211 protein-coding genes, 1 tRNA gene and 5 pseudogenes (2 of these 217 only partly in view) are annotated in these 225,255 nt (G+C 71.0%); 114 read left to right on the forward strand and 103 right to left on the reverse strand.

Features of this window, described 5'->3' with window-relative positions:
* Positions 1–311 carry the start of a class I SAM-dependent methyltransferase gene (locus OG276_RS21035; protein ID WP_266907725.1) on the reverse strand. 418 nt of this gene lie to the left of the window's left edge, so 311 of the gene's 729 nt are visible here — the first part of the coding sequence; the start codon lies at positions 309–311; its stop codon lies beyond the left edge, outside the window.
* Between the two features lie 145 nt (positions 312–456).
* On the opposite strand from OG276_RS21035, the gene OG276_RS21040 reads away from it, so the two are divergent.
* Positions 457–1,287 (forward strand): IclR family transcriptional regulator, encoded by an 831-nt coding sequence (locus OG276_RS21040; RefSeq protein WP_266907727.1) that lies wholly within the window; start codon positions 457–459, stop codon positions 1,285–1,287.
* A gap of 210 nt (positions 1,288–1,497) precedes the next feature.
* On the opposite strand, the gene OG276_RS21045 is transcribed toward OG276_RS21040, so the two are convergent.
* Positions 1,498–1,695, reverse strand: coding sequence for a hypothetical protein (locus OG276_RS21045; RefSeq protein WP_266907729.1), 198 nt, complete (start codon positions 1,693–1,695; stop codon positions 1,498–1,500).
* Positions 1,696–1,868: 173 nt separating this feature from the next.
* Positions 1,869–5,030, reverse strand: a complete 3,162-nt coding sequence (locus OG276_RS21050) for a BTAD domain-containing putative transcriptional regulator (RefSeq protein WP_266907731.1) — start codon at positions 5,028–5,030, stop codon at positions 1,869–1,871.
* Between the two features lie 175 nt (positions 5,031–5,205).
* Between OG276_RS21050 and OG276_RS21055 the strand changes: the two genes are divergently transcribed.
* Positions 5,206–6,423 (forward strand): amidohydrolase family protein, encoded by a 1,218-nt coding sequence (locus OG276_RS21055; protein WP_266907733.1) that lies wholly within the window; start codon positions 5,206–5,208, stop codon positions 6,421–6,423.
* 101 nt (positions 6,424–6,524) lie between these two features.
* Here OG276_RS21055 and OG276_RS21060 read toward each other — a convergent pair whose 3' ends face one another.
* Together OG276_RS21060 and OG276_RS21065 are read right to left on the reverse strand one after the other, a co-directional pair.
* A complete protein-coding gene (locus tag OG276_RS21060) occupies positions 6,525–7,256 on the reverse strand; it encodes a hypothetical protein (RefSeq protein ID WP_266907735.1) in 732 nt (243 codons plus the stop codon).
* A 230-nt stretch (positions 7,257–7,486) separates the two neighbouring features.
* A pseudogene (locus OG276_RS21065) lies at positions 7,487–7,633 on the reverse strand (IS5/IS1182 family transposase); the annotation flags it as partial.
* Positions 7,634–7,745: 112 nt separating this feature from the next.
* On the opposite strand from OG276_RS21065, the gene OG276_RS21070 reads away from it, so the two are divergent.
* The 3 genes from OG276_RS21070 to OG276_RS21080 all read left to right on the forward strand — a co-directional run bounded on the left by OG276_RS21070 (position 7,746) and on the right by OG276_RS21080 (position 8,964).
* Complete coding sequence (locus OG276_RS21070; RefSeq protein ID WP_266907737.1) at positions 7,746–8,219, forward strand: hypothetical protein; 474 nt, start codon at positions 7,746–7,748, stop codon at positions 8,217–8,219.
* A 92-nt stretch (positions 8,220–8,311) separates the two neighbouring features.
* Positions 8,312–8,551, forward strand: coding sequence for a type II toxin-antitoxin system VapB family antitoxin (locus tag OG276_RS21075; protein ID WP_266907739.1), 240 nt, complete (start codon positions 8,312–8,314; stop codon positions 8,549–8,551).
* Positions 8,548–8,964: a PIN domain nuclease gene (locus OG276_RS21080; RefSeq protein ID WP_266907741.1), complete on the forward strand. Its 417-nt coding sequence runs from the start codon at positions 8,548–8,550 to the stop codon at positions 8,962–8,964. The genes OG276_RS21075 and OG276_RS21080 overlap by 4 nt, the downstream gene beginning before the upstream one ends.
* Positions 8,965–8,994: 30 nt before the next feature.
* Here the strand turns inward: OG276_RS21080 and OG276_RS21085 are convergent, their stop codons facing one another.
* Positions 8,995–10,089, reverse strand: a complete 1,095-nt coding sequence (locus OG276_RS21085) for an alpha/beta fold hydrolase (protein ID WP_266907743.1) — start codon at positions 10,087–10,089, stop codon at positions 8,995–8,997.
* A gap of 416 nt (positions 10,090–10,505) precedes the next feature.
* Here OG276_RS21085 and OG276_RS21090 point away from each other — a divergent pair, with 416 nt between their 5' ends.
* Together OG276_RS21090 and OG276_RS21095 are read left to right on the forward strand one after the other, a co-directional pair.
* Positions 10,506–11,180, forward strand: coding sequence for a serine protease (locus OG276_RS21090; RefSeq protein ID WP_266907745.1), 675 nt, complete (start codon positions 10,506–10,508; stop codon positions 11,178–11,180).
* A complete protein-coding gene (locus OG276_RS21095) occupies positions 11,177–11,599 on the forward strand; it encodes a DUF6086 family protein (RefSeq protein ID WP_266907747.1) in 423 nt (140 codons plus the stop codon). Before OG276_RS21090 ends, OG276_RS21095 begins: the two co-directional genes overlap by 4 nt.
* Before the next feature lie 2 nt (positions 11,600–11,601).
* Here the strand turns inward: OG276_RS21095 and OG276_RS21100 are convergent, their stop codons facing one another.
* The 5 genes from OG276_RS21100 to OG276_RS21120 all read right to left on the reverse strand — a co-directional run bounded on the left by OG276_RS21100 (position 11,602) and on the right by OG276_RS21120 (position 16,581).
* The gene (locus OG276_RS21100) at positions 11,602–12,042 is read right to left on the reverse strand and encodes an NUDIX hydrolase (RefSeq protein WP_266907749.1); all 441 of its coding nucleotides are present in this window, start codon (positions 12,040–12,042) and stop codon (positions 11,602–11,604) included.
* A gap of 173 nt (positions 12,043–12,215) precedes the next feature.
* Entirely contained in the window at positions 12,216–13,049 is an 834-nt protein-coding gene (locus tag OG276_RS21105; RefSeq protein WP_266907751.1) for a crotonase/enoyl-CoA hydratase family protein, read from the reverse strand.
* A 51-nt stretch (positions 13,050–13,100) separates the two neighbouring features.
* Positions 13,101–14,297: a cytochrome P450 gene (locus OG276_RS21110; RefSeq protein WP_266907753.1), complete on the reverse strand. Its 1,197-nt coding sequence runs from the start codon at positions 14,295–14,297 to the stop codon at positions 13,101–13,103.
* Positions 14,298–14,902: 605 nt separating this feature from the next.
* Positions 14,903–15,445, reverse strand: a complete 543-nt coding sequence (locus tag OG276_RS21115) for a GNAT family N-acetyltransferase (RefSeq protein ID WP_266907755.1) — start codon at positions 15,443–15,445, stop codon at positions 14,903–14,905.
* Between the two features lie 161 nt (positions 15,446–15,606).
* Positions 15,607–16,581, reverse strand: a complete 975-nt coding sequence (locus tag OG276_RS21120; RefSeq protein WP_266907757.1) for a LuxR C-terminal-related transcriptional regulator — start codon at positions 16,579–16,581, stop codon at positions 15,607–15,609.
* 251 nt (positions 16,582–16,832) lie between these two features.
* Here OG276_RS21120 and OG276_RS21125 point away from each other — a divergent pair, with 251 nt between their 5' ends.
* From OG276_RS21125 to OG276_RS21145, 5 genes are all read left to right on the forward strand, one after another.
* A complete protein-coding gene (locus tag OG276_RS21125) occupies positions 16,833–17,021 on the forward strand; it encodes a hypothetical protein (protein ID WP_266907759.1) in 189 nt (62 codons plus the stop codon).
* A gap of 5 nt (positions 17,022–17,026) precedes the next feature.
* Entirely contained in the window at positions 17,027–17,296 is a 270-nt protein-coding gene (locus tag OG276_RS21130) for a hypothetical protein (protein WP_266907761.1), read from the forward strand.
* Between the two features lie 86 nt (positions 17,297–17,382).
* Positions 17,383–18,225 (forward strand): hypothetical protein, encoded by an 843-nt coding sequence (locus tag OG276_RS21135; RefSeq protein WP_266907763.1) that lies wholly within the window; start codon positions 17,383–17,385, stop codon positions 18,223–18,225.
* A 69-nt stretch (positions 18,226–18,294) separates the two neighbouring features.
* The gene (locus OG276_RS21140; protein ID WP_266907765.1) at positions 18,295–19,785 is read left to right on the forward strand and encodes a hypothetical protein; all 1,491 of its coding nucleotides are present in this window, start codon (positions 18,295–18,297) and stop codon (positions 19,783–19,785) included.
* A gap of 138 nt (positions 19,786–19,923) precedes the next feature.
* Positions 19,924–21,375 carry a hypothetical protein gene (locus OG276_RS21145; RefSeq protein WP_266907767.1) on the forward strand — a complete coding sequence of 484 codons (1,452 nt, stop codon included), beginning with the start codon at positions 19,924–19,926 and terminating at the stop codon, positions 21,373–21,375.
* 23 nt (positions 21,376–21,398) lie between these two features.
* On the opposite strand, the gene OG276_RS21150 is transcribed toward OG276_RS21145, so the two are convergent.
* The 7 genes from OG276_RS21150 to OG276_RS21180 all read right to left on the reverse strand — a co-directional run bounded on the left by OG276_RS21150 (position 21,399) and on the right by OG276_RS21180 (position 27,489).
* The gene (locus OG276_RS21150; protein ID WP_266907769.1) at positions 21,399–22,592 is read right to left on the reverse strand and encodes an MAB_1171c family putative transporter; all 1,194 of its coding nucleotides are present in this window, start codon (positions 22,590–22,592) and stop codon (positions 21,399–21,401) included.
* Positions 22,592–23,113, reverse strand: a complete 522-nt coding sequence (locus OG276_RS21155) for a hypothetical protein (protein ID WP_266907771.1) — start codon at positions 23,111–23,113, stop codon at positions 22,592–22,594. The genes OG276_RS21150 and OG276_RS21155 overlap by 1 nt, the downstream gene beginning before the upstream one ends.
* 54 nt (positions 23,114–23,167) lie before the next feature.
* The gene (locus tag OG276_RS21160; RefSeq protein WP_266907773.1) at positions 23,168–23,668 is read right to left on the reverse strand and encodes a hypothetical protein; all 501 of its coding nucleotides are present in this window, start codon (positions 23,666–23,668) and stop codon (positions 23,168–23,170) included.
* Positions 23,669–23,835: 167 nt separating this feature from the next.
* Positions 23,836–25,020, reverse strand: a complete 1,185-nt coding sequence (locus OG276_RS21165) for an ABC transporter permease (RefSeq protein WP_266912982.1) — start codon at positions 25,018–25,020, stop codon at positions 23,836–23,838.
* Between the two features lie 68 nt (positions 25,021–25,088).
* Positions 25,089–25,805 carry an ABC transporter ATP-binding protein gene (locus OG276_RS21170; protein WP_266907775.1) on the reverse strand — a complete coding sequence of 239 codons (717 nt, stop codon included), beginning with the start codon at positions 25,803–25,805 and terminating at the stop codon, positions 25,089–25,091.
* Positions 25,802–26,998 (reverse strand): peptidoglycan-binding protein, encoded by a 1,197-nt coding sequence (locus OG276_RS21175; protein ID WP_266907777.1) that lies wholly within the window; start codon positions 26,996–26,998, stop codon positions 25,802–25,804. Before OG276_RS21175 ends, OG276_RS21170 begins: the two co-directional genes overlap by 4 nt.
* Positions 26,995–27,489, reverse strand: coding sequence for a hypothetical protein (locus OG276_RS21180; RefSeq protein WP_266907779.1), 495 nt, complete (start codon positions 27,487–27,489; stop codon positions 26,995–26,997). Before OG276_RS21180 ends, OG276_RS21175 begins: the two co-directional genes overlap by 4 nt.
* A gap of 89 nt (positions 27,490–27,578) precedes the next feature.
* Here OG276_RS21180 and OG276_RS21185 point away from each other — a divergent pair, with 89 nt between their 5' ends.
* The 3 genes from OG276_RS21185 to OG276_RS21195 are packed head-to-tail and all read left to right on the forward strand — an operon-like array spanning position 27,579 to position 30,417.
* Positions 27,579–28,244 (forward strand): response regulator transcription factor, encoded by a 666-nt coding sequence (locus OG276_RS21185; RefSeq protein WP_266907781.1) that lies wholly within the window; start codon positions 27,579–27,581, stop codon positions 28,242–28,244.
* Entirely contained in the window at positions 28,241–29,485 is a 1,245-nt protein-coding gene (locus OG276_RS21190; protein ID WP_266907783.1) for a HAMP domain-containing sensor histidine kinase, read from the forward strand. Before OG276_RS21185 ends, OG276_RS21190 begins: the two co-directional genes overlap by 4 nt.
* A gap of 41 nt (positions 29,486–29,526) precedes the next feature.
* The gene (locus tag OG276_RS21195; RefSeq protein ID WP_266907785.1) at positions 29,527–30,417 is read left to right on the forward strand and encodes a hypothetical protein; all 891 of its coding nucleotides are present in this window, start codon (positions 29,527–29,529) and stop codon (positions 30,415–30,417) included.
* Here OG276_RS21195 and OG276_RS21200 read toward each other — a convergent pair.
* From OG276_RS21200 to OG276_RS21215, 4 genes are all read right to left on the reverse strand, one after another.
* The gene (locus OG276_RS21200) at positions 30,389–31,087 is read right to left on the reverse strand and encodes a hypothetical protein (RefSeq protein ID WP_266907787.1); all 699 of its coding nucleotides are present in this window, start codon (positions 31,085–31,087) and stop codon (positions 30,389–30,391) included. The genes OG276_RS21195 and OG276_RS21200 overlap by 29 nt on opposite strands.
* 71 nt (positions 31,088–31,158) lie before the next feature.
* Positions 31,159–31,410, reverse strand: a complete 252-nt coding sequence (locus OG276_RS21205; RefSeq protein ID WP_266907789.1) for a hypothetical protein — start codon at positions 31,408–31,410, stop codon at positions 31,159–31,161.
* Positions 31,411–31,443: 33 nt separating this feature from the next.
* Positions 31,444–31,836 carry a type II toxin-antitoxin system VapC family toxin gene (locus OG276_RS21210; protein WP_266907791.1) on the reverse strand — a complete coding sequence of 131 codons (393 nt, stop codon included), beginning with the start codon at positions 31,834–31,836 and terminating at the stop codon, positions 31,444–31,446.
* On the reverse strand, positions 31,833–32,105 hold the full coding sequence (locus OG276_RS21215; RefSeq protein WP_266907793.1) for a hypothetical protein: 273 nt from the start codon (positions 32,103–32,105) through the stop codon (positions 31,833–31,835). Before OG276_RS21215 ends, OG276_RS21210 begins: the two co-directional genes overlap by 4 nt.
* Positions 32,106–32,271: 166 nt before the next feature.
* Between OG276_RS21215 and OG276_RS21220 the strand changes: the two genes are divergently transcribed.
* The 6 genes from OG276_RS21220 to OG276_RS21245 all read left to right on the forward strand — a co-directional run bounded on the left by OG276_RS21220 (position 32,272) and on the right by OG276_RS21245 (position 40,649).
* Positions 32,272–33,219 carry an LLM class F420-dependent oxidoreductase gene (locus OG276_RS21220; protein ID WP_266907795.1) on the forward strand — a complete coding sequence of 316 codons (948 nt, stop codon included), beginning with the start codon at positions 32,272–32,274 and terminating at the stop codon, positions 33,217–33,219.
* 17 nt (positions 33,220–33,236) lie between these two features.
* Positions 33,237–34,022, forward strand: a complete 786-nt coding sequence (locus OG276_RS21225; RefSeq protein ID WP_266907797.1) for an SDR family NAD(P)-dependent oxidoreductase — start codon at positions 33,237–33,239, stop codon at positions 34,020–34,022.
* Positions 34,023–34,137: 115 nt separating this feature from the next.
* Positions 34,138–35,259 carry an LLM class flavin-dependent oxidoreductase gene (locus tag OG276_RS21230; RefSeq protein ID WP_266907799.1) on the forward strand — a complete coding sequence of 374 codons (1,122 nt, stop codon included), beginning with the start codon at positions 34,138–34,140 and terminating at the stop codon, positions 35,257–35,259.
* A gap of 363 nt (positions 35,260–35,622) precedes the next feature.
* Positions 35,623–37,362 carry an amidohydrolase family protein gene (locus tag OG276_RS21235; RefSeq protein ID WP_266907801.1) on the forward strand — a complete coding sequence of 580 codons (1,740 nt, stop codon included), beginning with the start codon at positions 35,623–35,625 and terminating at the stop codon, positions 37,360–37,362.
* The gene (locus OG276_RS21240) at positions 37,359–38,837 is read left to right on the forward strand and encodes an aldehyde dehydrogenase family protein (protein WP_266907803.1); all 1,479 of its coding nucleotides are present in this window, start codon (positions 37,359–37,361) and stop codon (positions 38,835–38,837) included. Before OG276_RS21235 ends, OG276_RS21240 begins: the two co-directional genes overlap by 4 nt.
* 231 nt (positions 38,838–39,068) lie before the next feature.
* Positions 39,069–40,649, forward strand: a complete 1,581-nt coding sequence (locus OG276_RS21245; RefSeq protein ID WP_266907805.1) for an APC family permease — start codon at positions 39,069–39,071, stop codon at positions 40,647–40,649.
* 43 nt (positions 40,650–40,692) lie between these two features.
* Here the strand turns inward: OG276_RS21245 and OG276_RS21250 are convergent, their stop codons facing one another.
* Positions 40,693–40,881, reverse strand: a complete 189-nt coding sequence (locus OG276_RS21250) for a hypothetical protein (RefSeq protein ID WP_266907807.1) — start codon at positions 40,879–40,881, stop codon at positions 40,693–40,695.
* On the opposite strand from OG276_RS21250, the gene OG276_RS21255 reads away from it, so the two are divergent.
* Entirely contained in the window at positions 40,880–41,176 is a 297-nt protein-coding gene (locus OG276_RS21255) for a hypothetical protein (RefSeq protein WP_266907809.1), read from the forward strand. The genes OG276_RS21250 and OG276_RS21255 overlap by 2 nt on opposite strands.
* A gap of 27 nt (positions 41,177–41,203) precedes the next feature.
* Here OG276_RS21255 and OG276_RS21260 read toward each other — a convergent pair whose 3' ends face one another.
* A complete protein-coding gene (locus OG276_RS21260) occupies positions 41,204–41,707 on the reverse strand; it encodes a nitroreductase/quinone reductase family protein (protein WP_266907811.1) in 504 nt (167 codons plus the stop codon).
* Positions 41,704–42,330 (reverse strand): NAD(P)-dependent oxidoreductase, encoded by a 627-nt coding sequence (locus OG276_RS21265; RefSeq protein WP_266907813.1) that lies wholly within the window; start codon positions 42,328–42,330, stop codon positions 41,704–41,706. The genes OG276_RS21260 and OG276_RS21265 overlap by 4 nt, the downstream gene beginning before the upstream one ends.
* A gap of 59 nt (positions 42,331–42,389) precedes the next feature.
* On the opposite strand from OG276_RS21265, the gene OG276_RS21270 reads away from it, so the two are divergent.
* Together OG276_RS21270 and OG276_RS21275 are read left to right on the forward strand one after the other, a co-directional pair.
* On the forward strand, positions 42,390–42,836 hold the full coding sequence (locus OG276_RS21270; protein ID WP_266907815.1) for a helix-turn-helix domain-containing protein: 447 nt from the start codon (positions 42,390–42,392) through the stop codon (positions 42,834–42,836).
* Positions 42,837–42,879: 43 nt separating this feature from the next.
* On the forward strand, positions 42,880–43,674 hold the full coding sequence (locus OG276_RS21275; protein ID WP_266907817.1) for a DUF4239 domain-containing protein: 795 nt from the start codon (positions 42,880–42,882) through the stop codon (positions 43,672–43,674).
* On the opposite strand, the gene OG276_RS21280 is transcribed toward OG276_RS21275, so the two are convergent.
* The 4 genes and pseudogenes from OG276_RS21280 to OG276_RS21295 all read right to left on the reverse strand — a co-directional run bounded on the left by OG276_RS21280 (position 43,671) and on the right by OG276_RS21295 (position 46,577).
* Entirely contained in the window at positions 43,671–44,171 is a 501-nt protein-coding gene (locus OG276_RS21280) for a GNAT family N-acetyltransferase (RefSeq protein WP_266907819.1), read from the reverse strand. The two genes, OG276_RS21275 and OG276_RS21280, sit on opposite strands and share 4 nt — an antisense overlap.
* A gap of 212 nt (positions 44,172–44,383) precedes the next feature.
* Complete coding sequence (locus tag OG276_RS21285) at positions 44,384–44,782, reverse strand: VOC family protein (protein WP_266907821.1); 399 nt, start codon at positions 44,780–44,782, stop codon at positions 44,384–44,386.
* Between the two features lie 21 nt (positions 44,783–44,803).
* Positions 44,804–45,775 (reverse strand): annotated as a pseudogene (locus OG276_RS21290) (sigma-70 family RNA polymerase sigma factor); the annotation flags it as partial.
* A gap of 160 nt (positions 45,776–45,935) precedes the next feature.
* The gene (locus OG276_RS21295) at positions 45,936–46,577 is read right to left on the reverse strand and encodes a LysE family translocator (protein ID WP_266907823.1); all 642 of its coding nucleotides are present in this window, start codon (positions 46,575–46,577) and stop codon (positions 45,936–45,938) included.
* Positions 46,578–47,233: 656 nt separating this feature from the next.
* Between OG276_RS21295 and OG276_RS21300 the strand changes: the two genes are divergently transcribed.
* From OG276_RS21300 to OG276_RS21310, 3 genes are all read left to right on the forward strand, one after another.
* Positions 47,234–47,770, forward strand: a complete 537-nt coding sequence (locus OG276_RS21300) for a GNAT family N-acetyltransferase (protein ID WP_266907824.1) — start codon at positions 47,234–47,236, stop codon at positions 47,768–47,770.
* Positions 47,771–47,773: 3 nt separating this feature from the next.
* Entirely contained in the window at positions 47,774–48,205 is a 432-nt protein-coding gene (locus tag OG276_RS21305; RefSeq protein ID WP_266907825.1) for a GNAT family N-acetyltransferase, read from the forward strand.
* 157 nt (positions 48,206–48,362) lie between these two features.
* Positions 48,363–48,968 carry a hypothetical protein gene (locus OG276_RS21310; RefSeq protein ID WP_266907826.1) on the forward strand — a complete coding sequence of 202 codons (606 nt, stop codon included), beginning with the start codon at positions 48,363–48,365 and terminating at the stop codon, positions 48,966–48,968.
* Between the two features lie 9 nt (positions 48,969–48,977).
* Here the strand turns inward: OG276_RS21310 and OG276_RS21315 are convergent, their stop codons facing one another.
* Positions 48,978–49,409 carry a DUF6069 family protein gene (locus tag OG276_RS21315; RefSeq protein WP_266907827.1) on the reverse strand — a complete coding sequence of 144 codons (432 nt, stop codon included), beginning with the start codon at positions 49,407–49,409 and terminating at the stop codon, positions 48,978–48,980.
* Between the two features lie 753 nt (positions 49,410–50,162).
* On the opposite strand from OG276_RS21315, the gene OG276_RS21320 reads away from it, so the two are divergent.
* A complete protein-coding gene (locus OG276_RS21320; protein WP_266907828.1) occupies positions 50,163–51,917 on the forward strand; it encodes a hypothetical protein in 1,755 nt (584 codons plus the stop codon).
* A 48-nt stretch (positions 51,918–51,965) separates the two neighbouring features.
* Here the strand turns inward: OG276_RS21320 and OG276_RS21325 are convergent, their stop codons facing one another.
* From OG276_RS21325 to OG276_RS21335, 3 genes are all read right to left on the reverse strand, one after another.
* Positions 51,966–52,826: a TIGR03619 family F420-dependent LLM class oxidoreductase gene (locus OG276_RS21325; protein ID WP_266907829.1), complete on the reverse strand. Its 861-nt coding sequence runs from the start codon at positions 52,824–52,826 to the stop codon at positions 51,966–51,968.
* A 114-nt stretch (positions 52,827–52,940) separates the two neighbouring features.
* Positions 52,941–54,209: an ADP-ribosylglycohydrolase family protein gene (locus tag OG276_RS21330; RefSeq protein ID WP_266907830.1), complete on the reverse strand. Its 1,269-nt coding sequence runs from the start codon at positions 54,207–54,209 to the stop codon at positions 52,941–52,943.
* 252 nt (positions 54,210–54,461) lie between these two features.
* A complete protein-coding gene (locus OG276_RS21335) occupies positions 54,462–54,839 on the reverse strand; it encodes a peptidase inhibitor family I36 protein (RefSeq protein WP_266907831.1) in 378 nt (125 codons plus the stop codon).
* A 299-nt stretch (positions 54,840–55,138) separates the two neighbouring features.
* Here OG276_RS21335 and OG276_RS21340 point away from each other — a divergent pair, with 299 nt between their 5' ends.
* Positions 55,139–56,221 (forward strand): tyrosine-protein phosphatase, encoded by a 1,083-nt coding sequence (locus OG276_RS21340; protein WP_266907832.1) that lies wholly within the window; start codon positions 55,139–55,141, stop codon positions 56,219–56,221.
* A gap of 76 nt (positions 56,222–56,297) precedes the next feature.
* On the opposite strand, the gene OG276_RS21345 is transcribed toward OG276_RS21340, so the two are convergent.
* The 3 genes from OG276_RS21345 to OG276_RS21355 all read right to left on the reverse strand — a co-directional run bounded on the left by OG276_RS21345 (position 56,298) and on the right by OG276_RS21355 (position 60,591).
* Positions 56,298–58,889 (reverse strand): bifunctional FO biosynthesis protein CofGH, encoded by a 2,592-nt coding sequence (locus tag OG276_RS21345; protein WP_266907833.1) that lies wholly within the window; start codon positions 58,887–58,889, stop codon positions 56,298–56,300.
* A 40-nt stretch (positions 58,890–58,929) separates the two neighbouring features.
* Positions 58,930–59,721, reverse strand: coding sequence for an SDR family oxidoreductase (locus tag OG276_RS21350; RefSeq protein ID WP_266907834.1), 792 nt, complete (start codon positions 59,719–59,721; stop codon positions 58,930–58,932).
* 108 nt (positions 59,722–59,829) lie between these two features.
* The gene (locus OG276_RS21355) at positions 59,830–60,591 is read right to left on the reverse strand and encodes a DeoR/GlpR family DNA-binding transcription regulator (protein ID WP_266907835.1); all 762 of its coding nucleotides are present in this window, start codon (positions 60,589–60,591) and stop codon (positions 59,830–59,832) included.
* An 89-nt stretch (positions 60,592–60,680) separates the two neighbouring features.
* On the opposite strand from OG276_RS21355, the gene OG276_RS21360 reads away from it, so the two are divergent.
* Both OG276_RS21360 and OG276_RS21365 read left to right on the forward strand, forming a co-directional pair.
* A complete protein-coding gene (locus OG276_RS21360; protein WP_266907836.1) occupies positions 60,681–62,012 on the forward strand; it encodes an MFS transporter in 1,332 nt (443 codons plus the stop codon).
* A 32-nt stretch (positions 62,013–62,044) separates the two neighbouring features.
* Positions 62,045–62,662, forward strand: a complete 618-nt coding sequence (locus OG276_RS21365) for an HAD family phosphatase (protein WP_266907837.1) — start codon at positions 62,045–62,047, stop codon at positions 62,660–62,662.
* A 21-nt stretch (positions 62,663–62,683) separates the two neighbouring features.
* Here OG276_RS21365 and OG276_RS21370 read toward each other — a convergent pair whose 3' ends face one another.
* Positions 62,684–63,877: a PLP-dependent aminotransferase family protein gene (locus OG276_RS21370; RefSeq protein ID WP_266907838.1), complete on the reverse strand. Its 1,194-nt coding sequence runs from the start codon at positions 63,875–63,877 to the stop codon at positions 62,684–62,686.
* A gap of 128 nt (positions 63,878–64,005) precedes the next feature.
* Here OG276_RS21370 and OG276_RS21375 point away from each other — a divergent pair, with 128 nt between their 5' ends.
* On the forward strand, positions 64,006–64,851 hold the full coding sequence (locus OG276_RS21375) for a hypothetical protein (protein WP_266907839.1): 846 nt from the start codon (positions 64,006–64,008) through the stop codon (positions 64,849–64,851).
* 191 nt (positions 64,852–65,042) lie between these two features.
* Here the strand turns inward: OG276_RS21375 and OG276_RS21380 are convergent, their stop codons facing one another.
* The 3 genes from OG276_RS21380 to OG276_RS21390 form a co-directional block, all read right to left on the reverse strand.
* A complete protein-coding gene (locus OG276_RS21380; RefSeq protein ID WP_266907840.1) occupies positions 65,043–65,252 on the reverse strand; it encodes a DUF397 domain-containing protein in 210 nt (69 codons plus the stop codon).
* A gap of 184 nt (positions 65,253–65,436) precedes the next feature.
* On the reverse strand, positions 65,437–66,321 hold the full coding sequence (locus OG276_RS21385; protein WP_266907841.1) for a helix-turn-helix transcriptional regulator: 885 nt from the start codon (positions 66,319–66,321) through the stop codon (positions 65,437–65,439).
* A 246-nt stretch (positions 66,322–66,567) separates the two neighbouring features.
* Positions 66,568–67,302, reverse strand: coding sequence for a GPP34 family phosphoprotein (locus OG276_RS21390; RefSeq protein ID WP_266878420.1), 735 nt, complete (start codon positions 67,300–67,302; stop codon positions 66,568–66,570).
* A gap of 163 nt (positions 67,303–67,465) precedes the next feature.
* On the opposite strand from OG276_RS21390, the gene OG276_RS21395 reads away from it, so the two are divergent.
* The 4 genes from OG276_RS21395 (at position 67,466) to OG276_RS21410 (ending at position 74,765) form a co-directional block, all read left to right on the forward strand.
* Positions 67,466–71,461 carry a serine hydrolase gene (locus tag OG276_RS21395; RefSeq protein WP_266907842.1) on the forward strand — a complete coding sequence of 1,332 codons (3,996 nt, stop codon included), beginning with the start codon at positions 67,466–67,468 and terminating at the stop codon, positions 71,459–71,461.
* 180 nt (positions 71,462–71,641) lie between these two features.
* Positions 71,642–73,552 carry an MFS transporter gene (locus OG276_RS21400; RefSeq protein ID WP_266907843.1) on the forward strand — a complete coding sequence of 637 codons (1,911 nt, stop codon included), beginning with the start codon at positions 71,642–71,644 and terminating at the stop codon, positions 73,550–73,552.
* A 105-nt stretch (positions 73,553–73,657) separates the two neighbouring features.
* Positions 73,658–73,867: a hypothetical protein gene (locus OG276_RS21405; protein WP_266907844.1), complete on the forward strand. Its 210-nt coding sequence runs from the start codon at positions 73,658–73,660 to the stop codon at positions 73,865–73,867.
* A gap of 265 nt (positions 73,868–74,132) precedes the next feature.
* On the forward strand, positions 74,133–74,765 hold the full coding sequence (locus OG276_RS21410; RefSeq protein ID WP_266907845.1) for a sortase: 633 nt from the start codon (positions 74,133–74,135) through the stop codon (positions 74,763–74,765).
* A gap of 28 nt (positions 74,766–74,793) precedes the next feature.
* Here the strand turns inward: OG276_RS21410 and OG276_RS21415 are convergent, their stop codons facing one another.
* Positions 74,794–75,744: a helix-turn-helix transcriptional regulator gene (locus tag OG276_RS21415; RefSeq protein WP_266907846.1), complete on the reverse strand. Its 951-nt coding sequence runs from the start codon at positions 75,742–75,744 to the stop codon at positions 74,794–74,796.
* Between the two features lie 360 nt (positions 75,745–76,104).
* On the opposite strand from OG276_RS21415, the gene OG276_RS21420 reads away from it, so the two are divergent.
* Together OG276_RS21420 and OG276_RS21425 are read left to right on the forward strand one after the other, a co-directional pair.
* On the forward strand, positions 76,105–76,674 hold the full coding sequence (locus tag OG276_RS21420) for an adenylyltransferase/cytidyltransferase family protein (RefSeq protein ID WP_266907847.1): 570 nt from the start codon (positions 76,105–76,107) through the stop codon (positions 76,672–76,674).
* A gap of 371 nt (positions 76,675–77,045) precedes the next feature.
* On the forward strand, positions 77,046–77,390 hold the full coding sequence (locus OG276_RS21425) for a hypothetical protein (RefSeq protein WP_266907848.1): 345 nt from the start codon (positions 77,046–77,048) through the stop codon (positions 77,388–77,390).
* Between the two features lie 80 nt (positions 77,391–77,470).
* Here OG276_RS21425 and OG276_RS21430 read toward each other — a convergent pair.
* Positions 77,471–77,665, reverse strand: a pseudogene (locus OG276_RS21430) (transposase); the annotation flags it as partial.
* Positions 77,666–78,231: 566 nt separating this feature from the next.
* Here OG276_RS21430 and OG276_RS21440 point away from each other — a divergent pair.
* Positions 78,232–78,444, forward strand: a pseudogene (locus tag OG276_RS21440) (tyrosine-type recombinase/integrase); the annotation flags it as partial.
* A gap of 293 nt (positions 78,445–78,737) precedes the next feature.
* Here OG276_RS21440 and OG276_RS21445 read toward each other — a convergent pair.
* The 6 genes from OG276_RS21445 to OG276_RS21470 all read right to left on the reverse strand — a co-directional run bounded on the left by OG276_RS21445 (position 78,738) and on the right by OG276_RS21470 (position 82,203).
* Positions 78,738–79,178 (reverse strand): hypothetical protein, encoded by a 441-nt coding sequence (locus OG276_RS21445; RefSeq protein ID WP_266907850.1) that lies wholly within the window; start codon positions 79,176–79,178, stop codon positions 78,738–78,740.
* Entirely contained in the window at positions 79,175–80,119 is a 945-nt protein-coding gene (locus tag OG276_RS21450; protein WP_266907851.1) for a DUF6192 family protein, read from the reverse strand. Before OG276_RS21450 ends, OG276_RS21445 begins: the two co-directional genes overlap by 4 nt.
* Before the next feature lie 443 nt (positions 80,120–80,562).
* Positions 80,563–80,934: a hypothetical protein gene (locus tag OG276_RS21455; protein ID WP_266907852.1), complete on the reverse strand. Its 372-nt coding sequence runs from the start codon at positions 80,932–80,934 to the stop codon at positions 80,563–80,565.
* A 62-nt stretch (positions 80,935–80,996) separates the two neighbouring features.
* Positions 80,997–81,227 (reverse strand): hypothetical protein, encoded by a 231-nt coding sequence (locus OG276_RS21460; RefSeq protein ID WP_266907853.1) that lies wholly within the window; start codon positions 81,225–81,227, stop codon positions 80,997–80,999.
* Positions 81,228–81,673: 446 nt separating this feature from the next.
* Positions 81,674–81,883 (reverse strand): hypothetical protein, encoded by a 210-nt coding sequence (locus tag OG276_RS21465; protein WP_266907854.1) that lies wholly within the window; start codon positions 81,881–81,883, stop codon positions 81,674–81,676.
* 5 nt (positions 81,884–81,888) lie between these two features.
* Positions 81,889–82,203 carry a hypothetical protein gene (locus tag OG276_RS21470; protein WP_266907855.1) on the reverse strand — a complete coding sequence of 105 codons (315 nt, stop codon included), beginning with the start codon at positions 82,201–82,203 and terminating at the stop codon, positions 81,889–81,891.
* Between the two features lie 205 nt (positions 82,204–82,408).
* Between OG276_RS21470 and OG276_RS21475 the strand changes: the two genes are divergently transcribed.
* The 3 genes from OG276_RS21475 to OG276_RS21485 are packed head-to-tail and all read left to right on the forward strand — an operon-like array spanning position 82,409 to position 85,423.
* The gene (locus tag OG276_RS21475) at positions 82,409–83,674 is read left to right on the forward strand and encodes a sodium:proton antiporter (RefSeq protein WP_266907856.1); all 1,266 of its coding nucleotides are present in this window, start codon (positions 82,409–82,411) and stop codon (positions 83,672–83,674) included.
* On the forward strand, positions 83,661–84,128 hold the full coding sequence (locus OG276_RS21480; protein WP_266907857.1) for a CBS domain-containing protein: 468 nt from the start codon (positions 83,661–83,663) through the stop codon (positions 84,126–84,128). The genes OG276_RS21475 and OG276_RS21480 overlap by 14 nt, the downstream gene beginning before the upstream one ends.
* The gene (locus OG276_RS21485) at positions 84,125–85,423 is read left to right on the forward strand and encodes an ArsB/NhaD family transporter (protein WP_266907858.1); all 1,299 of its coding nucleotides are present in this window, start codon (positions 84,125–84,127) and stop codon (positions 85,421–85,423) included. The genes OG276_RS21480 and OG276_RS21485 overlap by 4 nt, the downstream gene beginning before the upstream one ends.
* 1 nt (position 85,424) lies before the next feature.
* Here OG276_RS21485 and OG276_RS21490 read toward each other — a convergent pair whose 3' ends face one another.
* The 7 genes from OG276_RS21490 to OG276_RS21520 form a co-directional block, all read right to left on the reverse strand.
* Complete coding sequence (locus OG276_RS21490) at positions 85,425–86,474, reverse strand: CdaR family transcriptional regulator (RefSeq protein ID WP_266907859.1); 1,050 nt, start codon at positions 86,472–86,474, stop codon at positions 85,425–85,427.
* A 231-nt stretch (positions 86,475–86,705) separates the two neighbouring features.
* On the reverse strand, positions 86,706–87,254 hold the full coding sequence (locus tag OG276_RS21495; RefSeq protein WP_266912984.1) for a DM13 domain-containing protein: 549 nt from the start codon (positions 87,252–87,254) through the stop codon (positions 86,706–86,708).
* Positions 87,255–87,394: 140 nt separating this feature from the next.
* On the reverse strand, positions 87,395–87,571 hold the full coding sequence (locus OG276_RS21500; RefSeq protein ID WP_266907860.1) for a hypothetical protein: 177 nt from the start codon (positions 87,569–87,571) through the stop codon (positions 87,395–87,397).
* Between the two features lie 90 nt (positions 87,572–87,661).
* Complete coding sequence (locus tag OG276_RS21505; protein WP_266907861.1) at positions 87,662–89,122, reverse strand: vanadium-dependent haloperoxidase; 1,461 nt, start codon at positions 89,120–89,122, stop codon at positions 87,662–87,664.
* A gap of 815 nt (positions 89,123–89,937) precedes the next feature.
* Complete coding sequence (locus tag OG276_RS21510) at positions 89,938–90,960, reverse strand: 3-oxoacyl-ACP synthase III family protein (RefSeq protein WP_266907862.1); 1,023 nt, start codon at positions 90,958–90,960, stop codon at positions 89,938–89,940.
* 75 nt (positions 90,961–91,035) lie between these two features.
* Positions 91,036–91,704: an HAD family phosphatase gene (locus tag OG276_RS21515; protein ID WP_266907863.1), complete on the reverse strand. Its 669-nt coding sequence runs from the start codon at positions 91,702–91,704 to the stop codon at positions 91,036–91,038.
* 38 nt (positions 91,705–91,742) lie between these two features.
* Complete coding sequence (locus tag OG276_RS21520; protein ID WP_266907864.1) at positions 91,743–92,831, reverse strand: ScbA/BarX family gamma-butyrolactone biosynthesis protein; 1,089 nt, start codon at positions 92,829–92,831, stop codon at positions 91,743–91,745.
* 274 nt (positions 92,832–93,105) lie between these two features.
* On the opposite strand from OG276_RS21520, the gene OG276_RS21525 reads away from it, so the two are divergent.
* The 6 genes from OG276_RS21525 to OG276_RS21550 all read left to right on the forward strand — a co-directional run bounded on the left by OG276_RS21525 (position 93,106) and on the right by OG276_RS21550 (position 98,141).
* A complete protein-coding gene (locus OG276_RS21525) occupies positions 93,106–93,726 on the forward strand; it encodes a hypothetical protein (RefSeq protein WP_266907865.1) in 621 nt (206 codons plus the stop codon).
* A 64-nt stretch (positions 93,727–93,790) separates the two neighbouring features.
* Entirely contained in the window at positions 93,791–94,996 is a 1,206-nt protein-coding gene (locus tag OG276_RS21530; RefSeq protein WP_266912986.1) for an MFS transporter, read from the forward strand.
* Positions 94,993–95,859, forward strand: coding sequence for a hypothetical protein (locus tag OG276_RS21535; protein WP_266907866.1), 867 nt, complete (start codon positions 94,993–94,995; stop codon positions 95,857–95,859). The genes OG276_RS21530 and OG276_RS21535 overlap by 4 nt, the downstream gene beginning before the upstream one ends.
* A gap of 26 nt (positions 95,860–95,885) precedes the next feature.
* Entirely contained in the window at positions 95,886–96,863 is a 978-nt protein-coding gene (locus tag OG276_RS21540) for a DMT family transporter (protein ID WP_266907867.1), read from the forward strand.
* Positions 96,864–96,875: 12 nt separating this feature from the next.
* Positions 96,876–97,448: a DoxX family membrane protein gene (locus OG276_RS21545; RefSeq protein WP_266907868.1), complete on the forward strand. Its 573-nt coding sequence runs from the start codon at positions 96,876–96,878 to the stop codon at positions 97,446–97,448.
* Between the two features lie 147 nt (positions 97,449–97,595).
* Positions 97,596–98,141: a carboxymuconolactone decarboxylase family protein gene (locus OG276_RS21550; protein WP_266907869.1), complete on the forward strand. Its 546-nt coding sequence runs from the start codon at positions 97,596–97,598 to the stop codon at positions 98,139–98,141.
* Between the two features lie 67 nt (positions 98,142–98,208).
* Here the strand turns inward: OG276_RS21550 and OG276_RS21555 are convergent, their stop codons facing one another.
* The gene (locus OG276_RS21555; protein WP_266907870.1) at positions 98,209–99,111 is read right to left on the reverse strand and encodes an SMP-30/gluconolactonase/LRE family protein; all 903 of its coding nucleotides are present in this window, start codon (positions 99,109–99,111) and stop codon (positions 98,209–98,211) included.
* 238 nt (positions 99,112–99,349) lie between these two features.
* Here OG276_RS21555 and OG276_RS21560 point away from each other — a divergent pair, with 238 nt between their 5' ends.
* Positions 99,350–100,558, forward strand: coding sequence for a transposase (locus OG276_RS21560; protein WP_266907871.1), 1,209 nt, complete (start codon positions 99,350–99,352; stop codon positions 100,556–100,558).
* A gap of 388 nt (positions 100,559–100,946) precedes the next feature.
* Positions 100,947–102,461 (forward strand): vanadium-dependent haloperoxidase, encoded by a 1,515-nt coding sequence (locus tag OG276_RS21565; RefSeq protein WP_266907872.1) that lies wholly within the window; start codon positions 100,947–100,949, stop codon positions 102,459–102,461.
* 218 nt (positions 102,462–102,679) lie between these two features.
* Here OG276_RS21565 and OG276_RS21570 read toward each other — a convergent pair whose 3' ends face one another.
* Entirely contained in the window at positions 102,680–103,144 is a 465-nt protein-coding gene (locus tag OG276_RS21570; protein ID WP_266907873.1) for a MarR family winged helix-turn-helix transcriptional regulator, read from the reverse strand.
* A gap of 453 nt (positions 103,145–103,597) precedes the next feature.
* Positions 103,598–104,581, reverse strand: a complete 984-nt coding sequence (locus OG276_RS21575; protein WP_266907874.1) for an aldo/keto reductase — start codon at positions 104,579–104,581, stop codon at positions 103,598–103,600.
* 394 nt (positions 104,582–104,975) lie between these two features.
* On the opposite strand from OG276_RS21575, the gene OG276_RS21580 reads away from it, so the two are divergent.
* The 4 genes from OG276_RS21580 (at position 104,976) to OG276_RS21595 (ending at position 110,978) form a co-directional block, all read left to right on the forward strand.
* A complete protein-coding gene (locus tag OG276_RS21580; RefSeq protein ID WP_266907875.1) occupies positions 104,976–106,247 on the forward strand; it encodes a hypothetical protein in 1,272 nt (423 codons plus the stop codon).
* 711 nt (positions 106,248–106,958) lie between these two features.
* Complete coding sequence (locus tag OG276_RS21585) at positions 106,959–107,150, forward strand: hypothetical protein (RefSeq protein WP_266907876.1); 192 nt, start codon at positions 106,959–106,961, stop codon at positions 107,148–107,150.
* A 377-nt stretch (positions 107,151–107,527) separates the two neighbouring features.
* Positions 107,528–110,404, forward strand: coding sequence for a DNRLRE domain-containing protein (locus OG276_RS21590; RefSeq protein ID WP_266907877.1), 2,877 nt, complete (start codon positions 107,528–107,530; stop codon positions 110,402–110,404).
* A gap of 34 nt (positions 110,405–110,438) precedes the next feature.
* Complete coding sequence (locus OG276_RS21595; protein ID WP_266907878.1) at positions 110,439–110,978, forward strand: hypothetical protein; 540 nt, start codon at positions 110,439–110,441, stop codon at positions 110,976–110,978.
* Positions 110,979–111,048: 70 nt separating this feature from the next.
* Here the strand turns inward: OG276_RS21595 and OG276_RS21600 are convergent, their stop codons facing one another.
* A complete protein-coding gene (locus OG276_RS21600; protein ID WP_266912988.1) occupies positions 111,049–111,573 on the reverse strand; it encodes a DM13 domain-containing protein in 525 nt (174 codons plus the stop codon).
* A 484-nt stretch (positions 111,574–112,057) separates the two neighbouring features.
* Positions 112,058–113,083 carry a tetratricopeptide repeat protein gene (locus tag OG276_RS21605; RefSeq protein WP_266907879.1) on the reverse strand — a complete coding sequence of 342 codons (1,026 nt, stop codon included), beginning with the start codon at positions 113,081–113,083 and terminating at the stop codon, positions 112,058–112,060.
* A gap of 469 nt (positions 113,084–113,552) precedes the next feature.
* Here OG276_RS21605 and OG276_RS21610 point away from each other — a divergent pair, with 469 nt between their 5' ends.
* The 6 genes from OG276_RS21610 (at position 113,553) to OG276_RS21635 (ending at position 118,342) form a co-directional block, all read left to right on the forward strand.
* On the forward strand, positions 113,553–113,807 hold the full coding sequence (locus OG276_RS21610) for a hypothetical protein (RefSeq protein WP_266907880.1): 255 nt from the start codon (positions 113,553–113,555) through the stop codon (positions 113,805–113,807).
* 44 nt (positions 113,808–113,851) lie between these two features.
* The gene (locus tag OG276_RS21615) at positions 113,852–113,989 is read left to right on the forward strand and encodes a hypothetical protein (protein ID WP_266907881.1); all 138 of its coding nucleotides are present in this window, start codon (positions 113,852–113,854) and stop codon (positions 113,987–113,989) included.
* A 91-nt stretch (positions 113,990–114,080) separates the two neighbouring features.
* Complete coding sequence (locus tag OG276_RS21620) at positions 114,081–115,988, forward strand: nucleotidyltransferase domain-containing protein (RefSeq protein WP_266907882.1); 1,908 nt, start codon at positions 114,081–114,083, stop codon at positions 115,986–115,988.
* Positions 115,985–117,103 carry a hypothetical protein gene (locus OG276_RS21625; protein ID WP_266907883.1) on the forward strand — a complete coding sequence of 373 codons (1,119 nt, stop codon included), beginning with the start codon at positions 115,985–115,987 and terminating at the stop codon, positions 117,101–117,103. Before OG276_RS21620 ends, OG276_RS21625 begins: the two co-directional genes overlap by 4 nt.
* Complete coding sequence (locus tag OG276_RS21630) at positions 117,084–117,875, forward strand: SDR family NAD(P)-dependent oxidoreductase (RefSeq protein ID WP_266907884.1); 792 nt, start codon at positions 117,084–117,086, stop codon at positions 117,873–117,875. The genes OG276_RS21625 and OG276_RS21630 overlap by 20 nt, the downstream gene beginning before the upstream one ends.
* A gap of 29 nt (positions 117,876–117,904) precedes the next feature.
* A complete protein-coding gene (locus tag OG276_RS21635) occupies positions 117,905–118,342 on the forward strand; it encodes an NUDIX domain-containing protein (RefSeq protein WP_266907885.1) in 438 nt (145 codons plus the stop codon).
* A 65-nt stretch (positions 118,343–118,407) separates the two neighbouring features.
* On the opposite strand, the gene OG276_RS21640 is transcribed toward OG276_RS21635, so the two are convergent.
* The 6 genes from OG276_RS21640 to OG276_RS21665 all read right to left on the reverse strand — a co-directional run bounded on the left by OG276_RS21640 (position 118,408) and on the right by OG276_RS21665 (position 124,513).
* Complete coding sequence (locus tag OG276_RS21640) at positions 118,408–119,286, reverse strand: ParB/RepB/Spo0J family partition protein (RefSeq protein ID WP_266907886.1); 879 nt, start codon at positions 119,284–119,286, stop codon at positions 118,408–118,410.
* A 55-nt stretch (positions 119,287–119,341) separates the two neighbouring features.
* Positions 119,342–120,997 carry a relaxase/mobilization nuclease domain-containing protein gene (locus tag OG276_RS21645; RefSeq protein ID WP_266907887.1) on the reverse strand — a complete coding sequence of 552 codons (1,656 nt, stop codon included), beginning with the start codon at positions 120,995–120,997 and terminating at the stop codon, positions 119,342–119,344.
* Positions 120,998–121,384, reverse strand: coding sequence for a plasmid mobilization relaxosome protein MobC (locus tag OG276_RS21650; protein ID WP_266907888.1), 387 nt, complete (start codon positions 121,382–121,384; stop codon positions 120,998–121,000).
* 377 nt (positions 121,385–121,761) lie between these two features.
* Entirely contained in the window at positions 121,762–122,526 is a 765-nt protein-coding gene (locus OG276_RS21655; RefSeq protein WP_266907889.1) for a DUF2637 domain-containing protein, read from the reverse strand.
* A gap of 226 nt (positions 122,527–122,752) precedes the next feature.
* Positions 122,753–124,036: a DUF3631 domain-containing protein gene (locus OG276_RS21660; RefSeq protein ID WP_266907890.1), complete on the reverse strand. Its 1,284-nt coding sequence runs from the start codon at positions 124,034–124,036 to the stop codon at positions 122,753–122,755.
* A 246-nt stretch (positions 124,037–124,282) separates the two neighbouring features.
* Positions 124,283–124,513, reverse strand: a complete 231-nt coding sequence (locus OG276_RS21665; RefSeq protein WP_266907891.1) for a hypothetical protein — start codon at positions 124,511–124,513, stop codon at positions 124,283–124,285.
* A gap of 93 nt (positions 124,514–124,606) precedes the next feature.
* Between OG276_RS21665 and OG276_RS21670 the strand changes: the two genes are divergently transcribed.
* Both OG276_RS21670 and OG276_RS21675 read left to right on the forward strand, forming a co-directional pair.
* Complete coding sequence (locus OG276_RS21670; protein ID WP_266907892.1) at positions 124,607–125,281, forward strand: helix-turn-helix domain-containing protein; 675 nt, start codon at positions 124,607–124,609, stop codon at positions 125,279–125,281.
* Positions 125,278–126,948 carry a tyrosine recombinase XerC gene (locus OG276_RS21675; RefSeq protein WP_266907893.1) on the forward strand — a complete coding sequence of 557 codons (1,671 nt, stop codon included), beginning with the start codon at positions 125,278–125,280 and terminating at the stop codon, positions 126,946–126,948. Before OG276_RS21670 ends, OG276_RS21675 begins: the two co-directional genes overlap by 4 nt.
* Positions 126,949–126,993: 45 nt before the next feature.
* Here the strand turns inward: OG276_RS21675 and OG276_RS21680 are convergent.
* The 3 genes from OG276_RS21680 to OG276_RS21690 form a co-directional block, all read right to left on the reverse strand.
* Positions 126,994–127,066, reverse strand: a tRNA-Arg gene (locus OG276_RS21680).
* Positions 127,067–127,361: 295 nt separating this feature from the next.
* Positions 127,362–128,600 (reverse strand): MFS transporter, encoded by a 1,239-nt coding sequence (locus tag OG276_RS21685; RefSeq protein ID WP_266907894.1) that lies wholly within the window; start codon positions 128,598–128,600, stop codon positions 127,362–127,364.
* 5 nt (positions 128,601–128,605) lie between these two features.
* Positions 128,606–129,961 (reverse strand): FAD-dependent oxidoreductase, encoded by a 1,356-nt coding sequence (locus OG276_RS21690; RefSeq protein ID WP_266907895.1) that lies wholly within the window; start codon positions 129,959–129,961, stop codon positions 128,606–128,608.
* Positions 129,962–130,076: 115 nt separating this feature from the next.
* Between OG276_RS21690 and OG276_RS21695 the strand changes: the two genes are divergently transcribed.
* The 3 genes from OG276_RS21695 to OG276_RS21705 all read left to right on the forward strand — a co-directional run bounded on the left by OG276_RS21695 (position 130,077) and on the right by OG276_RS21705 (position 131,312).
* Positions 130,077–130,436 (forward strand): helix-turn-helix transcriptional regulator, encoded by a 360-nt coding sequence (locus tag OG276_RS21695; protein ID WP_266907896.1) that lies wholly within the window; start codon positions 130,077–130,079, stop codon positions 130,434–130,436.
* Positions 130,437–130,503: 67 nt separating this feature from the next.
* The gene (locus OG276_RS21700; protein WP_266907897.1) at positions 130,504–130,827 is read left to right on the forward strand and encodes a helix-turn-helix transcriptional regulator; all 324 of its coding nucleotides are present in this window, start codon (positions 130,504–130,506) and stop codon (positions 130,825–130,827) included.
* An 11-nt stretch (positions 130,828–130,838) separates the two neighbouring features.
* Positions 130,839–131,312, forward strand: coding sequence for a GNAT family N-acetyltransferase (locus OG276_RS21705; RefSeq protein WP_266907898.1), 474 nt, complete (start codon positions 130,839–130,841; stop codon positions 131,310–131,312).
* A 62-nt stretch (positions 131,313–131,374) separates the two neighbouring features.
* Here the strand turns inward: OG276_RS21705 and OG276_RS21710 are convergent, their stop codons facing one another.
* From OG276_RS21710 to OG276_RS21720, 3 genes are read right to left on the reverse strand one after another with little or no spacing between them, the layout of a single operon-like run.
* The gene (locus OG276_RS21710; protein ID WP_266907899.1) at positions 131,375–132,433 is read right to left on the reverse strand and encodes an ArsO family NAD(P)H-dependent flavin-containing monooxygenase; all 1,059 of its coding nucleotides are present in this window, start codon (positions 132,431–132,433) and stop codon (positions 131,375–131,377) included.
* On the reverse strand, positions 132,430–133,506 hold the full coding sequence (gene arsB / locus OG276_RS21715) for an ACR3 family arsenite efflux transporter (protein WP_266907900.1): 1,077 nt from the start codon (positions 133,504–133,506) through the stop codon (positions 132,430–132,432). Before arsB ends, OG276_RS21710 begins: the two co-directional genes overlap by 4 nt.
* On the reverse strand, positions 133,506–133,817 hold the full coding sequence (locus tag OG276_RS21720; protein WP_266907901.1) for a helix-turn-helix transcriptional regulator: 312 nt from the start codon (positions 133,815–133,817) through the stop codon (positions 133,506–133,508). The genes arsB and OG276_RS21720 overlap by 1 nt, the downstream gene beginning before the upstream one ends.
* 107 nt (positions 133,818–133,924) lie before the next feature.
* Here OG276_RS21720 and OG276_RS21725 point away from each other — a divergent pair, with 107 nt between their 5' ends.
* Both OG276_RS21725 and trxB read left to right on the forward strand, forming a co-directional pair.
* Positions 133,925–134,356 (forward strand): arsenate reductase ArsC, encoded by a 432-nt coding sequence (locus OG276_RS21725; RefSeq protein WP_266907902.1) that lies wholly within the window; start codon positions 133,925–133,927, stop codon positions 134,354–134,356.
* A gap of 7 nt (positions 134,357–134,363) precedes the next feature.
* The gene (trxB, locus tag OG276_RS21730; protein WP_266907903.1) at positions 134,364–135,356 is read left to right on the forward strand and encodes a thioredoxin-disulfide reductase; all 993 of its coding nucleotides are present in this window, start codon (positions 134,364–134,366) and stop codon (positions 135,354–135,356) included.
* A gap of 141 nt (positions 135,357–135,497) precedes the next feature.
* Here trxB and OG276_RS21735 read toward each other — a convergent pair whose 3' ends face one another.
* From OG276_RS21735 to OG276_RS21745, 3 genes are read right to left on the reverse strand one after another with little or no spacing between them, the layout of a single operon-like run.
* Positions 135,498–136,190 (reverse strand): ATP-binding cassette domain-containing protein, encoded by a 693-nt coding sequence (locus OG276_RS21735; RefSeq protein ID WP_266907904.1) that lies wholly within the window; start codon positions 136,188–136,190, stop codon positions 135,498–135,500.
* Complete coding sequence (pstC, locus tag OG276_RS21740; protein ID WP_266907905.1) at positions 136,178–138,028, reverse strand: phosphate ABC transporter permease subunit PstC; 1,851 nt, start codon at positions 138,026–138,028, stop codon at positions 136,178–136,180. Before pstC ends, OG276_RS21735 begins: the two co-directional genes overlap by 13 nt.
* Before the next feature lie 2 nt (positions 138,029–138,030).
* Positions 138,031–138,948 carry a phosphate ABC transporter substrate-binding protein gene (locus tag OG276_RS21745; RefSeq protein ID WP_266907906.1) on the reverse strand — a complete coding sequence of 306 codons (918 nt, stop codon included), beginning with the start codon at positions 138,946–138,948 and terminating at the stop codon, positions 138,031–138,033.
* A gap of 251 nt (positions 138,949–139,199) precedes the next feature.
* Here OG276_RS21745 and OG276_RS21750 point away from each other — a divergent pair, with 251 nt between their 5' ends.
* Entirely contained in the window at positions 139,200–139,589 is a 390-nt protein-coding gene (locus tag OG276_RS21750; RefSeq protein WP_266907907.1) for a metalloregulator ArsR/SmtB family transcription factor, read from the forward strand.
* A 3-nt stretch (positions 139,590–139,592) separates the two neighbouring features.
* Here OG276_RS21750 and OG276_RS21755 read toward each other — a convergent pair whose 3' ends face one another.
* The 5 genes from OG276_RS21755 to OG276_RS21775 are packed head-to-tail and all read right to left on the reverse strand — an operon-like array spanning position 139,593 to position 143,911.
* Positions 139,593–140,300, reverse strand: a complete 708-nt coding sequence (locus OG276_RS21755; RefSeq protein ID WP_266907908.1) for a hypothetical protein — start codon at positions 140,298–140,300, stop codon at positions 139,593–139,595.
* Positions 140,297–140,692, reverse strand: coding sequence for a hypothetical protein (locus OG276_RS21760; protein WP_266907909.1), 396 nt, complete (start codon positions 140,690–140,692; stop codon positions 140,297–140,299). The genes OG276_RS21755 and OG276_RS21760 overlap by 4 nt, the downstream gene beginning before the upstream one ends.
* A complete protein-coding gene (gpmI, locus tag OG276_RS21765; protein WP_266907910.1) occupies positions 140,689–142,251 on the reverse strand; it encodes a 2,3-bisphosphoglycerate-independent phosphoglycerate mutase in 1,563 nt (520 codons plus the stop codon). The genes OG276_RS21760 and gpmI overlap by 4 nt, the downstream gene beginning before the upstream one ends.
* A complete protein-coding gene (gene aroA, locus OG276_RS21770) occupies positions 142,248–143,558 on the reverse strand; it encodes a 3-phosphoshikimate 1-carboxyvinyltransferase (protein WP_266907911.1) in 1,311 nt (436 codons plus the stop codon). The genes gpmI and aroA overlap by 4 nt, the downstream gene beginning before the upstream one ends.
* A gap of 35 nt (positions 143,559–143,593) precedes the next feature.
* Complete coding sequence (locus OG276_RS21775; RefSeq protein ID WP_266907912.1) at positions 143,594–143,911, reverse strand: hypothetical protein; 318 nt, start codon at positions 143,909–143,911, stop codon at positions 143,594–143,596.
* A 544-nt stretch (positions 143,912–144,455) separates the two neighbouring features.
* Between OG276_RS21775 and OG276_RS21780 the strand changes: the two genes are divergently transcribed.
* On the forward strand, positions 144,456–145,427 hold the full coding sequence (locus tag OG276_RS21780) for a helix-turn-helix transcriptional regulator (protein WP_323182354.1): 972 nt from the start codon (positions 144,456–144,458) through the stop codon (positions 145,425–145,427).
* 167 nt (positions 145,428–145,594) lie between these two features.
* Here OG276_RS21780 and OG276_RS21785 read toward each other — a convergent pair whose 3' ends face one another.
* The 3 genes from OG276_RS21785 to OG276_RS21795 form a co-directional block, all read right to left on the reverse strand.
* Complete coding sequence (locus tag OG276_RS21785) at positions 145,595–147,217, reverse strand: GNAT family N-acetyltransferase (protein ID WP_266907914.1); 1,623 nt, start codon at positions 147,215–147,217, stop codon at positions 145,595–145,597.
* A 79-nt stretch (positions 147,218–147,296) separates the two neighbouring features.
* The gene (locus OG276_RS21790; RefSeq protein WP_266907915.1) at positions 147,297–147,527 is read right to left on the reverse strand and encodes a hypothetical protein; all 231 of its coding nucleotides are present in this window, start codon (positions 147,525–147,527) and stop codon (positions 147,297–147,299) included.
* Positions 147,528–147,769: 242 nt separating this feature from the next.
* Complete coding sequence (locus OG276_RS21795; protein WP_266907916.1) at positions 147,770–148,120, reverse strand: helix-turn-helix transcriptional regulator; 351 nt, start codon at positions 148,118–148,120, stop codon at positions 147,770–147,772.
* Positions 148,121–148,236: 116 nt separating this feature from the next.
* On the opposite strand from OG276_RS21795, the gene OG276_RS21800 reads away from it, so the two are divergent.
* Positions 148,237–149,298, forward strand: coding sequence for a permease (locus OG276_RS21800; RefSeq protein ID WP_266907917.1), 1,062 nt, complete (start codon positions 148,237–148,239; stop codon positions 149,296–149,298).
* Between the two features lie 117 nt (positions 149,299–149,415).
* On the opposite strand, the gene OG276_RS21805 is transcribed toward OG276_RS21800, so the two are convergent.
* A complete protein-coding gene (locus OG276_RS21805) occupies positions 149,416–149,736 on the reverse strand; it encodes a helix-turn-helix transcriptional regulator (RefSeq protein ID WP_266907918.1) in 321 nt (106 codons plus the stop codon).
* A gap of 188 nt (positions 149,737–149,924) precedes the next feature.
* Between OG276_RS21805 and OG276_RS21810 the strand changes: the two genes are divergently transcribed.
* From OG276_RS21810 to OG276_RS21840, 7 genes are all read left to right on the forward strand, one after another.
* On the forward strand, positions 149,925–150,098 hold the full coding sequence (locus OG276_RS21810; RefSeq protein ID WP_266907919.1) for a hypothetical protein: 174 nt from the start codon (positions 149,925–149,927) through the stop codon (positions 150,096–150,098).
* A gap of 41 nt (positions 150,099–150,139) precedes the next feature.
* Entirely contained in the window at positions 150,140–151,369 is a 1,230-nt protein-coding gene (locus tag OG276_RS21815) for a pyridoxal phosphate-dependent aminotransferase (protein ID WP_266907920.1), read from the forward strand.
* Positions 151,370–151,534: 165 nt separating this feature from the next.
* On the forward strand, positions 151,535–155,023 hold the full coding sequence (locus OG276_RS21820) for an AAA family ATPase (RefSeq protein WP_266907921.1): 3,489 nt from the start codon (positions 151,535–151,537) through the stop codon (positions 155,021–155,023).
* Positions 155,024–155,032: 9 nt separating this feature from the next.
* Positions 155,033–155,833 (forward strand): hypothetical protein, encoded by an 801-nt coding sequence (locus tag OG276_RS21825; RefSeq protein WP_266907922.1) that lies wholly within the window; start codon positions 155,033–155,035, stop codon positions 155,831–155,833.
* Between the two features lie 281 nt (positions 155,834–156,114).
* Positions 156,115–157,680, forward strand: coding sequence for a hypothetical protein (locus OG276_RS21830; protein WP_266907923.1), 1,566 nt, complete (start codon positions 156,115–156,117; stop codon positions 157,678–157,680).
* Entirely contained in the window at positions 157,677–158,408 is a 732-nt protein-coding gene (locus OG276_RS21835; RefSeq protein ID WP_266907924.1) for an ABC transporter ATP-binding protein, read from the forward strand. The genes OG276_RS21830 and OG276_RS21835 overlap by 4 nt, the downstream gene beginning before the upstream one ends.
* Positions 158,409–158,491: 83 nt before the next feature.
* Positions 158,492–159,679, forward strand: coding sequence for an ABC transporter permease (locus OG276_RS21840; RefSeq protein WP_266912990.1), 1,188 nt, complete (start codon positions 158,492–158,494; stop codon positions 159,677–159,679).
* A gap of 81 nt (positions 159,680–159,760) precedes the next feature.
* Here OG276_RS21840 and OG276_RS21845 read toward each other — a convergent pair whose 3' ends face one another.
* Positions 159,761–160,495, reverse strand: coding sequence for a tyrosine-protein phosphatase (locus OG276_RS21845; RefSeq protein WP_266907925.1), 735 nt, complete (start codon positions 160,493–160,495; stop codon positions 159,761–159,763).
* Positions 160,496–160,560: 65 nt separating this feature from the next.
* Positions 160,561–162,324: a PucR family transcriptional regulator gene (locus OG276_RS21850; protein ID WP_266907926.1), complete on the reverse strand. Its 1,764-nt coding sequence runs from the start codon at positions 162,322–162,324 to the stop codon at positions 160,561–160,563.
* 333 nt (positions 162,325–162,657) lie between these two features.
* Between OG276_RS21850 and OG276_RS21855 the strand changes: the two genes are divergently transcribed.
* On the forward strand, positions 162,658–162,903 hold the full coding sequence (locus OG276_RS21855; RefSeq protein ID WP_266907927.1) for a WhiB family transcriptional regulator: 246 nt from the start codon (positions 162,658–162,660) through the stop codon (positions 162,901–162,903).
* A gap of 78 nt (positions 162,904–162,981) precedes the next feature.
* Here OG276_RS21855 and OG276_RS21860 read toward each other — a convergent pair whose 3' ends face one another.
* The 3 genes and pseudogenes from OG276_RS21860 to OG276_RS21870 form a co-directional block, all read right to left on the reverse strand.
* The gene (locus OG276_RS21860) at positions 162,982–163,461 is read right to left on the reverse strand and encodes a RidA family protein (protein ID WP_266912992.1); all 480 of its coding nucleotides are present in this window, start codon (positions 163,459–163,461) and stop codon (positions 162,982–162,984) included.
* A 303-nt stretch (positions 163,462–163,764) separates the two neighbouring features.
* A pseudogene (locus OG276_RS21865) lies at positions 163,765–164,643 on the reverse strand (zinc-binding dehydrogenase); the annotation flags it as partial.
* A gap of 16 nt (positions 164,644–164,659) precedes the next feature.
* Positions 164,660–165,940, reverse strand: coding sequence for a M6 family metalloprotease domain-containing protein (locus OG276_RS21870; protein WP_266907928.1), 1,281 nt, complete (start codon positions 165,938–165,940; stop codon positions 164,660–164,662).
* Between the two features lie 275 nt (positions 165,941–166,215).
* Between OG276_RS21870 and OG276_RS21875 the strand changes: the two genes are divergently transcribed.
* The 4 genes from OG276_RS21875 to OG276_RS21890 all read left to right on the forward strand — a co-directional run bounded on the left by OG276_RS21875 (position 166,216) and on the right by OG276_RS21890 (position 169,966).
* Positions 166,216–167,031 (forward strand): TetR/AcrR family transcriptional regulator, encoded by an 816-nt coding sequence (locus OG276_RS21875; protein ID WP_266907929.1) that lies wholly within the window; start codon positions 166,216–166,218, stop codon positions 167,029–167,031.
* Positions 167,032–167,115: 84 nt separating this feature from the next.
* A complete protein-coding gene (locus tag OG276_RS21880) occupies positions 167,116–168,651 on the forward strand; it encodes an MFS transporter (protein ID WP_266907930.1) in 1,536 nt (511 codons plus the stop codon).
* 144 nt (positions 168,652–168,795) lie between these two features.
* The gene (locus OG276_RS21885; protein ID WP_266907931.1) at positions 168,796–169,590 is read left to right on the forward strand and encodes a dioxygenase; all 795 of its coding nucleotides are present in this window, start codon (positions 168,796–168,798) and stop codon (positions 169,588–169,590) included.
* A complete protein-coding gene (locus OG276_RS21890; protein ID WP_266907932.1) occupies positions 169,583–169,966 on the forward strand; it encodes a hypothetical protein in 384 nt (127 codons plus the stop codon). Before OG276_RS21885 ends, OG276_RS21890 begins: the two co-directional genes overlap by 8 nt.
* On the opposite strand, the gene OG276_RS21895 is transcribed toward OG276_RS21890, so the two are convergent.
* Positions 169,938–170,585, reverse strand: a complete 648-nt coding sequence (locus OG276_RS21895; protein ID WP_266907933.1) for a Uma2 family endonuclease — start codon at positions 170,583–170,585, stop codon at positions 169,938–169,940. The two genes, OG276_RS21890 and OG276_RS21895, sit on opposite strands and share 29 nt — an antisense overlap.
* 525 nt (positions 170,586–171,110) lie before the next feature.
* Here OG276_RS21895 and OG276_RS21900 point away from each other — a divergent pair.
* A complete protein-coding gene (locus tag OG276_RS21900; protein ID WP_266907934.1) occupies positions 171,111–172,088 on the forward strand; it encodes an RNA polymerase sigma factor RpoD/SigA in 978 nt (325 codons plus the stop codon).
* A gap of 218 nt (positions 172,089–172,306) precedes the next feature.
* On the opposite strand, the gene OG276_RS21905 is transcribed toward OG276_RS21900, so the two are convergent.
* A complete protein-coding gene (locus OG276_RS21905; protein ID WP_266907935.1) occupies positions 172,307–173,281 on the reverse strand; it encodes a YafY family protein in 975 nt (324 codons plus the stop codon).
* 62 nt (positions 173,282–173,343) lie between these two features.
* On the opposite strand from OG276_RS21905, the gene OG276_RS21910 reads away from it, so the two are divergent.
* From OG276_RS21910 to OG276_RS21925, 4 genes are all read left to right on the forward strand, one after another.
* Positions 173,344–174,939, forward strand: coding sequence for an MFS transporter (locus tag OG276_RS21910; protein WP_266907936.1), 1,596 nt, complete (start codon positions 173,344–173,346; stop codon positions 174,937–174,939).
* A gap of 140 nt (positions 174,940–175,079) precedes the next feature.
* Positions 175,080–175,841, forward strand: a complete 762-nt coding sequence (locus tag OG276_RS21915; protein ID WP_266907937.1) for a DeoR/GlpR family DNA-binding transcription regulator — start codon at positions 175,080–175,082, stop codon at positions 175,839–175,841.
* The gene (gene pfkB, locus OG276_RS21920; RefSeq protein WP_266907938.1) at positions 175,838–176,791 is read left to right on the forward strand and encodes a 1-phosphofructokinase; all 954 of its coding nucleotides are present in this window, start codon (positions 175,838–175,840) and stop codon (positions 176,789–176,791) included. The genes OG276_RS21915 and pfkB overlap by 4 nt, the downstream gene beginning before the upstream one ends.
* Complete coding sequence (locus OG276_RS21925; protein ID WP_266907939.1) at positions 176,788–178,857, forward strand: fructose-specific PTS transporter subunit EIIC; 2,070 nt, start codon at positions 176,788–176,790, stop codon at positions 178,855–178,857. The genes pfkB and OG276_RS21925 overlap by 4 nt, the downstream gene beginning before the upstream one ends.
* Before the next feature lie 12 nt (positions 178,858–178,869).
* On the opposite strand, the gene OG276_RS21930 is transcribed toward OG276_RS21925, so the two are convergent.
* On the reverse strand, positions 178,870–179,640 hold the full coding sequence (locus OG276_RS21930) for a DUF6227 family protein (RefSeq protein ID WP_266907940.1): 771 nt from the start codon (positions 179,638–179,640) through the stop codon (positions 178,870–178,872).
* Positions 179,641–179,832: 192 nt separating this feature from the next.
* On the opposite strand from OG276_RS21930, the gene OG276_RS21935 reads away from it, so the two are divergent.
* The gene (locus tag OG276_RS21935; RefSeq protein ID WP_266907941.1) at positions 179,833–180,474 is read left to right on the forward strand and encodes a vitamin K epoxide reductase family protein; all 642 of its coding nucleotides are present in this window, start codon (positions 179,833–179,835) and stop codon (positions 180,472–180,474) included.
* Positions 180,475–180,625: 151 nt separating this feature from the next.
* Here the strand turns inward: OG276_RS21935 and OG276_RS21940 are convergent, their stop codons facing one another.
* On the reverse strand, positions 180,626–181,036 hold the full coding sequence (locus OG276_RS21940) for a rodlin (RefSeq protein ID WP_266907942.1): 411 nt from the start codon (positions 181,034–181,036) through the stop codon (positions 180,626–180,628).
* A gap of 280 nt (positions 181,037–181,316) precedes the next feature.
* Here OG276_RS21940 and OG276_RS21945 point away from each other — a divergent pair, with 280 nt between their 5' ends.
* Both OG276_RS21945 and OG276_RS21950 read left to right on the forward strand, forming a co-directional pair.
* Positions 181,317–181,826: a hypothetical protein gene (locus OG276_RS21945; protein WP_266907943.1), complete on the forward strand. Its 510-nt coding sequence runs from the start codon at positions 181,317–181,319 to the stop codon at positions 181,824–181,826.
* Between the two features lie 156 nt (positions 181,827–181,982).
* Positions 181,983–182,222 (forward strand): chaplin, encoded by a 240-nt coding sequence (locus OG276_RS21950; protein ID WP_266907944.1) that lies wholly within the window; start codon positions 181,983–181,985, stop codon positions 182,220–182,222.
* 85 nt (positions 182,223–182,307) lie between these two features.
* Here OG276_RS21950 and OG276_RS21955 read toward each other — a convergent pair whose 3' ends face one another.
* From OG276_RS21955 to OG276_RS21975, 5 genes are all read right to left on the reverse strand, one after another.
* A complete protein-coding gene (locus OG276_RS21955; protein WP_266907945.1) occupies positions 182,308–182,655 on the reverse strand; it encodes a hypothetical protein in 348 nt (115 codons plus the stop codon).
* Positions 182,656–182,831: 176 nt separating this feature from the next.
* Positions 182,832–184,061: a chaplin gene (locus OG276_RS21960; protein WP_266907946.1), complete on the reverse strand. Its 1,230-nt coding sequence runs from the start codon at positions 184,059–184,061 to the stop codon at positions 182,832–182,834.
* Positions 184,062–184,182: 121 nt separating this feature from the next.
* Positions 184,183–184,416 carry a chaplin gene (locus tag OG276_RS21965; RefSeq protein WP_250737630.1) on the reverse strand — a complete coding sequence of 78 codons (234 nt, stop codon included), beginning with the start codon at positions 184,414–184,416 and terminating at the stop codon, positions 184,183–184,185.
* 250 nt (positions 184,417–184,666) lie between these two features.
* A complete protein-coding gene (locus tag OG276_RS21970; protein WP_266907947.1) occupies positions 184,667–185,077 on the reverse strand; it encodes a rodlin in 411 nt (136 codons plus the stop codon).
* A gap of 117 nt (positions 185,078–185,194) precedes the next feature.
* Positions 185,195–185,449 (reverse strand): chaplin, encoded by a 255-nt coding sequence (locus OG276_RS21975; protein ID WP_266907948.1) that lies wholly within the window; start codon positions 185,447–185,449, stop codon positions 185,195–185,197.
* A 318-nt stretch (positions 185,450–185,767) separates the two neighbouring features.
* Here OG276_RS21975 and OG276_RS21980 point away from each other — a divergent pair, with 318 nt between their 5' ends.
* The 9 genes from OG276_RS21980 (at position 185,768) to OG276_RS22020 (ending at position 197,299) form a co-directional block, all read left to right on the forward strand.
* On the forward strand, positions 185,768–186,754 hold the full coding sequence (locus OG276_RS21980; protein WP_323182355.1) for a DUF3344 domain-containing protein: 987 nt from the start codon (positions 185,768–185,770) through the stop codon (positions 186,752–186,754).
* 19 nt (positions 186,755–186,773) lie between these two features.
* Positions 186,774–187,982 carry a glycosyltransferase gene (locus OG276_RS21985; RefSeq protein ID WP_266907950.1) on the forward strand — a complete coding sequence of 403 codons (1,209 nt, stop codon included), beginning with the start codon at positions 186,774–186,776 and terminating at the stop codon, positions 187,980–187,982.
* Between the two features lie 2 nt (positions 187,983–187,984).
* A complete protein-coding gene (locus OG276_RS21990; protein WP_266912996.1) occupies positions 187,985–189,571 on the forward strand; it encodes an exopolysaccharide biosynthesis polyprenyl glycosylphosphotransferase in 1,587 nt (528 codons plus the stop codon).
* 3 nt (positions 189,572–189,574) lie between these two features.
* Complete coding sequence (locus OG276_RS21995; protein WP_266907951.1) at positions 189,575–191,047, forward strand: O-antigen ligase; 1,473 nt, start codon at positions 189,575–189,577, stop codon at positions 191,045–191,047.
* A complete protein-coding gene (locus OG276_RS22000; protein ID WP_266907952.1) occupies positions 191,044–193,185 on the forward strand; it encodes a murein biosynthesis integral membrane protein MurJ in 2,142 nt (713 codons plus the stop codon). Before OG276_RS21995 ends, OG276_RS22000 begins: the two co-directional genes overlap by 4 nt.
* Complete coding sequence (locus OG276_RS22005; RefSeq protein ID WP_266907953.1) at positions 193,175–193,951, forward strand: polysaccharide deacetylase family protein; 777 nt, start codon at positions 193,175–193,177, stop codon at positions 193,949–193,951. Before OG276_RS22000 ends, OG276_RS22005 begins: the two co-directional genes overlap by 11 nt.
* Positions 193,948–195,378, forward strand: coding sequence for a glycosyltransferase (locus OG276_RS22010; protein ID WP_266907954.1), 1,431 nt, complete (start codon positions 193,948–193,950; stop codon positions 195,376–195,378). The genes OG276_RS22005 and OG276_RS22010 overlap by 4 nt, the downstream gene beginning before the upstream one ends.
* Before the next feature lie 68 nt (positions 195,379–195,446).
* A complete protein-coding gene (locus OG276_RS22015) occupies positions 195,447–196,160 on the forward strand; it encodes a lipopolysaccharide biosynthesis protein (RefSeq protein WP_266907956.1) in 714 nt (237 codons plus the stop codon).
* The gene (locus tag OG276_RS22020) at positions 196,157–197,299 is read left to right on the forward strand and encodes a GNAT family N-acetyltransferase (protein ID WP_266907958.1); all 1,143 of its coding nucleotides are present in this window, start codon (positions 196,157–196,159) and stop codon (positions 197,297–197,299) included. The genes OG276_RS22015 and OG276_RS22020 overlap by 4 nt, the downstream gene beginning before the upstream one ends.
* A 14-nt stretch (positions 197,300–197,313) precedes the next feature.
* Here the strand turns inward: OG276_RS22020 and OG276_RS22025 are convergent, their stop codons facing one another.
* The gene (locus tag OG276_RS22025) at positions 197,314–198,969 is read right to left on the reverse strand and encodes a glycosyl hydrolase (RefSeq protein ID WP_323182356.1); all 1,656 of its coding nucleotides are present in this window, start codon (positions 198,967–198,969) and stop codon (positions 197,314–197,316) included.
* A 150-nt stretch (positions 198,970–199,119) separates the two neighbouring features.
* On the opposite strand from OG276_RS22025, the gene OG276_RS22030 reads away from it, so the two are divergent.
* From OG276_RS22030 to OG276_RS22050, 5 genes are all read left to right on the forward strand, one after another.
* Positions 199,120–200,577 (forward strand): ATP-grasp domain-containing protein, encoded by a 1,458-nt coding sequence (locus OG276_RS22030; RefSeq protein ID WP_266907960.1) that lies wholly within the window; start codon positions 199,120–199,122, stop codon positions 200,575–200,577.
* A 167-nt stretch (positions 200,578–200,744) separates the two neighbouring features.
* Positions 200,745–202,010 (forward strand): NAD(P)-binding domain-containing protein, encoded by a 1,266-nt coding sequence (locus OG276_RS22035; protein ID WP_266907962.1) that lies wholly within the window; start codon positions 200,745–200,747, stop codon positions 202,008–202,010.
* 32 nt (positions 202,011–202,042) lie between these two features.
* On the forward strand, positions 202,043–202,414 hold the full coding sequence (locus OG276_RS22040) for a hypothetical protein (protein ID WP_266907964.1): 372 nt from the start codon (positions 202,043–202,045) through the stop codon (positions 202,412–202,414).
* Between the two features lie 95 nt (positions 202,415–202,509).
* A complete protein-coding gene (locus OG276_RS22045; protein ID WP_266912998.1) occupies positions 202,510–204,549 on the forward strand; it encodes a SpoIIE family protein phosphatase in 2,040 nt (679 codons plus the stop codon).
* 142 nt (positions 204,550–204,691) lie between these two features.
* Positions 204,692–204,871 (forward strand): hypothetical protein, encoded by a 180-nt coding sequence (locus OG276_RS22050; protein WP_266907966.1) that lies wholly within the window; start codon positions 204,692–204,694, stop codon positions 204,869–204,871.
* Positions 204,872–205,035: 164 nt separating this feature from the next.
* On the opposite strand, the gene OG276_RS22055 is transcribed toward OG276_RS22050, so the two are convergent.
* Positions 205,036–205,482 carry a DUF6299 family protein gene (locus OG276_RS22055; RefSeq protein WP_266907968.1) on the reverse strand — a complete coding sequence of 149 codons (447 nt, stop codon included), beginning with the start codon at positions 205,480–205,482 and terminating at the stop codon, positions 205,036–205,038.
* A gap of 175 nt (positions 205,483–205,657) precedes the next feature.
* Here OG276_RS22055 and OG276_RS22060 point away from each other — a divergent pair, with 175 nt between their 5' ends.
* From OG276_RS22060 to OG276_RS22075, 4 genes are all read left to right on the forward strand, one after another.
* Entirely contained in the window at positions 205,658–206,263 is a 606-nt protein-coding gene (locus tag OG276_RS22060; RefSeq protein ID WP_266907970.1) for a DUF4352 domain-containing protein, read from the forward strand.
* Between the two features lie 57 nt (positions 206,264–206,320).
* Positions 206,321–206,815 (forward strand): DUF5949 family protein, encoded by a 495-nt coding sequence (locus tag OG276_RS22065; RefSeq protein ID WP_266907972.1) that lies wholly within the window; start codon positions 206,321–206,323, stop codon positions 206,813–206,815.
* Between the two features lie 338 nt (positions 206,816–207,153).
* Positions 207,154–209,181, forward strand: a complete 2,028-nt coding sequence (locus OG276_RS22070) for a WD40 repeat domain-containing serine/threonine protein kinase (protein WP_266907974.1) — start codon at positions 207,154–207,156, stop codon at positions 209,179–209,181.
* A 94-nt stretch (positions 209,182–209,275) separates the two neighbouring features.
* Complete coding sequence (locus OG276_RS22075; RefSeq protein WP_266907976.1) at positions 209,276–211,300, forward strand: WD40 repeat domain-containing serine/threonine protein kinase; 2,025 nt, start codon at positions 209,276–209,278, stop codon at positions 211,298–211,300.
* Between the two features lie 147 nt (positions 211,301–211,447).
* On the opposite strand, the gene OG276_RS22080 is transcribed toward OG276_RS22075, so the two are convergent.
* From OG276_RS22080 to OG276_RS22090, 3 genes are all read right to left on the reverse strand, one after another.
* The gene (locus tag OG276_RS22080) at positions 211,448–212,707 is read right to left on the reverse strand and encodes a cytochrome P450 (RefSeq protein WP_266907978.1); all 1,260 of its coding nucleotides are present in this window, start codon (positions 212,705–212,707) and stop codon (positions 211,448–211,450) included.
* Positions 212,708–212,795: 88 nt separating this feature from the next.
* On the reverse strand, positions 212,796–213,965 hold the full coding sequence (locus OG276_RS22085; RefSeq protein WP_266907980.1) for a low temperature requirement protein A: 1,170 nt from the start codon (positions 213,963–213,965) through the stop codon (positions 212,796–212,798).
* 28 nt (positions 213,966–213,993) lie between these two features.
* Positions 213,994–214,716, reverse strand: a complete 723-nt coding sequence (locus OG276_RS22090; RefSeq protein ID WP_266907982.1) for a sirohydrochlorin chelatase — start codon at positions 214,714–214,716, stop codon at positions 213,994–213,996.
* Between the two features lie 272 nt (positions 214,717–214,988).
* Between OG276_RS22090 and nirB the strand changes: the two genes are divergently transcribed.
* From nirB to OG276_RS22120, 6 genes are all read left to right on the forward strand, one after another.
* Entirely contained in the window at positions 214,989–217,775 is a 2,787-nt protein-coding gene (gene nirB / locus OG276_RS22095) for a nitrite reductase large subunit NirB (protein WP_266907984.1), read from the forward strand.
* 163 nt (positions 217,776–217,938) lie between these two features.
* Positions 217,939–219,360, forward strand: a complete 1,422-nt coding sequence (locus tag OG276_RS22100) for a NarK family nitrate/nitrite MFS transporter (protein WP_266907986.1) — start codon at positions 217,939–217,941, stop codon at positions 219,358–219,360.
* 403 nt (positions 219,361–219,763) lie between these two features.
* Complete coding sequence (locus tag OG276_RS22105) at positions 219,764–221,068, forward strand: anaerobic C4-dicarboxylate transporter family protein (protein WP_266913000.1); 1,305 nt, start codon at positions 219,764–219,766, stop codon at positions 221,066–221,068.
* 240 nt (positions 221,069–221,308) lie between these two features.
* On the forward strand, positions 221,309–223,579 hold the full coding sequence (pflB, locus tag OG276_RS22110; protein ID WP_266907988.1) for a formate C-acetyltransferase: 2,271 nt from the start codon (positions 221,309–221,311) through the stop codon (positions 223,577–223,579).
* A 110-nt stretch (positions 223,580–223,689) separates the two neighbouring features.
* The gene (gene pflA, locus OG276_RS22115) at positions 223,690–224,517 is read left to right on the forward strand and encodes a pyruvate formate-lyase-activating protein (protein ID WP_266907990.1); all 828 of its coding nucleotides are present in this window, start codon (positions 223,690–223,692) and stop codon (positions 224,515–224,517) included.
* Between the two features lie 105 nt (positions 224,518–224,622).
* On the forward strand, positions 224,623–225,255 hold the 5' portion of the coding sequence (locus tag OG276_RS22120; RefSeq protein WP_266907992.1) for an MFS transporter. Its footprint extends 462 nt past the window's final position; only the first 633 of its 1,095 coding nucleotides appear in the window; the start codon lies at positions 224,623–224,625; its stop codon lies off the right edge, out of view.

A 225,255-nucleotide genomic window follows, 5' to 3' on the forward strand; every position in this document is an offset into this window, starting at 1 on the left:
ACCCGTTCCTCGGGGTGGGCGAGCCCGGCCTCGGCGAGCATGCCCGAGCTCAGGTCCACTCCGGTCACCCGCCCCCGGCACAGCCGGCGCAGCATGCCGAGGCCCGCGCCCGTACCGCAGCACACGTCGAGTCCGGTGTCGAAGGGGCCCTCGTGGCGGGCGAGCGTCTCCTCGACCGCGTCGAGCATGCGGTCGGGGGTGCGGAAGGGGGTCTGGTCGAACTTCGGGGCCAGCAGGTCGTAGCCCCGCTCGATGGAGGACAGGGCCTGTACGGCCAGTTCGCGGAGGGTCGGGCCCTGGGAGGTGAACACACGGACAGCCTAGGGAGCGAGGGCGCCGGCGGACGGCATTTCAGGCCCTTCGGCCCGGGGCAAAACGGGCATCCCATGCCGTAGGGTGAATCGAAACGCTTTGCCAATTCTTGGGGATTCCGTGGTCGATGCCATACGAAATGAGGTGCCGGTTCAGGGCGCGCCACAAGGCGTCGGCCGGAGCTCCACGACAGGCAGCGGCAGCGGCAGCGTCGGCAGCACCAGCGCCGGCAGCACCAGCGCCCTGGAGAAGACCCTGCGGGTCACCGAGGCGCTGACCGCGTTCGGCGGCCCGCACCGGCTCGCGGAGCTGTCGGCCGCCGCCGGGGTGCCCAAGTCCAGTACGTACCGGATCCTGGTCTCCCTCGTCGAGCAGGGCTACGCCGTCACCGACGGCGAGGGCAGCTACGGGCTGGGCCTGCGGCTGCGCACCCTGGCCGCCGAGATCTCCACCGAGCGGCCCGAGGGCATCGGCGCGCTGCTCGAATTCCTCCAGAAGTGCACCGGGCAGTCCGTCCACCTGGCACTGCGCAGCGGCAACGCGCTCACGTACATCCGCACGATCGAGAGCGGCCGGTCCTGCCGGGCCTCCTCGCGCGTCGGCGCGCGCATCCCCCTGCACGCCACCGCGATCGGCAAGGCCGTCCTCGCGCACCTGCCGCCCGAGGAGGCCGAGGACATCCTGCGGGCCACCGGGATGCCCGCCCTGACCCGGCGGACCCTCACCGACCGGGAGGGCCTCGCGGCCGAACTGCGTACGGTCCGGGAGCGCGGCTACGCCGTCGCCGACGAGGAGTACGAGCCCGCGGTCCGCTGCCTGGGAGCGCCGGTCTTCGACCGCGCCGGCGTGCCGGTGGGCGGGGTCGGTCTGACCGCCGCCGCCCTCCTGGGCACGCGGGCGGAGCTGGAGCGGTTCTCGCCGGCGCTGCTCCAGGCCGCGCGGGGCGTGCAGCGGCTGCTGCAGCTCGGGGGCTGAGCACTCCACCCGGCCCCGGGCCCCACCGCACGCGCACGTACGGCGGCCGCGGTGGTCCCCCTCCTGGCCACCGCGGCCGCCGTTCCCCCCGTGCACCCCGCTGGTCCCCCGTGGCCAGCGGCCCCCGTGGTACGTACTGCGGTACGGCCCGGATCCCCCGTTTCCCCCGTGGTTCCGGGCCGTACGTGTCTGTGAGGCCTACGCCCCCACCTACAGGCCGCCACCGGCCGCGTGGTTGTCCATCGTCACGATGTCCTCGCCCGCGGCGTGGTTGTCGAGCGGCTTGAGAGGCTTGATCGGCTCGCCCGCAGCGTGGTTGTCCATCGGTGTGATGTCGACATCCGAAGGCTGGGTGTCGAGCGGTGTGATGTCGCCGTCGGCCGGCAGGACGTTCTCGTTCGTCGTCATCGGATCTCCTGATGGTGGGTAGGACCCGTTCGGCAATTCCCCCGCGGATCGCCGAACGGGTGGTCTTGCAGACGACCCTGGTGCCCCCCGACACGTCGAGTCGATGAACCCCATCCTGGTGGATGGCGATAAACGAACGATGAACGCCTCGTTCAGCGTCCCCGGCCTGCGCCTCAGGCGGCGATCTCCGCCGCCAGCAGCGCCCGCACCTCGGCCAGTTCCGGCGACCCCAGCTGCGTGAACACCACCTCGGCGTCCCGCCAGCACACCCGCGCCCGGTCGCGCTGCCCCAGCTGGCGCAGCGCCCTGCCGAGCACGGTCAGCACCCTGGCGCGATTCCACTCGCCGCCGATCCCCCGCAGGGCGATGGCCTGTTCGGCGTGCGAGGCGGCCAGCGTGGGCCGGCGCGCCGCGAGGTGGACCATGGCGAGCCGGAAGTGCGTCACGCCCTCCCACAAGGGCTGCCGGTTCTCGTGGAACAGGGCGAGCGCGTCGGTGAGCTGGGAGTGCGCCTCCGAGAGCCGCTCGGCCTTCGTGAGGGCGATGCCCAGCGCGTAACGGCCGTTGGCCAGGCGCAGGGTGAGCCCCATCCGGTCGTAGATGGCGATGCCCTGCTCGGCGAGCTCTATGGCGCTGGCGAGCCGGCCCTGCTCCACGTGGATGCGGGAGAGGTTGCACAGGGCGCTGGCCTCGCCGACGTGGTTGGCGTCGGCGCGGAAGTTCGCGATGGCCTCCAGCAGGTACCGCTCGCCGTCGTCGTAGCGGCCCTCGTAGATGGCGATGATGCCCCGGTCGTTGGGCGCCCAGCAGCTGGGCAGCAGATCCCCGGCGGTGCGGGCGAGCACCATGGCGCGGCTGGCCTCGGCATCTGCCTCGGCGAACCGCCCCGCGACCAGGTGGGTGTTGGTGAGCGTGGTGCGGGCGCGCCCCTCGGCGTACGGGTCCTTCGCGGCCTCTGCCGCGTCGCGCAGCGCCGTCGCGGCCGACTCGTACTGCTTGGAGTTGGCACCCGACTCGGCGAGGTCCTTGGCCGCCCACAGCAGGTCCACGGCCCGGCGCAGCAGGTCCTCGCGCCCGGTCGTGCGTACGGAGGCCTGCCGTACGCACGCCAGCAGCGGGTCGGCTTCGGCGTACAGCCAGTCCTGGGCGGAATGCGGCTCGGTGAAGACCAGGCCGGGGTGGCGGGTGGCCGACAGGTGGGCCACGAGCCGGTCGCCGGGCCGCTCCAGGCCGTACACCCCGGCGGCGGTGGCCAGGTAGAAGTCCAGCAGCCGGTCGAGGGCGGCGTCGCGCGCGCTCGGCGGCTGCTCGTCGCGCTCGGCGCAGGCACGCGCGTAGAGGCGTACGAGGTCGTGGAAGCGGTAGCGGCCGGGCGCGGCCGATTCGAGGAGGGAGCAGTCCACTAAGGCTTCGAGCAGGTCCTCGGTGTCGTGCTCCGGCCGGTCGAGTACGGCGGCTGCCGCCGCGAGGGAGATGTCCGGCCCGTCGGGCAGCCCCAGCAGGCGGAACGCGCGCTGCTGCGCGGGCTCCAGCTGCCCGTAGCCCAGCTCGAAGGTGGCCTTGACGGCGAGGTCGCCGGCCTGGAGCTCGTCCAGGCGGCGGCGCTCGTCGGCGAGCTTCGCGGCGAGCACGGACACGGTCCAGGTGCGGCGGGCGGCGAGCCGGGAGGCGGCGATGCGGATGGCCAGCGGCAGGAACCCGCAGGCGCCGACCACGTCGAGGGCGGCCTGGCGCTCGGCGCCGACCCGCTCGGCCCCCACGATCCGGGTGAACAGCTGGAGCGCCTCGTCGGGGCTCATCACGTCGAGGTCGACGAGGTGCGCGCCGGCCAGGCCGGCCATCCGGACCCGGCTGGTGACGAGGGCGGCGCAGCCCGCGGTGCCCGGGAGCAGCGGGCGGACCTGGGCCGCGTCGCGGGCGTTGTCGAGGAGGACCAGGACGCGGCGACCGTCGAGCGTGGAGCGGTAGAGCGCGGCCCGTTCGGCGGGGGAGTCGGGGATGGAGGTGTCGGGGGTGCCCAGCGCGCGCAGGAAGGAACCGAGGACGGCTTCGGGCTCGGCGGGGCGGGCCTCGGTGCCCTGGAGGTCGACGTACAGCTGCCCGTCGGGGAAGTGCGGGCGGGCGGCGTGCGCGACGTGCACGGCGAGGGTGGTCTTGCCGACGCCGCCGATGCCGGCGAGGGCGGACACCGCCATCACCTGGCCCTCGGCGCCCGTGAGGATCTGGCCGAGGTCCCGGACGAAGCTGGTGCGGCCGGTGAAGTCGGAGACGGTGGCGGGCAATTGGGCGGGTCTCACGTGTACGGGCGCTGCGGCCGGTGCCGGGTCTTCGGCGCGGGCCAGCTCGGAGTCGGCCCGCAGGATGCGCCGCTGGAGCTCGGCGAGTTCGGGGCGCGGGTCGACGCCGAGTTCGTCGGCGAGGAGCCGGCGGGTGTCGGCGTACACGGCGAGGGCCTCGGCCTGGCGGCCGCTGCGGTAGAGGGCGAGCATCAGCAGCTCGCGCAGCCGCTCCCGCAGCGGGTGGGCGGCGGTGAGCGCGGTGAGTTCGGAGACGGCCTCGGCGTGGTGGCCGAGCTCCAGGTCCAGGTCGAGGCGGCTCTCCAGCAGCTGGAGGCGCCACTCGGCGAGCCGGGTGCGTTCGGTGTCGGCGTGCGGCCCGGGTACGCCGGCCAGCGGTTCGCCGTCCCATACGTCCAGGGCGCGGGCCAGCAGGGTACGGGCGAGCGCGCGGTCGCCCTTGCCGGCGGGGGTGGCGTCGCTCTTCCCGGCGCTGGTGCCGGTGCCGGTGGTGGCGCTGGTGCCTGCGGCGGTGCTTCCGGCGCGCGCGGCCTCGGCGTCGGCGGCGAGGGCCCGGGCGATGCCGAGGTCCAGGGCCTCGGGGTGGGGCAGGCGGATCGCGTAGCCGCCGGACTCGCTGACGAGGAGCCCCGGTTCGAGGATCTTGCGCAGGCGCGAGGCGTACGTACGGATGGTCGCGAGGGCCTGCTGCGGCGGGTCCTCGCCCCAGATGGCGTCGATGAGCTCGGGCGCGGTCACGGTGCGGCCGTCGCGGAGCAGGAGCACGGCGAGCAGGGCCCGCTGCTGCGGGGTCCCGGAGCTCAGGGCCTCGCCGCCGCGCCAGGCGCGGATGGGTCCGAGCACGGAGAACCGGTTGCCTCCGGCGGCGGAGGCAGCGGCGGCGGAGGGTGTCGGCGGGGTCCCGGTGGCGGTGGTGGCTCGGGTCCCGGGTTCCGCGGCGGGCGCTGCTTCGACTCCGGGTTCCGCGGCTGCGGCAATGGCGGTGTCACCGGACTCGGGGTGGTTCCGCTGGTGCGGGATGGCCGGTGTGCCGTCCATCTGGTCTCCCCCCTGCCTTCCATAGGTGTAAGGGCCAGTCTGCCCTGTGTTGCGCGTACACGTCAGTCCGTAACGGACCCAGTCCTTACGGATCCGGGCCCCGGTCCCCGCGGATCCCGCATCCCGCCACGCCCAACTAGCTGACGGTTCGTCAGATTGACGCTACCGTGAGGGCATGGAGACCTTCCCGAAGATCATCTCGGTGGACGACCACACGGTTGAGCCCCCCAACGTCTGGCGGGACCGGCTCCCGTCCAAGTACCACGACGTCGGCCCCCGCGTCGTCCGCGCCCCCTTGAAGGAAATGACCTTCCTCGGGGGCAAGTTCGCCCCCGTGATGGGGGCCAAGGGCGACGACGGACCGATAGGCGACTGGTGGGTGTACGAGGACCTGCACCGACCCCTCACCCGCCTCGACACGGCCGTCGGCTACAGCCGCGACGAGATCAAGCTCGAAGTCATCACGTACGAGCAGATGCGCCCGGGCTCCTTCTCGGTTCCCGACCGGCTCGCCGACATGGACGTCAACCACGTCCAGTCCGCCCTCTGCTTCCCGACCTTCCCGCGCTTCTGCGGCCAGACCTTCACCGAGGCCAAGGACCGCGAGCTCGGTCTGCTCGGCGTGCGCGCGTACAACGACTGGATGGTGGAGGAGTGGTGCGGCCCCGAGGCGCACGGCCGCCTCATCCCGCTCACCCTCATCCCGCTCTGGGACGCCCGCCTCGCCGCCGCCGAAGTCCGCCGCAACGCGGCCCGCGGGGTCCGCGCGGTCGCCTTCTCCGAGATCCCGCCCCACCTCGGGCTCCCCTCCATCCACACGGACGAGTGGGACCCCTTCCTGGAGGCGTGCAACGAGACCGGCACGGTCATCGCGATGCACATCGGCTCCTCCTCGCGCATGCCCTCCACCTCGGCGGACGCCCCGCCGGCCGTCGGCTCCACCATCACCTTCGCCAACTGCTGCTTCTCGATGGTGGACTGGCTGATGAGCGGCAAGTTCGAGCGCTTCCCGAACCTCAAGATCATGTACGCGGAGGGCCAGATCGGCTGGATCCCGTACATCCTGGAGCGCGCGAACGTGGTCTGGGAGGAGAACCGCGGCTGGGGCGGCGTCGCCGACAAGGTGCTGCGCCCGCCGTCCGAGCTCTTCGCGGAGCACGTCTTCGGCTGCTTCTTCGACGACGCCTTCGGCCTGAAGAACCTCGACTCCATCGGCGTCGCCAACGTCCTCTACGAGACGGACTACCCCCACTCCGACTCCACTTGGCCCAAGTCCCGCGAGGTGGGCGAGGCCCAGATGGGCCACCTGGCCCCGGACGTGGTGGACCGCATCGTGCGCGGCAACGCGATCGACCTGCTGGGGCTGAGCCCGGAGGGTCTCTGGACGGCCTAGGGGGGCGGGTGGCCCCGGGGGATGTCCCTGGGGCCGCGGCTCGTCGGGGTTGCTGCTCTCGGAGGGCGGTTCGTGAGCCTTTGAGTAGCTCGCTTCCGTGGTCAGCCCTGGGCCTGCTGAAGGAGGGTGATCTGCCGTGCGATCACGGCAGGCGGGAAGGCTCGTCCCTCTTGGCCGTCCGACCCCTTCTTGAACGTCGCAACGGCCTTGCCCGTGCGGACCACCGTGTACTGGGTCACGTGCGGGCCCGCCTCCGTCGGGGCGGTGACCTCGAACTGCACGGCTTCGTCTCCGAGGCGCGGGGCGGGAGCGACGGTCACCGTGCCCTTGTAGGGCCCGGCAGGGCCCTCTTGCTCGTAGGACCGGCAGGTGCTCAGGCTGTCGCGTACCTGCGCGAACGCCTCCTGCGCCCCGGAACCCTCGTACGAGGCGAGCACGGAGCCGCTGCCGTAGAAGTCTCCCTGCCAGTTGAACATCTGATCAGCCACCGTCGGGGCGGGGGTCACCGGCTGCCGGGCGTTGGCTGCGTCGAGCAGCCGCCCGCAGGCAGGCTCGGACGGCGGCTTGATCCTCGGGTCGGCCTTCTTGGGGCGTCGCAGGACGGCCGGGTTGCCGTGCGAGTTCGGGACGTCGGCGTCCGGCAGTGTGGCCGCCATCAGTTGCTGGGCCGTCAGCCAAAGGCCCGCCGGGGCCGACGGTGACGCCATCGCCGAGACCGCGGTCGGCGCCGGAGTCCCGGGCTCCGATGTGCAGCCGACGGCGGTCAGTGCGGCGGCGGCCGCCAAGGCCAGGGCCAGGAGCCTGGCGGTCCGTCGCGAGCGGTGCGTGCGCATGAAGCTGTCCCCCGGGTGGTGTGAACGATCAGGAGGAAGCTAGCTGCCGCCGACCCGCCATCACCAGGGGGTTCCACCCGGCGGATGCGCAGACGTCGCGGGCCCGGAGCGGGCTGGTGGTCTCGTTGAACAGGGCGGGGACGCGGGGGTGGTCCGGGTGCTCGGGCGGCGTCTTCCTGGATGCCGAGCGCGACGGGCAGGGGTTGGATGTTCACGCGGTTACCGCCTGCGGCCGGTCCCCGCTCGCGGCCCGGCACCCGTTTCGCGGCGTCCCGGCCGGTCGTGGACGCGGGGACCCCGGCAGCCACACGGACACTCTGTGTGTCGAGCACCACCAGGGTCGGATCCTCTGATCGACGGGCCTTCTCACGGACCTGGCCGTGCTACTCAAGTACTAGATCCCGATCCCACTCCATGGCGTGATGTGCCGGTGAACCTCCCTCGCGAGACTGGAGTCATCACCTGGATCCACGCCAAAGGAGCAGCACCATGTCCGACCAGATCGCGAAGGCCCGCGGCGCCGTCTTCCCGGCGCTCCGGGGGTGGGGCGTGCGGGCCGCCCGCCCGGCCCTGGCGCTTCCCGTAGGGCTCGCCGGCCTCGTTCTGGGCCTGATCGGCCAGGGGCGGCGGGCCGTCCGGCTCCAGGCGTGGACCTCCGGAGTCCCGGGCTGGACGCTCCCGCGCATAGCGGCCCGCGCGCTGCTCGGCCTGCCCCTGGACATAGCCGCCTTCGTCCTGGGCGCCTACTCGGTGTTCAACACCGTCCGCAACCTCGGCTACCCGATCTGGTACGGCACCACCGACTACCACCAGGCCTGGGGCGGCCCGACCCTGACCGGCGTCTGGGCGGTGCACGCCTTCGGATGGCTGGCGTGCCTCTACCTGATCGGCTGGATCCTCCGGGGGATAGGCCGCGGCCAGCAGTCGATCACCCGCAGAGTCGCCGGCGCCTCCGCCGCGTGAATCATGCCTGCGGAAACGATATCTCTTGACGTCGATCTTGATATCGTTTAAGTGGAAAGGGGCCGGGCGGCCCCTCACTGAGGAGGTTCGCGATGGCCAGAACCGTGATCGACGTCGACGACGCCCTGCTGGCGGAGGCCGCGGAGCTCTTCGGTACGAAAACGAAGGTGGCGACGGTGAACGCGGCCCTTCAGGACGTGGTCAACCGGCGCAAGCGGGAAGACTTCCTGAACTGGATCGCCGAGGGCGGACTGCCCGACCTGACCGGCCCGGTCGAGCCGGCCGCGGAGACCTTCGAGGATGCGGAGCACGTTCGGGACAGGGCGGCATGACCGAGCGCTTCCTGATCGACAAGTCTGCGCTGGCGCGCTACCCCAAGCCGGCCGTGCACAAGGTCGTCTTCCCGCTGCACGTCGCCGGAGTCCTTGCCGTGTGCGGGGCCGTGGAGTTGGAGGTGATGTACAGCGCCCGCTCGAAGGCCGATGCGGAGCGGGTCCGCAAGGGCATGGGCGCCTTCGACTGGCTCCCCACTCCCGACGAGACGTGGGACCGGGCCTTGGACGTGCAGAGAAAGCTCATCGAGGGGGGCAACTGGAAGGCGCTCTCGCTCCCGGACCTGATCATCGCCGCGACCGCCGAACGGCACGGAGCCACCGTCCTGCACTATGACGGCGACTACGACATGATCGCCGAGGTCACCGGCCAGCCGATGCGGTGGGTCGTCCCGCGGGGAACGGCCGACTGAGGCAGGTCGACTGAGGCCGGGCCGCCACCCTCATGCGTCCGCGCGGTGCTCGCCCACGACTGCCGGGAGGACGTGGGTCTGGAGGAGTTCCAGGAAGCGGTCGGGGCGGGCGAACGAGGCCCAGTGGCTGCAGTCCTCGATGACGGCGAACCGCTTCATCGGGGCATCGACCTCGTCGAAGAAGGCCTTGGCCGTGGCCGTCGGAGCGAGTACGTCGTGCTCGCCCTGGAAGATGAAGAACGGGATCTCGAAGCGCGTCCCGTCGGCCTGGTCGTCGAGCTTCGCCGTCCCCTCGGTGATCCGCTCCGAGAAGGACTGCCCGCGGAAGAAGTCCCGCAGATCGCGCAGCGAGTGCAGCGGCGACAGCCACATCGAACCCAGAACCACCTTCTTGAGCGTGGCCAGCGTCAGCGGATCGCTCTGTGTGCAGAGCTTGGCGTACGTCGCCTGCTGCTTCGGGGTCCACGCGTGCGGGTCGGCTCCGATCGCCTCGACCTGCGCGAGCTGCTTCGCCTTCCCGGCGGCGCGCAGCCGCTCCCGGAGGCCGTCGTAGGCGGAGGTGTCGCGGCCGCCGGTGTGGATGTTCTGGTCGGTGCCCACGTATGCGGAGTAGAGCTCGGGGTGGTTGCGGGCCAGCCGCAGCCCGAAGACGCTGCCGTAGGAGTTGGCCAGGAGCACCACCCGCTCGGCGCCCAGCAGCTCCCGGGCGTGGTGGGTGACCTCCAGGGCGTCCTCGTAGAGCCGCTCGAAGGTGACCTCACCCTGGCCCTCCGGGCCGCCGTGGCCGAAGGTCTTGCCGGCGCCGCGCATGTCCCAGCGGACGATCGTGAAGTGCCGCTCCCAACTGCGGGTGCGGGACGTGTAGATGGAGTTGCTCGCGCCGGGGCCGCCGTGGATCTCGACGACGACCGGATTGGCCCGGTCCTCACCGCGGACCGAGATCCACTGGTCGATGCCGCCGATGCGGACGAAGCCCTGCTCGTCGATGCCGTGCGGGGATTCGATCCGCAGCTCCTTGGCGGCCTGTGCGCGGCGCAGGGCGCGGTGGGCGAAGAGGGGGAGGAGCGTGGCCGCCGGAGCGGCGAGGGCGGTGGTGGCGGTGACGGCGGCAAGGGTGGCAAGCATTCTGTGTCCTCCGTAAACTGTTTCCTGCGGATACGGAGAAGTGTGCGGGGCGGCGGGGGCGATGTCAATGGGTGGGGGTGGGGATCTCCCTTGCGGGAGTTGCTGCGAGCAAGGCATGCTTCGCCGAAGCAAATTGGGGAGGATCGTCTGTGATGGACAAGCGGGCTGCGGTGACCGCGGTGTTGTGTGCGGTGGCGGCGCTGGGTGCGTCCGCGGCCATGACGAAGGTGGTGCCGGCCGATGACGGCAAGGCCCCCGCGCACGCGAGGGCGACACCTTCGGCGACACCCTCCTCTCTCCGTCCGTCGCCATCGCAATCGCCGGAACAGGCTCGGCCGACTGGTGCACCATCCGGTACGCCGACCGGTACGCCGACCCCCGGGCCGTCGGTGTCACGACCCGCGCCGGGTGGGCCCGTGGCCTTCGCCGGGGCGCTGTTCGAGGGAGATGTGACCGGCGATCACTTCTGTACGGCGACCGTCGTGCACAGCCCCGGGCGGAACTTGATCGTCACCGCCGGCCACTGCCTGCTCGCCGGCCGGATCGGCGACGGCGGAGCCTCCTTCGCACCCGCGTACGCGGACGGGCGGGCCCCGTACGGCACCTGGAAGATCGCGGAGGTCTTCGAGGACCCGCGCTGGGCGAACGGCAAGAACGACGACTACGACCTCGCCTTCGCCCGCCTCGCCCCCGACGCCTCGGGCCGCACCATCGAGGACGTCACCGGCGCCGCCGTCCTGGACACCACGGGACGCACGGACGAGCTGGTCACGGTGACGGGCTACCCGTCGGACCGCAAGGTCGCGCGCAGCTGCCTGTCCCGCGCGGTGCGGCTGAGCGCCACGGAACAGCGCTTCGACTGTGCGGACTTCCCCGGCGGCACGAGCGGCAGCTCGTGGATCGCCGCTGACGGAAAGATCATCGGCGTTCTGACCGGCGGTGACACGGACGACGTCTCTACCAGCACGATCCTGACCGACTACGCGGCGCAGCTGTACGCGCGGGCGACGGGTGGGGGAACGGGTGGGGGGACGGTCGCGGGGACAGGTGCGGGGACGGTTGCGGCGACGGTTTCGGGGACGGGCAGATGAGTCAGTATTACGACCTTGGTGATGAGACTCTTTGGAACCCGTCGAATGGCGCCGCCCGACTCTTCCACCGCCAAGTGGCCCTCTTCGAGGCGGACCTCGGCCTCCCGTCGGGCATCGGTCCGATGGAGAACGACGAGTGTCAGATCGACCCGGCCGCTCTCGGCCTCTTTGCCGGAGCCCTCGTGGCCCGCCACGGACTCACCGGCCATGCCGTGATCCGTGCCCTCTCGGGGGGATTCGTCGCCGCCGTGCTGGTGCTGGCGGAGCGGGCGGGGGCGCAGGTGTACTGGCCGCAGCCTGCCGATTCGCTGGAGGGGGCGCGGGACGTCCAGGTGCCGCTCGCAGCCTCCTACGAGTCCTTGGCGGAGTCCGAGCTGCGCGCGGCCGCACGGGAGTTGTCCGGGAGGATGCCGCGCTGAGATCAGGCGAGTAGCCCCAAGTGCACCGGCTCGGAGGGGGTCTCACTGAGCAGCTCCGCGAGGCGCGGCGGCCACAGCGGTTCGCCGAGGGTGGCGAGGTTCCGCGGGGAGAGCCACCGCCAGTGGGCCCCGGGGTACTCCGGTACCGGATCGCGGTGCGGGCCGGTGGTCACGTAGATGTGCTCGTGCTGGCGTACGGGGGTGCCCGTGTGGGTGAAGTCGTGCTCCCAGGTGCAGAGCAGCCGCTCCGGCTCCAGGTCCGTCCAGCCCGTCTCTTCCCGCAACTCCCGCCGTACGCACTCCTCGGGGGTCTCCCCGGGGTCGATGCCACCGCCGGGCGGCAGCCAGTGGACGCCGACTTCCACGTTGTTCTCGCGGAAGAGGAACACGGATCCGGCGGGGTTGAGGACGACGATTCTTGCGGCCTGCCGTGGAGTTCGCATCAGACCAGCGTACGACGGGGGGTGTTCGGGGCGGGAGGGGTTTGTTGGGGGTTGGGGTTGGTTTGGGGATCAGGGGGAGTTGGGGGAGTTGGGGGAGTTGGCGGAGTTGGCGGAGTTGGTGGGGTTGGTGGAATCCGTGGAGTTCGCGGAGTGGGTGTGGGTGGCCCGGCGGGTCAGAGGGGGCGGGACGCCAGAGGCTCGTTCCAGGCGGGAGAACGTTTCTGGGTGAAGGCTCGGGCCCCCTCCGTGGCGGCGGTGGTGGCGAACACGGGTTCGCTGAGCGGGTCTTGGACGGCGTAGGCGGCGTGGTCGTCCAGGCCTCGGGTGTTCTGGACGATCTGCTTCGTGATGTGGACGGCGTGGGGGGAGTGGGCCTGGATGCGGGCGCTCAGGGCGAGGGCCGCTTCGAGGGCCCGGCCTTCGGGGGTGAGGCGGTTGACCAGCCCGTAGCGGGCCGCGTCGGTGGCGGACAGGGGCGCCGCGGTCAGGAGCATCTCCATGGCCACGTGGTACGGGAGCCGGCCGGGCAGGCGGATCGCCCCGCCTTCGGCGGCGATGAGCCCGCGGGCCACCTCGGGCAGGGCGAAGAACGCGGTGTCGGCCGCAGTGATCAGGTCGCAGGCGAGGGCCAGCTCGAAGCCCCCGGCGACGGCGGCACCCTCGACGGCGGCGATCAGCGGCTTGCGCAGCCGGGCACGGGTCAGCCCGGCCAGCCCCCGTTCGGCGACGACGGGCACGCCTTCGGTGGGGAAGGCCTTGAGGTCCATCCCTGAGCAGAAGTGCCCCTCCGCACCGGTGAGGATGCCGACGGCCAGGGATGGATCGTCCTCCAGCCGGGTGAGGGCCGCGTCGAGGGCCTCGGCGAGTGGCCGGTTTACGGCGTTGCGGACACGGGGTCTGTTGAGGGTGATGAGTAGGACGCCGGGGGCGGGGTGGGTTAGGAGGATGGGGGTGGGGGTGAGGGTGGGGGTGGGTTTGGGCGTGGGGGTGAGGGTTGGGTCGGGCATGGGGTGCTCCGCTGTTCCTGAGTGGGTGCGTGGGCGGGTGGGTGCGTGGGGTCAGGTCCGTACGACGGGCAGCGCGGCCAGGCCGCGCATGACTCGGGCCGGCCGCCAGGGGAGTTCTTCGGCGGGCTTGGCCAACGTGACGCTGCCCAGGCGCTGGAGGAGGAGGGGGAGCGCGACCGCACCTTCGAGGCGGGCCAGCGCGGCACCGATGCAGAAGTGGGGGCCGTAGCCGAAGGCGAGGTGGTCGTTGGGCGTCCGCCCGAGGTCGAGTCGGTCCGGCTCGGGGAAGCGGAGGCCGTCCCGGTTCGCCGAGCCGATCAGGAGGCTGACGATGTCCCCCTCGGCGATCACCTGACCGTGGAGAGCGATCGATTCTGCTGCGCAGCGGAAGGTCGCGTCACGCACCGGGGAGTCGTAGCGCAGGAGCTCCTCGACGGCGGTGGTGACGAGCCCCGGTGAGGTGAGCCGGGCGGCCTCGCGGGGGTTGCGGAGCAGGGCGAGGGTGCCGTTTCCGATGAGGTTCATGGTGGTGTCGTGTCCGACCAGCAGCAGGAGGTACGCGGTGGACCGCAGCTCCTCCTCGCTCATCGCCCCGCTCTCGTCACTGGCCCGTACGAGAGCACCCAGCAGGTCCACTCCGCTCTGCTCGCCCCCTGTGCGTTTCGTGGTGACGAGCCGGTCGAGCAGCGCGTGCAGGGCGTCCTCCACCCGGGCCGGATCCAGCCCCGGAGCAGGCGCGATGGTGGCCATGAGGGTGTCCCGGGTCTCCGCGTTGTCCAGCTCCTCGGGGACACCGAGGATCGCGCAGATCATCCGGAACGTCAGGGGAGCGGCGAAGTCCCCGATCACGTCCACGTGCGCGTGGCTCTCGATCCGGTCCAGCAGCAGGTGCGCGGTGTCCGTGATGAAGGGTTCCAGTTGGGCGATGCGGCGGGGCACGAAGGCGGTGTTCACCAGAGTCCGCAGCCGGGTGTGATCCGGCGGATCGGCGTGGACCAGATGCCGGTTCAGCCCGGCCGGCCCCGCAACATAGCCGGGCACCCGGCCCGGGTCCTTGCTCAGCCGCTCGTCGGTGAGCAGGGCCCGGACGTCCTCGTAGCGGGAGATCTGCCACACGGCGGGCCGTCCGTCGCGACGCTCGACGTGGGCGGGTGCGTGCTCACGCAGCCAGGCGAAGTAGGGGTACGGGTCCCGAACCCGCGCGGCCAGTAGGTCGGGGGGCGGGGTGGGGAGGGAGGGAGTGGGCACAACAACTCCGGAATCGGCAACCAATGTGGACACCGCTTCAACGGACATGGGTGGGGGGAGGTGTGGAACGTACGTGGGTTCGAGGGGAGGTGGGGTGGGGGTGTGGGGTGTGGGGTGTGGTGGGTGGGGGCCTGTGCTGCGGGTTGGGCGGTGGCTGCGTGGGTGCCGGGCGGCGTCCCGGCAGTCGAGCGTCCTTCCGTGGTGGGACGGTCCGTCAAGGGCGCTCCCTGCGGTCGCGTCGCTTCGCGATGGCCTTCGGCCACCCTTGACGGACCGTCCCACCACGGAAAAACACAAGACTTCCGGGATCCCCCCGGGGGATGGCCGGGGGGAGGAGTGGGGAGGAGCAGCCTCGTCTGAGTTCCGCAGCCCCCTCAGGTCGGTGGGCATCCGGATAGGGCTCCGGCAGGACCGTGACCTCGGCCGGTACGGACGCGCGGGGCGGTCAGGGCATCCAGGGCCGGGCGTCTGGACACCCTTTCCGTGACCCTGTCGACCGCCACCCCGAGCGCAAGGACGCTCACGAGCCCCTCAGGGTCGGTGGGCGCGACAGATCGCTACGTGCTCTCGCTCGGCTTGGCGGCTGGCGACCGGCTGTGGCTGGTCTAGAGGGTCGGAAGGGGGTTCGCGGGGAGTTCGAAGACGAGGTCGATGCCGTCGGTCTCGTTTCCTCGTTCGGCGACTTGGGTGAAGCCGAAGCCCGCGATGGTGGCCAGGGAGGCGGTGTTGTCCGATCGGATGGTGGCTCGGACGGTTCTGACATCGGGTTCTTCGGCGGCTCGGGCCAGCAGGGCGGTCAGCAGGGCGCGGGCGTAGCCCTGGCGGCGGTAGGTGGACACGACGCTGTAGCCGATCTCGACCACGCCCGCTTCGTTCGGGGGGCCGTGGAAGCCGGCGTCGCCGATGACTGTGCCGTCCGGCTCCGACACTGCGGCCCGGGTGGTCCAGGGTGCGGCGGACGGGTCCCTGGTGAGCTGGTCGGCTCGGTAGGCGAAGATCCAGCGGGCACGGTCGGATACGAAGTACTCGTCGAGGGCCACCCCGGCCTCGGCGCTGCCGCCTGCTAGGTCACCGTCGGCCAGAGCGCGTAGGGCCTTCGCGTTGAGCTTGACGAAGCGGACGCGCTTGGGGAGAAGTTGATTGGTCATCGTGGAGATGCTTGCTGGGGGCATGAGGGCTGTCCACTGCTTTACCTGCTGGTCACGCGTTCTTCCGGCGCACCAGCTCGGTGATCCAGGTGGGTGCGTACGGAGAGGTGCGGCCGTAGCCGCCGCTCGGCCACGGCCGGTGCCGGCCGTGGCCTGGGTCGTCAGAGCCAGCCGCGTTGGGAGGCTTTGAGGCCGGCCTCGAAGCGGCTGGTGGCTTCCAGGCGTTCCATCAGGGCGGACATCTGGCGGCGTACGGTGCGCAGGGAGACGCCGAGACGTTTGCCGGCGGCCTCGTCGGTCATCCCGGAGGCCAGCAGTTTGAGCAGTTCGCGTTCGTTCTGCGTGATGCCGTCCTGAAGGGGCCGCGCGCGGGTCGCGCCGAGGGGGACGGCCGTGTTCCAGGTCTGTTCGAAGAGGGTGACGATCGAGGCGACGATGCCGGGTGCGGTGGTGCACAGGGCGCCGAGGCGGGAGTTGGCCGGATCGATCGGGACGATGGCGGTCGTGCGGTCGAAGACCAGGAGGCGCGGGGGGAGCAGAGGGCTGGTGCGTACCTCGCCGCCGTTCTCGGTCGTCCATTGCGCGTACGCGAGGGTGGCCAGGTCGTTCCTCGCGCTGTCCTGATAGATGACGCGCATGTCGATGCCCAGGGCCAGGGCCTTCTCGTCCAGGACCCGGGAAGCGTCCAGGCTCGCCTGGGACTGGGCGCCCCCCGGTGCGATGGCGAGGCATTCGCTGGTCATCTCTTCTGTGAGCGTCTCCAGCCGGGACTGGATGGCGTCGAGTCCCACCAGGCGTTCGGTGCCGTCGGTCTCCGTGTTGGGCCGGAGGCCCGCGTACTCGGCCACCGCGCGGGCGGCGGCCGCCTTGCTCAGGTCCAGCGCGTGCCGGCGGCGGATCAGGTCCTCTTCCTGGCGGCGCAGTAATTGCTCCAGGCCGGCCTCCGGGCTGACGGGGCGCAGCCCGCCGGCGGTGTCCCGGGACGGTGTGAGCAGGCCCAGGTCCACGAGTTGATCCAGGCTGTCCCTCACCTGGGCTTCGGAGAGCCCCGTCCGCTGCACGAGTTCGGCCATGCCGCCGGTGGGCTGCATCAGCATCCCCCGGTAGACGGTCTCCAGATGCGCATCAAGTCCCAACGCTTCGAGCACAGCTCAGCCCCCCGGCCGTGTGGCGGTTCATCCCCGTCCGGTCGATCGTAATCGCCAACCTGTCCTCATGGTGCCTGACTGCTTGATGCCATTCGGGATCTCTTCCGGGACGGCGGGCGCATCAGCAGGATGGTGTTCACCGGCCGGGGGATGCGAATCCCACCCAAGGCCAGGGCCCACAAGGCCGGCCGGTGCGGCGCGCTCCCTTCTGTAAGACACCGATGAATCCGGGGGAACTCATGTCTCGCTCCTTGCAGTTGTTCGCCGCCGCCTGTCTCACCGCTCTTCTCTCCACCACCGCCGCGGTCGCCTCCACGTCGGGGCCCACCGTCATCGGCTGGGACTCGGTCCGGGCGGCAGCTGCGGGCCCCCAGGTCATCGGCTGGGATTCCGCTCCGGCGGACATGCAGGTCATCGGCTGGGACTGAACCGGGTGCGGGTGATTCTGGGGCACCTGGCCCGCACGTCGGCCGACCCCGTCCCCGCGACCGTGGTTCCGCTGATCCAGGATCTGCTCTGGGCGCACGCCAGGCCGTCCGACGTCCTTGAGCACGTACGAGTCCGCCCGGCTGCCCACGGGCTGGACGTCTACCTCTTCGTCAGCTCACCGAGCGAGGCATCGGCGATGGCCCGGATGCGTGAGCTGCTCTGCCGCGCGGAGCAGCCGATCGCCCGGCACGGCTTCAGCATCTGTCCGCGCTGATCCGGCGAAGCCTCATCAGGGTTGGCGATTTAACTCGACGCCCTTCCTCGTTCATCCCCCTGTCCTTCACCACACCCGGAGTCGTCATGCCCGCACGCCCGACCCGATCCGCCTTCAGTGCCGTTTCGATGGCCATCGCCGTCTGCGCAGCGGCCATGGCGACCGCCGGCTGCAGCACCGGCTCCGATGCCTCACCGGTCGAGGCGGTCCGCGCAGCACCCCCCGTCTCCCAGACGCCCACCCCCTCGACGAGCGCTGCTCCGCCGGGCCGGGAATCCCCCGCACCGAAGGCGACGAGCGGGCAGTCCCCGGATCCGGCAGCGCCCCAGGCGCCTGCCGGAAAGGCGGAGCAGGGGAAGGGCGATCCGGGCACGGCGCGCACCGTCGCGGTGAAGCCGGAGGGCCTGGAGAAGCTGCCCGTCGAGAAGACCCTCGGCTGGAAGCCGGACGGGCCCCTGAGCAGTCAGGAGCTGCAAGGGCAGAAGATCACGCTGAACGAGTGCGGGACGGTCGAGGGCGCCACGCTCTGGCAGCAGCAGGGATACCTGAGTTCGGCCAGGAACGCCGCCGGCCAGCAGCTGTTCTTCTTCCCCGACGTCGCGTCCGCCAAGGCCGCGTACGACCGGCTCGTAGCCGACATGAACACCTGCCAGAGCACTTCTCGCGGGCTCCAGGCCCGTGAGGGAGTGCCGCAGGACGCCGTCGTGACCGTCACCGCCACCTCCAAGGACGGCACCGCCTGGTCGCGGCACTGGAACGGAGTCGGCGGCATGTCGGCCCGTGACGTACAGACCAACCACCTCTACGCCGTCCACCAGGGCGACCACCTCACGCTCTTCCAGTTCGACGAGCTGGCCGAGCGTCCCGCACCACCGCACGACACCGGCACGGACGCCGCCGTACTCGGCGCGCTCGCCGCCCAGAACTGAGTGCGGCCTCCCTTCGGGAACGGCCCCGCTCGATCCCTTTCCGCTCAACTCTCTTCATCAGGAGTCACGTTGTCCGTCAAGATCTCGACCCTCCGCACCACGAGCGTCATCACCGCCGCCCTCGCGGCCTCGCTCGTCCTGTCCGTCCTTCCCGCCCAGGCCGACAGCCTGCAGGCCACCTACGCTTCCGTCACCTCCACCGGCTCACTGGGCAACAACGCCGCCCCCGGCGGCAAGGTCACTCGCAGCCAGGCCATATCCAGGGCCCAGGTCTGGGTGGACCAGAAGGTTCCCTACAGCACGAACGGCCTCGAAGCCCCGTACAGCTGGTGGGCCGACAGCAAGACCGGAGGCCGCTACCGACAGGACTGCTCCGGCTTCGTCTCGATGGCCTGGCAGCTCAACTCCAGCCGCACCACCCTGTCCCTGCCCGCCGTCTCCGCGCAGATCAACAAGTCGGACCTGAAGCCCGGCGACATCCTCAACAGCAACGATCACGTCGTCCTGTTCGCCGGCTGGCGCGACAAGAGTGCGGGCACCTTCAACTACTACCAGGAGAGCAGCCGTAGCCGGCCGACGAACTACAACACCGACGGCAACGTGTACGGGTCCACCCTGGCGAGCCACCCCATGAGCAGCTACCTGGCACTCCGCTACGACAACATCGCCGAGGACTCCGTGCCGGTGCCGACTCCTGCGTCGAGGGTGCATGTGGAGATCGTGGGTGCGGATGGGGGGATGCACAACACGGATGCGGATTATGCGGCGGGTCAGTGGACTGGGGCGTGGACTGCCATGGGTGGTAGTGCGCTGAAGGGTCTGACGAGTGCGGTGACGGGGAACACGATGCATGTGTTCGCTTTGGGGTCGACGGGTCGTGTGTATACGAAGGATGCGAATTACACGACTGGGCAGTGGAGTTCTGGTTGGCAGGAGGTTCCTGGGGACTTCGAGGGTGCGACGGCGATTTCGGCTTCGGGGGTCGGTAACCAGGTGCATCTTGAGGTGCTTGGTGCGGGTGGTGTGATGCACAACACCGATGCGGATTACGGGACTGGTCAGTGGACCGGTGTGTGGACGGACATGGGTGGTACGGGGCTGAAGGCTCTGACGAGTGCGGTGACGGGCAGCACGATGCACGTCTATGCGGTGGGTGCGGAGGGTCAGGTCTTCACGCGGGACGCGAATTACGCGACTGGTCAGTGGACGGGTTGGCAGTCGGTTCCGGGTGGGTTCCTGGGTGCGACGGCGATCTCGGCTTCGGGGGTCGGCAGCCAGGTGCATCTTGAGGTGCTTGGTGCGGGTGGTGTGATGCACAACACCGATGCGGATTACGGGACTGGTCAGTGGACCGGTGTGTGGACGGACATGGGTGGTACGGGGCTGAAGGCTCTGACGAGTGCGGTGACGGACAAGACGATGCACGTCTATGCGGTGGGCGCTGGTGGTCAGGTCTTCACGCGGGACGCCAATTACGCGACCGGTCAGTGGACGGGTTGGCAGTCCGTTCCCGGTGACGAGTCCGGTGCGACCGCCATCACCGCCTCCACCACCAAGTAACACCCAGGCAGGCCCCGAGGACAGGGGCATGACGTCCGGACGAAATGCCGGGCGGCATGCCCCCTGTCCCCCTCATGGCGCCGAGCCCCCTTGCCGGCACGCCACCACCGTCCTTGCGCCCAGAAAGCCGATTCCCTCATGAAGAACCACGCCCGACGTCTCCTCTCCATAGCCGTGATGACCGGCGCCCTCGCCGCACCGATGCTCGTCGCCGCAGGCCCCGCGCACGCCCTGCTCCCCAACCGGTCCTGCGGAACCATCGCCGGTACCGACAGTGCGACCGCCGCGAACCTCAACAAGGTCCTCACGGGCAAACTGCGCGGCGCGATGAACGCCTACCGTCTCTCCTGTGCGCGGGCCATAGCCGATGCCTCCCGCGACCGCGGTCTGGCGGACCGGGCCGCGGTCATCGCCATCACGACGGCCATCGTCGAGTCCGTGCTGGAGAACAACCCCAACAGGCTGGACCTCGACAGCGTGGGCCTCTTCCAGCAGCGGGACAGCTGGGGGAGCTTCGAGAACCGGCTCAACCCCACCTGGTCCACGAACGCCTTCCTCAACGAGATGGTGCACCTCTATCCGAACAACTCCTGGCAGAGCCAGCCGATTGGTGTCGTGAGCCAGAAGGTCCAGCGTTCGGCGTACCCCGACCGCTATCAGCCCGAGGCCGCCGACGCACAGCGAATACTCAACGCCCTCTCCGCTCCCCCGCCCGCTCCGACTCCTGCGTCGAGGGTGCATGTGGAGATCGTGGGTGCGGATGGGGGGATGCACAACACGGATGCGGATTATGCGGCGGGTCAGTGGACTGGGGCGTGGACTGCCATGGGTGGTAGTGCGCTGAAGGGTCTGACGAGTGCGGTGACGGGGAACACGATGCATGTGTTCGCTTTGGGGTCGACGGGTCGTGTGTATACGAAGGATGCGAATTACACGACTGGGCAGTGGAGTTCTGGTTGGCAGGAGGTTCCTGGGGACTTCGAGGGTGCGACTGCGATTTCGGCTTCGGGGGTCGGTAACCAGGTGCATCTTGAGGTGCTTGGTGCGGGTGGTGTGATGCACAACACCGATGCGGATTACGGGACTGGTCAGTGGACCGGTGTGTGGACGGACATGGGTGGTACGGGGCTGAAGGCTCTGACGAGTGCGGTGACGGGCAGCACGATGCACGTCTATGCGGTGGGTGCGGAGGGTCAGGTCTTCACGCGGGATGCCAATTACGCGACTGGTCAGTGGACGGGTTGGCAGTCGGTTCCGGGTGGGTTCCTGGGTGCGACGGCGATTTCGGCTTCGGGGGTCGGCAGCCAGGTGCATCTTGAGGTGCTTGGTGCGGGTGGTGTGATGCACAACACCGATGCGGATTACGGGACTGGTCAGTGGACCGGTGTGTGGACGGACATGGGTGGTACGGGGCTGAAGGCTCTGACGAGTGCGGTGACGGACAAGACGATGCACGTCTATGCGGTGGGCGCTGGTGGTCAGGTCTTCACGCGGGACGCCAATTACGCGACCGGTCAGTGGACGGGTTGGCAGTCCGTTCCCGGTGACGAGTCCGGTGCGACCGCCATCACCGCCTCCACCACCAAGTAACACCCAGGCAGGCCCGGTCGCCCCTACCGCATCGACGGTCGGGGCGTCCGGGCTGTGCCGGTGTCGCCCGCGGGCTCGTAGGCGGCGGCGACCTTGAGGAGCCAGGCGATCTCCTCGCGCGGTGTGCGGCCTCCGGTGGTGCGGTCGAGGGTGGCAGGGAGTGCGGGGGCCGGCAGGTGCCGGGCCCGCTGTTGTACGGAGAGCCGGAGCCAGCGGGCTTCCGTGGCGGCCCGGTCCGTGTCGCCGGCGGCGTGCGGCACGGCGGCCGGGGGGTCCTCGGCGGGGGTGTCGTCGCGCAGGGCGAGGGCGGCGTCGCGGATGGCGAAGGCGCGGTGGGCCACGTCGAGGGAGCGGTCGCCGAAGGTGAACAGTTCGCGGACGCGGCTGGTGGCGGGCGTGCCCAGGACCACGTGCGGCACCGCCGTCACGAGGTCCGCCCACAGCGGGTGCAGCCGCCACAGTGCGTACTGGTCACGGAAGTAGCGGACCAGGACCCGGGTCGGCGGAATGGATACGCCGAGGAAGAGCAGCACCACGGTGATGGCGGGCAGCAGCTCGCTGATCGAGTCCGTGAGCGGTACGGGATTGCCGTCGGCGTCCAGGATCGTGGAGTCGCCCTGCCTCAGGATGAAGTAGATCCGGTAGAGGGTGTAGAGGAACCCGTTGGCCGTCGCCGCGGCCAGGCAGGTGACCCCGACCCGGAGCAGCCCGGGGGCCACGTTGCGGCGGTTCGACCAGAAGAGGACCGTCGCCTGTACGGAGGACGCCGCGTACACGGAGTAGAAGACGCCCAGGTAGAGCTGCACACCGGGGTGGCCGTAGTGGGCGTCGATGCCGTACGCGCCGGTGTAGTCGTGCGGGAGGGCGAACGCGAAGAGGGCCGTCAGGACGGCCATCGCGGTTCCGGTGAAGATCAGCCTCAGGCGTGCGGCGCGCTCCTGACCGGGCCGCTTGTGGATCGCGTGGACGTAGTCGAGGAGGAAGGAGGCGGCCGCGACTCCGGCGAGGTGCTTGACGAGCAGGGTGACGTCGCCGATCCCGGTCAGCGACTCCAGCAAGCCCGCGATCCGGGGCGGGCGGGTGCTGAGCCCGATCGCGCCCGCGACGAAGGTGGCCCACAACGCGCGGTTCGCCCGGGTGCCGAACGCGGAGGGCGTGCGCCAGATCACCACGCTCCAGGCGAGCAGCGGCATCAGCCATTCGAACAGCGGGCGCATCAGCGCTTCCTCCAGCGGCGGGTGCGGACCGGGTGCAACAGGCTGTCGGCCAGCCGGCCGGAGGCGGGATCGAGCTGGTCCGTGGACCCGCAGCGGTCGGCCAGCAGGAGCGCGATCATTTCCGCCTCCTGTTCCTCGGCGGTGTCGTAGTTCGTACGGTTCCCGCCCATCACCTGGGCGACGGCTTCCGGTGTCAGGTCGGGCATCAGCGCGGCCAGGTGGGACAGTTCCACGACGCCGGAATGGCCGCACAGGACGTGGCCGAGTTCGTGGAGCTTGATGAGGTCCTGGTGCGCGGGGCTGGTGTGCTGCTCGTAGAAGACGACGTCGACGCTCGGCATGGCGATCCACATGCCGCAGGGCGCGTCACGGCCCAGTACGGGCAGGGGCTCCATCACGATGGGCCGGCCGCGTTGGTGTTCCAGGGAGGCGCGGAAGCCTTCGACGGTGAACGGGCTCGGCAGGTCCAGGCCCGCGAGCACGGCCTCACAGCGTTTGCGCAGACCTCGGGGAAGCGGCATGTGTGAAGGAACGTTTCTGTCGAGGTGGAAAGGGAGCGGGCCCGCTGGTCGCACTCACTCGGTGCCGGTCGGCCCGTGCCTCGATTCGCCGCTTCCGGCGTTGTCCTCGAGCTGTTTGAGCTTGTCGGCGAGGGCGACCAGCATGTGGAGACTGCCGTCCGAGAGTCCCGAAGCCCGCTGGACGAGGCTGACCACCTCGGAGTTGCCCAGGGCCTGCCGCAGATCCCCGATCTTTTCCAGCCGCTCCAGCTGTTCGTCCACCACGGCGGCCTTGGCGTCGTCCACGAAGTAGCTCGCACCGGCCCGGATCCCGAAGCCGCGGCCGAGCCAGTCGAGGGTGTCCACGGTGGGGTTGGGGACCTGCCCCTTCTGGGTCACGCCGTGGTGCAGGTTGCGGATGGTGTCCTTGGAGATGACGTCGCGCCCCGCCAGCCGGTTGATGCGCTCGGTCAGTTCGCGGTACGTCGGTGCCCGTCCACCCGCTTTGACCGCCTCACGGCCGATCAGCCGGTCCACCCGCTCGGCGATCTTCCGCGCACGTTCCGCCGAACGCACAGGTCCCTCCGCGTCACCGGCGACGCCGTGCTCCACCGAATTCACCCCGACCCCCGATCAAGACTCCTACCGTACCGTCGGGCCACCGGTCCCGGTACGGCATCGGCCGGCACCGGAGATGCACGGCCGCGGACGGCCGCGCACCTCCGGTCAGCGGTCACCCGTCCCTACGCCGCCTGCAGCGCGAGCGTCGGTGAAAGCCTCGCCGCGCGGACCGCCGGGTAGAGGCCTGCGACCGTGCCGATGGCCAGGGTTGAGGCGAAGCCGCCCGTGACCGCCCAGAGGGGGACCACCCAGGGGAGGTCGCCGGCTCGGGCGTACACCGCCGTGGCCGCGCCGCCCAGCACGATGCCCGCCAGGCCGCCCAGGCCCGACAGGAGCAGGGACTCCGTGACGAACTGGATGCGGATCTGGCCCTTGGTGGCGCCCAGGGAGCGGCGCAGGCCGATCTCGTGCCGGCGTTCCAGTACCGAGATGATCATGGTGTTGGCCACCCCGACCCCGCCCACCAGCAGGGCGATGCCGCCGAGGCCGAGGAGGAGGGTGCTGAAGGCGCCCTCGGTGGCGGCCTTCGCCTGGAGGGCCGCCGACGGGTCGGTGACCGAGACCGTGGTCGGGCTCTGCGGGTTGGCCGTCTTGGCGATGAGGTTCCGGACCTGCTGGACGCGGTCGTCGGCGGAGCGCTCGTAGACCGACGTGGGGTGGCCGTCGAAGCCCAGGAGGCTCTGGGCGGCATCCCAGCCGATGAGCGCCGAGCGTTCGATCTCCGGGGCGAGGGGGATCGGCTCCAGGATGCCGATGACGGTGAAGTACTGCCCGCCGATGAAGACCTGCCCGCCCGGCGCCGTCATGCCCAAGCGCTCGGCGGTGACGTGCCCGAGGACCACGGACGGGTAGCGGCCCGTCGCGTCGTTGAGCCAGCTCCCGCTGTGCATCCGGGCCCGGAGCGTCTTCAGGAGCTCGTCCTTCGCCGCCTTCAGGGCGATGCCGCCCGTCTCCTCCTTCGGGATGTTCTCGCTGCGGCGGACGGACTCCATCACGTCGCCCGTCGTGCCGACCGATTCGACCCCGTCGATCCGGGCGATCATGCCGGGGGCGTCCTTCGGCAGCTTGGTGTCCTGTCCCGAGAACATCGACTGGCCGGGGGTCGCGACCATCATGTTCGTGCCGAGCTTGTCGAGTTCCTGGAGCAGCTTGGCCTGGCTCGACGAGGAGATGCCGACGACCGCGATCATCGTCGCGATGCCGATCGCGATCCCGAGCGCCGACAGGAACACGCGCATCGGCCGCGAGCGCAGCCCCGCCGATCCCACGTGGAACACGTCCCGCGGGCCGAGGCGCGGCGGGGACAGCTTGCGGGCTTTCCTCTCGGCCGCGCGGGCCTTCTTCTCCGCCGCGCGGGACTTCGTACGGGCACCCACTACGCGCCCACCCCCAGCGCGCTCGCGTCCGCGTTCCACACGTCCGCCACGATCTCGCCGTCGCGGATGCGGACCTGCCGGGGCAGGCTCGCCGCGATCTCGTTGTCGTGGGTGATCACGGCGATGGTGGCCCCGTCCTGGTTGAGCTCGTGCAGCAGTTCCATCACCGATTCGCCGGACGCCGTGTCCAGGGCGCCCGTCGGTTCGTCGGCGAGCAGCAGGTCCGGTTCGCCCGCCACCGCGCGGGCGATCGCCACGCGCTGCTTCTGGCCGCCGGACAGTTCGTGCGGCCGGTGGTCCATGCGGTCGCCGAGGCCGACGCGCTCCAGGGCGCGTTCCGCCCGCCGTCCGCGTTCGGCGCGGGACAGGCCGGAGTACAGCAGTCCCTCGGCGACGTTGGCCCGGGCGCTGATGCCCGGTACCAGGTGGAAGGACTGGAACACGAAGCCGACGTGGCGGGAGCGCAGCGCCGACAGGGAGCGGTCGGAGAGGGTCGCGATGTCGTACCCGGCGATGGCGACGCGGCCGGCGGTCGGCCGGTCGAGGGTTCCGACGATGTGCAGGAGCGTGGACTTTCCCGAGCCCGACGGTCCTACGATGGCGAGGAGTTCGCCGTTCAGGACGGTGAGGTCGACTCCGCGCAGGGCCGCGACCCCGCCGGGGTACTCCTTGGTGACTCCGGTCAGTTCGACGACCGCGTGGGCGTGTGTGTTCATGACGCGGGGACTCCGACGAGCATGCCCTCCTTGAGGGCGTCCCCCTTCACCTCCACCCGGCCCTGGCCGAACATGCCGAGCTCGACCTTGACCTCGCGGACCTTGCCGTCCTCGACGACCTGGACTCCGAAGCCGCCCTCGGCGAGGGCGAGGAGCGAGTTGACCGGTACGGAGAGCACCCCCTTGCGGACCTCGCCCGTCAGGCTCACCGAGACCGGGGACTGGTCGGGGCCGGTGGCCTCGGAGGGGTTGTCGAGGGCGATCTCGACGTCGACCTTCGGCTTCTTGTCCCCGCCGCCCCCGCCCCCGCCGCCCGAGGACGGGTCGTCGCCGTTGGCGGTGGCACCGACCGAGCTGATCTTTCCCTTGCCGGTGCCTCCGCCGGGCAGGCTCACGGTCACCGGGTCACCGGTCTTGACCTTGCCCGCCTTGGCCACGTCCAGCTGCAGGCGGACCATCCGCTCGGTGCCGGTCACGGTCATGACGGGCTTGCCGGAGGCGGCCTCGTCGCCGACGGCCATGTCGTTCTTCTGGATCCGCTGGGGTCCGGAGGCGAAGGCGATGTCGCCCTTGCCGACCTCGCCCGTCTCCTTCACCTTGTGGGACTTCTGCCAGCGCTTGACGGCGGTGGCCGTCCCGGCGGTGAAGGTGCCGTCCGTGGTGTCCAGGCCGGTGCCGAACCCGAGGGCCTGGAGGTTCTGCTTGAGCTGTTTGACGTCCTCGCCCTTGTCCCCGGACTTCAGGGGCCGGTACATGGGGGTGGTGCCGTACATCAGGCGCACCGGCTTGCCGTTGACCTCGTAGAGCTTGCCGTCCCGCTCCACGGAGGAGCCGGCGGGTGCCACCCACGTCAGGGTCGCGGAGCCGGAGCCGGAGCCGGACCCCGACCCGGAGCCCGCCCCCGCCCCGCCCGCGCCGGGGGCTCCGCCGACACCGCCCGTCCCGCCGGGCGCGTCCGCACCCACCGCGTTGAGCTTGCGTTCCTTCGCGAAGCCGAGCGTTCCGTCGGCCTTGATCCCGGAGCTGAGGTCGCTGCGCTTGACCGGAGAGGTCGCGCCCGGCAGTCCGTCCGAGCGGTCCTGCTTCGAGTCGCTGGGGCCGGTCCCCGGCTGGGCCACGACCGCGTACCCGCCGCCGGTGACGGCGAGCACGACGACCAGCGAGCCCAGGACCCACTTCGCGCGCTTGCTCACTTGTCCGCGCTGCACTTGTTGAGTTGGTCCATGAACTTGTCCTTGTCGACGCCGTCGGGGACCGAGAAGCCCGTGCGCGCGTTCCCGTTGAACTCCGGGTCCGGCATGTCGAAGCCGTTGTCCCGCATGCACTTGGCCTGGGCGAGGGCCTTGTCCTTCTCGGCCTGCGGTATCTCGCCGCCGGCGCCGGGGCCCGTCATCCCGCACTTCTCCATGGCCTTCTTCATCGCCTCCTGGTCCGCGCCCGCACCCACCGTCATGCCGCGCGGGTCCTCGCCGGGCTTCGGGTCGGGAGCGTCCACGCCGTTGTCGCGCAGGCACTTGCGCATCTTGAGGGCGTTGTCGGCGTCCGTGCCGCCGCTGGATCCGCCGGACTGAGAGGAGCCGTCCTGCTTCTTGTCCGATCCGCCGGTGCCGCCCCCGCACGCGGTGACGAAGAGGGTCAGGCCGGTGAGGAGGGCGGCCGCGGTCATGGTCGTAGATCGCTTCATGGGCCCGAGCGTGCGTGAGGAGGGGGTTTCGCTTCTCTAAACCCCCGCGCTTATGACGAGGAAATGTCCCCCTCCGGTAAAGAGGGAGGATGCGAGTTCTGGTGGTGGAGGACGAGGAGTTCCTGCGGGAGATGATCGCCGAGGGGCTGCGCGGTGACGCGCTGGCCGTCGACGAGGCGAGCGACGGCCTGGAGGCCCTGAACCGCCTGCGCCTGGGCGCGTACGACGTCCTGATCCTCGACCGCGACCTGCCCGGCCTGCACGGGGACGAGGTCTGCCGCCAGGTGGTGCGCGAGCGGCTGCTGACCCGCGTCCTGATGCTGACGGCCTCCGGGACCGTACGCGACCGGGTGGAGGGCCTCGGCCTCGGCGCCGACGACTACCTCACCAAGCCCTTCGCCTACGACGAGCTGCTCGCCCGCGTCCTGGCGCTCGGGCGGCGCGCCCAGCCGGCCCTGCCGCCGGTGCTGGAGCGGGCGGGGGTGGCCGTGGACGTGGCGCGGCGCACCGCCACCCGCGAGGGGCGCAGGCTGGCGCTCTCGCGCAAGGAGTTCGCCGTGCTGGAGTCGCTGCTGCGCGCCGAGGGCGCGGTCCTCAGCAGCGACGACCTGATCGAGCAGGTGTGGGAGGAGGACACCTCGTACAGCACCAACGCGGTACGGGTGACCCTGAGCAAGCTGCGCGCCAAGCTGGGGGAGCCGCCGCTGATCGAGACCGTCCCCGGCGCCGGATACCGGATCGGTGATCCACGATGAGAGCAGTGCTCCACTCCGAGCGCGCCCGTCTCACCACCCTCTACGGCTCCCTGCTGCTCCTCGCGGGCGGCGGCCTCATCGCACTGATCAACATCCTGCTCCGCAACGGTCTCTACAGCCGCATCAGCGGGGCCGTCACCACCACCGTCCCGGCCTTCGAGGGCACCCCGCCGCCCGCTGTCCCGGGCCAGCGCGTGCCGGTCCCCGCCGAGAAGCTCGACCCCGGAGCCACCCCACTCCCCGAGCAGGTCGCCCAGTGGCAGGCCACCAAGAACCTGACCAGCGCCGTCGAGCAGGCCACCCTCCACGAGCTCCTGATCGTCTCCCTCGTCGCCCTCGCCGTCTTCGCCGTCCTGTCCATCTGGCCGGCCTGGTGGATGGCCGGCCGCGTCCTGCGCCCCGTCGGCGTGATCACCGAGACGGCCCGGCGCCTGTCCGCCGCCAACCTCCACGAGCGGATCGGCCTCCAGGCCCCGCCCGGCGAACTCAAACGGCTGGCGGACACCTTTGACGGGATGCTCGACCGGATGGAGGACATGGTCGGGGCGCAGCGCCGGTTCGCCGCGAACGCCGCCCACGAGCTGCGCACCCCGCTCGCCGTCCAGCGGGCGGCCGCCGAGATCGGGCTGGCGGGGGAGCCGTCGCCGCAGAAGGTGGCCCGGATCCGCTCCAAGCTCATCGAGGTCGCGGACTCCAGCCAGCACCTCGTCGAGTCGCTGCTCCTGCTCGCCGTCTCGGAGGAGGGACTGGAGGCGACGGAACCGGTGGACCTGGCGGACCTCGCGGAGGCGGAGCTCGCGGGGATCGAGGGGACGGTCCCTCAGGACATGGCGGTCGTACGGGACCTGGGGCCGCTGACCGTCGCGGGCGACCGGACCCTGCTGGGCCACCTCGTACGGAACCTGCTGGTCAATGCCGTACGTCACAACCGCGCGGGCGGCCGTCTGGAGGTGACGACCTCCCGGGAGGGGGTGCTGACGGTCTCCAACACCGGCCCGGTGATCGAGCCGGGGGACGTGCCGCGGCTGCTGGAGCCCTTCCGGCGGCGGGCGGAACGGCAGCATACGGCGGGCGAGGGCGCCGGGTTGGGGCTCTCGATCGTCGCGTCGATCGCGCGGGCGCACGGTGCGGAACTGACGGCGCGGGCCAATCCGGCGCCGGGCGGTGGGCTGATGGTCCGGGTCTGGTTCCCCGCCGAGCCGCCGGTGGCGCGACCCGCCGAGGAAACGCCGGGAGCTTGACCGGGCAACAAAATGAAGATCGGCTGTGTACGGTCGGGTCAATGAGCAAGCACGCCCGAGCCGGCTCCCGCGCGTCCCGTCCGTCCCGCACCCCCGGGGCGTCCCGCCCGACCCGGCGCATCCGCGCCGGTGGTGCGCGGCGCGCCGGCGGTGCCTCGCGCGGTTCCCGGCGTGCCCGCAGCTCGCGCCCGCTCGCCTTCGCGGCCGCCCTGGGACTGCTCGGCTTCGGCGTGGGCTGGGCGTACCTGGCCCAGGACCCGCCGGCCAACGCGGCGGCCCTGGCAGCCGCCGACGCCCGGCCGCCGGCCGAGAACCGGGCCGCGCGGGCCGCCGAGCGCGACCCCTTCCAGGGCCTGCCCGAGGTCAGCGAGCGGACCCGGGCGAAGATCCCCGCGGACGCCCGCCAGCTCATCCTGGTCACCGGCAAGGCCAGGGGCTCCTCGGAGTCCACCGCGGCCCTGTACACGCGCCCGGCGGCCGGCGCCGACTGGCTGAAGAGCGACAGCTGGCCCGCGCGCAACGGAGCCAAGGGCTGGTCCACGGAGCGTACGTACGGGGACCTGACCTCCCCCGAGGGCGTGTTCGCGCTGACCGACGCGGGCGGTCTGCTGGCGAAGCCGCAGGGCACGAAGTTCCCGTACGACCAGGACGCCTCCTTCGTGGCGACGGGCCGCGGGGTCAACGGCGAGTCGCTGCTCGGCTCCTTCGACTACGTCGTCGCCATCGACTTCAACCGCAAGAAGGGGGTGAGCCCCCTCGACCCGACGAAGCCGGAGGGCGAGGAGAAGGGCGGCAACATCTGGCTCCACGTGGACCACGACGGCCCCTCGCAGGGCTGCGTGGGCATCCCGAAGGCCGCGATGAAGCAGGTCCTGGAGACCCTCGACCCGGCGGCGAAGCCGGTCATCGTGATGGGGCCGAAGGGCTTCTGACGGGCTCGCCCGCAGCAGGCTCCTCGCCCGCAGCAGGCACCGCGCCCGCCGCCGTCTTCCCGCCCGCAGCCGGGTCGCGGGCCAGCAGGGCGATGTAGGCCAGGTCGAACACGGTGCACAGCAGCCCCAGCCCGAGGATGAACGGGGCGTCCTCGATGACTCCGAAGAGGATGGTCGGCGCGAGCGTGCCGAGCCATTTGGCGACGGCCATCACCAGTGACTGCCCGTGCCGGCCGCCGCGGCTCGCGTAGAGGGCGATGAACAGCCCGGACATCAGCAGGTTCTGCAGGAACGCGGAGTAGCGGCTCGCGTCGTGGTGGCCGAAGTGGGCGAGGAAGAGCCACTGCACGGCGAAGGCGCTCGCGAAGAGGAGTGCGGTCCAGACGGCGAACAGCGGCCGGGTGACGAAGCCGGGCAACTCGGCCCGCCCGTAACGCAGATACGTGTACACGATGACGATGTCGGCGAGGGCCCACACCACGTTGACGATGCCCTGCGCCGAGACCCCGACGCTGAACTCCCGTACGGCGTAGGTCGACTCCCATGCGAAGTTCAGCGCGAGCGCCGCGACCGGCATCGCGTACGTCCGGTCGCGCAGCCCCACCCGGATCGCCTCGGCGTACACGAGGGTCCAGGCCAGCCCGCTGATCAGCGTCAGAAGGAGATCCACGCGCGGCACCCTAGCGGGCGGCCGGGAGCCCGGACATCCCCCAGGAGGTCACGGTCCGAGGTCCGCCTTGGTCAACGGTTCCTCGCCTCGGCCAGCCGCCGGTCCAGCTCCTCGTCGAGGTCCCGCTGCTCGGCGGCCGTGGGGCCGTAGCCGTTCCACACCTGCAATGCTGCACGGGGAGCCTGATGGGCAGGATCGGCCGGGGTCGGCAAGCTCTCGGCCAGGCGGGTCAGATAGGCGCGTAGGGACAGTCCCTCGGAAGCTGCTACAGCGGCGAGCCGGTCCTTGGCTTCCTTGGGAATGCGGATGTTCGCGTCGGACATGGTGGCACTCCTCTCCATTCAGTGGTCCCGCCGTCAGATCTTGACGACCCGGATCCGCTTCCCGCACAGCATGGACAGGTCCTCGGGGTCCGAGGTCAGCAAGGTGACGGGTCCGGGTTGGGCGAGGGCGGTCGCCGCCACGATGGCGTCCAGGGCGTACTTGTGCCCGTGCAGCCCGGCGGTGGCGAGCAGCTTGCTCGCGTGCCGCACGATGGCCTCGCCCGGCGGGACGATGTTCACGCGGGAGACCGCGTAGTCGAAGCGGGCCTGGTTCACCCGGGGGTCGCGCGCCTCGACGAGGGTGACCGAGCTGATGACCACCCGGATGTCCTCAGCTTCCGCAGCCGTGAGCCACTCCAGCAGGCCGGGGTCTTGCCGTACGAGTCGGGAGAGGCCTTCGCAGTCCAGGACGAGGGTCCCGCTCATGCGGCGTCCGACGAGGCTGCCGTCTCGCCGCGCAAGATCGCTCGCTTCTCGTCGACCGCCGTGGGATCGGCCGGGCCGTTCACGGATTCGGAGTCCTCGATCAGCTCTCGGAGTCGATCACGCTCCAGCTGTCGCTGAACCAGCGTTTCGATGTACGCGGACATGCCGCGCTTGCCGGTGCGCGCCTTGAGTGCCGCGATCGTCCCCTCGTGAAGCGAGACGGAGACGGGCCGGGTGGGACCTTCGCCGGGTGCGGGCTGGTCAGTCATGAAGCCATCGTAACAAAACTCATGTTATTTGGCGTGGGGTGCCGCGCCGGGGCCTGGTCGCCGCTTCGGGTGGCGTCGACCCCTTGCCTGACGACCCGTCAGCTACGACGATGGCCCCCGCACCGGTATGACGAATCGGCAGTCGAGGACGAGGCGGGTACGGCCCATGGCGCGCGTGTTTCCGGAAGGTCGGCTGGTCTACGGGATGCAGCTCCCGATCCAGTCGCAGAGCACCATCTACGCAGAGCCCTGGGAGGCCACGGCGGACGCGGCCGACCTCGCCGCGGTGGCCAAGGCGGCCGACCGGGCCGGCTTCGGCTACGTCGCCACCTGCGACCACGTGGCCATCCCGCGGCACATGGCCGGCCCCATGAGCACCATCTGGTACGACCCCATCGCCACCCTCTCCTTCCTGGCCGGGATCACCGAGAACGTGCGGCTGCTCAGCCACGTCGCGATCCTCGGCCTGCGCCACCCGCTGCTCAGCGCCAAGCAGTACGCCACCGTCGACCACCTCTCCGGCGGCCGGCTGATCCTCGGTGTCGGCGCGGGGCACGTGAAGGAGGAGTTCGAGGTGCTCGGCGTGGACTTCGCGCGCCGCGGGGCCGTCCTCGACGAGACCCTCGACGCGCTGCGCGCCGCCCTCGGCCCCGAGGAGTACCCGGAGTTCGAGGGCGAGCTGTTCTCCTTCAAGGACCTCGGGCAGCTGCCCCGCCCCGTCCAGTCCCGGATCCCCGTCTGGGTGGGCGGGTCCTCGCCCGCTGCCGTGCGGCGGGCCGCCGTGCGCGGCGACGGCTGGCTCCCGCAGGGCGACCCGCTCGACAAGCTCCCGGCCCAGATCGCCCGGATCAAGGAGCTCCGCGCCGAGGCCGGGATCACGGGACCCGTGGAGTTCGGCGCGATCACCGCGCCGCTGTACGTCGGCGAGCCCGGCTGGGACACCGGCCGGCGGACCCTCACCGGCAAGGCGGAGGCGCTCGCCGAGTCGCTGCGCGCGTACAAGGCGATCGGCATCGACCAGATCCAGGTCCGCTTCCGCAATCGCGACCGGGCCGAACTCATCGACCAGATCACGGCTTTCGGGTCCGAAGTGGGCCCGCTCCTCAACGACTAGCGACTTAGGGGTACGGCATGGGCAAGCTGGACGGACGCGTCGTCATCATCACCGGTGCCGCGCGCGGCCAGGGCGAGCAGGAGGCCCGGCTCTTCGCCTCCGAGGGCGCCAAGGTGCTCCTGGGCGACGTACTGGACGAGCAGGGCGCGGCGGTCGCGAAGGAGATCGGCGAGGACCGGGCCCGGTACGTACGGATGGACGTGAGCCGGGAGGAGGACTGGGCGGCCGCCATCGCGGCGGCGAAGGAGGCCTTCGGTCCGGTGAACGGCCTGGTCAACAACGCGGGCATCCTGCGCTTCAACGAGCTGACCGCGACCCCGCTGGAGGAGTTCCAGCAGGTGGTGCAGGTCAACCAGGTCGGCGCCTTCCTCGGCATCAAGTCGGTGGCCCCGGAGATCGAGGCGGCCGGCGGCGGCACGATCGTCAACACCTCCTCGTACACGGGGCTCACCGGCATGGCGTACGTGGGCACGTACGCGGCGACCAAGGCGGCGATCCTCGGCCTGACCCGGGTGGCGGCGCTGGAGCTGGCCGCGAAGAACATCCGGGTCAACGCGATGTGCCCGGGGGCCGTGGACACCGCGATGGCCACCCCCGGGAACACGAATCCGGCGGACCTGCCCCAGGAGGCCAGGGACGCCATGGCGGAGCTCTACAAGCGCGTCGTGCCGATGGGCCGGGTGGGCCAGCCCGAGGAGATAGCCAAGCTGGCGCTGTTCCTGACCAGCGAGGACTCCTCGTACATCACCGGGCAGCCGTTCGTGATCGACGGCGGCTGGATGGCGGGCGTCAGCATCGGCTGACTCCCTCCGACCACATCTGATGGAGCGTCAGGTATTGACGCTCCCGCCCCCGCGATGGAACAGTCGTGACATCGAATCTGACGCAACGTCAGAAACAGAAGGACGGTGAATCCCCTTGGAATTCGGGCTCTTTGTGCAGGGATACGTGCCTGAGGCACGGTCCAAGGTCGACCCCGAGGCAGAGCACAAGGCGCTGATCGAGGAGACCGAGTACGTCATCCAGGCGGACAAGTCCGGGTTCAAGTACGCCTGGGCCTCCGAGCACCACTTCCTGGAGGAGTACTCGCACCTGTCGGCGAACGAGGTGTTCCTCGGGTACCTCGCTCACGCCACCGAGCGCATCCACCTCGGCTCCGGCATCTTCAACCCGCTCGCCCCGGTCAACCACCCGGTCAAGGTGGCCGAGAAGGTCGCCATGCTCGACCACCTCTCCAAGGGGCGCTTCGAGTTCGGCACCGGCCGCGGCGCCGGCAGCCACGAGATCCTCGGCTTCCTCCCCGGCATCGAGAACATGGACGGGACCAAGGAGATCTGGGAGGAGACCATCGCCGAGTTCCCCAAGATGTTCCTCCAGGAGGAGTACGAGGGGTTCCAGGGCAAGCACTGGTCGCTCCCGCCGCGCAAGATCTTCCCCAAGCCGTACGGCAAGGCCCACCCGGCCATGTGGTACGCCGCCGGCTCCCCGGCCTCGTACGCCATGGCGGCCAAGAAGGGCCTCGGAGTCCTCGGCTTCAGCGTCCAGAAGGTCTCCGACATGGCCTGGGTGCTGGACCAGTACAAGACCGCGATCCAGGAGGCGAAGGCCATCGGCGCCTTCGTCAACGACAACGTCATGGTCACCTCGACCGCGATCTGCGCCGAGACCCACGACAAGGCCGTCGAGATCGCCGTCAACGCCAACATGAACCGCTTCCAGTCGCTGGTCTTCCGCTACCACGACACCTTCCCGCGCCCCGAGATGATCCCCGAGTGGCCCGAGATCCTCCCCGAGTACAACGCGGAGATCATCGAGCTGCTGATCGCCGAGGAGCTGCTCATCTGCGGCGACCCGTCCGAGGTCCGCGCGCAGTGCAAGCGCTGGGAGGAGGCCGGCGCCGACCAGCTCTCCTTCGGTCTGCCGACCGGTGTCTCGCCCGAGGACACGATGACCACCATCAAGCTCATCGGCGAGCACGTCATCCCGCACATCGACACCGACCCGGTGCACCGCACCACGCGCTTCCGCGAGGCCGTCTGACCCGGCGGGGGAACTCGGGGCGGCGTCTTCCCGGACCGCCGCCCCGGAACCGGCCCCGGCCGGAGCCATGCCGAGGCCGCGGCCGGCCCGGCGGGCTCCGGCCGGGGCCCTGGGCTGCGGCCCGGCAAGCGCGGAGCCGCTGCCGGGGACCGGCCCCCGGACCCCCGCTCCTCAAACGCCGGAGGGGCTGGACTCGCCCGCCCCCGGCGGGGCTGGGTTCTGGCTGACCGAGGCCCGCAGGTTGACCGCCGGGGGTTGGGAAAACCAGCCCCTCCGGCGTTTGAGGAGCGGGGTCTGGGGCGGAGCCCCAGGAGCGGCGCCGCCCCCTGATCGCGCACCGCAAGCGAAGGCTGAAGGGACGTCATGCTCGACCACCTGATCAAAGGCGCCACCGTCGTGGACGGGACCGGCGCCCCGGCCCGCGTGGCCGACGTAGGGATACGCGACGGCCGGATCGCCGTCATCGCCGAGCCCGGATCGGTCACGGAACCCGCGGCGAGCAGCGAGGACGCGACCGGCCTCGTCCTCACCCCCGGGTTCATCGATCCCCACACGCACTACGACGCCCAGCTCTTCTGGGACCCGTACGCGACCCCCTCCATGAACCACGGAGTGACCACCGTCGCGGGCGGCAACTGCGGATTCACCCTGGCCCCCCTCAACCCGGCCCGCCCGGAAGACGCCGACTACACCCGCCGCATGATGAGCAAGGTCGAGGGCATGGCGCTCAAGGCCCTCGAAGAGGGCGTCGACTGGACCTGGTCCACCTTCGGCGAGTACCTCGACGCGCTCGACGGCCGCATCGCCGTCAACGCCGGCTTCATGGTCGGCCACTGCGCGCTGCGCCGGCACGTCATGGGCGAGGACGCCGTCGGCGGTCAGCCCACCGAAGAGCAGATGCAGGCGATGCTCGACCTGTTCCACGACGCCATGAACGCCGGCGCCTGGGGCCTGTCGACCACCCAGTCCTCCACCCACTCCGACGGCTCCGGCGCCCCCGTCGCCTCCCGGCACGCCAAGCCCGAGGAGCTCCTCGCCCTGTCCCGCGCGGTCTCCGAGCACGAGGGCACCCAGCTCGAAGCGATCGTCGCGGGCTGCCTCGACCAGTTCGCCGACGAGGAGATCGACCTCTTCGTCGAGATGAGCGCGGCCGCCGGACGGCCCCTGAACTGGAACGTGCTCACCATCGACGCCTCCGTCCCCGAGCGCGTGCCGCGCCAGCTGATCCCCAGCGAGCGCGCCCGCAAGGCCGGCGGCCGCATCGTCGCGCTGACGATGCCGATCCTGACCCCCATGAACATGTCGCTCGGCACCTTCTGCGCCCTCAACCTCATCCCCGGCTGGGGCGAGATCCTGGGCCTGCCCGTCCCCGAGCGCATCGCGAAGCTGCGCGACGCGGACGTGCGCGCCGAGATGCTGGTCCGCGCGGCCAGCAAGGAGGCCGGGGTCTTCCGGCGGCTGGCCAACTTCGGCCGCTACGTCATCGGCGACACCTACAGCGAGGCGAACGAGGGCCTGTCCGGCCGCGTCGTCAACGACATCGCGGCCGAACGCGGCCAGGACGCCTTCCAGTGCCTGGTGGAGATCTGCGCCAACGACGACCTGCGTACGGTGCTCTGGCCCATGCCGACCGACAACGACCCGGCGAGCTGGGCGCTGCGCGCCGAGACCTGGCAGCACGAGGACGTCATGCTCGGCGGCTCCGACGCCGGCGCCCACCTGGACCGCATGTGCGGAGCCCCGTACACGACCCGCTTCCTCGGGGACTGCCTGCGCGGCCGCAAGCTGGTGCCGCTGGAGCAGGCGGTACGGATGCTCACCGACGACCCGGCCCAGCTGTTCGGCCTGCGCGAGCGCGGCCGGATCACCGAGGGCTTCCACGCGGACCTGGTGCTCTTCGACCCGGAGCGGATCGAGGCGGGACCCGCGACGCTCGTGCACGACCTGCCCGGGGACAGCCCGCGGCTGGACGCGCGGGCGATCGGCATGGTGTCCGTACGAGTCAACGGCGTGGAGACCATCCGCGACGACGAGGTGACGGGGGCGATCCCGGGGATCGTGCTCCGTTCGGGCCGGGACACGAGGACGGTGAGCACCAAGTGAGCAGCGCTACGGACGCCCCGCAGAAGCTCTACATCGGCGGCGAGTGGGTAGAGCCGTCCGGCGGGCACTACGCGGTGGTCAACCCGGCCGACGAATCCGTCGTCGGCCTGGCCCCCGAGGCCTCGCGCGGCCAGGTCGAGGACGCGGCGCGCGCCGCGGCCGCGGCCTTCGAGGGCTGGTCGCGGACGAAGCCGGAGGAGCGGGCCGCGATCCTGGACCGGGCCGCGGACATCATCCAGCGCGAGTACGAGCCCTGGGCGGCGCTCGCCCAGGCCGAGACGGGCGCCCCCACCGGGATCGCGCGCGGCATGCAGGTCGGGGTGGGCGTGGCCCGCTTCCGCCGGTACGCGAAGGGCGCGCTGGAACCGGTCGAGCGCGGGCTGCCGCCGCAGGTCACCGAGGCGGGCCCGATGGGTGCGGCGAGCATCATCGGCGCCCTGGAGGTGCGCCAGCCGGTCGGGGTCGTCACCTGCATCACCTCGTACAACAACCCGTGGGCCAATCCGGCGGGCAAGGTGGCCCCGGCGCTGGCCATGGGCAACACGGTCGTGGTCAAGCCGGCCCCGCAGGATCCGCTGTCGGTGTTCCGGATGGCCGAGGCCCTGCACGAGGCCGGGGTCCCGGCGGGCGTGGTGAACGTGGTCTCCGGCACCTCGGTGGAGGTCGGCGAGGCGGCCGTGGACTCCCCGGACGTGGACATGGTGTCCTTCACCGGCTCCACGGGCGTCGGGCAGCGCATCGCCGAGGTCTGCGGCCGCACGATGAAGCGGCAGCTGATGGAGCTGGGCGGCAAGGGGGCGGCGATCGTCCTCGCGGACGCCGACCTGGACGCGGCGGTGATGGGGATCGGCACCACCTTCTCCTTCTACTCCGGGCAGATCTGCACGGCTCCGACCCGGGTGATCGTCCACCGGTCGGTGTACGAGCAGCTGGTGGAGAAGCTGCAGGGCTACCTGGCCTTCATGAAGGTCGGGGATCCGGCGGTGCGCGGCACGGTGGTGGGCCCGGTCATCTCGGCGGCGCACCGGGACCGCGTGGAGTCGTACATCGAGCTGGGCAAGAAGGAGGGTGCCCGGGTCGCCTTCGGCGGCGAGCGCCCGGTGGTGGGTACGGAGGGCAAGGGTTTCTACGTGGCCCCGACGCTGCTCGTCGACTGCACGAACGACATGCGCGTGGTCCGCGAGGAGATCTTCGGGCCGGTCGTGGTGGTGGTCCCCTTCGACGGGGATGAGGACGAGGCGGTGGCGCTGGCCAACGACAGCGACTTCGGCCTGATCAGCTACGTGTGGTCCGCGGACGCGGCGCGCGCGTTCCGGGTGGCGCGGCGGCTGCGGGCGGGCGGGGTCGGTGTGAACACCATCGGGCGGAACATGGAGGCGCCGTTCGGCGGCTTCAAGCGGTCCGGTGTGGGGCGGGACGTGGGCTCGTACGCACTGCACGCCTACAGCGAGATGCAGTCGATCGTCTGGGCTTGACCAAAAGTTGACCTGGAAAGTTTGAAACCGGCCAAAACGGACAGTGCTGCGGTTTCCGCATAGTGAAATTAAAGGTCCAGGCCTGCCGAAACGATGATCGGCGGGCCTGTGAACCTTGTATTACATCCTCGTGAAGACTCCAACTCTCAGGATTCCAAGGACTTTGGACGCGTGTGGATCCGGACTTCAGTCCTCCAGATGTGGAAAACGCAGCGTCTAACGTCCTGACGTATGACACAGCTGGACGTCCGGCCCCAGGCCGGAGACACGGTAGGCGGAGCCACCCCCCAGGGTGGCTCCGATGGTGACGTGCGCGGCAAGGGCCTCGGCAAGGGCTCCGTCGGCCTCGTGGGAAGCGCCGTCATCGGCATCTCCACCGTCGCCCCGGTCTACTGCCTGACCTCGACCCTCGGCTCCACCGCCGGTGAAGTCGGGATGCAGATGCCGGCGATCTTCCTGGCCGGGTTCCTCCCGATGCTGCTGGTCGCCTTCGCGTACCGCGAGCTCAACAAGGCCATGCCGGACTGCGGCACCTCCTTCACCTGGACCGTGAAGGCCTTCGGCCCGCGGATCGGCTGGATGTGCGGCTGGGGCCTGGTGATCGCCACGATCATCGTGCTCTCCAACCTGGCCGGCGTCGCCACCTCCTACTTCTGGCTGCTGGCCGGCGAGGTCACGGGCAACGATGCGATCGCCGCCCTGGACGACAACAAGCTCGTCCACATCGTCACCTGCCTCACCCTCATCGCCGCCGCGACCGCCATCAGCTACCGCGGCATGACGGCCACCAAGGGCGTCCAGTACGCGCTCGTCGGCCTCCAGCTCGCCGTCCTCGCCATCTTCGTGGCGATGGCCTTCCAGAAGGCCTCGGCGGGCACCTTCGACACCGGCCTGGACTTCTCCTGGTCCTGGATGAACCCCTTCGCGGTCGAGTCCATGGCGGCCTTCACCGCCGGACTCTCGCTCTCGATCTTCATGTACTGGGGCTGGGACGCCTGCCTGGCCACCAACGAGGAGACCACCGGCTCCACCAAGACCCCCGGCCGCGCCTCGCTCATCGCGATGGTCGTCCTCGTCGGCTCGTACCTGGCCACCGGCATCGCCGCCCAGATGGCCGTCGGCTCCGGCGGCGAAGGCCTCGGCCTCGCCAACGAGGAGACCTCCGGCAACGTCTTCGCCGCCCTCGCCGGCCCGGTCATGGGCCCGATGCTCGGCGTCCTGCTCTTCATCGCGGTCCTGGCCTCCGCCGCCGCCTCCCTGCAGACCACCTTCATCCCGGTGGCCCGCACGGTCCTGGCCATGTCCACGTACGAGGCGCTGCCGCCCTCCTACGCCAAGGTCCACCCGAAGTTCAAGACCCCCGGCCGCGCCACGATCATGGCGGGCGTCGCCACCGGCGTCTTCTACACGGTGATGACCCTGGTCAGCGAGAACGTCCTGACCGACACGATCTTCGCGCTCGGCCTGATGATCTGCTTCTACTACTCGCTGACGGCCTTCGCCTGCGTCTGGTACTTCCGCGGCGACCTGCGCAAGTCCGCCCGCGACCTGTTCTTCAAGGGCGTCTTCCCGGTCCTGGGCGGCGTGCTGCTGGCCTCGGTCTTCTTCAAGACCCTGTACGACGCGTGGGACCCCTCCTACGGCTCCGGCTCCACGCTCCCCGGCCTCGACGTCGGCAACGTCTTCGTCATCGGCGTCGGCCTGCTGGCCCTCGGCCTGGTCGTCATGTTCATCACCGAACGCCGCAGCCCCGCCTTCTTCCGCGGTGAGGTCCTGACGAAGTCCACCCCGTCCCTGGTGGTCGAGGACTGACCCCAGACCCCGGGGGGCCCGGCGCCCCCACCCTCCCGCTGTGTCATGCACGCCCGCGGCCCCGGATCGATCCTCCGATCCGGGGCCGCGGGCGTTGTCGGCCGAGGGTGTCCTGCTCGTCGCCGAACTCGGCGACGATCTTGAGCTTGCCGCCGAGGGCGCGTACGTAGGCGGCGAGGGCGGGTGGGGTCGGGCGGTAACTCGGGGTCGGGCGAGTCGTTGGGCCGGGCATGAACACCATCAAGCGCAGCCTCGCCGCCCTTGTCCTGTCCGGAGGAGCCGCCCTCGCCCTCTGCCCCGCCGTCGCGCACGCCGCCGACGAGCCCGCCATCCAGGGGCCCCCGATCACCCAGCGCGTCGGCGAGATCGTCGACCACCCCGGTGGCGCCGTCAAGGACGCGAAGACGGCGGTGGAGATCACCGCCTCGGCCGCCGGTTCCGCGTCGAAGGCGACCGACGCCTCCCTCGGCGGAACCGGCACCGCGCTGTCGTCCGGGCTGCCGAAGGCGCCGAAGGTGCGGGCCTGAGGGCTTGGGCGCCTGCGCGTCTGAGGTTCAGGCGGCGGTATGGGTGGCCGTACGGGTGGCCGTACGGGTGACCAGGACCAGCGGGATCTCGCGGCCGGACGTCCGGGCGGCCGCGCCCCGGTAAGCCGCGTACGAAGGCATCGCGGCCACCACCACCGGCCACAGCCGCTCCGCCTCCGCCGGGGTCGCGGGGCGGGCGAGCGCCGGGAAGCTCTCCGTGGCGACCTGGAGCGTGACGGCCGGGTCGGCGCTCAGGTTCAGGTACCAGGCCGGGTGCTGCCCGGCCCCCGCGTTGGATGCCGTGAGGACGTACGAGTCCCCATCGGCCACGTAGGCCAGCGCCGTGCGCCGCAGCACCCCGGAGCGGCGCCCCCGCGTGGTCAGCAGCAGATCGCGGATCCCGGGGCGCGGTACCCCGCCGGTCTCCTCGAAGTGGCGGATGTGGTCCGCCACCCAGGGGTTCGGGCTGTCGGTGGGGGCCGCGGGATGCGGGGTGGCGGCCGGGGTTGTTGGGGCCTGGGTCGCGGTCATGCCCCCGTCACCCCCGCGTGGGTGCGGTGCACGGTCGGGGCCAGGACCTCGTCCAGGACGGCCCGGGCGAAGTCCGCGTGCGGGATGCGGGCCCCGGCGTCGGCGGGAGCGAAGGCGTAGCCGCCACCGGGCCCCGTCCCCGCGGGGGAGAAGTCGCCGGAGGGGCTCAGCACCGCCCAGTCCAGGCCCGCCGGGGCGGCCGCCCGCAGCGCCTCGGTGCCGGCGCCGTGGCCGACGTAGAACTCCCGCCACTCCTGCGGGTAGCCCGGGGTGTCCATCAGCAGCGCCCCGGAGTCGGTGGGCAGCACGGACGCCAGCCCGACGGAGACCAGGCGCCGCACCCCGGCCCCGCCCAGCCCCGCCGCCAGCGCGCGGGCGGCCGCCGGGAAGAACTCGCCCGGGGCGGCCCCCGTGTCGTACACCGCCGCCACCGCCGCGTCGTGCCCGGCGGAGAGCCGCGCCACGTCAGCCGCCGAGGTGACGTCCCCGTCCCCGCGGCCGGCCTCGGTCACCTCGTGGCCCCGGGCCCGGGCCTCGGCTACGACTGCCCGGCCGACGCGGCCACCCGCGCCGAAGACGATGATCTTGCTCTGTCCGATCCCCTGAATCCCCTGGTTCGTCATGCCACGGACCCTAGGGGGAGGGGTGGTTACCGATCGGATACCGGCCTACCGTGTGGATCATGACCGAGAAGCAGCCGCCGTCTCCTGCACCCCTCGACCCCGAGATGTTCGACCCCGTGTGCCCCTCGCCCCTGGTGCCGTTCCGGATCGGTGACAAGTGGGCCACGCTGATCCTGCGCTGCCTCCAGGACGGCCCCCGCCGCTTCTCGGAGCTCAAGGTCCCGTTGCGCGAGATCACCGCCAAGTCCCTCACCCAGTCCCTGCGCGGGCTGGAGCGCGACGGCTTCGTGGCGCGCAGGGAGTACGAGACCCCGGCCCGCCGGGTCGAGTACGCCCTCACCCCGCTCGGCCGGGGACTGCTGGGCCCCTTGGACGCGGCGTGCGAGTGGACGCGGGAGCACTGGGACGAACTGCTCGATGCCCAGGAGGCGGGGGTGGGGGCCGCTCCGAGGGTGGTGGGGCCGGCGGGGCAGGATGGGCCGGCGCGCGGGAGCCGCTCGCGCTGATTTCTGGGCGGTCCCTCCCGACGGGGGCGTCGTTGGGCAGAACATGATCCTCTGGTTGCTCAATCACCTCAGCACGTTCTTCCTCGGCGTCCTCCTCGTCGGCGGCTTCGTCGCCCTCGCCATCGGCGGCAGCCTGGCCGCACGCCGCCGCTTCCCGCACCTCGCGGACGGCGACCACAACGAGATGGTCGGGGTGGCCCTCGGGATGTTCGGCGCGATCTACGGCATCATCCTCGCCTTCGTCGTCGTCACCCTGTGGACGCAACTGGAGAACACCCAGACCATCGTGGCGACCGAGGCCACCGATCTGGCCCTGGTCGTCCGCAGCGCGGAGGCGTTCCCGCCGGCCGAACGCGCCCGCGTGGACCGGGCGGTGGGGGACTACGTCCACGCCGTCGTCGAGATCCAGTGGCCCCTCATGCGCGAGGGCCGGCCCAGCTACGAGGCCACCGCCGACCAGACGCACGCCCTGTACACGGCGCTCCAGGCCTACGAGCCCTCCGGCCCCCGGAGCGAGACCTTCTACGCGGAGGCCGTCGGCCGCCTCAACGACGTGGCCGCACAGCGCCGGGCGCGCGTGACGATGGCCGAGACCTCACTGCCGCCGCTGCTCCAAGTGCTGGTGTACGGAGGCGCGTTCGTGATCCTCCCGCTCACCTTTCTCTTCGGGCTGCGGAGCCTGAAGATGCAGCTGCTGTTCGTCTCGGCGGTGGCGGGACTGATCGGCTTCAGCCTGCTGCTGGTGATGGCCCTCGACCGGCCCTTCGCCGGGGAACTGAGCGTGAGCGCGGCCCCGTTCAGGGAAGCGGCGCTGGCGCAGTTCTGGCCGCAGGGCTAGGGAGCGGGAGGGGTAGGAGGGGTAGGAGGCGCGGGAGGGGCGGAAGGAGCGGAGGCCGGATCGGTCAGTGACTTGAACAGGTGGACGTCCGCATGCCCGCCGGGGACGCCCGGGGTCCGACCGGTCTCGGCGTAGCCGTGGCGCTTGTAGAAGCCGGGAGCCTGAAACGTGAACGTGGAGACGGCGATGCGGTCGCAACCGCGTGTGCGTGCCTCCGTCTCCGCTGCCCGCAGGATCCTGTGGCCCCAGCCGTCCTCGCGGTTGTCGTCGCGCACCCACAGCAGGTCGATGCCGCAGAGACCGCCCCAAGTCCAGGCGGTCAGGCCGCCCACCAGTTCACCTGTTTCATCGGTGACCTTGACCGAGAACGCGCCGCGGTCGGACGCACCTGTGGCGGCCGAGTTGAAGGCGACCAGCTCCTCGGTCAGCCGGTCGTCGAGCCAGGTGTCGCGCCCGCCGGTGGTCAGGGAAGGGCCGGAATCGTGGTCGGTCGTCACGGCCGGGAAAGGGCCGGAATCGTGGTCGGTCGTCACGGCCGGGAAAGGGCCGGAATCGTGGTCGGTCGTCACGGCCGGGAAGGGCCGGAATCGTGGTCGGTCGTCACGGCCGGGAAAGGGCCGGAATCGTGGTCGGTCGTCACGGCCGGGAAAGGGCCGGAATCGTGGTCGGTCGTCACGGCGCGGAGTATGCCGGCCCGCCTGGCAGCCGCTCAGCCCCAGTCGCGGGAGGACAGTACGAGCTGGTAGCCGTCGGGGTCCGTGATGGTGACCCCGTAGGTGTCCCAGTACGGGTTGTGGGCGGGCGTACGGGTCCCGCCGTGCTCGACGAGCCGGGCCACGAGGGCCTCGTCGGGCTCCTTGCCCAGGTAGACGACGAAGAGGTCATCGGCGGTGGGGGAGGGCGCCACCGGGTTCTCGGGGTCATGAGTCAGCTCGAAGTGCCAGCCGCCCCCGAGGGGCCCGACCATCAGCAGGTCGTGCTCCCCGGAGACCCGCTCGGTGGAGCGCCACTGCACGTCGAGCCCCAGCCCTGCCACGTAGAACCGCTCGGCGGCGGCGAGATCGAGGGAGGGCCGGGCGATCCGGATGTGCACGCGTGAGTCGATCATGGGGGAGAGGCTACGGGCCCGTCAGACGAGGGGGTAGAGGTCGATGAGGTCCAGTCGGTCGGGATCGGTGAGCACGTCGATGGCGGCGATCCGGCCTTCGGTGACCGTGAAGGCCATCACCGACATCAGCCGGCCTTCGACCACGCACAGCACGCCGGCGGCCCCGTTGACGAGCACGGGGCGGACGAACGGGGCGAGCGCGCTGTAGAGGGCCGCCTGCGACCCCACGATCCGGGCACCCGTCAGCACCACCGACTGGCCGGCGCGCGCCACACCGCCGTCGGAACGCAGCACCACGTCGGGGTGGAGCAGGGTCAGGAGCGCGTCGAAGTCTCCGTCGCGGGTGGCCGCGAAGAACGCGCTGACGGCCGCGCGCTGCCGGGCCAGGTCCGGATCCGGCGCGGGCGCCTGCCCCTGGACGCGGCGCCGCGCACGGCTGGCCAGCTGCCGGGTGGCCGCCGGTGTCTTGTCGAGCATCAGGGCGATCTCGTCGAAGGGCACGGAGAACATGTCGTGCAGCACGAATGCCAGCCGCTCCGCCGGAGCGAGGGATTCGAGCACCACGAGCAGCGCCAGCCCGACGGAATCGGCCAGCAGTACTGCTTGCTCGGGGTCGACCACCGCGCCATGTCGGGCGAGGACGGGGTCGGGCATCCGGAGCGCGGGACCGTCCCGGTTCAGGCGGGCTGGCTGGGCTGGCTGGGCTGGCTGGTTCAGCCGGTCCAGCCAGCCCCGGTCGTCGAGGGAGTCCTCCCGGCGGGTGGCGCGGGCGCGCAGCCCGTTCAGACATAGTCGCGCGACGACCGTCGTCAGCCAGCCGCCTAGGTTCTCCACGTCGCTGATGTCGCTGATGTCGCTGGCATCGCCACGGCTCATGCGACTCAACCGCAGCCAGGCTTCCTGGACCGCGTCCTCGGCCTCACTGATCGACCCGAGCATCCGGTAGGCGACGGCTCGGAGGTGGGAGCGGTGTGCTTCGAAGCGGAGGGCTAGGTGGTGTTGGGGGTTTGGGTTCTGGGTCGTGTGTTCTGTCGTGTGTTCTGTCGTGCTTTTGGGTGCGGGTGCGGGTGCGGGCTCGGTTGTGTGCTTGCTCGCGTTCGTGTCCAGGTTCACTTCCACGCCCCCGTGTTGAGTCACCGACCGACCGGTCGGATCAGTCCTTGCGCCCGGTCGCGGCGATCGTCACACCCAGGCCGATCATTGCGAGCCCGCCGGCCCCGCCGACGGCGGAGAGCCGCTGCGGCGACCGCGAGAACCAGCTACGAGCGGTCGCGGCGACCATGCCCCAGGCGCAGTCGCAGACCACGGCGATGAGGTTGAACACGAGCCCGAGCAGCAGCATCTGGGCGGTGACGTGCCCCTGATCGCGGTCCACGAACTGCGGCAGGACGGCGGCGAAGAACACGATGGTCTTCGGATTGGCCACCCCGACGGCGAACCCTTCCCACAGGGACCGCCAGTTCCCGTACTCGGCTCCGCCGCCCGCCCCGAACTCCGCACGCAGTGCGTGCCGCTGCCGGAAGGCCTTGACCCCCAGGTAGACGAGGTACGCGGCACCCGCGAGCTTGAGCGCGGTGAAGAGGAGCACGGACCGCTCCACCACGGACCCCACACCGAAGGCCACGGCGACGACGAGCACGTACGCCCCCAGCGTGTTCCCCGCCACCGTGATCAACGCAGCCCGCCACCCCTGGGACAAGGCCCGCCCGATGACGAAGAGCACGCTCGGCCCGGGGATGAGGATCAGCAGCAACGACATGGCGGCGAACGCCAGCAGTCGGTCAGTGGACACCATGCGGTTCATCGTTCCGGAGCGGGGGTGGGAGGGGAAGGGGTTTTCTGGGGGGTGGGGGGCTGTGCTGCGGGTGGGTCCTTGGCTGCGTGGGGTTCGGGGGGCGTCCCGGCAGTCCAGTGTCCTTTCGGTGTGGGCCGGTCCCTCAAGGGCGCTCCCTTTGGTCGCGTCGCTTCGCGATGGCCTTCGGCCACCCTTGACCGACCGACCCACACCGAAACGCCACAAGACTTCCGGGATCCCCCCGGGGAATGGCCGGGGGGAGGAGTGGGGAGGAGCGGCCTCGTCTGAGATTCGCAGCCCCCTTCGGCCGGTGGGCATCTGTGCACGGATCCGGCAGGACCGTGAGCTCAGCCGGTACGGACGCGCGGGGCGATCAGAGCATCCAGGGCCGGGCGTCTGGACACCCTTCCCGTGACCGTCGACCGCCACCCCGAGCGCAAGGTGGACCACGGGCCCCTCAGGGTCGGTGGGCGCGACAGATCGCTACACAGTCCTTCTCGGCTTAGCGGCTGGCGGCCGTCTGTGGCTGATCCAGAGGGGGCGGAAACATAGGCAGTGCCCTGGTGGAGGAGCTGCTCAAGGCGAGCGAGAACGCCGGCGCCTTCCGTTGATCTAATGAGTTGCCGTCCGACAGTGCGGTCGGATAGGAAACCTGCATGCTAAAGGGCAACACGGTTGGGCTCAGGGCCCGGCACGAGGACGACATTCCGATCCTGCACGCAGGCCTCCACGACGACGTGGTCACCGCCTCGCGGTCCACGGGCAGCCCGTGGCGACCGCTCATGGCCGGCTCGAAGGCCCTGTCGTTCATGGTCGACGACAGTGCAGCGGGGCACGTCCCGTTCTCCGTGGTGGATCTGGAGAGCGGCGCGCTGGTCGGTACCGCGACGCTGTGGGGCATCGACAACCACAGCCGGTCCGCGCACGTCGGGCTCGGGCTGCTGCCCGACTCTCGGGGCAAGGGGTACAGCACCGACGTGGTCGCGGTCCTGTGCCACTACGGCTTCGTCGTACGCGGCCTGCACCGGCTGCAGGTCGAGACGCTGGCCGACAACCCTGCGATGCTCCGCGCCGCCGAGCGCAACGGCTTCGTCCGCGAGGGCGTGCTGCGCTCCTCGGCCTGGGTGATGGGCGAGTTCCTGGACGAGGTCCTCCTCGGCCTCCTGGCCCAGGACTGGAACCCGAAGGCGTAGCCAATGGGGGACTGGGAGATGCGGCCGGCTTCGGTGGAGGACGTCGAGGCGGTGGCCGAGTTGAGGGCCGTCGTACTGCGGGCCGATCTGGAGCGGCTCGGACGGTACGACGAGCAGTGGGTGCGGCAGCGGCTGCGGGACGGGTTCGAGCCCGCGCACACCTGGGTGATCGAGGTGGACGGTACGTTCGCCGGCTGCGTGGCGCTGCGCCCGGCCGAGGACGCCCACTGGCTGGAGCACTTCTACCTGGCCCCGCACCTCCAGGGCAGAGGCATCGGTGCCGCCGTACTGCGCGACCTGCTGGAGCAGTGCGACCGCAGGGTCCGGCTGAACGTCCTGCAGGGCAGTCCGGCCCGGGGGTTGTACGAGCGCCACGGATTCAGACTTGAGGCCGAGGATCCAGTGGACGTGTTCATGCTGCGCGAGCCCCACTGAAGAGCTCGTGATCGTAAAGACGAACTGAACTTCCTTGCCGCGCTGTTGGGGTCACCTTGGCGGGCCGAGTATGCGGAATTGGACACGGTTTGCCGTGGGCATGACGGTCGATCTAAAGTCGCGGCCGTTCAAGGTCATTTACGAGAGACACGGTCACATGCGCATCAAGTCCCTGCCGGTACTGGCCACGGCCATCGCCGCCCTCCTCACGCTCACCGCCTGCGGCAGTGACGGGGGCGAGAACCCGGCCTTCGGCGGCATGGGCCAAGCCACCGGAGCCACCTCTTCGAAGGAGAAGGGTTTCAAGGGCCTGCCGAAGGCGGGCAGCATGGCCGCCGCCGCCCGCATCGTCAACATGTACACGGATTGCAGCCAGGTCAGGCCCCTGCTCGACAGTTACGACGGCTCCGACGGGGACCCCAACTCCAAGTACGACGAGTCCTACTCCGTCACGGAGCGCGGCTACTGCGACAGCGAGGGCAGTACCAGCATCGTCATGATCAAGGATGCCAAGGTCTTCCAGACCGCCTACAAGGCCGAGATCGACAAGGAGAACGGAGGCGGAAACGCCGACACCGGACCCGTCGTCGGCCAGGACTTCGCCGCCGGGTCCGATGACGCGGACGTCATGGTCGCCATGGTCGCCCCACACACCGGCCTGATGGTCCTCAACTGCTACCCCAACTTCAATCCGCCGAGCGGCTACCGGAAGGAACCGGCCCTGGTGAAGGGCTGCTTCCTCACCGACTACTTCAAGGACTGAAGGGCGAACTCACCGCCGGTGGAGCTGCACCATGGCGACGACCGCCACGCCGAGGGTGATGTGCATCAGGGACAGGGCCGCGACGGTACCGCCATCGGCGCCGGACGACAGCGGCCCGGCAACCGACAACAGCGCCAGCCCGCCGCCCACGTACTGCGCGATCCGCAGGAAGACCGGCTTCCACAGGGCCAGCAAGAAGGCCACGCCCGTCCCGACGACCAACGGGACGACGGAGGCCCCCATGACTCCCCCGACGGTGATCGGGTGCTCTGTACCGCCATCGACGATGACGAGCGGGGCCCCAGCCAGCTTGGCGACGGCAAGAACGATCAGATTGACCACAACCGCACCACCCACGCCAACGCCAAGCGCCTTCCACCAGCTGAGGCCGGAACGACGGACCGAAGCGGGGACGGAAATCGGAACGGCATTACTGGACATGGGACTTCCTCCAACGCATGAAGTGTCGCGCCGCCTTACGGCCAGCGTCATACGAGAAAGCCTCCAACCTGAACCTCGCTTGAGGTCAACCCCCCTCCCCACGTCCCGACCCCTCTAGATCAGCCACAGCCGGTCGCCAGTCGCTAAGCCGAGCGAGAGTACGTAGCGATCTGTCGCGCCCACCGGCCCTGAGGGGCTTGTGAGCGTCCTTGCGCTCTGGGTGGCGGTCGACGGTCGCGGGAAGGGTGTCCAGACGCCCGGCCCTGGATGCTCTGACCGCCCCGCGCGTCCGTACCGGCTGAGCTCACTGTCCTGCCGGAGCCCTATCCGGATGCCCTTTGGGCGAAGGGGGCTGCGCAACTCAGACGAGGCCGCTCCTCCCAAGGTCCTCCCCCCGGCCATTCCCCGGGGGGATCCCGGAAGTCTTGTGTTTTTCCGTGGTGGGACGGTCCGTCAAGGGTGGCCGAAGGCCATCGCGAAGCGACGCGACCGCAGGGAGCGCCCTTGACGGACCGTCCCACCACGGAAGGACGCTCGACTGCCGGGACGCCGCCCGGCCCCCACGCAGCCACCGCCCAACCCGCAGCACAGGCCCCCACCCCCCACCCCCCACACCCCCCACCCCCCACACCCCCCACCCCCCACACCCCCACCCCGACCCACCTCCCAAACCGCCTCGGGAATCCGTACAACCATCTGCCCCAGTCGGCCGTCAACCCATCCGTAGTCCGATCGGTGTGACGAGGGGTGACCGTGAACAGCAGGCTCAAGAGGGGCATCAAGAGCGGCATGACGGCCGTGGCGACGGCAGTCGTCTTGGCGACCGTGGGGGCGACGGTGGCGCCTACCGCCATGGCGGCGACCGGCACTCCGGGCGGCACCAGCGCACCGGACGCGCCGGCCGAGTTGCTGGCAGAGCTGGCGGAGCGGGCGCAGCCCTCTGCGGGTCCGGCGACGAAGGCCGGCATGGATCCGAACGTCGGCGCGTTCCGGCGCGCCGGGACCAATGAGTTCATCGTCTACTTCGAAGACGACTGGAGCACCAGCGCGGTCCGGGTCGACGTGCGCCGGGTGGGCAGCGATGAGGTCGTCGCCGTCGTGGACACCTTCGACTACTGGGACGGGAGCTCCGGCGAGTCCGGCGTACCCGACGACCCGAGCTATTACGTGGGCAATGACGACCCGCTCGTCCTCGACGCCATGGGGGACTACGAACTGGACGTGGTCACGAAGGACCGCAACGGACAGGAACAGACCAGGCGCAGCGCCGGACGCTTCACCTACGCCCTCGACGCCAAGTTCGAGGTGCAGTCCAGCCAGGAGGAGTTCTCGCTGGACGACCTCGACACCACGGTCACCGGATCCGTCACCGCGGTCGACCCGACCACCGGGGAACGGAAGCCGCTGGCGGGCGCCGCTGTGCGTGCCCAACTCGGCTGGGGCGCGGCCAACGTCATCACCGACGCCCAGGGGAAGTTCACCACCCCGGTCGCCGCACGCGGCACGGAGAAGGACCTGAGCCTCTCCGTCACCCTGCTCAGCGGCAACGAGGTGGCCGGGACGGCCCCCGCCCGGATCCGGGCTCAGAAGGCCGCGCTGACGATGTCCACCACCACCCCCCTCACCGTGCGGTGGGGGACCGCCATCGCCCTGCGCGGCAAGCTGATGCGCCAGGCGGACGACGGCACGATCAAGCCCGCCGCCGGGCGCGGCGTGAAGGCCGTGGGGTCGCCCGCGGGCCACTACGACACGGAAGCCGCCGTGAACGCGGACGGGAGCTACACGCTCTCGCCGCACGTCGTCAGTGCAGGCACCTGGGCCGTGTCCATCAACGACGCCTGGCTGATCGCGGACGGCACCCGTACCGCGACCGTCGCGAAGGTCACCCACACGACCAAGGTCGTGGAGGAGAAGATCGCCGCCACCGACGTCTACGGCAGGATGACGATGACGGGGAAGGTCCTCGTCGACGGTTACACCACCCAGAAGGCGAAGCTTGAGATCGAGTTCCAGAGCGGGAACTACTGGTACGGCCGCCAGAGCCTGGAGGTGCCCTTCAACGAGACGTTCACCGTGACGGTGAACCCGGTGCATAGCCGCAAGATCACCGGCTGGCGGATAAAGAGCTACGGGAGCAGCAACATCGCCCCCAGCACCGGCACCAAGGTGCTCACCCACCCCAGGGTCATCGAGACCCGGACCACCAGCATGAAGTTCGGACCGCGCGGCGTGAAGAAGGGCGAGCAGCTCTACGTCTCCGGAGTCCTCCAGACCGCGAGCGACAAGGGATACGTCCCGTACGCCGGCCAGAAGGTCCGCTACTACTTCCGGCCCGACGGCTCCACCGTCTGGAAGGAAATGGGCACCTCCGTCTCCCTTTCCAACGGAGCCGTGGGCAAGAAGTTCACCGCACAGACCAGCGGCACCTGGCGCATCCGCTTCATCGACCCCGATGCCACCCACCTGGCCAACAACAGCTACGAAGGCCGCATCGAAGTCACCGGCTGAACAAGCCGACAGCCCAGTACCTCTCCCTCTTCACTCTTCCCGTCCCCCTCAGAGGTACTGGGCGAACCCGTCCAGGATCCGCAGGATCTCCTCCTCGCCCTCCGAAGGGAGCTGGAGGACGACCTCCTCGATGCCCAGGTCGGCGTAGTGGGACATCTTGCCGGGGGTGGGCTGGACGGCGTACGGGACCACCTGGAGGGACTTGGGGTCGCGGCCCGCGGCCTCCCAGACCTGGCGCAGCGCCGGGAGGGACTCCGTGAGGCCGCCGCCGCCGATCGGGAGCCAGCCGTCGCTGTGGTCGGCGATGGCTGCGAAGAGCTTCGGGCCGGCCTGGCCGCCGATCAGGGTGCGCGGGCCGTACAGGGGGACGCCCGGGGCGAGTTCGCGCGGGGGCTGGACCGGCTTCGGGTGGGCCGAGCTGGCCTGGACGGAGGAGAACTGGCCCACGTACGCGGTGGGGTGCGGGGACCACAGGTTCCGCATCAGGGCCATGCGGTCGCGGACCAGTTCGCGGCGGGTCCGCCACTCGACTCCGTGGTCGGCGGCCTCCTCGACGTTCCAGCCGTAGCCGATGCCGAGGGTGACGCGGCCGCCGGACAGGTGGTCCAGCGTGGCGACCTGCTTCGCGAGGTCGATGGGGTCGTGCTGGGCGACGAGGGTGATGCCGGTGCCGAGGTGGAGCCGCTCGGTGACGGCGGAGGCCTGGCCGAGGGCGACGAAGGGGTCCAGGGTGCGGCCATACATCTCCGGGAGTTCGCCGCCCATGGGAGCGGGGGTGACGCGGCTGACCGGGATGTGGGTGTGTTCGGGGAGGTAGAGGCCCGAGAAGCCGCGTTCCTCCAGCGCGCGGGCGAGCGGGACGGGAGCGATGGTGCGGTCGGTCAGGAAGACGGTCGTGGCGATCCGCATGTGCGCTGACACCTCCGTGGTCTGGGGAGGGCCAAAGTACGGCTTCGCGCGTGCGGAGGGCAGGGGCGTGCGTCGGCCACGGCCGTGGCGGTGGTCACGGCGGTCCCCCCGGCGTCAGCCCCGCGGATACCGGCTCAGCCAGATGGCGGAGGCCGCCGTCGGCCCGTGGAGGGCGGGGCCCTGGGTCATCTCCAGGGCGAAGTCGTCGGCGAGTTCCAGGACCGTGGCGCGGCCTTCGAGGCCGGCGAGCCAGGCCGCCGGGAGGGCCGTTTCGCCGTGCTGGGCGCCGAGCAGGGAGCCGCACAGGGCGCCGGTGGCCGCGGAGTCGCCCCCGTGGTTGACCGCGAGGCGCAGGCCGTGTGCCACGTTCTCGGCGACGAGGGCGCAGTACACGGCGATGGCGAGGACCTCCTCGGCCTGGCGGCCGTGGCCGGGGGACAGGGCCTCGACCGTCTGCGGCGACGGGACGCCCGTGGTGACGGCGCCGAGCGCGCGCTGCAGGGCGTCCGTGACGGGCTGGTGGCCGGGGCGGACGCCGAGCAGGCCCAGCGCGCGCTGGACGGCCGAGTCGAGGGATTCGCCGCGGGTCAGGCCGTGGACGATGACGGCGTGGGCTCCGGCCGAGAGGTACGCGGTGGGGTGTCCGTGGCTCTGCGCGGCGCATTCGACGGCGAGCTGGAGGACCAGGGCCGGCTCCCAGCCGACCAGCAGCCCGAAGGGGGCGGAACGGGTGGCGGCCGCCGGGTCCAGGGCGGTCGGGTTCTTCGGCTGGGCGAGCGTGCCGAGGACTCCGTCGGCGAAGCCGGTCAGGCAGGAGCGGTCGGGGGAGCGGCGGGCGTAGAGCCACTCCTCCTGTGCGAGCCAGCCGTTGTCCTCGCGGCGCTCGTCGGGGCCCCAGTCGTGCTGGGTGAGGGCCCAGCGCAGGTACGCGCGGTGTACGTCGGTCGGCGGGTGCCAGGCGCCGGTGTCCCGGCGCACGTGGGCCCGTATCAGGCCGTCCACGGTGAACAGGCCGAGCTGGGTGGCGGCGGTCACCGTGGCGCGGGGGGCCGGCTCGGTGAGGCCCGCCGGGCCGTGGGCCGTGAGCAGTTCGGGGAGGGAGAGGGCGACGGCGGGTGCGCCGAGGGCGTCGCCGATGGCCGAGCCGAGGAGGGTTCCTCTGACGCGGCTGCGGAAGTCCTGCTGCTCGGTGCGGCCCCAGAGGCCGGTGGTGACGGCGGCGCGGCCGCCGATGGTGGCTCCGGCGGCGGGGCCCGTGGCGGGGCCGAGGCTGGTTCCGGAGGCTCCCGGGGCTCCGCCGGTGGGCGGGGGCGCTGCCGGGAGGGGCTGGGCCGCCCCGGGCCTGCTCTGATGCTCCCCGGACGTTTCCGTCGCCGTGTCCATGTCGATCCCCCCGGACTGCACGCGCGTGCTCTGGCGGGCACTGTAGTGGACAGCCTCGATCGAGTCCGGAAGTGGTCGGTCACACGGGCGATATGCGATCGCGGAACGGCTGGTTTCCGCCGGTCCTCCGGTCCGGGGCAGGGGGCGGGCGGGGGCTGGGGTGCGCGTGCCCCGCATGCCTCCGCGCGCGGCCGGAAGCCCGCGGGCGCGGTACTTCGGCACCCACGGGCGGGTTCTAGCCGGGCGGGGTGCTCAGCAGACCGTCACCCACAGGGAGCTGATGTTGTCGTTCCGGTTGTACTGGGAGGTGTTGCCCTTCCAGTTGCCCACCGGCCACGTGGAGCCCTGCTTGTTGGTGTCCAGGTACGTACAGACCGTTTTGCCGGTCCTGTTCCATACCGAGGAGACCTTGTCGTTCAGGCGGTAGTCGCCCAGGTTGTTGGTGCCGCTGCGGAAGTACGCCGCTCCGCCGTATCCGTTGTCGTGCTCGTAGACGCAGAACTCGCCGACCTCGCAGTTCCGCCAGGGCGTCTCGGCGGCGGGTGCCGCCGCCGCCGGTGCGGTGAGTGCTGCGGACACGGCCAGGCCCGCCGCAGCGGTGAAGGTGAGGAGGGAGCGTCGCGTTGACATCACAAGATCCGCCTTTGGTCGGGAACATGTGGATTCCTTCCCTCCACTAGAGCAGCTGGAGGCCGGGGGCCGCCCACGAGAACAAGCCGTTCTTACGGCCCATAACGGGGCATCTCCTGCTCAGGCGTGCAGATGTGACGTTTCTTCCCGGATCTCATAGGCGTGAAGTCGGCGGGTACAGGACCTCGTTCCCTCGCCGATCAGGTGGATGGCACGTTTTGACAGTGGACTTACACCCGGTCGATTTCGGCCATGCAGAGTTCACGTTGCGTTATTCGGAGGCCAAGAGTCTCGGGGGCATGAAGAAGGCACTGCTCGCCGCGACCGTCGTCGCCTCCACGTTCACCGTCGCCATCGTCGCGGCCCCCGTCGCCTCCGCCTCCGGATGGGACCTCCCCTGGGGCGGCCGGCACCACGGCAACTCCTCCATTCCCTTCACCGAGGCCACCGTCACCGCCGGTGCCGACGGCGCGTACACGCTGAAGTGGAACGCCAAGGGCACCAAGCGCGTGGAGATCAAGGCGAACGGCAAGGTCGTCGCCAAGGGCGGCGCCCAGGGCGAGGCGGTGGTCAGCGGGCTGCCCGCCGCCGACCGGCAGTGGTTCGACTTCGAGCCCGAGCGCGGCGAGGGCCTGCGCCTGGCCGACCGGCTGATCAAGCTGGACGGCACCACCAACTTCCGTGACGCGGGCGGCTACCGCACCACGAACGGCCAGTGGGTCAAGATGGGCGAGATCTACCGCTCCGACGCCCTCAACAAGCTCACCGACAACGACCTCGCCAAGCTCCAGCGCCTGCGCGTCAAGACGATCTTCGACCTCCGCATGGAGAGCGAGCGCACCAAGGACGTGGACAAGGTCCCGGCCGGCGCGCACCACATCGTCGCCGATGTCTTCGCGGGCTCCGGCTCCTTCGAGACCATGCCCAAGACCCCCGACGAGGCCGTCAAGGCCATGGTCGACGCCGAGAAGGCCATGGTCAGCGGCGAGGGCGGCAAGAAGGCCTACACGCAGGTCTTCGAGGGCATCGAGCGCGACCGCAACCGCTCCGTCCTGTTCCACTGCACCGCGGGCAAGGACCGTACGGGCTGGGCGAACGCCTCCCTGCTGACCGCCCTCGGCGTGCCGAGCGAGACCGTGATGGCCGACTACCTGGCCAGCAACGACTACCGCAAGGCCGCCAACGACGCGATCCTCTCGCACCTGCCGGCCTCGCACGCCGCCGTCTACAAGCCGCTGCTCGACGTCCGCCCGGAGTACCTGAACGCCGGGTACGACGAGGTCACCGCCAAGTACGGCACCTTCGACACCTACCTCAAGACCGGCCTCGGCATCGACGGCCACGAGCTGAAGCAGCTGAAGAAGGACCTCCTGGTCGGCTGAACGCATCCGACCCCGACGTGCGGGCCCTGCCGGGCCGTCCCACCGGCCGGGCCCGCACGGGTGTGTGGGGTCCGCGTCAGTCCAGGACCGGCAGCAGTTCCGGCAGGTGGCCGTCCGAGGCGCGGGCCGCGGCCTGGCGTTCCTCCGGGACCTCGCCGTAGAGGGTCGTACGGGCCTTCGCGGGCCGGCCGGCCGCCTCGGCGACGGCGATCAGGTCCTGCACGGACTTGTACGAGCCGTAACTCGATCCCGCCATGCGGGAGATGGTCTCCTCCATCAGGGTCCCGCCCAGGTCGTTGGCGCCCGAGCGGAGCATCTGCGCCGCGCCCTCCGAGCCCAGCTTCACCCAGCTGGTCTGGATGTTGGTGATGTGGGGGTGGAGCAGGATGCGGGCCATCGCCGTCACCGCGCGGTTGTCGCGCACCGTCGGGCCGGGGCGGGCGATGCCCGCCAGGTAGACGGGGGCGTTGGTGTGGATGAAGGGCAGCGTCACGAACTCCGTGAAGCCCTCCACACCCTTCGCCCGCGCGTCCTGCTGCATGCGGGCCAGCGTGCGGAAGTGGCCCAGCCAGTGCCGGGGCTGGTCCACGTGGCCGTACATCATGGTGGAGGAGGAGCGGATGCCGAGCTCGTGCGCGGTGGAGACCACGTCGATCCAGTCCGCCGTCGGCAGCTTGCCCTTGGTGAGGACCCAGCGGACCTCGTCGTCCAGGATCTCCGCCGCGGTACCGGGGATGGAGTCGAGGCCGGCCTCCTTGGCCGCCGTCAGCCAGTCCCGTACCGACATCCCCGTGCGCGTCGCCCCGTTGACGACCTCCATCGGGGAGAAGGCGTGCACGTGCATGCCCGGCACGCGCTCCTTCACCGCCCGCGCGATGTCGAAGTAGGCCGTCCCCGGCAGGTCCGGGTGGATGCCGCCCTGCATGCACACCTCGACCGCGCCCACGTCCCAGGCCTGGGCGGCCCGGTCGGCGACCTGGTCGAGGGAGAGGGTGTACGCGTCCGCGTCGGTGCGGCGCTGCGCGAAGGCGCAGAACCGGCAGCCGGTGTAACAGACGTTGGTGAAGTTGATGTTGCGGGTCACGATGTACGTGACGTCCTCGCCCACCACCGACTTGCGCAGGTCGTCCGCGATCCGGCACAGCGCGTCCAGCGCCGGGCCGTCCGCGTGGAGCAGGGCGAGCGCCTGCTCGTCGGTGAGCTTCGTCGGATCGTCGGCGGCCTGCGCGAGCGCCCCCCGCACGTCGGTGTCGATGCGCTCGGGGACCATCCCGGGGGCCGCGGCCTCGCGCAGGGCCTCCCAGTCGCCGTAGACCTCGTCGAAGTCGTCGCGGCGGTCGCCGGTACGGCCCTGCGTGTCGATGGTGGTGTGCAGGTCGGTGCGGCCGTAGGCGGTGAAGGCCTCGTCCGGCTCCTGCCACGGCCGGCCCTCGACGGTCGCCGACTCGTCCGCGAGCCCGCTGTCCGCGTCGGCCAGGGCGCGTACGTGGGGCAGCAGGCGGGGGTCCAGCCAGGGCTCGCCGCGCTGGAGGAACTCCGGGTAGATGGTGAGGCGTTCGCGGAGCGCGAAGCCGGCGGCCGCGGTGCGCTCGGCGAGCTCCTCGATGTGCGGCCAGGGGCGCTCGGGGTTCACGTGGTCGGGGGTGAGCGGGGAGACCCCGCCCCAGTCGTCGATGCCGGCGCCGATGAGCAGCGCGTACTCGGAGTCCACCAGGTTCGGCGGGGCCTGGATGCGGGCGCTCGGGCCGAGGATGTGGCGGGCCACGGCGATGGCCGCGGCGAGCTCCTCCAGCTCCGCGTCGGGCATGCCGCGCATGGCCGTGTCGGGCTTGGCCCGGAAGTTCTGGACGATGACTTCCTGGATGCCGTGGTAGCTGCGCTGGATCCGGCGCAGCTCGAAGAAGGCGTCCGCGCGCTCCGCGTAGGACTCGCCGATGCCGATCAGCACCCCGGTGGTGAAGGGGACGTTGGAGCGGCCCGCGTCCTCCAGGACGCGCAGCCGGACGGCCGGGTCCTTGTCGGGGGAGCCGTGGTGGGGGCCGCCGGGCTCGGACCACAGCCGGGTGGCGGTGGTCTCCAGCATCATCCCCATCGACGGGGCCACCGGCTTGAGGCGCTGCAGGTCCGACCAGGACAGCACGCCGGGGTTGAGGTGCGGGAGGAGGCCGGTCTCCTCCAGGACGCGGATGGCCATGGCGCGCACGTAGGCGAGGGTGTCGTCGTAGCCGTGCGCGTCGAGCCACTCGCGGGCCTCGGGCCAGCGGTCCTCGGGCCGGTCGCCGAGCGTGAACAGGGCTTCCTTGCAGCCCATGGCCGCGCCCTTGCGGGCTATGTCGAGGACCTCGTCGGGGGAGAGGTACATGCCGTGGCCCTCGCGGCGGAGCTTGCCGGGGACCGTGACGAAGGTGCAGTAGTGGCACTTGTCGCGGCACAGGCGGGTGAGGGGGATGAAGACCTTGCGCGAGTACGTGATGACGCCGGGCCGGCCGGCGGCTTCGAGTCCGGAGTCCCGCACCCGGGCGGCGGAGGCGGCGAGGTCCTTCAGGGCCTCGCCGCGCGCCTGGAGGAGCACGGCCGCCTCGGTCGCGTCGAGCGCGACGCCGTCGCGGGCGCGGCGGAGCGCGCGGCGCATCGAGTTCTCGGTCGGAGCGTCACTCGGAGTGGTCATGGCCCGAGCATACGATCCGCTCGCGCGCGCACGGAGGGGCTCATCGCATCAGCTCCCCGGCGTTGACCAGCAGGGACTGGCCGGTTATCGCCCGTGCCCGGTCGGAGGCGAGGAATGCGGCGGCGTCGGCGACGTCCCCGTCGGTGGCCAGGTCCGGCAGCGCCATGCGGTCGGTGAGGCGGGAGTGCACCTCCGCCTCCGGCACGCCTTCGGTGTGCGCGGTGAAGGTGACGAAGGCCTGGACCGGGGGTCCCCACATCCAGCCGGGGAGGACGGTGTTCACGCGGATGCGGTGCGGGCCGAGCTCGCGGGCCATGGAGTACATGGCGGAGGTCAGCGCGCCCTTGGAGGCGGCGTAGGCGGCCTGCTGCACCTCGTTGGGGGAGGCGATGGCGGACTGCGTGCCGATGATGACGACGGAGCCGCCGGCGCGCTTCAGCGCGGGCAGGCAGGCGCGGGTCATGCGCAGGGTGCCGAGCAGGTTCACGTCGAGGATCTGCTGCCAGGTGCCGAAGTCGGCGTCCTCCAGGCCTCCGAAGTACGAGTCCCAGGCGGCGACGTGGACGACGGCGTCGATGCCGCCGAAGCGGTCGGTGGCGAGGGCGGCGAGGGCCTCGCACTGGCGCTCGTCGGAGATGTCGGTCGGCAGGTACGCGGTGTGCGTGCCGTCGGGGTCGATCTCGGCGGCGGCCTTGGCGAGGTTGGCCTCGGTCCGCGCCCCGAGCACGGCGTTGCCGCCGTCGCGGACGACGGTGGCGGCGACCTGGTGGCCGAGGCCGGCGCCCACGCCGGAGACGATGACGGTCTTGCCCTGCAGCAGTAGCGGCGACATGGTGCGGCCTCCTGACGACCCGGGGGATCTGACGGGGCGTCAGGGTACGGGGCGGGGCGCGGGGAGGGAAGGGGGCGGGCGGCGCCGTCGCCGTCGCCGAAGGCCCGTTCAGGCGGTTCTGACGACGGTCCCGGCGCTTTCCAGTGCGGCCACCTCGGCGGGGGCTGCGGTGGTGTCGGTGACGAGGGTGTGCAGGAGCGTCGAGGGGCCGACGTGGGCGTAGGCGGTGCGGCCGAGCTTGCCGCCGTCCGCGGCGACGATGGTGCGGCGGGCCACGGCGATGCCCGCCTTCTTCACCGCGGCGTCGTCGAGGTCGTAGGCGGTCAGGCCGTCGGCCGCGCTCAGCCCGCAGCAGCCGATGACGGCGGTGTCGAAGCGCAGGGCCGCCAGTGAGGCGAGGGTGAGGGGGCCGGTGAGGGCCTGCTCCGCGGCGCGGGGCTGTCCGCCGGGCACCACCAGCGTGGCCCGGCCGGGCGTCTCGCTGAGCAGGTGGATGGCCTGCAGGGACAGGGGCATCACGGTGACGGGCCGCTCGCGCAGGAGCCGGGCGACCTCCAGGCAGGTGGTGCCGCTGTCCAGCAGCACGCTCTCGCCGTCGGCGATGAGTGCGCAGACCTCGGCCGCGATCCGGCGCTTGGCCTCGACCGCCTCGTGCGCGCGCAGCGCGAAGGGCGGCTCCTCGCCCCTGAGCATCAGGGTGCGCGCCCCGCCGCGGACGCGTTCGAGGGCGCCCTGGGCGGCCAGGGCATCGAGGTCGCGCCGGATGGTCATCTCGGAGGCCCCGGTCAGCTCCGCGAGCTCCTGGACCGTGGCGCTGCCCGAGTCCCTGACGGCCTTCGCGATCAGCCCGTGCCGGTCTGCGTTGCTCATGTCGCGATTGAACACCATCAAGCTCCGAACATTCAAAATGTTCGATAGTGCTGTTTACGAACATCAATCATGTTCGTTATGGTGGCCGCATGGAACGTTCGCTGCGAACCGCCCGAGTGGCGACCTACGTCTACTTCGTCCTGTGCGGCACCCTGATGGGCGCATGGGTGGTGCACATCCCCGCCATCGAGGAGCGCGTGGGCATCAGCCACGCGGCCCTGGGCGGCCTGCTGGTGCTGCTCGGGCTCGGGGCCTTCCTCGGGATGCGCGTGGCCGGCGGGCTGACCGACCGGCTCGGCGCACGCGTCGTGATCCCCGCCGCCGGCGTACTGTGCGGCGCGACCCTGGTGCTACCCGGTCTCGCCCGCGAGCCGTGGACACTGGCGGGCGCCCTGCTGGTCTTCGGCTTCTGCAACGGCTGTCTGGACGTCGGCATGAACGCCCACGCCGTGCACGTGGAGAAGGCGTACGGCCGGCCCGTCATGTCGGGCTTCCACGCCACCTTCTCGGTCGGCGGCGTCCTGGCCGCGCTCGTCGCGGCGGGCGCCGTGAGCGCCGGCCTGAACCCGGCCGCGGCCCTGGCCGCCACGGGAGCCGTGGGCATCGTGATCGCCCTGGCCGCGGCACGGTCCCTGCTGTCGACCGCTCCTGCCGCCTCCGCTACAGCCCCCGCCGCCTCCGCCCCCGCCGCCTCCGCCCCCGCCGCCTCCGCCGCCGACAGCGGCCCGGCGGAGGGGGCCGGGGCGCCACCGGCCGCAGCGCGCCACAGCGCCGCCGGGCGCATCCGGCTCCTCGCCGTCCTCGCGCTGATGGTCATGCTCTGCGAGGGCGCCGCCAACGACTGGAGCGCCCTGCACCTGAAGGACGTACTCGGCGCTTCCGCCGCCACGGCCGCCTTCGCGTACGGCACCTTCGCGGCGTCCATGACCGCCGGCCGGCTGCTCGCCGACCGCTTCGTCTCCCGGTTCGGCTCCGTGGCGATCCTGCGCCACGGCGCCGCCACGGCCGCCGTCGGCATCACGCTCGTGGCCCTCGGCCCGTGGATGTGGACCGCGTTCACCGGCTGGGCACTGTTCGGTCTGGGCCTGTCGGGCTGTGTCCCACAGCTGTTCAGTGCGGCCGGGCACGCCGACCCGGCCGCCGCCGGCGCCAACGTCTCCCGGGTCGCGGGGCTCGGCTACGTCGGCATGCTCGCCGGCCCCGCCGTCATCGGCTGGCTGTCCCACCTCGTCGCCCTGAACCACGCCTTCGTCCTGCTGACCCTGCTCTGCGGGACCACCGCCGCGGCCGCCGGGGTCCTGCGCACCGGATCCGACCGCAACCGCCCGAGCCCGACCCCCTCCGCGCCGCACACCCCCGCGCCGCACACCCCCTCGGCTCACACCCCCGCCGCTCGCACCGCCCCAGGAGCTCCGGAATGAGCAGCTCACCCCCTGCGGAAGGAACCCCCGCCATGTCCACGGACCGCCCCATCGTGCTGTTCGACCTCTTCGGCGTCATCGCACGCCACCAGCGCCCCGGCGCCATGGACGCGATGGCCGCACTGAGCGGCGCGCCCACGGACGCCTTCGCCGCCGCCTACTGGGACTGCCGCCGGCCCTACGACGCCGGAGAGTTCTCCGCGTCCCGGTACTGGACGGCCGTCCTGCGCCGGCTGGCACGCCCCGACCACCCCGACACCGTCGAGGAGCTGCGGCTCGCCGACATCGACAGCTGGTCGCGCGTCGACGAGCGCATGGTCGCCTACGCGCAGTCCCTGCGGGAGGTCGCCGAGGTCGCCCTGCTGTCCAACATCCCCGCCGATCACGCGGACGCCTTCCTCGCCGCCCAGCCCTGGCTGCACCAGCTCGACCACGTCGCCTTCTCCGGGAAGATCCGCGCGGCCAAACCGGACCCGGCGGCCTTCCGGCACTGCGTCGCCGCCCTGAAGGCCGACCCCGCCGACTTCCTCTTCGTCGACGACCGCGACGAGAACGTACGCGCGGCGCGGGCCCTCGGCATGAGCGGACACGTCTTCACCGGGCACGCCGAGCTGGCAACCGCCCTCGACGCCTGGCTGCCGGCCCGGTGACCACGGCCCGTCCGGCGAGGCTCAGGCTCCCGCCAGCCTGCGCAGGCCCTCCTCGATCTCCTCCGGCGTGTGCGTCGTGAACGACAGGCGCAGGGTTCGGGGGTCCGGGGTCGCGGCGAAGAAAGGGGCTCCGGGGACGAAGGCGACGCCCCGCGAGGTGGCCGCGCGGAGGAGGGGGGTCGCGTCGTGGCCTTCGGGGAGGCGGGCCCAGACGAACATGCCGCCCTCCGGGCGGTTCCACGTGGAGCCCGGGGGCAGGGCGTCGGGCAGGCCCGACAGGAGGGCGTCGCGCCGGATCCGGTACGCGTCGCGGACCCGCGCCACGTGGGCGTCCAGGTCCACCGTCCGCAAGTACTCCGCCGCCGCCAGCTGGTCCACCGTCGAGGTGTGCAGGTCCGCCGCCTGCTTCGCGAGGACCGCCCCGCGCAACAGCGCGGCGGGGGCGCGCAGCCAGCCGAGCCGGAGGCCGGGGGCCATCACCTTCGAGAAGCTGCCGAGGAGCGCGGTGCGGTCCTCGGCCCCCGGGTGCGCGGCGAGCCAGGGCAGTTCGCGGCCCTCGTAGCGGAGGTCTCCGTACGGGTCGTCCTCCAGCAGCCACAGCCCGAGCCGGGCCGCGAGCGCCGCGATCTCCGCGCGGCGGGCGGCGGGGAGGGTGCGGCCGGTCGGGTTCTGGAAGGTGGGGACCGTGTAGAGCAGCTTGGGGCGTTCGCGGGCGATCAGCTCCGCCAGCGCGTCCGGGAGGATGCCCTCGTCGTCGCAGGGCACGGGGATCACCCGGGCGCCGGCGAGCCGGAACCCCTGGAGGGCCGCCAGGTAGGTGGGGTCCTCGACGAGCACCGCGTCGCCCGGCTCGATCAGCGCGGTCGTGATCAGGCCGAGCCCCTGCTGCGATCCGGTGGTGATCAGCAGGTCGTCCGCGGTGGTCGCCGGCCCGCGCCGGTCGATCCGGGCGGCCACCGCCGTGCGCAGTTCGGGGGCGCCCTCGGTGGTCGAGTACTGGAGGGCGCGCCGGGCGGACCGCGCGAAGGCGGAGTCGTACGCGGCCCGCAGGCCCTCGGTGTCGAAGAGTTCGGGCGCGGGCAGGCCGCCGGCGAAGGAGATCATGCCGGGCTGCGCGGTGACGGCGAGGATCTCGCGCACGGCGGAGGGGGCGGTCGTACGGATCCGGGCGGCGAAGGGCGGCGGAGCGGTGGACGCGGGCGCTGAGGCGGGCACGAGGTCTCCTTCGGGAGGCGGGTGCGCGCATCGTAGCGGCGGGAAAGTGTAGATGGCACCTATGTATCGGATGCTGAACTGCGGCCAGGGGCTCCCTATCTGACGTCACATCAGCTAGACCGTGTTCCATGACAGCAGACGAGCGGAACACCCGGGCCGACGACTACGCCGAGCTCGCCTCGGTCGGCCCCTACGGAGTCCACCCCGGCCACGCGCTGATCACCATGGTCGAGCCGCACCCGGGCCACGAGTTCGCGTACAACCGCTGGTACGAGGACGACCACTACTACGCCGGCGCCATGGCCATGCCCTGGATGTACGCCGGCCGCCGCTGGGTGGCCACCCGCGAGCTCCAGGAGCTGCGCTACCCGGAGAAGTCGGCCGTGGCCCAGCCCGTGACCGCCGGGTGCTACATCTCCACGTACTGGGTCACCGCGGGCCGCTACGACGAGCACATGAAGTGGACCGTCGGCATCAACAAGCGCCTCAACCGCGACGGCCGCGTCTACCAGGACCGCACCCACGTCTTCACCGCGTTCCAGGACCACGAGGCCACCGTCTACCGGGACGGCGCCGCCGGCCCCCGCGACTTCCACGCCCTCGACCACCCCTACGGCGGGCTCGTCGTCCAGGTCGTCGACGCGGAGGGCCCGGAGCAGCGGGCCGAGCTGCTGGAGTGGCTGCGCTCGCGCGCCCTGCCGAAGCGGCTGGCCGGTTCCCCGGCCGCGATGGTCACGGTCTTCCGGCCGACCCCGCTGCCCGGGGACCGGATGACGTACGTGAAGCAGGTGGAGGGCGTCGACACCCGGCTGACCCTGCTGTGGTTCCTGGAGGACGACCCGCGCAGCTGCTGGGACCGGTTCCAGGGGCTGGACGCCGAGGTCGCGGAGTCGGGGCTGGGACGGGTGGAGCTGGTGGCGCCCTTCATCCCCACGGTGCCGGGGACGGACCGGTACGTCGATCAGCTGCGGTAGGCCGGGCGTCCGGGCCTCCGGACATGGCCGAGCCCCCTCGGCAGGCGACGGCGGGCCGGTCGAGAGGGCTCCAGTCAGTGGTGCAGGTGGTGCTGGTGGCGCTAATCGTGCGGTGGATCCGGATCTGGATCTGGATCCGGCTCCGGTGCCGCGGATCGTGTGACGGCCGGCGGGGAGGGGCACCTCGACGTTCAGGCGAGGCGCCCCAGGCGGCCCTCGGTCACGTCGGCGACGAACGAGGTCCAGGAGCCGGGCGCGAAGGTGAGGGACGGACCGTCCTGCACCTTCGAGTCGCGGACCGCGATGGACTCCATGACGGGGGACTTGACCTCGACGCAGGCGCCGTTGGCGGAGTACGAGGACTTGGTCCAGTTTTCCGTTGCACCTTGACGAATAGCCATGTTTCTCTCCGGTTCAGCGAGTGGTTCCGGTTTCATGTCGGCCATTGATCCGGCTGACGTGATCGACGCTACCGGCAGCACCCCTGGTGCGAAGGGGGCGTTCACCCGACCGAGTGGCATATTCCATTCAGGCCTTCTGCGGCCGGGGAGTGACGGTGTACCGTACGGGCCCTTTCGCAGGACCTCACTTTTCCTTGCCCGCGAAGTCCTCGATGATCTGCGCGATGAACTGCCTCGTCTGCTCCACATTGTGGGCCTGTGCGCGCAGATGTTCGTACATCACGCTGTATTTCTGGACGTCGTTGGCCTTCTCCAGGTAAAGGTCGCTCGTCACGCCTTCGATGTAGACCACCGTCGAGTCCGAGGCGTCCGGGAATTCCAAAATGGCGTACTGGCCGTTGACGCCCGGGTGGGCTCCCACCGAGAAGGGCATCACCTGGACCGTCACGTGCGGCTTCTCCGACTGCTCTATCAGGAACTCCAGCTGCCTGATCATGAGCTGCGCATCGCCCACGTACCGCCGCAGGGCGGCCTCGTCGATGACCGCCCACAGGCGCAGCGGTCCGATCTCGGGATTGCTGTTCTCGGTCTCGTGCAGCCGCTTCTGGCGGTGCATCCGGACCTGGACGCGCTTCTCCACGTCGACGGGAGCCGTCTCCGGCCATGCGCCGCGGACGAGCGACTGGGCGTACTCCGGGGTCTGGAGCAGGCCCGGGATCACCAGGGGTTCGTAGGTGCGCAGGCTGGCGGCGTCCGTCTCCAGGCCGATGTAGACGCTGTACGGGATGTCGCCGAAGGCGTGCCACCAGCCCTGCTGGCGGGAATCCTTGGCCATCTGCATGAGGGAGTCGACGAGCCGCCTGTCCTCGACCTCGTAGACGTCGCACAGATCGCGGACGTCGCGCTGGCTGATGGAACGGCGGCCGTTCTCCAGCCGGCTGATCTTCGACTGGGAGACGAGCAGGCGTTCCGCGACCTGCTCGGCCGTCATGCCCTTGTCCTCGCGCAGTTTGCGCAACTCCATGCCCAGTCGGCGGCGTCGGACGGTGGGATTGACATTGGACGCCACGTGAACGGCACCTCCGCCTTCTTCTGTTGCTGTCTCTTTGCTGTCTCTCTGCGTGTCTGCTGGTGAGCAGACTGCCACCGAAGCACGTGATCTCGCTGGGGAACGGGCGGGAAAAGCAAACGCGCGGGCCGACGGAGCCGGCGTACCGGCCCCGTCGCCCCGCGCGTCGGCGGTTGCGATTACTGCTGCCCTGCTTGCCCTGCCTGCCTTGCTTGCCTTGCTCGCCCTACGTGTCCTGCCGGTGGATCAGTGCGCGGCCACGCGGGCCATCGCACCGGTCCGGCGCGGCTGCAGCGCAGCGGCTGCGGCCGTTGCCCGGGCGGGCTGGGCCGGTGCCCGGTCGCGGCGCGGCTGTGCGGCCACGCCGTTCTGGACGTCCATGACGGCGTGAGCCACCAGTCCGCCCATCGGGTCGTGCCGGATCAGGTCCCGCAGTCGGGACCTGGACGACCGCCCCTCGTTGCCGGGGTACAGGTGCTTGCCGAGTCCGACCGCGTGGGCCAGTGCGGCAAGCGCCGCGGTCCGCGGGTCCGGCGGCACGCCGGTGCGGATCGCACTGTCCAGCCGGCCACGGATCTCCCGGCTGATCGCTGTGTCGGTCGCTTGGTAGCGAGTCGTCGGCAGCACCCCGCACATCTGGCCCGCGACGGCATGAACCATGCCGCAACGCTCCAGGTGAGCGAGGTAAATCTGACGGAGCCCCAGTCGGGGTCCGCCGATCCAGTGGACCGCCCGAACCGGGCTGCCGCGCCTGCGCAGCAGTTCCAGTGCGGAGTCCAGAGTCGGATCTCCTGTCGGCCGTGGCATCACCACGGCGATACGATCCCCATCAGGGGCTATCCGTCCTGCCAGAGCCAGCTCCACTAGCTGTGCCCCGGCCAGGCCGAGGTCGAGCGACTGCGGCTGCGCCGTGGTACCCGTGGCCGGGTCCAAGGCGAGCAGCAAAAGCTCCTCCGGAATCGTTCTGCGGCTCTTGCCCATCCATGCCTCCCCGCGTGGATGAGTGACAGGGTGACGCCTCTCACATTCATCTGTCGAGAGCGCCTGGCCGCTTTGTGGGGGAACCGTCAGCTATGTCGTTCTCGTCTAGCACGGGGGCGATGCCCCCTAGACGGGACACTGTTAGACATTCGGACAGCCGGACGTGAAGGCGATCGAGGAGGAACTGGTGGCGGGCGAGTCCCCCGACAAGTCGGTTGATGAAGGAACGTCGGGGACGGCGGAGTCGTCCGAGGGGCGTGACCCGAGGGCGTCGCTGCTGCGCCCGAGGGACTCGCAGGACGGGTCCGCGGAGCGCGATCCGCTGCGCGACGCGGTGGCCGCGTGGGTGGCCACGGCGGAGACCTCGCCCTCCGGGGACGAGCCGTCCGACGAGCCGGCCGCGCCGGGCGCGGAGACCGAGGTGTTCAAGGCCCTGCCCGCGGACGCGGCTGCCGCCGAGGCGGGTTCGGCTCCGGATTCCGCTCCGGGTTCCGAGGGCGGCGAGTCCGCTGCCCCCGGCTCGGTCGAGAGCGAGCGCACGGCGGTGTTCCGCACCGTGACGCCCCCGGCCGAAGATTCCGCTTCTGGCCGTGCGGGTGCCTCGGGTGCCTCGGGCGGTCGGGCCGCAGCGGTTTCCGCCGAGAGCGGGAGCGCTGCCGGGTCCCGTGCCGCGACACCCCCGGCAGCCGCCGACCGGCCCGCACCTTCCGGTTCCGCTTCCGACCCTTCTTCCCGTTCCGCTTCCCGTTCTGCTTCCGGGTCCGACTCCTCGGCCGCTCCCGCCGGTTCCGCTTCGGCCGAGCCCAAGGCCGCTGCCGGGCAGGCCGAGAGCGACCGTACGGCCTCGTTCCGTACGGTGACGCCTCCGGCCGGTACGGGCCTGCCCGCGGATTCCGCTTCTGGCGCCGACCGGCCGCGGGGCACCTCGGGCGAGCCCGCGGCGGGCTCCGACTCGCTGGACAGCGAGCGCACCGCGGTGTTCCGCACGGTCACGCCGCCACCGGCCACCACGGGCCGCTCGACGGGTTCCGCTTCTGGCGCCGACCGGCCGCGGGGCACCTCGGGCGAGCCCGCGGCGGGCTCCGACTCGCTGGACAGCGAGCGCACCGCGGTGTTCCGCACGGTCACGCCGCCACCGGCCACCACGGGCCGCCCGACGGGTTCCGCTTCGACCCCGGCCGACAGCGACCGCACGGCCGCGTTCCGCACGACGAACGCCCCGACTCCGGACGCTCCGGCCCCGGGCCAGGCCCCGGCGGCCGATTTCGCGGGCACCCGGGCCCCTTCGGGCACTCCGGCGGCCCCGGGCACTCCGGCGGCGCCGGGTAGCTCGGCCTCTTCGGGTAACCCGGCCTCCTCGGATGCTCCGGCCCCGGGCCAGGCCCCGGCGGCCGATTTCGCGGGCACCCGGGCCTCTTCGGGCGCCCCGGCGGCCCCGGGCACTCCGGCGGCGCCGGGTAACCCGGCCTCTTCGGGCAACCCGACCTCCTCGGATGCTCCGGCGGCTCCGGGCACTCCGACCTCCTCGGGTATCCCGACCTCCTCGGGCGCCTCGGCGGCTCCGGGCACTTCGGCGACCTCGGGCAACCCGGCCTCTTCGGGAACTTCGGCCTCTCCGGGCCTCCGGGGCTCCGCGACCCCGGCCACTTCGGCGGCGCCGGGCAACCAGGTGTCCCCGGACAACCCGGCCTCTACGGGAACTTCGGCCTCTCCGGCGGCCCCGGCCTCTCAGGGCCCCCGGGGCTCCGCGAGCGACCCGGCCTCTCCGGCGGCCTCGGCTGCTCCGGGTGCCGCAGGCACCCCGGTGGCTCCGGCCCCCAGGGCCTCTGAGACCACCCCGGGCAACCAGACGACCTCGGGCAGCCAGGTGCCGCTCGGTACCCCGGCCTCCCCGGGAGCCTCGACCACCCCGGTCGCTCCGGCCCCCAGGGCCTCTGAGAGCGCCCCGGGCGACCAGGCGACCCCCGGTGGCCAGGTGCCCCCGGGCACTCCCGCTGCTCCCGGCGCCCCGGCGGCCCCGGCAAGTCGGGCCTCCTCGGGTACCGCGGGCAACCAGACATCCCCGGGCAGCCAGAGGCCCCCGCGCGCCCCGGGCACCCCGGCCGCTTCGGGCACCCCGGCCGCTTCGGGCACCCCAGCCGCTTCGGGCACCCCGGCGGCCCCGGGCACCCGGGCCCCCTCGGGCACCCCGGGCAACCAGTCGGCCTCGGGCGGCCAGGCCCCCTCGGGGATCCCGGGCAACCAGTCGGCCCCGGGCAACCAGGCGGCCTCGGGCCGCCAGACGTCCCCCGGTAGCCAGACGCCCCCGCGTTCCCCGGCCGGCTCCGGTGACCCGCGTACGCCCGGTGGCTCGCGCCCCGGCGAGCCCGTCGACAGTGAGCGGACCGCTGTGTTCCGGGCGGTCAAGCCCGGCTCCGGCGGCGGGTCCGCTCCGGGCGGGCAGGCGGAGGACAGTGAGCGGACGGCCGTGTTCCGGGCGGTCAAGCCCCCGGCTCCGGCCGCCCCGGTCGACGGTGAGCCCGTCGACAGCGAGCGGACGGCCGTGTTCCGGGCCATCAAGCCCGGCACCGCCGACCCGGGCGCGGCCACCCCCGGCGCGGCCCGGCCGGGCACCGGCGGCGCCCAGCCCGTGCCCCCGCGTGCCGCCGGCGGGGAGCGGGCGAGCACCTTCGTACCGCTGCGGGGCGACGACGTACCCGCGCGGCCCACCCCGGGCGCGCCCCCCGCCCCCGGTGCTCCGAGGGCCGCGGCCGGCCAGGCGCAGGCTCCGGCTCCGGCTCCGGCTCCGGGGCAGGCACCGGGGCGGACCCCGGTACCCGCCGGGGTGCGCACCCCGGTGACGCACGAGTCCGCGGAGCGGACCACGCAGCAGCCGCTGCCGCCCAAGCCGCCGCTCGACATGCTGGCGGACCTCACCAACAACCCGCCCCCGCCGCCGAGCGCGGCCCGCACCGCCGTGCGCCGGTTCAAGATCTACGCGCCGATCCTCGTGCTCCTCGCGGTGATCCTCGCCGTCGTCCAGCTCGTGCGCCCGCTGCCCACGCCGACGCTGAAGGTGACCGCGAAGACCTCGTACAGCTTCGCGGGCGGCGCCCCGAACCTGCCGTGGCCGAAGGAGGGCCAGGCCTACATGGCCGCGGCCGGACTCGGCCCCGTCGGCAGCTTCGGCGAGCAGAAGCCCGTGGCGATCGGCAGTGTCGCCAAGGCCATGACCGCCTACGTCATCCTCAAGGACTTCCCCATGAAGAAGGGGGAGAAGGGCCAGATGATCCCCGTCGACAGGACGGCGGTCGAGGACGGCAAGAAGGAGACCGACGGCGAGTCCACGGTCAACAACCTGAAGGAGGGCGACAAGATCTCCCAGGAGGACGCCCTCAACGCGATCATGATCCCGTCCGCCAACAACGTCGCGCGCCTGCTCGCGCGCTGGGACGGCGGGCAGGAGGCGTTCGTCAAGAAGATGAACGACACCGCCAAGGAACTCGGCATGACCAACACCACGTACACGGACCCCTCGGGTCTGGACGCGACCACGGTCAGCACCGCCGAGGACCAGGTCAAGCTCGGCCTCAAGATCGTCGAGATGCCGGAGCTGATCGCGATCACGATGAAGCCGTACTGGATCGACCCCACGGGCAAGAAGTGGCGGAACTACAACGACCTGGTTCCGTTCAACGGCTCGCTCGGCATCAAGACCGGCTCCACCACGAAGGCCGGCGGCAACCTGCTCTTCGCCGCCCAGAAGCAGGTCGGCAAGACCAACCAGCTGATCGTCGGAGCGGTCCTCGGCCAGCACGGCGTGCCGATCCTCGGCACCGCGATCGGGGCGAGCAAGGACATCATGATCGCCACGCAGAAGATGCTCAAGGCCGCGCCCGTCGTCAAGAAGGGTGAGGTCGTCGGCTACGTGGACGACGGACTCGGCACTCAGGTCCCGGTCGTGGCCACCGCCGACGTGGAAGCGGTCGGCTGGCCGACCCTCACCGTCTCCATCAAGCTGGTGGACGGCGCCGGCAAGCTCCCGCAGACCGCCAAGGCGGGCTCGGAGATCGGGATGCTGACCATCGGCGAGGGCGCCAGCCAGGTGAAGGTGCCGGTGGCGCTGCAGAGCGACCTCACCGCACCCGGCATCGGCAAGAAGCTGACGCGCGTCGGCTGACGCGCGCCGGCGGAGACGCAGGCGGGGATGTCGGCGCAGACGCCCGACGGAGACGCCCGGCGGAGGCGTCGGCCATGAGCGCGGAGCCGGTCCGGCGCCCCGGGGCAACCCGGAGGCGCCGGACCGCGTCTACGAACCGAGGGACGCACCCGAGGTGACCGGAGTGGGGAGTACGTCGGCGTGACCACCGCTGAGCGGCAGGAGCAGGGGCAGGGCGGCCGGGTCCCGGTCCGGGACGGGGCTCCGACCCGAGCCCCCGGAGCCCCCGGAACCCCCGCAGCGCCGAGCCCGCAGGCCGGCCCCGGGCCGGTCCGCCGCGCCCTCGACGGCGCCCGCCGCCACCCCGTGGCCGTGGCCACCGCGCTGGCCGGGCTGCTGCACGTGATCTGGTTCTTCGCCGTCGCCAACAGCGGCGGCGACCTCGCCGCGCAGGACGCCTGGGCCGAGTTCGTGGGCCGCCATCCCGACTCGGCGTACAACCTCGCCTGGTACGGCGGCATGCACCCGGTCTCGTACAGCGTGGTCTCGCCCTATGTGATGCACGTGCTCGGCGTCCGCACCACGATGATGATCGCCGGTACGGTCTCGGCCGGGCTGCTCGCGATGATCCTGACCCGCTGCCGCGGCGCCGTCCGCGAGCCCCTGTGGCCGGCCCTGGCCGGGGTGTACGGGCTGCTGTGCAACGCCGTGTCGGGCCGCGTCACCTTCGGTCTCGGCGCGATGTTCGCCCTCGGGGCCGTCGCCGCCGTCTTCTGCTGGCCCCGCAAATGGGCCGAGCGGCGCTGGGCGAAGGCTGCCGTGGCGGCCCCGCTCGCGGCGATCGCCACCGCCTCCAGCCCGGTCGCCGGACTGTTCCTCGGGGTGATCGCGGCCGCGCTGTTCCTCAACGGCCGGCGCCCGGGCGCGTACGCGCTGGGCCTGGCCCCGGCGGCGGTGGTCGGGCTGTCCTCCTGGCTGTTCCCCTTCTCGGGGACGCAGCCGATGAAGCTGATCTCGGCGGCGCTGCCCTTCGCCTGCGCGCTGGCCGCGCTGTTCCTCGTACCGAAGAGCTGGAAATCGGTCCGGACCGCGTCCGCGATCTACGCCCTCGGGGTGGCGCTGACCTGGGCCATCGACTCCCAGGTCGGCTCGAACGTGACCCGGCTGGCGATGCTGTTCGGCGCGGTGGTGCTGCTCGCGGCCCTCCCGTACGAGGCCCCGCGCACGCGCCGCTGGTACGGGCTGCTGCTCGCGCTGACCGGGGTGACCGCCTGGATCACCGTCAACAGCGTCACCGACATCGTCCGCACCACCCCGCTCGCCTCCTGGAGCCGGGAGCTGGCACCGCTGGTGGACCAGCTCCAGAAGGCGGGCGCCGACCGGGGCCGCGTCGAGGTGGTCCCGGCCAGCAGCCACCGCGAGTCCTCCGCCTTCCCCGCGTACGTGAACCTCGCGCGCGGCTGGAACCGGCAGGCCGACCTGGAGCGCAACCCGGTCTTCTACGACGACACCCTGACGCCCGACAGCTACCGCGAGTGGCTGGAGCGCTGGGCCGTGCACTACGTGGTGCTGCCCGCCGACAAACCCGATGAGGGCGGGCGGGACGAGGCGAAGCTGGTGCGCGAGGGGCTCCCGTACCTCCAGCAGGTGTGGGGCGACGCGAACTGGCAGCTCTTCAAGGTCACGGACCCGACGAACCTGGTCGCCGGCCCCGCGACGGTGCTGCGGGCCAGTGCCGACCAGCTGGTCATCGAGGTGAAGCAGGCCGGCCGGGTGATGGTGCGCATCCCACACTCCCCGTGGCTGGGCCTGGTGGACGGCGCGGGCAAGCCGGTGGAGCCGCCGCAGGAGACGGAGGCCTCGAAGGCCGCCGGGAAGGCCGCGCCGAAGGGTTCGGTCGCCGTGCCCAAGGTCTACGCGAACACGGCGGGGTGCCTGTTCAAGGCGCCCTCGGACGGTACAGGGGACGAATGGACGGAGCTGCTGGCACCGGCGCCGGGGGAGTACCGGATCGCGGCGAAGTACCAGCTCCCGCGGGGCACCCCGTGTCCGGACGAGCTGCTCTACGAGGTGCTGGGGCCACCGGAGCGCCCGGCTCCGCCGCGTCCTTGATCAACCATTCTTTACGTCCGGTCCGGGTGCGTTGAGCCCTTTATATGCATACGATCCCAGTAGTCCGATTGGGTGCCCCGAGTCTTTTTAGGGAGTGACGACGGGATGAGCAAAGAGCAGAAGCAGGACTTCCAGGCGGCTGTCGCGAAGGCCGCGGAAGCGGCCGACCTGCCCCGCACCGTGCAGCACGCGCACGGCTTCTCCGGACCGGTCCGGAGCAAGGTCAAGGGTGGAGCGCACACGAAGGCGGAACTCAAGCGGGCCGGGACCCCGCAGGGCGACCGCATCGGCGAGCGCAGCAGAGGCCTCAGCTGACGGCGGGGCCGAGTCCGAGCCCGAGCCCGTCCCCTGTCGTGTGATGTCTTGATGCGTTGACGTCGTGATGTCGTGATGTCGTGATGCGGCCCTTCCGGCTCCGGCCGGAAGGGCCTTCGTCGTGCCTTAACGGGTTCGCCGGGAGGTGTCCGGCCGGCTGTTACGTCACCGACGGACGACCCGGACATGACCCTCGTAACGTCGTGGTCGTCGCCACCGCGGTGACGATGCCGCCGCCGACCCGAGGGACCCGAGGGAAACACCCATGCGCGCCACCTTCCGTACCGCCGCCGTCGCGGCGCTCACCACCCTCACCGCGTGCGGAGCCCTCACGGCGTGCGGTCCCGGCGGCGGGGCCGGCAGCGCTGCCGTGCTGCCGCCGGACCCCAAGGTGGGCAGTACGGCGGCGCCCGCTCCCTCGGGCGAGGCCGCGCCCGCCCTCCCGGGATCGAAGCCGACCGGGATGAAGATCGACGCGGCGGGCGTGGACGCGAAGAAGATGGTCGGCCTCTCGGTGGACCCGGCCACGGGCGAGCTCGGCGTGCCGGACGCGGACACCGACGCGGACAACCCGGGCTGGTGGACCCAGGGCGTGACCCCGGGCGAGAAGGGGGCGGCCGTCCTCGTCGCGCACTTCGACACGAAGTACGGGCCCGCGGTGATGAAGAACGTCAAGAAGATCAAGCTCGGCGACCTGATCGAGGTGCCGCGCGAGGACGGGAAGACGGCCAGGTTCACGATCCGCGAGATCGAGGACGTCGCCAAGAAGGACTTCCCGACCGACAAGGTCTACGGGGAAACCAACCGCCCCGAGCTGCGCCTGCTGACCTGCGGCGGCGAGATCAAGAACGGCCACCGCACGAACAACGTGATCCTCTACGCCGACCTGGTGGCCTGACCGCCCCGGAGATCCGAGGCCGCTCGTCTCACTGGGAGGCGTGCGACAGGTATCCGTACTGGACCGCGCGCATGCCGGCCTGGAACCGGCTGCGCACGCCCAGGTGGGCGAGCAGCCCGGTGATCACCCGGCCCACGGTGCGCGTGGACACGCCCAGGCTGTGGGCGATGGCTTCGTCCGTCCGCCCCTCGGCCATGAGCCGCAGTACCGCTGCCTGCTGCCGGGTGAGGACCTCCGGCTCGCAGGGCGCCACCGTCGGTCCCAGCGGGGTGGCGGCCTGCCAGATGTGCTCGAACAGCGTGACCAGCAGGGAGATCAGCCCCGGGCTGGTGACCAGCGCCGCCGCGGCCGCGGTGTTCGTCGCGTCGACGGCCACCAGGGCGCTGCGGCGGTCCACGATGGTGAGGCGGTTGGGCAGGACCGGGCTGGTGCGGACGTGGGCTCCGATGCCCTCCAGCCACGTCACGTACTCCCGGGCGTGGTTGTCGTGGCGGACGCTGTCGAGGTAGACGGTCCGCATCACGATGCCCCGCTCCACGTTGCGCAGGTTCAGCGGCCGGGCCGCCTCGATGCTCGCCTGCGACATCTGCGAGTCGGGGGCGAACGACAGCACTTCGGAACGGGTCTGCGCGGACAGCAGCTCGATCTGGTCCCGGATCGCGTCGATGCCCTCCAGGTACCGGATCCCGGACTTGGCGGAATCCTGGGACGAGGAGTCGGCGATCTCGGCCATCAGATCGACGACGGCGGCCCGCGTGGCCTCCATCCGCTGCTGCTGGGCGGCGAGTTCGGCCTGCTGGCGCGCGTGGAGGAGCTGGAGCGCGAGCTGCGGATCGACGGCGCGCCCCTGCCCCGGGTCGCTCCCGCCACCGCGCAGCAGCGCCATGTCACTGAGCCGGGCCAGTGCGCGGCGTACGTCGTCCGGGGCCAGCGCCAGGCGCTCCGCCAGCTCCGGAACACCGTCCCGGGGATTGGCCAATTTGCCTCGGTAGACCGATGCGGTCACGTCATCGAGTTCTAGCCGACCGAACATTGCCGCCCACCCCCTGGAAGACCATGCATTGGCACATCGGCGCAGCTCAAACGCCCTGCGTACGGCGTCAGGCTAGCGTGACCGGCGGCCCGGCCGAAGGGCGGGCGGCACGGAACCCGACGCCGATATCCGGCCGACCCAAACCTGCAGACTCCCCGTATCCGGGAACCCGGGTATCCGGGTATCCGATCTGTCCTGTGTAGGACATGTCGAGTCCAAGACACCCGCAAGCCCTGGTTCCCCCCTCCCGCCTGCGGCAGCCTTGACCACGCCAGCAGGAACCACTGCACCGCTCGGAGGACCCCCGTGTCTCAGATCATCGGTTACGCGTCAGGCGTCTTCGACCTCTTCCACATCGGCCACCTCAACCTCCTGAAGCAGGCCCGCGCCCAGTGCGACCACCTGGTGGTCGGCGTCCTGACCGACGAGGCCGCCCGCCACCAGGGCTTCCCCCCGGCCATCCCCCTCCACGAGCGCATCGAGGTGGTCCGCTCCATGAGCTGCGTGGACGAGGCCGTCGCCGACCACACCCCGGAACACCAGGCGAACCTGGACGCCTGGCAGCAGATCGGCTTCCACCGCCTCTTCAAGGCCGAAGACTGCCGCGACACCCCCCCGAAGCGAGCACTGGAAAAGCGACTTTGCCGCCCTGGGAGTCGAGGTCATCCACCTCCCGAACACCCCGCACGCCCCCAGCACCAACCTCCACCGCCTGATCCAGCAGCTCTGACCCACTGCTGCCAGAAGCAGACACCAAAGGCCCCCAGCCAAGATCGGCTGGGGGCCTCTGCGCTTGTGCCCTCGGCAGGATTCGAACCTGCGACACCCGCTTTAGGAGTTCATCCTTTGCGTCATGGTGCTTGTCTGGGGGCGTGAGGGCTATGCACTTGAAGTGCCCCGGTGGTTGCCGTCGTTCGTCGACGTTGCCGTCAAGTGCTGCCGTCAGGTAGGCGCCACATCCTGCGGGACCCGAGGGCTGAGACACCTCAGCACGCTAACTCGTCAAGCCGCAGCGGCCACCGTCCTCTGACAGGCGTGATCGACAGGCCCTCAGCCCCTGGTTGTTCTGATATTGCCATCGAGCAAGGGCCGGGGGCTGGTCTGCCGCTCGGCGGCCGCGCGTTCCTTGACGATCGTGGGGATGGCGGCCAGGGCCTCAGCCGAGCGGTCATGTTTGCTCCTCATGCCGGCCAGGGCGAAGGAGAGCCGGCCGCGGGTGGGGTCCGCGTGTGCGGGAGGATCGCTTCGTGACCACTCTCATCCCGCCTCCCGGGCCCGACCGACACCGGGCGATCGTCAGCGAGGTGGCCCTCCTGTGGGCCGCGCACCACCCCGGGCCGTTCCCCGACGTGCCGTTTGATCACAGACACGATCTGGCGTACCTGGATCTCAATATGGCCGGCTGCGTCATGACCTACCTCAAGAACGATGGCGTCCCCGGCCCGGGCCACGTCGAGGTTCTCCGGGACTGCCTACCAGAGCTCCGTGCGGCCGTAGCGCTGCTGGCGCGTTCGGCGGAGTACCGCGAGGGACTCAGGGTCTTCAGAGGCTTGCTCGCGATGGCCGAACTGATCCTCACCGACGGGGCATAAGCCGGTCGCCGCCCGGCCCACACGCATCGCAGTTTCCGAGGCACCAGCAGGGACGACCCGGCGCCAGTCAAGATCACCTGTCAGAGGGCAGCCACCTGGACGGGGAACGCGGTTTGCTCGTCGAACGATTTGCCGTGTTGCAGGCAGTGATAGAGCTGGCCGAGTAGGCGGTTGAAGAGGTTCCTCTGGGCGGCGGTGGACTTCTTCCCGGATGCCCTGGTGACTGGCGAGGCACCGGCGTAGGCCTTCAGTCCGCGGGCGTCGGCGAAGCGGGTGCAACGTCATGGGCTCGCTGTGGGGGCACACCCGGAACAGCAGCACCGGGAACGCTCTTAGCAACGGATTAGAGCCGGCTTGCGAGCGCGACAGGAAAGCCCATGGCGGCCCAGAATCACAACAACGGATAGTGGCGGGATGACTCACCGCTCCGCGTACGTGTGCCTCTCCTGCCGGATCTCCCTCAAGCACTCCGAGCAGCGGACGTACCGCTGCCCGAGGTGCCGCCGGGAGATGCTCCTGGCCGGTGACGCCTTCGAGGCTCCGCCACAGCGGGACCGGGACGCCTGGAGGGTGGTCTCCGTCCTCCTGCATGCCGGCCTGGACTTTCGGCAAGCATGCTGCGGCTGCGGACCCGGCTACCGCCCCCGAAATCTGCGTGAGGTGCGAGAGCGGCTCACGTACGCACGACGCACCGGTACTCCTGTTGCGCGCGCGCTTGCCAGCCCCTAGGCGAAAGAGCAGAAGGCAACCGCTGCGTCATCTCCGGCCTTGTACCGGGGCCAGCGCTGCCCGTGGGGGTCGGTCGCTTCGACCTCGCGCACTGTGCGGATCAGTGTGGCCGGGCCTTCGGGTCGTTCGCCTGCACGATGCCCGCCACGGCACCGCGACGCTGCTGACTGCTGCGGGTGTGGCGCCGAGGGTCATCATGGAGATCCTCGGACACAGCCAGATCAGCATCACCATGGACGTGTACACGCACGTTGTGGACGACACGAAGCGGGAAGCGATCAGCCACATGGACCGGATGCTGAGGCGCCAGCGACCGAGTACGTGACCCCGTTGCCGTCAGGCGGTGCAGTCAAACGGCCCGGAGCGTGATCGCTCCGGGCCGTTTTCCCTTGTGCCCTCGGCAGGATTCGAACCTGCGACACCCGCTTTAGGAGTGGGATCGAATCCGTGCCGGGCAGTTCCGGCCCGTGCCGCGTGGTGCTGAACCTCCTGGTCAGCGCAGCGCGGCACGGTGCCCAATCCGGCGTATGACACCTAATGCCGACCCATCCGCTCACGCATCGCTCACGCATGCGGGGGTTCTGACCTGCGCTCTCGCATCCGTCACCCGACGACAGATCAGGGACCGCCCCCGCTTCGCACCACGACAGCAGCCGAGAATCCGGCATGCCGCAGTGGCGCTGCTGCCTCGATCATCCCTGCCAGCGCGGTGTGAGCCACGCGGAGCTGAGGGCTCAATCGGCCCCCCTCCCCGAGGGGGGCTATTGCACTTCGATGCAGGCGGACGGCGCGGCGGTAGAGGAGTTCGATCTCGCGGTTGAGGGCGAGGACGGACATCTGGGGGTCGCGGGAGATGAGGTACTGGCCGAGTACGTAGAGGAAGCACTCATGCTCCTTCTCGCACATGTTGTCCCGGTCCCAGACCTTGGCGACTTCGAACTGGCTGGGGGTCATGTGGTCGAGTGCGGTTTCCCGCGGCATACCGTCCTCGCCGGCATCCTTGACGAGGTCCCACAGTTCGAGGCCGAGGTCGGAAGGCGACCTGCGTCGGGAGTTCACGGCTGTTCCCCTTTCCCGCCGCCGAGGAGTCGGGCGAGTTCGTCATCCATGTCGGTCTGGCCGGTGGTGACGACGTGCTCGCACCAGTCGCAGACCGCGCGAACCTTCTTGATGCTGTCGAGGACGGCTTCCTCTTCCTCGGTCGTCAGCAACTCTTCCTGGGCTAACACGACGGCGTTCTGCATGGACACGCAGAAGCTGGTGCACTGGCCCAGGATCCTGAGGACGGAGGACGCCGTCTCGCGGTAGCTGACCGTCGGACCGGTCTCGCTGAGGGCGGGCTCGGGTTCAGGGCTGGGACGTACCGGCCCTGGTACTCCCCACTGTGCTTCCGCCTCTCGTTCCATCCGACGGGCGCGGTCGCGATGAGCGTCACGTACCGCGCGTCGGAAGGCCGGGTCTTCGACGGCAGCTTTCAGGACCTCCGTGCGATCGGCCAGCTGCGTGACTGCCTCCGCTGCCTCCTTTGTGTCACGTAGGAGGCGCTTGGCTGTGTCGATGCGTTCGGTAGGAGTGGCCGGCACGTGGGGCAGTGAGTGGCGCGCACGCTTGGCGGCGTCGTAGTGCCAGGCGCCGCGATGGTGAGGGTCCAGGTCGTCCGACGGCTCTTCCCTGATCAACTGGAACCGGTTCGACTGCCCGGCGAGAATTTCGTGAACCGTCCACGGCACGTCGTCGCGCCTCGTGTCCGGCGGCCAGGCCCTCGTGACGTAGAGATACTTGGCGAGTGTCGTCTCCTTCACCCGGATCTGTCGGGAGAAGAGGGACCTGATGCGGGTGATCTCGCCGTCGCCACGCGGACGTCCCTCCAGCATCTCGTTCAGGATGTCGCCGATCTCGAAGTTGCTGGCGCTCTTGGACCGCACGGCACGCCGGGCGCGGTGGACATAGGCAGTCCACTGCTCTCGGGCGAAGCCATCAGGGATTTCAAGGGTGGGCATGCTCGGATCCTCTGCTTGAAGCGAAGGCCAGATGTAGGAGCACGCCCCCGAAGCTGTTACGCGCACGAGACCTGACCACCTGGCAAGCAGCGTCCCGCTCTGTCACCCATTCGGGCAGGTACGCACACCGGCGCCTAGTGGCACGGGCAATCGCCACCACGCGCCACGGCGCATCCGTCCAAACCCGCGCACAGCAGCGCGCCTCCCGGGCTGGGAATCCTCAGGAGTCAAGGAGTTCGGGAACGCCCCGGTCAGCGGCTTGCCGTCCACGTGCCGTCGAAGCGCTTAGACGAGATGAGCGCCGAGCCCGAACTTGGCGCGCCCCGTATGCGTGTGACCCCGGGCGGTCGGTGGATGGGGGAGAGCCGGGCCAGGCGCAGACCAAGTCGGTCCCATCGTCGTCGCGCCTGGTTCCGCGCGACGTTCGTCGTGATGGTGTGGTCCTAGCTTCGGACGCGGATGCGGACCAACAGCAGGGTCAGGACTCCTGGTGTCACCGCCAGAGCCGCGTACCCGAAGATCCCACGCGAGAACGCAAGTTGTGCGTACTCAGCAGGAGCGTCAGAGGACGTGACGCTGATCGCCCAGACGGCCAGCGGAATCGCGATTGTCAGAAGCGCGAGCCACGCGCCGCGCCGGGCAAGGAGAGCTTGATCCGGGTGACCGGTCAGCATCCGGACCCCAGCCGAGGCCAACACAAAGCCTGCGGCGCCGAATGCGGCGGCGAAGAGAATTGCTGACGGGTTGTCGTTGAACACGATGACAGCGATGGCCGCGTACCAAAGGCCCGCGACTAGTGACACCAACGCGGACATGCCGCGCCCCTTCCTACGGGTCGGGCCCCGAAGGATCGCTCGCTCGGGGCCCTTCTGACGGGTTAGCCGGCGGGCGGAGCGGAGGGTTTGACCTCGAAGATTTCGTTGACCGCTCCGTTGTCGCCCTTCTCGACTCTCCTGCTGCTACCCGGAGGGTCGCTCTGGTTCTGCTGCCCAGTCGGCTGCCCAGGCGGCCGTACGTCCACGGTGATCTGGCTGCCGCTGGCGTCCTTCGCCGGCTTGCCGTCCGGGCCCATGACGGGCATCCGGTCAGGCAGCTTTGTCGTGTCCACCGTGCCGTCGGCCTTTACCCACGGAGGTCGTGGAGGGGCGGGCGGCCTGTCGGAGGCTGTGGCGGTCATGACGCCTCCGGCGACGAGGATGCCAGCACCTGCCAGCACCGATACGAAACGTGCCCTGTTCAAGCGTGCCTCCTACGGTTCGATGTAGTGGAAGCCCGACCAGATGCCAACATTCCAGCCGTACCAGTCCCCGCCGTACTGGACGGACGTGTAGCCAGTCGTGCCGTAGTAGCCACCCCCGCAAGGCGGGGCGCCGCTGAAGTTCCATGACTGCGTGTACTGGCCCGACGCAGAGGCGCTGTACTGCCATTCCCCGACCAGAGCGCAGACATACCAGTCCGCGCCATCCCACTTGTAGTACTCGTACTTCGTGTATCCCTGCCTGGTAGGCGGACCGCGGGCCGTGTCCGGGACCGTCTCCACGGCTGGCTGTGCGGTCAGCGGTCTTTGACTCCTGAGCCCAGCATGACCATGCCGGTGGTGAGGCAGGAGAGGCCGATGGCAACCGGTGGGAATCCGGCGCCGGGAATGGCATACAGGGCGACCCCCACCAGCGTGGTGAGAGCACCGACTATGGACAGGACGCACGCGATGCGGAACTCGGTGACCTGGTGTCGTACCCAGGTGGTGGCTCTGACTGCGGGCATCGCGCTCAGCCGCCCATGGGCGTCGGGCGCCGGGAGACCCATACGGCCCGCAGGAGGCAGGCAACCGCTGCCGCGCTGAACACCATGCCGGCCGCGGTGCAGGCCATCACGGCCGGGTCGGGTGCGTCCAGGATCCTGGGGATGGCGTTCAAGGGCGCGAGGGCGTAGATGCAGAGCAGGGCCCAGGCGCATGACACGGCAGCGGCCCGCGTCGGCCACTTGGGCGGCGTCCAGCCGGCGAGGATCGCCACGGGGACGGGAAGGGCGAGCAGGGTGGCCGCCGCGAGGGCGATGGCGTGATACGCCGGGTTTCCGTTCACTGGTACCTCTCTGGTGCGAACGCCCACCATAGACGCCGCCCATCTGACGAGTTCATGCCGGAGTCCGGCAAGATTCCGGCTTGTGGGACTGCCGTCAGAGATCCGTCAAAGACGCGTAAGAAATGTATAAAGTAGCCGGTGGTGTGCCGGGAAGCCTGGTCGGCGAACAGGGGATAACTCTCTTCGCGGAACGGGGACTTCTGCCATGGTGCTCGTCGCTGTCTTCGGTGTGGCCTTGCTGGTCGCCGTACTGCTCTCCGGGCTCGCCGCCCGCACCGTCCTTTCCACCTCCCTCCTCTTCCTGCTCGGAGGGGCCCTGGTCAGTGACGGGTTCCTCGGGCTGATCCACATCACGGCCGACAGCGAGATCGTCTCCGTCACCGCCGATCTGGCCCTCTTCGCCGTGCTCTTCACCGACGGCATGCATGTCTCCCTCCCGAAACTGCGGCAGAACTGGAAGAACCCGGCCCGCGCGCTCGGGCTGGGCATGCCCCTCGCGATGGCCGGCATGGCGCTGATCACCCACTACCTCGTCGGCCTGGACTGGACGACCTCCTTCCTGGTCGGCGCGGTCCTCGCGCCCACCGACCCCGTGTTCGCCGCCGCCATCGTGGGACGGCGGGAAGTGCCCGCGAAGCTGCGGCAGCTGCTGAACGTGGAGAGCGGCATCAACGACGGCCTCGCCCTCCCGGTCGTACTGATCCTGATCGCCGCCGCCGGACCCACCTCCGGACACGCGCAGGCTTCCATCGGCTCGATCGCTCTGGAGCTCGGGCTGGGGCTGGTCTTCGGGATCGTGCTGCCTCTGACAGTCGCGGGACTGGTGCGGCTGAGATTGCTGGGCGCGGAGCCGAAGCTCCAGCCGCTGCTGCCGCTGGCGACCGGGATCATCCTGTACGGGCTGTGCCACCTCACCCACGCCAACCCCTACCTCGCCGCGTTCTCCGCAGGCGCCGTCCTCGCCTCCATCTCGCCCGAGGCGAAGACCCACTTCGAACCGCTAGGCGAGATGCTCGCGGAGCTGGCCAAGTTCGCAGCCCTCCTCGTCTTCGGCGCCCTGCTGACCCCGCAGCTGTTCGGGGACCTGTCAGTGGGCGGGTACCTGGCGGTCGTGCTGGCGATCGTGCTGATCCGCCCCGCCTCCCTGTGGGTGTCGCTGCTGGGGGCGCGGATCGAGCGGCGGGAGAAGCTGGTGGCCGCCTGGTTCGGTCCCAAGGGCTTCGCGTCCGTCGTCTACGGGCTGCTCGTGCTCCAGGCCGGGATTCCCCAGGGTGAGGCGGCGTACACGCTGATCGCCGTCTGCATCGCCTTCTCGATCATCGCCCACAGCAGCACCGACGTCCCCATCGCCCGCCTCTTCCGCGTCGACGACCTCGCCGGCATCCCGAGCGAGGAGCCCGCACCGACGCCGTCCACTCTTCCCGCCCCAAGCAGTGCACCCGACCAGGAGAAGCGCCATGCCCGCCCGTGAACTCGCCGAGCCCTACCCGCACGTGACGACCGACGCCCCGGCTGTGGACGCCATCCGTCTGCTGGCCGAACAAAATCTGCCCGCGCTGCTGGTCCTGGACACAGACGGCACTCCGTACGCGGCCGTCCCCGGCTCCCAGCTGGTCCGCCAGCTCGTCCCCGAGTACGTGATGGAGGACCCGCTGCTCGCCGCGGTCATCGACGAGCGGCACGCCGAAGCGATGACCGAGGCCCTCGCGGGCAAGACCGTCGCCCAGTGGCTGCCCGCCCGTACGTTCAAGCCGCCCTACGTCAGTCCGGAGGCAGGGACGATGCAGATCGCGGCCGCCATGGCCCGCACCCACGTCCCGCTGGTCGCGGTCGTCGAACGCGACGGCGACACGGGCAGGTTGCTCGGGGTGGTCTCGGCGGCCGGGCTGATGCGGCACCTTCTCGCAGTGGGCGGTCAGGCGTGAGCGGCTGGCAGAGCTGGGCCGCGATCGCCGTCTTCGCCGGCGTCTACGTCCTGATCATCACCGAGTGGGTCCACCGCGTCGCAGCCGCCCTGGGCGGCGCCGCGCTGATGCTGGCCATCGGAGCCACCGACGACATCGCCGCCTTCCACTCGGACAAGACCGGCATCGACTGGAACGTCATCTTCCTGCTGCTCGGCATGATGATGATCGTCGGCGTCCTGAAGCGGACCGGGCTCTTCGAGTACCTGGCCATCTGGTCCGTGAAGAAGGCCAAGGCCCGCCCATTCCGCGTGATGACCATGTTGGTCGTCATCACCGCGGTGGCCTCGGCGCTCCTGGACAACGTCACCACCGTGCTGCTGGTCGCCCCGGTCACCCTGCTGGTGTGCGACCGGCTGAAGCTGCCAGCGATGCCGTTCCTGCTCGCCGAGGTGTTCGCCTCGAACATCGGCGGCACCGCCACCCTGGTCGGCGACCCGCCCAACATCATCATCGCCAGCCGGGCCGGACTCACCTTCAACGACTTCCTGGTCCACCTGGCCCCGCTGGCCGCGGTCCTGACCGTAGTGCTGGTGCTGCTGTGCCGGGTGATGTTCGCCAAGTACTTCGTCTACGACGAGAAGCGTGCCGCAGAGCTGTTGGAGCTGCGCGAGCGCGAGGCGATCACCGAACCACGACTGCTCGTCCAGGGCTTGGGTGTCCTCGCCCTGGTCGTCGCCGGGTTCGTCCTGCACCCCGTGCTGCACTACGAGCCCAGCGTCGTCGCGCTCCTCGGCGCCGGCCTGCTCGTCGCGGTCTCCAAGGTGGAGACCGGTGAGGTGCTGGGCGAGGTGGAGTGGCCCACGCTTGCCTTCTTCGCGGGTCTGTTCGTCATGGTCGGAGCCCTCATCGAGACCGGCGTGATCGGCGACCTGGCCGGCTCCCTCGCGGACGTCATCGGCGGGAACGAACTCGGTGGCTCCATGCTCCTGCTCGGAGGCTCCGCCGTCCTGTCCGGGATCGTCGACAACATCCCCTACGTCGCCACCATGGCACCCATCACCAGCGAACTCGTCACCAACATGGGCGGCGACCCCGACCACGTCATGTGGTGGGCCCTCGCGCTGGGCGCCGACCTCGGCGGCAACGCCACCGCCATCGGCGCCTCCGCCAACGTCGTCGTCCTCGGCATCGCCGAACGCAACCGGCAACCCATCACCTTCTGGCAGTTCACCAGATACGGCCTTATCGTCACCGCCGTCACGATCGCCGTCTCGGCCCTCTACCTGTGGCTGCGCTACTTCGCCCTGGTGTAGGTCAGGCCTCGCCGTCCGGCCAGCCCAGCAGGCGGGCGCCGATCACGGCGGTCTGGAGCGTGTAGCGGTTCAGTGGGTCGGCCGGATCGGCGCCGGTCCGGGTGTGGATGCGGTCCAGCCGGTATGTCAGCGCCCGCACGCTGAGGGAGAGGCGTCGGGCCGCCTCTGTCGACACACAGCCGCTGTCGAAGTACGCGGTGAGGGTGTCGAGCAGCGGCTGGGCGCCGCCCCGGGCCTTGCGGAGCGGGCCCAGGGTGGTCTCGACCAGGTCGGCCATGGCCTGCCGGTCCCGGGTCAGCACCGGGAAGACGAGCAGGTCGACGGCGTGGAGCACCGGCCCGTCCAGGCCCATCCGGCGGGCGAGGTCGAGCGCGTTGAGGGCTTCCTCGTAGGAGTGGACGACCCCGCCCGCTCCCGGGTGTGGCCGGCCGATCGCGACACGGCCCCCGTCCGTGGCCGCGTAGGCCCGCTTGGCGAAGTAGGACAGGACCTCGGGCTGGTCCCCGGGGGCCACGCAGATCAGCCGGCCGTCCTTGGTGGTCAGCAGGATCTGCCGGCCCGGGAAGCGGGCGAGGACCGCCGACTCGATGCCGCGCGCCACCTGATAGCCGTCGCCGTACGGTTCGGGACCGGTGGCCACCGCGACCGCGTGGGACTGCGACAGGCGCAGCCCGAAGCGCTCGGCCCGCTCGGCCAGCCGGCCCAAGTCGCTGCCACCGTAGAGCAGGTCGTCGATGAACTCTCTGCGGGCCGCCTCCTCCTGCCGGACGGCCTGGTGCTGGGCCCGTTCGTAGCCCCCGACGAAGGCGTCCACGGCCTGCTCGACGGCCGCCAGGAGCGGGCCCGGCTCCGGGAGGGGCCGCACGGCCTGGGCTGCGGCAAGGTGATCGCGTATCAGGGCACGGAGCGGGAGTCCGGCCTCAGCCGCCCGCTCCCCTTCCGCGCGGCGTGACTCCAGCTCGGCGCGGGTCAGCCGGCGGCCCGTGGCGCAGGCATGCAAGAGCGTCTCGGCATACCCCGCGAGATGGTTCTCCGGTGTCTGTGATTCCACCACGGTCTTCCCCCGATCCTGACGCGTCCGTGACGCGCCCTTGACGCGGGGACAAGGGTGACATGTATCCGGACGGCTCCTCGCGACCGGCATCAGGGCGGCGTAAAGATTGCCGGTCACCGGCAATGCGCATCGGCGCACCGCGCGGAGAGAATCAGGGCACGGGGGATGGCCAGCGCGGCCCGGATGCCGAACTGCGGAAGCGGGGGGCGGTATCCGGGCGGCGCTGGGTTACACGGTCGCCAGGGCAGCCGCGCCGAAGGAGACGTCGAAGCGGTCGCACCAGATGGTGACGCTGCCGTAGTCGGCCAGGTTCACGTCGGTGGGGATTTCGTAGTTCTGGTCGCCCTTGTTGCCCTTGAGTTTGCCCAGGCTGACGTACTTGCCGTCGTCGAAGACGGACCAGCCCGCCTCGCCCTCCTTCACCGGGGCGTCGGTGAGCCAGACCCGCAGGTCCGGGCCGTTGCTGGTGTCGAGGTTCTCCAGGCGCAGGGTGCGGGAGCCGTCGGGGAGCCGGATGATCTTCGCGGTGCCGGTGGTGGTGTGCTCGTGGCTGATCAGGGTGCCCTGGGCCAAGGTCTGCGGGCCGGCCGGAGCGCTCGGGGCCGTCGCCGTCGCCGGGGTCGTGGGTGAGCGGGTTGGCCCGGGTGCGGCTGTGGACGGGGAGGCCGCCGGGAGGGACTCGTGAACGGTCGCGTCCTGCCACAGCTTCCACGGCTGGAACCAGTACAGGCCTACGCCCAGCACCAGCGTCGCCGCGACCGTCACCGCGGCCCACAGCCGGCCGCGTCGTTTCGTCTCCGTCACCGCGGATGCCTCTCGTCGTTGGTCCGTCGCCTGAATTCAACGCGACCGGATCGCAGCCTCACCAGCTCCGGCCCGGTGACGAAAGCCTTGCGGCTGGGCCCCGGACCTTGTGGTCATCGCTGCCTGGAGGAGGCCCACACCGCTGCCGCAACCGCCAAGGCGAGCGCCCCGAGGGCCATGGCCATCGGGCCGGGTCCCGGGTGCATGTACAGCAGCCCGCCGGCGGCGGTGAGCACCGTGCCGAAGGCGAAGAGCGGCGAGACGGGCCCGGTCCGGGAACGGCGGGTCATAGGGGTTTCTCCTGGCGGGGAGGGAGGGGCGGTGGCCCCAGGCTCCCATGCGGCGGGGCGGGGGTACAGAGCCCCCGCCCGCCGTTCAGGTCACAGGGTGCGGAGCTTGGTGCTGAAGACCTGGGCGGCGACCTGGTCGCCGAGGATCAGACCGTCGATGGCGTCCCACGGGTAGTGGACGCCGAGCCAGATGCGGCTGTCGGCGTCCTCCTTGGCGGCGGCGCTGAAGCTGGTGAAGTGGCGGGTCTTGACCGGAGCGTTCGGCTCGTCGGTGGTGAGGTCGAAGGCGATGGTGTCGGTGTTGAAGTAGCGCTTCATGATGCCCGCCCAGGCAGCGCCGAAGGAGGCGTGGCCGGAGACGTAGGCAGGGAAGCACGGGTTGACGTTGACCCCGTCCTTGTTCTTCAGGAGGGGCTTCCACTGCGGGTCGAGGCCACCCTCGCGGATCGCGGAGACGGGCCGCCACAGGTCGATCGGGGTGGAGAACTTCGCGTCGCGCACGGCTATGCCCGTGTCGGCGAGGGCGATCGAGACGAGCGCGAAGAGCTTGGCGTTGGCGTACGTGCTCAGGCCCCGGGCCTTGGAGACCTCACGGGTGGCCTGGAGCATGTGGCCCGGCGGCTTGTACGTCCCGTCGTTGTCGTTGGCCCAGAACCAGGCCGCGTTGAACTGGTCCGCGGTCCGGTTGATCACCGGCGTGGCGGCGGTGGGGGCGGCCGCGCCGGCGTTCCGTACGGCTGCGACCTGCGCCTTGTACTCGGGGCTCGCCACGAGGTTCTCGTACGTGCCGTACTGCGCGAGCGTGGTGGGCCGGAACTGCGAGCCCGAGCTCAGGGAGAACGGCTTGACCTGCCCCCAGACCGGGTTGACGGCATTGCCGTCCGAGGCGCACTTGGGGTCCGGCATGTCGGGATAGTTGCCTGTGGGCCGCCAGGCCCCCGACCTCGTGTTCTCGCTGGTGTAGCCCTGCGTGTTCTCCGAGCCGTCGCCTGCGCGGGCGTTCATCATCTGGTTGACCATCCCGCTGACGACGGTGATGTCCAGAAGATCGCCACTGGTCGGGTCGGTCCCGAAGCGCTCCTTGAAGCGCTTGTCGAGGTAGGCCGTGAAGTCGGGGGCGTTCTTGTTGGGCCGGTTCACGCCGTAGAGATTGAGCAGGATGTTGTACGCGGTGCGGCCGATGACGCGTTCCTCCTCGTCCGGCCCCTCGACCCAGCCCGCGTAGGCCGCCGCGTGGATGTAGGCCGCGGAGGTCATCTGGCCCTTCCACTTGGCCTGGTACGAGCTCTCCGCGTCCCAGATCGCGCCGTTCATCATCGCGGCCGCGCGCGCCATCGGGACCGGGCCACCCTCGACCTGCCTGAAGACACCCTGGAGGACGTCGTTCCAGTAGTGGACGGGGTCGGCTATCGACTGGGTCGGCAGCGCCGCCTCGGCGCGCTGGGGGCTCGCGGCGAGGATGGAACCGGTGGCGGCGAGGACGACGCCGGCCGCCAGCGTGCGGCGCCAGATCGTACTGCGGGGTCTGGTGGTGCGGACGTTCTCGGGCATGGCTCGACTCCCCCTGATCACAGGCATCTTGATCTCCACGAGAGGTGGCGGCGTGATCATGCGTCAAGGTGCGCCAGAGTGCTTGTAGAAAACGGCAAGGCTCCGCGGAATGACCGGCCCCGCCCGCGTGGCGGCGCAATCTCGCTCCTGGTCGAATCGTCTATGTCAGCTCTTCGACTGCTTCAGAAGCGGCTACCGGCCGGCCAAAGGCCGGCTGGCTTTGCCAGTGACAGCTGGGTCTGGCGCAGATTGTGGGCAGGGGTCGCGAAGCGTGGTGCACGGCGCCAGTTCTCTGGGGTTTGAACCAGTTGTGATGGTGTGGCTCGCTGGCTCGGGCGTTCCGTTCTCGTGCAGCAGCTCGCCGACACGTACGGTTCGCCGCCTGGCACAGTCGGCGCGGGAACAGCGCGCACCGCGCGACCTGGACGCCATCCGCTGACAGGTGGAGAAGGCCGGCCCCGACAGGTACCTGAGGGACCGGCCAACTCGGCGTCGTGCGGGTGGTGGCACGGGACCTACCGCCGCCACCTGGCTAGCCCGCGGAGTCCGGGGGAGTTCCCACAGGGCTCGTCTCCTGTTGGTCGTTGATCGGGGCTTCGAGGCCCCACCGGGCGTGGTCTCGTAGCAGCGAGGCACGTGCGACGTCCGCGAAGACGCTCTCCCATGCGACCACAGCCCAGGCCGCGGAGGGCTCGCCGGCGAAGTGAAGTCCGTCAAGGGGGGTGTGCCGGGGCCGGGCAGCGGGTTGGTTCCCAGGGGCTTGTCTCTCGTGTTCCACGGGTTCTCCAGAGGGTGTAGGCGAGGTGGGAGCCGGATCAGCCCGTGAGGAGCAGAGGCTCTCGCTGAAGGGCGGCGCGGGAGTGAGCGGTTGGCGCCCAGCGAAGAAGGACTGATCCGACACTCATGCCCCCGCCGAAGCCGGACAGGAGCACCACGTCGCCTTCGCCGATCAGGCCCTGGCGGTGTACCAGGTCGAGGGTGATCGGTACCGATCCGGAGCCGGTGTTTCCGTATCGCTTCAGGGCGAGATGGAGGTCGGCGTTGTTCAGGTCGAGATCGGGCCAGACCTCGGTGAGCATGACGCCATTCGCCTGGTGGGGGATGAAGTGGTCGACTTCGCTCGTGGATATGCCGGCCTTGGCAAGCAGCTGGTGGAGCGCTGTCGGCAGGTTTTCGTGCACGAAGCCGCGTACGCCTCGGCCGTCCATGCGGAAGAAGTGCTGGCCTGCCTCCACCGTTTTGGCGGTGGCGGGTATCCGGCTGCCTCCCGCGGGCACGCTGATCAGCCGGTGCTGGTCTCCCCGGGTGATCAGGCCTGTCTCGAGCACTCCAAGCCCCTTGTCCACAGGGCCGAGGACCACTGCCCCTGCGCCGTCCCCGAAGAGGATGCAGGTCTTGCGGTCGGTGTAGTCGAGGATGCGGGAGTAGATGTCCACGCCGATGACCAGGCCGTATTCGCCTTCCGGCTGTCCGCTGAGCATCCGCTCGGCCACGGTGAGCGCATAGACGAATCCGCTGCACACGGCGTTGACGTCAAACGCGGACGCGTTCGTGGCGCCGATAAGACCTTGGACGATGCTGGCCGTCGCGGGCTGAGGGTGATCGGGCGTCGACGTGGCGAGGACGATGAACGACAGCTGCTCGGGGCGCAGGCCCGCCTGGGCCAACGCGTTGCGCGCGGCGTGGGCCGCGAGGTCGGAAGTCGCCTCGTGGTCGGCGGCTCGTCTGCGCTCGTGGATGCCGGTCTTGCGGACGATCCATTCCGGAGTCACTCCGGCGGTGCCGCCGATCTCCTCGTTGGTCACCACGGTGGTCGGGACGTAGGAGCCGGTGCTCACGATTCCGATGGAACTCACGGTTACTCCTCAATCCGTGACGTGCCCGCCCGTAGGCGGGACGTCACAGCGGGCGGGCTAGCGGACAACGGCAGGGGCGAGTCGGCGCCATCCCGAGCGATCGGCGTGGCCGGCAAGGACTTCGTCGTCGCCGACCACCACTGGATGCCCCACGGCGCGCAGCATCGACAGATCGCTGATGTGGTCGCCGTACGCCGTCGAAGAGGCGAGGTCGATCTCCAGTACCGAGGCGGCGGCCCGTACGACGCGGCCCTTGGTGGCGCCGATCATCGGGGTCAGGACCTCGCCAGTGAACTGTCCGCGGTGGATCAGCGGGCGCGTGCCGTACGCCCGGTCCGCGCCAAGCCAGGTGCTGATGGGGTCCAGGCACGCGAAGAACGACCCGGAGATGAGCAGGACGCGCTCATTCGCTTCCTGGTGTCTGTGTAGTTCGGCGACCGTCTCGGGGAGGAAGAGGCCTTCCTCCAACTCGTGCTCGAACCACAACAGGCCCGCAGTGGTCACCTGGCGCACATTCTCGCCGGCATAGAACTTGTAGTAGGCGCGGTTGATGGACTCGCGGGGGACCCCGAGCTTGGCAGCCGACTGCAGCTCCCCGTTCAGGCGCTGGTACGTGCTGTCCGGCTCGCCCCGCATCCTGAGGTAGAACTCCAGGAACCGGAACATGCTCTTGACCCTGATGAGGGTCTCGTCCACATCGAAAAACGCGGCAGTGCGCAGCGTCATGACGCCCTTGCTCCTGTCAGGTAGGGGGCTGGCGGTGGTCAACGGCCCTGCAGGCGGCCGAGCGAGAGGCTGAACTTGCTGATCGGCTCTCCCCCCTGCAGCGCGGTCAGGTTCACGACGAGCTGTTCCGCGAGATCACGCGAGGCGAGGGCATCGGACTGCAACGGGCCGCCCTGCGTGTAGTAGATCTCGGGCTCGCCGCGCCGGCTCTCGATGAAGGCACTCATCGTGGTCTTCTCGTCGAGCTCGCCGAAGCGGGTGAAGACGACGCTCAGGTCCGTCATGAGCGTCCTTGCGGCGGAGATCCCACACAAGTCCAGAGCAGCGAACAGGGCGAGCTGTCGCGCCGCTTCCGCGAGCACCATGCCCGGGATGTGGTCCTGCGGGTGGTCGAACATGCTCGGGTGCCCGCTGGGGAGGTGCAGCGAGGCCGTCGCGACGTCCCCCGACGTGTCCGCGTCGAGCAGGACGACGTTCTCAGGGGCGGCCCGTCCGACAAGGGAAGGGGCGACGAGGGACCCCGTAATCTGGGACAGGGGGGAGGCCGAGGACGGCAGGGCGCGACCGTTCCGGTTGCTCGTACGGAGTCTGAGGTAGCTCTCGGGGCTCTTGAACCGGAGGCCCACGGAAGCCTGTCCGATCATGACCCCGTCCACGGACAGCCTGATCTCGTAGTCAAGGCCTGTCGCGCGCCCGTCCCGGAGCTTGACGTTCCCGGTCTGTATGTCCATCCGGACGGCGAAGACGGAGTCGCCCACCGTGGTGAGCTCCGGGTGCGCGAGGTGGATCCGCAGGTGCGTGAGGATGAATTTGTGGTCCTGCGGCACCCCGAAGAACTCGTGCGCTCCGGCCAGCGCGGCCTGGCGGGCGGCCTCGAGCAGCAGGATCGGGTCGTACGTGTTCGGGCGCAGCAGGTGGTCGCCGTAGTAGGCGTGCGAACGCGGGAGCTGCGCGGCGGCGATGTAACCCCCGGGTGCGACAGCCGGCTGAAGGTCGGTCACGAAGACCTCGCCGAGAGAGTCGCGGTGTACCAGTCGGCGGTCAACGGTGCGCTCGAAGGACAGCGCACTGTCCGGCTGCGGAGTTGATTTGCCCGTGCGGATCGAATCGATCGAAACAGTCGTCATGGATGGCCACTCCCGGTGAAGTCAGCGCTCGGTGAAGGTTCGACGGCGTCCAAGGCCGGCGGCGTGCTTCATGGAGCAGCGAGGCACGTCAGCCTTGTATAGATCAGATCTCTTATATCTGTCAAAGGTCAGATGGTCCAGGCGGGATGGCTATCCATCGGCAGTCGCACCTCCTGATGAGATCCGCTTGTTCTCAACTCTCGGATGTTGCTATGGTCTCTGCCAGACCTAAGATCTCTTATAGTCTTGAGACATCGAACCGAAGGAGCTGCTCATGCCCGCCAACGCCCTCGTGGTGACCGAGGTCCTCGTCGACGAGTCCGCTGTTGACGCTGCCGTTGAGGTGTGGCGCAAGCACAACGCCGCCCACCCCGTCGAGGGCCGCACCCTCTACCGAGGACTGGAGGACAACTCACTCCTGGAGCTGCTGCCCGTCGCGGGTGTGGACGCCGTCCCAGCCCTCCAGGAGGAGTGGCGGACGCTGTGGACCGAGCTGACGCCGATGCTTGCCACTGATTTCCGCCGCCAGGTGCTCGAGTTCGTGGAAGCACCGAAGTCCACCGATGACCTGCTGCCCGACACGAAGTACCTGCAGATGCGCCATGTCGAGGTGAAGCCCCCGGTGTTCGAGGCCTACCGGGAGTGGCGGGACCAGACGATCTTCGAGGTCGTCCGCGGTGCCGACGAGGTCGAGGTGTTCCTCGCCTACCACTCGGTGCTGAGCACCGAACCCGGGGTCATGTTCGTGTCCGGATTCAACGTCGACCCTGCCCAGTACACGGCCGTGTTCACCGACGAGCGCTACCAGGAGATCGTCCGTCAGGCCGGCGACCGCTACATCACCGGCGGTGAGCGGGGTCTCTACACCAAGATCTACGCCCGCATCGAGGGCTGATCCGCGTCGACGGATCGCCGGAGGAGAGGCAGATATGCCGGCACACAACCGGTCCGAACGCAGAATGCAGTTGAGGGCACCGGCCATTGGAGCCGTGTCCACGTGCCTGGTCGTCGCTACCGTCTACATGACTCAGCCGATCTTCCCGCAGATCGCACAGTCACTCCGCGTGGAGCCGGTGGACGCACGTCTTGCGTTCTTCTTCGTGAGCCTGGCGTATTCACTCTCCTTCTTCGTCTTCGGTCCTCTGTCCGACCGGATCCAGGCGAAGTCCCTGGCGGTGTGGGGAACAGCGGCGCTCGTCGTACTGCTCGTGGGCGCCTCCCAGGCGGGCAGTTTCGCTGTCCTGGTTGCGGCCCTCGCCGCCGCCGGGGTCGCTGCCGCGGCCGTGCCGGCGGCCACGCTCGCCCTGATGCCCCGCATCGCGCCACCAGGGACAGCCGGCACCTACTTCGGGATCGTCATCGCGGCTTCGGTCGCCGGTATCACCGTGGGGCGCTCGGCCACGGGCCTGGTGGCGGGCTGGCTGGGATGGCGCCAAGCCATCCTGCTCCTCGCGCTACTCAACGCCGCGTGCCTCATCGCTCTGGCCTTCCTGCCACGGACGGAATTGCCTCATGCCGGGGGCAGGGCCGTCAGGCAGGCCTACGGGCAGGCGCTGGGGATGTTCGGGCAACCGAAGGTGGCTCGCCTGCTCGGCGTCGGTGCCTTGCTGTTCTTCGGCTACCTTGGCGCGGTCACCTTCCTCACCTTCCGGCTCGCCGCCGAACCGTTCGGCCTCGGCGCTTCGGCCATTGGCCTGGTGAGTGCGATCGGCCTGGCGGCCCTGTTCGGTGCCCCTTTGTCCGGGGCGATGATTCCGCGACTCGGTGCCCGGCGCGTGGTCCTCCTCGGTCTGCCCACAGCACTCGCGGGAATTCTCGTCCTGGCCGTCGCCGGAAGCACGCCCCTCGTTGCTGCCGGTCTGCTTCTGGTCTTCCTCGGCGTCTTCTCCTGCCAACCCGCGGTCCTCGTGCTGCTCGCCGCCGTCGTACCGGAGCGCAACCGCGGAAGTGCCTCCTCCAGCTACATGCTCAGCTGCCTCTGCTCGGGAAGCCTCTCGACGATGGCGATGGGACCGGTGTGGACGGCCTACGGCTGGCCCGGCGTGGTCACGACGGCATGCGTGGCAATCGTCGCCGCGGTGCTTCTCGCGCTGTTGGCCACGCGCCGGGAATCCCCCGCCGCTTCAACTACGCACAACGATTCAGTACAGACAAGCAGTAAGTGAGGGTCACGATGGGCCAGGTCCGCAACTACGAGCTCAGCCTTACCACTCAGGGGCCGACCTACCCGCCCAGCGAGGTGATGGACGGAGACGGCAACTTCATCGTCATCGGCCGCGTGAACCGCACCGGCTCCGATGGGCGGACCCGCTCCGACTGGGGCGCGGCGATCGTGGCCGCGGACAGTCCTGTGCCGCCCTTCGGCGAGAACCACCCGTACACCATCGTCAAGGAACTCCCGCTGAACCCGGACGAGCTGTCGGCTGAGGATCGCGCCCGCGTACTGCACACGCTTCCGCTGCCGCTTCCCTGCGCGAACTACCCCATGGTCTTCGCACCCGAGCAGTGCCCGGACTCGGACCTGGTACGCCGGCCCAGCTACCCCTTCCACGCCGTACCCATTCCCGACCTCCGCCCGGAAGACGGACCGAAGGTGACCACGCCGATCACCCTCGGCCAGTGGGTACGAGCCCGCGGGCAGCTCGAAGTCAGCGTGACCGATGACGAGCGCGCGGCCCAGTTCTTCTTCGAGTTCAGTGACCTCATCCCCAACAGCGTCTACACGATCATGTCGCTGCGTGAGCACGACCTCGACCCGGCCGGACCCACACGGCCCGGGCCTCTGGGAGTGCCGAACGTATTCGTGACGGACGAGGCCGGCAACTCCACCTACAGGGCAGTCATGCCCAACCCGTTCCCGGCCCCTGGCACCCCTGATGCCAACCGCATCATCAACATCGTCGTCCTCTGGATGAGCTACCAGCAGAGCTACGGCGGAGCCATCGGCTGGTTCGGGCTCGGCGGCGACATCCACGCCCAACTGAAGCTGCCGACAGCCAGCTTCCAGGAATTCATCACCGTCCCGTAGTCACGAGTCCCAAGAGAGGAAATGACGTGGCCAGGTCCAAGACAGCTGGAGGCGTCGTTGGCGGCGTCATCAACGCGCTCGCCGGTGGCGGCATGTTCGCGGTGGCCAAATCCGGGTTCGACCACCTGGATCCCTTTCATCTGGTGGCCGCCCGCTTCGCCGTGGCCGCGATCGTCTTCGTGGCGCTGCTGGCCATGAAGGAGGGCATCAGCGCCCTCAGGTTCGACGGGCGGATCCTGAAGATCTGGTGGCTCGGGACGATCGGCTTCGCCGGGTTCAACCTGTTCGTGTACGTCGGACTCCAGACCATCCCGTCGCAGAGTTCCGCGCTCGTGATCGCGACCATGCCGGCCCTCACCGTGCTCGCGATCTGGGCACGGAGCAAGAAGCGCCCGCATGCGGCGACCCTCGGCTTCGTCGCGCTCGCCCTCTTCGGCGTCGCCTTGGTCCTGGGCAACGGAAACCCGCTGAGCGTGGTGACGGGTGGCGTCGGCTTCGGCGGACTGCTCACCCTGGTCGGCGCGGCCGGCTGGGTGATCTACAGCACGGGTGCCGCGGCCAACTTCCCGGATTGGTCCCCGCTGCGCTACACGACCCTGACCTGTCTGCTCGGCACCGTCAGCATCCTGGTGATCACCGCCGTCTCCTCCCTGGCCGGCTGGATACCCAGCGCGGAGTTCGAGGACTACACCGCCTCCTGGTGGCAGATCCTGTACATGGCCATTCCCGCCAGCGTCATCGCGATGCTCGGCTGGTTCACCGCGATCCGCGACCTCGGGCCCGCCAACGGAGCCCTGTTCGTGAATCTGGTCCCCGTGACGGCTTTCGTCGTGCAGGCGTTCCTCGGCCATGTGCCCACCGGCCCCGAGATCGCCGGCATCTGCCTTGTCCTCGGCGCCCTGATTGCATCGAACTTCCACTCCCGGAGCCGCACCGCCAAGGCTGCCGCTGCAGCCGGGCAGCCGCAGCCGATCGACTCCATCCCCGTACCCGCCGGTAAATAGGAGGAGAGACAGATGACACGCACCACTCGACTCCGCGAACGAATACGCCGTACGTCGGAGGCGTTCGCCAGCACCTACCAGCGTCGCAGCCCGGCCGTGCTCAGGATCAGCGTGGGCGTGCTCTTCCTGTGGTTCGGAGTGCTGAAGTTCTCCCCGGCGATGAGCCCGGCCGAGGACATCGCCATCCACGCCATGAGCGTCATGACTTTCGACGCCGTTCCCCCCGAGGTCACCCGGCCGCTGCTCGCGGTGATGGAGGTCGCCATCGGACTGGGACTGGTGACCGGAGTGCTGCTCCGCCTGGCTCTCACGGTGTTCTTCGTCCACATGGCAGGAGTCTTCGCCACCCTGGTGCTGCTGCCGGACGAGGTGTGGTCCACGACGCCCTTCGTCCCCACGATGGACGGTCAGTACATCATCAAGAACATCGTCCTCATCGCTGCCTGCCTCACCGTCGCGACGGCGCATGTGCAGGTTCGCCCCTCCTCGGACGACATTCAGGCCGAACCCCTGGTGATGCCGGCCGAGTCCGTTGAAGGGGCCGCTGCCTCCCAGCCCGTGGCAGCCGGCACGGGCGTCCGATAACGCCCGATCTTCGGCCCGCACCCCTTGGTGCGCCGAACCCATGACCTCCCCTGTCGCCCATGGCGCGGCTTCGTGCTGCCTTCAAACGGTGCAGCAGGGCTGGATTTCACATATCCGCAGATACGAGCACAACGAAAGGTACCCATCATGAGCAGGGTTCAGATGATCCAGCCGGCCGAGGCCCAGGGCGAGTTCAAGGACGCCCTCGACACCGTCCAGAAGGGGATGGGAGTCGTCCCCAACCTGGCCAAGGCGCTGGCGAACTCTCCCGCTGTCCTCAAGGCCTACCTCGCTCTCTCCGGTGCGGTCGGCGCGGGTCTGGCGGCCCCCATCCGCGAGCGCATCGCCCTGGCCACGGCCGAGCACAACGGTTGCGACTACTGCCTGTCGGCGCACAGCTACATCGCGGCCAACGCAGCCAAGCTTCCCGCGGCCGAGATCGAGGCCGCGCGTGAGGCGAAGTCCGAGTCGGCCGAGGCTCAGGCCGTACTGACGTTCACCCAGTCCGTGCTGAAGAACCGTGGTGCGGTGACGGACGGTGAGCTCCAGGCGGTCCGTGACGCGGGGTTCGGTGACAAGGAGATCGTGGACATCGTCTTCTCCATTTCCCTGAACATCCTCACGAACTACTTCAACCACGTCGCGGAGCTGGACATCGACTTCCCCGTCGTCCACGCGCACCCGCACAGCTGACATCCCAGCACTGAGGGCCCGCGCCTCCGGAAGGAGGCGCGGGCCCTCAGTCATGTTCGGCGTCGTCTCACATGCCGCGGACCTCGGCGACCGTGAACGGTGCGTCCGGAACACCTGGGCCGATGGGCCCGCCCTTGTCGAACTGTGACCGCACCACGTACAGCCGTCCGTGCCGGCGGACAAGCGTGGTGGGGATCTGCAGACTGGGGTCGGTGAGCTGCTTCTCCATGGTCGCCGCCATGCCGTCGCCGGCCACCCGCAAGCGGCTGAGTGTGTTGTTCGCGTAGTGCGCGACCCAGAGGGATCCGTCCTCCATGTGCATGCCGTCCCCGTAGCGAAGCGTCGCACCGTGCAGCTCGACCTTGTGAACCGCACCAGTGGCGACGTCGAGGCGGTAGAGATCGCCGGCCGCCGAGTCCACGGTGAGGAGGAAGCGGCCGGAGGGGTCCGCCTCGATTCCGTTGAGGGTGATCGTGCCGGCCGGTTGGGGCGCGACGGTACCGGACAGGTCGTACGCCGGGGCCAGCTGGCCTCCAGCACCGCCTGCCTCAGCGGCCTGCTTCACCTGCGAGGGCGTGACCTTGTAGACCAGCGCTCTGGTGGAGTCGGTCAGGTACCCGGTGCCGTCCGTCGCTATATCCAAGTCGTTGACGAGGGACGTTTCCGGAGTCGGGGATACGAACCGGGCGACGCGCTCGCGGGTACCGGTGTCGTAAAGCGTGACCCCGGCCGGGTCGATGACCCACAGCCGGCCCTGCTGGTCGACCTTGACCCCGATGGCCTTTGCGCGGCCGTCGGCCCCTGCCGGGAGGAACACCTCCGCGATTGCCTGTCCCGGAGCGGAGCGGTACACGGCGCCGGTGCCGAAGGAACCGACGTAGAGGTCCCCATTGCGGGCATCGGCTGCGATCCCCTCGGGGTAGACACGATCGCCGGGAAGAGCGAACGCCGTGACCACCGGCCGTGTCATTGCCTCGGCCGTCTCATAGGCGTCGATCGCGCTGGCAGTGGCCGGTAGCGACAGCAGTCCGGCGAGGGCGAGTCCAGCAGCAGCTAGGGGTCGGAGTGCTTGTGTGAACTGCACGTTTGCCTCGTCTCTCTCAATGGGCATCGCAATACAGATGACTGTAAGAAGTCTTACATAGATCTGACCCTTGATATAGGTTGGCGGCGCACGTACAGCCACTGCGGAGGGGGATGTGAAGGGGATGGACGCGAGACGCCTGCGATCTGCGACCCGGGAGCCGTGGGCGGAGTTCGCCACCGGCTTCTCACGACGGATGCTCGCCTCGCTACCGCGAAGTGATCAGCGCTTGAAGGGTGAGAGGTACATATCGGGACTCTTGTCCGTGCCCGGTCGCAAGACGATGCGATCCATCGCCGCCTGCGGCGGCGGAGGGGCGGCTGAGCAGAGCGTGCACCACTTCATCAGCAAGTCCTCATGGGACTGGCTGCAGGTGCGGCAGACCCTCGGCCGGAATCTCGACCGGGTTGTCCGCCCCCAGGCGTGGGTGGTGCACCCCATGGCCATCCCCAAGTGGGGCCGTCACAGCGTCGGCGTCCAAGAGTCCTACGTGGCACAGCTGGGACGCGTCGTGAACAGCCAGCAGGCGTACGGTCTCTGGCTCGCGAACGAGGATGTGAGCGCTCCGGTCAACTGGCGGCTCGTACTGCCTCCCGGTTGGCTGAGTGACGAACAGCGACGCAGGCGCGCCGAGATACCGGAGGACCTTGCGGTCGCCAGCGCCGACCAGACGATCGTCAATGCCGTGCGCGAGGTTGCCGAGGGGTGGGGTCTGGAGCGGCGGCCGGTGGTGCTTGACGGTCGTCAGGCGACGGACGCATCGGCGATCGCCGATGCGCTGTGTCGTCTAGGCATCCCGTTCGTCATGCGGATCAACGGTTCCACCCCTCTGGTGCCCGGAGACCTGGCCGCTGTGGGGGATCGTGCAGATCGCCACGTCGAGGCGTGGCGCCTCATGCAGCGTGTCCGCAGGGCTGCCCTTCCCGTCCGGTGGCTGGAGTCCGAATCCGCCCAGGCTGCGGACTGCGTCCTGGTGGCCCGGACGGGCGTGGTCCTGCCCTGGTCGACCACGACCGCCGGAACGGGGCCCAGGCGTCGGCCTTTGGCGCTTGTCGGTACCTGGAGGGGGGCAGGCGGGGTTCCCGATGAGCTCTGGCTCTCGAATCTGCTTGCGTCGCGTGCCGGCGACCTGCTGCGCCTGGGGCGGCTCATCGGCCGTGTGGAGGCCGACTCGGGGGCCGTCGCAGAGAGGGTGGGCATCAAGGACTTCGAGGGAAGATGCTTCGGCGGCTGGCACCGTCACCTCACGCTGTGCTCGGTCGCCCACGCCATCGTCACGCTGTCATCCACTTCTGCCGGCACCGCTGTTGACGGGGGATTGCTGAGCGCCTGACGCGACATACCGGTCAGTAGACGAGGGGCGGCACCGGCAGGTGCCGCCCCTCGTTTCATGCGCGCAGACACTCGGCCACGGACACCTGACAAAGAACAAGCAGTTCCCGCAGGGGCCTCAAGCGGGACCATCCTGATTCGGATACCCATCAGAGACCGGATTGTTTGGGTAACTTGTCCTCTTAATACGCGATTTGAGACGAGGAACCGACCGCTCCGGAGAACGTCGCAATCTCAAATCCTGGGATTTGAGGGCCTGTTGGCGACACTCGGTAAGCGGTCGAGTGCCTCCGTCCTTGCCTATGTTGATCTCACCGAACACGACAGCGACCAGTAGCCGGTAGCCAGCGGGGCAGGCCAGTCGTCGCGAATTCCTCCCGGGAGACACCATGAGTCTTGCCATGAAGTCGATCCGCCGCGGACGGCGCGCCGGTATCTCGGCCGCCGTTGCGGCCGCGCTGCTGGGCACGGTCGCCATCACCGGCAGCGGTACCGCCTCCGCGGCGACCTCCGTGGATGCCACCGCGGCCGCCTCGGAGTCCTCCGAGGCCGCGCAGGGCGGGGACAACCTCGTCATCCAGTGGAACAAGATGGCGTACGACGCCTCGGTGAAGACGGCTGCGAAGACCAACGGCCTGAAGCGCCCGCCGCTCGGCAGCCGCGTGTACGCCACCGTCCACTCCTGCATATACGACGCCTGGGCCGCGTACGACTACAAGGCGGTCGGGACTCAGCTGGGCGACGACCTGCGTCAGCCCTTCTACAAGCGGACCCTGGCCAACCGAAAGGCTGCGATCAATTACGCGGCCTACGATGCGCTGAACTACCTCTTCCCCGACTTCAAGGCCGACTTCGACGCCAAGCTGACGGCCCTCGGCTACGACCCGGCCAACACGGTGCGGGACACCAAGACCCCGGCCGGCGTGGCGCACACGGCCTGCGACGCCGTGATCGCGGTCCGGAAGGTGGACGGCTCCAACCAGGACAACAACTACGCCGACACCACCGGGTACACGCCGTTCAATCCGCCGCAGGACCTCGCCGCGTTCGACAAGTCGAAGATCGTGGACCCGAACCGCTGGACCCCGCTCACCAACAACGGTGTCACCCCCACGTTCGCCACCCCGCAGTGGGGCGGCATCACGCCGTTCGCCATCAACAACGCGGCCGACTTCCTGCCGCCCGCGCCGCCGACCTACGGCAGCGCCGCCTCCCAGGCGGACATCAAGAAGCTGATGGACGTCAACGCCAACCTGACGGACCGTGAGAAGGTCATCGCCGAGTACTGGCTGGAGCGCTCGGAGACCCCGACCGGTCACCAGAACCAGTGGGCCCAGTTCATCTCGAACCGTGACGACCACACCCTCAGCGATGACGTGAAGATGTTCTTCACGCTCAACCTGGCGATGGGTGACTCCGGCATCGTCGCCTGGAAGAGCAAGGAGCACTTCGACTACTCGCGGCCGATCACGATGATCCGCTACGACCAGTCGGGCAAGACGGTTCAGGGCTACGGTGGCCCGGGTAAGGGCACCCAGACGATCGACGGCGCTGCCTGGAAGCCGTATGTCACGACCCCCGCCTTCGCCTCGTACGTCTCCGGACACGCGGTATGGGGTGCGGCGGCAGCCGAGTCCCTGAAGCTGTGGACCGGCAGCGACAAGTTCGGCGACTCCTTCACCTTCAAGGCCGGCGCGTCCACCTTCGAGCCCGGCCAGACGCCGGCCGCGGACGTGACGCTGAAGTGGGACACGCTGAGTGAGGCGGCGGCCGAAGACGGCATGTCCCGGATCTACGGCGGCGTGCACTGGACCTTCGACAACCTCGAGGGCCAGAACGTGGGACGGAACGTGGCCAAGGCCACTTACGACAAGGCGATGCAGTACATCAACGGCACTGCCTGATCCGAACGTGAGCCCGCCCCCTTGTGGGGGCGGGCTCGTGCCGTCCGGGCCGGCGCTCAGGCCAACGGGTATCCCCCGTACCTGCGGCCGGGAGCCTGCGGCCCGGATGTGAAAAGAGTGAAGACCTCGCCCTGAAGGGCGAGGTCTTCACTGCGTTGTGAACCATCGACTAGCTGGCGGTCATGTCGGGACGGGCGATGCGGTGCCCTGCCCAACCGTCAACGGGTGGGCGTCTTGCGGGGGCCCTTGCCGCCGGCCTTCGCGAGGGCCGCGGAACATCGCTGGAGGCGGCCGATGAGCTCCTCTGCCTCCTCGGTGCTGAACTCTTCCGTCAGAAGGAGCTCAACCTCGACCACGGACTCATCGGCCTTGGACAGCAGGCTCTGGCCCGTCCGGGTCAGGCGAGCCTCCAGGATGTGGCTGTGCACAGGGTGAGGTTTGCGTTCGACCAGACTTCTGCCTTCCAGGGTCGCCAACACGGACGACATCGTCTGGGGCGTCACCATGCACCGCCGGGCCAGAACGGCGCCGGACAGGCCGGGTTCCTGGGAAAGGGCCAGTAGCACGCTGTATTGAGGGACATTGAGCTTGAACGGCCGCAAGCTTGTGTGCTTGGCGGCGATCAGTTCTTGCTCCACCCGCTTTAGGTGGTGTCCGAGTCGCTGGTCGATGGGGAGCCGCATGGATACACCTTAATGTCAGGTGTCTTATCTGTATACGAGGCCGAGCATTTGTGGCTTGATCGGAATCTCTGATGCCGCATCACTCAGGGTTACCCTCAGTGAGTATGTTGAGACGATCGGTGCGATGCTGGCCAGCCTCTCAATCCCGTACCCGGTGATCGCCCCACCCCCCTTGCAGTGCCTTCCCGGGCGAAGCGCCCTCCAGGCCTGGGCGGGTACGGGCCTACGCGCGCCCGCGTGGCACAGGTAGCCCTGTGGGCCAGGCGTCGGCAGGCCCGAGGCGCCGGTGTCGCATCATCGAGCGAATCATTTCCGCACAGTGACGAGGGCTTTAAAGGATGGGGCCGCAGGCGGCGGAAATTCGCCTTTGACTTTGAGTCCACTTCATCAAGTCTCAAGCGAAAGGCGAGTGCTCTTCGAGCACCCGCCCTTCGTCACGTCATTCGCCAGCGGTTATCCGTTGGACAGCTTGAGTGACGCTTCACCGTACCGAGGCCCAGCGGTCACGCCCAGGGAGAATATGTGCGACAGCTCATTTGTCACATCCTCGGTCAGCTCGATGGCGGCAGAGGCAGAATTCTCCTCCAAGTAGGAGATCCGCTTGGTCCCGGGGATCGGCACCACATCCCGGCCCTGATGCAGCAGCCAGGCCAGCGCGACCTGGACGGGTGAGTGACCGAGGCGCTCGGCGACGGAGTTGAGCCGACGCGCCAGCTCGAGATTCTTCTGGAGGTTCTCTCCCTGGTACCGGGGGTCGTGGTGCCGGTAGTCGTCCGCGGGAAGTTCGTCCAGGGATGTGATCGAGCCCGAGAGGAAGCCCCGGCCGGCGGGGGACCACGGGATCAGGCCGATCCCGAGTTCCCGGGCGGCAGGCAGGACGTCCTCCTCGATCCCGCGCTCCCAGAGGGACCACTCACTCTGCAGCGCCGCCACGGGGTGCACAGCATGGGCGCGGCGAAGAGTCTCCGCGCTGACCTCGGACAGTCCGATGTATCGCACCTTCCCGGCATGGACCAGCTCGGCCATGGCTCCTACGGTTTCCTCGACGGGGACGTTCCGGTCGCGGCGGTGCAGGTAGTACAGATCGATGTAGTCGGTATTCAGGCGCCTGAGTGACGCTTCGCAGGCTTCGGCAACGTACTCGGGCGTGCCGTTCACGCCGCCCGGGATGCCGCTGTCTCGCATCGTGAAGCCGAACTTCGTGGCAAGCACCGCCTCGCCGCGCCGGCCGGCCAGGGCCCGCCCGACGAGCTCTTCGTTGTGGCCTCCGCCGTAGATGTCCGCAGTGTCAAGAAATGTTGTACCGATGTCGAGCGCGCGTCGGATGGTTGCGATGGACGTCTCCTCCCCGGCGCTCCCGTACACATGGGACATCCCCATGCAGCCGAGGCCGACGGCGGACACCTCGAGGTCGCTTCCCAGGGTGCGGGTCTGCATGCATGCCTCCATCATTCGTGATCGTATAGATGTACGATCTCTTATCCTATGCCTTCGGGTGGCGAAGGGGTAGGGTGCCGCGCCGTCAGGCATCTCAGGATTTGAGATAGGGGTGGATTCTTCGCTTTGAATTCACGGTCGGGGCAGGTCGTTCGGAATTAGTCTTTCCGCTTGGTGTGGCCGAAAACCCTATGCTCGCGACGGTCGGCACTGTTCGGGGATGGTCCAGTTTCGCCTGATGGAGCCGAAATCGCCTGTCGGTGGTAAGTCATTGACATGGGCCTGGCTGCGGATTTAAATAGACTCGCGGCCGGGGGGCGGATGGGATGAATCCATCTGGTTTGGAGTGACCTCGGTCACATCCTGCTGGCTATACCCCGAGAGGTCCGCCGATATGACAAAGACCGCGGGGCCAACCCCGTCGATCGGTCGAAGTCCTGCCCCGCGCGAGCTCGAGGACATGCTGCGCACGGCGGCGAACATTTCCTCGCTCCGCGGGAAGTACGCAGACCTTCTCCAAGCCGCCCGCCCGCTGGACCTGTCAGAGGTGCCGGTCCTGACCCAGGCCGAGTACCACGAAACGGTCCGCCTGCTGCTCGAAGACCCGCGACACCGACAGGGTGCCATCCTCTCGGCCGGTGGTGGCACGCTGGCTCACCCCGAGCTCAGCATGCTCCCCGACGACATGTTCGCACCGCAGCTGCTGGAGCAGTGGAGGCCGCTGGACGGCGGGGACGTCGTAGCGAACCTCTTCCCGGCTGGCCGACTGCAGTCGGCCTTCCATTTCTTCAACGTGTACGCGGCTCTCTGCGGTGCTACCACCGTGCCCATCGGCCACCTCAACGACGACGAACTCGGTCAGTGGCTCGACTTCCTCGAGAACCGGGGCGTCACCGCACTCGCGGCGCCGTCGGCCGTCATCGCCCGAGTGGTGCGGATGGCCATGGCTTCGGGGCGCTCACTGCCCTGGCTGCGCAAGCTGCTGCTGAGCAGCGTCGGAGATGTGACCGCTACGGCTGAGCTCGTCGCCCGGCACCTGCCGAACGCCGAGATCTGGGGTCTGTACTGCTCGCCTGCTTCTGGCCCGATCGGCCACAACACGCCCGCGTGCTCGCCGGACACCTTCCACGTCCTGCCGCACCAGTACGTGGAGCTGGACGAGGAGCGGTTCCTCGTCACCAATACTCACCGCGAGTCGACCTTCCCGCTCCTCCGGTTCCAGACGGGTGGGCTGGGCGAGATGGCAGCGTGTGCGTGCGGCATCGCCGAGCCGGCCATCCGGGTGCAGGGCCATTCCGGAGCGAGTTTGACCTTCCGTGGCCGCACCCTCGCCGCCGAGGAACTGGTATCGCTGGCGTGCGCGGAAGAGGAAGTGGCGGAAGCTCAGGCGACCCTGGTCAACCAGGGCACGGCCGACGAGCAGCTCTGCCTGTCCGTGCGGCTGCACCCTGACGTCCCAGCTGACCAGTACACCTGCGGCTGGATCCAGAGTCAGATCCTCGGTAACCACATGACCCTGCGGGGTGCCGTGGACGAGGCGCCGGGGTCCTTCGAGGTCGTCGCGGTGGAGCGCTTGTCCGGCGCCACGATGGTCGGCGGCGCTCCGCTCCTCGTTATTGCCGAGCAGGTTCCCGAGGCCTTGTTCGACTACGAAGAGGCCAGCTGAAAGGCTGTTGAATCCCACGGCTGGCCGGCGTCGGCGGGTCGGGCCGTGAGTTCTGAGGTGGCGGGCCCGGCCGGCTGCGCATGCTCCGGTATACCCGGGGCAGCCAGGTCCGGTTCGCGCTTCCGCCGGACGAGCGCAAAGATCGCCTCGTTCACCGCCATTGGATGAGGCGCCCCGACCTCGCGCACCGCTGCGACCGCCCACCTCATCCAGTCTCCGGCCCGGTACGAGGCGGCGTCCAACCCGAGCAGGGGTCAAGAACAGCCCCTCCTTCCCCGCCGCCCGCCGATGCCCCGTAGACGTCCTGCCTTCGAGCAGGACGTCTCTCCCGGCCACCTTCGTGTCGCACTCGAGGCGTTCCGCGTCCGTGGTGGCCGCACGCCGTGCACATTCGGCTTGGCCCCGCACCCAATCCTCGACCTCAGGCCCGGCCGGGAGATCGGAGGCTGCGAGGGTCCGTGCCAGGTCGGTGACGCTGGGGGTGCCCTCGGCCATTCTGCTGGCAGTGCCGTACAGCCGGCAGGAGACGCTCGGCTCCTCGCCAGCAGTGGCGAACGGATCGACGCCGTCCATAAGGACAGTGGGTGAGCTGGGCCATCCCCGACTCGGCGGCCCGGTTTCGTCGGACACCTCGACGGATCGCCACCACCCTCGACACCCTCACCACCGCCCAGCCTTTATCGAGCCCGCTGTGGCCCCGGCGGCCAGCACATGCAGGTCGCCCTCATCCACGAGCAACTCGCCGTCCTCGCCGGAACCTCCCGGGAGACCTTGCTCCGCCATGCCCGCGGCCGCATCGCCGTCCTCGACGCCGAGCGGCTCAAGGGCGCGGCGGGCTGGCGTGGCTCCCGCGCGCCCGGTGCCCGGCATTATGAGCCCGAGCTGCTCGCCCGTGCGGTGTGATGGCGGCCATCCAGAACGGCGTCATGCCGACCCCGCACCGATCAGGGGTGCTGTCGAGATTGCCATGCGGCACTTTGACGTCGGCTGGACGGTTTACCGATCCCGCTGACCGTCGGCATCGCCGGGGGAGAGCGGTCGCAGTCAGTGCATCCATGGCGCCCGGACTTTCGATGACGGTGTACCGCAAGAGCGCTGTTCGGTACCAACTAGCCACATAAGCATGCCTCTTAGGGCTTCCCGCACACCGCTTCGGAGTTCCCTATTCCACCGTCGCCATGATCACTTCCATGCGGCGAGACCCTGCATGGACACGGTGATCTTCCACTGGAAGCATCCGCACGTCTGTTCCCCACTTCTGATGGCAAGGAGTCGACACCGTGCACAGCTCAACAAGCCGGCCCCAAGGACCAGTACGGGCCACGCGCCGCCAGGGCAGAGGCCTGGCCGTTCCCCTGGCTCTGCTGCTGCTCGCCGAGGGAGCTATCGCGGCGACCATCGCCGCTCCCTCCCTTGCGGCAGCGGATTCCCCTGCCGCAGGGCAACGCGACACCATCGCGCGCAGCGCCCAGGACCGCGAAGAGACAGCCTCCCGCCTCACCGCGCAGGCTCAGGGCCGGCGGATCGAGGTCATTGGGGCACGCACGGAGAGCACCACTCTGTGGGCGAACCCCGACGGCACCATGACCGTGGAGTCGTTCGCGGGGCCGGTGCGCTTCCGTGAGAACGGCCAGTGGGTCCCCGTCGATGTGACGCTCGTGAAGGACGCCGACGGCTCGGTGCGGTCCAAGGCCCACCCCCGCGGCCTCAGGCTCGCCGGCCGTACCGGCGCTGCCGGCGGTGACCTGGTCAGTCTGGGCCGCGGCGAGCAAACCGTGTCCCTGGGCTGGAAGGGCACGCTACCCGAGCCCGTGCTCCAGGGCGCCAAGGCCACGTACGAGAACGTCCTGCCCGCCACCGACCTGGTCGTCGAGGCCACCAGGACCGGTTTCGAGCAGTACCTCGTGGTCAAGGAGCGCTCGGCGGCCGAGCGGGCGGCGTCGTTCACGCTGCCGGTGCGCGCCAAGGGCATCAAGGCCACCCGAGGCAGCGACAACTCCGTCTCCTTCGCCGATGCCAAGACCGGCAAGGCCGTCGGCAAGCTGCCGACCCCCTTCATGTGGGACGCATCGAACGACAAGACCGGCCAGGCCGGCGGTCATCGCGCCCCGGTCGCGCTGGACGTCGTACAGCGCGGTGAGGGGTTCGACCTCAACGTCTCGGCGGACAAGGGCTTCCTGGCTGACGCGGACACCGAGTTCCCGGTCACCATCGACCCGGCCGTGTACTTCGGCACCAACTTCGACACCTTTGTCCGCAACGGCGATACGGCGGACAACTCCGGGAACGTCGGGCTGGAGGTCGGGCGTGCGTGGCAGAAGACCGAGGCGCGTTCGTTCATCAACTTCCCGCGCAACGGGTCCGTCACCGGCCAGGACATCCTCAACGCCGAGCTGAACCTGTACTCGGTGTGGTCGGACTCCTGTGAGGCCCGCTCCTGGGAGATCTGGGACACCGGGACAGCCGACGCCGCCACCCGCTGGAGCACCCAGCCCACCTGGCGCTCGAAGGTGACCACCTCGACCCAGACCTACGGCCACGGTGACTGCGGGCCGCGCTGGCTGTCGGAGGACATCACCCCGCTCGTCAAGCAGTGGTCCCAGAACAGCCGCACGGTGGACACGGTCGGCCTGCGGGCCACCGACGAAGCCGACAACAAGGCGTTCAAGATCTTCGCCTCGGCCGACGCACCCGCCAACGCCCCCTCCATCCTTGTGACGTACGAGGCACCGGCCGACCCGGTCAAGGACCACGTCGTCTACTGGAACGACGTCCTGCAGGCCACGTACAAGGCGGCCGGCGGAGCCCCCGGCCCGCTGGCCCGGGCCGGTGCCATGGTGCACGGTGCGATCTACGACGCGGCCAACTCCGCCCGCTGCGCCGAAGGCGCGACCAAGTGCCTGGGCGCCCCTTATCTCACCACGGCGACGGCGACCAACGGCGCCCTGCCGGACGTGAACAGCGCTATCGATCACGCTGCCTACGAGGTTCTGAAGTCGGTCTATCCGGACCCGAAGTACGGTTTCGACGCCGCGCTGGCGACCGCGCGCTCGACGATCCCGGCGGCCGTCACCTCCGAGCAGCGGGCCGCGGGCACCGAGGTGGGCCAGAAATCCGCCGCCGCGATGATCGCCGCCCGTCAGAACGACGGCTCGGCCCCGATCGCGCCGTACACGGGCAGCACGGTGGCCGGCTACTGGCGTCCGACGGGCACCGGCAACGGCGCCACTCCGCAGTGGGGCACGGTCAAGCCGTTCGGCATGACCTCTGGTTCCCAGTTCCGCCCGGCCGGACCGGCCGGCCATACGGTCATGGGCGCCCTGCTGGGGAGCCAGCCGTACACGGACCAGTTCAACGACGTGAAGAGCCTGGGCCGGGCCGACTCCACCACCCGGACGGCCGACCAGACCCAGGCCGCGCTGTTCTGGGCCAATGACCTCGACGGCACGTACAAGCCGCCGGGCCAGCTGTTCGAGCACACCCAGATCCTCTCCCGTCAGCAGGGTCTGACGGTCGCCGGCAACGCGAAGCTGTTCGCGCTCACTGCCTTCGCGATGGCCGACGCGGCGGTGACGGCCTGGGACGCCAAGTACCAGACCGACATCGACCTGTGGCGCCCCGAGAGCGCGGTGCGTGAGGACGGTGACGGCAACCCGAACACCGTCGGCGACCCGAACTGGCAGCCGCTGTCCCAGGACCGGGACGGCAAGCACTTCAGCCCTCCCTTCCCCGCCTACATCTCCGGTCACGCCACCTTCGCCGGTGCCTGGGCCAAGGTCATGCAGGACTGGTTCGGTACCGACCAGATGACGTGGACCGGGACCACTGAGGACCCCAACGCGCTCGGTGTGACCCGGACGTTCACCACCTTCTCCGCCGCAGCCACCGAGAACGCGGTCGGACGCGTCTGGCTCGGCGTGCACTACCGGTGGGACGGCACCGACGGCGTCAGCGCCGGCGGTAAGGCCGCCGGATACGTCACGGCCAACAAGCTCAAGGCCAACACGGCTGCCGACTGGGTCAAGTACGAGGACCTCAACAACCTCGGCGGCTGCGAGGCCCAGGGCAAGCGCCTGGTCGCCGAGCACCGCTGGACCACGTACAAGTGCACCCAGATCGCCCCGCCCGAGCCCGGCCACACGCTCTACGTCAAGTAGCCGACCCGTGAGGAAGAGAGACACAGTCATGCGTGTGCGAAACAAGACCTTCCGGGCCAAGCCCGGAAGGGTCGCCCTCGCCGTCGTCGCGGCCCTGGCCATTGGCGCGGCGGCCGCACCCCTGTCGTCCGCCCTCTCCGGCTCCGCCGGGGACACCACCGCGGCTGCCGACGGCGGACCGGACGACCTGCTGCTGCGCACCCCCGAGCTGCCGCGGATCTCCGACGGCCCGTACGCCGGATTCCAGATCTGTGGGGGCACGGCGGGCAAGCCGGTGGTGACCAGCGGGTCACCGACGCTCGCCGCGACCCTGGAGTCGATAGCCCCTCCCGGCACCGTGGACAGCGGCCACTCCTCCGGTCCCCGCCGGAAGGTCGCCTTCGAGGTCGACGCCGCGGACGGGAAGCAGGTCGTCCGCAAGCAGCTGACGAGCGACACCAGCCACGACGCCGCCTACCAGCTCCCCGAGGGGAAGCTCACCGACGGCGACTACCGCTGGCGCGTGCGGGTCAAGGACGGCTCCACGGCCTCCGAATGGACCGCCTGGTGCGACTTCACGGTCAAGCGGGCCTGAACACCCCGATAGCGTGCGGCCCGCCGGCAGTATGCTGGCGGGCCGCCGTGGTGCTGTAGCCGGTGCTGGGTCACACCTTCTGGAGGCTCGCAGCGCCGAAGGAGACGTCGAAGCGGTCGCACCAGATGCTGACGCTGCTGTATGCGGCGAGGTTCACGTCGGCCGGGATCTCGTAGTTCTGGTTGCCCTTGTTGCCCTTGAGCTTGCCCAGGCTCACGTACTTGCCGTCGTCGAAGACGGACCAGCCGGCCTTGCCCTCCTTCACCGGGGCATCGGTCAGCCAGACCCGCAGGTCCGGGCCGTTGCTGGTGTCGAGGTTCTCCAGCCGCAACGTGTGCGAACCGTCGGCCAGACGGACGATCTTCACGCTGCCAGTCGTCTTGTGCTCATGGGTGATCAACTCGCCCGCAGCGATCGTCTGTGGCCCGGCGGGGGCCGACGGCGAGGAACCCGCCTCCGGCTTTGTGGACGCCGGCGCCGACGCCGTTGCGATCGGCGCGGTTGAGGGCAGCGCATCTCGCACACTCTCGTCCTGCCACAGCTTCCACGGCTGGAACCAGTACAGGCCCACGGCCACCAAAGCGGTCGCCACCATCAGCGCACCGATCACCAGCGGCCCACGCCGCCTCCCGTCACGTCCCACAACCCCGCCCCTCGCATCCCTGTATCCGGCATGACGCATTCAACGGCACAACGTGACACGACCGCCATGCCAGCCTGATGACGGTTTCCTTACGCTCAGTTCCTACTGTCGACGACGACCTCTTGCATGGTCCGAGCGACGGACGCGGCTATGGAACAGCAGCAGGGTCAGGACCTCTGGAGTCACCACCAAGGTCACGTACCCAAAGACCCCGCGCGAGACGGCAAGTTGTGCAAACGCGGCAGGAGCGTCAGAGGACGTGACGTTGACCGCCCAACACGCCCCCTGCGGGGTTCCACCGCGACGCGCCTGACGGGCTTAACCATCCGCTGGCAACTATTCCGCGAACTATTCGCCGAGGGGATCTGCCTGCTCGTAGGAGGAGGTGAGGCGAGGGGAGAGGCGGCCCCGCAGGACCAGGGCACGCAGGGTGGAGTCAGGCGGCAAGGCGAGCTGCCCGCTCGCGGAGCTCCTGGGCCTCTGGGACTCCGTTGTACCGGCGCAGGCGGACGCGCATGTCCTGGAGGGCGGCCTGGACCTTAACGGAGCGGATGCCGTCGGCACAGTCGAGGAAGTCGCGCCAGGTGGCCATGGCTCCGTCCACGTCGCCTTGGCGTAGGCGCACGCCGCCGAGGTCGGCGAGGACGATGGCGCGGGTGCGGCGGCGGTCGAGGCCGTGGATGTCGAGGGCGAGGTGGAGGTGCTCTTCGGCGGCGTCGAGGTCTCCGAGGCGGGAGAGGATCATGCCGGATTCGTGGGCCCAGCGGCCGGGGGAGTAGTGCGCGGCCCAGGAGTCTCCGCCCGCGGCTGCCGGCTTGCCGATGGCGGTCTCGGACATGGCGAGGTGCTTGGTGGCCATGCGGCGGTCGTCGTCCTGGGCGGCGGCATTGGCGAGGGTGGCTTCGTAGTAGGCGACGGCGCGCGGGTTGTCGAGGTGTCGGCCGTAGTCCACGCAGGCTTCGCCGAGCTGGACGGCCTCGGCCCGGTAGCCGAGGTCGACGCACTGCACGGCGAGGCCGCGGAGGGCCGTGGCGGACAGCTCCGGGTCGCCAGCCTCGGCGGCCAGGCGGAAGGCGTGCGCGTAGTAGCCCTGGGCGAGTCCGCGCAGCTCGGGGGTGTCGCCTTCGTCCTGGGCCATCCAGCCGGCGAGGTGGACGAGCTGGGAGGTCGCGGCGAATAGTTCGCGGCCGGTGGCCTCGGTGAAGCGGCCTTCCAGCCATGGTGCGACGTCCTGTGTCAGGTACCGGACGGCCAGGTGGCGGGCGTGGCCGCCGCCGAGTTCGGAGGCCGAGTCGCCGAGGGCCTTCACCATGTGGCGTACGGCTGCCACCTCGCCCCGGCCCACCCGGACAGCGCCTGGGGGAGCGGTCGTGGTCCGGCGGGTGATGCTGTCCATGTCGGGCAGTCCGAGTGCGGACAGGGCGTATCCGCTGGACGCGAGGATGAAGTTCCGGCGGTCCACGTCGCTCCTTCCCAGGTGTAGGACTGATGCAACGGTATCGGCGTGGAGTGCCACCGGCACGGCCTCTGGAAGGTTGATCGCTTCCGGGTTCAGAGCCAACACCTGGGCGATGTAGGGCCACCAGTGATCCGGTGTCCGCTCACCCTCTATCCAGCGGCGCGCGTGCTGGCGCTGGAGGCGGCGCGGGTTCCCGCTCTCCGCAAGGCCGAGGGCGCGCGCCAACTCGGAGGGCCCCCAGCCCCGTTCCTGACACGCCTGCTTGATCAGATCCGCGACGGCCGGGTTCTTCGGCACCCCGTCACCCTCCCCACCTGGATTACGCGGGATTACGCAGGACTACATCCTGGGCTCTGTCCCCAAGCTGTGGATCGCCGTTGACTGAACATCACCCCCTGGATCTCCGATTGGCTCGAACAGGCCCTGCTCAGGGCCTGTTGGCGCCTGCCCGGACGCGTGAGAGGAACCACCGGTGACGACGACCGAACAGGACCCCCGCACCCGCACGACGACCCCGATCGTCCGGGGCCTCGCCCTTCTGGACAAGGACCCCCGTTACGACCGCCAGACCGGGCACGCATCCCTGCCGGTCGAGGTCTGCTTCCTCGACGGGGCGAAGACCACCGCGACGCTCGACATGGACCCCGGACAGGTCCTGCTGCTGAGTCTCCAGCTGGAGAGGGCCATCGCCCTGCGCGCGGAGGACCCGAAGGCGGCGTCCGCATGAGCCGGCCCGCGTTATCCGACCCGCTCGGAACTGCCCTGGCCTGGGTGTGGGCGCTCGGAACGGCTGCGGGGCTCGCCGTGGTCGGCCTGCTTGCGCAGGGCGAGTACGTGGATGCGCAGGCGGTCGTCGCGCACCCCTCGCTCAGCGTCGGCGACAGCGGTCCGGACGACGCCGCCGGATAGAGCGCTCCGAATCCGAACGCGCAGTTCGCTCTCACGGCGGGGCTGACAGCACCTCGCCGGCACACGTGCTCAGCCACACGAAGGGAAGCCGATGACCAGCCCGCTCACCAGTGATACGCACCCCCTGCCCGTCTCGGTCGCGTTCAGCGGCCCTGACAACACCGGGAAGACCAAGCAGATCGGGATCCTCGCCCGCCGCATGGGTTCTGCCGCCACCTCGGCGGGACCGCTGGACCACTACGACCGGCGCTGGGCGGCCATCAAGGCCGACGGCATGGGCCGCTGGTGGTTCGAGACCGGCCCCGTCCAGGAGGTCGCCGACATCCTCGCCTCCTCCTACCTGGAGCGCTCCCGGCACCCGTTCTCCGCGCCCGTGCGGTTCCTGGACCGGGGCATCCCGATGCTGGAGGCGACCGTCGCCGCCACCGTCGCCGTACGGGAGAACCTGCCCGCACCGCAGGCCGCCGACCGCGCCCGCTCCCTCCTGGCGCCGTACGAGACCGATCTCCGTGCCGCCGAGGACAGCGAGCGTTCCCTCCTGCTCCTGCACTGCGAGGACGTGGAGGAAGGGACACGCCGGAGCCTGTCCCACGAGGCCACCGTCACGGACGTCTACGCGACCTACCAGCGCCACCTCCACGAGCAGATCACCCGGCTCGTCAAGGACGGCCGGTTCGGCGAGACGATCCACATCAGTGACCGGCCGACCGTCACCATCCAGGACGAGGTCCGCCGGCTCCTGTCCCCTCTCCACCCAGCCATTCCCGGCCGGGCGATGGCCGACGTGCATGTGGCCGCGCTCGGCGGGATGTCGGAGAGCGGCAAGAGCACGGCCGGCGAGTACCTGCGTACGCACCACGGGCACGCCCGCCTCAAGATCGGCTACCTGATCGAGAACGCGGCCAGCCGGGCGGGCATCGCCGAACCGTACCGGCTCGGCCCGGTCGTGCAGGCCGAGCTGATCGTGGACGCCCTGGACCGCTACTGCGAGGCCCACCACTTCCTCGACTCCGTCAGCATCGAGTCGCTGCACGACTTCGACTCGACGGCCGAGCTCGCCAGGATGCTTGGCCCGCAACTCACCATCACCTACCTGGACACCTCCCCGGCCGTCCGCGCACAGCGAGGGACGGCAGGAGCCCAGGACGTTCTCGACCGTGACCTCGTCAAGAGCGCTCGGGGCGGCGACAAGATCGCCTCCATCGCGCAGGAGGTCATCGGCAATGACGGGGGCCGCCTGGAGCTGGAGCGGCGGCTGGACCGTATGGCGCTGACCCGTCAGTGGCCCGAACACCAGCCCAGCACGATGCCGGTCAACGCCCTGGGCCTGCCCGTGCACCTGGAGTCCTACCTTTCCGAACTCCTCGACCGCCTGACCGGGCCGCACCCGCTGATCGACCTCCTGGCCGTCACGGGGAGCGGAGCCCGCGGCAAGTACCAGCACGGCTGGAGCGACCTCGACGTGTTCGTCGTAGCCGATGCCGACTCCCTTGAGGGGATGCGGACCGTGCTGGCCGACCTGGGGGATGAACTCGGAGGGGTCAAGCTCGGCCTGACCGTGCTGACCCGCGCGGAGTGCTGGGCCGGCGCTGTCACCTCCCGGCTCCTGCACGTCCTCGCGCTCATCGGCAGCGGCGGCCTCATCCCGCTCTGGTGCGCCCCCGGCCTGGTCCTGCCTGCCCCGGACGCGGCCAGCGACATCGACGCGAGCCTGCGCGACGGTATCCAGGCGGCCATCGAGATCCGCCGCCAGCTCCTGAAGGGGACGCCCGACCTCCGCGACCTCTACAAGGTCACGGCGCTCCTGGCGAAGATCCAGCTCCGGTTCAGCGGGATCGAATGCCCCTCCGACAGCGACGCCCTGTGCCTTCTCGTCGAAGCGGGCCACCAGGACACCAGCGCGGTCGCAGCAGCCCGCACCGAGCGGGCCGCCGCCGAGGAGCTTGCCCTGGCCGTCCTGCGGGGCTGGCTGGCCACCCTGCCGGGGGAGGCAGCGTGAGCGCGGCCAGCCTTCCGAGGAGGGCGGCGGGGCTCGCCTTCCGCAAGGAGGTCGCCACCCGCGAGGCGGCCGAAGCCGAAGCCAGGGGCTGGGCCCAGCTCGTTTCCCGCCTCCAGGTGCCGACCCTGCTCGGCCGTCCGGCACTCCCGGACCGCCATCTGCTCGCGTACGAGGACGTCTTCGCCAGCGGGCGTTGCGAGTTACTGCTCGGCGACGTGATCAGCCTGGCCGACCGGGACCCTTCCGAACTGCCCCGCCTGGGCCGGCTCATGGACGGTGTCTGCCACGACCTGCGGACCGCGGCGGCCGACACCGGGAAGGTGGTCCCGCTCGCCGAGTGCGTGCCCGACCTCTACCTCGACCGGATCCGGCCCGGCGGCCGGCTCGACCTCTGGTACCTGCAACGGGACCTGCCGATCGCCCTCCCCCACACCACCGCGACCCTCACCCTCCAGGAACTGGCCAGCTACACCGTCACTGCCAACGGACGACCGCTGACGCTGGATGTCGCCGCCATCATCGACAGCGCCCGTCAGGCCCTGGCTCCGGACCGGCGATGGCTGGCCGGACTGACCCAGGGCGACCCCACCGAGCCCAACATCGCCGATCCGCTGTGCTGGCTCGACTTCGAATTCGCCGGCCGCAATACCGCCGCCGGCGAGGCAGTCAACCTGCTCTGGTACCTCATGGCCATGGGCGGCTGGCTCGTCCCCCGCTACCAGAGCGACGTCTACGCCCGCACCCTCCGCCTGGCCCTGCCCGCCCAGACCACCCCGAGCATCGACCACCTGGAACTGCACCCCACGACCCGGCACATCGACCTCCGCTACTCCTGGAACACCGGCCCCGGCCGCCACGCAGCCATCACAGGAGCGCTGCACGGGCTCTGCGAGCAGGGCGGGATCGGCATGGCCGACCTCCGCGCCTTCCTCGCCCTGCGGATCCTCGGCGTGATCCCGCCGGCGCGGCTCAGTGGCCACGACCTGCTGCTCGTCCTCATCAAGCTCGCCGAGAGCCAAGACCCGGCCACCGGCCTCGACACCTTCTTCACCACCGCACCAGCCGCTCACTCCGACCTCCGCGAACGGAGCAGCCATGTCCCTGCCCCTGCTTGAGATCCCCCTCCAAGCCCGCCCCCTCCAGGGCCGCAACGCCCTGGTCACCGGTGGAGCTACCGGCATCGGCGCCGAGATCGGACGGGCCCTCGCGGCAGCCGGAGCCACCGTCGCCGTCAACCACCTCGGGCAGGACCCCGACGCCCACGCCCTCCTCGCCGCCTTCGAGCGCGACGGCAGCCCCGGCATCGCGGTGAACGCCGACCTGACCGACCCCACCGCCGTGCAGACCATGGCCGACCTCGTCCGTGCCGAGATCGGCCCCGTCGACATCCTCGTGAACAACGCCGGCTCCTACCCCCGCGTCCCCTGGCAGGACACCGACGAGACAGCCTGGAACTACTCCCTCGACGTGAACCTCACCGCCCACTACCGCACCTGCCATGCCCTGACCCCGGGCATGATCGAACGCCGCTGGGGCCGGATCGTGAACATCGGCAGCGTCAACGCCCGCGCCGGCCGCACCAACCTGGTCGCGTACAGCACGGCGAAGGCGGGCCTCCTGGGCCTGACCCGCTCCCTGGCCCGCGAGCTCGGCCCGTACGGAATCTGCGTGAACACGGTCCTGCCCGGCGCCATCCAGGTCGAAGCGGAGACCGTGATCCCCGCCCAGCACCGGGCCCGCCCGGAAGACCAGATCAACCGCCAGTGCGTCCCGCGACGCGGACGGCCCGAAGACGTCGCGGCCCTGGTCGCGTTCCTCGTGGGCCCGTCCGCGTCGTTCATCACTGGGCAATCCGTCCACGTCGACGGCGGCTGGCTGCTGCACTAAGACGTCAACATGCAAGGAGAGAAAGCCGAATGATCGAACGAGTCCGAGCCGTCCTCGTCACCGCGGACGACACGATGCTGGTCATCCGCCGCACCAAGCCGGACGTCCCCGAGTACTGGGTGCTGCCCGGCGGCGGGGTCGAGGAGAACGACGAGTCCCGGGAGGCCGCCCTCCACCGCGAGATCCACGAAGAGATCGCAGGGAAGGCCGACATCGCCCGCCTCCTCCACACCATGGAATCCGACAAGGAGCGTCAGCTCTTCTACCTCGCCCGCATCGCGACGTGGTCCTTCGAGGACCGCACCGGCCCCGAGTTCAGCGCCGAGGGCCGCGGCGAATACGCACTGGAAGAGATCCCGCTGACAGTGGAGGGGCTCGACAGCATCGCCCTCAAGCCCGAGGAGATCGCCCACGTCCTGCGCGGCGCCATCGTCGCCGGCACCCTCTTGAACACCTCGGCACTCTGACTGTCGTGTGAATGTGCGGATGGGGCCAACGCGGAAGTGCGTTGGCCCCATCCGTGGTTGTGCGATCAGGCTGTGAAGGTCAGACGCGCTGCGACGCCACGTGCTGCTGGGGTGAGACCTGCAAGGACTTCCCGGGCGTAGGGAGTGTCCAGGTGGGTGGCCAGACTTTGGACGGCGGCCCAGTCCGTGGCCAGCTGTTCGAGGACCTGCTGCGCCCGCTGGATCGCGTCCTGGCGCTGGACATGGTGCTGTTCAGCGAGCTGGTGGGCCTCGACCCAGGTGAGTTCTCCCTGCTCGGCGCGCTGGGTGAGGCTGGGCGCGGTGTCGCCGTCGGCCTGCCTGATGTTGTCGATCTCCTCGACGCGTCGGTGGATTCGTTCTTCCTTGAGTCGCCGGTCGAGTGAGGCGATGGCCTCGTCGAGGGTGAGGAGTCCCTCAGATACCTGTTCGGCGAGGTCCGGGGCGTGCTGGCACAGCAGCTCGTGACGGGACTTGTCCACGGCGCGACGCGCCTTGTGCTGGCGGGCGATGTCGTAGGCGGCGTCGAGGCGGATGGAGCCGATGCGGACCTGCTCGGCAAGGTCGGGAGAGTACTGGAGGACCGTGGTGGCGTTGGAGAGCCTGGTCAGGCTGATGGCGTGGAGCTTCGCGTGGGTGCGCAGGGAGTGTTCCGAGAAGGAACGGGCCATCGCGAGGATCATGGACCGCTGGCCCTGGCTGAGGTGCCGGCGTACTGCGTTCGCGCTGAAGATCAGGCGGATGGGGTCGTTGCCGTCGTATGTCGTGAAGTGAGGTTCGACTCCGGCGATCTCACAGGCGGCGAGGCGGTTGCGGCCGTCGAGGAGGACGCCGTCGGGGTCGAGGACGATCGGCTTGAGGAGGCCTTCGTTCTTGATGGACTGGGCGAGGTCGTGCATTTCCTCCTCGTTCAGCATCGGGAACATGGAGGCGACGGGGTGGGTCTTCAGGATGGGCTCCTTGTCGGGTGGGGTGTCGGGCTCAGCGCGTACGGCGCTGCTGGGGCGGTTGGGCTGCGCCAGCCGTGGGTGGCGTGGACGGCGGCCGCCTCGGGGCGGGCTGGAGAGGCAGTTCGGCGAGGTGCCGTAGACGCCACACCAGTACTTCGCTGATGGATGCCGCCGTTGTCAGGTCCCGTTGACCTGCCGCTTCGGTGAGCAAGGCGGCTGGGTCATGACCCGCGGCTTCGGCGTCGGCGAGGATGGTGGCGAGTGCGGGCCAGCCGGGCTCGGCCAGCACTCGCGCGGAGTGTTCCGAGAGTGAACGGTGCAGGGCAGCCGCCTGCCGGTGAAGGACCGGACCCGGGAGGAGACGGCCGCGCTGGGACAGGGCGCGCAGCGGCTCCACGGCTGCAGCCCCGAGGGTGGTACGCAGGTATCCGGCTGCCTGGTCCGCGGCTTCGGCCTGCTGGTCGTGGTGGCGGATGTGGTGCCAGTGCTGGGCTGCGACGACGGCCAGCAGAACGGCGTCGAGGAGGACCGCCAGCAGGGCTCCGTCCTTCGGGGCAGGTTCACGCACGATCGCCTTGATCGCCCGACGTGTGGCCTGGGCCTGCTGGTGGCGCGCGCGGATCCGGGAGCGGCTGGCCCGCTCGAAAGCGCCGGCTGCTTGGGCGAGCTGCGGCTTGTATCCGGCCGGAACGATCAGGACGAGTGCGTCGAGGGTTTCGGCGAGCACGGTGATATGCGCCTGGCCCGTGGCCTCGTCGGCCTGGTCGAGCACCTTGGGGATGCGGCCGGCCGCTTCGGTGACCTGACGCCACGCCGTCTGCCGCTCTGGGCGCAGGCTTACGGGGACGGATTCGGTGGGGCCGAGGCGTTCGGTGATCTTCGGGTAGGAGAGGTCGGAGGCGAGGGTGGAGCCGGAGAACCAGACGGGTTCGTCCTTGGCGTTGGTGTCGTCCGGGAGCGCGACCTTGTAGCCACGGATGTCGCCGGAGGGGAAGTGCTGGACGTCCACCAGTACGCCCGTGCCGCGGAGGATGGTGAAGAACTCCTCGGTGTTGGTGGCAGCGGCCACCGCGGTACGGACGGTGGTGCGCAGGCGTTCGCGCGGGGTGGTGGCGTGTCCGGTGCGGCGGGCCTTCTCCTTCTCGGCGCGGGTCGGGCGTTTGGCAGCGGTGCGGTCGCCGCGCAGGACCTGGCGCAGGCCGTACTCCCTCTCGATCGCGGCGCATTCCTTGTCGGCGTGCAGGTAGTCGTTCCAGTGCCGGGGCTCGCGGAGGTCTCCTCGGACCTTGGTGGCCACGATGTGGATGTGGTCTTCGGCGTGGCGGACGGCGACCCAGCGGCAGGCGTCGGGGTCGCCGGCGGGAGCGATGCCGGTGGCGTTCAGGATCCGGCGGGCGATCGTCGCCCACTGCTCGTCAGTGAGGACCGGGTCCTCGGGTGCGGCTCGCACGGAGCAGTGCCACACGTGCGTCTTCGGGGCCCGGTCGCCGGCCTGCTCTACGCGGAGGTCGAGGGCGGTGGTGAGTTGGGCGAGGGTGGCGTTCGGGTCGCGTCCGGGATCCGGGGCGAAGCCGTCCCAGGAGTCCACGAGGTGGGGGTCGGTGTGCTCGTTGGCGCGGCCGGGTCCGTAGAGGTAGTTCAGGACGCCTCGGGTCCTGCTGCCGGCCTTGCCGATCTTCGCGATCAATCAGGCCGCCCGCTTCGACGTGGCCGCCTGGTGCGAGGCGAGGTCGATCGCCTCGGCTGCGGTACGGGCGAGAGCCAGGACACGTTCGGCCTGGGCCAGGACGGCACTGTCCACAGGATGGGGACGGCCTCCTGCGTTGAGCTTGTAGGCGATCTGGTTGACGTTCTTGCCGATCGGGGCGATCTCCGCGCGCAGGGCGGCGAGCTCGTCGATCAGGTCGTCGAAGGAGGTGCGCTGGCCGGGTATCTCGAAGTCGCCGTGGAGGTAGGTCATGACGATCGCGCCCACGAGGTGAGCGGCGGCGAGGCCGAGGCGGCGGGCTTCGGCGAGGATCGACCGCTTCTCGATGACGCTGTAGCGGACGTCGACGCGATGGGTGCGCTGCACTCCTTCGCGGGCACGGCGGCGGGCGACGCGGTACAGCGCAGCCTCATCAGCGGCACGCGCGACGACGGGAACGTCGACGGGTTCGCTCGCCCCTCCCTGCTCCGGTGCGCCCCCGCGCCGGGGCGCCTCCGCCACCCCCGGGGCGGAGGCTGCGTTGGACCGGCCCTTGGACGGTCCAACGCCATACCTTGCTGCCTGGTCTGGGGCTGTGCTGGTCGGTATCAGCTCTGGTGTTGGGGGCAGTTCGTGCGGGTGATTGCTCATGGGGGACTCCTGAGTCGGTGGGCTCACGGTGGTGGGAAGTACGGATAGGCGGGCCAGGAACCGGTCCGGCCCGCGCCGCTCGGTACGAGGCGGGCGGCGTGGGGCCAGGCCGGTCAGCCAGTGGTGTCGGCAGAATCGGCGTGGAGCACGTCCATCGCACCGACCAGGCGGTCCTTGCCGACGGGGTAGCCCTCCTTCCGGACGGCCGCTTCGAACCTCTTGCGGGGGATCAGCCCGTCGGGTCCCCGCGGAACGGTGCGTCCGATGGAGACGAGCTGCTCGTCGCTGGCAGCAGGACGGCGGCCCCTGCGCTTGGCGAGTGGCTTGGGGACATCCGCCTCGGTGACCGGAGGGCTTTCCGCCGCCCCATCGCTATCGCTCGACGGCACTGGTGGTTGTTCCGCGGCCTGTTCCGTCAGAGGGACGGCAAGCTCGTGCTGGGTCTGGTGATGGCGGGTGACGAAGTAGAAGTGGACGGCGCCGGCGAGGGCGAGGGGCGCGATGGCGGAAAGGGCGCCGACGGTCACGTCGTCCAGATGGAGACCGTCGTGGCGGACCTGCTGGTTGAGGCGGATGGCGTGCAGGGCGTTGGCCCAGATGCTGGTTGCTGTGGCCAGGCCCACCAAGGCCCAGACGTACATGCGGGCCCGCATGGGGGCTGTGCGCAGGAGCAGGAGGGCGCCGATGCCGATGGCGATGAACCCGTCGATCACGAGGGGGAAGGCGTACGTGAGCGGTCCGGGGATGTGGGTGGCGACTGCCATCTGGCGCAGGGCGGCGTACGAGAGGGCGAAGGCGGTGACGCCGAGGAGGGTGATGCCCAGGCGGATCGCGGTGACCCCGAGCGCGGTGGGGGCCGGGATTGTGGGTGCGGACAAGCGGGAGTGCTCCTAGGGGATGGGTGCGGCGGCCTCCGCCGTTTGCGGGCAGGGCAGGGCAGGGCGAGGCCGCCGCCTGGGAAGGGTGGGGACCCGTTGCGACTCGTCGCGTGCCTGGTCAGGGCAGGTACGGGTGGGGCGGTGATGTCGAGTCGACTCGTTGCGGGCCTGCGACTCGTAACCGGTCTGACCTGCGGCGCGACGGGTCGCGACGGGTGGTGCCAGGTCAGGCCCCGGCGGCAGGTTCCGGCTGCGGGGCAGTGCAGTAGCGGGCCCAGGCGTCGGAGAACTGCAGGCGGGTGAAGCCCTTGGCCTGGACGTCGCCATGGAAGCGGCGGTTGGCCGAGCTGATGCCGTAGTCCTTCAGCAGGATCTGCAGGCCGCGCGGGGTGAGGCCGTTGGCGGTGTAGTCAGGCCAGGGCGTCTCGTCGTCCTTGTTCAGGATGTCGATCAGGCGGCTGGTGCGGATCACCGGCGGATTCCCCTCGGCTTCGAAGGCGCGGCGGATGTCGGCCAGCAGGCGGATCCCCAGGCCGCTGTTGTCCTGGTCCTGATCCGCCTCGTGCTTGGTCATCGCCCGGCAGGCGGTGCGGGCGAGGTCGGGCCACGGGCCGCCCGCGAGGTCGGCGACGGCGACCAGCGGCTCCCAGGTATCGGCGGCGCGGTCTTCGACCGGCATGGCGGGTTGCAGCCCCGTCGCCTCGGAATGGAGCGGGGTCAGCCAGGCGGCGAGCCGGTCGCGCACGGCGTTCAGCCCGGGGATGTCGCGCGCGCTGCGGAATGCCGCCACGCTCTCGCCCGGCCTGCGGCGGCGCATCCGGATCACGACTGACCGGTCCATGATCGTGTCGGGCAGGTCGCCGATGCCGGCGAGGGCCGCCATGGCGAAGGTGGGGAACTTCGTCACCTCGTGGTTGGGCCCGGAGACCCGCAGGGTGGGCCGACCGCGCTGGGCACCCGCGTTGAGGAGGCCGCGCATCTCCTCGTTCTTCTCCGCGACCTTCGCGGAGCCGAACAGGGTGTCGGCCTCGTCGACCAGGAGGGTGGGTGGCGTTGCGGTGATCGACCGGAAGATCGCGGCGGCGGAGGCGTTCACCGTGACCAGCGGATCGTGAACGGTCTCGGTGATCACGTCCAGCAGCCGTGACTTGCCGCACCGCTTCGCCGGACCGACCACGGCCAGCCGGGGCGCGTGCTGCCACGCCGTCTGCAGATGCGTCGCCGCCACCCACAGGGCCACGGCTGTCAGCGCCTCGGCGCTCGGAAGGATGACGTACCGCTCGATCTCGGCACGCAGATCACCGAGCACCTGCTCGCCCAGGCTCACGGGGCCGATGAGTCGGGCCCGCGGAGCTGCGAGCGGGGTCGGGGTCTGAGGGATGGAGGGCGCCTCTTCCTCCGCTCCCTGTACGGGATCTTGCAGGTGGGCGCCCGGCTGACCGGGTATCGCCGTCACCGGCCAGGCGGTGGGGGTCGACGCGGCATCGGGGGAGAGTGGGGTCAGGTCCAAGGGGCAGCTCCTTCTTCGGTGGCCAGGGGCATGCAGCAGCGCCCGGGTACCGGGTGGTCCGCGCTTCGCGGCTGGGGGTGTGGGGTGTGTCGGGGCCCGCCGGGCTCGGTGCGCCGGAGGCAATCCGCCGTCGCTCGGAGGTAGTTGCCTGGCTCGGGGGAACACGAACAGTACGTACGACCCCCGCCACAGTCCAGCGATTCCGTGTCAGCTCCGCGCAGAATCCGACGGCGCGGTGCCGCGTCGTCACGCGGCGAGTCCCAGCAGGTTCAACAGGTCGGCGGTCACCACCCGGTAGGCGTTGCCGAACCGCAGGACCTTGCAGGGGTACTGGCCTCGCTTCGCCAGCTCGTATCCCTTGCTCCGCCCGAGCCTCAGGGCCCGGTTACCCGTGTCCAGGTCAACGGCCACCGGAAGGGCAAGCAGCTGCTCCCGGCTCATTCCCTTCGGCTGGCCGGCCATCTCGTCATCGCGCACGCGGCGCTCCCGTCCTCACAGCCCACGGCGAACACGTCCTCGCATTCGGCTCCGGGCCTTGATTACTAACTCTGAAGAAGTGAATGTGTCTCCATGACACAAAATCGTTTCGATGATGGAGATGAGGACGACGTACCCGAATGGGCCGACCGAGTCATGGCCGACGTGGCTCGCGAAGTCCGACGGCGGAGGAAGGAGATGAAGTGGAGCGCCCAGGACCTGGCCGACCGGTGCGAGGCGATCGGCTTCCCGATCCCCCGCAACGTCATCGCCAACATGGAGTCGGGCCGGCGTGCGGTCCTGCCGCTGGTCGAGGTGATGGTTCTGGCGAAGGCGCTGTACACCCACCCGATCCACTTGATCTACCCCGTTGGGTACGTGAACGAGGTGCAGCAGCTCCCGCTCACGCACCTGGTGAAGCCCGCTGAGGCCATGCGCTGGTTCGCCAACCTGGACCACAGCTTCACCGCGGGCGAGCACTACATGCTTCGCGGCCATCTCTCCCATGAGGCTGCGGTGCTCGCCGCCTTGGAAGCGATGCGGGGCGAGAGCCGCCAACGGCAGATCGCTAAGCAGACACCCGACGACGCCGAGCGCGCCCAGGCGCTGCGCGCCCAGGCCGACTTCGCCGAGCGTGCCGCTCAAGCCAAGGCTGCACTTCGCTGGGAACGCCAGGACATCTACGGGCGCGGCGGCACCCTCCCCGACCTGCCGTTCTCAGCCAGCGACATCGACCCACCCGAAGGCTACGAAAGGGACACCGATTGAAGGGCTCCACCCACCGCCGCTGCTACTGCCGCGACCCGAAGACCGGCAAGCCACTGGGTAAGGCGTGCCCCAAGCTCGCCACCCGCAAGCACGGCTCGTACTCCGTCCGCCAGGAGCTCCCGCCCCGCGAGGACGGCACCCGCCGCTCCTTCAGCCGTGCCGGCTACGAGACCCTCAAGGCCGCCCAGGCCGACCTCGACCACATACGCGCCCTCCTGGGCCTGGCCGAGACCGATGACGTCGAAAACCTGGCCCAGCTCGCGGACATGCTGGAGCTGGTCGCCGAGGAGAAGGCTCCGCTCCCCGACATCGAAGCGACCCGGCGGCGCCTGAGCCACGGGCTGGACCTGACCAGTCGGCTGACCGTCGGGGAGTGGCTGGACATGTGGCTCTCCGGCAAGAAGGGGCGGCCGAGCGCCATCAGCCGCGACGAGAGCAACATCCGCGTGCACCTCAAGCCGCGCATCGGGCACCTGCGGCTGGACCGGCTCCGCGTCATCCACCTGACAGAGATGTTCGACGCGATCGCCGAGGCGAATGTCGAGATCGCCGAGGGGAACGCCGCACGCCGGAAGGCGGTCGAAGACCTCGCGCTGATCCCTTGGAAGGGGCGCGACCACCGCACCCGGCGCAAGGCGATGAAGGCTGCCATCGACGAGATGGATCCCTACTGGCGGATCGTGGGACCTTCCACGCGCCAGCGCGTCCGCTCGACGCTGCGGGCCGCGCTGAACGCCGCGATCGCCCAGCAGCTCATCACCTTCAACCCGGCCGCGCACGTCGACCTGGAGGCGGGCAAGCGGCCGAAGGCGCTCGTCTGGACCGGCGAACGCATCCTCCACTGGAAGCGGACCGGCGAGAAGCCTTCGCCGGTGATGGTCTGGACGCCGGAACACACCGGCCTCTTCCTCGACCACATCGCCGAGGACCGCCTGTACGCGCTGTTCCACCTGATCGCCTTCCGCGGGCTGCGGCGCGGTGAGGCGTGCGGCCAGCGATGGACCGACACCCACCTGGACGCCGGGCTTATCACGGTCGCCAAGCAACTCGTCGTCAACGGCTGGGAGGTCTACGAGGACGACCCCAAAACCGACGCCGGCGCCCGCACCATCGCCCTCGACTCCGACACCGTGCACGCCCTGCGGCGCCACCGGGTCCAGCAGGACAAGGACCGGGCCAAGTGGGAAAGCGCCTGGGTGGAGACGGGCCGGGTCTTCACCCGCGAGAATGGGGAGCTCCTCCACCCCGCGAACGTCACACGGCGCTTCATCGAGCTGTACGAGGAGATCGGGCTCCCTCCGGTCCGCCTGCACGACCTGCGCCACGGCGCCGCAACGCTGGCCCATGCGGCGGGGGCCGACCTGAAGGACATCCAGGAGATGCTCGGCCACTCCTCGATCACCATCACGGCGGACACCTACACGAGCCTGCTCCCCGAGGCCGACCTCGCGATCGCCGAGGCCGCAGCCCGGCTCGTACCGCGCGCTCGGGCGGCCGTCCAGGAGGCCCCGGCCAAGGCTCCCGAGGCTGCCGAGCCCGGAGGAGAAGGTGCAGCGCCCGTGCCGGATCGTGCCGATGCATCGGCAGGCATCCCGGAGCCCGCTGGCACGTCCGCTCACGCACCGCTCACGCAAACGGCCCCGGACGCGGAGTCCGGGGCCGAATAGGGCGCCTCCCTGGGGAGAAACCCCAGGTCAGCGGCTTACAGGTTGTGCCCTCGGCAGGATTCGAACCTGCGACACCCGCTTTAGGAGAGCGGTGCTCTATCCCCTGAGCTACGAAGGCGGGCCTTGCGTAGAACGTGGCTGGACACTCTGTGTGAGAATCCGGCTCGCCTCGGCAAGGTCCTGGGCTGCCACAAGGGCAGCCCAGGGACAGGGTAGCGGATGAGAGCGGGGCTCCGCGGCTCAGTTCTTGGGGGATCCGGTGAGGCCTTCTGCAGTCTCTGCGTCCGCGTCGGCGTAGGTGGGGTCTTCCCGGTAGCGGGCCGCGCTGGTGGTGTTCTGAGGGGGCGAGTGGGGCCCACCTCGGGAGCCGGCGGTGTGGGTGCCGGACGGCTGGGTCACGCCGCACACTCGCGTCACGAGCGGTGCGAAGTCTCCTTCTGGGAGCGGCCTTCTCCCGCGGCTCCCAGCGCAAGGCAGGTGGCAACAATCGAGAGTGAGGCCAGGGCCGCGAAGAGGTGGGGATAGCCGCCGAGTGGGCCTGCGAGGGCGGCGCCGGCCCATGGCGCCAATGCTCCCGCGATGTGGGCCGGGGCGCCGAGGAGGCCGGAGAGGCGGCCGTAGTGGGTGGTGCCCCAGCGGTCGGTGACTGCCGTGGCCTGGAGGAGGGTGAGGTTGCCCCGGACGACTCCTGCCAGGACCGCGAGGGCGATCAGCAGGGGTATCGGGCCTGCGGTGAAGGCCAGTGCCGCTGTCGTTGCACCGCCGAGGGCGATGAGGGCGGCGGTGCGCGTGGTGACGGACGTGCGGGTCGAGAGGGCCGAGTAGAGGGTGCGGCCCAGGGTTTGGCCGGCCCCTCCCAGTCCGAGTGCCCAGGCGGCTTGGGTGGGGGTGGCGCCGCGTTCCGTGAGGAGCGGGATCAAGCCCATGACCACCGCGTACATGGCGAAGCCGGAGAGGGTGAAGGCCACGGCCAGCAGGATGAAGGGGCGGCTGCGCGGGATGGGCGTGGTGCCGTCCGTGGCGGGTGGATGCGGTGGGGCGGCCGGCCAGGGGGCGCGTAGGGCCAGGGCGTGAGCCGGGATCGTGACGGTGGCGAGGATCACCGCGAGGACGGCGTACGTGGCGCGCCAGCTCAGGTGCTCCGCGATGGCTGCCGTGAGCGGCGCGAAGACGGTGGAGGCGAGACCGCCGGCGAGGGTGACGATGGTCAGGGCGCGGATGCGGTCCGGGCCCCACCAGCGGGTGAGGGCGGCGAAGGCCGGCGGGTAGAAGGTGGCGGCCATGGTGAGGCCCGCGAGTACCCAACCCAACGTGAAGACAGCCAGGTTGGGGGCGGTCGCGATCACGAGGAGTGCGAGGGTGCCGAGGGCGGAGCCCGCGGTCATCACCGCGCGCGGTCCTCGGCGGTCGAGGATGCGGCCGATGGGGATGCCGGCGACCGCCGAGACGAGGAGCGCGAGGGAGAAGGCGGCTGTCGCGGCGTTGGTGGACCAGCCGGTGTCGGCCGTCAGGCGCGGGAGCAGGACGGGGAAGGCGTAGTAGACGATGCCCCAGCTGGTGATCTGTGTGGCGCACAGGGCGGGCAGCGCGGCGCGCGGCCGCGACCGGACCCCCGTCCCGGTCGCGGCCGCGTCGGCCTGGGTGTCGGCCACCGGGGTCAGCAGCCGCCGGAGGAGGCGGGGGCGCCGATCGTGAGGGTGGCCGGGGCCGCGCAGCAGCCTCCGCCGCTGGTCTCCTCGGCCGCCTGGGGCTGGTCGAAGAGGCCCGCTCCGCCGCAGACTCCGGTCTCGGGGAGGGTGAGTTCGACGCGTTCGGCGGCTTCGTGGTCGCCTGCGAGGTGGGCGGCGATGGAGCGGACCTGCTCGTAGCCGGTCATGGCGAGGAAGGTGGGGGCGCGGCCGTAGGACTTCATGCCGACGAGGTAGACGTCCTTCTCCGGGTGGGAGAGCTCCTTGACGCCGTGGGGGTAGACCGTGCCGCAGGAGTGCTGGTTCGGGTCGATCAGAGGGGCGAGGGCGGTGGGGGCCTGGAGGCGCTCGTCGAGGGAGAGGCGCAGCTCGTTCACGAAGGCGAGGTCGGGGCGCAGGCCGGTGAGGACGATGACCTCGTCGACGGGGTCCAGGCGGCGGCCGTCCTCGGCGACCAGGACCAGCTGATCACCGTGGCGCTCGACGGCGTCGGTACGGAAGCCCGTGACCGCGTCGGCGTGGCCGTTGTCGACGGCGGCCTTGGCGGCGAGGCCGAGGGCGCCGCGCGCGGGCAGCTGGTCGGCGCTGCCGCCGCCGAAGGTGGAGCCGCTGATCCCGCGGCGCAGGATCCACACCGAGTGGGTGCCGGACTCCTCCCCGGAGAGCTCGGCCAGGTAGGCGAGGGCGGTGAAGGCGGAGGCGCCGGAGCCGATGACGGCGGTGCGCTTGCCGGCGTAGCGGGCGCGGACGGCCGGGTCCTTGAGGTCGGGGATCCGGTACGAGATCCGGTCGGCGGCGGCCTTCTCGCCGAGTGCGGGCAGGCCGTCGCCGCCGATGGGGCTGGGGGTGGACCAGGTGCCGGAGGCGTCGATGACGGCGCGGGCGGTGAGGCGCTCCTCGGTGCCGTCGGCGTTCAGGACGCTGACGGTGAAGGGCTGGGCCTCGCGGTCGGCGTCGACGATGCGGTCGCGGCCGAGGCGGGAGACGCCGGTCACCGTGGTGCCGTAGCGGACCGTGTCGCCGAGTACGTCGGCGAGCGGCTGGAGGTACTGCTCCGCCCAGTCCGCGCCGGAGGGGTAGGTCGCACGGTCGGGGGCGGTCCAGCCGGTGGGTGCGAGCAGCTTCTCGGCGGCCGGGTCCACGAGCTCGGACCAGGTGGAGAAGAGGCGTACGTGACCCCATGAGCGGACGGCGGCACCGGCGGCGGGTCCGGCTTCCAGCACCAGGGGCTCGATGCCGCGCTCGACCAGGTGGGAGGCCGCCGCGAGGCCGGCGGGGCCGGCGCCGATCACGATGACGGGCAGGGCTTCGGTGGATGCGCTCACGACGGGCTCCCGGTTTGATTCGATGAACGTCGATGTCCTTCTGGAGTCAGCATCCCACCGCGTATCGACGTACGTCAACATAGACATCTGTCGAATTTGGAGGGAGGATTGCTTCATGCCCTCCACGAAGCTGCTGCCGATGCTCGAAGACGAAGCGGCGGCACCCTGCTGCCCGCCGCTGACCGAGCGCCCGCTGACGGCCGAAGAGGCCGAGCGGACCGCCCTGATGTTCAAGGCCCTCGGTGACCCGGTGCGGCTGCGGCTCTTCTCTGCGATCGCCTCCCACGAGGGCGGCGAGGCGTGCGTCTGCGACATCTCCGACGTCGGTGTCTCCCAGCCGACCGTCTCCCACCACTTGAAGAAGCTGCGCGAGGCGGGCCTGCTGTCCTCGGAGCGCCGCGGGACCTGGGTGTACTACCGGGTGGAGCCTTCCGTCATCGCCGCGATGAGTCAGATGCTGGGCCGCCCCGCCTGACCTGCCCGCCTGGTACGCGAGGGCGAGCCTTCCGGGTGCCGCTTTAATCGACTATCGTCGATGATCGATGAATGAGACGACGAAACCCGGTCAAGGGCTGAGCCCCGAGGACGCGCAGACGTACTCAGGGTGGTTCAGGGCCCTCGCGGACCCCATGCGCGTACGACTGCTGAACCTGCTGGCGGAGGAGCGGCGCCCCCTGACGGTCGGGGAGATCACCGAGCGACTGCCCATCGGCCAGTCGACCGTGTCCCACCACCTCAAACTGCTGGCCGAGGTCCGCTTCGTGCTGCCCGAGCGGCAGGGCACTTCGGTCAGCTACGAGGTCAACGCCGCCTGCCTGGAATGCTTCCCGGCAGCCGTGTCGGCGATCCTCGGGCGGCAGCCGTGAACATCGCCCCCATGACGCGCGATCACGCCGACAGGGTCCTGGAGATCTACCAGGCCGGGATCGACGAGGGCAACGCCACCTTCGAGACCGAGGCCCCCACCTGGGCCGAGTTCGACGCGGCGAAGCTGCCCGAGCACCGCTTCGTGGCCTTCGACAACGCCGGCAAGCTGCTCGGCTGGGTGGCCGCGTCCAAGGTCTCCGACCGGTGCGCTTACGCGGGCGTCGTCGAGCACTCCGTCTACGTCCACCCCGACGCCAGGGGCCGCGGCGTCGCCCGCGCCCTGCTCGACGCTCTGATCACCTCGACCGAGGCGGCGGGCATCTGGACGATCCAGTCCGGGATCTTCCCCGAGAACACCGCGAGTCTGGCCCTGCACCAGCGCGCCGGCTTCCGCGTCATCGGCACCCGTGAGCGCATCGGCCGCCACCACGGAGTGTGGCGCGACGTCGTCCTGCTGGAGCGCCGCAGCCCGCGGATCGTCTGAGCGACTCGACGGCGTAGGGGCCCCGACACGGATCGGGGCGAGCCGGGACCGCCACCGGCGTCTTACGGCTTGAGGAGATCCGCGATCTCGCGCGCCGCGTCCCGTGCCGGGCGGCCGACGCCGATGAGGGTGGCGGAAGCCGGGCCGGTCCAGTCGCCGTAGCCGAGCAGGTGCAGGCGCGGCTCGTCCGCGGCGCGGGTGCCGACGGTGGCGATGTGGCCGCCGCTGCCGCGAAGGTGCAGCGGGGCGAAGTGGGCCAGGGCGGGGCGGAAGCCGGTGCACCAGATGATCGCGTCGGCCTGGGCGCTCGTGCCGTCCTGCCAGACGGCGCCGTCTGGGGTGAGGCGGCTGAACATCCGCTGGGCGTGCAGGAGTCCGGCGTCCCGGGCCGTGCGGACCGGGGGTACGGCCACGATGTCGCCGAGCGAGGCGATACCGCCGGTGTCGGTGCGGCCGGCGTCCAGGGCGCGGCGGCGGGCGGTGGCGGCGTCGAAGAGGGCGCGGCCGTCGATGTCGTCCGGGAGGTAGCGGGGCGGGCGCTGCGTGACCCAGGTCAGGTCCGCCGTCCCCGCGAGGTCGGCGGCGATCTGGGCGCCGGAGTTGCCACCCCCGACCACGATCACCCGCTGCCCCGCGAACTCGCCCGGGCTGCGGTACTGCACGGTGTGGAGCTGGCGACCCGCGAACTCGCGGCGGCCCGGGGTGGCGGGGAGGAAGGGCCGCGTCCACGTGCCGGTGGCGCTGATGACCGCGCGGGCCTGCCAGTCGCCCGTGTCGGTCTCGACCCGCAGGTGCTCGCCGTCGCGGTGGACCGCGTCGACCGATACGCCCCGCCGGACGGGAAGTTCGTACCGCTTCTCGTAGTCGGCGAGGTACGAGACCACGTGCGCGGCGTCGGGATAGACCTCCCCCTCCTGCGCGGGCATGAAGCGGCCGGGCAGGGAGGAGTAGGCGGCAGGGGAGAAGAGGTGCAGCGAGTCCCAGGTGTGCTGCCAGGCCCCGCCCGCGCCCGCCTGGGCGTCGAGGATGGTGAACTCGACGCCCAGGCGGCGCAGGTGGTAGCCGGCGGCGAGCCCGGACTGGCCGCCGCCGATCACCACCACATCGGTACGGGAGGTCATGCGGCTGCCGTGAACTTCTCGCGCCAGGCGAGGGACACGTAGACCAGCGCGATCAGGACCGGGACCTCGATCAGCGGGCCGACGACTCCGGAGAGGGCCTGGCCGCTGGTGACGCCGAAGGTGGCGATGGCGACCGCGATGGCCAGCTCGAAGTTGTTGCCGGCCGCCGTGAAGGCGAGCGTCGTGGTGCGGTCGTAGGCGAGGCCGATGGCCTTGCCGAGGGCGAAGGTGCCGAACCACATCACCGCGAAGTACACGAGGAGCGGGAGCGCGATGCGGGCCACGTCCATGGGCTGCGAGGTGATGTTCTTGCCCTGGAGGGCGAAGAGGATGACGATCGTGAAGAGCAGGCCGTAGAGGGCCCAAGGGCCGATCTTCGGAAGGAACTTCGACTCGTACGCGGCGCGGCCGAGCTTCTTCTCGCCCAGGCGGCGGGTGAGGAACCCGGCGAGCAGCGGGACGCCGAGGAAGATGACGACGTTCAGCGCGATCTTCCACATGGAGATGTCGAGGTGCTCTCCCTTGCCGAGCCCCAGCCAGCCGGGCAGCAGGTCGAGGTAGAACCAGCCGAGGACTCCGAAGGCGATGACCTGGAAGACGGAGTTGAGGGCGACCAGGACGGCGGCGGCCTCGCGGTCGCCGCAGGCGAGGTCGTTCCAGATGATGACCATGGCGATGCAGCGGGCCAGGCCGACGATGATCAGGCCGGTGCGGTACTCGGGCAGGTCCGCCAGGAAGATCCAGGCGAGGGCGAACATCACGGCCGGGCCGACGAGCCAGTTGATGACGAGTGAGGAGACCATGAGCTTGCGGTCGCCGGTGACGGAGTCGAGCTTGTCGTACCGGACCTTGGCGAGGACCGGGTACATCATGACCAGCAGGCCGACCGCGATGGGGAGCGAGATGCCGCCGATCTCGACCTTCGCAAGCGTGTCGTTCAGGCCGGGGATCAGGCGGCCGAGCCCGAGGCCGAGGCCCATGGCCAGCAGGATCCAGACCGCCAGGAAGCGGTCCAGGGTGGAGAGCTTGGCGACGATCGAGCTGTCCTCGCGGACAGGCGCGGTCGTGGTCATCAGCAGGCTCGCTTTCGGTTTGTCTCATAGGTGGTGCGAGCGGTGGCGGCCAGCTCGCCGAAGGAGTCCGCGAGGGCCTCGATGACCTCGGGCTTCAGCTTGTAGTAGATGAACCGGCCACAAGGCTCGGTCTCGACGACGCCCGCCTCCCGCAGCACCTTCAGGTGGTTCGAGAGGTTCGTCTGCCGCGCGCCGGTTTCCTCCACGAGGTGGGTGGTGCAGAGGGTCTCGCGGGCGAGCAGGGTCACGATCTGGAGCCTGATCGGGTCGGCGATCACTCGGAGCAGATCAGTGGTGGCTGACGTCATCATGCACTGATACTCTCACATCATTCGGGGCTGACACCAGTCGAGGATGACCTCTCCCGGGAGGTCTCCGGCGCTGCGCCCCGTAGCCCGCGCCCATGAAGGAAGAGCTGATGACCTCCACCCCGCTCGCGTCCGTGCTGTTCGTCTGCATCCACAACGCAGGCCGCTCGCAGATGGCCGCCGGCTTCCTGCGGCACCTCGCGGGCGACCGTGTCGAGGTCCGCTCCGCAGGCTCCGTCCCCGGAGACCAGATCAACCCCTCCGCCGTGGCCGCCATGGCCGAGCTCGGGATCGACATCTCGGACCAGAAGCCGAAGGTCCTCACGCCGGAGGCCGCGAAGGCCTCCGACTACATCATCACCATGGGCTGCGGCGACGCCTGCCCGTACTTCCCCGGCAAGACCTACCTCGACTGGCAGCTGGAAGACCCGGCAGGCCAGGGCGTCGAGGCCGTACGACCCATCCGCGACGAGATCAAGGGCCTGATCGAGGGCCTCGTCGCAGAGATCGACGCCAAGAACACGAAGAAGCAGGAGAGCTGACCGCATCATGACGACGAACACCGAGGCCGGCACCGACGAGGTGCGCGAGGTCATCATCATCGGCTCCGGCCCGGCCGGCTACACGGCTGCTCTCTATACGGCCCGTGCCCAGCTGAAGCCCCTGCTGTTCGGCAGTTCCATATTCGTCGGCGGCTCGCTCACCACGACCACCGAGGTCGAGAACTTTCCCGGCTTCCCCAGCGGCATCGACGGCCCGGACCTGATGGACAACATGCGGGCGCAGGCGGAGAAGTTCGGCGCCGAGATGATCGACGACGACATCGTCTCCGTCGACCTCGGTGGTGACATCAAGCTGCTGACGGACTCCGAGGGCACCGTCCACCGTGCGAAGGCCGTGATCATCGCGACCGGCTCCGGCTACCGCAAGCTCGGCCTGCCGAACGAGGACGCACTCTCGGGGCGCGGAGTGTCCTGGTGCGCCACCTGTGACGGGTTCTTCTTCCGCGACCGCGACATCGTCGTGGTCGGCGGCGGCGACACCGCCATGGAGGAGGCCACCTTCCTCACCCGCTTCGCCCGCTCGGTCACCATCGTCCACCGCCGCTCCACCCTGCGCGCCTCCAAGGCCATGCAGGACCGGGCGTTCGCCGACGACAAGATCTCCTTCGCGTTCGACAGCGAGGTCGCCGAGATCAAGGAGACCGGCGGCATGCTCTCCGGTGTCGTCCTGCGCGACGTCCTCACCGGCACGACGCGCGACCTGGACGTGACGGGCCTGTTCGTCGCCATCGGCCACGACCCGCGTACGGAACTCTTCGCCGACCAGCTCGAACTGGACGGGGAGGGCTACCTCAAGACCCAGGCCCCCACGACCCGTACGAACATCCCCGGCGTCTTCGGCGCGGGCGACGTGGTCGACCACATCTACCGCCAGGCCATCACCGCGGCCGGCTCCGGCTGCGCCGCCGCCCTGGACGCTGAGCGGTACCTGGCCGCGCTGGCCGACGTACGGGTGGAAGCCCTCGCGCCGGTCGCGTGAGGGAAGGGGCCGACGGTGTCCCCGTCGGCCCCCGTAACGCACTCCGGGCCCGCTCCATCGTGATTGCGACACGACGGACCGGGCCCGGTTCTCATTTCCTGCTGCGGTGCTGCGGTGCTGCGGTGCTGCGGTGCTCCGTGCTCAGGCGGCTGCCGCCGGAGAGCACGTCAGGGTTTCCGGCAGCTCCAGGCGTACCGTGCGGTCGCAGAGACGCTCCACCTGCGCCGGATCGTGCGAGACGAGCAGGACCGTGCGGTTGCCGCGGAGGGCGGCCACCGACTCCTCGACCGTGTCCCGGCTCCGCTCGTCCAGCGCGCTGGTGGGCTCGTCCAGCAGGAGCGCCGCCGGTTCGAGGGCCAGGGCGCGGGCCAGACACAGCCGCTGACGCTGTCCGTTGGAGAGCGACTGGGCAGGAGAGTCCAGCCGGTTGCAGACCTCGTTCCACAGGCCCGCTTCCTTCAGGGCCTGTTCCACCCGGTCGTTCAGGTCGGCCCGGGACGCGCGCACCAAGTGGCGCAGCCCGAAGAGGGCGTTGTCCAGAATGCTTCCACCGAAGACGACGGGCGTCTGCGGCACCAGGACGACCGTGCTCCGCAGGCCGGAGTCGCCCTTGCCGTGACGGAAGGGGCGTCCCAGCACCTCTAGGTGGCCGTCACGGGTGAGGCCGTGGGGCAGCAGGTCGACCAGGGCGCGCAGCACCGTCGACTTGCCGGCGCCGGAAGGGCCGCACAGTCCCGTGGTGGAGCCCTGCTTCAGGTCGAAGGTGACAGGTCCCACCAGGGTCTTCTTGCCGTCGAGGACCCGCAGGTCGCGGACGGATATCACGTGGTCCATCGTCGTGCTCCTTCGAAGCGGTTGCGCAGGGCCACCGCCAGGCTGAGAAGTACTGCGGTGATCAGGACCAGGACCAGGGCACTGCCCCACGCTTGAGTGATCGCCTCGGGGGCACCCGAGTCCTGGGACAGGGTGAAGATGTGGGTCGGCAGAGCCTGCACCGGGGCGTTGACGATCCCGGTCGGCAGCGCGGGCGCCCCGAAGAACACGGTGGCGGTGAAGATCAGCGGGGCTGTCTCTCCCGCCGCGCGGGCCAGGCCGAGCAGCAGGCCGGTGAGGGTGGCCGGCCAGGTGTACGGGATGACCACGGAGCGGACGTACTGCGCACGGGTCAGGCCGAGTGCCAGGGCGCTCTCGGTGATTTCGGGCGGCATGCTCCGGATGCGACCGGCTGTGGTGAGGGCGATGACCGGTACGACCACGGGCACCAGCACGATGGCCCCTGCCAGCCAGGACCGGCCCCAGCCCATGGCGGACGAGAACAGGACGTAGCCCGCAAGGCCCAGCAGGATCGTGGGAGTTCCCCCGATGGCGACCGTGAGGGTCTCCAGTACGCGCGTTGTCTTCCCTGACGCCCGGATGCCGATCAGGACACCTGCGGCATAGCCGAGGGGCAGGGCGATCAGCGCCGTGGTCGCCAGCAGCAGGAGCGTGCCCAGGATCTGGTCGCGTACCCCGCCGCCGGCAGCGCCGGTCGAGGGTGAGAACCAGAAGGCCGGGTTGAGCGCGGAACCGCCCCGTGTCAGCAGGATGGCGAGCATTCCGAGGAGCAGGGCTCCCGGCAGCGCCAGCGCCGCCATCCGCAGCACCGTCGTGAAGCGGTCCCGCGGGATGCGCATGCGGCCGGCGGCCCCGTGGCCGCGCAGGCCGCGCTTCGCGGGACGGACCGAGGACTTTCGGGTGCCCCACACGGTCGCCGCGGCCACCAAGAGGAGCAGGATGATGCCCAGGGCGCACAGCGCCGCGAAGTAGGGGCCGGAGGTGCCGGCGAGCATCGGCTCGGGGCCGGCCAGCTTGGTGGTCAGGGTCTGGCCGGGGCGGACCAGGGAGGAGAAGAAGTCTCCAGGCGAGCCCGGGAGCCTTCCGTCGGCGCGGCCGATGACCATGAAGACCGCGATGGCCTCGCCGAGTCCGCGGGCCAGGCCGAGCAGGACGCCTGCGCGCATGCCCGCGCGGGCCTGGGGCAGTACGGCTGACCGTACGACCTCACGGCGGGTCAGACCGAGGGAGTACGCGGCCTCCCGGTAGCGGGCGGGGACGGCCGACAGGGCGTCCACGCTGACCGCGACGATCGTCGGCATGATCATCACGGCGAGGACGATGCCGGCGGCGAGCAGACTGTCGCCGCCCGGTACGTCACCCAGCATCGAGACGAACGGCCGGATCACCATGATGCCGATGAGGCCGTAGACGATGGAGGGGACCGCCGCCAGCAGTTCCACGCTCAGCCGCAGGGGCCGGGCGAAGCGCGGTGACAGGTACTCCGACAGGGCGATGGCCGCGGACCAGCCGACCGGGACGGCCAGCAGCAGTGCCAGGACGCACACGACGGCCGAGCCGTAGATCATGGACAGGGCGCCGAAGGCCCCGTTCACCGGGCTCCAGGACGGGTCGGAGACCAGGTTGAGCCAGTCGACGTCACCGCTCGCGATGCCGGTGGCGAGGTATCCGACCAGTACCGCCAGGACGAGGACCACCGAGAACATCCCGGTGTACACCCATCCCCACACCCATCTGGCCCGCCGCGGGCGGCCGCCCCGGACGGGCGGCCGCGACGCGGTGGTTTCTGGCGTGGTGGGTCCGGGCGCCTCGACCGGGCGCTCCAGAGTGACGCTCACCGTCAGAGACCCATCTGCTGACGGGTCAGGTAGCCGTGCTTCGGGAGGAGCTTCTGGCCCTCGGCCGAAAGCAGGTAGTCGATGTACTGCTTGACGGAGCCCTTCGGCTGCCCGTCGGTGATCATGAACAGGGGTCGGGTCATCGGGTACTTGGAGGACGCGACGTTCTCCAGGGTCGGTGCGACGCCGTCCAAGGGCACGGCCACCAGGCCGTCACGGCCATCGATGAAGCCGGTCGACAGGGGGGCGATGGAACCCCGGGTGGACTCCAGCTTGTTGCGGGTCTCCAGGTTGCCGCCGACCACCGCGTAGTTGGCGGACTGCGGGGGCAGCGGGGGCTTCCCCTTGCCGTAGACGAACTTGTCGAGCACCTCGCGGGTACCGCGACCGGGCTCCTTGTCGTAGACGAAGACGTTCAGGTCCGGGCCACCGACCTGCTTCCAGTTGGTGATCGTCCCCTCGAAGAGGCCCTTCACCTGCTCCTTGGTGAGGTTCTTGACGCCCCCGTCGGCGACCTCCTTGGTGATGATGATGCCGACCGCGTCCGCGCCGATCTGCGTCGTGACGAAGTCGGTGTTGGGGTAGGTCTTCTTGTCCTCGTCGGACAGGGGCTTCGAGCTCAGCGCCACCTGGATCTGCTTGGAGCCGAGCTGGGAGATGCCGCCGGCGGAACCGCCCTGGGTGGCCACCGTGATCTTCAGGCCCTGGCCCTTGAGGGCCTCGGCGGCGTCCGATGCGACCGGGGCAACGGTGGTGGATCCGCTGGCCTGCACCGCGGAGGAGCTGGCCTGGGCGGAACCGGCGCAGCCGGTGAGCACGGTGGCGAGGAGCAGCGCGGCGGACGAGGCGACGCCGGCCTGCTTCTGCTTTCTGGTGAGGAGGGACGGCGTGCGGTGGAGCGTGGTGGTCATGGCAGACATGGCGGTGCCTTTGCTGGTGAACGGTGGGTGGACTACGGGTGGGTGGAGGACGGGCCACCCTGGTGATCAGGAGTCTGATCGGTGGGAGGGTGCCGGAGAAGAGGTTCCGTGTGGCATGAACCGCTTGCGGCACCCACCTGCCGATCGGGGGCCGGAGGCTAGTCGGGATCCGGCTTAATGACGGTCAAACAATGGGTGAACAGAACGATCTTCGACGTGGGCGTTCAGCTGGTGGACGTAGGCTGACCTGTATGTCCGTAGAACAGGTGACCGGGCAGCCCCCTCGGCTCCTTGCGTTCATCGACGAGGATCCGACGTGTGGGCCGCCCCTCGAAGTGGATCCGCTGCCCAGGGAGCGGGCCGAGATTCTCGCGCGAACCCTGAAGGGCCTGTCCGATCCGACGCGTCTGCAGATCCTCAGCGTCCTGCTCGCCGCTCCCGACGGCGAGGCGTGCGTCTGTGACCTGACGCCGCTGCTGGGTCTGGCCCAGTCCACGGTCAGTCAGCACATGAAGGTCCTCTCGGACGCCGGCCTGGTCACGCGCAGGAAGCGCGGAACCTGGGCCTGGTACGCGGTCGCGCCCGACCGGCGCGACGTGCTCAACACCCTCATCTGGGGCGACGCGGAGCAGCAGCCCTAGACGTCAGGCCGCGACGGCCGCACGGGCGGCCACTTCGGCCGCGAACGCCTTGATCAGCGGGTGGACGTTGCCGGGGCCGGAGACCAGCTCCGGCTGGAACAGCGTGCCGATGAAGAACGGGTGGCCGGGGACCTCGGCCGCCCGGGGTGCGCCTTCGGTGTCCCAGCCGCTGAACAGCACACCCGCGTCGGCCAGGCGCTCGACGAAGTCGGCGTTCAGGCCGTACTTGCAGTGGTACGTCTCGGTGGTCATCTCGGCGTCGTCGTAGACGGCGGCGAGCCGGCTGCCGGCCGTGAGCAGGAGCGGGGCCTGCTCGCCCGCCAGGCAGCAGGTGAGCGGCACGATCAGCGGGGTCGGTGCCTCGGGGTCGTACTGCACGTCGTCCGCGTCCGTGAGGCCGACGACGGTACGGGCGTACTCGATCAGCGCGTGCTGGAAGCCGCCGCAGGTGCCCAGGTAGGGGACGCCGTTCTCGCGGGCGTGCCGGACGGCGGACAGGACTCCGTCCTTGTTCTCGTACGGGGAGCCGGGCACGACCCAGATTCCGTCGAAGCCCTCCAGGGACTCGGGACCGGCGATGGTCTCGCTGGGCACCCACTCCGTGTCCACGTCGAGCTCGTGCCGGAAGCTGTCGAGCCGGGCGTGGGCGGGGGACTTGCCGTGGTCGCCGATCAGCGCGATGCGCGGGCGGGGGCCGGTGGCGGTGGTCATGCGGGCTGCTCCCGTGTCGTGTGGGTGGGCTTGTCTTCGTGCGTGATCCGCCCGAGGCGGACGTGTCCGTGGGGGGCGAGGCGTGCGACGAGGCGGCCGTCGCGCTCGCTGGTGGTGGAGGCACCGCCGAGGAAGAGCAGCGGGCCGTCTCCGGTCGGCAGCAGTGCCTCGGGGAACAGCTCCTGCTCGGTGTCGGTGCCGTTGCGCACGGTCAGGACGTGCGCCCGGCCGTCGGCGCCGCTGGCGACGTACGCCTCCAGGGCGGGGCTGCCGGCATCCACGGCACGTACGTCGGCGTCGTCGGCGAAGGCGGGGGCGAAGGCGGGGGCGAAGGCGGCCCCGCCAGGGGTCGACTGGGTGACGGGGGCGGTGGCGGTGGCGATTGCGGTCACAACAGACTCCGGCCGGTCATGGCGGGGCCGTTCGGGCGGCCCAGCAGGTGCAGGACGGTGGGTGCGATGTCGGCGAGGCTGCCTCCCTCGGCGAGGTTCTCGCCGGTGAGCTGCCCGGGGGCCGGGACGACGACCGCGGGAACGGGGTTGGTCGTGTGACCGCCGTACGGGAGCGGGGCGCCGTCGGGGCCGGGCTTGGACATGCGCTCGGCGTTGCCGTGGTCGCCGACGAGCAGGACCCAGCGGCCGGTCTCGGCGGCGGCGGTCAGGATCTTCTCGACCTCGCGGTCGGTGTGTTCGGCGGCCTTGACCGTGGCGTCGTGGTTGCCGGTGTGGCCGACCACGTCGATGTTGGCGAGGTTGGCGATCACGAGTGTCACGTCGTCACGCCGGGCGGCGGCGGTGATGGCTTCGGTGACCCGGGCGAGGTTCATCTCGGGCCGGGCGACGTAGTCGGGGGCGGTGTCCGCGGTGATGCGGACGTGCTCCTCGACCTCGCGGACGCGGTCGTCGCGGCCGTTGACGTAGTAGGTGACGTGCTCGAACTTCTCCTGCTCCGCGATGCGTACGGAGCGCAGACCGTGGGATTCGAGTGCGTCGGCCAGGCCGCCGGAGGCGTCCGCCCGCCCGACCAGGGCGGGGATGTCCGCCTTGGTGTCGTACTGGGTCAGGGACAGGACGTCGACGTCGGTGTCGGTGAGGATCTGGACGAGGTCGTCGGCGAGCTGCTGGATGCGGTCGCTGCGGAAGTTGGTGAACAGGACGGTGTCCCCGTCGCGGACGGTGGCGAGCGGCTCGCCGTCGGCGTCGGTGAGGACGGTGGGGGTGACCCACACGTCCCCGTTCTCGGCGCCGGCCAGCACCTGTCCGTAGTCGCGGGCGGTGGCGCCCTTGCCGTCGGTGATGGCCTCGCTGACCTTGGCGGTCAGCTCCAGGTCGCCGCTCTTGTCGAGGCCGTAGCCGCGACCCGAGACGGTGGCCAGGGCCCCCACGCCGCTGGCGGTGAAGAAGCTCTCGACGCGGGCCAGGTAGTGGCCGGCGGTGCGGTCGGCGACGTCGCGGCCGTCGGTGATGGCGTGCACCCACACGCGCTGCACACCGCGGGACGCCGCGATGGTCAGGAGCGCGCGGAGGTGGTCGACGTGGGAGTGGATCATCCCGTCGGAGACCTGGCCGACGAGGTGGAGGGCGCCGCCGTTGGATGCCAGCCGGTCGAGGGCCGCGGTCAGGCGCGGGTTGTCGCCGAGCTCCCCGTTGTCGATCTGCCGCTGGACCAGGACGCTGTCGTAGTCGAGCGGGCGGCCGGCGCCGATGACCATGTGCCCGATCTCGGAGTTCCCGACGGTGCCGGGCAACAGTCCTACGTGCTCACCGGAAGCCTCCACGACGGTGGAGGGGTGCTTGGCGGCGATGGCATCGAGGACGGGGGTGTGGGCGTTGGTGAGCGCGTTGCCGGGTCCGGGCGCGGCGTGGCCCCAGCCGTCGAGGACGAGCAGGATCCCGGGAGTGCCAGTGCCAGTGCCAGTGCCGGTACCGGTGTTGGTGTCGGTGTCGGTCATCGCAGGGTGTCCAGGGTGTTCCAGAAGGCCGGGAAGGACTTGGCGACGCAGCCGGGGTCGTTGATGACGACGCCGGGGGTGCGCAGGCCGATGATCGCGAAGGTCATGGCGATGCGGTGGTCGTCGTAGGTGTCGATGACCGCGCCGTGCGGGGTGCCGCCGTGGATGGTCATGGCGTCGTCGTACTCGTCGACGGTGATGCCCATCTTGCGGAGTTCGGTGGTGACGGCCGCGATGCGGTCGCACTCCTTGACGCGCAGGCTGGCGATGTTGGTGATGTGGGTCTTGCCCTGGGCGAAGGCCGCGACCGCCGCGAGGGACGGGACGACGTCGGGCATGGCGTCCATGTCGACCTCGATGCCGTGCAGTTCGCCACCCTTGACGGTGATCGAGTTCTCGGTGATCTCGACGTGGGCGCCCATCCGGCCCAGGACCTCGGCGAGGCCGACGTCGCCCTGGTGGGAGGTGGAGCCGATGCCCGGGATGGTGACCCGGCCGCCGAGGATCGCCGCGGCGGCGATGAAGTAGGACAGGCCGGAGGCGTCGGGCTCTACGACGGCGTGGCCGCCCTTGAAGGACTGGCCGGCCGGGACCTTGAAGCTGCGGTAGCCGTCGCGCTCGACCGTGATGCCGTGCTCGGCGAGGGTGGCCAGCGTCATCTCGACGTACGGCTTGGAGACCAGCTCGTCGACGATCTCGATCTCGGTGTCCTGCTGGGCGAGGACCGAGCTGATCAGGATCGAGGACGTGTACTGGGAGGAGATCGCGCCGGAGATCTTCGTCTTGCCGCCGACGAAGTTGCCGCCGGTGACCTGGATCGGCGGGGAGCCGTTGCCGCGCACCGCGACCGCCTCGACGCCGAGGGCCGGAAGGGCCGCGAGCAGGTCGCCGAAGGGGCGCTCCTGCATGCGGGTGTTGCCGGTGACGGTGGTGATGCCCTCGGCGAGGCCGGCCATCGAGATCAGGAAGCGCAGCGGGGTGCCCGCGCCGCCGACGAAGATGTCGTCCTCGGGGGCGACCATCGGCTTGCCGGTGGGAGTGAGGGTGAACCTGTGGTTGTCGTGGTCGACCTCGACGCTGACGTGCCCGAAGGAGGCGACGGCGTCGGCGAAGAAGATGGTGTCGTCGGAGACGAGGGCGCCGTCGATCACGCCGGTCTTGCCGTCGAGGGCGGCCAGAGCCGCGATGGCGATCTGCCGGTTGGTGTAGCTCTTCGATCCGAGGACGCGCACCTCGTGGTCGATCGAGTCGATGGTCTCGACGGCGAGCTGTTCGGCCTTCAGGCGGGGGTCGTTGAGAGCGCTCATGGGGTGGGACTCCTGATGCTGGGGTGTGATCTGGGTCACGCGAGTACGGCGCCCGAGCCGGGCATGGCGTCGGGAAGTTGGGGGGTGACGGCAATTCGCCACTGCGCCAAGGTGGGGCTGGAATTCAGCGCACGGCGGCAAATCTCGGCCGCTGCGGACAATGCGCCGTCGAGGCTGCTGGTGCGGTGGAAGAACGTCAGCTCGATGCGTCCGGAAGTCGTCTTCGCGTGAACGTGTTCGAGGTCGTCGCCCGGCATTGCCGCGGCCCAGACAATGTCCGTGACCACGGCCGATTCCAGCTTCGCGGCCTCGGCTTCGCGGGCGGCGACGAGCGTGGCGGTGGCCATGAACATGGGCCCTCCAGGCCGGGCGGTAAGTCCTGGTACGGACCACACGTGCTGATCTGCTTCGGCCTGAGTGACGGCGCTGTAGTGCTCCGTGTGGCGGCACTTGGGGCTGCAGCCATGTCCGCCGGCGGGCGAAAAGCCCAGCATGACCGCGGCGGCTCTGTTCATCAGGCGCAGGGCTTTTCGCGCAGCGGGCATGGCTGTCCTCCGTGTGGTGGGGGTGGATTGCACTTCGGTCAGGGGGCGTTCTCGACGCGCTGCGGATTCCGTTTCCGAGGACCTCCGCTGCCCTGTGATCACTAGTTTGCTGAGCATTCCGAGGGGGCGGAAGGCTTAGTCGCTGGCATGAAGTGCGACCGGCAGGCACCTGCCTGAAAGTGGCCGGAATCCCGGCTCGCGATGCCCCGAACAATGCCTGTGCGGGTGCTCAGCCTGCGGACATCCCTTGTCGGGCAGAACTCTGACCTGCCAAGATCGGCCTCCGCCGATGGAGTTGAAGGATCGTCTCGACATATGAGACGTCAAGCGGGGGGTCGCTGTGCTGGCGAGTTTGGGACTGGATACCGAGGCCGAGTCGATCTACCGGCTGATGCTGACCCAGCAGGACTGGGGCGTTGCGGAAATCGCGGTCCACTTGGCCTGCCCGGAGGAGTCCGTACGGGGCGGCTTGGACCGGCTGGCCGAACTGAACCTGCTACGCCGCTCCATGCAGGCGCCCGGCGGACTCAGACCCGTCAGCCCGGACCTCGGCTTCCAGCTCCTGCTCCAGCGCCAGCAGGCCAATCTGCTCGCGCAGCAGCAGCAGTTCGCCGAAAGCCAGGCAGCCATCAGCAAGCTCCTGGGCGAGTACTCGGAGCTGCGGACCGGTGAGCGTCACGGTGTCGAGTACCTCCAGGGCATCGACGCCATCCAGGCCCGCCTCGAAGAGCTCGCCCACCGCTCCACGAGCGAGTGCCTGTCCTTCATGCCCGGCGGCGCGCAGTCCCCTGCCAGCCTGGATGCCAGCCGGCCGCTCGACGAGGACCTGATGCGCCGGGGCGTGCGGGTCCTGACCGTCTACCTGGACAGCGTCCGCAACGACAACCCCACGGTCGAGTACGCCCAGTGGCTCCACGGCAACGGCGGCGAAGTCCGTACCGTGCCCGCCCTGCCGCTGCGCATGGTGCTCTTCGACCGCGAGGTCGCGCTGCTGCCGGTGGACCCGAACAACACCAAGAAGGGCGCGGTCCAGCTGACCGGCCCCGGAGTGCTGACCGCGCTGGAATCCCTCTTCGAGCAGGTCTGGGCGGGCGCCGCCCCCATCGGCAGCACCCGCGACCGCGACGAGGTCGGCCTCACCGCGCAGGAGCGTGAGCTGCTGCGTCAGCTCACGCAGGGCGCCACCGACGAGATCGCCGCCAAGAAGCTGGGCATCGGCCTGCGCACCGCCCGCCGCATGATGTCGGACATGATGGCCCGCCTCGGTGCCCGCAGCCGCTTCGAGGCCGGGGTCCTGGCGACGAAGGCCGGCTGGACCGACTGAGCCCGCGGCGCCTACGGCCCCAGGTGGGACATCAGCAGGTCCGGGCCGGTCGTGCGGCGATCGGAATCATCTGACGGCTTCGGCCCGGCAGCCGCACGACCGGCAGGCCCGGCGCGCAGTGCGTACCGGGCCTGACCTGGGGGTGTGGAAATGTGGATCCGTGGTCGCTAGCCGCAGCAGCCGCCCTCCGGCTGCAGGGGCTGGATCGGCTCGTACGCGGAGCCGCCGAGCAGCTTGGCCTTCAGGCGGCCGATCGCCGTGGTCGGCTCGTCCTCGGTGGTCGCGCCCAGCGCCTCGCGGCGGGCCTGGCCGAAGGCGGCGTGGAGCTTGGCGACCTCGGGACGCAGAGCCGCGTCGGTGACGAGGATCGCCGAGCGGATCTGGCGGGGCTTGAAGCCGCGCAGCCGCTTGGCCTCATCGGCGCCCGGACCGGCCTCGATGGAGGTGACGCCTTCGGCGTACGCGTCGCGCAGCGGACGGTCCAGGACGATCTCGAAGTAGATGCCGCTGCGCTCGCCGAGCGCCTCGTAGTCGAAGCCGGCCCACTTCACGAACAGGCGCTTGCCCTGGCGGACGGTCACCGAGACGGCGGCGACCTCGTCGTCCTTGTAGGCGAGGTAGGCACGGACGTCGGCCTCGCCCTCGACGAGCGCGCTGAGCAGCGCGCCGATGTGGGCCTCGTCCTCGCCGCCGCCGTACTTCTGCCGGTTCTGGGTGATCAGCTCGGAGATCCGGCCGACCAGCGGGCGCAGCTCCTCGCGGTCCTTGCGCTCGATGCGGGTGCCCGAGTTCGCCGCGCGGTCGCGGTCCTCCTTCACACGGCGCCGCTTGCGGGCCGGGAGGGAGGCGAGGTACGCGTCGTAGCTGTCGTGCTGGAGGTCGAGGAGGTTGTTCTCGCCGTGGAAGGCGATGTCGCCGCCGTACGCCTGGAGGGCGAGCGCGAGGACCTCGCTGTACGGGCTGTCGTGCAGCCAGGGTGCGACGATCGACCGGACGCCCGCCTCGGCCGCGGCCGGGACGATGCGGTCGATCAGGTCCGCGACCAGCAGCGGGTCCTCGACCGAGGCGGAAGCCTCGGAGCGGTAGCCGAGCGGGGAGCCGAGCAGCAGCGCCGGGAAGAAGGCCTCGGTGCCGAGCGCCTCGACGGTGTCGTTGGTCGAGTCGCAGCAGGACGTGGCCGAGCAGCAGGCGACCGCGCCGTTCTTGGGCTGCCAGCCCAGGTAGGTGCGCGGGTCGACGTCCACGATCGGGTCGGCGTCGAAGAGGAAGCCGGGAAGGAAGGCGAGCTCGCCCTCGCCGCGGTCGGCCACGGTGTACCAGGGCTTGGAGCCTTCGAGGCTGGCCTCGGTGGCCTTGAGCCAGTGCGCAAGCACGTACGGCGCGGGGTCGGTGGCTTGCGGAACGCTGCCGCCGAGGGCCGCGACGGCGTCATCGAGGGAGAGGCCGGTGCGTACGTCGGCCGGGTCCTCCTGTTCGGCGGAGCCGCAGCAGGAGACAGGCTCGGGCTTGGCGGGACCGCAGCAGCCGGTGGCCTGGGCGGGCTCCGGCTCGGGGGCCGGGCCGCAGCAGCCGGAGGGCTCCTCGGCCTTCGCGGGTGCGGCTTCCTCGGTCGTGCCGCAGCAGGAGGACTCCTCCTGCTCGGCGGCCTCGGGGGCTTCGGCGGCGGCCTCGGCGGCCTCGGCGGCCTCGGTGACCTCGGTGGTCGAGCAGCAGCCGGTGGCCGGCTCTTCCAGCACCACGAGCACCGGGACCGGCTCCTCAGTGGTGGCGCTGCAGCAAGTGGTGCTCATCTTTCTTCTCCTCGGGTGGGGGCGGCTCTGGGGTGTGGGCCGGGTCAACGGGGGTGCGGTGCGGGGTGCGGGCCGGGGATCAGTCCCAGCCGGCGCCGTTGGTGGAGGGGTTGATGGGAGCGGAGTCCCAGCCGGCGCCGGCCAGCGTCACGGGGGCGGCGTCCCAGCCGGCGCCGTTCGGGGCGGTGTCCCAGCCGGCGCCGGCCAGGGAGCCGAGCGACGAGGAGCTCAGCGCGGAGGCAGAACCAAGTCCGATCACGGACACCAGGACGGCGGCGGCAAGGCTCATCGAGGTACGCGAAACAGACATGGCTATCCCCTTGGAATGACAGTGGCTTTTTGGTGACCGGCGGCCTGCTGGCCGGTTCCGGTGGTCCCCGGGGGCTTGTCGCCCTCCCGGTGTTCATGAGTCTGTCCGAGGTCACCCAGGGTGTGGAAGGGATCACTGCTGGCATGAAGCGCGCCCGGCACCCTCATGCCTCAACACGACCAAGGGCCGGTTGCTTCGCGCGTGGCGCGAAGTCAACCGACCCTTGGCCGGAACGAGTTGGATCAGGCGGAGAGCATCTCCGGGGAGGGGTCCAGCGCCTGGCACAGCACGGTCATGCTGCCCGGCGCGATCCGGTAGTACGTCTGGCGCCCGCGACGCTCCCGCTCCAGGAAGCCGGCTTCGAAGAGCACCTTGAGGTGGTGCGTGACCGTCGGCTGGGTCAGCCCCAGCGGCTCGGTGAGGTCGCAGGTGCACGCCTCGCCGCCCGGCTGGGTGCGGATCAGCCCGAGCAGGCGGAGCCGGGTGGAGTCCGCCACGACCTTCAGTGCGGCCGCGAGGTCATCGGCCGCCTCGGGGGTGAGGGGGCCGGCAAGCACGGGGGAGCAGCAGAGCTCCGAGATGGGCGTAGGCATACCCGATCCAACGACGGTCATCTATGGATTGTTCCCCAAACGCATTGACAGTCATCTATGGATCCGACAGAGTTCAACCCATCGACAGCCGTCTATGAGTTGAGTTGGAGCTTTCCGTGTTCGACACCGTCCTTGACGTCCTGGGCAAGACAGCCCAGGACGTCGGCCACACCCTCGCGGCGAACTGGCCCTTCCTGCTGATCAGCGTGATCGTGGCCTCGGCCATCCCGGTGTACGTCGGCGCGGAGCGGCTCTCCTCCTGGCTGCGGCGCAAGACGCTCTGGGCGGTCATCGGGGCCGTCGTCCTCGCGACGCTCACCCCGTTCTGCTCCTGCGGCACCACGGCGGTCGTCCTGGGCGCCCTCGCCTCCAGTGTTCCGTGGGCCCCGGTCGTCACCTTCATGGTCGCCTCGCCGCTGACCAGCCCGGAGGAGCTCGTCTACTCCATAGGCCTGTTCGGCCCGGACTTCGCCGTGACGTTCTTCGTGGCCGCGATCGTCCTCGGCTTCTTCGCCGGCGCCATCACCTGGCTCATCGAAAAGACCGGCTGGCTCGACGGTCAGGCCCGCCTGACCTCCACCGAGGCCGAGAAGAAGGCCGAAGAGAGCTGCTGCACCAGCGGTGACGCCGAGGACGACATCTCGGGTGGCGGCGTGAGCGCCCCGGCCGGCTCCGGCGGCGGTGGCGGCCTGGCCCGTACGGCCCTGCTGAACCGCCCCATCGCCCCGGCCCCGGCCCCCGCGCCGGTCGAGACCAGCCTGGTCAAGCGCTGGAAGCTCGACGAGTTCGGCAACGAGCTCATGATCACCAGCAAGCGCCTCGCGCTCTACTTCCTGGGCTTCGCGACGCTGGGCTTCCTGATCATCAACTCGATCCCCACCCGCTACCTGACCGAGTACCTCGGCGGCGGCCACTGGTACTCCGTCCCGCTCGCCGCGCTGATCGGCATCCCGGTCTACCTGAACTCCGACGGCTCGCTGCCGCTCATCGCCTCCCTGATGAAGGGCGGCATGGGCCCCGGCCCGGCGATCGCCTTCCTGATGACCGGCGCGGGCACCAGCGTCGGCGCCATCAGCGGCATGCTCCTCATCGCCCGCTGGCGCGTGGTCGCCCTGGTCGTCGGCATCCTCTTCACCGGTGCGTGCGTCCTCGGCTACACCGCCCCGATGTGGCTCTGATCTCCACGGCCCAAACGATCCACCCGGCCTGAGCGCCAACGCAACAGACGGCAACGGCCCGCCCCCTGCTCCGGGGCGGGCCGCAGCCATGTCCGGGGCACCTCCCCGGCCGGCCGGTCAGGCCGGGATGGCGCGGGAGTCCTGCGCGGCCACCGACTTCATTGCGGAGAGCTGCCCTATGAGGGCGTCCAGACGGTCGGAACGCACCTGGTAGTACACCTCGTTCGCCCTCCGCTCGGAGGAGAGCACGCCCGCCTCCCGCAGCTTCTTCAGGTGGTGGCTGACCGTCGGCCCCGAGACGGAGAAGGACGCGGCGATCTCCCCCATGCAGACCTCGCCGGCCGGGCAGCAGGCCACGATGCTGGCGATCCGCAGCCGCACCGGGTCGGCCAGCGCCTTGAACGCGGCTGCCAGGTCCACGGCTTCGGCGGCAGTCATGGGCTCAGGGCAGCAGGATGCGGACATCCCGGCAGGTGCAGGCTCGATCATGCGCCCAATCTGGCCGATGAGAGCTCCCGCGTCCAGATCTGCCCGAGAGGCGGGACGCGACCCTCAAAGCATTGACGAACATCTATGAGTCCTGCCATCCTCAATCCATAGACACTCATCTATGAATCGAGGATGTCATGTCGTCCATTCGCCGCTCCATCCGCAAGTTCCGCCGGGCCCGCAACGACGCCTTCGTCGCCACCGTCAGCTTCTGCGACGGCTGCGCCGAAGTCAGCGACGCCGCACGCCGCTCCGCCGAACTCCGCCGCGCCCAGGACTCCGTGGTCGCCTCCTACGGCGTACGCATCTGAACCCCGACGCACCCGCACCGAACCCCACCCCGAGGAACGCCGTGAGCACTGAAACGTCCACCCCCGAAGCGATCAGCCCCGTCCGCCCGGCCCGACGGGCGGCGCAGGTCCCGCCCTCCGCGACCGCCGCCCTGGACGCCCAGGCGAAGGCGCTGATCGCCCAGGGGGTCGACGTCATCAACCTCACCAGCGGCGAGCCGGCCTTCCCGACCGTGGAGCCCGCGGCCCAGGCCGCCCTCGACGCCATCGCCACAGACTTCACCCGCTACACCCCGGCCGCCGGCATCCCCGAACTCCGCGCGGCCACGGCCGACTTCATCAACCGCCACGGGACGACGTACGAGCCCGGCCAGGTGGTCATCACGGCCGGCGCCAAACAAGCCCTCCACTACGCCTTCACCACCCTCGTCGAACCGGGCGACGAAATCCTCATCCCGGCCCCCTACTGGGTCAGTTACCCCCACCTCGCGGCCCTGGCCGGAGGCACCCTCGTCCCCGTCCGGCCCGCCCCGGGCGCCGGGCTGAAGGTGACTGCGGACCAGCTGCGCGCGGCGGTAACGGACCGCACGAGGGTCCTCCTCCTCAACAACCCCGCCAACCCCTCCGGCGTCGTCTACGACAGGACCGAACTGGCAGCTCTGGTCCAGGTGGCGATCGACCACGACCTGGCGATCATCAGCGACGAGATCTGCGACCACTGGGTCTTCGGCGAGGCCACGCACGTCTCCGTCGCCGCCCTCGGCCCGGAAGCCGCCGCACGCACACTCACCATCGGCGGCGTATCCAAGACCTTCGCCATGACGGGCTGGCGCATCGGCTGGGTCGCGGCCCCCACCCCCGTGGCGGCGGCCATCACGGCGATCCAGAGCCACACGGCCTCGGCCCCGTCCTCGATTTCCCAGAAGGCGGCACTCGGCGCCCTGACGGCAGACCTCACCACCGAGCTGGAGCGCCGGCGCCTCGAACTGGACGACCGCCGCCTGACCACGATCAAGGCCCTGGCGGACACCCCCGGCATCGAGGTCGACGGCACCCCGGAAGGCGCCTTCTTCCTCCTCGCCGACGTCTCCGGCACCTACGGCCGCACCCTGGCGGGCCGCACCATCACCTCGGCGGCGGACTTCGCTGAACTCCTCCTCACGGAGGCCAACGTCGCGGTAGTCCCCGGCGCCGACTTCGTCGCCCCCCACCACGTCCGCATCTCCTACACGGTCCCGCCGGACCGCCTCGCGGAGGCGCTGGTCCGCATCAGGGAGTTCGCCGCGTCATGACGACCGCCCCGACAGGCGCGCGATGGCCCCCGGCGTCCCGTCCGGCGGTCTTGTCCGCGATCTGAGCCACTGACTGTTCGTCACTGTCCGCTGTCTGATAGTTGTTTCAGCGGGTACGGGCACATGCCCGTGGCGGTGTCCTGTGACACCGCGGGGAGGACGCACATGAGCACCACCACTCGGGACGAGATCCTCGCCGGCGAGCAGCGGGCGGTGGACCACGCGTACGACTGCTACGCCACGAAACTCGGCGAGCTGAGCGGGACTTCGGCCGCCACCGCCTCGGCGAGCGGCAAGGACGGGATCGCCAACCGGGCCGAAGCGGATGCGCGGGCGGAGGCCTACGGAGGCCTCGGCGACGAAGCCCTGGTCTTCTCCCGCGTCGACGCGCCGGAGGACCCGGGAGGAGACCCCCGCCCCTGGTACATCGGGCGCCGCGGCGTGCAGGACGCCTCGCTCGAACCGGTGGTCCTGCTGTGGACCAGCCCCCTGGCGAAGAAGTGGATCGAGACCCGGCCCGAGAACCCGGGCGAGGTGGTCCTGCGCCGGCAGCTCCGCTGCGTACAGCGGATCGTCGAGAGCTACTTCGACGAGATCTCCCTCCCGGCGCCCGCCGCCGCGCCCTCGGCCGTACGACCCGGGCCCGCAGACGTACCGCAGCCCCGCCAGGTTCCCGACGACAACACGGCGGAGGAGGCGGAGGGGGCCGCGGACCCGGTCGCCGACCCGGTCGCCGACCCGGAACGTACGACGGCCCCCACCCCCGGCGTCGGCTTACGAGGGCAGCGGCGGAAGGCGCTCCAGGTCCAGGAGGACGACTTCCTGCTGCAGGAGCTCCAGCGCTCGCGCGGCGGTCGGATGCGCGACATCGTCGAGACCATCCGCCGTGACCAGATGGAGCTGGTCACCGGCTCCCCCTCGGACATCCTCGTCGTGCAGGGCGGCCCCGGTACCGGCAAGTCGGCGGTCGGTCTCCACCGGGTGACCTGGCTCGTCAACAACGAGCACTTCAAAGCCCCGGACATTCTCGTCATCGGCCCCCACCAGCGGTTCCTCGACTACGTGGGACAGGTGCTCCCCACCCTCGGCACCCGGGACGTCAACGCCGTCCAGCTGGACCGCCTGTGGGAGGGCGAGATCCTCGGCAGCGACCAGCCGAAAGCGCGTCTCGTGAAGTCCGACGAGCGCATGGCGGCCGTACTGCGGCGCCGCGTCGAGAGCGACTACCGCCCCGAGGCCCTCGACGCCCTCACCGTCGACCCCTCCTTCGAGGGCGACGAGCCCGCGGTCGTCGTCACCGCCGGCAGCATGACCCTTCGCGTGCCGAAGTCCGAGGTCCTCGCCCTCCTCGACCGGGCCCACACCGGCGCCGGACCCTTCCGGGAGCGGCGCGACCGGTTCCGCGGCCTCTTCGTCGACCGACTGCTCCAGGAGCTCGCCGACATCGCGCCGCGCCGCGGGCAGGCCGGCACGATCCGCCGCGACCTGGAACGCAACCGGCGGGTCGAGCGCCTCGTCGAACGCGTCTGGCCGTCCCCCGGATCCCGTGAGGCCTTGCGCAGCCTCTACGACTCGGCCGACCTCCTACGGGACTGCGCGGCAGGCCTCCTCGACGAGGACGAGCAGGCGACCCTGCTGCGGGCCCGTGCCGCCAGCGCCGACGCCGATCCGTGGACGCTCGACGATCACGTCTGCCTCGAAGAGCTCCGCGTGCTGATCAGCGGCGACACCCCACCGCGCTACGGCCACATCGTCGTCGACGAGGCCCAGGACCTCACGCCCATGCAGGCCCGCTCCCTGCGGCGGCGCTGCGCCGCGGGCGGTTCCATGACCGTCCTGGGCGACCTCGCGCAGGCGACGGGCGTCCACATCCCCACGAGCTGGGACGTGCTCGGCGCACTCCTCTCCGACCACGGCGACTGGAGCGTGGCCCAGCTGACCACCAGCTACCGCGTCCCCGCCGAGATCATGGAGTTCGTCGCTCCGCTCGCCCGGACCATCGCTCCGGACCTGCCGTACCCGCAGGCTGTCCGGGAGGCGGGAGGGGACGCCGTACGGACCGTGGCGACCGAGCCGTGGAAGCTGCTCGACGACACCGTCGCGCACGTGGCCCGGCTCCTGGACACCAGTGACGGCAGCACCCCCCGCTCCGTGGCCGTCGTCGTTCCCGACGACTCGGACTGGCTGGACGCCATCAGCCGCCGGATCGCCGAGGACGGCGGCACCGGCGGGCGGCACGGCGAAGCCGTCTCCGTACTGGCCGCGGCACAGGTCAAGGGCATGGAGTACGACCACGTCCTGGTCGTCGAGCCCGCCACGATCGCGGGCCGCGGCCCCGCCGGGCTGCGCCAGTTGTACGTGGCCCTCACCCGCAGCACCCAGAGCCTGACGGTCCTGCACACCGCCCCGCTGCCCGACGTGCTCACCGGCACCGGCGACGCCCGCGCGGCGACGGCGCCCGACGCCGGGCCGCAGGACGGCGGGCCGCAGGACGGCGGGGCCGGCAGGCTTCCCCGGATCGGCACCGATGTCCGGGTCGAGGTCGTGGACCGGGCCCCGGGGGGCCGCTACAAGGTCAAGCCGTTGTCGCCGGTGATCGACCGGCCGCTCGTCCTCACCGTCCGCCACGGATCGGTTCCCCCGTTGCTGGGCGATGAGTTGGACTGCTGGGTGTTCGCCAACGAGACGACCCAGACGGTGCTCACCGCCGACCAGCGCGGCCGGTCACCCCTCTCGGAGCGGACGGCGGGGCGCTACCTCGCGGCACTGGAGGTCCTCGGAGAGCTGACCGAGGGCGAGGGCAAGGGCAAGGGCAAGGGCGACGACGAGCGCGAGGGTGCGGGCGAGGTTGCCGACGCCCGCAGCCGCCTTTCCGAACTCCAGGGCATGGCCAACCGCGTCCTGCGACGCGATCAGGCCGACTGGGTCGACGTGCTGCACCTGCTCGGCGATCCGGACAGAGAGCGGCTCGGAGTGCTTCGCGACCTCGCCGCGATGACCAGCCGTGCGCTCAAGGAGGGCACTTTCGACGCGGGCCGGCTCGCGGAGGGGCTGGTCACTTCAGGCTGGGCAGGGCCCCTCGCCGAAGCCCGGCGAGAGCTCCAGGAGGGCTTCGCCGCGCAGACGGCGCCGAACTCCGACGGCGCGGTCCCCGTAGCCCCGACGCAACCCGATCAGAAGGAAGAAGCGCAGATGACCACCGCGGACACCGCCACCGCACCACCGGCCGCGACCACGAAGGACGGATTCCTCCGAGCGCTGGAAGCGGCCGCCGAGGCAGACCGTACGAGCAAGAAGCACGAGGCGGTCCGCCACGGGCTGAAGGCATCACTGCTCTGGGCGGACCTCCAGCCGACCGACTCCCCGATCGTCGACGTCAGCTGCGTCACCCGGCACGGTCTCTTCCTCTACGAGGCCCTGGGCGCGGGCTGCTCCACCTACGCCGACCTGCGATCGGGCGCGACCCGCCTGCTGGAGATCAACCACACGCTGCCCGCGCCGGCCGATGGTCTCTACCTCGTTCTCTCCGAACCGCCCGCCGAGGACTGGTCCGTGGACACGATTCGTGACGTCTTCCACGTCAATGTCATCTGGCGCAGCCCGGCCGGCTGGGACGGCGAGAACGCGGACGTGGCCGTCGGAGCCTCTGGATGAACATCAGCCGTGCACGTCGTGGAAGGGGTGGAAATGGCTAGGGTGAGGGGCTACTTCGAGTATCCGGACGGAATGACTCCCGGGCAGGCAAAGGACGGTGGCCTCCACCAGAATTTGTACGACAAGGAAAAGCGCCTCTCCGGGCACGCCACATTCATTCCCGACGAAGAGGACGACGAGGACGACGAGGGCGAGTACGACTGGCCCACGGGACCGTCGGCACCCTTCGCCGGTGCGAGCGGGCACGAGGGTGAGTCGGATTCCCGGTCGCGGGAACGCATGGACCCCGAGGAGATGATCGAAGCCCTGGTCACCCTCATCAAATTCGCAGAGTGGACCGCGCCACGCCTCAGGAGGTGGTGGAAGGGCCAGGCCCTCCCGTTCGTGAAGTCGACGCGCGCCAGGTTGGCCCGGACCCGCAAGGACGGCAGCTCGGACGCACCCGAGGAGTCGGCCACCCGGGTCGGATCCGTCCCCTCGGAGTCCGCGCGGGACGCAATGGCCGATCCCGAAGAAGATCGAGTGAGCATGAGCAGCGAAGAGGCGTCGGCGCGCTTTGCCGCGGCTCTGATGGCCAGGCTCTTCAGCGATGAGCAGATGAGGATTCTGCGCAATGCCCGGATCGAGAGCGAGGACGGCTCTCCGGAGGCGAGTGCGGTCGAAGAGCTCGCGACTCGGCGCATCAGGGAGCATGTCAGATTGATGCTCGAAGAGAATCCTTCCCTGCTCACCGGGGAATCCCTGGCCCACATCGGAAAGGTTCTCGAAAGCATTCGAGTCGTCGGCGGAGAGTATTCCCTCGAGAGGTGAACTGCCGTTCCGATCCAAGCCCCTGAGTGCGCCCCCGCCGGGGGAGGTCGCCGGACGGCCGCCGGAGGACCGGCCGAACACCCACCGGCGGAGGGCGGCGGGCGGAGGCGGCGGGCGTGCGGCCGCAGGGCTGCTCCGCTTTTACGCAACTGTGATCGCTCGCATGTCCCGGACTGTCTCTTTTGCCGGAGCGCCGTGGTGATCTAATGATCGCCTTGCCGCCGACGGAGTCCAAAGGCTTTCGGCGGGACCGGAATTGGCAGTTGGCGGGGGACCTCCGGATGAATGACCAGCAGCAGCCGCCGCAGCCCGCGGGGCTCCCGCGCCGGCGCAGGTGGGTCGTCGGGGTGGCGGCCGGGTCCGTGCTGCTCTCCGGTGTCGGGGTGGCGGTCGCGCAGGTGATCAAGTCGCCGGCCCAGGCCGCCGCGGACTCCGCGGCCCCGCCGCCGAGCGTGCTGACGGCCCCCGTGGAGCAACGGGTGCTGGTGGCCTCGGTGGTGGTGCGCGGCACCGTCACCGCGCAGCAGTCCGTGGACGTGACCCCGGTGGGCGCGGCCCCCGGCGCGGCCGGCGCCGTCGTCACGAAGCTGCCGGTCGCCGTGGGGGGCCGGGTCGAGGAGGGCCAGGTGCTGCTGGAGGTCTCCGGGCGCCCGGTCATCGCGCTACGGGGCACCCTCCCGGCGTACCGGGACCTCAAGCCCGGCTCCGAGGGCGGCGACGTCGCCCAGTTGCAGCAGGCGCTCGCCCGGCTGGGCCACGCCACGGGCGCGGACCGCGCCGGGCGCTTCGGGGAGGGCACGAAGGCGGCGCTGTCGGCGCTCTACGCCTCCGCGGGCTACGACCCGCTGCCCGCGCTGCCCGACGGGAACGCCTCGGTGGTCGACGCGCGCAATGCGGTGACCTCGGCGGAGCGTGCCGTGGAGGACGCGCGGGATGCCGCGGACCGGGCCGCGAAGGCCGCCTCCGCTCCGCCCCCGGCTGCACCGCCGGCTCCGTCCGCCTCGCCGTCCGCCCCTGCGGGCGCCCGCGGCACCGATCGGCGCGCGGCCGACGGCAAGGGCTCCGATGTCGCCCCCGACCCCGGTGCCGAGGCCGACGTGAGCGCACTGCGCAAGCAAGTGGCGCGAGCCAAGGAGGACTTGAGCGCCGCACGTGCCCAACTCGTGCAGATCCTGGCGGCGGTCGGCCCGATGGCGCCCGTAGCGGAGGTGGTCTTCCTGTCGAGCTTCCCCGCCCGGGTGGACTCGGTCGCCTCCAAGGTCGGGGCTCAGGTCTCCGGGAAGGTGCTCACCGTGTCGGCCGGCGCCCTCGTGGTCAACGGCTACCTCCAGGAGTACCAGAAGGGTCTGGTGCAGCCGGGGCGGCAGGTGGGGATCGCGTCCGAGGTCACCGGCGTGACCGCGGTGGCCTCGGTGGCCTCGGTCGCCGACACGCTGGGGCAGGAGCAGCCCGCCACCGGCACGGGGCAGCCGTCGGGTCAGCAACCGGCAGGCCCCAAGGGCTACTTGATGGTCGTCCAGCCCAAGGCTCCGCTGGACCCCAGGCTGGCCGGCCAGGACGTGCGCCTGACGATCGAGGCGGCGTCGACGGGCGGCGAGGTCCTGGTGGTTCCGGTCTCGGCGGTCTCGGCCGCCGTGGACGGCAGGACGTACGTGACCGTGCTGGAGGCGGACGGCGTACGCCGCCGGGTGCGGGTGACCACCGGAACGACGGGCGACGGCCACGTCGAGGTCAGGCCCGCCGAGGGCGACCGCCTGGCCGAGGGAGACCGCGCCGTCGTGGGCGTGCGCAGCGGGCCCAACGGCTCGCCGGACGGCGCCCAGGGCGGGCCGGAGAAGGGGAAATGACCTCCTCGCAGCCCGCCGCGCCCGCACCCGCCGCACTCCCCGCCCCCGCCGCCGCCGTAGTGGAGCTCCGGCAGGCCGGTCTGACCTACCCGGGCCCCCCGCCCGTGCAAGCCCTGGCCGCCTGCGACCTCCGCGTGGAACGCGGAGAGTTCCTGACCGTCGTGGGCCCCTCCGGCGCGGGCAAGTCCACGTTCCTCAACATCGTCGGGCTGCTCGACGCCCCCACCACCGGCAGCTACCTGCTGGACGGGGTCGACACCGGCACGCTGCGGGACGCCGACCGTACGGCCCTGCGCGCCCAGCGCATCGGCTTCGTCTTCCAGGCGTTCCACCTGCTCCCGCACCGCACCGCCTGGGAGAACGTCGCCCTGGCCCTCGTCTACCGGGGCACCGGCCGCGCGCAGCGGCGTACCAGGGCCCGGGAAGCCCTCGACCGGGTCGGTCTCGGCCACCGGGCGGACGCCCTGCCGACCACCCTGTCCGGCGGTGAGCGCCAGCGCGTGGCCATTGCCAGGGCCCTGGTGGGGGCCCCTTCGCTGCTGCTGTGCGACGAGCCGACCGGCAACCTCGACACAGCCACGGCCGGTTCGATCCTGGAGCTCGTCGACGAGCTCCACCGGGACGGCATGACGGTGGTGGTCATCACCCACGACCCCGCGGTGGCGGCCCGCGGCGACCGCTCCGTGGCCATCCGCGACGGCGCACTGAGCGAAGTGGTCCGCCCGTGAACCGCCCCGGGTTCCTCCGCCGCGGAAGCCGCCCGGCCCGCCCCGCCCGCCCCGTACCGCGCTCCCGGTTCGCCTGGCGGGAGCTGCTCTCCGAGTGCCTGGCCGGAGTCCTGCAACGCCCCGGCCGGTCGGCGCTCACCGCGGTGGGCACCGTCCTGGGCGTCGGTACGTTCGTGGCCGTCCTCGGGCTGACCGCCACGGCCTCCTCGCAGATCGACGAGCGGTTCAACACCCTGACGGCGACCGAGGTGACCGTCGAGGACGTCTCCGCGCAGGCGAGCGAGTTCGTGGACCAGGCCTTCCCGCCCGACGCGGACGAGCGGGTCTCCCGCCTCAACGGCGTACGCCACGCGGGCGTCTACTGGACCGTCCGGCTCGGCGCGGGCCAGGCCGTACGGTCCACCCCGGTGGGCGGTCCGGCGGCCGGCCCGGGACCCGGAGACCTCCCGGTCGTCGCCGCCTCCTCCGGAGCGCTGGAAGCCGCGGCCCCCACCCTCTCCCAGGGCCGGGTCCACGACGCCTGGCACGATGCCACCAAGCAGCGCGTGGCCGTGATCGGCAGCGGTACGGCGTCCCGGCTCGGCATCACCACCCTGGAGACCCGGCCGGCCGTCTTCATCGGCGACCACGGGTTCACCGTCATCGGGATCGTCGAGGACGTGGAGCGCAAGGCCGACCTGCTGCTGTCCGTGGTGGTCCCGCGCTCCACGGCCCAGGAGCTGTGGGGCGTCCCGAAGGGCGATGCCAGGATGCTCGTCTCCACCCGGCTGGGGGCGGCCGCGCAGATCGCGGCCGAGGCGCCGACGGCCCTCTCGCCCTCCCACCCCGAGTACTTCAAGGCCGTCCCGCCGCCCGATCCCAGGACGCTGCGCGCGAACGTCACCGCCGACCTCGACGTGCTGTTCCTCCTGCTCGCCTCCCTCTGCCTCTTCATCGGCACGATCGGCATCGCCAACACCACCCTCGTCGCCGTCATGGAACGCACCGGTGAGATCGGGCTGCGCCGCGCCCTGGGCGCCCGTACCCGGCACGTCACCGCACAGTTCCTCGCGGAATCCGCGGCCCTCGGCAGCCTCGGCGGCCTGATCGGCACCGCCCTCGGCACGATCACCGTCGTCGCGGTGGCGCTGGTCCGCGACTGGACGCCGGTACTGCACCCCGGCATCGTCGCGGCCGCCCCCGCGCTCGGCCTGGTGACGGGCCTGCTGGCCGGCGTCTACCCGGCCTGGCGGGCCGGCCGCGTACAGCCGGCCGAGGCCCTGCGCCGCTGAATCCCTGCGCCGCTGAATCCCTGCGCCGTTGAATCCCTGCGCCGCTGAGGCCGCGTGCCGCAGGCCGGGGGCCTGCCGGGCTCACCGCGTCAGGAACCGGGCCCGCAGCCGCTCCGTCGTGGCCGGGGTGATGCCGACCTCGTCCGCGAGGTAGGAGCGGACCGAGCCGTAACGGGTGGCGAGATCGGCCAGGGTCAGGCTCAGTACCTCGGCGGGCGCACGGCCGTACGAGGGCCAGCGCATCGTGCGGCCCGGGTGGGCGGTGTGCCAGTCGGCCGTCAGCCGGGCGGTCGCCAGCTCGGTCAGGGCGAAGTCCGCGAGGATCTGCTCCTCGTCCACACCGAGGAGGGTCAGGACCAGCGCGGCGATCAGTCCGGTGCGGTCCTTGCCGGAGGTGCAGTGGAAGACCGCCGGGCCGGGGCCCTCGGCGAGCAGCTCGATCGCGCCGCGGATCTCCGCCACGCCGTCCTCGGCGACCTCGGCGAACCGGTCCGCGAGGAACCGCCACGGGTCGGTGTCCGGGTCGATCTCGGCCTGGTCGTACGGCCGGTGCTCGATGCTGTGGTTGGCGTACGTGAACCGCTCGGGCTCCGGTATCCGGCCCTTCGCCTCGATCTCCCAGGGGTAGCGCAGGTCGATGACCGTCCGCACGCCGAGCTCCAGGAACCGTTCCCAGTCGGCGCCCGCGAGCTTGCCGAGCGAGTCCGCCCGGTAGAGGGCGCCCCACACGACGGTGGAGCCGTCCTCGGTGCGATAGCCGCCCAGATCGCGGAAGTTGTGCAGTCGCTCGAACTCGATGTGGCGGGTGCGGGTCATGCGGATCCCCTCGATGCCGTGCCGATGATCTTCCTGCGTGACGAGAGGCTGCCACACCCGCGGGCTCAGCCCATCCGCAGTGCCGCCGCGAAGTCCATCTTGTCCTCCAGCCGGCTCAGGTTGCGCCCGGTCAGTGCTTCGATGCGACTGATGCGGTAGCGCAGCGAGTTCACGTGCAGGTGCAGTGCCTCTCCGCAGCGCGCCCAGGAGCCGTCGTGTTCCAGGAAGGACCGCAGGGTGGGCACCAGATCGGAGCGGTAGCGCCGGTCGTAGTCGGTCAGCGGGGCCAGCAGCCGGCGGCTGAACTCCCGCCGGACGTCGGCCGGGATCAGCGGCAGCAGCGCCATGACGTGCGCGGTGAGATCGTCCGGCCCGCACGCGGCGACCGCTTCCGAAGGGGCCGCGACCTGGCGGGCGTTACGGGCCTGGGCGAGCGCGTGCCGCAACTCCGCGGCCCCGCCCACCGGGTCGCTGACCCCGAAGGCCAGCCGCTCGCCGGCCCGCAGCCCGCGCGGCAGCGAGCCGCCGGCGACCCGTACGACCGCGTCGGGGGTCAGCAGCCCGTCCGCCCCGACGAGCACGAAGGCGACGGCCTCGGCCCCGTCCCCGGCCGCCGTGACGGCCATCCGCGGCCCGGCGTCCGGACCCAGGCAGCGCGGATGCAGCAGGACCTCCTCCAGCAGGTCGCGCACGGACGCCGGTACGGGAAACCCGTGCACCCCCTTCGGGTCCAGCCGGGCCGATACGGCCTGCCAACGAAGCCGGCCGTCCGCGCCGTCCGTGCCGTCCGCGCCGTCCGTGCCTTCCGCGCCGTCCGTGCCTTCCGCGCTGTCCGGGCCGGTGGCCCCCGCCGCGAGCCGGGCCGCCGCCTCTTCCTCCTCGAACAGCGCCTGCCCGCCCTCCCCGGCGGCGGCCGAGCCGACCAGCGCCAGCAGCCGTTCGGCGGCGCGCCGCCGCATCGTACGGTCGGTGTCGCGGCCGCCGCGCTCGACCGAGACCAGCCGCGCGAGCCGGTCCAGCAGGTCGACGCGTTCGCCGTTCCAGTCGGCGCTGTCGGCCTCGACGGCGATCAGCCAGTCGGTCAGCGCCGCACCGGGAGCGCACTCCCCGTCCCCGTCCCCGGCCCCGGAGCGGACCGGGAACAGGGAGAAGGCCGTCCCGCGCGCGACCGTACGGTGCGGTGCCCGTTCGCCCGCCCGTTCGGCGGCCAGGAACCGCCCGGCCAGCGCCGAGGCCGTCTTCTCCGGCAGCGGCGGCCGCGCGCCCGCGATCTGCCGGCCGGTCGGGGAGAGGATGTGCGCACGCAGGTCCAGCTCGGCCAGCAGCAGTTCGAGCAGGGCGTCGGCCCCCGCCCCGGCCTGCCGGTCGGTGCTGAAGCGCCGGTGCCGGTCCACGAGCGCGGCGAGACCGCCGATCCTTTCCTCGGTCCGGCCGCGCGCCACGTACTCGGTGACCGAGGTGAACGGCACCTCCACGCCCACCGCGAGCAGCGGCAGCCCGTAGCGGGCGCAGGCCTCCACCAGATCGTCGGGGACGTGGCCGAACTGCGCCTCGCCCGCGCCCAGCGCCACGGCGCCCGCCTCCACGAGGACGCGGACGAACGCGTCCGACCGGTCGGCCCCCGACTCCCGGCGGTGCCAGGCCAGTCCGGACAGCACCAGGTCACCGGGGGACACGAAGCGCCCCGGGTCGGGCAGGTCGATGGTCACCGTGCCCAGCACGGGCCGGTCGAGGTCCCGCTCGCCGCCGGTCAGGCGCAGCAGGCGCGGCAGACACGGGTCCGTAGGCGCCTGGGCCTCTTCGGACGACAGCAGATCACGCAGCCTCATGGCTCCAGCCTGCCATGCGCCGGCACGTTCGCTTTTCCGGCCTCGACCCGTTGAACCGCAGGTCAGGCCTTTACGTTGGGGTAATTCCACGGAAATCGGGGTGAGTGCGATGGTCCCGGTTCATGGGATCGGTGACTGCCGGACACCCCGGCCAGGGACCGCACTTGCTCCGCGCGGCCGGGGAACCCGACTTCCCACGGGTCGCCGTCCCCCGGCGCCGGGGGACGCGGTACGGCCGATCGGCACTCCCGGCTGGTGCCGAACGGCCCTCATCCCGGCCGTCCGCCGCTGCCAGCCTGGGGGGAGACAGCGATGCGAAGGAGAGTGCCGGCCATGGGGATCACGCTTCCGCGGCCCGCCCAGGACGACGACTGGTGGAAGAAGGCGGTGTGCACCGCCGACGAGGAGTGCGCCGAACTCTTCTACTCCGAAGCCGCGGGATCCGCCGCCCGGGCCAAGCGGATCTGCCTCTCCTGCCCGGTCCGCGGAGCCTGTCTGGAGTACGCCCGGGAGATCGGCGAGAACTCCGGGATCTGGGGCGGCCTCACCGGACACGAGCGCCGCGCCCGCAGGCGGTAGGGCCGCCCCGGCGGAAGCCCGGAAGCCCGGAAGCCCGGAAGCCCGGAAGCCCGGAAATTCTGAAGGGCGGGCCCGGCCCTACAGGCCCATCGGAGCGTGCAGTTCGACGAGGATCTCCACCTCGACGGGGGAGTCCAGCGGCAGCACGCTCACGCCGACCGCGCTGCGGGCGTGGATGCCCGCGTCGCCGAAGGCGGTGCCCAGCAGCTCGCTCGCGCCGTTGAGCACGCCGGGCTGCCCCGTGAAGTGCGGGTCGCTGGCCACGAAGCCGACCACCTTGACCACGCGCTTCACGGCGGAGAGGTCCCCGGCGACGGAGGTGACGGCGGCCAGCGCGTTGAGCGCGCACTGCTGCGCCAGCTCCTTGGCCTGCTCCGGGGTGACCTCGGCGCCGACCTTCCCGGTGAGGGGGAGGGCGCCGTCGACCATCGGGAGCTGGCCGGAGGTGTACACGTAGTGCCCGCTCTGCACGGCGGGGACGTAGACGGCGACCGGCGAGGGCGTCGGCGGCAGCTTCAGTCCGGCCGCGGCGAGGCGCTCTTCGGGGGTGCTGGTCATGGGCGGATCTCCTTGTGGTCGCTGTCGCTGTCGCTGTCGCTGTCGCTCTGGCTGTAGCTCTGGCTGTCGCTCCGTGCCGCTTTCGCCCTCCGGCCGCGGGAAGATGATGACCGGCTTGATCATGCCCGGCTCCTTGGCGGCGAGCCGCCCGAAGGCCTCCCCGACCCGGTGGAACGGGAACTCGTGCGTGGTGATCACCGTCGGGTCCACCAGCCCGTCCCCGATCAGGTGCAGCGCCCGCGCGAGCCGCGCCCCGCTGCTCTGCGGCGGCCGGCAGCGGGCGTACGTGATCTTCCCGCTCCCGGACAGCCCCCCGCGGGCGGCCCGCGCGGCGGCGGGCGCGGCCGTCGCCATGATCGCGCGGTCGGCGCCGCCGCCGGTCAGCTCCAGGATCCGCTCGGCGGTGTCCTCGTAGGCCGGGTCGATCACCACGTCGGCCCCGAACCGCAGGGCGAGGCGCTGGCGCTTCATCTCCGGCTCGACGGCGATGACGCGGGCCCCGCGCAGCCGGCCGGCCGCGATGGTCGCGCCGAGCCCGACCGCGCCCTGGCCGAAGACGACGACGCTGCCGCCCGGGGGCGGCCCCGATTCCTCGGCGGCGGCGAAGCCGGTGGGCAGCGCGCCCGCCGCGTAGAGGGCCTGGTGGTCGGAGATGGTGTCGGGGAGCAGGACCAGTCCGGCCCCGGCCGCCGGGGCGCGAAAGAACTCGGCGAGCCGCCCGTGGCCCTCGACGCCCACGCGCCGGCCGACGTAGGAGGGGCAGACCCCGGGGCCGACGGTCTCCACGACGCCGACGGCCTCGTGGCCGAGCCCGGTGGGTGCCCCGGCGGCGGTGTGCCCGTCCCAGGCGCAGATGAGCGCGGCCGTGGTGCGTACGAGGACCTCGCCCGCCCTGGGCTGGGGGACGGGCCTTTCCAGCAGGGCGGGCGGCTCGCCGGTACGGCGCAGCACGAAGGCCTTCACGAGACTCCTTACTACGTCGTTACACGGTTCGGTTTCCAACCATGCGGGTACGGCCCCGGTCCGGCGGGGGGCCGTAGGTCGGGACCTGACGGGCCTACGGTCAGCACTTCGACCCGCTGCTCGTCCCGTTCCGGGCCCTGCCGCGTCCCGTCGGGCGGTCGCAGGGGTCGCAGCGGCCGGGCGCCGGGCGCAGCCCGCACCGCCGTGTCCCCGTTCCACCCGCGGAGCGCACCGCTCACGGCCGGGTGACCCGGACCTGGTAGCTGCCGTTGCGCAGTTCGCCCACGACCGAGACGCTGATGCCCGACTTCTCGTCGGTGAAGGTCTCGCCCGGCCGGAACGGCGCGTCCGAGAGCTCGGCGTGCACGTTGGACCGCCGGGTGCAGCCGCCGCTCGCGGACGAGCTGTCGGAGACGGTGACGGGCCCGCGGCCGGTGTCCACGTCGGAGTCCACCTTGTAGATGAGCACTCCGGGCTTGCAGACGGCCTCGTCGTTCCCGGCGCGGGTGCGCACCTCCACCGCGTACCCGGCGCTCTCCGAGACGGGGATGAAGGCCAGCTTGGTGCCGCCCTCCACGGCCAGCGGGCTCAGCACGTGGTCGCTGACCCCGGACTTCCCGGCGCAGCTGATCTGGTTGCTGTCGAGCCAGCCCAGCTTCCACTTGTGCCAGCCCAGCAGGTCGTTGTTGGCGCCCCAGTCCTCGCTCATGATGTCCCAGTGCCCCACCGTGCCGCCGCCGTCGGCGGTGTAGAGGTCGGGCAGGCCGAAGACGTGCCCGTTCTCGTGGGGGAGCACCCGGTAGCCGGTCTCCCGGTAGGAGCCGGAGCCGTCGTCCTGGCGGCTGTAGACGAAGGACGTGTTGGCGAGCGGGACGCCGTCGGCCATCGGGGCCTCGCCGTTGCCGGAGAAGGTGACGGAGAGGACGGTGTCGAGGGCGGAGGGGCCGGCGTTCGGAGTGACCAGAATATTTATCAGGTCATACCGGGAGAAATCGACCTCGGCGTCGGAGGTTTTGATGATGTGCTCGACGAGCTGGCGGTAGCCGGGCTCGTACGCGGAACCCCGCTCGATCCCGTACGCCGCGAACGGCATCGGCATCCGCAGCCAGTTCTTTATCGGCGCCTCGGCCCGGTAGGTCAGCCGCCCGTAGGAGCTGATGCGAAACCAGTCGGACGTCTGCGGGAAGAACTCCGCCATCCGGTCGGCCGCCGTGCCCTCGCCCTTGGCGTCGGGGAAGTCGATCATCAGGTTCAGCGCCCGGACCTCGCCGGTCGAGCGCGAGTACCCCGGCGAGGTCGGCAGCCCCTCGGACATCTGCACGCCCATCGCGCCGGAGATCCGGCAGGGCGCGAGCATCGACTCGGCGCTGGTCGCGCCCACCGGGCCGGCCGCCGAATGGCTGCGACTGGATATGCCCGCGCTCGCCGTCGCCGTGATGCCGAGGGCCAGCGCGGTGATGCCTACGTACACGCTGGTGCGGCTTGGCTTGCGTATCCGGTGGCGCGTCTGCGGCATGGAGATCGGCCTTCGGGTCCGCGGCAGCCGGCCGGGTCCGGACTGCGCTCTGTGGGCTCACCCTCCGACGGCTCGGGCGGGCTCGCGCGTCGGGAGAGGCCAAACGGGATCAAAGGGCCTGGAGTGGTGTGACCCACGTCACACGGGAGAGTGAAATAAGCGGGGACCCTCTCCCCGTTTGAACCAGAGTCCCCGTGAACCGGGGAGCCGCTCCCCGTTTCGAGGGGGGCGAGCGGTCCATCCGGAAGTACGCATCACCCGCCAGGGAGCCGTCCATGAAGAGCCCCGCCACCACCGATCCGGCGAGCCTGCCCGTCCCGGGCCCGGAGGCCGGCCTCGACCTCGCGGCTCCGGCCGCGGGCGCCGCGGGTACGGGTGGGGGTGCGTGCGCCGCCGTGGGCGCGGCCGCGGGCAAGGTCAAGGCGGCGGTCAAGGCGGCCGGCAAGCGCGCCCGTACCGGCGCGGAGGCGGTCCCGCGTCCGCGCGCCGACGCCGTCCGCAACCGGGAGCGCATCCTGGCCGCGGCCCGCGACGTGCTCGTGGAGTTCGGCCCCGCCGCCCCCCTCGACGAGATCGCCCGCCGGGCCGGCGTGGGCAACGCCACGCTCTACCGGCACTTCCCCGACCGGCCCGCCCTGATCCACCACGTCGTGCTCTTCGGCATGGACCGGGTGACCGGTCTGGCCGTCGACTCCCTCGCCGAGGAGCCGGACGCCTTCGCCGCCCTCGTCCGCTTCACGCACGCGGCGGCGGACGAGCGGATCGGAGCCCTGTGCCCCGCGCTCTCCAGCGACTTCGACCACGACCACCCCGAACTGCTCGTCTCCCGCGAGACCTTGGAGGAAGCCGTCGAGGCCCTGCTGGCCGCCGGCCGCGCCTCCGGGCTCGTACGCACGGACGTCGGCGTCGGCGACCTGATGATCGCGCTCTCCCAGCTCAGCCGCCCGCTCCCGGGCACGGGCTGCTTCGACGCTGACGTGTTCGTCCACCGTCATCTCCAGCTCTTCCTGGACGGGTTGAGGGCCCCGGCCCGGTCCGAACTGCCGGGCTCGGCGGCCACGCTGGCGGACCTGAGGCGGAACGCCATGTGACGCCCCGGAGTCCCGCCCCCGGCGCCGTAAACGCGCCCTGATTCTTTCTTTTCAGTCATCTCGCACCGCGAAGTGGGTACCCCCATGTCAAAAACAGCCGCGAACCCGCCGCTGTCCGTCGCCGCCGCCGATCCCAGTCGCTGGAAGGCCCTGGTCTTCATCGCGCTGGCGCAGCTGATGGTCGTCCTCGACGCCACCATCGTGAACATCGCCCTGCCGTCCGCCCAGACCGACCTCGGCATCTCGGACGGCAACCGCCAGTGGGTCATCACCGCGTACGCGCTGGCCTTCGGCGGACTGCTCCTCTTCGGCGGCCGCATCGCCGACAAGTGGGGCCGCAAGAACGCCTTCATCGTCGGCCTCATCGGCTTCGCCCTGGCCTCCGCGCTGGGCGGCGCCGCACAGGGTGAGGCCATGATGCTGGGCGCCCGCGCCCTCCAGGGCGCCTTCGGCGCACTGCTCGCGCCCGCCGCGCTCTCGCTGCTGGCCGTCATGTTCACCGACGCCAAGGAGCGCGCCAAGGCCTTCGGCATCTACGGTGCGATCGCCGGTGGCGGTGGCGCCGTGGGTCTGATCCTCGGTGGTGTCCTCACCGAGTACCTGAACTGGCGCTGGACCTTCTTCGTCAACATCCCGTTCGCGATCGTCGCCGCCGTCGGCGCCTGGATGATCATCCGCGAGCCGGCCGGCGGCCGTAACCGCGCACCGCTCGACATCCCCGGTGTCCTGCTGTCCACGACCGGCCTGGTCGCCCTGGTCTACGGGTTCACCCGCGCCGAGTCGGCCGGCTGGTCGGACGGCCTCACCGTGGGCATGTTCATCGCCTCCGTGGTGCTGCTCGGCGCGTTCGTCCTCGTCGAGTCCCGTACGAAGAACCCGCTGCTCCCGCTGCGCGTCCTGCTGGAGCGCAACCGCGGCGGCGTCTACCTCTCGCTGGGCCTCGCCGTCATCGCGATGTTCGGCCTGTTCCTCTTCCTCACCTACTACCTGCAGGTCGTCAAGGGCTTCTCGCCCGTCACGACCGGCTTCGCCTTCCTCCCGATGATCGTGGGCATGATCGCCGGCTCCACGCAGATCGGCGCCCGCCTCATGACGCGGGTCCCCCCGCGCCTGCTGATGGGCCCCGGCTTCATGGTCGCCGCCAGCGGCATGCTGCTGCTGACGCAGCTCGAGGTCGGCTCCTCCTACCCGGCGCTGATCCTGCCGGCGCAGCTGCTGCTGGGCCTCGGCATGGGTACGGCCTTCATGCCCGCCATGTCCCTGGCCACGTACGGGGTGAACCCGGCCGACGCCGGTGTCGCCTCCGCGATGGTCAACACCTCGCAGCAGGTGGGCGGCGCGATCGGCACCGCCCTGCTGAACACGATCGCCGCCTCCGCGACGACCGCGTACCTGACCGACCACGCGGCCGAGGCCGCGGCGGGCGGCCCGGCGGCGCAGCTGATCCAGGCCCAGGCCATGGTGGAGGGCTACTCCTCCGCGATCTGGTGGGCGGTCGGCATCCTGGTCGCCAGCTCCCTCATCGCCCTGACCCTCATCACCACGGGCAAGCCGGGCGCGGGCGCCCCGGTCGCCGAGGGCGAGGACGCCGACATGAAGATCCCGGTGATCGCCCACTGACCCCACCTTCGCAAGAGGGGGCGGGCCCCGACGGGTCCCGCTCCCGGGTACGGGAATGACTGATGACCCCGCATCGTTCAAATTTGAACGATGCGGGGTTAGTCTTTGTGTGGCGGCCCGCCGTGACGATTCCTGGAGCTCTTGATGCCGACGCCCGAAGCCCTGACCCCCGCCCGGATGCCGGCGCTGTACCTGAGCCACGGAGCCCCGCCCCTCGCGGACGACCCGCTGTGGCCCGCCGAACTGGCCGCCTGGTCCGCGGACCTCCCGCGCCCCCGCGCGATCCTGATGGTCTCCGCGCACTGGGAAGAGGCCCCGCTCGCCCTCGGGGCCACCGAGAAGGTCCCGCTCGTCTACGACTTCTGGGGCTTCCCCGAGCACTACTACCAGGTCCGCTACGACGCTCCGGGCGCCCCCGAGCTGGCCGCGTCGGTCCGCAAACTCCTCAAGGCACCCGGCACCCCCGTCCAGGACATCCCCGACCGCGGCCTCGACCACGGCGCGTACGTCCCGCTGGTGGAGATGTTCCCCGGGGCCGACATACCGGTGCTCCAGATATCCATGCCGACCCTCGATCCGCGCCGCCTGATGGAGATCGGCCGCAAGCTGGCCCCCCTGCGCGACGAGGGCGTCCTCATCGTCGGCAGCGGCTTCTTCACCCACAACCTGGCCGCCCTGCGCCACACCGGCCCCGGAGTTCCCGCCTGGTCGGCCGAGTTCGACGCCTGGGGCCACGAGGCACTGGCCGCCTCCGACATCGACGCCCTACTGGACTTCGAAGCCAAGTCCCCGGCGGGCCGCCTGGCCCACCCCCGTACGGAACACTTCGCCCCCCTGTTCGTCACCCTGGGCGCCGCGGAATCCGACCTCGCCACCGCAACCACCCCGGTCTCGGGCTTCTGGATGGGCCTGTCGAAGCGGTCCCTGCAATTTGGCTGACCGCGAGCAGCTCTGGTGCCCCAGCGGCTCGGCGTACGCGCCGGAGTCGCTGGTCCTCGCGGTCCGCCACGGCCTCGACGGGCCCCCGGCCTACCTCCCGGCCCCCCGCCCGGCGGCCGAAGCCCTGGCCGAACTCGCCGACGGGGTGGAACCACGCCGCCTGCTGCGCCTGGCCTCCCACTGCGTCCCGCACTGCCTCAACCGCGCGGGCGACACCTGCACCCTGGCCACCCGCCTGACCTCACCCCCGCCGAAGGCCGCCGCGCCACCCGCCTGCCACCTCCGCCCGGCCTGCAAGTGGTGGACCCAGTCGGGCCCGCCGGCCTGCCACGCCTGCCCGCAGGTCGCTACCCGCCGCCCCGGACCGGACCGGTGACGTCCTCCCCGATGGTGAACCCCTTGGCGGGGCCGGTCGGGATCGCGACCGGGGTCCCGTACGCCGTCCGCGACTCGTCCTCGTAGACGGCCTTCCCGGGGTTGGGGGAGGTCAGCACGGTGACGGTGCCACCGTCGTCGAAGTCGTCGATCAGGACGTAGACGGGAACGGCGGCCCGGGCGTAATCGCGCCGCTTGCGCGTCCTGTCGCGCGTGATGTTGTCGCTGCCGGGGGAGACGACTTCGACGATCAGTGCTACGGCGGAGGCGTCGACTCCGAGACCGTCCTCGGTGACGTGTCCCTCGGTGTCCTCCAGTGCGACGAACAGATCGGGGATCCACACCTTGCGTTTGTGGATGACGTTCATGTCCTGGCGAGCGGCGAACTCGCCGCCGGCGAGGAATGCGACGAGCTGATCCCTCAAGCGATTGACGGTACGGCCGTGCGAGTAGCGACCCGTGGGTGACACCTCGATGAACCCCTCGACGATCTCGGCGTGGTAGCCCTCGGGGAGTTCCATGGCTTTCCATGCCTGCCACAGGACGTCGTCAAGGTCCGACGGGGGAGTCGCGACCTTCGGCATTACGGCCTCCAGCGTCTCGTGTGCGAGAGCGGTCATGTGCAGCACCTCCTCTGAGTGTGGGCGTCGCAGACCGGACGGCACAAGCGACTCTCCGATGCCCGGACCGCAGCCGCCCATGCCACAGGAATATGCCCAACCTTCACTCGGACGGGGAGGCCATCGCCGGACGAGGCAACCAGAAGCCGCCGGGGCTCGTCTCCTGGGGTGGGAGTGCAGCCGGGGGCGACGCTGCGACAGGGGCGAAGGCGGCCGTGTCAAGTGTGACGGTGGTCTCATCGCCGCCTCCCTCGGGTGGCCCGTCAGGCCGCTGGGGTCGACCGCAATCCCCGCCCTGACCTGCGGATCTTCAGGCCCGGCGGCATCGCCGATCCGATCGGATCGGGGGGCGGCGGGGCAGGATACTGCAAGATCTCGAAAAACAGGGAGCAACGTGGGAATTCTGTCCCGATTCCAGTCGTTGTTTCCTTCGGAAGCGGGCACTCGGGAGAGTGTCCGGGCAGCCGAACCAGCGCAGCCGAACCACCGCACCACAGCGACCGAACTCATCGCAAGGGAGCACGCATGGCAACCCGCGCCGTCGCCCGTCGTCAATCCGCGAGCAGCGCTCGCGCTGCGAGCGGGGAGATCGCAGACCGCGACCTGGTCGGCATGTACCTGGACGAGATCGCGCGTACCCCGCTGCTCGACGCGGCCAAGGAAGTGGAGCTCTCGCAGATCATCGAGGCGGGCGTGTACGCCCAGCAGATCCTCGACGGCGCGATAGAGCGCAAGGGCAAGAAGCCCTCCCGGGAGGAGCTCGAATTCCTGGCCGCGGAGGGTGAGCGCGCCAAGGAAGTCTTCATCCGGTCCAACCTCCGCCTGGTCGTCGCCGTGGCCCGCCGCTACCCGCGCAGCGGTCTGCCGCTCCTCGACCTCATCCAGGAGGGCAACGCCGGCCTGGTCCGCGCCGTGGAGAAGTTCGACTACGCCAAGGGCTTCAAGTTCTCCACGTACGCCACGTGGTGGATCCGCCAGGCGATCACCCGCTCCATCGCCGACCAGTCCCGCACCATCCGCCTGCCCGTCCACCTGGTGGAGGAGCTCGGCCGGATCCGCCGGGTCCAGCGCGAGTTCAACCGCGAGAACGGCCGCGACCCGGAGCACGCGGAGATCGCCGCCGAGCTGGACACGACGGAGAAGCGCGTCGGCGACGTCCTGGACTGGGCGCGCGATCCGGTCAGCCTGAACATGGGCGTGGACGAGGACGGCGACACGCAGTTCGGCGATCTGCTCGAAGACACCTCGGCGATCTCCCCCGAGCAGTCCGTCCTCTCCCTCCTCCGCAGCGAGGAGCTGGAGGACCTGCTGGGCAAGCTGGACCAGCGAACCGCGTCGATCATCAAGATGCGTTACGGCATTGAAGACGGTCGAGAGCGTACGCTTACTGAAGTCGGCAAGCAGCACGGGCTGACCCGCGAGCGAATCCGCCAGATCGAGAAGCACGCGCTGCTCGAACTGAAGAAGATGGCCCGCGACACCGGCTTCGACGCGGTGGCCTGACGGCCCCGAGTCACAGCCCCCCATACGAGCCCCCGGTGCCTATCCCCCCCAGGCGCCGGGGGCTCCCCTTTGCCCGATCCGGCACCGCCGTCGCCCGTTGCAGCCCCGCCGGCGTTCGAGGAACGGGGTCCGGGGCGGAGCCCCAGGCCCTTACGGGTCCGGGCGCAGCCCGGGGAACGGGCGAAGGGCGGGTAGGGGACAGCCCCGCAGGGCCCCGGCTACGGCCCGGCCGCCTCCGCCAGTCGCGCCCCCAGCGCCCGCGCGGCCTCCACCAGAGCCCCCGGCCCGTGCACGGTGAACGGCACCCCCACCAGCCCCAACCGGGCCACCAGCCACTCCGGCGAGTCCGCGGACTCGAACCGCACCCGAACCCCGCCGCCCTCCTCTACAGCCCCGGAACCCGGTTCCACCACCACCCGTTCCCGGAGCCACCCCGGCAGGGCATCGGCACACCGCTCACCCGTGAAGGTGACATCCACCGGGTAGGTCCCCCCACCCCGCAGCCCCAGCCGCACGAAGTCCACCGCGTCCATCGGCAGCTCCCGCGGAGCGAACCTCGCCCCGGTCGCGTACGGCTCGCTCATCCGGTCCACCCGGAAGGTCCGCCAGTCCCCGCGCTCCATGTCGTAGGCCACGAGGTACCACCGGCTCCCGGTGCTGACCAGCCGGTACGGCTCCACCAGCCGTCGCGAGGCCACCCCGTCCCGCGCCCGGTACGCGAACCGCAGCCGCTCCGGACCCGCCACCGCCGAGGCGATCGCCGTCAGCGTCCGCGGATCCACGCTCGCCCCGTCGCCCCGAGCCACCGCGACCGTCGCGGACTGCAGCGCGCCCACCCGCCGCCGCAGCCGCCCCGGCAGGACCTGCTCCAGCTTCGCGAGGGCGCGTACGGAGGCCTCCTCCACGCCCTCGATGGCGTGCCCGGCCCCCGCCCGCAGCCCCACCGCGATCGCGACGGCCTCCTCGTCGTCCAGGACGAGCGGCGGCATCGCGGCGCCGGCCACCAGCCGGTAGCCCCCCTCCGCCCCCAGCGTGGCCTCCACCGGGTACCCCAGCTCCCGCAGCCGGTCGATGTCGCGCCGGATCGTACGGGCGCTCACCCGCAGCCGCTCGGCCAGCTCGCTCCCGGGCCACTCGCGCGGGGTTTGGAGCAGGGAGAGGAGGGAGAGGAGGCGGGCCGGGGTGTCGGTCATGGTTCAAAGGTGCCAGCCAAATAGGACACCAACTGACCTAGATGCCGTCTAGGTTTCTCTCCATGAGCACCGAGACGACCCAGTCATCGCCCGAAGGAAAGAACGGGCCCGTACAAGAAGAGCGGACCGACCCTCCCGCAGAGACCAACCCGATCGGCAAGACCGGCGGCGCCGGCACGACGAGCGAGCCGGGCGCGCCGGGCGAGCCCGCGGCCCCGGCCGACCGCCGCCGCTGGATCGCGCTCGCCATCGTGATGACCGCCGCCTTCATGGACCTGGTCGACGTCACGATCGTCAACATCGCGATACCCCGGATGCGCGAGGACCTCGGCGCCTCCACCAGCGCCATCCAGTGGATCACCGCGGGGTACGCCCTCGCCTTCGCCGCCGGCCTGATCACCGGCGGCCGTCTCGGTGACATCTACGGCCGCAAGCGCCTCTTCCTCATCGGCATATCCGGCTTCACGGCGGCCTCGCTGCTCTGCGGTCTCGCCCCCAACCCCGATGTGCTCGTCGCCGCCCGCATCCTCCAGGGCGGCATGGCGGCCATGATGGTCCCGCAGGTGCTCGCGATCATCCACGTCACCTTCCCGCCGCACGAGCGCGGCAAGGTCTTCGGCCTGTTCGGCGCGATCATCGGCCTCGGCGCCGTCTCGGGCCCGATGCTCGGCGCGCTGCTCACCGAGTGGAACATCGCCGGTCTCGAATGGCGCCCGATCTTCCTGATCAACCTGCCCGTCGGCATCGCGGGCGTGATCCTGGGCCGCAAGTTCATCTCCGAGTCCAAGGCCCCCAAGGCGCTGCGCCTGGACCTGGTGGGCGTCGTGCTCGCGACCCTCGCCCTGGTCATGCTGATCTTCCCGCTCACCCACGGCCGCGAGAACGACTGGCCCGTGTGGGGCTTCGTCTGCATGATCGCCTCGCCGCTGGTCTTCGCCGCCTTCATCGCCTACGAGAAGTACAAGATCCGCAAGGACGGCTCCCCGCTCGTCGAGCTCTCCCTGTTCAAGGTCAAGAGCTTCGCGGGCGGTATCGCCGTCCAGCTGACCTTCGGCCTCGCGACCGGCATCTTCTTCCTCGTGTGGACGCTCTACATGCAGATGGGCCTCGGCTGGAGCGCCCTGAAGGCCGGCTCCACGGGCATCCCGTTCTCGATCGCCGTCTCGGCCGCCGCGGGTGTGTCCGTACAGAAGCTCGTACCGCGCTTCGGCCGCAAGGTGCTCCAGGCCGGCGCGCTGATCATGGCCGCGGGCGTACTCCTCTACATCTGGGAGTCGGACCGCTACGGCATGACCATCACCTCCTGGCAGATGGCCGCCCCGCTGATCGTCATGGGCGTCGGCATGGGCCTGATCATCGCGCCGCTGACCGACACCGTGCTCTCCGAGGTACCGCGCGAGCACGCCGGCTCGGCGTCCGGGCTGATCAACACCACCGGCCAGATGGGCAACGCGCTGGGCCTCGGCCTGACCTCCGTCGTCTACTTCGGCTTCATCGAGGACGACCGGGTCTTCGGGCCGCCGTACGTCGACGCGTTCCACAACGCCATGTGGTGGGTCGTGGCCGTCCTGGTCGTGATCTTCTCCGTGATGTTCATGCTGCCGCGCAAGGCCGTCCCCATGGCCGAGCGCGAGGGCGGCGCGGAGCACGCGGGCTAGCACCGCGCGCCTGCGCACCTCACTCACGGGCATGTCCGCTTCTGTTGGCGGACATGCCCGTTTGTTTTGTTTCCAGGCGCAAACGGGCGTACGATCCAGGAGAATCCACAGAGTCGGGCATCGAACGGATCTGAAACCACATGTACGCACCGGAGCGCCAGCAGGAGATCCTCCGCCTCGCCCGCGAGGCGGGCCGGGTCGACGTCCTGTCCCTGGCCGACCAGTTCCAGGTCACGGCCGAGACCGTGCGCCGCGACCTCAAGGCCCTGGACCGGGCCGGGCTCGTACGCCGGGTGCACGGCGGTGCCATACCGGCCGGCCGCCTCGACTTCGAGCCGGACCTCACCGAGCGCGAGGCCACCGCGGCCGACGAGAAGGACCGCATCGCGGCCGCCGCCCTCGCCGAACTCCCCGACGGCGGCAGCATCGTCCTCGACGCGGGGAGTACGGTGGCCCGCCTCGCGGCCGCCATCCCCGTCGACACCGCGCTCACCGTGGTCACCCACGCGCTGCCCGTCGCCGCCCGGCTCGCCGACCACACCGGCATCGACCTCCACCTCGTCGGAGGCCGCGTCCGCCACCGCACCCGCGCCGCGGTCGACGCCTGGGCGCTGCGCGCCTACGCCGAGATCCGCGCCGACGTCCTCTTCCTCGCGACGAACGGCTTCACCGCCGAGGGCGGCCTGACCACCCCCGACCTCGCCGAGGCCGCCGTCAAGCGCGCCGCGATGGCCGCCGCCCGCCGCGTGGTCCTCCTCGCCGACTCCGCGAAGGCGGGCCAAGAGCACTTCGCGTGCTTCGGCGCCTTCGCCGACGTCGACCTCCTCATCACGGACAAGGGGCTCAGCCCCGCCCACAAGGCGGCGATCGAGGCCGCCGGTACGGAAGTTGTGCTCGTATGATCCTCACCGTCACCCCCAACCCCTCCCTCGACCGGACCTACGAGGTCCCCTCGCTGGACCGCGGCGAGGTGCTCCGCGCGAGCGGCGACCGGGTGGACCCCGGGGGCAAGGGCGTGAACGTCTCCCGCGCGGTGGCCGCCGCCGGCTTCCGTACGACGGCGGTCCTGCCCCTCGGCGGCACGCCGGGCACGATGATCGCCGAACTCCTCGGCGCCCAGGGCGTGGACGTCACGGCGGTCTCCATCGCAGGCCTGACCCGCTCCAACATCTCCCTCGCCGAACCGGACGGCACCCTCACCAAGATCAACGCCGCCGGTCCGGCACTGACCGCCGCCGAATCGGCGCTCCTCCTGGAAACCGTCCGCACCTGCTCGGGCGGCGCCGCCTGGATCGCCTGCTGCGGCAGCCTCCCGCGCGGCCTCGGCCCCGAGTGGTACGCCGACATCGTGGCCCGGGCCCACGCCGCGGGCACCCGCATCGCCCTGGACACCTCCGGCCCGGCGCTGCTCGCGGCGCTGCCGGCCCGCCCGGACGTGATCAAGCCGAACGCCTCGGAGCTCGCGGCCGCGGTGGGGCGGCCCCTGGCCACCCTCGGCGACGTGCTCGGGGCCGCGGAGGAACTGCGCGCGCTGGGCGCGGGCGCGGTCCTGGCCTCCCTCGGCGCGGACGGCCAGCTCCTGGTCTCCGGGGAGGGCACCTACTACGGCACGGCGGCCGTCTCCTCGGTCCGCAGCAACGTCGGCGCGGGCGACGCCTCCCTCGCCGGCTTCCTGATCGCGGGGGGTACGGGGCCTGCGGCCCTGGCCTCCGCCCTGGCCCACGGCGCCGCCGCGGTCCAGCTTCCCGGCAGCGCCATGCCGGCCCCCTCGGATCTGCGGCCCGACGCGGTCCATGTCACCCAGGACCTGCCCCTGGACCTCCCTCTGTCCGAAATGAGCGACGAGCGATGAGCGAGATGATCACCCCAGACTTGGTCGACCTCGACCTGTCGGCCGAGTCCAAGGAGGGGGCGGCACGTGCCCTCGCCGAACGGATGGTGGCGCTGGGCCGGGTCACCGACCTGGACGGCTTCCTGGCCGACGTGGCGGCGCGCGAGGCCCAGATGCCGACCGGCCTGGAGGGCGGCATAGGCATCCCCCACTGCCGGTCCGCCCACGTCACGACCCCCACCCTGGCCTTCGGCCGCTCCACCTCCGGCATCGACTTCGGAGCCCCGGACGGCCCGGCGGACCTGATCTTCCTGATAGCCGCCCCCGCAGGCGCCGACGACGCCCACCTGTCGATCCTCTCCACCCTGGCCCGCCGCCTGATGCGCCCCGACTTCGTGGCGGCCCTCCGCGCGGCCGCGACCCCTGAGGAAGCCGCGGCCCTGGTCTCGGGCGAGCCCGAAAACCCGGCCGCGCCGACCACCAACCCGGCCACTCCGGCGCCCAATTCAGCCCCTCCGGCGTTTGAGGAGCGGGGGTCCGGGGGCGGAGCCCCCGGTTTCGGGAAGGGGCGGGGTGGGGAAAGCCCCGCAGGGCAGCAGCCGTTCCGGATCGTGGCCGTCACGTCCTGCCCCACCGGGATCGCCCACACCTACATGGCAGCCGAGGCCCTCACCCAGGCCGCCGCCGAGGCCGGCATCGAGCTCACGGTCGAAACCCAGGGCTCCGCCGGCTTCACCAAGCTCACCCCCGAAACCATCGCCGCCGCCGACGCGGCCGTCTTCGCCCACGACGTCCCGGTCAGGGAAAGGGCCCGCTTCGCCGGCAAGCCCACCGTCGACGTGGGCGTCAAGGCGGGCATCAACCGCCCCGCGGAACTCCTCCAGGAGGCCCGCGACAAGGCCGCCCGAGGCGAGATCTCCAGCACCACCCCGACCCCCGTCGAAGAATCCGGACAGGACCAGGACGGCTACGGCGCCAAGCTCCGCACCTGGCTGATGTCCGGCGTCAGCTACATGGTCCCGTTCGTCGCCGCAGGCGGCCTCCTCATCGCCCTCGCCTTCGCCATCGGCGGGTACGAGATCAACACCGCCCCCTCGGTCGCCGAACACTTCGTCTGGACCGAGGCCGTGAGCTGGGCCGCACTGCTCTTCCAGACCGGCGGGCTCGCCTTCGGCTTCCTGGTCCCCGTCCTCGCCGGCTACATCGCCTACGGCATGGCCGACCGCCCCGGCCTCGTCCCCGGCTTCGTCGGCGGCGCCGTGGCCCTCACCATCAACGCCGGCTTCCTCGGCGGTCTGATCGCCGGCCTCATCGCGGGCGGCACCGTCCTCGCCGTCCAGCAGCTGAAGATCCCCACCGCCCTGCGCGGGATCATGCCGGTGGTGGTCCTGCCGCTGATCGGCTCCGCCGTCACCGCGTTCCTGATGTTCCTGGTCGTCGGCAAGCCCGTCGCCTCGCTCCAGCAGGCCCTCACCGACTGGCTGTCGGGCCTCTCCGGCGCCAACGCGATCATCCTCGGCGTCATCCTCGGCCTGATGATGTGCTTCGACCTCGGCGGCCCGCTCAACAAGGTGGCCTACGCCTTCGCCATCGGCGGCCTCGCCACCCCCAACGAGGGCAGCCTCAAGGTCATGGCCGCCGTGATGGCCGCCGGCATGGTGCCGCCGCTGGCGATGGCGCTGGCCACCACGGTCCGCGGCCGGCTCTTCTCCAAGACCGAGCGCGAGAACGGCAAGGCCGCCTGGTTCCTCGGCGCCTCCTTCATCAGCGAGGGCGCCATCCCGTTCGCCGCGGCCGACCCGCTGCGCGTGATCCCGGCCTCCATGGTGGGCGGCGCGGTCACCGGAGCCCTCTCGATGGCCTTCGAGTGCACCCTGCGGGCCCCGCACGGCGGCATCTTCGTGATCCCGCTGATCGGCAACCCGCTGCTCTACCTGATCGCCATCGCCGCCGGTACGGCCACCAGCGCCGGCCTGGTCATCCTCCTCAAGGGGATGCGCAAGCAGGACGAGACCCCGCGACAGCAGGCCGGGGCCACCGAAGCGGCGCCCCTGCCGGAACAGGTGAAGGTCACCGCCGCCGCCTGACCGCCGTCCCCGTCACCTCACCCGCGCGCGGAGCACCATGGCTCCGCGCGCGGCCGTTTCGCTCTCGTAGACCTCGCACATGTGCCGCCCGTCCGGAGTCACCGTGTGCTCGACCTCCCACAGGCTGAACTCGCCCCCGTCCAGCAGGACGAAGGAGTGCTCGTACAGGCTGAAGCCCGCGTCCTGTCCGTCGGCCAGGCACTGCCGGGTGCCGAACACCTGCGTGATCTGGTGCGCGTAGGCCGACCGCAGGAGCAGGGCCACCCGCTCGCCGGGCCGGTCAGGGTTCTCCGCGCGGCGCAGCACCCGGCGGGCGTGGTCCGCGGATTCCTCCACCGTGTACTCGCGGTGCCGCTGGGCCGGGGTCGGATTGGTGAACAGCGCGCTCAGCACGGCGATGTCGCTGTCCGGCTCTTCCTCCACCGTCACCTCCACGAGCTCCCGCGCCACCTGCGAGGGGGCCTCGCCGGAGAGCCGGGCCGCCGCGAGGCAGGTCTCCGCCTTGCTCGCGAAGACCTCGTACCGTATGGAGAGGTCGGCGTCCTGACGGTGCGCCAGCTCCCACAGGACCACGGAGTCGCCGTCGGACAGCAGGTAGGCGTGCCGGTGTATCTCCCGCCACGGCCCCGCCGACGGGTTGCGGCGGGCGGTGTGGAGGGTGGACCTGTGGGCGAGCGCCGTGCCCAGCCGCTCGACCAATTCGTCCGGCAGGTCGAAGGAGTTGAGGGCGCGGCCCAGGAGTCGGTCGAGGTGCGCCTCGGTTGTCTCGTGTGGATCGCTCAAGGTGGGTCTCCAGGCCGTCGCAGCTTGTCACTTCGCGGAAGCTCAACGTAGCCCCTGGGTCTGACATCACGTCCGGGGTTCGGCAAAACGTCCGGGAAGCGCCAGGGGTTCCAGCCACCCCTTCAGGTCAACCTCCATGTCGATGAGCATGGTTGGGCCGGATAGCGGGCACAAGGGCGGGAGCATGACCGTATGGCAACAAATACCGTGGGCGTCCCCCGCCAGCAGGGCCGGCCCCACAACCGCAAGGACGCAGAACCGATCGCAGCCCCCCGCGCGCTGGCCTGGCTGCTGCTGCTCACCGGAGCCGCCGGAGTGCTGGCCGCCTGGGTCATCACCCTGGACAAGTTCCTGCTGCTGGAGAACCCGGACTTCAAGCCCGCGTGCAGTCTCAATCCGGTGGTTTCCTGCGGCAGCGTCATGAAGAGCGAGCAGGCGGCGGCCTTCGGCTTCCCGAACCCGATGCTGGGGCTGGTCGCCTACGGGGCGGTCGTGTGCGTCGGCGCCGGCCTGCTGGCCGGGGCCCGCTACCGCGGCTGGTTCTGGCTCGGTCTGGGCGCCGGCATGCTCTTCGGCGTCGGATTCTGCTCCTGGCTCATGATCCAGTCGCTCTACGAGATCAACGCGCTCTGCCTGTGGTGCTGCCTGACCTGGCTGGCCACCCTGCTGATGTTCTGGGCGGTCACCGCCCACACCGTCCGTACGGGGATCCTCCCCGCACCCGCGCCGGTGCGGAACTTCTTCGCCGACTTCGGCTGGGCCCCGCCCGCCCTGCACACCGGCGTGATCGGGATGCTGATCCTGACCCGGTGGTGGGACTTCTGGACCGGCTGATCCCACCGGACCGGCCGACGACATGCGAGGGCCCCGGCAGCTGGACGCTGCCGGGGCCCTCGTCACGTCACACCGCAACTTCGAACGCGTCGCTCCACGGGCGCCGAGTATGTGGACCTCGGGATCCCGGACCGTAGGTCGGGAGCGGAGATCAGCTGCCGGCGGAGAGGTTGCCCGAGAGGACCGGGATGTTGCTGAGGATGTGCGAGAGCGGCTCGTCACCCTTGGCCTGGGTGGAGTTCTCGGTGCACTGCTGGTTCTGCGGGTTGGACAGGACGTTGATGTCCTGAACACCGATGTTGAGCGCGGCGATCAGGGACTGGGCGTTGACCTTGGCCGGCAGACCGATGCAGGGCTTGTTCAGGGTCCCCTGGACGACGCCGAGCTGCGGGCTCATGTCACCGTGCGTCTTCTGGTTGCCGTACGCCTGCACGGCGCCGTTCCCGTTGACGGTGTTGATCCCGTTGTCGTTGCCGATCGCCATGGCGGGGGCGGCAGCAGCAGCGCCCGCGCCGACGGCGGCGGCGGTGACCGCGGCAGCAGTCATGATCTTCTTGAGCATCTTGATCCTTTTGTCGCACGAGTGCCCGCTAGTGGAGCGCCCTGATCAACTGCCTTCGTGAAGGGTTGGTTCCGCTGCTTCACTCAAACGGCCTGTCTGCGTGCAGGTTTTCCCCGGGTGGGGTGAGCCGCCCCCGGACGCGTGCGCGAAGCCCGCACGCACCCCGCAGCGGGGTGCCGGGCCGCGCGCTCGTGTTGCGCTCCGTGGAACCCCTTCGCACGGTGGGTAAGGAGGCGGATCGCTCGGGTCCGCTTCTGAGCGACCACGAGAAGGAACACCCATGCACCGCACCAAGGCCTCCCGCATCCGCGTCCTCGTCCCGTCGGCCCTGGCGGTCGTCATACTCACCGGCGCGGCAGCTCCGGCGGGCGCCGCGGAAGGTGCCGGAGCCGCCGCGAACCGGGTGGCGGCCGCCCAGGAGGAGATCAAGGAGAGGGTGGCGGCGGCGGGTCCCGTCGAAGACGCCCTCGCCGCGGTCTCCAAGATCCTGGAGGACCTGACCAAGAGCCTGGGCACCCTGCTCCCGGGGATCAAGATCCCCGAGATCAAACTGCCCGCGCTCCCGTCCCTGCCGCAGCTCCCCGCGATCCCGGGGCTCCCCGACCTGCCGGTCCCGGCGCTTCCGGAGGTGCCGGTCCCCGAGATCCCCGGAGTCCCGGCACTCCCGGCGCTCCCGGTCGCCGATCCCGCGGCTCCGCCCGCGGGCGCGGTGCCCGCGGTGCCGGCGGTACCCGGTACGCCCACGGGCATCGTCCCGGAGATCCCGTCGTTCGCCGAGTTCCTTCCGTAGGGACCCGGATCCGTACACGGATCCGCACGCGGTTACGACTATTGGGCTGAACAGGTCTGATCGCGTGCGGAACCGTGTCGTCTGGGGAGGTGGACCGTTTCGCTCGATGTGAGCCTCGGAATCGGGGCAGAACGTCGAAGAGAAGGTGCACTTCCCATGAACACTGCCAAGAAGGCCGCCCTGGTCCTGGCCACCGCTGGTCTCGCCGCGGCCGGTGCCGCCGGTTCCGCAATGGCCGACTCCCAGGCCGAGGGTGCGGCCGTGGGTTCCCCCGGTGTCCTCTCGGGCAACCTGGCGCAGGTCCCGGTCCACATCCCGGTCAACGTCTGCGGCAACTCCGTGAACGTGATCGGCGCCCTGAACCCGGCGTTCGGCAACGTCTGCGTCAACGACTGACGTTCGACGCACCACGTGACTGTGGGCGCCACCGGCCTCGCCGGTGGCGCCCACAGTCATGTCGGCAGGAGAACGGGCCGGACGGTCAGTGCTTGGCCCCGCCGTTGAGCTTCACTCCGCCGAGCAGCGGGGAGGCCTGGGTGGCCCCGTTGGCGAGGTTCATCACCTCGGCCGGAGCGTCGTTGCGGACCTCGTTGACCTTCTGGACGGTGGTGACGACCTTCTCGACGCTCTCGCCCTGCTCGGCCAGTCCGTTGCCCACGGTCTGGGGCAGCGCCGCCGATACCGGGTTCACGGAGTCGGTGACCGCCGTCAGCCCGCTCGTCAGGCTCATGGGGACGGCCGGCGCCTCGGTGGTTGCGAAGGCGGGAGAGGTGGCGCCGAGGGCGGCGACGGAGCCGACGACGACTGCGGCGACCTTCGAGAGCTTCATTTTCAAAATCCTTTTCCATGGGTGACCGGTGGCGACCAGCGGCGACCGTCGCGCCACTTTCGCCGTGGTTAACGATTCCCCGGCGCCACGGAAACGCGGAACCGAACACGGCAACGGCCGGAGAATCCGACAAGGGACTCTCCGGCCGATATTTTTTCTGATTACCGGTATTGCCGTCAGGCGGCGTTACGGGACCTGCGGTACAGAATGGCGCCGCCCAGGATCAGGGCCGAGGCCAGGGCCGCGGCGCCGGCGGGCTGACCGGCGCCGGTCTCCGCCAGCTCCTGCCGCGCGGGGGCCGCGGGGACCGCCGCCACGGGAACGGCCTCGGGCGCGGGTGCGGGTCCCGGCGCGGGAACCGGGGCCGGGGCGGGCGCCGGGGCAGGGGCGGGCGCCGGGGCGGGCAGCGGCGCCGGGGGAAGCTCGACGGGCAGGTCACCGGCGGGGCCCGCCGGCGGCTGGTCGGCCGGGGGCACTACCGGCGCCGGGTGCTCCACGACCTGGCTGCCGTGCGGGGGCATCGGCGCGGGAGCCTCCTCCACCGGAGCCGGGAGCGTGTGCGGAGCCTCCTCCACTACGGGCGCGGGCGCCGGAAGCGGCTGCGGGGCCTCCTCGACCGGTGCCGGTACGGGGGCAGGTGCCGGTGCCGGTGCCGGTGCCGGTGCCGGAACGGGCTCCGGCTGCGGCGCGGGTGCCTGCTCCACGGGCGCGGGAGCGGGCGCGGGCGCCGGAGCGGGCGCCGGGTGCTCCGCCTCGGGCGCGGGCAGCGGCTGCGGCGCGGGGGGCGCGTGCTGGGTGGCCGGGGCCGGGGGCTGCTCGGCGTGCGGCGCCGGCTCGTGCTGCGGCCGGGGCTCGGGCTTCTCCGGGGCGGGGTGGTCGTCGCACTCCTCCTCGCCGGAGTCGCCGGAGTCTCCGTAGCCGCCCTGCGGCCCGGGCCCGTGGTCCTCGTGGCCGCCCTGCGGCCCGGGTCCGTCGTCGCCGTAGCCGCCCTGCTGCTCGGGTCCGCGGTCGCCGTAGCCGCCCTGCTCGTGCCGGTCCTCGTGCTCGTCGCGCCGGTCGTGCTGGTCGCGCTGGTTGACGTAGTGCCGGACCTGCTCGGCCTGCTGCGGGCTGAGGTAGCGCTCGTAGTCGTGGCCGGCGTCGGAGCCGGTCGTGGTGGCGCAGTTGTTGCCCATGGCGGGGTTGAGGCCCGCCCCGGCGTCCACGGTGTTGCCGCACACGTTCGGCGAGAAGGTGATCGGTACCGAGACGCTGTTGCCGGCCAGCACGCCCGGTGAATGGGAGGCCTCGGCCATCGCCCCGGGTTGTGCGTAGGCCGCGCCGGTCGCGATCGACAGCAGACTCGACGCAGCGGCCGCGGTGAGCACCCCCTTGCCCAGTACCTGTCGGCTCAGTACCTGTCGCATGGGTCCTTCCCTGTCTACCGGCCCTGCGGCCGGTGCTGAATCGAAGGTGGCCTCGGAGTGCACCGCCGTGCACTCCGAGGCCACCCCGAGGAGGTCTGCCCTTGCGGGCACAGGCGCTTCGTCAGGCGTTGACGCAGGTGTTGCCGAACGAGGGGTTCAGCAGGGCGATCACGTTGACGGTGTTGCCGCAGACGTTGACCGGGACGTGGACCGGGACCTGGAGCACGTTGCCGGACAGGACGCCCGGGGAGCCGACGGCCTTGCCGTCCGCAGCCGCGTCGGCCATGGCGGGGGAGGCGGCACCGGCGGCCATGAGAATGCCGGCGGCCAGCACCACTGCCTTCTTGTACGTCATTTGTTTTCGTTTCCTTCCCGCAGAGGTCTATCCGCTGCAGAAATAACAACGAGTGGGTCCGGGAAAAGAAACCGGGGATTTTTGCGCGCCTCCGGCCAATTCACTCAGATGCTCGTGCGTCCTGAATTGTGGCCGGATTCTTCTGGTTGCTCCAGGGTCCCTATTCGGGTCCCGACATGCGGCGGGGCCGCCGCGACCCGAAGGTGCGACGGCCCCACTGGCGCGGTGCTGTGTCAGCTGGCGCGGTCTGTCAGCTGCCGTTGGAGACGTTGCCGGACAGGACCGGGATGTTGCTGAGGATGTGCGAGAGAGCCTCGTCGCCCTTGGCCTGGGTGGAGTTCTCGGTGCACTGCTGGTTCTGCGGGCTGGACAGGACCGGGATGTCCTGGACGCCGACGTTGACCAGAGCCAGGACGGACTGGACGTTGGCCTTGGCGGGCAGGGCGATGCAGGGCTTGTTGAACGAGCCCTGGATGAGCGCCATCTGCGGGCTCATGTTGCCGTAGGTCGCCTGGTTGCCGTAGATCTGCGAGGCGCCGTTGCCGTTCACGGTGTTGATGCCGTTGTCGTTGCCGATGGCCATGGCCTGCGGGGCCATGGCGGCACCCAGACCGACGAACGAGGCGGCAACCGCTGCGCCGGCCGCAAACTTCTTGATCATGATGGTCCCTTTTTTGCAGGATTGCCCGGTACTCAAGCACTCGGATCAACGGCGCAACGGTGGTTTGGGTTGCGTCTCTTCACTCGTATGCCGAAGTTTCGGGCGGCACGGTTGACGTCAGGCGTTGACGCAGGTGTTGCCGAACGCGGGGTTCAGCAGGGCGATCACGTTCACGGTGTTGCCGCAGACGTTCACCGGGACGTGGACCGGGACCTGGAGCAGGTTGCCGCTCAGGACGCCGGGGGACTCGCCGGTGAAGCCGTTCGCCGTCGCGCCGTCGCCGCCGTGCGCGGAGGCGAGGCCCGCGCCGCCCATCAGCAGCGCGGTGCTCGCGACCGCCAGGGTGGTGCCGCGCACCAGCCTCTTCTTCATCTCCGTTTTTCCTTTCTGTTCGAACAATGGTGCAACCCATAACGACCCGCCCGTCTCCAGGGTGCGTGTTATCGCCCAAAAGGCCGTACGGGCGAGTCCGGCGTGATTTCCCTCCTGACTTCTGACAAAGTTCACTCCTGTTTTGTCCCCTTGATCGAAAATGGAGACAGGGTCATGGGTTCCTCCCGCAGAATCCTCGGCACGCTCGGTCTGCTGTCCTGCCTCACGCTTTCGGTGAACGCGCCCCTCGCCAGTGCGAATGCCGGTGCCGCCGCACCGCCGGGTGCGCGAGGTCCGCAGGTCAAGGAGGCGCCCCGGGTGCCTTTCACCCAGCGTTACCAGGCGGTGCAGCACGGCGGCCTGGTCCGGGCCTCGAACTCGTCCATCGGCTGCCGCGCGGTGGAGTCCGAGCAGGCCGAGCCGTGCGCCGCGGTCAACAAGGGCGCGGCCGGGACCAACGGCGACTACGAGATGTTCTACGACGAGGTCGACAAGGACCCGGACACCTACAACTCCACCCGGGCCGAGCTCAAGGTCCCGGCGGGCGCGAAGGTCTCGTACGCCCGGCTGTACTGGGGCGGGAACCTGCGGGTCGGCGAGCAGAAGCCGCCGCAGGACAACGGCCGGGTGCTCGTCGCCGAGCCGGGCGGCGCCTACAAGGAAGTGCTGGCCGACACGGCGATCGGGCACCGCAGCGACGCGGCCGGCGATGCCTACCAGGCCTCCGCCGACGTGACCCCGCTGGTCCGCAAGGGCGGCGCCGGGATGTGGACGGTGGCCCAGCTGAACATCGCCATGGGGCACTCGGACATGGGCGCCTGGGGCGGCTGGACGCTGGTGGTGGCCTACGAGCACCCGCAGGAGCCGGTGCGCAGGGTCTCGATCTGGGACGGCTTCGAAGGGCTGGCCGCGGGGGCCGGCGAGGCGGCGGGCGAGACGGTGGAGCTCGCTGGTCTGGACGCGGCGCCCGGTGCGCGGGGGCGGGTCGGGGTGGTCGGGTACGACGGCGACCGCGGAACGCTCGGGGATTCACTCACGGTGACCGCCGACAGCGGCCGCAGGGTCAGTCTCAGTGACGGAGAAAATCCTTTTAATGATGTTATGAATTCCACGATCACGGAATTCGGAGATCACTCGTTCGTGCGACAGCCCGAACATATGAATAACCTCGGATATGACGCGGACGTGTTCGACCTGAGCCCCGCCCTGTCCGGAGGTGCCCGCAGCCTGACCTTCGGGTTCACAGGCGAAAACCAGGGTCATTTCCTCGGTGTGCTCTTCGTTCAGACAGACGCGCGCCGCTGAACGCAGGAGACCACTCCACGTGCCGACACAGCCTTCTTCACCTCCTCCTTCTCCCTCCCCTTCCCGGCCTCCGGCCGTCCTCCACCTCGTCCAGCCGGTCGAGGGCGGGGTCGCCCGCGTCGTCGTCGACCTCGTACGCGCCCAGTCCGCGGCCGGCCTGCGGACCTACGTCGGCTGCCCGCGCGGCGGACAGCTCGCGGACGCCGCCCGCGAGGCCGGGGCCGAGGTGCTCACCTGGCGTGCCGGGCGGGCCCCCGGACCGGGCCTGGCCGCCGAAGTGCTCGGCGCGCGCCGCCTGATCGGCCGGGTCCGGCCCGACATCCTGCACGCCCACAGCGCCAAGGCCGGCCTCGCCGGACGGCTCGCCGTCCGCGGGTCCGTCCCGACCGTCTTCCAGCCGCACGCCTGGTCCTTCGACGCCGTGGGCGGGGCCACCGCCGCGCTCGCGCTGCGCTGGGAGCGCTTCGGGGCCCGTTGGGCCGACCGGGTGCTCTGCGTCAGCGAGGCCGAACGCCGCACCGGCGAGTCCGAGGGGATCGCCGCCCGCTGGTCGGTGATCCGCAACGGCGTCGACCTCCGCCACTTCCGCCCCGGCGGCCCGGACCCCGTCCGGGACAAGGCCAGGGCCCGCGCCGAACTTCCGCTCCCCGCCGCCTTCCTGGGGGAGGGGCCGCTCGCCGTCTGCGTCGGCCGGCTCTGCCAGCAGAAGGGGCAGGACGTCCTGCTGCGTGCCTGGCCGGAACTGCTCGGAGCCGTTCCCGGGGCCCGTCTGGTGCTCGTCGGGGACGGCCCCGACATGGAACGGCTGCGCCGCGGGGCCCCGCCCTCGGTCCACTTCGCGGGGGCCGCCTTCGACATCCGGCCGTGGCTTCGGGCCGCCGATCTCGTTGTACTGCCGTCGCGGTGGGAAGGCATGGCGCTCGCCCCGCTCGAAGCCATGGCCTGTGGCCGACCGGTTCTGGTCTCCGACGTCAGCGGTGCCAGGGAGAGCCTCCCGCCCGGCCAGGGACGGCTGTGCCTGGTGGAACCGGAGGACCCGACGGCCCTGGCCAAGGCCCTGGGCGGGCTGCTCGCCGAGCCGCGGCTGCTCGCCGCACTCGGGGAACAGGCCGAGCGGCACGCGCGGATGGAATTCGACGTGCGGCGCACCACGGACGCGGTCACCGGTCTGTATCACGAACTGCTGGGCAGGCCCCGGCCCTTGAACCAGGAGCGCATCAGCCGATGACGATGGACAGCGCACCCGCCCGGCACACCGGGCAGGGCGGTACGGGGCCCGGCGGCATCACCGGCATCACCAGTGGTGCCGGCGTGACCGGCACGAGCACCGCCGGCGCCGCCGCCGCGACCAGTACGGCCACCAGTACCGCCGCCGGCGTCACCGCCGTCCGCCGTTCCGTGACCGCCATCCACCCCCCGCGCGGGCCCAGGGCCGACCGCGCCCGGGCCACCGTACGGCCGGGGCGGGTGCGCCGCCGGGACGGCATCGCCCCGCTGCTGGCCGCCGACGCCTTCGCCGCCGCGGCGACGGTGGCGGCGCTGCCCGGAGCGGAGCTGCCCCTCGGGGCGGCCGCTCCCCTCGCCCTGGCCCTGGTCGGGCTGCACGCGCAGGCCGGGCTGTACCGGCCTCGGCTCGCCCCCTCCGCGCTCCTCGAACTGCCCGCGCTCGCCGGGCGGGCCGCCGCCGTGTGGTGCGCGGCCGCCGCCGTGCTGGCCGCCGCCGCCCCGGGCGACGCCCTGGGCTGGAGCGCGCTGCTCGGCGCCGTCTGCGTCCAGGTCGTACTGGCCTGCGCGGGGCGCGGAGTCGTCAACCAGCTCCGCCGCCGCACCCGCGCCCGCCGTCCCGCCTCCGCGCTGGTCGTCGGACCCGGCGCCGGGGCGAGCGCGGTCGCCGCCGCCCTGCACGGGCGCCCCGAGTACGGACTGCGCCCCGTGGGGCTCGCGGACACCGGGACCGACGGGGAGGGGGCCGCGGGAGTGCCCGTACTGGCCACCCACGAGGACATCCGGCGGGCCGTCATCCAGAACTCCGTCCGGCACGCCGTCTTCACCCGCCCGCCCGAGGCCGACGAACGCACGGCCTCCCTGGTCCGGCTCTTCCACGACCACGGCTGCCGGCTCTGGCTCGCCGACCCGGCGGGCACCGCCAAGGTCACCGGGATGCGCGTCGCGCAGCCCGCAGACCAGCTGTGGGGGTACGCCGTGCAGCCGCTGCTGCCGCGTCCGGGCCGGCCGGTCGAGCGGTACGCGAAGCGGGTCATCGACTCCTCGCTCGCCGCGATCGCGCTGCTCGCCGCCGCGCCCGTGATGGGCGTCTGCGCGCTGGCCGTACGGATCTCCGACGGGCCCGGGGTGATCTTCCGGCAGGAGCGGGTCGGGCTGTACGGACGCCCCTTCACCCTGCTGAAGTTCCGCACCCTGCGCGCCGACGCGCACGAGTCCGCCACCCGCTGGACGGTCGCGGGCGACTGCCGGATGAGCCCGGTCGGCTCCTTCCTGCGCAAGTCCTCGCTGGACGAGCTGCCGCAGCTGTGGAACGTGGTCACGGGTGACATGAGCCTGGTCGGTCCGCGCCCCGAACGGCCCTTCTTCGTGGCCAAGTTCAGCAGCGTCCACCCCGGGTACGAGGCCCGGCACCGGATGCCGGTCGGCATCACCGGCCTCGCCCAGATCAACGGGCTGCGCGGGGACACCTCCATCGAGGACCGGGCGCGCTTCGACAACCACTACATCGACACCTGGTCGCTGTGGCAGGACCTGTGGATCCTGGCCCGCACCGCGGCCTCCTTCTTCCGCTTCCGGCTGGGGGGCAGCTAAAGCATGAGCCTTGCCGCACCGACGTCCCCGACGTCATGGTCCTGCCCGGACACCGCCGATCTGCTGCGCCGGCACTGGCCGCTGCTGCCGCTCGCCGCGACCGTACTGGCCCTGCTGGTCCCCGTGCCGGCGGGTGACGCCACCGCCTCCGGGAAGGTCGGTCCGGCCGACGCCGCCTCGCTGCTGCTCGTCTTCGTCTGCGCGGTCCAGGCCCTGCGGGGCCGGGTCCGGCCGCTGAGCCCGCTGGGGGTGACCGTCCTCGGCCTCCCGGCCGTCGGGCTCGCCGTCGCGACGGTGACCGCGGGGGACCCGTACGCGGCCCTGCCCGGGTTCGTGCGCTACCTCCAGGTGTTCGTGCTGGTCCCGGCGGCGATCGTGCTGCTGGTGCGCAGCGCCTCGGAGTTCCGGCTGGCCGCGGGGTGCTTCGTGGTGCTGGCACTGGTCCAGGGAGCGGTGGGCGTGGTGCAGTTCGCCACCCACACCGGGGCCTCGTACCAGGGCGAGGACATCCGCGCCGTGGGCACCTTCGGACCCGGCGACGTCATGGGCATGGCCACGGTCGTGGCCTACGGCCTGGTCGTCGCGACGGCCGGCGCGCTCGCGCCGGGGCTCCCGGCGCGGGTCCGGCGGGCCTCGGGCGCGGCGGCGCTGGTCCTGGTGCTCCCGCTGGTGCTGTCCTTCAGCCGGGGTGCCTGGATCGCGACCTTCGCCGCGGCCGGGCTGGTGATGGCGCTGGCCGGGATCCGGCGGGCACTGAAGGTGCTCCTCGCCCTGGCCGCCGCCGGGGTGGTGCTCGTGGGCGGCTTCGGCGTCGGCTCCGCGATGGTCGCGGAGCGGCTGAACTCGATCACGCAGGTCTCCGACGCCCCCGACCAGTCGGTCACCGACCGCTACACGATGTGGGCCGCGGCCGGGTCGATGTGGCGCGAGATGCCGGCGGTGGGGGTGGGGCTGAAGGGATTCCCGGCCAACCGGGACTCGCACTCCGGGCTGGCGCTGTCCTCCGGCAGCGACACCGCGGGCGCGGGACAGGGCTACATCCGCCAGCCGCTGCTGTCCCCGCACAACATGTACCTGCTGGTGCTGAGCGAGCAGGGGCTGATCGGGCTCATCGCCCTGACGGGCGGCTGGCTGGCCCTGCTGGTGGCCGGCCTGCGGCGGTGCCTGTCGGGATCCTCCGCGGTACGGGACTGCGGGCTGGTCGCGACCGGCCTGCTCGTGTGGCAGCTCACCGACTTCCTCTACGCGGACATCGGGGGCCCGTCGACCGTCCTGACCGGAGTGATCATCGGCCTGGCGGCCTGGTGGGCCCTCCCCTCCGGGGGCGGAACCGGTGAGCTCGTCCCCGCCGGCCGGGCCCGTGTCGGGGCCCGTGTCCGTGCCCGTGGACGCAGGCGCGCCGACGCGGCCGCCTCCGGTCGCGGTCCGGGCGCGCCCGCCCGGGCCGCGGTCCCCGAGGGTGCGGCCGGCCGGTGACGGATACGACGCCCTGGCGGCGGCCCGCAGCCGCGGCGACCGAGGTCGCCGCGGCTGCGGGCCGTCCGACGCACCCGCCCCTGCCCCCCGCGGCCACCGCTGCGCCGTCCATGGGGCAGGCCGAGATGACGAGCCGCGTGGCCGCCTCCGGCGGGCCGCTGTCCGCCGGACGCGGCGCCGCGCACGTGGGCATGCCCGCCCCCGCCGGCGACGCCGGAGCCGGCCGTGTCGTGGCCACCGGCCGCCCCGGCCCGGGACTCGACCGGGCCGCCGTCGCTCCGGGTCCGGGGCCCGCCGGGTCCGTCGGGACCGCGCCGCCGGGCGGGGAGCCGGGCGCCGCGGAAGCGGTGCGCGGGCCCGTACTGGGCCCTGCGGCGGCCGGGTCCCTGCGGGCCGGGCCGGGCCGGGATCCGGGCGCCGCCGCCGGGCGGGACGACGGCGTGCGCGCCGCGGCCGGGGGCGGGCGCCGGGACGGTGGCCCCGAGGAGCCGGCCGACGGGGCCCGCTCGGGGAGCGGCGGCGCGCTCGCCAAGGCGGCCGCGGTCACCGCCGGACTCACCGCCGCCGGGGCCGTGTTCGGGCTGGTCCGCGACCAGACCATCGCGCACCTCTTCGGAGCCGGGCACGACAGCGACGCCTTCCTCATCGCCTGGACCGTCCCCGAGATGGCCTCGACGCTGCTCATCGAGGACGCCATGGCCCTGCTGATGGTGCCCGCCTTCAGCTACGCCCTGGCCCGCCGGGCCTCCAGCAGGGCCGGGCTCACCCGGCAGGAGGCCCGCGCGCAGGATCCCGTACGCCTGCTCGTGGGGGCCACGCTGCCGCGGCTGCTGGTGCTCCTGGCCGCCGTGGCCTCCGTGCTCATCGTCGCCGCGCCGCTCGTCGTGGGCGTGCTCGCGCCGGGGCTGCCCGACCCCGGGCTCGCCGTCGAATGCACCCGGTGGACCGCTCTGACCGTGCTGTCCTTCGGAGTGGCCGGCTACTTCAGCGCCGCACTCAGAGCGCACCGCTCCTTCGTGCCGCCCGCCGCCATCTACGTGTCCTACAACGTCGGCATCATCGGGACCATGGTCGCCCTGCACGCCCTGTGGGGGGTGCGCGCCGCGGCCGCCGGGGTCGCCGTCGGCGGAGTGCTGATGGTCCTGGTCCAACTGCCCGCCTTCATCCGCAACGTGGGCTTCGGACCGCCCCGGGCCGTGCTGGCTGCGGGTCCCCCGCGCAGCCAGCGCGACCGGGACCGGCCGACGCTGATCGCCTTCGGGGTCATCGCCCCGGTCATCTTCTTCGCCGTGTTCCGCCAGTCCCAGGTGCTCGTCGAGCGGTTCCTCGCCGCCGGGCTGCCGCCCGGGGCCATCTCGCACCTCAACTACGCCCAAAAAGTCGCGCAGATGCCCATGGTGCTCTCCCTCATGATCTGCACCGTCACCTTCCCCGTGGTCGCCCAGGCCATGGCCGGCGGGGAGCGGGAGAAGGCCCGCAGGCGGGTCGAGCAGGACCTCGCGCTCGCCTCGCTCGCCGTCCTCATGGGCACCGCACTCGTCATCGGGTACGCCCCCCAGATCATCCACGTCCTCTTCGAACGCGGGGCGTTCACCCACGCCGACACCGAGGCCACCGCCTCCGTCATGCGGGTCTACGGCCTCGGGCTGCTCGGCCACTGCCTCGTCGGGGCGCTCTCGCGGCCCTTCTTCTCCACCGCCCGGCCCACCTGGTTCCCCGCCCTCGCCATGGGCGCCGGACTCCTCGTCAACATCGTCGCCGGAGCCTTCGCCGTCGGCTGGTGGGGCACCTACGGGATCGCCGCCGCCAACGCCGCCGGCATCTCCACCACCGCGGCGCTGCTGCTCACCGGCCTCGGCTCGCGGATCATCGCCATCCAGGTCCGCCGGGTCGCCATCAGTATCGGCCGGCTCTCCGTCGCGGCCCTCGCCGCCTGCGCCACCGGCTGGATCGCCGGGCCGATGATCCCCGACCCGCTGGTCAGCGCCGCCCTCGGCTGCCTGCTGGTCCCGGCCATGTTCGGAGCCACCGGCATGGCCATGAGGGCCCTGGAGGTCACCGCCCTGCCGGGCCAGCTCGCCCAGCTCACCGCTCACCTCACCTCCCAGCTCACCCAGAGGTTCCGCAATGTCCGCTGACACCGAAACGGCGCCCCGCGCCGCGGCGGCCCCCGCCCGCCGCACCGGCGCGCCGTGGGTCCTGATGTACCACTCCGTCGCCGAGTTCACCGATCCCGCGGAGGACCCGTACGGCATCACCGTCACCCCGCACGCGCTGGAGGCCCAGCTGCTGTGGCTGCGCTCCCGGGAGCTGCGCGGGGTGTCCGTCGGCGAGCTGCTGCGGGCCCGCGCCGCCGGACGGGGCGCCGGGCTGGTCGGGCTGACCTTCGACGACGGCTACACCGACTTCCTGACCCGCGCGCTGCCGCTGCTGCGCCGCTACGACTGCACCGCCACCCTCTTCGTCCTGCCCGGGCGGCTCGGCGTGGACAACGTCTGGGACCCGCTCGGCCCCCGCAAGCCCCTCCTCACCGCCGAGGGCATCCGCGAAGTCGCCGCCGCCGGACAGGAGATCGGCTCGCACGGGCTGCTCCACCAGGACCTCACCGCGGCCCCCGACGACGTACTGGCGCAGGAGCTGCGCGGCAGCCGCGAGCTGATCCGGGAGCTGACCGGGACGCTGCCCGCCGGATTCTGCTACCCGTACGGGCACCTCGACGCGCGGGTCGTCGCCGCGACCCGGGCCGCCGGGTACGGGTACGCCTGCGCCATCGACCCCGGCCGGCTCGCCGGACCCCACGCGATGCCCCGCACCCACATCAGCCAGGCCGACGGCGGCCCCCGCCTGCGGATCAAGCAGGTGCGCCACCAGGTGCGCGAGCTGCGGCGGGCGGTGCACCTGTGAGCCCCGGGAAGGTGCTGCACGTCATCACGGGGCTCGGCGTCGGCGGAGCCGAACAGCAACTGCGGCTGCTGCTGCGGCACATGCCGATGCGCTGCGACGTCCTGACGCTGACCAACCCAGGGCCGGTCGCGGAGGGGCTGCGCGCGGACGGGGTGCGGGTCGTGCACCTCGGGATGCGCGGCAACCGCGACCTGGGGGCGATGCCGAAGCTGGTCAAGTTCATCCGGCGGGGCCGCTACGACCTGGTCCACACCCACCTGTACCGGGCCTGCGTGTACGGGCGCCTCGCGGCCCGGCTCGCGGGCGTACGGGTGAGCGTGGCGACCGAACACTCCCTGGGCGCGGGCGAGATCGAGGGCCGCCCGCTGACGGGCGGGGTGCGCGGCCTGTACCTGGCGAGCGAGCGGCTGGGAGCCGCGACCGTGGCCGTATCGGACACCGTGGCGGCCCGCCTGGAGGCCTGGGGGGTGCCGGCGGGGCGGGTGCACGTGGTGCCGAACGGGATCGAAGCCGTGCGGTTCCGCTTCGACGAGGGCGTACGGCGGGCCACCCGGACCCGGACCGGACTGCCCGAACGGGCCTTCGTGGTCGGCGGCGTCGGCCGGCTGGTGCCGGGGAAGCGGTTCGACGTCCTGGTCCGGGCGGTGGCCGCGCTGCCCGGCGCGCACCTGCTGCTCGCCGGGGACGGGCCGGAGCGGGCGGCGCTGCGCCGGCTCGCCGCGGAGCTCGGGGCGCAGAGCCGGATCCACCTCCTGGGGGAGCGGGATCCGCTGGGCGACAGCACCGACGGGCGGACCCCGGGGATTCCGGCGCTGCTGGCGGCGATGGACGTGTTCGTGTCCCCGTCGAAGGAGGAGGCCTTCGGGCTCGCGGTGATCGAGGCGCTGGCGGCGGGGCTGCCGGTGCTGCACGTCACCTGCCCGGCGATCGACGACCTGCCCGCGGCGCAGGCGCCCGGGGCGCGGCGGATCGGCACCGGCACGGAGGAGCTCGTCGCGGCGCTGCGGGGGCACATGGAGGCCGGCGTCCGGCGGCTGCCGCCGCCCGGGGTGGTGCGGCGCTACGACATCGGCCGGAGCGCGGAGCAGCTGCTGCGGGTGTACGACCTGGCGATGGCCGGCTCGCCGGCCGGGTCCCGGAGGGCGGTGGCGCTGCCCGGTCCCGGCCGGGGGTCTCGGGGCGCCGACCCGGCAGGTCCGGACCGTGCGGCGCCGTTGCCGGGGGCCGGCCCCCGGACCCCTGCTCCTCACACGCCGGAGGTCCTGGATTTGGCCCAGGCCGGCTCGGGCCGTGCGGCGCCGTTGCCGGGGGCCGGCCCCCGGACCCCTGCTCCTCACATGCCGGAGGGGCTGAGTTTGGCCCGGGAGGGGCTGGATGTGCCCCCGGCGGGGCTGGGTCTGCCCGCCGCCGGTGGCGACATCGGCTGAGCCGAACCCGTAGGGGCCCGGACCGGGTCCCGAAGCAAGTACACGTCCACCAGGAAAGAGGCACGCACATGGCGGACACCGCCGACCAGAAGAAGTCCACCCACCGGCGCCGGGTACGGCTGCTGCCGCCGCCCGCGTGGTGGCCGCTGCCCGCCGCCGCGCTGCTGGGGCTCGCCGCCGGCGGGGCGTACGGGGTGCTCAAGGCGCCCGAGTACGCCGCCACCAGTTACGTCGTCGCGGTTCCCGACGACACCACCGAGCCGGCCACCGCCCTCGGCTTCGCCCAGGCCTACGCCCGCATCGCCACCAGCAGTTCGACCCTCGCCTACGCCCAGCCCCGCGCGGGCATCGGCGTGCAGAAGCTGCGGACCCAGGTCCGCGCCGAGACCTCTCCCGAGTCCCCGATGATCGCCATCACCGGGACCGCGAAGAGCGCCGGCGAGGCGGCCGACATCGCCAACGCCGTGGCCGACGCCCTCTCGCTGAGCAGCAACCAGGCCGCCAAGAACACCGGCGTGCAGCTGCTCCTCTTCAACCAGGCCGTCGCGCCCAGCGCCCCCGCCTCCGCGTCCCCCGCCCTCAGCGGGGCCGTCGGCCTGTGCGCCGGCGGGCTGCTGGGCGGGCTGTGGCTGCTGGCCCGGCCGACGGCCGCCCGGCGGCGCGGCGAGGGTCCCGTCGGGGGGCTCGTCGAGGAGACCCCCGCGGAGACCGTCGAGGAGTACGCCTCGCTGCCCGCGCAGGGTGAGCCGGCCGCGGCCAAGGAGAAGGAGTCGGTGCGATGACCACCGGCTCCGCCGGGGCCCTGTCGGTGACGCTGTGCCGCGATCCCCGGCAGTTCGCCGCGCTGGAGGAGCCGTGGAACCGGCTCGCCCGCGCCTGTCCCACCGCCACCCCGTTCCAGAGCCACGCCTGGCTGCACTCCTGGTGGCTGTCCTACGGCAAGGACGGCCGGCTCCGCATCGTCCTGGTGCGGCGCGGGGAGGAGCTGGTCGGTGCGGCCGCGCTGATGCTCGTACACCGGCCGCTGCCGCTGCTCGTGCCCCTCGGCGGGGGCATCACCGACTACTTCGACGTGCTCGTGGCCGCGGAGTGCGCCGACCAGGTCGTCCCGGCCCTGGCCAACGGCCTGCACCGGGCCGCCCGGGGCGCCGTCGTGGACCTGCGCGAGGTGCGGCCCGGGGCCGCCGCGGAGGCCGTGTACGCGGCCTGGCCCGGGATCGGCAGCAAGCTCACCGATTCCACGTGCATGGAGCTGCCGGCCATGCCCTTCGACGAGCTGGTCAAGCGGATGCCCTCCTCCGGCGCCCAGCGGGTGCGGGCCAAGCTCCGCAAGACCGACGCGGCCGGGATCGAGGAGCACGAGGTCACCGAGCAGGAAGTGCCCCGAGCGGTACGGACCCTGCTGCGGCTGCACGAGAAGCAGTGGCGGGGCCGCGGGGTGACCCCCGAACACCTCAAGCCCCGCTTCGCCGAACACCTGACCCGGGCCACGCGGCGGATGGTGCGCGCGGGGGAGGGGCGGCTGGCCGAGTTCCGGCTCGACGGGAAGGTGGTGGCAGCCAACCTCACCCTGCTCTCGGGCGCGCTCAGCGGCGGCTACCTCTACGGCGCCGATCCCGACCTGCGGGACCGGAAGGTGGACGTGGCCACCCTGCTGCTGCGCTACGAGACCACCCGGGCGCTCGCCGAAGGCCGCCCGGTGGTGAGCTTCCTGCGCGGCAACGAACCGTACAAGAACCACTGGCGGCCGCGGACGGTGGTCAACCAGCGCTTCCTGATGGCCACGGCCGCGCTCGCGCCCCTGCTGCGACTGCACGAGTCGCAGGTGACGGGGCGCGAGCGGGCGGTGGACGTACTGCGGGAGGCGTTGCCGGCCGCCAGGGACTGGCGGGCGCGGCTCAACGAACTGCGGGTCCGATGACCCGAACGCCCCGCCTAGAAGGGCCAGAAGCCGGACTCCTTGCCCCAGTCGACCTTGACGCAGACGGACTGCTTGCCGACGAGCTTGGAGAGCCACTCGCCGAAGTTGATCGGCACGCACCACTCCGTGGTGTTGACGGGCGGTACGGACGGCACGGGCGGTACGGGCGGTACGGGCGGGGTCGTCGGCTTGGGCACCGGCGAAGGCACCACGGGATCCGGCTTGGGCACGACCGGACTGGGGCTCGGGCTCGGGACCTCCGGGACGACCGGGCTGACCTGGGGGGACGGGACCAGCGGGCTCGGCTCGACGGGGCTCGGGACGACCGGGCTGGGCTCGGCCGGGCTGGGCTCGGCCGGGCTCGGGACCACCGGGCTGGGCTCGACCGGGCTCGGGACCACGGGCGAGGGCGTCGGGACGACCGGGCTCGGGAGGACGGGGCTGGGCTCGGCCGGGCTGGGCTCCACGGGGCTCGGGGCGACCGGGCTCGGGGCGACCGGGCTCGGGACCGCCGGGCTGGGCTCGACGGGGCTCGGGCTCGGGACCTCCGGGCTGGGGACCACGACCGGCGGGGTGACGACCGGCGTCGGGATCTCCGGCGTGGGGACCTGCGGGGTCGGGACGACCGGCGTGGGCACCACGGGGGTCGGGACGACCGGGGTCGGGACGACCGGGGTCGGGATCACCGGGTCGGGCCGCTCCGGGGTCAGTGCGTCGCGGAAGACCTTCGCCGAGGCCGGGTTCTGCTTGCACTGCCAGACGCCGTGCGGGCAGTAGTCGGTGATGGTGTGGTACATCGGCTTCTGCTTCTGGATCCACTGCAGCATGCGCCGCATGTACTCCGGGTTGTCCCCGTTGCGGAACAGTCCCCACTCCGGGTACGAGATCTCTTTGCCGTGTGCTCGGGCGAAGTCGACGTGCTGCTGGAGCCCGTACGGCTGGCTGATCTGCTCGTCGAAGTTCCGGCCGGGACCCTGGTCGTACGAGTCCATCCCGACGATGTCGACCACGTCGTCGCCCGGGTAGCACTTGGTCCAGCCGATCGCGTCCGTGCCGCGGTTCGGGGTGAAATCGAACTTGAACTTCTGGCCGGGGACGGAGCGCATCGTGTTGACGACGCGCTTCCAGTACGCCTTCCAGTTCTCCGGGTCGGGTCCGCAGCGGTGGGTGTACGTGACCCCGTTCATCTCCCAGCCGAGCACGATCACCGTGTCCGGGACGCCCAGCGCCACCAGTCGTTCGGCGAGCTTCTTGAAGTGCCGGTCGTACTGGCCTTCCGCGCCCGCCCGGATCAGCTGGGCCACCTCGCGGTCGGGGACCCGGTCCTCGTTCCGCGCCTGCATGGGCACGTTGAGGACGAACAGCCGGTCGTCCCGCTGGCGCCGCCACTGCGCCCAGTCGTCGAGGAAGCTGACGTTGCCCTCGATGCCGGCCCACTGGTCACCGGGCAGATAGGTGTGCCCGACCCGGATCTCCTTGCCGCCGAGCCAGTTCGACAGGAACGGGATGCGCGCCACTCCGGGCGGCCCGTAGTCGAGGTAGGCGCCCATGGCGATGTCGGATCCGGTGCTCTGCTCCTCGGGTGCCGCGAGGGCGGCCCCGGTGGCGAGCAGTCCGGCCGTCACCGTTCCGATGCAGGTGCTCGCCAGTCGGCGGCGTGGTCTGGGCATGGCGTCTCCCGAGCTTTCCTGAATCGGTGTGCTTACCAAAGACGTTAGGCATCACATCTGACGAATGGCCTGTCCGGTGACCACTTCCTAGGCCATTCGCACGTGCGCACCCTCCCCGCTTGGTCCGACTAGGTGAAAGACACCGTTCCCATGCACGCGCATCCCAGCCAAGTGCCCGCAGTTCTGCTCAGACTCGATCGGAATCCGTTCCACCACGGAACCCTCGGCGCCGTCAGATCCCTTGGGCGCACGGGTGTGGAGGTCCATGCCGTCGTCGAGGCCGGGGGAGGTCCCATGGGGCGTTCGCGCTACCTGCGCGCCGTGCACCCCGGGCCCTCGGGCGGCGTCGACCCCGAGGCGCCCGAGGCGCTGCTGGAGTGCCTGACCGGGGTCTCCGAGCGGATCGGCCGCCCGGCGGTGCTCATCGCCATGGACGACCTGAGCGCGATCGCGGTGTCCCGGGTCGGGCCGATGCTGACGGATCGTTTCCGGATTCCCCATCAGCCCGACGACCTGCCCGCGCGGGTGGCGGACAAGGCCGAGCTGTCGCGGCTCTGCGCCCGGTGGGACGTACCGCATCCGGAGACCGTGATCCCGGCGAGCGGGGCCGAGGCGGCGGAGGCCGCGTGGCGGCTGGGGCTCCCGGTGATCGCCAAGTGGAGCCGGCCGTGGCTGCTGCCCCAGGGCACGGGCCTGCGCAGCACCACCCTGCTCCACGCCGCCGCCGAGGCGCGCCGGCTGTACGAGCGCTCGGCGGAGGCGGGGAGCCGGCTGCTGCTCCAGCGGTTCCTGCCGGCCGGGCCGGACACCGACTGGTTCTTCCACGGCGCGTTCGCCCGGGGCGGGCGTCCGCTGATCACCGGGTCGGGGCGCAAGGAGCTGTCCTGGCCGGTGCGGACGGGCCTGACGGCGGTCGGGCGGTGGCTGCCGGATCCGGCGGTGGAGGAGGCGGGGCTGCGGCTCGCCGAGCGGCTCGGCTACCAGGGGATCCTGGACCTGGACTTCCGCCGGGACGAGCGCGGCGTCTTCCGCCTGGTGGACTTCAACCCGCGTCCGGGGGCCCAGTTCCGGCTCTTCACCGACGCGGGCGGCCTGGACGTGGTCCAGGCGATGTACCTGGATCTGACGGGCCAGCGGGTCCCGGAACCGTCCGGCGGACCGGGCCGGGTCTTCGTGGCGGAGAACTACGCCCTGCTCGCGGCGGTACGCGGCCGCTCCCTCCCGCGCCGCCCCCCGGCCCCGCCCGCCGGAGGGGGCGCCGGTACGGGCGCCGCGCCGGGGCGGTCCGTACGGACGGCCGCGGCGGCCCCCGCGCGCCGGGGCCGGGAGCGGGGGCGGGTGGAGGCGGCGTGGTTCGCGGCCGACGACCCGATGCCGTTCCTGGCGATGCTCGCCGCCTTCCTGGGGCGGGGTGCGGTCAAGGGCCTGCGGGTGCTGCGCGGGGTCCCCGCGCAGGGCCGCCGGACGGCCCGGGCGGTGGTCCGTGCCCCGCGCCAGCGGGGCCGGGAAGTGCCCCCGCCCGCCGCGGCCGGGACCTCCGGCGCTACCGGCCCCCGGTCCGCACCGCCGGAGGCCCCGGCGGAGCCGGACGAGCTGGTGACGCGGTGACGCGGTGAGGCCGTGACGCGGTGACGCGGTGACGCGGTGAGGCCGTGACGCGGTGACGCGGTGAGGCCGTGACGCCGTGAAGCGGTGACGCCGTAGGGGCGCAGGCCGGCGCGGGGCGCCGGTGGCAGGGGATGAACCATGAGGCTGGAGGGACTGCGGTGACACGGATGGACGACCTCGTGGTGGTCGGAGCGGGGCCGTACGGGCTGTCGATCGCCGCCCACGCGGCCGGTGCGGGGCTCGGGGTGCGGATCCTCGGACGGCCCATGGCCTCCTGGCGGGACCACATGCCCGAGGGCATGTACCTCAAGTCGGAGCCGTGGTCCTCCAACCTCTCTGCGCCCGACGGGCGTTACACGCTGGCCGAGTACTGCGCGGGCCGCGGGATCGCCGCCGAACACGGAACTCCGCTGCCCATCGGGACGTTCAGCGCGTACGGGCTCTGGTTCGCCCGGCATGCGACACCCCCGGTGGAGGAGGCGACCGTCACCGAAGTCACCCCGCAGGGCGGGGGTTTCCTGATCCGCACCGCCGAGGGGCCGCCGCTGCTCGCCCGGACGGTCGCGCTGGCCGTGGGCGTGATGCCGTTCGTCCGGTATCCCGAGGCGCTACGGGAACTGCCCGCGGCCCACTACTCCCACAGCAGCGGCCACCGCGACCTGACCCGCTTCGCCGGCAGCGAGGTCGCCGTGCTCGGCGCCGGGCAGGCGGCCCTGGAGACCGCGGCCCTGCTCGCGGAGAACGGCGCCCGGCCGTGCCTCGTGGCCCGGCGCTCCCGGCTGAACTGGAACACCGTCCCGCAGCCGCTGCACCGGCCCCCGCTGCGCTCCCTGCGCGATCCGCACAGCGGCCTGGGCACCGGATGGCGCAGCTGGGCCTGGTCGGAGCTGCCCTGGGCGGTGCGCCGGCTGCCCGCGCCCACCCGGGAGCGGATCGCGGCGACCGCACTGGGCCCGGCCGGAGCCTGGTGGCTGCGGGAGCGCTTCGAGCGGCGGGTCCCGGTCCTGCTCGGGCACCGGTTGCAGCGGGCGGTCCCGGCGGGCGGGCGGACCCGGCTCGGGCTGTCCAGCGCCGCCGGGGAGTCCGTCGTCCTGGACACCTCGCACGTGATCGCGGCGACCGGCTTCACCCCGGACCTGGCCCGGCTGGAGCTGCTCGACGCGGGGCTGCGGGCCGCGCTGGCCACCGTAGGGGAGAGCGGGACGCCGGAGCTGAGTGCCGGCTTCGAGTCCTCGTGGCCGGGGCTGTTCTTCGCGGGGCTGCTGACCGCTCCCTCATTCGGCCCTTCCATGCGATTCGTGCACGGTGCCGGCTTCACGGCGGGGAGACTGGTGTCAGGAGTCCGCAAGCGTCTGGGGGCCCGGAGCCCGCGGACGGGTTCCACCGGCGCGCCCCGGACCGACCGGGCTCCGACCGCCGGGCACAGAGCGTGAGAGCCAGTCACACGACGTGAGAGGGGTCCGCGATGAGCGATGAGCGCGCACAGGGCCGGGGCTGGGTGAGGATCCCGGCCAGCCGTGCGGAGCAGCCCGGCACGACGAGGGCGGCGCCCCCGCAGCCGTACGGGCAGTCCCCGTACGCGGCGCCCCCGTACGCGCAGGACTCGTACGCGCAGGACCCGTACCCGCAGGACCCGTACCCGCACGACCGGCACCCGCTCGGCCGGCACGCGCAGGCCCAGCACGCGCAGGCCCAGCACGCGCAGGCCCCGTACGACCCCTCGATGATCTACCTCTCCCTCGTCAAGCGCTGGCAGGAGGCCGGACGCACCCTTCCGGGGCATCCTGACGAGGAGTGGGAGCGGCTCATTTCCCAGCCGTGCTGGCCCGGCCGTTAGGTGGTGTGAGTCTCGTGGCAGCGGCGGAGCGACGCGACAAGAGACCGGAGGGCCCCGCAGGCGCGGGGAGCGCCGGGAGCGCCCGGCAGCCCCTCATCGGCCCCGGCGAGCGGCTCGCGCTCAACGGCATGGGCAGCTTCGAGTGGGACCTGGGCGCCGGGACCCTGGCCATGGACGAGGCCGGGATGGCGGTCTTCGACCTGGAGCCGGACGATTTCGACGGCACCCCCGACAGCCTGGGGCTGCGGATCCCGCTCGACGACGCCGCGCGGCTCAGGGACGCCGTCCAGGGCGCACTGGACGGCGGGGAGGAGACGTACGGCCAGTACTTCACGGTGCAGCGGCGCGACGGCCGCGACCAGTGGACGCACACCCAGGGCCGGGTCCTGCGGGACGCGGAGGGGCTCCCGGTGCGCATCGTCGGCATCGTCCGGGACGCGACGGCCGAGCTCGCCCACCTCACGGTGCTGCGCAAGCTGGAGTCGGCGCGCGCCCAGCAGGCGACCATCGTGCAGCGGACCACGGAGGCCCTGTCGCGGGCGGTGACGGTCGACGACGTGACGGCCACGCTGACGGGCGCGGGCGCGCTGGAGCGGCTCGGCGTCGACGGGATGGCGCTGGGGCTGGTCGAGGGCGGCCACATCAAGATCATCGCGCTGAGCGGGGAGTCCCTGGAGATCCTCAGCGAGCGCAAGTTCACCCGGCTCGACGGCACGCTGCCGCTGTCGCAGGCGGTGCTCAGCAGGAAGGCACGTTTCGTCACCTCGCTGGCGGAGCTGGCGGGAGAGTTCCCGCTGCTCGCCGACTACCTGAGCCGCATCCAGTACGACGCGGCCGCCTACCTCCCGCTCATCGCGCAGGCCGAGGCCATCGGCGGGCTGGTGCTCTTCTACCGCCGCCGCACCGACTTCAGCCCCGAGGAGCGGAACCTCTGCCTGGGCCTGGCGGGCATCGTCGCCCAGTCGCTCCAGCGGGCGCTCCTCTTCGACCAGGAGCGCGAGTTCGCCACCATGCTGCAGGCGGCCATGCTGCCGCGCCGGATCCCCGAGATCATCGGAGGGGAGATCGCCGTGCGCTACCACTCGGCCTGGAGCGGACGCGAGGTCGGCGGGGACTGGTACGACGTGATCGCGCTCCCCCGGGACCGCGTCGGCATCGTCGTGGGCGACGTACAGGGCCACGACACCCACGCCGCCGCCATCATGGGCCAGCTCCGCATCGCCCTGCGGGCCTACGCGGGCGAGGGCCATCCGCCCTCCACGGTGCTGGCGCGCGCCTCCCGCTTCCTGGCCGAGCTGGACACCGAACGCTTCGCGACCTGCATGTACGCGCAGGTCGACCTGGAGACCGGAGGCGTACGGGCGGTCCGCGCGGGCCACCTCGGACCGCTCATCCGGCACACGGACGGGCGAACGGGCTGGCCCAACGTGCGCGGCGGCCTGCCGCTCGGCCTGGCCACGGTCTTCGAGCAGGAGGAGTTCCCCGAGACCCGGCTCGACCTGGTCCCCGGCGAGACCCTCGTCCTGTGCACCGACGGGCTCGTCGAGGAGCCCGGCACCGCCATCACCCAGGGCATGGAGGCCCTCGCCCACGCGGTCCGCAGCGGCCCCCAGGAGGCCGGGGCGCTCGCCGACCACCTCTCGGACCGGCTGTGGGAGCGCTGGGGCTCCGGCGACGACGTGGCCCTGCTGGTGCTGCGCCGGGCCCCCGACCCGGGCACGCACCGGGCACCGCGCATCCACCAGTACGTCCACCAGGCGGACCCGGAGGGGCTCTCGGAGGCCCGCTACGCCCTGCGGCAGGCGCTGCGCGACTGGGGCATGCCGGAACTCGCCGACGACGTGGAGCTGGCGGCGGGAGAGCTGCTGGTCAACGCCCTGCTGCACACCGAAGGCGGAGCGGTGCTGACGATGGAGGTGCTGCCGGAGCCGGTCCGGCGGATCCGGCTGTGGGTCAAGGACCGCTCCAGTGTGTGGCCGCGCCGGCGCACCCCGGGGGAGTCGGCGACCACGGGGCGGGGGCTGCTGCTGGTGGACGCGCTGGCCACGCACTGGGGGGTGGAGTCCCGGGGCGACGGCAAGGCGGTGTGGTGCGAGTTCTCCGCGGCGGGCAGCGCGGCACGGAGCGCGCCGTGAGGGCCGGGAGGTCCGGGAAGGGCGGGAGGTCCGTGAGGTCCGTGGGGGTCGGGAGGTCGAGCGGGCGGACCGTGACCGGTCGCTCACGTCGAGTTGTGGGGTGGTGGGGGCGGGGTGATGATGCCGCCATGGAACGGTTTCTGTGGAACGTGCCGTGCGCCGGCTGAGCAAGCGCGCGATGACGGGCGTCCTGGCGCTGCTGCTGTGCGCGGCCGGGGCGGCGACGGCGGTGGACTGGTCGACCGGGCGTCCGGACACGGACCCGGGGTGTCAGACGGTGGCCTTCATGTCGATGACGGGCGAGGCGCCCGCGTGCCGTTGACGGGTCTCGACGGGTCGGTCCCGGTCCCGCCGGCGGGACCTGAGCTGACCTCACCTGACCTGAGCTGACGTGACCTGTCCGGCCACGGCCGCGGCCGCGGCTGACGCCCGGGGTCCGGTAGCGGCGGCTACCGGAGGGGCGTACGCGCGCACCGCGGGCGGTGGCTACCGGTGGTCGATCACTCGGACCGGGCGGGCGTCCTGCGCGACCGTGTCGATCGACCGGGGCAGCAGTCCGCCGCCGAAGCGGATCTCTTGCAGTTCGGCCTTGGCCAGTGCCTCGCCGGCGTGCACGGTCGGGGTGAGCCGGAGCGTGCCGTGCGCCGACCAGTCGTGCACCTCGCCGTCGCACCGGGCGTCGCCGCCGCCGATGCTGAGGCGGACGTCCTCCTGCTCGATGGTCGCCTTGATCTGAACCGCTCCCGAGGGTGACGGGGCGGTGCAGTGGTACTCACCGGAAAGGTGGATCGTGCCGTCGGGAGCGATGTGGGCTTCCGAAGATACGTAAATGTCATTGCCGTAGGGCGCGGCATTCGCCGGGGCGGTGAATACCGCCGTGGCGCCCAGTGCGGCGAGTGCGGCCAAGGCCATGCGGGGGCCGGTCGTGGCCATCGTTCCTCCTGTTGGACGAGGGGGTGCAAGGGGTTGCGGAATTCCGCCGGAACGCATTGTGCTGGCATATGGAGGTCAATGCGTTCCGCGGGATCGTGTCGGTGTGTGCAATTTCCCGCTCGGGCGCGTGAGACTGACGGGAATACGTCCCCGAAGATCCCCGAAGGGATCCCGCATGCGTCAGTCCGCTCTTGCCACGGCCGCCCTCCTCCCGCTCCTGCTGTTCGGTGCCACGGCCTGCTCCGGCGCCCCGGAAGGGGCTGCCCTCGCCCCGGCCGCGGTGCCCGCCGTGCCCGTGGACGACGGCGTGCCGGGGGTCGGGGACGATCCCTCGGCGGAGCGGGACGGGGTGACGCGGGCCGCTTCGAAGGACGCCCATGTGGGTGACTCCGTACGGGTCAGGGGCAAGGAGGTGGGCCGTCACCTCCAGGTGGTGCTGGCCGCCTACGTCGATCCGGCGGTCAGCGTCGAGAAGAACTTCGCCCCGGCTGCGGGCAAGCGCTGGGTGGCCGCCTCGATGTCCTTCGTCAACGTGGGCGGTGCCTCGTACGGGGCTCTCGGGCGCATGTGGGCGCTCGACGGCGCGGGGCAGCGCCACCCGGTGGTGCCCACCGGGGAGCTCACGACCGGCAAACCGCTCGTCTTCGATTCGCTCGCGGTCGGTGAGCGGGCCGAAGGATGGGTGGTGTTCGAAATTCCGGAAAACGCGCGCGTCGTGCGGCTCCAGTACCAGGACGCGAACATGATGGCGAATTCCGGAGGTGGTTTCTGGGCGGTCTAGCCCGCCCGGGTGAAACGGCGTCAAAGGGCCGGGTCGTCGACCACTAAGGTGCGGCGCATGACTTCTACCCAGGCCGAACTCGACCGCTCCAAGCTCGGCACCCTTTCGGTGCTCGCATGGATCGGCGACCCCGACGAGGCCCACGACATTCCCTACCTCCTGGCCTACATCCTCGGGGACGGTCCCGACGGTCCCGAGGCGAGCGAGGCGGCCGCCCGCGGGCTGCTGGAGGAGATCGGCCTGCCCATCGGCGACGTGGTGATGGACGGCGTCCGCAACCCGGCTTCCTTCCCGGTGCAGATCCTCCTGGAGGGCAACCAGATCGCGCTGACCCTGCCGGGCATGAACGCGAAGTGCATCGCCCCGCCGGAGTGGGTCAAGGCGGCGGCCGACAGCGGTCAGGCGTACTTCCTCTTCGCCACCCGCGCCTGGCCCGAGGCGGTTCCCGGCCGGCCGGTCGACGCCGAGACGCTGCAGGCGTTCGCGGGTGACACCGAGGTGCTCAACCACAGTGCCCACGCGGTCCTCGCGGTGCGGCGCCTGCAGCGCTAGGTCCTGCCGCAGGCACCCCTCGCGCGCACGCCGCACGCCGCACGCCGCACGCCGCACGCCGCATGCCAACGCCGCATGCCGCGCGCCAACGCCGTATGCCGCGCGTCGGCCCCCGCTCCGGCCGCCGGGCTCCCAGCCTGCCCGGTGGCCGGTCCGTGTTTTCCGGCAGTGCCGGCGGGATCGGGCTCAAGTCCCTTGTTCTGCTGCGGGGTTGGGCATGGCGTGTGGCGGTGGGGGGATGTGGGCGAGATGCAGATCTCATCGTCCGGTGTGCTGGATCATGGTTCAATGCCGAGCGAGACGCAGCCCGTGATCCCCGGCAGATTCGAGTAGCGCGCATGGTCGAGCCCGTGGGTCCCCGAGATCCCCGAAGCGTTGGACCGTACCGGCTGGAGGGCCGGTTGGGCGCGGGCGGCATGGGGCAGGTCTATCTCGCGACCTCGCCGGGTGGCCGCAAGGTCGCGGTGAAGGTGATCCGGCCCGAGTTGGCCGACAGTCCCCAGTTCCGGGTCCGGTTCGCCCGTGAGGTCGATGCGGCGCGTCAGGTCGGCGGGTTCCACACGGCCCAGGTCGTCGACGCCGATCCCGAGGCGGACTCCCCCTGGCTGGTCACCGCGTACATACCGGGGCCCACCTTGCAGCAGGTCGTCGCCGAGAACGGCCCGCTCGCGCCGGACGCGGTCCTGCGGATCGGTGCCGGTCTCGCCGAGGGGCTCGAAGCGATCCACCGCTGCGGCCTGGTCCACCGGGACCTCAAGCCCGGGAACGTGATCCTCGCCGAAGACGGCCCCCGCATCATCGACTTCGGCGTCGCCCACGCCCCGGGAGCCGAGGCGATGACCCGTACCGGCACGGTCATCGGCACCTACGCCTACATGTCGCCCGAGCAGATCCGGGCCGACCGGGTCTCGCCCGCCAGCGACGTGTTCGCACTCGGCTCGGTCCTGGCCTTCGCCGCCACGGGCCGCAGCCCCTTCGACGCGACGAGCGTGCCGGCCATCGTCCACCGGGTCACCGGCGAACCGCCCCTGCTCGACGGTCTCTTCGGCCCCCTGCGCGACCTGGTCGCCGCATGCCTGGCCAAGGACCCGGCGGGCCGGCCGTCCACCGCCGAGGTCCTGACCCGGCTATCGGTCACCGGCGCCGGCGGCGGCGCGGACGCGGCACCCCGTGTCCCGTTCCACGACCTGCCCACCGCGCCGGGTTCCGAGTCCGCCGCCGCACCGGGCGCCCTGCCCGGAGTCCTGCCCGGAGCCCTGCCCAGCACCTCGCCCGTTGCCGGCGAGGTCTCCGCCAGGACGCCGTCCCGGCGCACGCTGCTGTTCGGCGGACTGGCCGCCGGTGCGACCGCGGTCGCCGTTCCCGCGTACTTCCTGTGGCGGGGGACGGGCAAGGACGCGGATCCCGGCAAGCCCGTCGCCCGCCTCGGCGGCCACACCGGCGAGGTCGGCTGCCTCGCCTTCGCCCCGGACGGCAAGGCCCTGGCCAGCGGCAGCCGCGACGGCACGGTGAGGCTGTGGGACGTGGCCACCGGCCGCACGATGACGACGTTCAGGGGACACACCGACAACGTCATGTCCCTGGCCTGCAGTCCGGACGGCCGGACGCTGTACTCCGGTGGCTTCGACAAGACCTTGCGGCGCTGGGACCTGCGCACCGGCAAGCCGATGAGCGTCGCCGCCTCGTACAACGGCGAGCAGGACTACGTCGGCTGTCTGGCCTTCAGTCCGGACGGTGAGGTCCTTGCCGTGGGCGTTGGGGGCAGGTTCGAGCTCATCACCCCGTCCACCGGCCGGACCATCGCCACCCTCAACGGGCCGGGAGGCGTGACCGGTGTCTCGTTCAGCCCGGACGGCAAGCTCGTGGCCGGCGTGGGATCCGAAGGCCGTCCCAAGATCTGGCTCTGGGCAGCCGACACCGGCCGCCACCTCAAGACCCTCACCGGAGTGGGGGAAGACCACTTCAACGCGGTGCTGTTCAGCCCGGACGGCAAGTCCGTCGCCGGCGCCGGACCCGGCATCCAGGTGTGGGACCTGTCCACCGAGCAGCAGACGGCGACCCTCACCGACACCCATCCGTACGTCTCCACGGCGGCGTACCGCCCGGGGGGCGCGATGATCGCGGGGGCCGGAGGGGTGCGCGAGCCCAACATCCAGGACGACACGGGCAAGACCGTCAGTCTCTGGGACCTGGCCGCCGGGCGCGTCACCACGACCCTGACCGGCACCATGCCGAAGTCCCCGATGGACACCTACACCTCGGCGGTGGTCTTCAGCCCGGACGGCAAGACGCTGGCGGCCAGCCTCGACCAGGTCGGTGCGACCGACGAGGCGGGCCACTCGATCCAGCTCTGGAAGATTCCCTAGCTTCCCCGGCTTCCCGGGCTTCCCCGGGTTGCTCTGGATTTCTCTGGTTTCGTCGGCTTCCCTGCCTGCCCCACCTCTCCAACGGACGGTACTCATGGACGCGTTGTTGCCCGGCGATCCCCAGTGGGTCGGTCCTTATCGGCTGGACGGCCGGTTGGGCGCGGGCGGCATGGGCCAGGTCTACCTCGCCACGTCGCCGGGCGGCCGCAAGGTCGCCGTGAAGCTCATCAGGCCCGAGCTGGCCGCCACGCCCCAGTTCCGGGTCCGGTTCGCGCGTGAGGTCGACGCGGCGCGGCAGGTGGGTGGGTTCCATACGGCCCAGGTCGTCGACGCGGACCCCGAGGCATCCGCTCCGTGGCTCGTCACCGCGTACATCCACGGGCCGACGCTGCAGCAGGTCGTCGCTCAGCGCGGTCCGCTCGCCCCCGAGGAAGTTCGGCGCCTGGGGGCCGGTCTGGCCGAGGGGCTCGCGGCCATTCACGGGTGCGGTCTGGTGCACCGGGACCTGAAACCCGGGAACGTGATCATCGCCGAAGACGGCCCCCGCATCATCGACTTCGGCATCGCCCGCGCCGTGGACGCCAGTTCACTCACCGCCACCGGCTCGGTCATCGGTACGTACGCCTACATGTCGCCCGAGCAGATCCGGGCCGACCGGGCCGGGCCCGCCAGTGACGTGTTCGCGCTCGGCTCGGTCGTGGCCTTCGCGGCCACCGGCCGCAGCCCCTTCGACGCGCCCACCCTCCTGACGGTCGTCCAGCGGATCCTGGACGAGCCGCCCGCGCTCGACGGCGTGGACGGTCGGCTCCGGAGCCTCCTGGACTCCTGCCTCGCCAAGGACCCGGCCGACCGGCCCTCCGTCTCCGACCTCCCCGCCCGGTTCGTGGACGACGCCGGGAGCGGGACCGCCGTCGTCCCTCCGCCCCGGCCGGAGCCGACGGTGGCCCTGACCCCGGCGCGGCATGCCCCGGCCCCGCCCCGTGCGGAACAGCCGCGGCCCGCGACGGTGCGGGACCCGGGGGTGCGCGGGGGAGCCGACGCCGACGCGGATCCGTACGCCGCCACGCGGACGGGCCCTGTCCCGGCAGCGCCCGCAGCGCCCGCAGCGCCCGTACCGTCCGCCCCTGAGCCCTCCGCGCCCGAGCCGGCCACGGCGCGGGTGTCGCGGCGCACGCTCCTCTTCGGCGGCCTCGCGGCCGCCGCGGCCGCGGGGGTCGGAGTCCCCCTCCTCCTGAACCGGGACGACGGCAACTCCCTGGAGGGCCCCAGCGGCATCACCGCGCTCTCCTTCAGCCCGGACGGGAAGACGCTGGCCGCCTCCAGTACGGACGGGAAGATCTGGCGGTGGGACCTGTCCACCCGGCAGAGCACCGTCACCCGCGTCGAGACCCCCAAGTACATGCAGGCCACCGTGTTCAGCCGGGACCTCGCGCTCCTGGTGCGAGCGGAGGAGAACAAGGTCCAGCTGTGGGACGTGGGCACCGGTCGCTCCGTCGCCACGTTCACCGGGGCCCCGACGGGGCCGGCGCAGGAGGGCTTCCTCCATTCCGTCGGCCTCAGCCCGGACGGCAAGACGGTGGCCGCGAGCAGCCGTGAGGGGCTGTACGTCTGGGACGTGCCCTCGGGCCGCGCCCCCACCGTCCACGAGGACGCGAAGAGCGGCCCGGCGGCCTTCAGCCCGGACGGCGGCCTGCTGGTCGGCGGTTTTCCCGTCCAGGTGCGGCAGCTGCCCGCGGACCAGCTCGTGGCCACCGTTTCCGGCGGGCAGAACGAGGACGCGCGGCTCGCGGTGTTCAGCCCCGACGGCCAGATCCTGGCCCTCGCGCAGGTGGACTACACGGTGCGGCTGTGGAACGCCGGTTCCCGCCAGGACCTCGCGTCCTTGGATCGCCACGGCACCGAGATCCTCGCGCTCGCGTTCCACCCCGGCGGCAGGCTGCTGGCCAGTGCGGACTCGGACGGGAAGACCTTCCTGTGGGACACGGCCTCGGGATCGACCACGGCCACCTTCACCGGTGACGGCGAGGTTGCCGCGGTGGCGTTCAGCCCGGACGGGAAGACCCTTGCGGCGGGACTCAGCGGCGGAACCGTCCACCTGTGGCCAGTCCAGGGGCCCTAGAACCTGTCCAGGGGTCCTCGTCAAGGGTCCTGGAACCCGTCCAGGGGGCCTGGCCAGGGGTCCTGGAAGGAGTCCTGGAAGGAGTCCTGGAAGGGGCCACCGTCACCCGGTGGGCCCCTCCGGTCACCGCACCAAGGCTGTTCGAAACTAAGGCTGTTCGAAGGCGAAGCGCAGCGAGCGGACCCGGTTGTCGAAGCTGGACCCGGCAAGGTCCGGCAGGCCGACCGCGCGCAGGCCGACCGGGCGGGTCAGCAGCTCGCGGAACAGCGCCTTCATCTCCACCCGCGCCAGGTGCGCGCCCAGGCAGAAGTGGGGTCCGCCGCCGCCGAACCCCAGGTGGGGGTTGGGGGAGCGGGTGATGTCGAAGGCGTCCGGATCGGGGAAGACGGACTCGTCCCGGTTGGCGGAGGCGTAGTACAGCACCACCTTGTCGCCGGGGACGAACGCGTGCCCGCCCAGGGTGTGTTCGGCGACCACCGTCCGGCGGAACTGGATGATCGGCGTGGAGTGGCGGATCATCTCGTCCACCGCGCCGTCCGCGTGCGCCTCGAAGTCCGCCAGCAGCAGGTCGCGTTGGTCCGGGTGGTCGGTCAGCAAGGTCAGGCCGTGGGTGATGGCATTGCGGGTGGTTTCCACTCCGGCCACCATCAACAGGGAGAAGAAGGCGCCGAGTTGGCGGGCTCCGAGTGCTTCGCCGTCCACGTTCGCGCAGACCAGGGCCGAGATCAGGTCGTCGGTCGGGTTCTCGCGCCGCTCCCGACCGATCCCCGCCACCATCCGCTGCATCCGGGCCAGGGCTCGCAGTCCGCGTCCGGGCATCCGCAGCCGGGCCGCCAGGCCCCGCTCGACGCCGATGTTCTCGGAGGCGTGGTTGACGCGGTCGGCGATCTCGGCGCGGTAGCGCTCCGGGATGCCCATCATGTTGCAGATGACCTCCAGGGGCAGCTTGGAGGCCACCGCCTCGACGAACTCGTCCGGCCGCCGGTCCAGCACGTCGTCCACGATGCGTGCCGCCACCGCGTGGATGTCCTCCTCGGCGGCCGCCAGCAGCCGGGGCGTGAAGGCCCGCTGCACGATCTTGCGCAGTTGCGCGTGCTCGGCGCCGTCCAGGTTGACCATCGAGTCCCCGAACAGCGCCCGTACCCACCGGGCCGGCTCGGGCGTCGTCACCCCGGGCGCGCTGGCGAACACCTTGGGCAGCCGGCTCGCCTCCTGCACGTCCGCGTGCCGTACGAGGGCCCAGTGCCCGGTCCCTTCGGGGACGAACACGGGGGAGTCCATGGCCCGTAGGCGGGCGAAGGCGGCCAGCCGGTGGGCGGGGGGCGCCTGCCAGAAGGCCGGGTCGGCCAATTCCCTGCCGGGGGCTGGGCCGGTGGTTGGGCCGGGGCGTTGTGCGGGGAGTGTCATGGGCTGAAAACGGTGCCGGGGGCGTGGGGGTGACGGGTTGTCCGGCGCGGCGCCGTTGCCGGGGGCTCCACCTCCGGACCCCCGCGCCTCAAACGCCGGCGGGGCTGGATTGGGTGCGGTTGGCCAGGGTCAGGCCTACTGCCACCGTTGCCGCCGCGATCAGGCCCGCGTACAGGACGGCGTAGGTGCCCGTCCACGAGCAGGCCAGGACCGCGAGGGCGGAGAGCGGCAGGGTCAGCTGCTGGGCGAGGCCCCGCTTGAAGTGGCGGGAGTGCAGCAGCCAGACCATCAGGAGGAAGAGCGCGGCCGGGACGGTGACGGCCGCGTTCGCGGCGAGCTGCGAGACGTGCGCCTTGCCGACCGCGTGCTCGACCGCCACCTCGATGCCCGCGCCGATCGCCGCGCCCGAGGCGAAGATCAACAGGTGGCCGTACCCCCACGGGATCGCCTCCCGGTTGGAGTCCAGGTGCTCGTGCATCGGCACCGCGAAGTAGATCCACCAGGCGGCGAAGACGATGAGCAGCCCGCCCGCCGCGATCGGCAGCAGCTCGCCCAGGGCCTCGTGCTCGTCGAGCGCCGACTTCACGGCCACCGTGCTCGCCGCGATCGTCTCGCCGAGCACGATGATCGTGAACAGGCCGTAGCGCTCCACGATGTGGTGGGCGTGCCACGGCGTCTGGTGGCCGCGCTCGGCCACCACCGGAACCAGCAGCTCCGCGACGACCAGGATCAGGAACAGCCAGCGCTTGGAGCCGTCCGGGACGAACAGCAGCGCCACCCAGCCGGCCTGGCACAGGACCAGCCCCGCCGCGTACTTCAGGGCCGCCGCGCGGGCCTCGCCGCTCTCGCCGGAGGCGGCGCGCAGCCACTGGGCGGTGAGCGCCACGCGCATGATCAGGTACCCGATGACGGGCACGGTCCAGTCGTTCTGGTCGAACGCCCGGCTCACGCCCGCCGCGTAGACGAGCACGCCGGCGATCTGGACGAGCGTCGCGATCCGGTACGGCACGTCGTCGCAGTCGTAGGCGGAGGCGAACCACGTGAAGTTCATCCACGCCCACCACACACCGAAGAAGACGAAGAAGTAGCTGATCACGCCGGTGCCGGGGTGCCCCTCGGCCAGCGCGTGCACGAGCTGGGCGCCCGCCTGCGCGATGGCGACGACGAAGCACAGGTCGAAGAACAGCTCCAGCGGGGTCGCGGCACGGTGGCCCTCGTCCCGGCTGCGGGCGGTCATGGGTACGTAAGCCAGAGCCATACCGCCCAGGACAGCAGCCCTACGGGGTTCAGCAGGCGAGGCGCGCGGCCCTCAGGGCCCGTGTGCCCCGGGCGGACTCGTACCGGCCCACGACGAGCCGGGCGAGGCGCGGGTGGTCGGCCAGCGGCTCCGAGACCGTCCAGGCGGCCGAGGCGTTCAGGGTGCGCGTGAAGCGGCCCGGGGCCAGCAGGTGCGCCGCCACCGCGATCCGGCGGTACCCGGCGTCCTGGAGCGAGGCCAGGGCTTCGGGGACGGTCGGCCCGGCGGAGGTGAGGTAGGCGGGGATCGCGGGGACGGGGGCCGCGCCGTCGTCGTACTCCAGCAGGGCGGCCAGCTGGGCCGCGCAGGCCTCCGTGCCGGCGTTGCCGCCGGGGCGGGAGGAGCCGGCTCCGGCCACCACCACCGCGTCGGCCCTCGTGTACGGGCCGCGGCGCCGCTCGGCCTCGCGCAGCCGGCCGTGCAGGGCGCGGGCGACGTCGCGCTCGCCGCTGAGGCCCTCGGTGAGGACGCAGCCGGTGCCTTCCAGGACGGCGGGTATGTCGACCCGGCGGTGGAAACCGTCGCCGAGCAGCAGCGGGACCACCACCGCGCGCGGGTGCTCCCGTACGACCTCGGCGAGCGAGGGGCGCTGCACGTCGAGGTGACCGACCAGCGCGTGCACCCCGCTGATGGCCTCGACGGCGGCGACGAGCCGGCGAAAAGTCGCGGCGGCCTCCGGGACCGCGCTGCCGTGGACGGCGATGACGAGCATGTGGTCTGCCTCCCTGATCCACCCCGTGGGTCCCCCTCCCACGCTAGGCGCGCCGCGGGCCCCCTGCAGCCTGGCCAAGGGCCCGCGCGGCAGGCCGGAGGTCCTGTGCGGAAAGGGTCGTTTCCCCGTCCCCAGGGGTCCTTTTCGGGCGTTCGGGGCCGTGGCGTCGACCTACCGTCGAAGAGTCGGAACGCATGCACGCGTGATGTCTTGGCCCGGCCGTCCTGGCCGCCCCGGGACCGCGCGGCACAGGGACACACGGAGTGAGATCCATGGGGCAGACGCTGGTTGTCATCGGCCACGGCATGGTGGGGCACCGCCTGCTGGAGGCGCTCGCCGAGCGTGACGCGCTCGCCGACCCGACCCGCTCCGAGCGCGGCGGCTGGCAGGTCACCGTCCTCGCGGAGGAGGAGCGCCCGGCCTACGACCGCGTGCACCTGTCCGCGGCCTTCACCGGCTCCACCGGCGAGGAGCTGTCCCTGGTCGAGCCCGGCTTCCTGGAGAAGTACGGCATCGACCTGCGCCTCGGCGACCCGGCGGCACTGATCGACACCACGGCCCGTACGGTCACCGCCCGCTCCGGCGAGGTGATCCGCTACGACGCGCTCGTGCTGGCGACCGGCTCCTACCCCTTCGTACCGCCGATCGACGGCGCCGACGCCGAGGGCTGCTTCACCTACCGCACGCTCGACGACGTCGAGGCCCTGACCGCGTACGCCGCGCACGCCGAGGTCCGGACCGGTGTCGTCATCGGCGGCGGGCTCCTCGGCCTGGAGGCGGCGGGCGCGCTGCGCACGCTCGGACTGGCCACGCACGTGGTGGAGTTCGCACCCCGGCTGATGCCGCTGCAGGTGGACGACGGTGGCGCGGCCGCCCTGCGGGCCACCATCGAGTCCATGGGCGTCGCCGTGCACACGGGCGTCGGCGCGGCCGGCGTCCAGATCCACCCCGACGGGCGGGCGCAGGCGCTCCGGCTGACCAGCGGCGAGGAGATCGGCTCCGACATCGTCGTCTTCTCGGCCGGCGTCCGGCCGCGCGACCGCCTGGCCCGCGAGTGCGGCCTGGCCGTGGGCGACCGCGGCGGGGTCGTCGTGGACGGCCACTGCCGCACCAGCGACCCGTACGTCTACGCGATCGGCGAGTGCGCGCAGACCGTCGACGGGAAGGTCTACGGGCTGGTCGCGCCCGGCTACCAGATGGCCGAGACCGTCGCCGAGGCCCTCGCGGGCGCGGGCGAGCTGACCTTCACCGGGGCCGACACCTCCACCAAGCTCAAGCTGATGGGCGCCGACGTGGCCTCCTTCGGCGACCCCTTCGCCCCCGAGGGCCGTGACGGGGCCGTATCGGTGGTCTTCTCCGACGCCCGCGAAGGCGTCTACAAGAAGCTGCTGCTGGGCCCCGACGGCGCGCTCCTCGGCGGAATCCTGGTCGGCGACGCGGAGGCGTACGGCTCGCTGAAGCCGCACGCCGGCCGGCAGCTGCCGGCCCCGCCGGAGGCCTTCATCCTGCCGTCGGGCGACGGCGTGGCGCTGCCCGGCGCGGACGCGCTGCCCGACGACGCGGTGGTGTGCAGCTGCCACAACATCACCAAGGGGCGGGTGCGCGAGGCGGTCGTCGCGGAGTCCCTCACCGACATCGGCGGCATCAAGAAGTGCACCAAGGCCGGCACGGGCTGCGGCGGCTGCATCGGCACGCTGCAAGCGGTCCTGGACGCCGAACTGGCCGCGGCGGGCATCGAGAAGCCCCGCGGGCTCTGCGAGCACTTCACCCTGACCCGCGCGGAGATCTACGAGAAGATCCGCACCGAGCGGATCCGCAGCTTCAGCGAGCTGCTGGAGTCCTACGGCGAGGGCGGCGAGGGCTGTGCCGTCTGCAAGCCGGTCGTCGCGAACGTCCTGGGCACCCTCGCCCCGGACCTCGGCATCGGGCACATCCTGGCGGGCGAGCAGGCGGCCCTGCAGGACTCCAACGACCTCTTCCTCGCCAACCTCCAGAAGGACGGCACCTACTCGGTCATCCCGCGCGTCGCTGGCGGCGAGATCACGGCCGATCAGGTCATCGCGCTGGGCGAGGTGGCCAGGGACTACGGCCTCTACACGAAGATCACCGGAGCCCAGCGCATCGGCCTCTTCGGTGTCCGCAAGGAGCAGCTGCCCGACATCTGGCGGCGCCTGGGCGGCGCCGGATTCGAGTCCGGGCAGGCGTACGGGAAGTCCCTGCGCGCGGTGAAGTCCTGCGTGGGCGCCCGCTTCTGCCGCTTCGGCCAGGGCGACTCCATCCAGCTCGCGATCGACCTGGAGCTGCGCTACCGGGGCCTGCGTACCCCGCACAAGTTCAAGGGCGGCGTCTCCGGCTGCCTGCGCGAGTGCGCGGAGGCGCGCGGCAAGGACATCGGCGTCATCGCCACCGCCAACGGCTGGAACCTGTACGTCAGCGGCAACGGCGGCGCGACCCCGCGTCACGCCGACCTCCTGGCCTCGGACCTGGACACCGCCGAACTCTTCGCGCTGATCGACCGGTTCCTCATGTACTACATCCGCACCGGCGAGCGCCTGGAGCGGACGTCCGCCTGGCTGGAGCGGCTCGGCGGCAGTGCCGCGGGGCTGGACCACCTCAAGGCCGTCCTGGTCGAGGACTCGCTCGGCATCTGCGCGGAGCTGGAGGCGCAGATGGAGCGCCACGTGTCGGCGTACGAGGACGAGTGGTCCGCGGTCCTGGAGGACCCGGCGGCGCTGGAGCGCTTCGGGACCGTGGACTTCGGTGCGGCCGAAGGCGCCGAAGGCGCGGCGCAGGCGCTGGAGCCGGGCCGCGGGCGGACCGCGGTGCTGCCGGACGGCACCGAGGCCGCGGTCTTCAAGGACCGGGCGGGCGAGGTCTACGCGGTCGGCAACCGGGACCCCTTCTCGGGAGCCGACGTCATCGCCAACGGCATCATGGGCTCGCGCGACGGGGTGCCCGTCGTGGCCTCGCCGATGCACAAGCAGGTCTTCGACCTGCGGACCGGCATCTGCCTGGACGACCCCGAGGTGTCCCTGCCGCTGGTGGAACTCAAGCCTTAAGGCTTTGCGGGCGCCGTACCAACGCACTGTGGGCGATGGGACCTTGTCCTGTCGCCCACACGACGTTCTCCCCTGATGCGGGGCGCCCCTGTAGGCGGACCCTAAGAAGGTCAGGGCTTTCAGCTTCATTCTTCTCAACCCCTCCGAACGTTCAGGACATGCCATGAGTTCCGCCAAGCAGGAAGCGCGCGCGGCGACCGCCCGAGTGCAGGCGCCCGACCCGGCGCAGTACCGCCCCGGTCGCACCATCACGGAGTGGACGCCCGAGGATCCGTCCTTCTGGCAGACCACGGGCAAGAAGGTCGCCACCCGCAACCTGTGGATCGCGGTGCCGGCCCTGCTGGTGGCCTTCGTGGTCTGGCAGGTCTGGAGCATCACGGCGACCAACCTCAAGGACGTCGGCTTCGGCTTCTCGCAGTCCCAGCTGTTCTGGCTGACGGCCGTCCCCGGCATCACGGGCGGCACCGCCCGCATCCTCTACACCTTCATCGGCCCGATGATCGGCCAGCGCCGCTTCACGGCGCTCTCCACGGTCATCCTGATCGTGCCGCTGCTGTGGCTGGGCTTCGCGGTGCAGGACCCCACCACCTCCTACACCACGCTGGTCGCCATCGCCGCGCTCTGCGGCATCGGCGGCGCCAACTTCTCCTCCTCCCTGGCCAACATCGGCTTCTTCTACCCGAAGCAGGAGAAGGGCAACGCGACCGGCATCAACGGCGGCCTGGGCAACCTGGGCGTCTCGGTGGTCCAGCTGCTCACCCCCATCCTGATCACCACCTCGGTCCTGGCCATCGGCTCGGGCCAGAAGAAGGCCGACGGCTCGGAGATCTACCTCCAGAACGCCGCGTTCGTCTGGGTGCCGGTCCTGATCGTCCTCGCGGCCGTCGCCTGGTTCGGCCAGAACGACCTGAAGGTGGCCTCCACCCCCTTCAGCCAGCAGAAGATCATCTTCAAGCGCAAGCACAACTGGCTGATGACCTGGCTCTACGTCGGCACCTTCGGCTCCTTCATCGGTTTCGCGGCGGCGCTCCCGCTGCTCATCAAGACGACCTTCCCGGCGTACTCCGTGGCCACCTACGCCTGGATGGGCCCGGCGCTCGGCGCGCTGGCCCGCTGGGCCGGCGGCTGGATCGCCGACAAGTTCGGCGGCGCGCGGGTGACGATCCTGTCCTTCGTGGGCATGGGCGCGTCGATCATCGGCGTGATCACCTTCCTTCCGGTGGGCTCCGACCAGGGCTCCTTCTACGGCTTCTTCTTCTGCTTCCTCTCGGCGTTCTTCTTCTCGGGCATCGGCAACGGCTCGACCTTCCGCCAGATCCCGGTCATCTTCCGCGGCCAGCACCTCGCGGGCCTGACGGAGGGCACCCCGCGGTACGCGAAGGCGCTGAAGCAGGCGGAGATCGAGTCGGGCGCGGTGACCGGCTTCACCGCGGCCATCGCCGCCTACGGCTTCTTCTTCATCCCGGCGATGTTCGCCAACTTCGCCGTGACCAGCGCGATGTGGGGCTTCGTCGCCTTCTACGCCAGCTGCGTCGTCGTGGCCTGGTGGTTCTACGCCCGCAAGGGCGCGGAGGCGCCCAGCTAGGCCTCGGCCCCTGGCTGTCAGCCCGGGTGGGGTGCGGGGTCGCTGCGCGAGCGTGACCCGGACCCGCCCGGGCTTCTCGCGGCCCGCCCGGGCCCCAGCCCGGGCCCCAGCCCGGGCCCCAGCCCGGGCCCCAACCCGACCCCACCCCGGGCTGAGACTCGGCCCCCGCCCCGGGCTGAGACTCGGCCCCCGCCCCGGGCTGAGACTCGGCCCCCGCCCCGGGCTGAGACCCGGCCACCGCCCCGGACCGGACCGGACCGGACCCGACCCGCCCCCGGACATGGGCTGCGCCCGTCCCCGACCGCGGCGCCGTTGCCGGGGGCCAGCCCCGGACCCCCGCTCCTCAAACGCCGCAGGGGCTGGATCGGCCCCCACAGACTGAAAGGCCACGCCCGTGCTCGGCATGTTCCTGCAGCTCGCCGTCATGGTGGCGGCCATCGCCCTCGGGTCCCGTAAGGGCGGGGTGGCCATGGGACTCTGGGGGGCCGTCGGGGTCTTCGTGCTCGCGACGTTCTTCGGGGTCACCCCCGCCGACACCTCGGGCATCGTCGACGTCATGCTGATCATCCTCGCGGTGATCATGGCCGCTGCCGCGATGGAGGCGGCCGGCGGCATCGACTACCTCGTCGGACTGGCCGAGAAGGCGATCCGCCGCAAGCCCAGCCGGGTGGTCTACGTGGCTCCCCTCGTGTCGTGGGTCTTCACCCTGGGCGCCGGCACCGCCCACGTCTTCTACCCCCTGCTCCCCGTCATCCACGACGTGGCCCGCGAGGGCGGTGTCCGCCCCGAGCGGCCCATCGCGGTCGCCTCCATCGCGGCGACCTTCGGTATCACCGCCTCGCCCGTCTCCGCGGCCATGGCCGCCATGATCGTGATGTTCGACGGGGACGGCTGGAACCTGCCGCGGATCATGGCCGTCGCCGTGCCGTCCACGCTGCTGGGCGTGCTCGTCGCCGCCACCGTGCAGTCCCGGATCGGCAAGGAGCTGGGACAGGACGCCGAGTACCTGCGCCGGCTGGCCGCCGGTGAGATCGAGGCCCCGGCCCCGGCGGAGGCCGCCCCGCCGCTGCGGCCGCGGGCGCGCTGGTCGGCGTACCTCTTCCTCGGCGGGACCGTAGCCGTCGTCCTCAGCGGACTCTTCCCGGCGCTGCGCCCCGAGACGGCCAAGGGGCCGCTCTCGATGCCCGCCACCATCGAGATCCTGATGATGGCCGTGGCCGCGCTGATCCTGCTGCTGTGCAAGGTCGACGCCAAGCGGATACCCGGCACGGACGTGGCCAAGTCCGGTCTCGTCGCCGTCATCGGGGTCTTCGGGCTGTCGTGGCTGGGGCTGTCCTTCATCGGCGCCAACGAGACCCGGATCACCGGTGCGCTCGGCGGGGTCGCACAGGACCACCCGTGGTTCTTCGCGATCATGCTGCTGCTCCTCTCCGCGCTGCTGTTCAGCCAGGCCACGACCACCAAGGCGCTGATGCCCCTCGGGCTCGCCCTCGGTATCCCGGCCCCCCTCCTCATCGCGATGTGGCCCGCCGTGAACGGCTATTTCCTCCTCCCCACCTACGGCACCTTCATCGCGGCGATCAACTTCGACAGGACCGGCACCACCCGCGTCGGCCGCTTCGTCGTCAACCACTCCTTCATGCTGCCCGGCCTGATCACCACGTGCGTCGCGGTATCCACAGGCTTCGCTCTGGTTCAGATTGTCTGACCGGCCCGGCCCCCTCCCGCCTGTCCCGCCAGGCTTTTCCGAGAATCTTGTGAAAGTTTTCACAAGCGCACGACGGACCTTTGACCTGCCCAAAGTGCCAGGTCAGGCGTGATGGGAGACCCTTGGGGCTGGGGATCAGGGGACTTTCGGGCCCCAGCTCGGGACCAACGCGGCGCCAAATGATCGATCAAAAGGCGTGCAATGGATACAAGCAATGAGGCGACTCGGAAGGTGCGGGCGATGACTGCCACCCCTGCGGAAACCACGAAGAACGGCGAAGCCTGGAACGGCTTCAAGGGCGGTCTGTGGCGCGACGCCATCGACGTCCGCGACTTCATCCAGCAGAACTACACGCCGTACGAGGGTGACGACACCTTCCTCGCCGGCCCCACCGAGCGCACCACCGCCGTGTGGAAGGCGATCACGGACAAGTTCCCGGAGGAGCGCGAGAAGGGCGTCTACGACGTCTCGTACGACATCCCGTCGTCGATCACCGCGCACGCCCCCGGCTACATCGACCGCGACAAGGACCTGATCGTCGGCCTCCAGACGGACGCCCCGCTCAAGCGCGCGATCATGCCCTACGGCGGCTGGCGCATGGTCGCCGGCGCCCTGGAGACCTACGGCTACCCGGTCTCCGACGACCTGGAGAAGGTCTTCACGGAGTACCGCAAGACCCACAACGCCGGTGTCTTCGGCGCGTACACCCCCGACATCCGCGCCGCCCGCAAGGCCGGCATCGTGACCGGCCTGCCGGACGCGTACGGCCGCGGCCGCATCATCGGCGACTACCGCCGCGTCTCCCTCTACGGCGTCGACCGCCTCATCGCCGTCAAGAAGGAGGAGAAGGAGGAGATCAACTCCCTCCCCGCGGGCAACCGCTCGCTGGAGGAGACGATCCGCCTGCGCGAGGAGCTCTCCGAGCAGATCCGCGCCCTCGCCGAGCTCAAGGCGATGGCCGCCTCCTACGGGTGCGACATCTCCGGCCCGGCCACCACCGGCCGCGAGGCCATCCAGTGGCTGTACTTCGCGTACCTGGCCGCCGTGAAGGAGCAGAACGGCGCGGCCATGTCGCTCGGCCGCACCTCCACCTTCATCGACGTCTACCTCCAGCGCGACATCGAGGCCGGCATCCTCACCGAGGAGCAGGCCCAGGAGCTGGTCGACGACTTCATCATCAAGCTCCGCATCGTCCGCTTCCTGCGCACCCCGGAGTACGACGAGCTCTTCTCCGGCGACCCCACCTGGGTCACCGAGTCGATCGCCGGCATGGGCGAGGACGGCCGTCCGCTGGTCACCAAGACCTCGTTCCGCTACCTCCACACCCTCTACAACCTCGGCCCGGCCCCCGAGCCGAACATGACCGTCTTCTGGTCCCCCCAGCTGCCGCAGGGCTTCAAGGAGTTCTGCGCCCGGGTCTCGATCGACACCTCCTCGGTGCAGTACGAGTCCGACGAGCTGATGCGCCCGCGCTTCGGCGACGACACCGCCATCGCCTGCTGCGTCTCGGCGATGCCGGTCGGCAAGCAGATGCAGTTCTTCGGCGCCCGCGTGAACCTCGCCAAGACCCTGCTCTACGCGATCAACGGCGGCCGCGACGAGAAGTCCGGCGCCCAGGTCGGCCCGTCCACCGGAGCCCTCACCTCCGAGGTGCTGGACTACGACCAGGTCATGGCCAAGTTCGACGAGCAGATGGAATGGCTCGCCGACACCTACGTCCACGCCCTGAACGTCATCCACTACATGCACGACAAGTACGCCTACGAGCGCATCGAGATGGCGCTCCACGACCGCGACGTGCGCCGCACCATGGCCTGCGGCATCGCCGGCCTCTCGGTCGCCGCCGACTCGCTGGCCGCCATCAAGTACGCCAAGGTCACCGCCGTGCGCGACGAGACCGGCCTCGCCACCGACTACACCATCGAGGGCGACTACCCGGCCTACGGCAACAACGACGACCGCGTCGACTCGATCGCCGTCTGGCTGGTCGAGGAGTTCATGAAGAAGATCCGCAAGCACCCCACGTACCGCGGAGCCGAGCACACCCAGTCGGTGCTGACCATCACCTCGAACGTGGTCTACGGCAAGAAGACCGGCAACACGCCGGACGGACGCCGCGCCGGCGAGCCCTTCTCCCCGGGCGCCAACCCGATGAACGGCCGCGACACCCACGGCTACGTCACCTCGGCGCTGTCGGTCGCGAAGCTCCCGTACGAGGATGCCGAGGACGGCATCTCGCTGACCAACACCGTCACCCCCGACGGCCTGGGCCGCACCCCCGAGGAGCGGATCAAGAACCTGGCGGGCGTCCTCGACGGCTACATGGCGGTCGACGGCTTCCACATGAACGTGAACGTGCTCAACCGCGACACGCTCATGGACGCCATGGAGCACCCCGAGAACTACCCGCAGCTCACCATCCGCGTCAGCGGATACGCGGTGAACTTCGTCCGCCTCACGCGCGCTCAGCAGCTCGATGTGCTGAACCGCACCTTCCACGGCTCTCTCTGACCCCTCGGAGAGACCCACGAGCACGCGCGGCCCGGGGCCGGCCCTCGCCCGGCCCCGGGACCGCGCGTCACCAGATCAGCCCACGGAATCTGGAAGCTGGAGCACCTGCCATGACCGTCCTCTTCGGTACGAGCCTCCCCGTCGGCCACGCCAACGCGATCAGCGTGAGCGCCGGCCAGACGCCCGCCGCCGCCGCGACGCAGCGGCCGAGCGAGGGCACGGTGCATTCCTGGGACCTGTCCACCGGGGTCGACGGCCCCGGGACCCGGTTCGTCACCTTCCTGTCCGGCTGCCCGCTGACCTGCCTGTACTGCCACAACCCCGACACCATGCGGATGCGCAACGGCAAGCGCACCTCGGCCGACGACGTCATCGCCGAGGCCCGCAAGTACACCAAGTTCATCTCCGCCTCCGGCGGCGGCGCCACCATCTCCGGCGGCGAGCCGCTGCTCCAGCCCGTCTTCGCGGGCGAACTGCTGCACCGGATGAAGAACGACCTCGGACTGCACACCGCCCTGGACACCTCCGGCTTCCTCGGGGCCCGCGCCACCGACGCGCTGCTGCGCGACGTGGACCTGGTGCTCCTCGACATCAAGTCCTGGGACCGCGAGACGTACAAGAAGGTGACCAGCCGCCCGCTGGAGCCGACCCTGGACTTCGCCCGCCGCCTCGCCGACCTCGGCAAGGAGGTGCACCTGCGGTTCGTGCTGGTGCCGGGACTGACCGACGCCACGGAGAACGTCGAGGGCGTCGCCGCCTTCGCCGCCACCCTCGGCAACGTCTCGCGGGTCGACGTACTGCCCTTCCACAAGCTCGGCGAGAGCAAGTGGGAGGCGCTCGACATGAAGTTCACCCTCCACGACACGCCGTCGCCGAGCGCCGCACAGGTCGCCGAGGCGAAGGCGATCTTCGCCGCGCAGGGACTGAACGCGGTCTGAGCGGTGCGGGCCCGCGCGCGGGCCCGCCCGAGTCATCACTCGAACGGCGCACCCGTAAGCTCCATATAACGGGCCGAATCGGTACAGACCACCTAGCGTGGTGCTGTGTCCGAGCCCTCAGATGTCATCGACGCCGCGCCGCCTCCACCGGCGCCCGAGACCCCGCCGCCGGCCGGGCGGTCCGTCACCGCACGGGCCACCCTGGCCGGCACCGTCGTCTCGCTCCTGCTCATCGTCGCGATCGTGCTCGGCAGCAGGCTGCTGCGGGACTTCGACTCGGCCCTGCTGCCCTACGCCGTCGCCACCGTCTTCCTGGCCTTCGGCGTGGCCTACCGGTACACCGTGTGGGTCTCGGCCCCCGGCGCGCGCCGCCTGTTCAAAAAGGGCTTCGGCAGCTTCTTCTCGGCCGACAACTTCCGCAAGGCGCCCACCGCCGTGCCGAAGATGATCGCCACCTACCTGGGCTTCCAGAAGTTCCTCGGCGCCCGCTCGCGCCCCCGCTGGATCGCCCACCAGCTGATGTTCTGGGGCTGCCTGCTCGCCGCGGCGATCACCTTCCCGCTGACCTGGGGCTGGTTCACCTTCACCGGCGACAGCGCGACGGGCCCCGGGTACGAGATGCGGATCTGGGGCATCAAGGTCCTCGGCTTCAACTCGCTGAACATCCTGGGCTGGCTGATGTTCCACGGCCTGGACATCGCCGCCGTCCTCGTCATCCCCGGCGCCTCGTACTTCCTG

This window comes from Streptomyces sp. NBC_00086 (assembly GCF_026343255.1).
In the GTDB taxonomy this organism is placed as follows: domain Bacteria; phylum Actinomycetota; class Actinomycetes; order Streptomycetales; family Streptomycetaceae; genus Streptomyces.

Excerpts from the sequence above, each read along its gene's own strand:
- OG276_RS21045 (WP_266907729.1), bottom strand. The coding sequence starts at position 1,695 with ATGACGACGAACGAGAACGTCCTGCCGGCCGACGGCGACATCACACCG.
- OG276_RS21050 (WP_266907731.1), bottom strand. The coding sequence starts at position 5,030 with ATGGACGGCACACCGGCCATCCCGCACCAGCGGAACCACCCCGAGTCC.
- OG276_RS21055 (WP_266907733.1), top strand. The coding sequence starts at position 5,206 with ATGGAGACCTTCCCGAAGATCATCTCGGTGGACGACCACACGGTTGAG.
- OG276_RS21060 (WP_266907735.1), bottom strand. The coding sequence starts at position 7,256 with ATGCGCACGCACCGCTCGCGACGGACCGCCAGGCTCCTGGCCCTGGCC.
- OG276_RS21070 (WP_266907737.1), top strand. The coding sequence starts at position 7,746 with ATGTCCGACCAGATCGCGAAGGCCCGCGGCGCCGTCTTCCCGGCGCTC.
- OG276_RS21075 (WP_266907739.1), top strand. The coding sequence starts at position 8,312 with ATGGCCAGAACCGTGATCGACGTCGACGACGCCCTGCTGGCGGAGGCC.
- OG276_RS21080 (WP_266907741.1), top strand. The coding sequence starts at position 8,548 with ATGACCGAGCGCTTCCTGATCGACAAGTCTGCGCTGGCGCGCTACCCC.
- OG276_RS21085 (WP_266907743.1), bottom strand. The coding sequence starts at position 10,089 with ATGCTTGCCACCCTTGCCGCCGTCACCGCCACCACCGCCCTCGCCGCT.
- OG276_RS21095 (WP_266907747.1), top strand. The coding sequence starts at position 11,177 with ATGAGTCAGTATTACGACCTTGGTGATGAGACTCTTTGGAACCCGTCG.
- OG276_RS21100 (WP_266907749.1), bottom strand. The coding sequence starts at position 12,042 with ATGCGAACTCCACGGCAGGCCGCAAGAATCGTCGTCCTCAACCCCGCC.
- OG276_RS21105 (WP_266907751.1), bottom strand. The coding sequence starts at position 13,049 with ATGCCCGACCCAACCCTCACCCCCACGCCCAAACCCACCCCCACCCTC.
- OG276_RS21115 (WP_266907755.1), bottom strand. The coding sequence starts at position 15,445 with ATGACCAATCAACTTCTCCCCAAGCGCGTCCGCTTCGTCAAGCTCAAC.
- OG276_RS21125 (WP_266907759.1), top strand. The coding sequence starts at position 16,833 with ATGTCTCGCTCCTTGCAGTTGTTCGCCGCCGCCTGTCTCACCGCTCTT.
- OG276_RS21135 (WP_266907763.1), top strand. The coding sequence starts at position 17,383 with ATGCCCGCACGCCCGACCCGATCCGCCTTCAGTGCCGTTTCGATGGCC.
- OG276_RS21145 (WP_266907767.1), top strand. The coding sequence starts at position 19,924 with ATGAAGAACCACGCCCGACGTCTCCTCTCCATAGCCGTGATGACCGGC.
- OG276_RS21150 (WP_266907769.1), bottom strand. The coding sequence starts at position 22,592 with ATGCGCCCGCTGTTCGAATGGCTGATGCCGCTGCTCGCCTGGAGCGTG.
- OG276_RS21155 (WP_266907771.1), bottom strand. The coding sequence starts at position 23,113 with ATGCCGCTTCCCCGAGGTCTGCGCAAACGCTGTGAGGCCGTGCTCGCG.
- OG276_RS21170 (WP_266907775.1), bottom strand. The coding sequence starts at position 25,805 with ATGAACACACACGCCCACGCGGTCGTCGAACTGACCGGAGTCACCAAG.
- OG276_RS21180 (WP_266907779.1), bottom strand. The coding sequence starts at position 27,489 with ATGAAGCGATCTACGACCATGACCGCGGCCGCCCTCCTCACCGGCCTG.
- OG276_RS21185 (WP_266907781.1), top strand. The coding sequence starts at position 27,579 with ATGCGAGTTCTGGTGGTGGAGGACGAGGAGTTCCTGCGGGAGATGATC.
- OG276_RS21190 (WP_266907783.1), top strand. The coding sequence starts at position 28,241 with ATGAGAGCAGTGCTCCACTCCGAGCGCGCCCGTCTCACCACCCTCTAC.
- OG276_RS21195 (WP_266907785.1), top strand. The coding sequence starts at position 29,527 with ATGAGCAAGCACGCCCGAGCCGGCTCCCGCGCGTCCCGTCCGTCCCGC.
- OG276_RS21205 (WP_266907789.1), bottom strand. The coding sequence starts at position 31,410 with ATGTCCGACGCGAACATCCGCATTCCCAAGGAAGCCAAGGACCGGCTC.
- OG276_RS21210 (WP_266907791.1), bottom strand. The coding sequence starts at position 31,836 with ATGAGCGGGACCCTCGTCCTGGACTGCGAAGGCCTCTCCCGACTCGTA.
- OG276_RS21215 (WP_266907793.1), bottom strand. The coding sequence starts at position 32,105 with ATGACTGACCAGCCCGCACCCGGCGAAGGTCCCACCCGGCCCGTCTCC.
- OG276_RS21220 (WP_266907795.1), top strand. The coding sequence starts at position 32,272 with ATGGCGCGCGTGTTTCCGGAAGGTCGGCTGGTCTACGGGATGCAGCTC.
- OG276_RS21225 (WP_266907797.1), top strand. The coding sequence starts at position 33,237 with ATGGGCAAGCTGGACGGACGCGTCGTCATCATCACCGGTGCCGCGCGC.
- OG276_RS21235 (WP_266907801.1), top strand. The coding sequence starts at position 35,623 with ATGCTCGACCACCTGATCAAAGGCGCCACCGTCGTGGACGGGACCGGC.
- OG276_RS21245 (WP_266907805.1), top strand. The coding sequence starts at position 39,069 with ATGACACAGCTGGACGTCCGGCCCCAGGCCGGAGACACGGTAGGCGGA.
- OG276_RS21255 (WP_266907809.1), top strand. The coding sequence starts at position 40,880 with ATGAACACCATCAAGCGCAGCCTCGCCGCCCTTGTCCTGTCCGGAGGA.
- OG276_RS21250 (WP_266907807.1), bottom strand. The coding sequence starts at position 40,881 with ATGCCCGGCCCAACGACTCGCCCGACCCCGAGTTACCGCCCGACCCCA.
- OG276_RS21260 (WP_266907811.1), bottom strand. The coding sequence starts at position 41,707 with ATGACCGCGACCCAGGCCCCAACAACCCCGGCCGCCACCCCGCATCCC.
- OG276_RS21265 (WP_266907813.1), bottom strand. The coding sequence starts at position 42,330 with ATGACGAACCAGGGGATTCAGGGGATCGGACAGAGCAAGATCATCGTC.
- OG276_RS21270 (WP_266907815.1), top strand. The coding sequence starts at position 42,390 with ATGACCGAGAAGCAGCCGCCGTCTCCTGCACCCCTCGACCCCGAGATG.
- OG276_RS21275 (WP_266907817.1), top strand. The coding sequence starts at position 42,880 with ATGATCCTCTGGTTGCTCAATCACCTCAGCACGTTCTTCCTCGGCGTC.
- OG276_RS21285 (WP_266907821.1), bottom strand. The coding sequence starts at position 44,782 with ATGATCGACTCACGCGTGCACATCCGGATCGCCCGGCCCTCCCTCGAT.
- OG276_RS21295 (WP_266907823.1), bottom strand. The coding sequence starts at position 46,577 with ATGGTGTCCACTGACCGACTGCTGGCGTTCGCCGCCATGTCGTTGCTG.
- OG276_RS21300 (WP_266907824.1), top strand. The coding sequence starts at position 47,234 with ATGCTAAAGGGCAACACGGTTGGGCTCAGGGCCCGGCACGAGGACGAC.
- OG276_RS21305 (WP_266907825.1), top strand. The coding sequence starts at position 47,774 with ATGGGGGACTGGGAGATGCGGCCGGCTTCGGTGGAGGACGTCGAGGCG.
- OG276_RS21310 (WP_266907826.1), top strand. The coding sequence starts at position 48,363 with ATGCGCATCAAGTCCCTGCCGGTACTGGCCACGGCCATCGCCGCCCTC.
- OG276_RS21315 (WP_266907827.1), bottom strand. The coding sequence starts at position 49,409 with ATGTCCAGTAATGCCGTTCCGATTTCCGTCCCCGCTTCGGTCCGTCGT.
- OG276_RS21325 (WP_266907829.1), bottom strand. The coding sequence starts at position 52,826 with ATGCGGATCGCCACGACCGTCTTCCTGACCGACCGCACCATCGCTCCC.
- OG276_RS21330 (WP_266907830.1), bottom strand. The coding sequence starts at position 54,209 with ATGGACACGGCGACGGAAACGTCCGGGGAGCATCAGAGCAGGCCCGGG.
- OG276_RS21335 (WP_266907831.1), bottom strand. The coding sequence starts at position 54,839 with ATGTCAACGCGACGCTCCCTCCTCACCTTCACCGCTGCGGCGGGCCTG.
- OG276_RS21340 (WP_266907832.1), top strand. The coding sequence starts at position 55,139 with ATGAAGAAGGCACTGCTCGCCGCGACCGTCGTCGCCTCCACGTTCACC.
- OG276_RS21345 (WP_266907833.1), bottom strand. The coding sequence starts at position 58,889 with ATGACCACTCCGAGTGACGCTCCGACCGAGAACTCGATGCGCCGCGCG.
- OG276_RS21350 (WP_266907834.1), bottom strand. The coding sequence starts at position 59,721 with ATGTCGCCGCTACTGCTGCAGGGCAAGACCGTCATCGTCTCCGGCGTG.
- OG276_RS21355 (WP_266907835.1), bottom strand. The coding sequence starts at position 60,591 with ATGAGCAACGCAGACCGGCACGGGCTGATCGCGAAGGCCGTCAGGGAC.
- OG276_RS21360 (WP_266907836.1), top strand. The coding sequence starts at position 60,681 with ATGGAACGTTCGCTGCGAACCGCCCGAGTGGCGACCTACGTCTACTTC.
- OG276_RS21365 (WP_266907837.1), top strand. The coding sequence starts at position 62,045 with ATGTCCACGGACCGCCCCATCGTGCTGTTCGACCTCTTCGGCGTCATC.
- OG276_RS21375 (WP_266907839.1), top strand. The coding sequence starts at position 64,006 with ATGACAGCAGACGAGCGGAACACCCGGGCCGACGACTACGCCGAGCTC.
- OG276_RS21380 (WP_266907840.1), bottom strand. The coding sequence starts at position 65,252 with ATGGCTATTCGTCAAGGTGCAACGGAAAACTGGACCAAGTCCTCGTAC.
- OG276_RS21390 (WP_266878420.1), bottom strand. The coding sequence starts at position 67,302 with ATGGGCAAGAGCCGCAGAACGATTCCGGAGGAGCTTTTGCTGCTCGCC.
- OG276_RS21405 (WP_266907844.1), top strand. The coding sequence starts at position 73,658 with ATGAGCAAAGAGCAGAAGCAGGACTTCCAGGCGGCTGTCGCGAAGGCC.
- OG276_RS21410 (WP_266907845.1), top strand. The coding sequence starts at position 74,133 with ATGCGCGCCACCTTCCGTACCGCCGCCGTCGCGGCGCTCACCACCCTC.
- OG276_RS21450 (WP_266907851.1), bottom strand. The coding sequence starts at position 80,119 with ATGCCCACCCTTGAAATCCCTGATGGCTTCGCCCGAGAGCAGTGGACT.
- OG276_RS21455 (WP_266907852.1), bottom strand. The coding sequence starts at position 80,934 with ATGTCCGCGTTGGTGTCACTAGTCGCGGGCCTTTGGTACGCGGCCATC.
- OG276_RS21465 (WP_266907854.1), bottom strand. The coding sequence starts at position 81,883 with ATGCCCGCAGTCAGAGCCACCACCTGGGTACGACACCAGGTCACCGAG.
- OG276_RS21475 (WP_266907856.1), top strand. The coding sequence starts at position 82,409 with ATGGTGCTCGTCGCTGTCTTCGGTGTGGCCTTGCTGGTCGCCGTACTG.
- OG276_RS21480 (WP_266907857.1), top strand. The coding sequence starts at position 83,661 with ATGCCCGCCCGTGAACTCGCCGAGCCCTACCCGCACGTGACGACCGAC.
- OG276_RS21500 (WP_266907860.1), bottom strand. The coding sequence starts at position 87,571 with ATGACCCGCCGTTCCCGGACCGGGCCCGTCTCGCCGCTCTTCGCCTTC.
- OG276_RS21505 (WP_266907861.1), bottom strand. The coding sequence starts at position 89,122 with ATGCCCGAGAACGTCCGCACCACCAGACCCCGCAGTACGATCTGGCGC.
- OG276_RS21515 (WP_266907863.1), bottom strand. The coding sequence starts at position 91,704 with ATGACGCTGCGCACTGCCGCGTTTTTCGATGTGGACGAGACCCTCATC.
- OG276_RS21520 (WP_266907864.1), bottom strand. The coding sequence starts at position 92,831 with ATGACGACTGTTTCGATCGATTCGATCCGCACGGGCAAATCAACTCCG.
- OG276_RS21525 (WP_266907865.1), top strand. The coding sequence starts at position 93,106 with ATGCCCGCCAACGCCCTCGTGGTGACCGAGGTCCTCGTCGACGAGTCC.
- OG276_RS21530 (WP_266912986.1), top strand. The coding sequence starts at position 93,791 with ATGCAGTTGAGGGCACCGGCCATTGGAGCCGTGTCCACGTGCCTGGTC.
- OG276_RS21545 (WP_266907868.1), top strand. The coding sequence starts at position 96,876 with ATGACACGCACCACTCGACTCCGCGAACGAATACGCCGTACGTCGGAG.
- OG276_RS21550 (WP_266907869.1), top strand. The coding sequence starts at position 97,596 with ATGAGCAGGGTTCAGATGATCCAGCCGGCCGAGGCCCAGGGCGAGTTC.
- OG276_RS21555 (WP_266907870.1), bottom strand. The coding sequence starts at position 99,111 with ATGACACGGCCGGTGGTCACGGCGTTCGCTCTTCCCGGCGATCGTGTC.
- OG276_RS21560 (WP_266907871.1), top strand. The coding sequence starts at position 99,350 with ATGGACGCGAGACGCCTGCGATCTGCGACCCGGGAGCCGTGGGCGGAG.
- OG276_RS21565 (WP_266907872.1), top strand. The coding sequence starts at position 100,947 with ATGAGTCTTGCCATGAAGTCGATCCGCCGCGGACGGCGCGCCGGTATC.
- OG276_RS21570 (WP_266907873.1), bottom strand. The coding sequence starts at position 103,144 with ATGCGGCTCCCCATCGACCAGCGACTCGGACACCACCTAAAGCGGGTG.
- OG276_RS21575 (WP_266907874.1), bottom strand. The coding sequence starts at position 104,581 with ATGCAGACCCGCACCCTGGGAAGCGACCTCGAGGTGTCCGCCGTCGGC.
- OG276_RS21580 (WP_266907875.1), top strand. The coding sequence starts at position 104,976 with ATGACAAAGACCGCGGGGCCAACCCCGTCGATCGGTCGAAGTCCTGCC.
- OG276_RS21585 (WP_266907876.1), top strand. The coding sequence starts at position 106,959 with ATGCAGGTCGCCCTCATCCACGAGCAACTCGCCGTCCTCGCCGGAACC.
- OG276_RS21600 (WP_266912988.1), bottom strand. The coding sequence starts at position 111,573 with ATGGTGGCGACCGCTTTGGTGGCCGTGGGCCTGTACTGGTTCCAGCCG.
- OG276_RS21620 (WP_266907882.1), top strand. The coding sequence starts at position 114,081 with ATGACCAGCCCGCTCACCAGTGATACGCACCCCCTGCCCGTCTCGGTC.
- OG276_RS21630 (WP_266907884.1), top strand. The coding sequence starts at position 117,084 with ATGTCCCTGCCCCTGCTTGAGATCCCCCTCCAAGCCCGCCCCCTCCAG.
- OG276_RS21635 (WP_266907885.1), top strand. The coding sequence starts at position 117,905 with ATGATCGAACGAGTCCGAGCCGTCCTCGTCACCGCGGACGACACGATG.
- OG276_RS21640 (WP_266907886.1), bottom strand. The coding sequence starts at position 119,286 with ATGTTCCCGATGCTGAACGAGGAGGAAATGCACGACCTCGCCCAGTCC.
- OG276_RS21670 (WP_266907892.1), top strand. The coding sequence starts at position 124,607 with ATGACACAAAATCGTTTCGATGATGGAGATGAGGACGACGTACCCGAA.
- OG276_RS21695 (WP_266907896.1), top strand. The coding sequence starts at position 130,077 with ATGCCCTCCACGAAGCTGCTGCCGATGCTCGAAGACGAAGCGGCGGCA.
- OG276_RS21700 (WP_266907897.1), top strand. The coding sequence starts at position 130,504 with ATGAATGAGACGACGAAACCCGGTCAAGGGCTGAGCCCCGAGGACGCG.
- OG276_RS21705 (WP_266907898.1), top strand. The coding sequence starts at position 130,839 with ATGACGCGCGATCACGCCGACAGGGTCCTGGAGATCTACCAGGCCGGG.
- OG276_RS21710 (WP_266907899.1), bottom strand. The coding sequence starts at position 132,433 with ATGACCTCCCGTACCGATGTGGTGGTGATCGGCGGCGGCCAGTCCGGG.
- arsB (WP_266907900.1), bottom strand. The coding sequence starts at position 133,506 with ATGACCACGACCGCGCCTGTCCGCGAGGACAGCTCGATCGTCGCCAAG.
- OG276_RS21720 (WP_266907901.1), bottom strand. The coding sequence starts at position 133,817 with ATGATGACGTCAGCCACCACTGATCTGCTCCGAGTGATCGCCGACCCG.
- OG276_RS21725 (WP_266907902.1), top strand. The coding sequence starts at position 133,925 with ATGACCTCCACCCCGCTCGCGTCCGTGCTGTTCGTCTGCATCCACAAC.
- trxB (WP_266907903.1), top strand. The coding sequence starts at position 134,364 with ATGACGACGAACACCGAGGCCGGCACCGACGAGGTGCGCGAGGTCATC.
- OG276_RS21735 (WP_266907904.1), bottom strand. The coding sequence starts at position 136,190 with ATGGACCACGTGATATCCGTCCGCGACCTGCGGGTCCTCGACGGCAAG.
- OG276_RS21745 (WP_266907906.1), bottom strand. The coding sequence starts at position 138,948 with ATGTCTGCCATGACCACCACGCTCCACCGCACGCCGTCCCTCCTCACC.
- OG276_RS21750 (WP_266907907.1), top strand. The coding sequence starts at position 139,200 with ATGTCCGTAGAACAGGTGACCGGGCAGCCCCCTCGGCTCCTTGCGTTC.
- OG276_RS21755 (WP_266907908.1), bottom strand. The coding sequence starts at position 140,300 with ATGACCACCGCCACCGGCCCCCGCCCGCGCATCGCGCTGATCGGCGAC.
- gpmI (WP_266907910.1), bottom strand. The coding sequence starts at position 142,251 with ATGACCGACACCGACACCAACACCGGTACCGGCACTGGCACTGGCACT.
- aroA (WP_266907911.1), bottom strand. The coding sequence starts at position 143,558 with ATGAGCGCTCTCAACGACCCCCGCCTGAAGGCCGAACAGCTCGCCGTC.
- OG276_RS21775 (WP_266907912.1), bottom strand. The coding sequence starts at position 143,911 with ATGTTCATGGCCACCGCCACGCTCGTCGCCGCCCGCGAAGCCGAGGCC.
- OG276_RS21785 (WP_266907914.1), bottom strand. The coding sequence starts at position 147,217 with ATGAGCACCACTTGCTGCAGCGCCACCACTGAGGAGCCGGTCCCGGTG.
- OG276_RS21790 (WP_266907915.1), bottom strand. The coding sequence starts at position 147,527 with ATGTCTGTTTCGCGTACCTCGATGAGCCTTGCCGCCGCCGTCCTGGTG.
- OG276_RS21795 (WP_266907916.1), bottom strand. The coding sequence starts at position 148,120 with ATGCCTACGCCCATCTCGGAGCTCTGCTGCTCCCCCGTGCTTGCCGGC.
- OG276_RS21805 (WP_266907918.1), bottom strand. The coding sequence starts at position 149,736 with ATGACTGCCGCCGAAGCCGTGGACCTGGCAGCCGCGTTCAAGGCGCTG.
- OG276_RS21810 (WP_266907919.1), top strand. The coding sequence starts at position 149,925 with ATGTCGTCCATTCGCCGCTCCATCCGCAAGTTCCGCCGGGCCCGCAAC.
- OG276_RS21820 (WP_266907921.1), top strand. The coding sequence starts at position 151,535 with ATGAGCACCACCACTCGGGACGAGATCCTCGCCGGCGAGCAGCGGGCG.
- OG276_RS21830 (WP_266907923.1), top strand. The coding sequence starts at position 156,115 with ATGAATGACCAGCAGCAGCCGCCGCAGCCCGCGGGGCTCCCGCGCCGG.
- OG276_RS21835 (WP_266907924.1), top strand. The coding sequence starts at position 157,677 with ATGACCTCCTCGCAGCCCGCCGCGCCCGCACCCGCCGCACTCCCCGCC.
- OG276_RS21845 (WP_266907925.1), bottom strand. The coding sequence starts at position 160,495 with ATGACCCGCACCCGCCACATCGAGTTCGAGCGACTGCACAACTTCCGC.
- OG276_RS21850 (WP_266907926.1), bottom strand. The coding sequence starts at position 162,324 with ATGAGGCTGCGTGATCTGCTGTCGTCCGAAGAGGCCCAGGCGCCTACG.
- OG276_RS21855 (WP_266907927.1), top strand. The coding sequence starts at position 162,658 with ATGGGGATCACGCTTCCGCGGCCCGCCCAGGACGACGACTGGTGGAAG.
- OG276_RS21860 (WP_266912992.1), bottom strand. The coding sequence starts at position 163,461 with ATGACCAGCACCCCCGAAGAGCGCCTCGCCGCGGCCGGACTGAAGCTG.
- OG276_RS21870 (WP_266907928.1), bottom strand. The coding sequence starts at position 165,940 with ATGCCGCAGACGCGCCACCGGATACGCAAGCCAAGCCGCACCAGCGTG.
- OG276_RS21875 (WP_266907929.1), top strand. The coding sequence starts at position 166,216 with ATGAAGAGCCCCGCCACCACCGATCCGGCGAGCCTGCCCGTCCCGGGC.
- OG276_RS21880 (WP_266907930.1), top strand. The coding sequence starts at position 167,116 with ATGTCAAAAACAGCCGCGAACCCGCCGCTGTCCGTCGCCGCCGCCGAT.
- OG276_RS21885 (WP_266907931.1), top strand. The coding sequence starts at position 168,796 with ATGCCGACGCCCGAAGCCCTGACCCCCGCCCGGATGCCGGCGCTGTAC.
- OG276_RS21895 (WP_266907933.1), bottom strand. The coding sequence starts at position 170,585 with ATGACCGCTCTCGCACACGAGACGCTGGAGGCCGTAATGCCGAAGGTC.
- OG276_RS21900 (WP_266907934.1), top strand. The coding sequence starts at position 171,111 with ATGGCAACCCGCGCCGTCGCCCGTCGTCAATCCGCGAGCAGCGCTCGC.
- OG276_RS21905 (WP_266907935.1), bottom strand. The coding sequence starts at position 173,281 with ATGACCGACACCCCGGCCCGCCTCCTCTCCCTCCTCTCCCTGCTCCAA.
- OG276_RS21910 (WP_266907936.1), top strand. The coding sequence starts at position 173,344 with ATGAGCACCGAGACGACCCAGTCATCGCCCGAAGGAAAGAACGGGCCC.
- OG276_RS21915 (WP_266907937.1), top strand. The coding sequence starts at position 175,080 with ATGTACGCACCGGAGCGCCAGCAGGAGATCCTCCGCCTCGCCCGCGAG.
- pfkB (WP_266907938.1), top strand. The coding sequence starts at position 175,838 with ATGATCCTCACCGTCACCCCCAACCCCTCCCTCGACCGGACCTACGAG.
- OG276_RS21925 (WP_266907939.1), top strand. The coding sequence starts at position 176,788 with ATGAGCGAGATGATCACCCCAGACTTGGTCGACCTCGACCTGTCGGCC.
- OG276_RS21935 (WP_266907941.1), top strand. The coding sequence starts at position 179,833 with ATGGCAACAAATACCGTGGGCGTCCCCCGCCAGCAGGGCCGGCCCCAC.
- OG276_RS21940 (WP_266907942.1), bottom strand. The coding sequence starts at position 181,036 with ATGCTCAAGAAGATCATGACTGCTGCCGCGGTCACCGCCGCCGCCGTC.
- OG276_RS21945 (WP_266907943.1), top strand. The coding sequence starts at position 181,317 with ATGCACCGCACCAAGGCCTCCCGCATCCGCGTCCTCGTCCCGTCGGCC.
- OG276_RS21950 (WP_266907944.1), top strand. The coding sequence starts at position 181,983 with ATGAACACTGCCAAGAAGGCCGCCCTGGTCCTGGCCACCGCTGGTCTC.
- OG276_RS21955 (WP_266907945.1), bottom strand. The coding sequence starts at position 182,655 with ATGAAGCTCTCGAAGGTCGCCGCAGTCGTCGTCGGCTCCGTCGCCGCC.
- OG276_RS21960 (WP_266907946.1), bottom strand. The coding sequence starts at position 184,061 with ATGCGACAGGTACTGAGCCGACAGGTACTGGGCAAGGGGGTGCTCACC.
- OG276_RS21965 (WP_250737630.1), bottom strand. The coding sequence starts at position 184,416 with ATGACGTACAAGAAGGCAGTGGTGCTGGCCGCCGGCATTCTCATGGCC.
- OG276_RS21970 (WP_266907947.1), bottom strand. The coding sequence starts at position 185,077 with ATGATCAAGAAGTTTGCGGCCGGCGCAGCGGTTGCCGCCTCGTTCGTC.
- OG276_RS21975 (WP_266907948.1), bottom strand. The coding sequence starts at position 185,449 with ATGAAGAAGAGGCTGGTGCGCGGCACCACCCTGGCGGTCGCGAGCACC.
- OG276_RS21990 (WP_266912996.1), top strand. The coding sequence starts at position 187,985 with ATGGACAGCGCACCCGCCCGGCACACCGGGCAGGGCGGTACGGGGCCC.
- OG276_RS21995 (WP_266907951.1), top strand. The coding sequence starts at position 189,575 with ATGAGCCTTGCCGCACCGACGTCCCCGACGTCATGGTCCTGCCCGGAC.
- OG276_RS22005 (WP_266907953.1), top strand. The coding sequence starts at position 193,175 with ATGTCCGCTGACACCGAAACGGCGCCCCGCGCCGCGGCGGCCCCCGCC.
- OG276_RS22015 (WP_266907956.1), top strand. The coding sequence starts at position 195,447 with ATGGCGGACACCGCCGACCAGAAGAAGTCCACCCACCGGCGCCGGGTA.
- OG276_RS22020 (WP_266907958.1), top strand. The coding sequence starts at position 196,157 with ATGACCACCGGCTCCGCCGGGGCCCTGTCGGTGACGCTGTGCCGCGAT.
- OG276_RS22025 (WP_323182356.1), bottom strand. The coding sequence starts at position 198,969 with ATGCCCAGACCACGCCGCCGACTGGCGAGCACCTGCATCGGAACGGTG.
- OG276_RS22030 (WP_266907960.1), top strand. The coding sequence starts at position 199,120 with ATGCACGCGCATCCCAGCCAAGTGCCCGCAGTTCTGCTCAGACTCGAT.
- OG276_RS22035 (WP_266907962.1), top strand. The coding sequence starts at position 200,745 with ATGGACGACCTCGTGGTGGTCGGAGCGGGGCCGTACGGGCTGTCGATC.
- OG276_RS22040 (WP_266907964.1), top strand. The coding sequence starts at position 202,043 with ATGAGCGATGAGCGCGCACAGGGCCGGGGCTGGGTGAGGATCCCGGCC.
- OG276_RS22055 (WP_266907968.1), bottom strand. The coding sequence starts at position 205,482 with ATGGCCACGACCGGCCCCCGCATGGCCTTGGCCGCACTCGCCGCACTG.
- OG276_RS22060 (WP_266907970.1), top strand. The coding sequence starts at position 205,658 with ATGCGTCAGTCCGCTCTTGCCACGGCCGCCCTCCTCCCGCTCCTGCTG.
- OG276_RS22065 (WP_266907972.1), top strand. The coding sequence starts at position 206,321 with ATGACTTCTACCCAGGCCGAACTCGACCGCTCCAAGCTCGGCACCCTT.
- OG276_RS22070 (WP_266907974.1), top strand. The coding sequence starts at position 207,154 with ATGGTCGAGCCCGTGGGTCCCCGAGATCCCCGAAGCGTTGGACCGTAC.
- OG276_RS22075 (WP_266907976.1), top strand. The coding sequence starts at position 209,276 with ATGGACGCGTTGTTGCCCGGCGATCCCCAGTGGGTCGGTCCTTATCGG.
- OG276_RS22080 (WP_266907978.1), bottom strand. The coding sequence starts at position 212,707 with ATGACACTCCCCGCACAACGCCCCGGCCCAACCACCGGCCCAGCCCCC.
- OG276_RS22085 (WP_266907980.1), bottom strand. The coding sequence starts at position 213,965 with ATGGCTCTGGCTTACGTACCCATGACCGCCCGCAGCCGGGACGAGGGC.
- OG276_RS22090 (WP_266907982.1), bottom strand. The coding sequence starts at position 214,716 with ATGCTCGTCATCGCCGTCCACGGCAGCGCGGTCCCGGAGGCCGCCGCG.
- nirB (WP_266907984.1), top strand. The coding sequence starts at position 214,989 with ATGGGGCAGACGCTGGTTGTCATCGGCCACGGCATGGTGGGGCACCGC.
- OG276_RS22100 (WP_266907986.1), top strand. The coding sequence starts at position 217,939 with ATGAGTTCCGCCAAGCAGGAAGCGCGCGCGGCGACCGCCCGAGTGCAG.
- OG276_RS22105 (WP_266913000.1), top strand. The coding sequence starts at position 219,764 with ATGTTCCTGCAGCTCGCCGTCATGGTGGCGGCCATCGCCCTCGGGTCC.
- pflB (WP_266907988.1), top strand. The coding sequence starts at position 221,309 with ATGACTGCCACCCCTGCGGAAACCACGAAGAACGGCGAAGCCTGGAAC.
- pflA (WP_266907990.1), top strand. The coding sequence starts at position 223,690 with ATGACCGTCCTCTTCGGTACGAGCCTCCCCGTCGGCCACGCCAACGCG.